Origin of the sequence: Winogradskyella sp. ECml5-4, assembly GCF_036903175.1 — a bacterium.
In the GTDB taxonomy this organism is placed as follows: Bacteria; Bacteroidota; Bacteroidia; order Flavobacteriales; family Flavobacteriaceae; genus Winogradskyella; species Winogradskyella damuponensis.
Map to the genome: position 1 here is coordinate 115,343 of NZ_JAYJLF010000009.1, position 174,463 is coordinate 289,805.

The 174,463-nt window shown below is 32.1% G+C and carries 167 protein-coding genes and 4 pseudogenes (1 of these 171 only partly in view); 78 read left to right on the plus strand and 93 right to left on the minus strand.

The window, feature by feature from the left end; genetic code table 11:
* Nucleotides 1-1,301: the 3' portion of a catalase/peroxidase HPI gene (gene katG / locus VDP25_RS10730; protein WP_334469598.1), read on the plus strand. 931 nt of this gene lie to the left of the window's left edge; only the last 1,301 of its 2,232 coding nucleotides appear in the window; the start codon falls outside the window, past its left edge; its stop codon occupies nt 1,299-1,301.
* A gap of 76 nt (nt 1,302-1,377) precedes the next feature.
* The gene (locus VDP25_RS10735; RefSeq protein ID WP_334469600.1) at nt 1,378-1,848 is read left to right on the plus strand and encodes an ankyrin repeat domain-containing protein; all 471 of its coding nucleotides are present in this window, start codon (nt 1,378-1,380) and stop codon (nt 1,846-1,848) included.
* Nucleotides 1,849-2,329: 481 nt separating this feature from the next.
* Here the strand turns inward: VDP25_RS10735 and VDP25_RS10740 are convergent, their stop codons facing one another.
* The 12 genes from VDP25_RS10740 to VDP25_RS10795 all read right to left on the minus strand — a co-directional run bounded on the left by VDP25_RS10740 (nt 2,330) and on the right by VDP25_RS10795 (nt 14,952).
* Entirely contained in the window at nt 2,330-3,298 is a 969-nt protein-coding gene (locus VDP25_RS10740; protein WP_334469602.1) for a TIGR03571 family LLM class oxidoreductase, read from the minus strand.
* A gap of 58 nt (nt 3,299-3,356) precedes the next feature.
* On the minus strand, nt 3,357-4,298 hold the full coding sequence (locus tag VDP25_RS10745) for an aldo/keto reductase (protein WP_334469603.1): 942 nt from the start codon (nt 4,296-4,298) through the stop codon (nt 3,357-3,359).
* Between the two features lie 8 nt (nt 4,299-4,306).
* Complete coding sequence (locus tag VDP25_RS10750) at nt 4,307-5,515, minus strand: MFS transporter (protein WP_334469605.1); 1,209 nt, start codon at nt 5,513-5,515, stop codon at nt 4,307-4,309.
* Between the two features lie 25 nt (nt 5,516-5,540).
* Nucleotides 5,541-6,479: a cyclase family protein gene (locus VDP25_RS10755; protein ID WP_334469607.1), complete on the minus strand. Its 939-nt coding sequence runs from the start codon at nt 6,477-6,479 to the stop codon at nt 5,541-5,543.
* Between the two features lie 132 nt (nt 6,480-6,611).
* Nucleotides 6,612-7,709 (minus strand): L-dopachrome tautomerase-related protein, encoded by a 1,098-nt coding sequence (locus VDP25_RS10760; RefSeq protein ID WP_334469609.1) that lies wholly within the window; start codon nt 7,707-7,709, stop codon nt 6,612-6,614.
* A 31-nt stretch (nt 7,710-7,740) separates the two neighbouring features.
* Complete coding sequence (locus tag VDP25_RS10765) at nt 7,741-8,223, minus strand: cupin domain-containing protein (protein ID WP_334469611.1); 483 nt, start codon at nt 8,221-8,223, stop codon at nt 7,741-7,743.
* 118 nt (nt 8,224-8,341) lie between these two features.
* Nucleotides 8,342-8,914 carry a Crp/Fnr family transcriptional regulator gene (locus tag VDP25_RS10770; RefSeq protein WP_334469612.1) on the minus strand — a complete coding sequence of 191 codons (573 nt, stop codon included), beginning with the start codon at nt 8,912-8,914 and terminating at the stop codon, nt 8,342-8,344.
* A gap of 594 nt (nt 8,915-9,508) precedes the next feature.
* A complete protein-coding gene (locus VDP25_RS10775) occupies nt 9,509-10,876 on the minus strand; it encodes an FG-GAP repeat domain-containing protein (RefSeq protein WP_334469613.1) in 1,368 nt (455 codons plus the stop codon).
* Nucleotides 10,877-11,090: 214 nt separating this feature from the next.
* Nucleotides 11,091-11,885 (minus strand): cation transporter, encoded by a 795-nt coding sequence (locus VDP25_RS10780; RefSeq protein WP_334469614.1) that lies wholly within the window; start codon nt 11,883-11,885, stop codon nt 11,091-11,093.
* A gap of 188 nt (nt 11,886-12,073) precedes the next feature.
* Complete coding sequence (locus VDP25_RS10785) at nt 12,074-12,583, minus strand: GNAT family N-acetyltransferase (protein WP_334469616.1); 510 nt, start codon at nt 12,581-12,583, stop codon at nt 12,074-12,076.
* A 71-nt stretch (nt 12,584-12,654) separates the two neighbouring features.
* On the minus strand, nt 12,655-13,545 hold the full coding sequence (locus VDP25_RS10790; protein ID WP_334469618.1) for a hypothetical protein: 891 nt from the start codon (nt 13,543-13,545) through the stop codon (nt 12,655-12,657).
* 168 nt (nt 13,546-13,713) lie between these two features.
* Nucleotides 13,714-14,952 (minus strand): ATP-binding cassette domain-containing protein, encoded by a 1,239-nt coding sequence (locus tag VDP25_RS10795; RefSeq protein ID WP_334469620.1) that lies wholly within the window; start codon nt 14,950-14,952, stop codon nt 13,714-13,716.
* Between the two features lie 342 nt (nt 14,953-15,294).
* Here VDP25_RS10795 and VDP25_RS10800 point away from each other — a divergent pair, with 342 nt between their 5' ends.
* Nucleotides 15,295-16,044: a hypothetical protein gene (locus VDP25_RS10800; protein ID WP_334469622.1), complete on the plus strand. Its 750-nt coding sequence runs from the start codon at nt 15,295-15,297 to the stop codon at nt 16,042-16,044.
* A 57-nt stretch (nt 16,045-16,101) separates the two neighbouring features.
* Here the strand turns inward: VDP25_RS10800 and VDP25_RS10805 are convergent, their stop codons facing one another.
* The 10 genes from VDP25_RS10805 to VDP25_RS10850 all read right to left on the minus strand — a co-directional run bounded on the left by VDP25_RS10805 (nt 16,102) and on the right by VDP25_RS10850 (nt 24,393).
* A complete protein-coding gene (locus VDP25_RS10805) occupies nt 16,102-16,683 on the minus strand; it encodes a hypothetical protein (RefSeq protein ID WP_334469623.1) in 582 nt (193 codons plus the stop codon).
* Between the two features lie 730 nt (nt 16,684-17,413).
* A complete protein-coding gene (locus VDP25_RS10810) occupies nt 17,414-17,995 on the minus strand; it encodes an NAD(P)H-dependent oxidoreductase (RefSeq protein ID WP_334469625.1) in 582 nt (193 codons plus the stop codon).
* A 77-nt stretch (nt 17,996-18,072) separates the two neighbouring features.
* The gene (locus VDP25_RS10815) at nt 18,073-18,885 is read right to left on the minus strand and encodes a helix-turn-helix domain-containing protein (RefSeq protein WP_334469627.1); all 813 of its coding nucleotides are present in this window, start codon (nt 18,883-18,885) and stop codon (nt 18,073-18,075) included.
* Nucleotides 18,886-18,912: 27 nt separating this feature from the next.
* Nucleotides 18,913-19,839, minus strand: a complete 927-nt coding sequence (locus VDP25_RS10820) for a helix-turn-helix domain-containing protein (RefSeq protein ID WP_334469629.1) — start codon at nt 19,837-19,839, stop codon at nt 18,913-18,915.
* A gap of 10 nt (nt 19,840-19,849) precedes the next feature.
* A complete protein-coding gene (locus VDP25_RS10825) occupies nt 19,850-20,317 on the minus strand; it encodes a DUF1097 domain-containing protein (RefSeq protein WP_334469631.1) in 468 nt (155 codons plus the stop codon).
* Nucleotides 20,318-20,335: 18 nt separating this feature from the next.
* Nucleotides 20,336-21,076 carry an SDR family oxidoreductase gene (locus VDP25_RS10830; protein WP_334469633.1) on the minus strand — a complete coding sequence of 247 codons (741 nt, stop codon included), beginning with the start codon at nt 21,074-21,076 and terminating at the stop codon, nt 20,336-20,338.
* A 262-nt stretch (nt 21,077-21,338) separates the two neighbouring features.
* The gene (locus VDP25_RS10835) at nt 21,339-21,884 is read right to left on the minus strand and encodes a hypothetical protein (protein ID WP_334469635.1); all 546 of its coding nucleotides are present in this window, start codon (nt 21,882-21,884) and stop codon (nt 21,339-21,341) included.
* A 166-nt stretch (nt 21,885-22,050) separates the two neighbouring features.
* The gene (locus VDP25_RS10840) at nt 22,051-22,614 is read right to left on the minus strand and encodes a hypothetical protein (protein ID WP_334469637.1); all 564 of its coding nucleotides are present in this window, start codon (nt 22,612-22,614) and stop codon (nt 22,051-22,053) included.
* Between the two features lie 150 nt (nt 22,615-22,764).
* A complete protein-coding gene (locus VDP25_RS10845; protein ID WP_334469639.1) occupies nt 22,765-23,421 on the minus strand; it encodes a hypothetical protein in 657 nt (218 codons plus the stop codon).
* An 84-nt stretch (nt 23,422-23,505) separates the two neighbouring features.
* Entirely contained in the window at nt 23,506-24,393 is an 888-nt protein-coding gene (locus VDP25_RS10850) for a hypothetical protein (protein WP_334469641.1), read from the minus strand.
* Between the two features lie 391 nt (nt 24,394-24,784).
* Here VDP25_RS10850 and VDP25_RS10855 point away from each other — a divergent pair.
* Nucleotides 24,785-24,979 (plus strand): annotated as a pseudogene (locus VDP25_RS10855) (transposase); the annotation flags it as partial.
* A gap of 44 nt (nt 24,980-25,023) precedes the next feature.
* Here VDP25_RS10855 and VDP25_RS10860 read toward each other — a convergent pair.
* From VDP25_RS10860 to VDP25_RS10870, 3 genes are all read right to left on the minus strand, one after another.
* The gene (locus VDP25_RS10860; RefSeq protein WP_334469643.1) at nt 25,024-25,596 is read right to left on the minus strand and encodes a DUF6705 family protein; all 573 of its coding nucleotides are present in this window, start codon (nt 25,594-25,596) and stop codon (nt 25,024-25,026) included.
* An 18-nt stretch (nt 25,597-25,614) separates the two neighbouring features.
* Nucleotides 25,615-26,094, minus strand: a complete 480-nt coding sequence (locus VDP25_RS10865) for a hypothetical protein (RefSeq protein ID WP_334469645.1) — start codon at nt 26,092-26,094, stop codon at nt 25,615-25,617.
* Between the two features lie 390 nt (nt 26,095-26,484).
* Nucleotides 26,485-28,407 carry an ATP-binding protein gene (locus VDP25_RS10870; RefSeq protein WP_334469646.1) on the minus strand — a complete coding sequence of 641 codons (1,923 nt, stop codon included), beginning with the start codon at nt 28,405-28,407 and terminating at the stop codon, nt 26,485-26,487.
* Between the two features lie 407 nt (nt 28,408-28,814).
* On the opposite strand from VDP25_RS10870, the pseudogene VDP25_RS10875 reads away from it, so the two are divergent.
* Nucleotides 28,815-29,095, plus strand: a pseudogene (locus VDP25_RS10875) (IS110 family transposase); the annotation flags it as partial.
* Nucleotides 29,096-29,139: 44 nt separating this feature from the next.
* On the opposite strand, the gene VDP25_RS10880 reads toward VDP25_RS10875, so the two are convergent.
* A complete protein-coding gene (locus tag VDP25_RS10880) occupies nt 29,140-29,583 on the minus strand; it encodes a TlpA family protein disulfide reductase (RefSeq protein WP_334469648.1) in 444 nt (147 codons plus the stop codon).
* Between the two features lie 990 nt (nt 29,584-30,573).
* Here VDP25_RS10880 and VDP25_RS17795 point away from each other — a divergent pair.
* Nucleotides 30,574-30,677: pseudogene (locus VDP25_RS17795) on the plus strand (IS110 family transposase); the annotation flags it as partial.
* Nucleotides 30,678-30,696: 19 nt separating this feature from the next.
* Here the strand turns inward: VDP25_RS17795 and VDP25_RS10885 are convergent.
* From VDP25_RS10885 to VDP25_RS10965, 17 genes are all read right to left on the minus strand, one after another.
* The gene (locus VDP25_RS10885) at nt 30,697-33,864 is read right to left on the minus strand and encodes a M1 family aminopeptidase (RefSeq protein WP_334469650.1); all 3,168 of its coding nucleotides are present in this window, start codon (nt 33,862-33,864) and stop codon (nt 30,697-30,699) included.
* Nucleotides 33,861-34,733 carry an ABC transporter ATP-binding protein gene (locus tag VDP25_RS10890; protein WP_215929023.1) on the minus strand — a complete coding sequence of 291 codons (873 nt, stop codon included), beginning with the start codon at nt 34,731-34,733 and terminating at the stop codon, nt 33,861-33,863. The genes VDP25_RS10885 and VDP25_RS10890 overlap by 4 nt, the downstream gene beginning before the upstream one ends.
* Nucleotides 34,734-34,754: 21 nt before the next feature.
* Nucleotides 34,755-34,958, minus strand: coding sequence for a helix-turn-helix domain-containing protein (locus VDP25_RS10895; protein ID WP_215929021.1), 204 nt, complete (start codon nt 34,956-34,958; stop codon nt 34,755-34,757).
* 3 nt (nt 34,959-34,961) lie between these two features.
* Nucleotides 34,962-35,471, minus strand: a complete 510-nt coding sequence (locus VDP25_RS10900) for a DUF2975 domain-containing protein (RefSeq protein WP_334469656.1) — start codon at nt 35,469-35,471, stop codon at nt 34,962-34,964.
* 364 nt (nt 35,472-35,835) lie between these two features.
* Nucleotides 35,836-36,396, minus strand: a complete 561-nt coding sequence (locus VDP25_RS10905; protein ID WP_334469658.1) for an STM3941 family protein — start codon at nt 36,394-36,396, stop codon at nt 35,836-35,838.
* Between the two features lie 57 nt (nt 36,397-36,453).
* Nucleotides 36,454-36,783, minus strand: coding sequence for an integrase core domain-containing protein (locus VDP25_RS10910; protein WP_334469660.1), 330 nt, complete (start codon nt 36,781-36,783; stop codon nt 36,454-36,456).
* Nucleotides 36,784-36,845: 62 nt separating this feature from the next.
* The gene (locus tag VDP25_RS10915; protein WP_334469662.1) at nt 36,846-37,484 is read right to left on the minus strand and encodes a DDE-type integrase/transposase/recombinase; all 639 of its coding nucleotides are present in this window, start codon (nt 37,482-37,484) and stop codon (nt 36,846-36,848) included.
* 40 nt (nt 37,485-37,524) lie between these two features.
* Entirely contained in the window at nt 37,525-37,734 is a 210-nt protein-coding gene (locus VDP25_RS10920; protein ID WP_236778444.1) for a transposase, read from the minus strand.
* A gap of 185 nt (nt 37,735-37,919) precedes the next feature.
* Nucleotides 37,920-38,582: a hypothetical protein gene (locus VDP25_RS10925; RefSeq protein WP_334469666.1), complete on the minus strand. Its 663-nt coding sequence runs from the start codon at nt 38,580-38,582 to the stop codon at nt 37,920-37,922.
* A gap of 156 nt (nt 38,583-38,738) precedes the next feature.
* On the minus strand, nt 38,739-40,538 hold the full coding sequence (locus tag VDP25_RS10930; RefSeq protein WP_334469668.1) for an ATP-dependent helicase: 1,800 nt from the start codon (nt 40,536-40,538) through the stop codon (nt 38,739-38,741).
* A gap of 1 nt (nt 40,539) precedes the next feature.
* Complete coding sequence (locus tag VDP25_RS10935; protein WP_334469670.1) at nt 40,540-42,564, minus strand: ATP-dependent nuclease; 2,025 nt, start codon at nt 42,562-42,564, stop codon at nt 40,540-40,542.
* Between the two features lie 180 nt (nt 42,565-42,744).
* A complete protein-coding gene (locus tag VDP25_RS10940) occupies nt 42,745-43,326 on the minus strand; it encodes a hypothetical protein (RefSeq protein WP_334469672.1) in 582 nt (193 codons plus the stop codon).
* Between the two features lie 305 nt (nt 43,327-43,631).
* Nucleotides 43,632-43,889: a DUF6952 family protein gene (locus VDP25_RS10945; protein WP_215924862.1), complete on the minus strand. Its 258-nt coding sequence runs from the start codon at nt 43,887-43,889 to the stop codon at nt 43,632-43,634.
* A 45-nt stretch (nt 43,890-43,934) separates the two neighbouring features.
* A complete protein-coding gene (locus VDP25_RS10950; protein WP_334469674.1) occupies nt 43,935-44,243 on the minus strand; it encodes a thioredoxin family protein in 309 nt (102 codons plus the stop codon).
* Nucleotides 44,244-44,333: 90 nt separating this feature from the next.
* On the minus strand, nt 44,334-44,972 hold the full coding sequence (locus tag VDP25_RS10955) for a peroxiredoxin (protein WP_334469676.1): 639 nt from the start codon (nt 44,970-44,972) through the stop codon (nt 44,334-44,336).
* A 141-nt stretch (nt 44,973-45,113) separates the two neighbouring features.
* A complete protein-coding gene (nhaC, locus tag VDP25_RS10960) occupies nt 45,114-46,583 on the minus strand; it encodes a Na+/H+ antiporter NhaC (protein WP_334469678.1) in 1,470 nt (489 codons plus the stop codon).
* A 148-nt stretch (nt 46,584-46,731) separates the two neighbouring features.
* Nucleotides 46,732-47,931, minus strand: coding sequence for an aminotransferase class I/II-fold pyridoxal phosphate-dependent enzyme (locus tag VDP25_RS10965; RefSeq protein WP_334469680.1), 1,200 nt, complete (start codon nt 47,929-47,931; stop codon nt 46,732-46,734).
* A 161-nt stretch (nt 47,932-48,092) separates the two neighbouring features.
* Between VDP25_RS10965 and VDP25_RS10970 the strand changes: the two genes are divergently transcribed.
* The 5 genes from VDP25_RS10970 (at nt 48,093) to fabV (ending at nt 53,942) form a co-directional block, all read left to right on the plus strand.
* Complete coding sequence (locus VDP25_RS10970; protein WP_215924857.1) at nt 48,093-48,554, plus strand: Lrp/AsnC family transcriptional regulator; 462 nt, start codon at nt 48,093-48,095, stop codon at nt 48,552-48,554.
* Nucleotides 48,555-48,587: 33 nt separating this feature from the next.
* On the plus strand, nt 48,588-49,358 hold the full coding sequence (locus tag VDP25_RS10975; RefSeq protein ID WP_334469682.1) for a LuxR C-terminal-related transcriptional regulator: 771 nt from the start codon (nt 48,588-48,590) through the stop codon (nt 49,356-49,358).
* Between the two features lie 275 nt (nt 49,359-49,633).
* The gene (locus VDP25_RS10980) at nt 49,634-51,241 is read left to right on the plus strand and encodes a S41 family peptidase (protein WP_334469684.1); all 1,608 of its coding nucleotides are present in this window, start codon (nt 49,634-49,636) and stop codon (nt 51,239-51,241) included.
* 99 nt (nt 51,242-51,340) lie between these two features.
* Nucleotides 51,341-52,741 carry a dihydrolipoyl dehydrogenase gene (gene lpdA, locus VDP25_RS10985; protein WP_334469686.1) on the plus strand — a complete coding sequence of 467 codons (1,401 nt, stop codon included), beginning with the start codon at nt 51,341-51,343 and terminating at the stop codon, nt 52,739-52,741.
* A 10-nt stretch (nt 52,742-52,751) separates the two neighbouring features.
* Nucleotides 52,752-53,942: an enoyl-ACP reductase FabV gene (fabV, locus tag VDP25_RS10990; RefSeq protein WP_334469688.1), complete on the plus strand. Its 1,191-nt coding sequence runs from the start codon at nt 52,752-52,754 to the stop codon at nt 53,940-53,942.
* Nucleotides 53,943-54,004: 62 nt separating this feature from the next.
* On the opposite strand, the gene VDP25_RS10995 is transcribed toward fabV, so the two are convergent.
* The 3 genes from VDP25_RS10995 to VDP25_RS11005 form a co-directional block, all read right to left on the minus strand.
* Nucleotides 54,005-54,595 (minus strand): hypothetical protein, encoded by a 591-nt coding sequence (locus tag VDP25_RS10995; RefSeq protein WP_334469690.1) that lies wholly within the window; start codon nt 54,593-54,595, stop codon nt 54,005-54,007.
* 334 nt (nt 54,596-54,929) lie between these two features.
* Complete coding sequence (locus tag VDP25_RS11000; protein ID WP_334469692.1) at nt 54,930-55,640, minus strand: LytR/AlgR family response regulator transcription factor; 711 nt, start codon at nt 55,638-55,640, stop codon at nt 54,930-54,932.
* Nucleotides 55,633-56,703: a sensor histidine kinase gene (locus VDP25_RS11005; RefSeq protein ID WP_334469694.1), complete on the minus strand. Its 1,071-nt coding sequence runs from the start codon at nt 56,701-56,703 to the stop codon at nt 55,633-55,635. Before VDP25_RS11005 ends, VDP25_RS11000 begins: the two co-directional genes overlap by 8 nt.
* Before the next feature lie 190 nt (nt 56,704-56,893).
* On the opposite strand from VDP25_RS11005, the gene VDP25_RS11010 reads away from it, so the two are divergent.
* Nucleotides 56,894-57,310 (plus strand): MotA/TolQ/ExbB proton channel family protein, encoded by a 417-nt coding sequence (locus VDP25_RS11010; RefSeq protein ID WP_334469696.1) that lies wholly within the window; start codon nt 56,894-56,896, stop codon nt 57,308-57,310.
* A 128-nt stretch (nt 57,311-57,438) separates the two neighbouring features.
* Here the strand turns inward: VDP25_RS11010 and VDP25_RS11015 are convergent, their stop codons facing one another.
* A complete protein-coding gene (locus tag VDP25_RS11015; protein WP_334469698.1) occupies nt 57,439-57,618 on the minus strand; it encodes a hypothetical protein in 180 nt (59 codons plus the stop codon).
* A gap of 211 nt (nt 57,619-57,829) precedes the next feature.
* Here VDP25_RS11015 and VDP25_RS11020 point away from each other — a divergent pair, with 211 nt between their 5' ends.
* Genes VDP25_RS11020 through VDP25_RS11030 form a run of 3 tightly spaced genes read left to right on the plus strand, consistent with a single transcriptional unit; the run spans nt 57,830 to nt 59,437 of the window.
* Nucleotides 57,830-58,423, plus strand: coding sequence for an RNA polymerase sigma factor (locus VDP25_RS11020; protein WP_215924848.1), 594 nt, complete (start codon nt 57,830-57,832; stop codon nt 58,421-58,423).
* Entirely contained in the window at nt 58,407-58,580 is a 174-nt protein-coding gene (locus VDP25_RS11025; RefSeq protein ID WP_215924847.1) for a hypothetical protein, read from the plus strand. The genes VDP25_RS11020 and VDP25_RS11025 overlap by 17 nt, the downstream gene beginning before the upstream one ends.
* A 38-nt stretch (nt 58,581-58,618) precedes the next feature.
* A complete protein-coding gene (locus VDP25_RS11030) occupies nt 58,619-59,437 on the plus strand; it encodes a mechanosensitive ion channel family protein (RefSeq protein WP_334469702.1) in 819 nt (272 codons plus the stop codon).
* A 234-nt stretch (nt 59,438-59,671) separates the two neighbouring features.
* Here VDP25_RS11030 and VDP25_RS11035 read toward each other — a convergent pair whose 3' ends face one another.
* Both VDP25_RS11035 and VDP25_RS11040 read right to left on the minus strand, forming a co-directional pair.
* Entirely contained in the window at nt 59,672-61,021 is a 1,350-nt protein-coding gene (locus VDP25_RS11035; protein WP_334469704.1) for a DEAD/DEAH box helicase, read from the minus strand.
* 42 nt (nt 61,022-61,063) lie between these two features.
* Entirely contained in the window at nt 61,064-61,954 is an 891-nt protein-coding gene (locus tag VDP25_RS11040; protein WP_334469706.1) for an aldose 1-epimerase family protein, read from the minus strand.
* 309 nt (nt 61,955-62,263) lie between these two features.
* Here VDP25_RS11040 and pabB point away from each other — a divergent pair, with 309 nt between their 5' ends.
* Nucleotides 62,264-63,559, plus strand: a complete 1,296-nt coding sequence (pabB, locus tag VDP25_RS11045) for an aminodeoxychorismate synthase component I (RefSeq protein ID WP_334469708.1) — start codon at nt 62,264-62,266, stop codon at nt 63,557-63,559.
* 43 nt (nt 63,560-63,602) lie between these two features.
* On the opposite strand, the gene VDP25_RS11050 is transcribed toward pabB, so the two are convergent.
* On the minus strand, nt 63,603-64,292 hold the full coding sequence (locus VDP25_RS11050) for a hypothetical protein (RefSeq protein WP_334469710.1): 690 nt from the start codon (nt 64,290-64,292) through the stop codon (nt 63,603-63,605).
* 155 nt (nt 64,293-64,447) lie between these two features.
* Here VDP25_RS11050 and tilS point away from each other — a divergent pair, with 155 nt between their 5' ends.
* From tilS to VDP25_RS11100, 11 genes are all read left to right on the plus strand, one after another.
* Nucleotides 64,448-65,761 (plus strand): tRNA lysidine(34) synthetase TilS, encoded by a 1,314-nt coding sequence (tilS, locus tag VDP25_RS11055; protein ID WP_334469712.1) that lies wholly within the window; start codon nt 64,448-64,450, stop codon nt 65,759-65,761.
* An 81-nt stretch (nt 65,762-65,842) separates the two neighbouring features.
* A complete protein-coding gene (ade, locus tag VDP25_RS11060; RefSeq protein WP_334469714.1) occupies nt 65,843-67,468 on the plus strand; it encodes an adenine deaminase in 1,626 nt (541 codons plus the stop codon).
* A gap of 80 nt (nt 67,469-67,548) precedes the next feature.
* The gene (locus VDP25_RS11065) at nt 67,549-68,511 is read left to right on the plus strand and encodes a YheT family hydrolase (protein WP_334469716.1); all 963 of its coding nucleotides are present in this window, start codon (nt 67,549-67,551) and stop codon (nt 68,509-68,511) included.
* Nucleotides 68,512-68,738: 227 nt separating this feature from the next.
* A complete protein-coding gene (locus VDP25_RS11070; RefSeq protein ID WP_334469718.1) occupies nt 68,739-69,242 on the plus strand; it encodes a hypothetical protein in 504 nt (167 codons plus the stop codon).
* Between the two features lie 2 nt (nt 69,243-69,244).
* Nucleotides 69,245-69,568 (plus strand): hypothetical protein, encoded by a 324-nt coding sequence (locus tag VDP25_RS11075; protein WP_334469720.1) that lies wholly within the window; start codon nt 69,245-69,247, stop codon nt 69,566-69,568.
* A gap of 75 nt (nt 69,569-69,643) precedes the next feature.
* A complete protein-coding gene (locus VDP25_RS11080) occupies nt 69,644-71,182 on the plus strand; it encodes a YifB family Mg chelatase-like AAA ATPase (RefSeq protein ID WP_334469722.1) in 1,539 nt (512 codons plus the stop codon).
* A gap of 67 nt (nt 71,183-71,249) precedes the next feature.
* A complete protein-coding gene (locus tag VDP25_RS11085; RefSeq protein WP_334469724.1) occupies nt 71,250-72,368 on the plus strand; it encodes a DUF2891 domain-containing protein in 1,119 nt (372 codons plus the stop codon).
* Between the two features lie 503 nt (nt 72,369-72,871).
* Nucleotides 72,872-73,063 (plus strand): carboxyltransferase domain-containing protein, encoded by a 192-nt coding sequence (locus VDP25_RS17800; RefSeq protein WP_443089858.1) that lies wholly within the window; start codon nt 72,872-72,874, stop codon nt 73,061-73,063.
* A gap of 435 nt (nt 73,064-73,498) precedes the next feature.
* Complete coding sequence (locus tag VDP25_RS11090) at nt 73,499-74,011, plus strand: hypothetical protein (RefSeq protein ID WP_334469726.1); 513 nt, start codon at nt 73,499-73,501, stop codon at nt 74,009-74,011.
* Nucleotides 74,012-74,019: 8 nt separating this feature from the next.
* Entirely contained in the window at nt 74,020-74,694 is a 675-nt protein-coding gene (locus VDP25_RS11095; protein WP_334469728.1) for a hypothetical protein, read from the plus strand.
* Nucleotides 74,679-75,479: a sensor histidine kinase gene (locus tag VDP25_RS11100; RefSeq protein ID WP_334469730.1), complete on the plus strand. Its 801-nt coding sequence runs from the start codon at nt 74,679-74,681 to the stop codon at nt 75,477-75,479. Before VDP25_RS11095 ends, VDP25_RS11100 begins: the two co-directional genes overlap by 16 nt.
* Here VDP25_RS11100 and VDP25_RS11105 read toward each other — a convergent pair.
* From VDP25_RS11105 to panB, 3 genes are all read right to left on the minus strand, one after another.
* Complete coding sequence (locus VDP25_RS11105; protein ID WP_334469732.1) at nt 75,476-76,177, minus strand: RluA family pseudouridine synthase; 702 nt, start codon at nt 76,175-76,177, stop codon at nt 75,476-75,478. The genes VDP25_RS11100 and VDP25_RS11105 overlap by 4 nt on opposite strands.
* Before the next feature lie 27 nt (nt 76,178-76,204).
* The gene (locus VDP25_RS11110) at nt 76,205-76,558 is read right to left on the minus strand and encodes a four helix bundle protein (RefSeq protein WP_334469734.1); all 354 of its coding nucleotides are present in this window, start codon (nt 76,556-76,558) and stop codon (nt 76,205-76,207) included.
* Between the two features lie 188 nt (nt 76,559-76,746).
* Nucleotides 76,747-77,565 carry a 3-methyl-2-oxobutanoate hydroxymethyltransferase gene (gene panB / locus VDP25_RS11115; RefSeq protein WP_334469736.1) on the minus strand — a complete coding sequence of 273 codons (819 nt, stop codon included), beginning with the start codon at nt 77,563-77,565 and terminating at the stop codon, nt 76,747-76,749.
* 152 nt (nt 77,566-77,717) lie between these two features.
* Here panB and VDP25_RS11120 point away from each other — a divergent pair, with 152 nt between their 5' ends.
* The 3 genes from VDP25_RS11120 to VDP25_RS11130 all read left to right on the plus strand — a co-directional run bounded on the left by VDP25_RS11120 (nt 77,718) and on the right by VDP25_RS11130 (nt 81,599).
* Nucleotides 77,718-78,008, plus strand: coding sequence for a hypothetical protein (locus tag VDP25_RS11120; RefSeq protein ID WP_334469738.1), 291 nt, complete (start codon nt 77,718-77,720; stop codon nt 78,006-78,008).
* Between the two features lie 80 nt (nt 78,009-78,088).
* Nucleotides 78,089-78,937: a GLPGLI family protein gene (locus VDP25_RS11125; protein ID WP_334469740.1), complete on the plus strand. Its 849-nt coding sequence runs from the start codon at nt 78,089-78,091 to the stop codon at nt 78,935-78,937.
* Nucleotides 78,912-81,599 carry a hypothetical protein gene (locus VDP25_RS11130; protein WP_334469742.1) on the plus strand — a complete coding sequence of 896 codons (2,688 nt, stop codon included), beginning with the start codon at nt 78,912-78,914 and terminating at the stop codon, nt 81,597-81,599. The genes VDP25_RS11125 and VDP25_RS11130 overlap by 26 nt, the downstream gene beginning before the upstream one ends.
* Nucleotides 81,600-81,686: 87 nt before the next feature.
* Here VDP25_RS11130 and VDP25_RS11135 read toward each other — a convergent pair whose 3' ends face one another.
* From VDP25_RS11135 to VDP25_RS11145, 3 genes are all read right to left on the minus strand, one after another.
* On the minus strand, nt 81,687-83,111 hold the full coding sequence (locus VDP25_RS11135; RefSeq protein ID WP_334469744.1) for an L-serine ammonia-lyase: 1,425 nt from the start codon (nt 83,109-83,111) through the stop codon (nt 81,687-81,689).
* A 133-nt stretch (nt 83,112-83,244) separates the two neighbouring features.
* Nucleotides 83,245-83,739 carry a dihydrolipoamide dehydrogenase gene (locus tag VDP25_RS11140; RefSeq protein WP_334469746.1) on the minus strand — a complete coding sequence of 165 codons (495 nt, stop codon included), beginning with the start codon at nt 83,737-83,739 and terminating at the stop codon, nt 83,245-83,247.
* A 178-nt stretch (nt 83,740-83,917) separates the two neighbouring features.
* Nucleotides 83,918-87,457 carry a choice-of-anchor I family protein gene (locus tag VDP25_RS11145; RefSeq protein WP_334469748.1) on the minus strand — a complete coding sequence of 1,180 codons (3,540 nt, stop codon included), beginning with the start codon at nt 87,455-87,457 and terminating at the stop codon, nt 83,918-83,920.
* 271 nt (nt 87,458-87,728) lie between these two features.
* On the opposite strand from VDP25_RS11145, the gene dnaK reads away from it, so the two are divergent.
* The 7 genes from dnaK to VDP25_RS11180 all read left to right on the plus strand — a co-directional run bounded on the left by dnaK (nt 87,729) and on the right by VDP25_RS11180 (nt 96,947).
* Nucleotides 87,729-89,630 (plus strand): molecular chaperone DnaK, encoded by a 1,902-nt coding sequence (dnaK, locus tag VDP25_RS11150; protein ID WP_334469750.1) that lies wholly within the window; start codon nt 87,729-87,731, stop codon nt 89,628-89,630.
* 203 nt (nt 89,631-89,833) lie between these two features.
* Nucleotides 89,834-92,497, plus strand: a complete 2,664-nt coding sequence (locus VDP25_RS11155) for a BspA family leucine-rich repeat surface protein (protein ID WP_334469752.1) — start codon at nt 89,834-89,836, stop codon at nt 92,495-92,497.
* A gap of 183 nt (nt 92,498-92,680) precedes the next feature.
* Nucleotides 92,681-93,196, plus strand: coding sequence for an outer membrane beta-barrel protein (locus VDP25_RS11160; protein ID WP_334469753.1), 516 nt, complete (start codon nt 92,681-92,683; stop codon nt 93,194-93,196).
* A 73-nt stretch (nt 93,197-93,269) separates the two neighbouring features.
* The gene (locus VDP25_RS11165; RefSeq protein ID WP_334469754.1) at nt 93,270-93,836 is read left to right on the plus strand and encodes an RNA polymerase sigma factor; all 567 of its coding nucleotides are present in this window, start codon (nt 93,270-93,272) and stop codon (nt 93,834-93,836) included.
* Complete coding sequence (locus tag VDP25_RS11170) at nt 93,823-94,599, plus strand: hypothetical protein (RefSeq protein WP_334469756.1); 777 nt, start codon at nt 93,823-93,825, stop codon at nt 94,597-94,599. The genes VDP25_RS11165 and VDP25_RS11170 overlap by 14 nt, the downstream gene beginning before the upstream one ends.
* 15 nt (nt 94,600-94,614) lie before the next feature.
* The gene (locus VDP25_RS11175) at nt 94,615-95,667 is read left to right on the plus strand and encodes a hypothetical protein (protein ID WP_334469758.1); all 1,053 of its coding nucleotides are present in this window, start codon (nt 94,615-94,617) and stop codon (nt 95,665-95,667) included.
* 179 nt (nt 95,668-95,846) lie between these two features.
* Nucleotides 95,847-96,947, plus strand: coding sequence for a sugar-transfer associated ATP-grasp domain-containing protein (locus VDP25_RS11180; RefSeq protein WP_334469760.1), 1,101 nt, complete (start codon nt 95,847-95,849; stop codon nt 96,945-96,947).
* A 2-nt stretch (nt 96,948-96,949) separates the two neighbouring features.
* Here the strand turns inward: VDP25_RS11180 and VDP25_RS11185 are convergent, their stop codons facing one another.
* A complete protein-coding gene (locus VDP25_RS11185; RefSeq protein WP_334469762.1) occupies nt 96,950-98,263 on the minus strand; it encodes a CoF synthetase in 1,314 nt (437 codons plus the stop codon).
* A 7-nt stretch (nt 98,264-98,270) separates the two neighbouring features.
* Nucleotides 98,271-98,936 (minus strand): NeuD/PglB/VioB family sugar acetyltransferase, encoded by a 666-nt coding sequence (locus VDP25_RS11190; RefSeq protein WP_334469764.1) that lies wholly within the window; start codon nt 98,934-98,936, stop codon nt 98,271-98,273.
* A 207-nt stretch (nt 98,937-99,143) separates the two neighbouring features.
* Here VDP25_RS11190 and VDP25_RS11195 point away from each other — a divergent pair, with 207 nt between their 5' ends.
* The 11 genes from VDP25_RS11195 to VDP25_RS11245 all read left to right on the plus strand — a co-directional run bounded on the left by VDP25_RS11195 (nt 99,144) and on the right by VDP25_RS11245 (nt 113,190).
* The gene (locus tag VDP25_RS11195) at nt 99,144-100,358 is read left to right on the plus strand and encodes a class I SAM-dependent rRNA methyltransferase (RefSeq protein ID WP_334469766.1); all 1,215 of its coding nucleotides are present in this window, start codon (nt 99,144-99,146) and stop codon (nt 100,356-100,358) included.
* A 90-nt stretch (nt 100,359-100,448) separates the two neighbouring features.
* Nucleotides 100,449-101,396 carry an NAD(P)H-dependent flavin oxidoreductase gene (locus VDP25_RS11200; protein WP_334469768.1) on the plus strand — a complete coding sequence of 316 codons (948 nt, stop codon included), beginning with the start codon at nt 100,449-100,451 and terminating at the stop codon, nt 101,394-101,396.
* Complete coding sequence (locus tag VDP25_RS11205) at nt 101,396-101,830, plus strand: hypothetical protein (protein ID WP_334469770.1); 435 nt, start codon at nt 101,396-101,398, stop codon at nt 101,828-101,830. The genes VDP25_RS11200 and VDP25_RS11205 overlap by 1 nt, the downstream gene beginning before the upstream one ends.
* A 116-nt stretch (nt 101,831-101,946) precedes the next feature.
* A complete protein-coding gene (locus VDP25_RS11210; protein WP_115816784.1) occupies nt 101,947-102,294 on the plus strand; it encodes a YciI family protein in 348 nt (115 codons plus the stop codon).
* 6 nt (nt 102,295-102,300) lie between these two features.
* On the plus strand, nt 102,301-103,542 hold the full coding sequence (locus VDP25_RS11215) for an RNA polymerase sigma factor (protein ID WP_334469777.1): 1,242 nt from the start codon (nt 102,301-102,303) through the stop codon (nt 103,540-103,542).
* A gap of 96 nt (nt 103,543-103,638) precedes the next feature.
* Nucleotides 103,639-104,754: a suppressor of fused domain protein gene (locus VDP25_RS11220; protein ID WP_334469779.1), complete on the plus strand. Its 1,116-nt coding sequence runs from the start codon at nt 103,639-103,641 to the stop codon at nt 104,752-104,754.
* A complete protein-coding gene (locus VDP25_RS11225; RefSeq protein ID WP_334469781.1) occupies nt 104,751-105,458 on the plus strand; it encodes a DNA alkylation repair protein in 708 nt (235 codons plus the stop codon). The genes VDP25_RS11220 and VDP25_RS11225 overlap by 4 nt, the downstream gene beginning before the upstream one ends.
* Before the next feature lie 46 nt (nt 105,459-105,504).
* The gene (locus VDP25_RS11230) at nt 105,505-105,879 is read left to right on the plus strand and encodes a glyoxalase (RefSeq protein ID WP_334469783.1); all 375 of its coding nucleotides are present in this window, start codon (nt 105,505-105,507) and stop codon (nt 105,877-105,879) included.
* Between the two features lie 117 nt (nt 105,880-105,996).
* Entirely contained in the window at nt 105,997-106,317 is a 321-nt protein-coding gene (locus VDP25_RS11235) for a YtxH domain-containing protein (protein ID WP_334469785.1), read from the plus strand.
* Between the two features lie 370 nt (nt 106,318-106,687).
* On the plus strand, nt 106,688-112,789 hold the full coding sequence (locus tag VDP25_RS11240) for a PAS domain-containing sensor histidine kinase (RefSeq protein ID WP_334469787.1): 6,102 nt from the start codon (nt 106,688-106,690) through the stop codon (nt 112,787-112,789).
* A 2-nt stretch (nt 112,790-112,791) separates the two neighbouring features.
* On the plus strand, nt 112,792-113,190 hold the full coding sequence (locus VDP25_RS11245; protein ID WP_215924805.1) for a response regulator: 399 nt from the start codon (nt 112,792-112,794) through the stop codon (nt 113,188-113,190).
* A 26-nt stretch (nt 113,191-113,216) separates the two neighbouring features.
* On the opposite strand, the gene VDP25_RS11250 is transcribed toward VDP25_RS11245, so the two are convergent.
* Nucleotides 113,217-113,855 (minus strand): alpha/beta hydrolase, encoded by a 639-nt coding sequence (locus VDP25_RS11250; protein ID WP_334469789.1) that lies wholly within the window; start codon nt 113,853-113,855, stop codon nt 113,217-113,219.
* A 53-nt stretch (nt 113,856-113,908) separates the two neighbouring features.
* Between VDP25_RS11250 and VDP25_RS11255 the strand changes: the two genes are divergently transcribed.
* The 5 genes from VDP25_RS11255 (at nt 113,909) to VDP25_RS11275 (ending at nt 118,665) form a co-directional block, all read left to right on the plus strand.
* A complete protein-coding gene (locus VDP25_RS11255; protein WP_334469791.1) occupies nt 113,909-114,334 on the plus strand; it encodes a PaaI family thioesterase in 426 nt (141 codons plus the stop codon).
* 3 nt (nt 114,335-114,337) lie between these two features.
* Nucleotides 114,338-115,456, plus strand: a complete 1,119-nt coding sequence (locus tag VDP25_RS11260) for a chorismate-binding protein (RefSeq protein ID WP_334469793.1) — start codon at nt 114,338-114,340, stop codon at nt 115,454-115,456.
* 84 nt (nt 115,457-115,540) lie between these two features.
* The gene (gene menD / locus VDP25_RS11265; protein ID WP_334469795.1) at nt 115,541-117,301 is read left to right on the plus strand and encodes a 2-succinyl-5-enolpyruvyl-6-hydroxy-3-cyclohexene-1-carboxylic-acid synthase; all 1,761 of its coding nucleotides are present in this window, start codon (nt 115,541-115,543) and stop codon (nt 117,299-117,301) included.
* A gap of 108 nt (nt 117,302-117,409) precedes the next feature.
* Nucleotides 117,410-117,748, plus strand: a complete 339-nt coding sequence (locus VDP25_RS11270; protein WP_215924800.1) for a DUF2853 family protein — start codon at nt 117,410-117,412, stop codon at nt 117,746-117,748.
* Between the two features lie 86 nt (nt 117,749-117,834).
* Nucleotides 117,835-118,665: a CvfB family protein gene (locus tag VDP25_RS11275; protein WP_215924799.1), complete on the plus strand. Its 831-nt coding sequence runs from the start codon at nt 117,835-117,837 to the stop codon at nt 118,663-118,665.
* Here VDP25_RS11275 and VDP25_RS11280 read toward each other — a convergent pair.
* Nucleotides 118,653-119,078: a hypothetical protein gene (locus VDP25_RS11280; RefSeq protein ID WP_334469798.1), complete on the minus strand. Its 426-nt coding sequence runs from the start codon at nt 119,076-119,078 to the stop codon at nt 118,653-118,655. The genes VDP25_RS11275 and VDP25_RS11280 overlap by 13 nt on opposite strands.
* Nucleotides 119,079-119,195: 117 nt before the next feature.
* On the opposite strand from VDP25_RS11280, the gene VDP25_RS11285 reads away from it, so the two are divergent.
* The 5 genes from VDP25_RS11285 (at nt 119,196) to VDP25_RS11305 (ending at nt 124,588) form a co-directional block, all read left to right on the plus strand.
* On the plus strand, nt 119,196-120,035 hold the full coding sequence (locus tag VDP25_RS11285; protein WP_334469800.1) for a 1,4-dihydroxy-2-naphthoyl-CoA synthase: 840 nt from the start codon (nt 119,196-119,198) through the stop codon (nt 120,033-120,035).
* 15 nt (nt 120,036-120,050) lie between these two features.
* Complete coding sequence (gene menA, locus VDP25_RS11290; protein WP_334469802.1) at nt 120,051-120,956, plus strand: 1,4-dihydroxy-2-naphthoate octaprenyltransferase; 906 nt, start codon at nt 120,051-120,053, stop codon at nt 120,954-120,956.
* Nucleotides 120,957-121,014: 58 nt separating this feature from the next.
* Complete coding sequence (locus VDP25_RS11295; RefSeq protein WP_215924795.1) at nt 121,015-121,692, plus strand: metal-dependent hydrolase; 678 nt, start codon at nt 121,015-121,017, stop codon at nt 121,690-121,692.
* A gap of 42 nt (nt 121,693-121,734) precedes the next feature.
* Nucleotides 121,735-122,553 carry an alpha/beta hydrolase gene (locus tag VDP25_RS11300; protein WP_334469805.1) on the plus strand — a complete coding sequence of 273 codons (819 nt, stop codon included), beginning with the start codon at nt 121,735-121,737 and terminating at the stop codon, nt 122,551-122,553.
* Between the two features lie 79 nt (nt 122,554-122,632).
* The gene (locus tag VDP25_RS11305) at nt 122,633-124,588 is read left to right on the plus strand and encodes a YgiQ family radical SAM protein (protein WP_334469807.1); all 1,956 of its coding nucleotides are present in this window, start codon (nt 122,633-122,635) and stop codon (nt 124,586-124,588) included.
* 12 nt (nt 124,589-124,600) lie between these two features.
* Here the strand turns inward: VDP25_RS11305 and VDP25_RS11310 are convergent, their stop codons facing one another.
* Nucleotides 124,601-125,497: a sterol desaturase family protein gene (locus VDP25_RS11310; RefSeq protein WP_334469809.1), complete on the minus strand. Its 897-nt coding sequence runs from the start codon at nt 125,495-125,497 to the stop codon at nt 124,601-124,603.
* Nucleotides 125,498-125,556: 59 nt separating this feature from the next.
* Between VDP25_RS11310 and VDP25_RS11315 the strand changes: the two genes are divergently transcribed.
* From VDP25_RS11315 to VDP25_RS11330, 4 genes are all read left to right on the plus strand, one after another.
* Nucleotides 125,557-126,591, plus strand: coding sequence for an o-succinylbenzoate synthase (locus VDP25_RS11315; RefSeq protein ID WP_334469811.1), 1,035 nt, complete (start codon nt 125,557-125,559; stop codon nt 126,589-126,591).
* Nucleotide 126,592: 1 nt separating this feature from the next.
* Nucleotides 126,593-127,528 carry a CPBP family intramembrane glutamic endopeptidase gene (locus VDP25_RS11320; RefSeq protein ID WP_215924790.1) on the plus strand — a complete coding sequence of 312 codons (936 nt, stop codon included), beginning with the start codon at nt 126,593-126,595 and terminating at the stop codon, nt 127,526-127,528.
* 3 nt (nt 127,529-127,531) lie between these two features.
* The gene (locus tag VDP25_RS11325) at nt 127,532-128,617 is read left to right on the plus strand and encodes an AMP-binding protein (RefSeq protein ID WP_334469813.1); all 1,086 of its coding nucleotides are present in this window, start codon (nt 127,532-127,534) and stop codon (nt 128,615-128,617) included.
* A 192-nt stretch (nt 128,618-128,809) separates the two neighbouring features.
* Nucleotides 128,810-130,948: a YfbK domain-containing protein gene (locus VDP25_RS11330; protein WP_334469814.1), complete on the plus strand. Its 2,139-nt coding sequence runs from the start codon at nt 128,810-128,812 to the stop codon at nt 130,946-130,948.
* Between the two features lie 73 nt (nt 130,949-131,021).
* Here VDP25_RS11330 and VDP25_RS11335 read toward each other — a convergent pair whose 3' ends face one another.
* The 3 genes from VDP25_RS11335 to VDP25_RS11345 all read right to left on the minus strand — a co-directional run bounded on the left by VDP25_RS11335 (nt 131,022) and on the right by VDP25_RS11345 (nt 133,425).
* Nucleotides 131,022-131,879 carry an OmpA/MotB family protein gene (locus VDP25_RS11335; protein ID WP_215924787.1) on the minus strand — a complete coding sequence of 286 codons (858 nt, stop codon included), beginning with the start codon at nt 131,877-131,879 and terminating at the stop codon, nt 131,022-131,024.
* A gap of 103 nt (nt 131,880-131,982) precedes the next feature.
* Nucleotides 131,983-132,975, minus strand: a complete 993-nt coding sequence (locus tag VDP25_RS11340) for a glycosyltransferase family 2 protein (RefSeq protein WP_334469815.1) — start codon at nt 132,973-132,975, stop codon at nt 131,983-131,985.
* Nucleotides 132,976-133,425 (minus strand): type I restriction enzyme HsdR N-terminal domain-containing protein, encoded by a 450-nt coding sequence (locus tag VDP25_RS11345; protein WP_215924785.1) that lies wholly within the window; start codon nt 133,423-133,425, stop codon nt 132,976-132,978. It lies immediately after the preceding gene.
* 141 nt (nt 133,426-133,566) lie between these two features.
* Here VDP25_RS11345 and holA point away from each other — a divergent pair, with 141 nt between their 5' ends.
* Nucleotides 133,567-134,571, plus strand: a complete 1,005-nt coding sequence (gene holA / locus VDP25_RS11350) for a DNA polymerase III subunit delta (protein WP_334469817.1) — start codon at nt 133,567-133,569, stop codon at nt 134,569-134,571.
* A gap of 1 nt (nt 134,572) precedes the next feature.
* Here holA and VDP25_RS11355 read toward each other — a convergent pair whose 3' ends face one another.
* Nucleotides 134,573-135,100 (minus strand): GNAT family N-acetyltransferase, encoded by a 528-nt coding sequence (locus VDP25_RS11355; RefSeq protein ID WP_334469819.1) that lies wholly within the window; start codon nt 135,098-135,100, stop codon nt 134,573-134,575.
* A 56-nt stretch (nt 135,101-135,156) separates the two neighbouring features.
* A complete protein-coding gene (locus tag VDP25_RS11360) occupies nt 135,157-135,711 on the minus strand; it encodes a thioredoxin family protein (protein WP_334469821.1) in 555 nt (184 codons plus the stop codon).
* Between the two features lie 35 nt (nt 135,712-135,746).
* Between VDP25_RS11360 and VDP25_RS11365 the strand changes: the two genes are divergently transcribed.
* Nucleotides 135,747-136,082 carry a tRNA-binding protein gene (locus VDP25_RS11365; RefSeq protein ID WP_334469823.1) on the plus strand — a complete coding sequence of 112 codons (336 nt, stop codon included), beginning with the start codon at nt 135,747-135,749 and terminating at the stop codon, nt 136,080-136,082.
* A gap of 100 nt (nt 136,083-136,182) precedes the next feature.
* Here the strand turns inward: VDP25_RS11365 and VDP25_RS11370 are convergent, their stop codons facing one another.
* From VDP25_RS11370 to VDP25_RS11380, 3 genes are all read right to left on the minus strand, one after another.
* Nucleotides 136,183-138,684, minus strand: a complete 2,502-nt coding sequence (locus VDP25_RS11370; RefSeq protein WP_334469825.1) for a M14 family zinc carboxypeptidase — start codon at nt 138,682-138,684, stop codon at nt 136,183-136,185.
* A gap of 84 nt (nt 138,685-138,768) precedes the next feature.
* A complete protein-coding gene (locus VDP25_RS11375) occupies nt 138,769-139,158 on the minus strand; it encodes a PUR family DNA/RNA-binding protein (protein WP_215924779.1) in 390 nt (129 codons plus the stop codon).
* Between the two features lie 66 nt (nt 139,159-139,224).
* Nucleotides 139,225-140,979: an ABC transporter ATP-binding protein gene (locus VDP25_RS11380; protein ID WP_215924778.1), complete on the minus strand. Its 1,755-nt coding sequence runs from the start codon at nt 140,977-140,979 to the stop codon at nt 139,225-139,227.
* Between the two features lie 131 nt (nt 140,980-141,110).
* Between VDP25_RS11380 and VDP25_RS11385 the strand changes: the two genes are divergently transcribed.
* The 4 genes from VDP25_RS11385 to yajC all read left to right on the plus strand — a co-directional run bounded on the left by VDP25_RS11385 (nt 141,111) and on the right by yajC (nt 144,385).
* Nucleotides 141,111-142,214 (plus strand): Glu/Leu/Phe/Val family dehydrogenase, encoded by a 1,104-nt coding sequence (locus tag VDP25_RS11385; protein ID WP_215924777.1) that lies wholly within the window; start codon nt 141,111-141,113, stop codon nt 142,212-142,214.
* A 106-nt stretch (nt 142,215-142,320) separates the two neighbouring features.
* Entirely contained in the window at nt 142,321-143,265 is a 945-nt protein-coding gene (locus VDP25_RS11390; protein ID WP_334469829.1) for a transcription antitermination protein NusB, read from the plus strand.
* A 229-nt stretch (nt 143,266-143,494) separates the two neighbouring features.
* Nucleotides 143,495-144,073, plus strand: a complete 579-nt coding sequence (locus VDP25_RS11395) for a DUF1573 domain-containing protein (protein ID WP_334469831.1) — start codon at nt 143,495-143,497, stop codon at nt 144,071-144,073.
* A gap of 21 nt (nt 144,074-144,094) precedes the next feature.
* Nucleotides 144,095-144,385, plus strand: a complete 291-nt coding sequence (gene yajC, locus VDP25_RS11400; RefSeq protein WP_215924775.1) for a preprotein translocase subunit YajC — start codon at nt 144,095-144,097, stop codon at nt 144,383-144,385.
* 209 nt (nt 144,386-144,594) lie between these two features.
* Here yajC and VDP25_RS11405 read toward each other — a convergent pair whose 3' ends face one another.
* The 4 genes from VDP25_RS11405 to VDP25_RS11420 form a co-directional block, all read right to left on the minus strand.
* The gene (locus tag VDP25_RS11405; protein ID WP_334469834.1) at nt 144,595-146,523 is read right to left on the minus strand and encodes a DUF4139 domain-containing protein; all 1,929 of its coding nucleotides are present in this window, start codon (nt 146,521-146,523) and stop codon (nt 144,595-144,597) included.
* 399 nt (nt 146,524-146,922) lie between these two features.
* On the minus strand, nt 146,923-147,342 hold the full coding sequence (locus VDP25_RS11410) for a thiol-disulfide oxidoreductase DCC family protein (protein WP_334469836.1): 420 nt from the start codon (nt 147,340-147,342) through the stop codon (nt 146,923-146,925).
* Entirely contained in the window at nt 147,339-149,507 is a 2,169-nt protein-coding gene (locus VDP25_RS11415) for an endonuclease MutS2 (RefSeq protein ID WP_334469838.1), read from the minus strand. Before VDP25_RS11415 ends, VDP25_RS11410 begins: the two co-directional genes overlap by 4 nt.
* A gap of 50 nt (nt 149,508-149,557) precedes the next feature.
* On the minus strand, nt 149,558-151,051 hold the full coding sequence (locus VDP25_RS11420) for a YfcC family protein (protein ID WP_334469840.1): 1,494 nt from the start codon (nt 151,049-151,051) through the stop codon (nt 149,558-149,560).
* 56 nt (nt 151,052-151,107) lie between these two features.
* Here VDP25_RS11420 and VDP25_RS11425 point away from each other — a divergent pair, with 56 nt between their 5' ends.
* The gene (locus VDP25_RS11425) at nt 151,108-151,782 is read left to right on the plus strand and encodes a uracil-DNA glycosylase (RefSeq protein WP_334469842.1); all 675 of its coding nucleotides are present in this window, start codon (nt 151,108-151,110) and stop codon (nt 151,780-151,782) included.
* A 356-nt stretch (nt 151,783-152,138) separates the two neighbouring features.
* Here the strand turns inward: VDP25_RS11425 and VDP25_RS11430 are convergent, their stop codons facing one another.
* The 5 genes from VDP25_RS11430 to VDP25_RS11450 form a co-directional block, all read right to left on the minus strand.
* Entirely contained in the window at nt 152,139-152,993 is an 855-nt protein-coding gene (locus tag VDP25_RS11430) for a substrate-binding domain-containing protein (RefSeq protein WP_334469844.1), read from the minus strand.
* A complete protein-coding gene (locus VDP25_RS11435) occupies nt 152,994-153,866 on the minus strand; it encodes a nucleoside phosphorylase (RefSeq protein WP_215924768.1) in 873 nt (290 codons plus the stop codon).
* A 3-nt stretch (nt 153,867-153,869) separates the two neighbouring features.
* Nucleotides 153,870-154,799, minus strand: a complete 930-nt coding sequence (locus VDP25_RS11440) for a DUF1835 domain-containing protein (RefSeq protein ID WP_215924767.1) — start codon at nt 154,797-154,799, stop codon at nt 153,870-153,872.
* A 5-nt stretch (nt 154,800-154,804) separates the two neighbouring features.
* Nucleotides 154,805-155,134 (minus strand): translation initiation factor, encoded by a 330-nt coding sequence (locus VDP25_RS11445; RefSeq protein WP_215924766.1) that lies wholly within the window; start codon nt 155,132-155,134, stop codon nt 154,805-154,807.
* A 70-nt stretch (nt 155,135-155,204) separates the two neighbouring features.
* Complete coding sequence (locus tag VDP25_RS11450) at nt 155,205-156,155, minus strand: isopenicillin N synthase family dioxygenase (protein WP_215924765.1); 951 nt, start codon at nt 156,153-156,155, stop codon at nt 155,205-155,207.
* A 146-nt stretch (nt 156,156-156,301) separates the two neighbouring features.
* On the opposite strand from VDP25_RS11450, the gene VDP25_RS11455 reads away from it, so the two are divergent.
* The 3 genes from VDP25_RS11455 to VDP25_RS11465 all read left to right on the plus strand — a co-directional run bounded on the left by VDP25_RS11455 (nt 156,302) and on the right by VDP25_RS11465 (nt 159,823).
* On the plus strand, nt 156,302-158,302 hold the full coding sequence (locus VDP25_RS11455) for an alpha-ketoacid dehydrogenase subunit alpha/beta (RefSeq protein WP_334469849.1): 2,001 nt from the start codon (nt 156,302-156,304) through the stop codon (nt 158,300-158,302).
* A 60-nt stretch (nt 158,303-158,362) separates the two neighbouring features.
* The gene (locus tag VDP25_RS11460) at nt 158,363-158,983 is read left to right on the plus strand and encodes a hypothetical protein (protein ID WP_334469851.1); all 621 of its coding nucleotides are present in this window, start codon (nt 158,363-158,365) and stop codon (nt 158,981-158,983) included.
* 414 nt (nt 158,984-159,397) lie between these two features.
* A complete protein-coding gene (locus VDP25_RS11465; RefSeq protein ID WP_215924762.1) occupies nt 159,398-159,823 on the plus strand; it encodes a 3D domain-containing protein in 426 nt (141 codons plus the stop codon).
* On the opposite strand, the gene VDP25_RS11470 is transcribed toward VDP25_RS11465, so the two are convergent.
* Complete coding sequence (locus VDP25_RS11470; protein WP_334469853.1) at nt 159,807-160,373, minus strand: ExbD/TolR family protein; 567 nt, start codon at nt 160,371-160,373, stop codon at nt 159,807-159,809. The two genes, VDP25_RS11465 and VDP25_RS11470, sit on opposite strands and share 17 nt — an antisense overlap.
* A 137-nt stretch (nt 160,374-160,510) precedes the next feature.
* Between VDP25_RS11470 and VDP25_RS11475 the strand changes: the two genes are divergently transcribed.
* The 4 genes from VDP25_RS11475 to VDP25_RS11490 all read left to right on the plus strand — a co-directional run bounded on the left by VDP25_RS11475 (nt 160,511) and on the right by VDP25_RS11490 (nt 164,374).
* The gene (locus tag VDP25_RS11475; RefSeq protein ID WP_334469855.1) at nt 160,511-162,025 is read left to right on the plus strand and encodes a DEAD/DEAH box helicase; all 1,515 of its coding nucleotides are present in this window, start codon (nt 160,511-160,513) and stop codon (nt 162,023-162,025) included.
* A gap of 127 nt (nt 162,026-162,152) precedes the next feature.
* Entirely contained in the window at nt 162,153-162,860 is a 708-nt protein-coding gene (locus VDP25_RS11480; RefSeq protein WP_334469857.1) for a hypothetical protein, read from the plus strand.
* 431 nt (nt 162,861-163,291) lie between these two features.
* Nucleotides 163,292-163,768 carry an Hsp20/alpha crystallin family protein gene (locus tag VDP25_RS11485; protein WP_334469860.1) on the plus strand — a complete coding sequence of 159 codons (477 nt, stop codon included), beginning with the start codon at nt 163,292-163,294 and terminating at the stop codon, nt 163,766-163,768.
* Between the two features lie 117 nt (nt 163,769-163,885).
* Complete coding sequence (locus VDP25_RS11490) at nt 163,886-164,374, plus strand: hypothetical protein (RefSeq protein ID WP_334469862.1); 489 nt, start codon at nt 163,886-163,888, stop codon at nt 164,372-164,374.
* 104 nt (nt 164,375-164,478) lie between these two features.
* Here the strand turns inward: VDP25_RS11490 and VDP25_RS11495 are convergent, their stop codons facing one another.
* From VDP25_RS11495 to VDP25_RS11515, 5 genes are all read right to left on the minus strand, one after another.
* Nucleotides 164,479-164,712, minus strand: a complete 234-nt coding sequence (locus VDP25_RS11495) for a hypothetical protein (RefSeq protein ID WP_334469864.1) — start codon at nt 164,710-164,712, stop codon at nt 164,479-164,481.
* Nucleotides 164,713-165,020: 308 nt separating this feature from the next.
* Nucleotides 165,021-165,230, minus strand: a complete 210-nt coding sequence (locus VDP25_RS11500) for a hypothetical protein (protein WP_334469866.1) — start codon at nt 165,228-165,230, stop codon at nt 165,021-165,023.
* Between the two features lie 120 nt (nt 165,231-165,350).
* Nucleotides 165,351-165,575, minus strand: a complete 225-nt coding sequence (locus tag VDP25_RS11505) for a hypothetical protein (RefSeq protein WP_334469868.1) — start codon at nt 165,573-165,575, stop codon at nt 165,351-165,353.
* Nucleotides 165,576-165,720: 145 nt separating this feature from the next.
* Nucleotides 165,721-166,446, minus strand: a complete 726-nt coding sequence (locus tag VDP25_RS11510) for a hypothetical protein (protein ID WP_334469870.1) — start codon at nt 166,444-166,446, stop codon at nt 165,721-165,723.
* A gap of 177 nt (nt 166,447-166,623) precedes the next feature.
* Nucleotides 166,624-167,706 carry a DUF4932 domain-containing protein gene (locus tag VDP25_RS11515; RefSeq protein WP_334469872.1) on the minus strand — a complete coding sequence of 361 codons (1,083 nt, stop codon included), beginning with the start codon at nt 167,704-167,706 and terminating at the stop codon, nt 166,624-166,626.
* A gap of 471 nt (nt 167,707-168,177) precedes the next feature.
* On the opposite strand from VDP25_RS11515, the pseudogene VDP25_RS11520 reads away from it, so the two are divergent.
* Nucleotides 168,178-168,366: pseudogene (locus VDP25_RS11520) on the plus strand (IS110 family transposase); the annotation flags it as partial.
* Nucleotides 168,367-168,498: 132 nt separating this feature from the next.
* On the opposite strand, the gene VDP25_RS11525 reads toward VDP25_RS11520, so the two are convergent.
* The 6 genes from VDP25_RS11525 to VDP25_RS11550 form a co-directional block, all read right to left on the minus strand.
* A complete protein-coding gene (locus VDP25_RS11525; RefSeq protein WP_334469874.1) occupies nt 168,499-168,702 on the minus strand; it encodes a hypothetical protein in 204 nt (67 codons plus the stop codon).
* Nucleotides 168,703-168,874: 172 nt separating this feature from the next.
* Entirely contained in the window at nt 168,875-169,453 is a 579-nt protein-coding gene (locus VDP25_RS11530; RefSeq protein WP_334469876.1) for an NAD(P)H-dependent oxidoreductase, read from the minus strand.
* 4 nt (nt 169,454-169,457) lie between these two features.
* Complete coding sequence (locus VDP25_RS11535) at nt 169,458-169,796, minus strand: hypothetical protein (RefSeq protein WP_334469878.1); 339 nt, start codon at nt 169,794-169,796, stop codon at nt 169,458-169,460.
* Nucleotides 169,797-169,851: 55 nt separating this feature from the next.
* Complete coding sequence (locus VDP25_RS11540; protein WP_334469880.1) at nt 169,852-170,478, minus strand: Crp/Fnr family transcriptional regulator; 627 nt, start codon at nt 170,476-170,478, stop codon at nt 169,852-169,854.
* 147 nt (nt 170,479-170,625) lie between these two features.
* On the minus strand, nt 170,626-170,928 hold the full coding sequence (locus VDP25_RS11545; protein ID WP_334469882.1) for a type II toxin-antitoxin system RelE/ParE family toxin: 303 nt from the start codon (nt 170,926-170,928) through the stop codon (nt 170,626-170,628).
* Nucleotides 170,925-171,167 carry a type II toxin-antitoxin system ParD family antitoxin gene (locus VDP25_RS11550; RefSeq protein WP_047414192.1) on the minus strand — a complete coding sequence of 81 codons (243 nt, stop codon included), beginning with the start codon at nt 171,165-171,167 and terminating at the stop codon, nt 170,925-170,927. Before VDP25_RS11550 ends, VDP25_RS11545 begins: the two co-directional genes overlap by 4 nt.
* A gap of 443 nt (nt 171,168-171,610) precedes the next feature.
* Here VDP25_RS11550 and VDP25_RS11555 point away from each other — a divergent pair, with 443 nt between their 5' ends.
* A complete protein-coding gene (locus VDP25_RS11555; RefSeq protein ID WP_334469897.1) occupies nt 171,611-172,576 on the plus strand; it encodes an IS110 family transposase in 966 nt (321 codons plus the stop codon).
* Between the two features lie 29 nt (nt 172,577-172,605).
* Here VDP25_RS11555 and VDP25_RS11560 read toward each other — a convergent pair whose 3' ends face one another.
* The 3 genes from VDP25_RS11560 to VDP25_RS11570 all read right to left on the minus strand — a co-directional run bounded on the left by VDP25_RS11560 (nt 172,606) and on the right by VDP25_RS11570 (nt 174,135).
* Nucleotides 172,606-173,313: a hypothetical protein gene (locus VDP25_RS11560; protein ID WP_334469886.1), complete on the minus strand. Its 708-nt coding sequence runs from the start codon at nt 173,311-173,313 to the stop codon at nt 172,606-172,608.
* 169 nt (nt 173,314-173,482) lie between these two features.
* The gene (locus VDP25_RS11565) at nt 173,483-173,839 is read right to left on the minus strand and encodes a helix-turn-helix domain-containing protein (RefSeq protein ID WP_068449010.1); all 357 of its coding nucleotides are present in this window, start codon (nt 173,837-173,839) and stop codon (nt 173,483-173,485) included.
* Nucleotides 173,840-173,841: 2 nt separating this feature from the next.
* Entirely contained in the window at nt 173,842-174,135 is a 294-nt protein-coding gene (locus tag VDP25_RS11570) for a type II toxin-antitoxin system HigB family toxin (protein ID WP_054729199.1), read from the minus strand.
* Between the last annotated feature and the right edge of the window lie 328 nt (nt 174,136-174,463).

Below are 174,463 nucleotides of genomic sequence, written 5' to 3' on the forward strand. Positions count from 1 at the left end.
ATTCATTTGGTACAGGTGTTTTAGATGATACCATTACAAGTGGTATAGAAGGAGCATGGACACCAAATCCGACGCGTTGGGATAATGAGTATTTTGATGTCTTATTAAATTATGATTGGGAATTAACTCAGAGTCCGGCAGGCGCTCACCAATGGAAACCAACAGCAGCGTCTAATGCGCGAATGGCACCAAAAGCAGGTGATGCCAATGGTAGACAAAATTTAATGATGACTACAGCAGATATTGCACTAAAAGTCGACCCTATTTATTTAGAGATTTCTAAACGTTTTCATACCGATCATAAAGCCTTTGAAGATGCCTTTGCCCGTGCTTGGTACAAATTAACACACCGTGATTTAGGACCAACATCACGTTATTTGGGGCCTGAAGTGCCCAAAGAAGAACTATTATGGCAAGACCCCATTCCTACAGTAAACTATACGCTAAGTGATACCGATATTGAAACACTAAAAGGTATGGTTTCAGATTCAGGATTAACTATTGCTCAACTTGTTACTACTGCTTGGGCTTCTGCCTCAACTTTTAGAGGTTCAGATAATAGAGGTGGTGCTAATGGTTCTCGTATTCGATTAGAACCACAACGCAGTTGGGAAGTAAATAATCCAGCAGAATTACATAAAGTATTAGCTGTTTTAGAAGGTATTCAGAATGCATTTAGCGGAGACGTTTCTATGGCAGACCTTATTGTTTTAGCTGGAAATGTTGGTGTAGAAAAAGGATTGAAAAATGCAGGTTATAATCATACTGTTGCTTTTACACAAGGTAGAGGAGATGCCACACAAGAGCAAACAGATGTAGAACAGTTTGGCTATTTAGAGCCATTAGCAGATGGCTTTAGAAATTACATAAAAGGCGACTTAAAAATTGCAGCAGAAGATTTATTAGTAGATAAAGCAAATTTATTAACACTTTCTGTACCCGAATTAACCGTTTTAGTTGGTGGTTTACGTGTGTTAGGGGCTAATTATGATGGTTCTCATTACGGTGTGTTTACAGATACTGTTGGCAGTTTAACTAACGACTTCTTTAAAAACATACTTGATTTTACCTACACATGGAAAGCTACTTCAGAAGACGATCGTTATTTTGAAGGCCGTAACCGTAAAACAGGAGACGTGACCTTTAAAGGGACGCGAGCCGATTTAATTTTTGGATCGAATACCGAATTAAGAGCAATTGCAGAAGTGTACGGAGCTAACGATGGTCAAGAACGCTTTGTTAAAGATTTTGTTGCGGCTTGGACTAAAGTGATGAATTTAGACCGTTTTGACTTAAAATAATTAAAGGAATTCATATAATATATAAAGAGGAGTGAGCTTAAAAACTTATTCCTTTTTATTTTAAAAAAGAAAGATCATGAGAGATATCGATGTGTTTTTTGAGGCGATTAGATCTGGAGATAAAGATAGATTAGAAGCCTTAATACATATAAACCCTAAATTAATTAACGAAAAAGATGCTCGTGGATTTACTCCACTTATTTTAGCGACCTACTTTGATAATGATCTGGCCACGCAGATACTTATTAATCATAAGGCGGATCTTAATGCTAAAGATGCTTCAGGAAATACGGCATTGATTGGTGTTAGTTTTAAAGGGAATGTTGCCTTGGCAACCACCTTATTAGAACATGGAGCCGATATTAATGCGGTGAATACTAATGGTATCACAGCTTTGATATTTGCTACGCAATATAACAAGGTTGCTATTGTAAAATTGCTTATAGACTATAAAGCAGATACTAGCATTAAAGACAAGGATGGTAAAACGGCTTTAGACTATGCGAGAGATAAACAATTTGATGAGATTGTGGAGCTTTTAAGTTAGTATATATTATTGCTTTAATTAAAAACTGAGTTTAAAATTAGCTTGTTAAAGCTTTTTAAACTCAGTTTTTTTTGTTTGGTATGGTAAAATGAAGTTCAGTCTTTTCTTTTCTTAGTGTATACGGATATTTTACTTTTGTTTTCAACTAAATTTATCATGCTATAAGATTGTCATAACCATATTATAAGCACGCTATAACCATGCTATAACCTGTATTTTTGTATTTGCTTTTTTTAGAAGAACACAGGGGCTAATTGGTGATACTAATGGTTTTGCTTATTGTGTTCTAATACTGAATTAAGAAGCATTATTTTTTTTATTATTGCTTAGCGCTTATGTGATTTTTTTCGTCTGTTCGCTGCTCTAGGATGTTATGTGGTTAAGTAATTACTTATATACATTGTTACCACGCGTTTTTAATTTAGGAAATTATTATTATTTAATTTTTTTATCAATCATTTAAAGAATAGTAATGAAATAACTAGTTAGCATCAAACTCTGGCAGAACAATTTCTTTAATTTTATTTATTGCTTCATTAACTGGCGTTTCAGATTTTCTGAGGTTGATAGCCATATGGTTGACTCCTACATTTTCATAGGACTTTAAATATTCGGTAAGATGGTTGATGCCTACCGTACCACCAAAACGCTGTGGTTTAAAAGTAGCATTATCATTTGAATCTAAGTTTAAATGTATAGCAGAAATATAAGGTTTGGCTGCTTGGTTTTCATCATACAAAGCATTACACCAGTATTTTCTGTTTTCTAAAGTTTCCGCTACCGGTCTTGGATAATTAAACCAAGCTTGAGCGTTTTTGGCAATCCAATTAATGCTTTGTCCGGAATGACCAGCGACTACAAGCGGAATGTCTTTTTTCGGTTTAGGATAGACTTCTATACCGTTAGTTAAAAAATCGTATTTAGATTTTAAATTACTGTTCGTTTTCCAAGCTTCTTTGATGATATCAAGATTTTTTCTAAAGATTTCAGGTCTTTTTTTATAGTCGATATTGTACATTGGGAACTCCACAGGCCTATCGCCCAAACCTAAACCTAACAAAAGTCTACCATCACTTAAATTTTCTATGGTAGCAGCAGCTTTGGCTAACTTTATTGGCTGTTGTAAGGGCAATACTATGGCAGCCGTACCTAACAAAATGTTTTTGGTAGCGGCAGATAAATACCCCAAGTACGGTAAGGTATCAAACAATTGAGCACCATCGCCAAAGTTAGGGTCGTACACCGGAACATCTCGCATCCATAAAGCTGCGAATCCTGCTTCATCAATTTGTTGTGCCAATGCTAAATGATTGGAAATATCGGGTACTCCAAAAGATCTGTTGTCTTCCAAACGTTTGCTATTGCCTTCGGTTGACCAATCGTTATCTAAAGGAAACTCTATACCAAGTGTCATTTTACCTGGCTTGTATAGTTTATCAAATGGATTCATAGTGTGTGTGTTTTTAAATTCATCAGGTATCCGTTAAGACACCTGATGAACAATGTGATTAAGCATTCCAGATACTATCTGCAGTGTAGGGTCCGTTTTCAACTTCCCAAAATTTGCCATCTATGAAACGGTGTCCTTTATCTAAATCCTTCAGCAAAGCCATATCTTCTTCTGTAAGTGTTTGGTTTAATGTCTCTAGGTTCTGAAGTAATCGTACTTCATTTGTAGATTTAGGAATTACTGCAATGCCTCGTTGCATTGTATATGCCAATGCTACTTGTGCAGGCGACATATGTCTTGCGTTGGCAATGTTTTTTATGGTGTCATTTTCCAACAAATGTAGCGTGCTGTTGTCATCTACAAGCGAACCTAATGGTGCGTATGCAGTTAGCAGAATATCGTTTTGTACGCAAAATGATTGTAATGCTTTCTGCTGCAAAAACGGATGCATTTCTACTTGATTCATTTCTGGTTGATGCACTGCACTCGTCATTATTTCTTTCAACTGATTTTCATTGAAATTACTCACGCCAATATGCTTTGCAAGTCCTTGCTCTAAAGCAGCTTCCATCCCTTTCCAAGTATTGGTTAATGGCACCTCTGATAATGGAATAAAATCGGATGCTTTTTCTGGCATTTCCGTTCCTTTTTTAAGAGCGACAGGCCAGTGGATAAGATACAGGTCTAGATACTCTAGTTGTAAATCTTCTAAAGTCTGGTTCAGTGCAGGAATCACATTTTCCGCTCCGTGGGAAGCATTCCATAATTTAGAAGTCACCCATAAATCGTTACGGGTAACTAAACCTTGTTTTATGGCTTCGGCAATAGCATTACCAACTTCTTTTTCGTTACCGTATGCCGCAGCACAATCAATATGTCTGTATCCAATTTTTATAGCCGAAAGAACAGCATTGTACACTTCATTAGGTTCAGATCTAAATGTTCCTAAGCCTAAAATTGGCATTTCGTCGTTATTTCTAAATTTTAATGTAGTCATCATTATATTATTTATATTTTTTCTTTTTTGAACAAAACGAGGGTCAACAAGAACCCTACAATTACTAGAATACCACCTACCCAAGGTGTTGCTTCAATACCTAAATCAGATTCCACAACCATTCCGCCTACATAAGCACCAATAGCAATACCGACGTTAAAAGCTGCAATGTTTAATGCAGATGCTACGTCTTCTGTTCCAGGAAGATATTTTTCGGCCATTTTCACTACATATAGTTGTAATGCTGGCACGTTTGAAAAAGCAAGTATTCCCATAAAAAATAAGGTTATTATTGCAAAAATTTGGCTAGAAGCTGCGAAGTATAAAACAAACAATACTATAGCTTGTAACGCAAACATTACTAATAAGGCTTTTCCTGGTTTGTTGTTAGAGACTTTACCACCTATGATATTCCCAATCGCGATGGCGATACCATAAATTAATAGAAATATACTAGTCATATCTGAAGAAAAACCAGTAACCTCTTCTAATAACGGTGTTAGATAAGTAAAAGTTACAAACGTACCACCATAACCAAATGCAGTAATGGCTAACACCAATAAAATAGACGGATTCTTAATCACTTTTAATTGGTCAATAAGACGTAATGGCGCTGATTGTTTGATGTTTTTAGGCACCAAAGCTAAACTAGCTATAGCACCTACTAATCCTAAAAGGGCAACACCTATAAAAGTAGCTCTCCATCCAAAATTCTGACCGATATATGTTCCTAAAGGTACACCGGTTACAATAGCTACTGTAAGACCAGCAAACATTATAGAAATGGCAGTTGCCCTTTTATCTTTTGGCACTAAACTAGCTGCAATGGTAGACCCGATAGAGAAAAATACACCGTGCGCAAAACCTGTTACCACTCTTGATAATAGCAACAACTCAAAACTTGGTGAGATAGCTGCTAATCCGTTACCAACAATGAAAAGCACCATAATACCCATTAATAATTGTTTTCTAGGAATTTTACCTGTTAAGGCAGTTAGTATGGGTGCTCCAATGGCAACACCAATGGCGTACAGGCTTACTAATAATCCTGCTGATGTTAATGATGTCCCTAAATCGTTTGCAACGGTAGATAGTAGACCTACAATTACAAATTCTGTTGTTCCTATGGCAAATGCACTTATGGTCAATGCCCATAATGCGGCTGGTAGTCCCTTCTTTTTAACTACCGTTGTGTCTTTATTTATAGTTGATGTTTCCATGATTTCTAATCGTTTTTTGTTATTCTTATTTAATAGCTACTGGATTAATTTGTACTTGTGTAGACCCTTCGTATAATGGGTGACCTAATACAAAAAGGAATTCCCAAGCTTTATCTTCTACCAACTCATCTACAAGAATGTTTTCCAATACTTGTACACCATATTCGGTTGCCATCATTTGATTTACTGGGAAAGACAGTTCGCTATTTTCGTGTGGTACAGCTTCAAAAGACCAATTATCTGCACCTGCTGCTACAATTCCTTTTTTACCTAAGTAATGTGCAGCTTCAGTACCAATTCCAGGTCCGCCAGCTAGGTAACGTTTGTCATCTTTACCCATTAATTTTGTCCATCCTGTGTAAAACAAAACCACATCTCCTTTACGGATTTCAATGCCTTGTTTTTTGGCTACTTTTTCAATGTCTTCTACTGTAAAAACAGTGCCTTCATTTACAATATCCTGATTGTAGTAAGAGCGCATATCTAATACAATACCTCTAGTAACTATTGGCGGTAATTTTTCTAGACCTAATTTTTTTACACCAGAAACGGTTAAAAAATCTTCAACTTTATGTCCGTTATAATGCACATTGTCTCTACCGTAATGTGCCAATCCGTTTATTTGAGATCCAACACCTGTCCAACCAATTAACTGATCATCTACGTAAGTGAATTTGTTAGAACCTGCAGCAGCAGTTTCTGGTTGTAAGGTTTCAATATGAAAGTATCTGTGACGGAAAGCTGCAGTTTCTGCATTTACCACCATTCCTAAGCGGTATACTTTTCCTTTCTTCACCAATTTTACCGCATCTAAAACTGTTTCTTCATTCAAAAGGTTTAGTGCTCCAATTTCATCGTCTGCACCATAAGGTGACGTTGGTACTTGTTGTGCGTTTGTAGTTAAAGCAGTGAAAAGAGTAGCTGCTAACGCCATTGTTTTTAATGTATTTACTATTGTTTTCATTTTAATATGTTTTTAAATTTCTTATACAAATTTCCGATTAAAGCAAGAGGTGTGCGAGGATGTACATCACCATTTTAAAGTGATGTATGTCACATTTAATACTGCTCATACATCACTTACTTTTAATTTTATTTAATCTTGAAGCTTCATTTTGAGCACCAAGTAAGGTGGTTTACTGGCATCTTTTCCTTCATTTAATAAAGGCAGATTGTGAAGCTGATTTGCTACGATATACAAGTAGTTTCCGTGTATGGCAACACCATCTGGCCAAGACAGGTCTTTTTGGGATTGCGCAATGGTTTTCATTCCAGCAGGCGTACTTTCTACAATGGCTGAATTTTCAACATCGGTTACATACACTTTACCGTTTGCACCCACTTTAAATCCGTCAGATTTTGGTTTGTTGGCATAAAACTCAATGTACTTATTCAGGTCGCTATCTTGCTTACTTTCATCAGCTAAAACAGCAGAAGGTATGCGGTAAATTTTGGTATTCCCCATTGCACCATAGTAGATATAATTGTTTTTGTCATCTATAGAAATTGGATTTAATGGGTATCTTGGTTGAATGGTAGTACCGTCTTTTCTTTTGTGGGAAACCAATCTACCGTGAATTTTCACTGGTTCATCAGCAGGCAAAAATGATGCATCCCCTTCCAAAACACGTCTTATATAACCTGTTTCTAAGTTTATCACTACAAAAGCAGGTGCAATTGGCGGATTTAAAGCATCGGTCATATCTGCAATTACAGCAGTGTTGTTTTTAACATCAATCACAAAATCCTGTAAAAAAGGTTTTGTTGACAATACCGTATTTGGAATTGGAAAAACTTTTGTGACGTTTCCGGTTACCAAATCAAAACCAACCAATTTTGGAACCTGATTTTGCTTTACGTTACCCATATCCAACACCCAAAGAATTCCGTTAGCATCGGCTTGTATTCCGATAGTTGAATTGATACCTTTTATACTTCCGTTTTCTGGTTTTACAATCCATTCTTTATCTCCAAAAGGAATAGCTTCTCCATTAGGTAAAATTTCTTTCACCATATACTTTGAAGCACTTAAGGCACTCATTGTTACAAATATTCTTCCGTCGTTAGACACCGTTATATTTCCTGGTCTTGATTCTGGAAATGTTGCTATCGTTTCTAATTGTGCTTGTGTTGATAGTGTAAAATTCATTACAAGTGCGAACAAGACTGTTTTTATAATTGTTACTGTTTTCATCGTTATTGTTTTTAAAATTGAATTGATTTAATTAGTTGCCCAAAAACTTCTTTTGGGTTGATGGGTCTACCCAGATAACATCGCTTGGGTCTCTGGCTATTGCGTCAAAAACGAGTACGTCTAACGGACCTTCCAAAATTTTCCCGTTACCGTGTGCTGTGCCTTTTTCCCAAAAAAGTAAGTCGCCTTTTCCTGCAACAACAGGACCTTTATCGGCAACATAAAATTCTGCTTTACCATTTAAAATGTAGAGGTAAGCATCAGATTTTGCGTGGTAGTGCATAGGCACTTCGTCATACAACCTAAAGATTCTTACACCTGCGTGTTCACGGTCTATTAATCTGATGTCTTTGATGATACCATTATGACTTTTAGGAAGTAGCGTTACGTATTCATCAATATTAATAATACCATAAGCGTTACCCATTAACGGTCTTTTGTTTTCTTGCGCATAGGTGTTAAAACCTATAGCAAATACTGTAAATAATAGAAAAAGTGTTCTTGTAGTTTTCATAGTACATTGTATTTAATTGTTCGATACAAAATTCTATGAAAACCAAGGGGTGTGCGAGGACATACATCACGGATTTTTTGTGATGTACATCAATTTTGAAAAGTGATTTAGGTCACTTTTAGCTGTTAAAACGACTTAAAGTCTCTCTGGATACGCCTAAATAAGAAGCGATTAATTTTTTAGGAACGCGTTGTATTAATTTTGGAAGTTTATTTAAAAGATACTCATATCTGCTTTCTGCGGTCATTGTAAGCAAAGACAAGATTCTTTGCTGTAAATTGATATAACCGTGGTTGGATTTAATTCTGAAGAAATTGGCAACGGCAGGGACTTCAAAACAAATCTTTTCCCTGTTCTCTAAAGACAAACAGAAGAACTCAGAATCTTCAAGGCAGTCCACAAAAATAGTCCCAGGTTCTTGATGTTGAAAAGCACAATGGTCGCTCACCCAATAGTCTTCCATAGCAAATTGAAGAATGTGTTCTTTACCTTTTTCGTCTATGGAGTACGCTTTTACCAAACCTTTAATAATCCAATATTCAAAGTCTACAGGTTGCCCTACTTGTATTAAAAATTGGTGTTTTTTAAGACTTTTATACTGAAAATGAGATTGAACAAAATTCCATTCGTCATCTGTTAACGCAAATAACTCTTCAAAATGTTGTCTTAGTAAATGAAGTTTTTCTTCCATATCGCAAATTTATTTTTTATTTCTGTTTCTGGAAAGTTTACTAGTGTTTTAAATCTATTGATTGGTGTTGCTTGTTTTTTAATTTGTAGGAATGTGCTTAAATATGAAAATAGTGTTGTTGGGCTTTATCTTTTTGATGATTAAATATCCATTTTTCTAATTCAATATATTCTTTTTCGGCTATAATTTTTAAAAAAACGCAATCAATTACTATTCGATTTGGCTAAATTTTCTAAGGTGGCTTTTGGTGTTGTTAGTATTTCAGCGTCTGTAAGCACTTGAATATTTTCTTCAGATTTTTATGTGAAATAAACGAAGAATAAGTTATTAATAGTTTGTTTGGAAAGGTAAATCAATAAGTAATTTCATCGTCATTGTTTGAAAAGTAATAGGAACGAAAAATTGACTTTTAACAAAAGTTATAGCGTCGCAAATTTCATTATTATTAATGTATAAATTACTTTTTTTTAATAAAACGGTTTGAGACACTTTTAAGAAATCATTAATTTCTAAATCTGTAAATAAATTAAATGATTTTTAAATATTCGTTCATTTCTTTCTGTGCTGTAACACGTTTTGTATCGTTAGTAATACTTATTTGATTAATACTTTCTTTATAATTGTTATATCTGTTTTTAAATTTATATTGAAAAAGTATGTCTGTGGTTTTAATTCGATTTTTAGATTGTTTACTCCCTTTTTTACAGGTAAGTTTTTATAAATTATTTGCCCTTTTGTATTAAAGACAGTTAGGGTGCCATTTTTCGGACTGTCTAAAAATATATTTTCAGTTGAAGGGTTTGGATAAATTCTTATCAAGTTATTAACTAAATAGTCATCATTTGATAAGGATATATTGTTTTGCTGAATAGATAAATCAGCGGACCAAATGATATCTGCTAGACCATCATTATTCATGTCATCTGATTCGATAACACTTATAATGGTTTGTTCATCTTGAATAAGTGTTGGCGCACTAAAATTACCAAAGCCATCATTTATATATAAATAGAGATTAAAATCTTTAATTATTATAAAGTCTAAGTCATTATCATTGTCAAAATCCTTCAATGCACCCGATCTTATATTAATTGCAGTTGGGTCTATAATCTGTACATTAGAAAAATTTCCGTTTCCGTCATTTTTCATCCATCGAACCCCTATTGAGTTGTTGTCTTCGCTAAATAAATCTACATTACCATCATTGTCTATATCTATTAACCGAACGAATAGGTTGAATGTACTAGGTATTTGGTTACTTCTTGTAGAATCGTAATTTAATGTTCCGTTATTATTTTTATACACAGATATATTGCTACCGCCTGTAATAACATCTTCAAAACCATCAGCGTCAATATCACTTATAGTAATATCAAAAAAATCCTCTATTGGTCCTGATATGGTTTGAGTTGTGAAATTTGACATTCCATCATTATAATATACTTTAAAGGTTGTACCTCCAATAGCAATAATATCTAGGTCGTTGTCATTATCTATATCAGCTACATCAATATCACTTTCGAAAAACGAAAAAGAATCGAGTACTTGTGATGAAAATGACAATGCGGTATTTTTATGTAGTGTTACAGAATTTGTAGCATCACCAATACTAACAATATCAAGCCAATTATTATTATCGAAATCACCTACAGAAATATTAGTAACTTGACCGTTACCTGTTGCAACTGTTGTTTCGGGACCAAAATTAAATTCACCTTGATTTAAGTAATAAGAAATAAGATTATTAGCTGAAAACTTTCTTGTAACTATGATGTCTTTTAAATTATCATTATTAATGTCTGCTGTTATGATGTTAGTAATTAATCCTGTGTCTGACTCAATTAGAACTGGGTTAGCAAATTGTGAATGTAAGTTAGTGGTAAATAGTAATGAGATAGCTATTACGATGTAGACTGAAATTTTAGGTGAATTTATTCTGTTAGTTTTTATTTTCAATTCCATTTCATTTTTTTATAAATAATATTGATAGAGTAGTATAAGATTAACTTCGTTTGTTTGCTGTGCTCGGGTGTTGCATGTTTAAAAAACTAATTTAGCAAATAAATGCCAAATAGACTTAAACGAAGTAAATTGGTAAAGCAAAGTCTACGAGGATTTTGTAAGTAGGCCAGAACAAGCCATTAATTATAAATTTATTGTAATTATTGTTTTTTGCTTACTTGCTTAATTTTAGTATTCTGGATGCTCCTTGAATTACCAACACAAAGACTATTGTTCCTATAATCAAATCAGGTTTATTTGAACCCAAATAATGCACTAAAATTCCAGCAATTATTACTCCCAAATTAATAATCACGTCATTTGACGTGAAAATCATACTTGCTCTCATATGTGCCTCTTCTTTACTCTTTGATTTTTGCAAAATGTAAAGACAAATTCCGTTTGCGATAAGTGCAAAAATCGAAATGATAATCATTGTTGAAAAATCAGGAAGTTTTTCATCCTCAAAAAATCTTCTCAAAACTTCTACAAATCCTATAATTGCAAGTGCTATTTGGAAATATCCTGCAAGTTTAGCAATACGCTTTTTCTTTATAACTGTTCCGCCAACCGCAAGCAAACTAATTCCATAAACGAAACTGTCGGCAAGCATATCTAAACTATCGGCAACAAGTCCCATAGATTTTGAGATAATTCCTGTGGTCATTTCAATAATGAAAAAGGCAAAATTAATGGCAAGTACAGACCAAAGTAATTTTTTCTGATTTTCATTTTCTTTAAATTCTGTTTGGTTGGTTTGTGTAGTCGATATTTTTTTTCCGCCTAAATTCAGTTCGATAACCGACTTTTCAATTAGGTTAATTTCTCCGCTATGAAAAACGGTTAATTTTCGATTAGGAATATCAAAGGTCAAATTCGCAATGCTCGAAATGCCGTCCAACTTCATTCGGATTAGATTTTCTTCTGACGGACAATCCATTTTTGTAATTTCAAATACTGTCTTTTTCATTTGAATTCTGGTTTTTAGTCCTTATTTACAACGGTTTTGTTTAAGATTTACTAGGAACTAATTTAGCAAATACCAACCGAATAGACACGAGTGTAGTGAACTCTGCGTAGCAAAAAATCTGCGAGGATTTTTGTAAGTAGGTTATCACTGGCAATGAATTATACACCGTGTTAGCGGTTAGGCTTTATTCATATTCTTATTCGTTCGTAAATTACTCCTTGCTGTCCTTCAAAGTCAAAATTTTCTTTAAATGTCATTCCAATTTTCTCAAGAACTTTAATTGAGCCAATATTTTTTTTCATTGCTCGACCAACTATTTTTTCAATTTTAAGTTTGCTAAACCCAAAATCAAGACATTTTTTTGCAGTTTCAGTCGCATACCCTTTATTCCAATAGTTTCTGTAAAATCTAAATCCAAGATCATATTCGTTTTTGTCTTGACTATATTTAAGTCCGCACCAACCAATAAATTTTAAAGTTGCTTTGTCAATAACAGCAAGTCGTCCCACTCCGTACTTTTCATATTGGTCATAGTTAGTCAAAAAGTCAATAGCAGTCTGTATATTTTCAAAAGGCTTATCTCCTGTGAATTTTAATACTTCTTCGTCAAGATTTAAAGTGTAGAAATCAATAGCATCTTCTTTTGTCAGTTTACGCATTATAGTTCTTTCCGTTTCTATATACTCAATTGCTTTCATTTCTTTGATAACGTTCGTTTTTTAGTTGACCGCTAATGCTAGTTGTAAATTACTCATGTTGCTTTAGTTCATTACTCTTTTAGTTTCATTACCTCTTCCAACAATGGTGCGAGTCCGTTTTCTGTTATTGTGTCATTATTCCAAAAGCTCAGAACACAACTCATATAATTTCCTCTAACTTCAGTTGCGACATAGAAAATGGTCAACGTTTTTCCTCCAGACATGCTTGCTAAAACAGAAGTCGGTCCGGTAAAATCATAAATCACTTTTTTGGCTTTAGTTTCTGTTCCTTCAAATTCTATATCAACTATGGCTTCCGAAATTACTTTTCCATTTTTTCTTGATTTAGTTATCGTAAATTGCTGTTCAACTGTGTTTTTTGCATCCTCTAAATCTTTATGTACAGACCAATTCATTTCACCGTAATATGGACATTGCACAGTATTTACGTTGGTCCAATTACAACCCGTTCCTAATTTTATTTTTCTACCAGCAAAATTGATACTATCAATTTTCATTGCGGCATAATTTTCTTTTGGTATTTTATCTTCAATTATAAGTTTTATAAGTGTTCGTTCAAATTCCTTGTCTCTTTTATTAATTGAACTGAATTGAATAATTGTAATCCGTTTTTCATGATTTTCAATAAAATAATAGGAGTTGTTTTGAACTAAACTCTCGGTAATTTTATCTGCATTCTCAACGTAGTAATTATTATAAGGCAACTGCTCGTCTTTCGTTTTCTCTTCGTTCTTTTTTATGTCATATTTTCTGTAGACTTTTTTAAGCCCTTTTTCGGTAAATGGATAATTTAAAGTTTGACTTGTAATTGTATAACCGTCAATATTAAAAAACGATGTTCCATTATTATAAATAGCTTGTAACCTACTGAAAATACTATCATTTTGAGCAAAAGAAACTGTAAATGCAAGAAGTAAAATAATTGTAAATTGTTTTTTCATAGGTATTGGATTAAAGCTTGGCTAGGTTTGAATCATAAAACCAAAATCTTATACTGTTAAAAGTACTAAATTTCAGTCGTTCTTATATTCTTTTTATTTCAGCTTCTTAATTCTTTAAAGTGAAGCTTGCCATAATGTAAACTATCAAAGGACACCTAAAAACGCTATCTATTGTTTTTGTATGCCAACAGAACCATCAGGCGAGGGATGAAGCTCAAAAGTGAAATCGGGGTGAATATTAGCCTCATCACGATGTGAAACAAACAAAATACTGGTTTCACTTTCCTTGGCTATTTTGTTTATTAACGCAGAAATAAGGGCTCTGCCTTCATCATTGACATTAATTAGTGGTTCATCTAAGATTAGTAATGGCGGGTGTTTAATCATGGCTCTAGCTATTAAGACTAAGCGTTGTTCGGCTGGAGATCGTTTTAGAAAAGCGGAGTTTTTGTCTTTATTTAAATTTAAGACGTCTATCCACTGTGCAGCCGTTTGTATTTGTAAGGTTGATGGGGTTTGGTATAAGCCCACACTATCAAAAAATCCAGACAGAATCATGTGCTCTACGGTATGGTTTCGATTAAATAATTCTAACATGGCAGGACTTATATAGCCTATCTTTTGTTTGATATCCCAAACACTTTCACCGCTGCCTTTTTTTTTACCAAAGAGATATAACTCTTGACCATAGCCTTTGGTATTGTTTCCGTAAATCATAGACAATATGGTGGTTTTGCCAGAGCCATTAGGGCCTATTAAATGCCAAAATTCCTTTTTTTTGATGGTCCAGTTGATATCTTTTAGAATGCAACGATCGTCATAATTCACCTGTATATTCTTAAGCTCTACGAGGACTTCTGGAATATTGGTGTACGTTGTTATTGCGGGAGGGATGTCTTTATCAAAAACAAAGGCTCGTTTTTTTAACGTATAGTCTGCAATGGGTACCACGGCTTTAAGCTTATCTTTTTCAAAGGTAATGGCATGGGTGATTACGGGTAAGAGGTCCTCTTGTCTGTTGAAAATAAAAACGATAGGCATGTCTTTAGACAAGGCTATTAATTGCTGTTTTAATTCAGACACCGATGCTTTGTCTAAGGTTTCATAAGGATTATTTAAGACGATGAAATCTGGGTTTTGTTGCAGTAGATAAGCCAGCAATGCTTTTTTTTGCTCACCTGTAGATAAGGTTCTTAAGCTTCTGTTTATGCCAGATGTTAACTCAAAATTATCGTGTTTTTCTTCCTCTTGAATATAGGTTTCTAAAACTGAATTTGAAAACAAGACTCCTCTTTTGTCTTCTAACCCTTGTAATTTATAGCTGCCATTTAGTAAGTGCGGTAACCATTGTTTTTGTGATGAATGTGTCGTGTCTTCAATGGCATAATGCTGATGTGATGGTGTCATGTGGGATTGAGTTGAAGAGAATTGTAAGTTGTATGGATTCTTAGGTTTTTTATGTGATGTCGTTGGGTGTTTTGATATCTAATTTAGCAAATATAAATCTAATAGCGTATCTGATCGCATTTTAGTGAACAGGTTAGAATTACGAAATTATGTATATAGCTTTTAAGGTTATTAGTACTAATTACTATTCTGTGTATTGGTATTATTTGTCACTCCATGTGATCTGTTATACTATAAGCTTGTTTTAAGCATATTATAAGCATGCTATAACCACGCTATAACCTGTATTGTAAAATTTTGTATATTGCTGTATAGTAGGTGTTTAACTTAAAATTTGGTGTTATGGCACAACAGACCGGAATTATCCCTTTAGTAGGTACGTTAAATGGTATTAATTTTTATTATTTGAATGGCAAGCCGATTGCACGAAAAGCGGGTGGTGGATTTACTAAAAAAGCGATAAAAAGCAAGGCTAGTATGCAGCGTGTGCGTGAAAATGCCGATGAATTTGGTCATTGTTCTGCGGTGAATAAAGCGTTTAGATCTGCATTGTCCCCGTTTTATAAGGGGCACAAATTCACACATTTTCACAGTCGTTTGATGGGTTTGTTTACGCGTATAAAAGCTTTGGATACAACACATAAACGCGGCAAACGCTCTGTCGCTAACGGGATAGGGCAGGCGCAAGGTTTGCAATTGTTGGAACAGTTTAGCTATACGCCAGCATGTAGTGTACAACACGTTTTACCGTTTGAGTTTGATGTTTCTAGTGCTAATTGGGCTTTAAGCCTTACCGATTTTGATATGGCACAAGTGGGATTTGTAGATGGTGCTACCCATATTGCACTGACGTATGGTGTGTTGGATTTTGATTTTGAAAGTCTAAACTACGCTCTACATTTGGCTCCTTCGTTGGTTTTAGATGGTTCTTATGCTGGAGCTACTTTGACTTTAGAACCCGATACTTTGCCTAGTGGCCTTGGTACTGCGCTTTGTGTGCTTGGTGTGCGGTTTTACCAAGAGGTAGATGGGGCTTTGTATGTTTTAAATGCTAAAGATAGTGTTGGTATTGCGGTTTTGAAATGTATATAAGGCGTTGGAGGTTGCTACTGTGTTTTTCGTAAAGTAGATTAGATTATTCCTTTAGGATTAATTGAGAAAATCTTTATTAATTGACTCAAGATAATCTTTTACATAACTATCGATCGCCGCTTTGCTAGATAAGTTTTTACCACGTAAGGTCATTATGATAATGTATTTATCCTTGTAGGTGGCATGGTACTTGGCTTCCTCGTATTCAGCTTCAGTTGTGGTGGTTATAAACGCATTGTCAAATATGTGTAGATCGCTAACGTAAGTGTCTTCGATGTCTAATTTTACGGCATTATTGTAACCTATTCGTATGTAATTATACATTGTTTTGTTTTCATTTACCTCTTCATTGATGGTGAACGTAAATTCGTAGAATTCTTCTGTAGGGTGATCGTATTGAGCCACAAGTCCGCGTTTACTACAACCCACATGCTTGAAATTATATACTGCGTATGTATCGAGGTGTGGAACTGCATCAAATAGTTTCTTATTGGGTTCGCAAGTCGGTACACTTTCTGGAAATTTTGATACAACGGTTACTGTATTCTCACTTATAGGTGCTAATTGCGCTGTAGATTCGTTTTCTTTACATGAAAACATCAGTGTTATTACTGCTAGAAATAGAAGCCTGTTTTTCATTTATATTGGATTTAGTGCCATTGTTTACCAAATACCTAAAGACCTGTACTTCTTTATTTTCTTCGGTTTTAACTCACATAAAAGTAGGATAAAGCATGTGTCTTCTGTGTTACCTTTTCGTATTCTTTTTGTAAATTTCTATGATTTTTTACTTTCATTTTATAAATCTATACCTTTAGATTTGTTGCGCTAAGTTATTGAGGGGAGGTGGTTTTTTTGTATTGTGACTAACGGCTTTATGTATGGTTTACTTCGTCTGTTCGCTGCGCTCGGGTGTGGTGTAGTTAAGCGCGGAGTTTAGGAAATAAAAACGGAATAGAAAGTCTACGAGGATTTTCATAAGTGTGCAAGATTGTAGTAATAAATCATATACAGCGTTGGGCAACGTTTTTTTTATTCAACTCTAAACCTAAATTTGAGTAACATTCTTGGTAAATGGTCGTCCAAGTTTTCAATGTATTTATCGCTTAATTCAATTAGGTTTAAGTCATATTTAGAGTAAATTCATATGTTTGTTTCCTATTCTAATTCAAGGCATTTAAAACCTATCTTTTTTAGTTCATTAATTATTGTTTTGGAAATTGAGTCCTCGCTTTCGATTCGTAAAATATGATCGCAGTCTTCAATATCGAAATTCCAATTTTGTATTTCAGTAATGTTATTAATGGTTGGCGTTGCATATCTTGCCTTTTCCTTAGTTGAAATGTTTGTCTTAAAAACAGAAATCATTTTAAATACTTTTTAAATAGGATTGCGCTATTTCAACAGTCCAATCCTTAACTCTTTCTTTATCTGCCATATCAGCTTTATCAAAAAAGAAATGCTGCTTAATTACTAAACCACAATATGAAAAAATTCCTTTATCGGAAGTTAAGCATAGTGCCTGATCCATACCTATTGCTTTGTACTCTATTTTGGATTTTCCTTGGGTGTTAATAACAAAAATTCGCTTACCAGATAGTAATCCTTTTTGTATTCCTTGGTCGTAACGGTATGCAAAACCATAAGAAAAAACGCGGTCAATATATCCTTTCATAATAGCAGGCATTCCTGTCCACCAGATTGGATAGATCAATGTTATAGTGTCTGCCCAAGAAATATATTTTTGCTCCTGTTTTACATCCTGTGAGACTTCACCTTTACGTTGTCCTGTCATATCACTTAAAGAAAGGATAGGATTAAAATCTATATGATACAAATCTCGAACAATAACATCCTGATTATGTTGTGTTAATATATCTACTACAGTTTGTTTAAAATGATGATTTAGACTTGCTTTATTAGGATGGGCATAAATAATAAGATGTTTCATTTTTCTGGTTATTTAAGAAATTAATGAGACAAATGTAATGTGCCTTTGTATGTTACAATTGTAAGAAAACGAAATGATTATTTAGCGCTGCAAACATCCTGTTGAAATTTTAGATATTGGTTTGGGGAATAATTAGTAAAATGCTTAAAGTCGTGTATCAACTGACTTTGATCATAATAGCCACAAGTTTCTATTATTTTGAACCAATTTATTTTTGATGTTTGATTTTGCAATAGTTCAATGGCTTGAATAAATCTTTCGTACCTGCTTTTTTCTTTAGCAGTATAGCCTAAATATTTTTTATGGTTTAATTGTATAGTCCTTTCACTTTGATTGGTTTCTTGGGCAATTATCTTTATGGGATTAAAAATGGTATAATTGTCTTTGTGATTTTGAAAATTTTCAAAAGCCGTTTCGCTACTTTTTAAATAAGGTTTACAAAAATCTAACATCAAATTTATACGGTTGTTTGTATCTTCATTTTTAATGAAATGCCAGAGATTTGTAAAACAATTTTGATTCAAAAGAGCATCAGGATTTATAGGTAAAAGATCCGATATTATTACTTGACTAAAGAATCGATAAAAAGCATCATCCTTAAAATTGGCAACCAACATGTCTGAACCAGGTGATAAAGTATAGTCGAAAGGCTGTTTTATAGGTCCTAAAACAATACACTTTTCTAAATTTATTTGGGTATTGTCAACTGTATTAAAATGAATAGCTGTACCAAAACTAAAAACCATAATAGTTTGAAAGTTAGGTAGTAATGTTTTTGTTGTTGCTTGATTTGTGTTATTTTGAGCACTATAAAAATGAGAAAAAACAGACTGAAATTCTGATGGGACATCTATTCTATTACTTGTTATATGTTGCTTGTCTGTTCTCATTTTACCAAAATTAGGCACTTTTAATTATCAATTAAATGTTTTTCTAAATTCCATAGGAGACATTTCGGTCTTACTCTTAAACAGTTTGTTGAAAGACGTTGGATATTCAAATCCTAAATTATAGGCAATTTCATTTATAGATAGCGTAGTTGTTGAAAGTTCTTCTTTCGCTTTTTCAATTAGTTTGTTGTGTATATGTTGTTGTGTACTCATTCCTGTTAAAGATTTCAATACACTACTTAAATAAGTAGAGGAAAGATGAAGTTCTTTAGAGATATTTTCAACAGAAGGTAAGCCAAGTTCGATTAAGTTATTTTGATTGAAATACGTTGATAATAAGGTTTCTAATTTTTCCAAAAGTTGATGATTGGATTTATTACGAGTTATAAATTGCCTTTCATAAAAGCGTTCTGCATAATTTAACAATACCTCTAATTGAGATACGATAATTTTTTGACTGAATTTATCAATATTGGATTGGTATTCTTTTTCTATATTTTTAAAAATATCAATGATTTTTTGTTCTTCATCTTCAGACAAAAATAAAGATTCGTTAATGTCGTAGCCAAAATATTCATATTTTTTGATGGATGTGGCAAGTGCTGTGTTCCATAAAAAATCTGGATGGATTAAAAGGAGCCATCCCGAAGGCTTTAATTTTTTATCTAAAAAAACATTAGGATTTCTTTCCATACTCATCACCTGATTGGGTGCTAAAAATGTCATTAAACCTTCATTAAAATCATACTCCTGTTGTCCGTAAAATAATTTATAAGGCACATTTCGTTTTAACCCTATTGTGTAATATTCTTGAATTAGTTTTAATCCTTTTAAATGCTTAGGGAATTCAACTTTACTAAAATCTATTAAGCTTATTAATGGGTGTTTTGGTGCAGTAAGATTTGCAAAAGCATGAAACTCAGAAATTTTTGAAATTCGTTTTAAGTTTCTCATATCCATTATTTTAAACTTTATTTTTTTGAATAAGAGTTGTCATTGTATCATTTAAAAAAGCAAATATAAACCCTAAAGTTATTGAAATAAAAATAATCATTATTGGTTTAATTTCGATATTTGGATGCACACCGAAAAAAATAATTAAGCCAATAAACCAAGCAGGAATATTTTGAAGCCCTTTAATTTTTGACAAATATGTTAAAGATGTAATGAATATAAAAACAGCTAAAGAAAAACCGAGGATACCCAGATATTGGCTTAAGCCACCACCTAATAATTTTATCATAATACCCATAATGATGCCACTGGTTATAGGAATAATAGTATATAAAACTGACTTTAATGATTTACCAAATAAATAATAACTTACCCAAGCCATAAATAAAACCCAACTGGGTAATTGTAATGAAAAAGAAATTAAGATGGCTAAAGCACCACAGAAACCCATTGTTGAAGCCGTTAAAAATTGTTTCATAATAAAATAATTTACGAGTTATGCCATACCTCCGTTAGCTCCAATATTCTGTCCATTAATCCATTTTGCTTCGTCTGTTACTAAAAAAGCGACTATTTTTGCAATATCCGATGGTGTTCCTAAGCGCTTAAAAGCATTACTATTAGAAAGTTGAGTAATCATTTCTATTGATTTACCCTCTAAGAATAATTCGGTTCCTGTTGGACCAGGTAAAACACAATTTACATTGATACCTCTATTACCTATTTCTTTAGCAAACACACTACTTATTTGTTGTACAGCAGATTTAGTAGCAGAGTAAATACCATAGGTTGGAAAATTTGTTCGTGTTACTGTAGAAGAAATATTGACGATGCTTCCGTTGTCTGCTAATTGAGTAGAAGATTCTCTTAACGTATTAAAAACTCCTTTTACATTAATATTAAATTGTTTTTCAAACATGGCATCAGTAGCATCTTTAATTAGAGAATTCTTCATAATTCCTGCATTATTAACTAAAATATCTACTTTTCTAAAATGTGATATCGTGGTGTCAAATAAATTTTTGACATGTTTTGGTTTACTTATGTCTGCTTGAATACTAATAGCTTCAAAACCATTCTGAATAATTTCATTTACAACATTTTCAGCAGCTACTTTACCACCAACATAGTTAACCACTACTTTTGCCCCATTTTTAGCTAAATTTTTAGCAATTTCAGCACCAATTCCTTTTGAAGAGCCTGTGATAATAGCGACTTTTCCATTTAATACACTCATTTTCTCTGTTTTTAAATTAATCATACAAAGTTGAGTGATTTTTAAACTTAAAACTTTTCCAAATCTGTGTTTTAGCTGTTGTTATATTTTTTAATGGCTAACAGCGGTTTTATGTATGGTTTACTTTTATCGTTCGCTGCGCTTGGGTGTTGTGTGGTTAAACACTAAAGTTAGCAAATAAATCACAGATAAAAAATCCGCGAGGATTTCTAGAAGTAGGCGAGAACTAGCAATAAATTAGATACGGTATTGTAAACAGTTATTAATTAGGTTCAACAGTTCCACTATAATTTCCAATGATTGTTATTCCGTTCCATTTGAATTCATAATCCACATCAATTTCAGTTATTTGATTATTCACACCATCAGATTCCGATGTAACAGAATTCACTGTAACTCTTCCTGATTGGAAATTGTCATCTTGATGCCAATATCCAGAATAAGCGAAATTCTCTTCTTCTGAATTATCCTGAAAATGTATAGGATGATAGCCGTCTACACCAAAAACGTTGTTTGGACCATTACTTGTAGAGTAAGTTCCTTCTGTAAGTGGTATAAAGTCTCCTTGTGCTCCAGACCTAATATAAAAACTTCCAAATTGTCCTTCTTCAACATTATGGTTTAATGGGTTTGATAATATTAAATGGTATGGATTTCCACTGTTAGCTTTTGCAAAATTTGTCTCATAAAAAGTACCATTGACTGTAAATCCGTTTGTGACATTTGTATTGTCAGAATCATCGCTTGAACAAGATGATAAAATCATAAATCCAATTAAAATTCCATAAAATAATTTCATTTTTTTCATTCGTATTATTGGGTTTTAATTGTTTACAATGGTTTTGTTTATGGTTTCGTTGCGTGGTTTAAGCACTAAAGTTAGTAAATAAATCAGAGATAGAAAGTTTGTGAGAATTTTTGTAAGTAGGCGAGAACCAGCCATTAATTTAACACGGTGTTGTAAAACGTTATTTTTAATTATTTAGCGGAAATGTTATTCCAACTGCAAATGCTCCAACGAATTGTTGAACTGATGGTTGAAAATAATAAGTAAATCCTAAATCGACATTATTATTTTTTCCTAATTCGAGTCCAATTGCAAAAGGTATGTGATAAATTACACCACTTTTATCGATATTGTCATATGCTGTTAATGTTTCAAATTTTCCAATTGAGGTTCCTATTCCAATTTCAACATATGGTGCAACCCAAGGAATTGGTGCACGAACTCTTGCTTTCCCACCAAGTAAAAATGCTTTTGATTCTGCTATTTCATTAGTAGGATTGTCATTCAAATCTTTTCCGTCAGAATTTGTCAAAATAAAACCAGCGTAAGGTCTTAATTCAAGCCAAGAAGCGATTTTTAATACTAATTCTCCTTGTGCAAAAACACCATCATCAGCAACTTCGTCAATACTATTATATGGAAAACTAATACCATATCCAATTTGAGCGTTTATTGATATTTCTTTTACAAACTGGGCTTCAGTTAAATTTGAAGTTAAAATTACTATTAATAATAAAATATTTTTTTGCATTATGGCAAAACTTAAATTAGTATAACTTTAATTAACTCAATTTCTAGGATTGCAAATTTCACTACAATTATAAACTTAATGAGCTAATAACCGAAAACGTTGCAACACATAGTTCATCAATAAATTATTTGCAATTGCTTAGAAAAGTTATTATTGGCTACAATAGCCATTCAAAAAATTATCTTGTGTTGGGTTGAAGGCATTGTAATTTACTTGGTAATTACCACTATCTTCAGAAAAAGTGCCATTAATACTATTACTAATTGCACAAAAATCTGTTAAACTATAATTTTCTAGAATAATAATATAACTTTCAAATCTTACATTATTTAAGCCTTCTAGACTAGTTAATAAGTCATTATCATATATCTCTAGAGAATTACAATTTGAGTTTATATTATTTAGTGCTGATATGTCAGTTAGAGATGAGTTTTCTTCTATCCAAATAGTCTGAGTAACTCTTCTCAAATTATTTAATCCATTCAAAGATTCAATATTGTTGCAGGATGTTATTCTGAGGTATCCATCAATAATTTTAAGGTCTGATAAAGCTGTTAAGTCACTTGCCGTATCAGAAATAGTCAATGAACCTAATATTTTTTCATATTGATTTGTGCTAAATTCATTTATCTCTTGCTGGGATGTTAAATAGACATCTCCTGAGTACGAGTGTAAGTCATTACTATTATCCTCAACTGAACAGTTGTAAAGAATTAAAAATAGGTATAAGCATTTAATTTTTTTCATGCGTTTTAATTTAATTTTTTCTAACGTGTTTGTATATGGTTTGTTGCGTGGTTTAAGCACTAAAGTTAGCAAATAAAAACCGAATAGAAAATCCGCAAGGATTTTCGTAAGTAGGCTAGAACTAGCAATAAATTATATACGGTGTTATGCTACGTTTTTTTTAATTTTATTTATTAATGAATCAATCACAATTTCTAGTAATAGATTTCTTTGCTCATAAATAGATTTCCATTGTTTTTCATTCCAAGAATCTTCTTCCTGCTTATACATTCCGTGAGCCAAAATATGTCGCATATCATCTAATTTAGGGTTTCTCAACAATCCATTTTGACTTTCTATAACTCTTTTAATATTTTCCCTTTTTGCTTTGTTTTCTCTTCCAGGCGCATAATCTTGTCCTAACATTGCTAAAAAGCTATCTGTAAGATTAGATTTTCCTTTTTTGTTCCACCAGAACCCTTCTATAAAAGAGTAAAGACTTAATAACTCAATTAAAACATCATTAATTCCTGATATTTTATAAATTTCCTCAAGAATACTACTATGTTTAATGTTTAATTTATTTAGTGTTTCAAAATATGATAAGACTTTATCAAAAGTTATTGGATTTATTTCGGTTTGAGAAGATGTTGTAACACTCTTAAAACCTTCCCAAGTAGGCATAGTAATGGCAGCATTAGGAATAAATTCAGATGTATGCGAAACTAATGTCGGTTGAAAATATACAAGCTTTAAACACAACTTAAAGAGTAATGAAAATTCCGAGGCATTTTTGTTTTCATATCCATTCTTTGTTATGACAAATATTGATTTAATAGGTAAAGGACTGTTTCTTGAATTCATCATTCCATCATTTATGATTTTATTATAAATCCAATCTTGAAATGGTTCTTTAATATTTTTCGAGTTTTCGTAGTTTGTTATTAAAAGTTCAATTTCCCTACCATCGAAATCAATTTTCTTGGTAAAATCTTCGCCCGAAAATTTAACATTATCGATTAGCCAACATCCATATCTAATATTTTCTGTCATAATGTAGCATAACTTGTTATATCATAACTTTTAGCACTCATATCCTGCTAATTAAGTAGGTATTAGCAAGTGTTTTAAATATTTAAAGCTATGAGCAACGAAGTTAATTCTATTTTTTCAAAAACCTATACGTAAAGTTACGTACAGCTGCGCTTCATCAAAAGCCAAGTTAACCCCTTCTATTCTAAAAAACTTACGGTAAACCGTAATAGTCAATTCATAATAACCAAAACCCAATACAGATCAAACGCGCTTTTGATTATGCAAGGTGGTATTAATAAGCTTCAGTGCTATAGTCTTTGTCTGCTATTGATGACGTTAGGTGTTTAATTACAGGACGTCCCGTTTTATTTTATGGACATTAAGCTTGTGGTCGGTTCATCTAGAAAATAGTTATGTTGGAATTACACCAACGATTCGAGAATCAGGAAGCAGGGTACGAGGGCGCTTTAGAATTAGCGAAGTAGGCAATAAGAAATTAAGAAATCTTGTGTTTTTAGCAGCCTTTTCAGCGTATAAATATAACAGAGGCTGCAAAGCCTTATATGATAGAATTGTAGCTAAAGGAAAGCGTGCTAAATTAGCTTAAAGTTGCTTGTTTTTTAATTCAGTTCTTTGTTGTGGTTAGTTTTATTGCTTCACTAAAGTCATTTCATAGGGCATTTTGAAAGAACCTTCTTCATTAGTATCTCGCCAAGTGAATACTTTCCAATGTAATTGCTCTTCGTTTCCTAAATCTGAATAGTTAAGCTCTAATTGTCCTGTAGTACCACCTATACTTGGTTCGCTATAATAACCTAATTTTAATTTATTAGTATTGGTTGGGTCTGTGAAATAACCACCAAAGATATTCCAATCTCTTGTGTTTAAAACAGGTTGCAAAACTGGAAAAGTATTATAAATTATTATGTCATTTTCGGTATACTTAATACGTGCAAAAATTTCATCTTCATAACCTCCAGTACCGACTCTATCCATTTCTCTTTTAAAAAAACTAATCTCAACAATTTTTGTAGGATTTGTTGCATTATTTTGGTATTTCCAGTCTCCTAAGAATTTATTAAACTCTCCGTTTACATCTTTGTAATAATAAGTGTTTCCTTCTACTTCAATAGTTGTCTTTCTATCTTCAATTGGTACAATAGTTTGCCCAAAAGAATAATTTATTATTAAAAGTAAAATAATATTTGTTATAATTTTCATCGTTTAATATGTTTAATGTTATTGTTGTTCCCAATTTGTTATGTTATCATTGGCATCAAAAGTGGCTTCGTAATATGAAATTCCTAGCCCATCTCCATTAGATAACGTAAATGTGTATATAAAAGTCTTAAATTTTTCTTTAAAACAAGCGTTATCTGTATCTCCACATGGTTTAATTACTTGTTTATAATACTCTTCTTTAAGTTTTTCCATATCAGGCGAATCAATAGGGCTTCCATAATCATCATAACCTATCGGCTCTAAAAGTTGTAAAGCAGCTTGCATTTTATCCTTATCATCTATTCTCATAGCAAAACCGCCAGCAGGACTAATTAAAATATTGTCCTGGTCTCTGTTTATGGCGAAGGTGTAAGATTCGTAATTGCCATAAGTAATGTGGTATGCCGTTTCATCGTCTACATAAAAGTCATATTCTTCTATATAGGTTCCTCTAGCTTGCAGGTTTGTATTATTGCCCATATCCTTTTTGTTGGGCAATGCTTTGACAAAGGTATTTATACTTGCGTTATTAGCAATTTTGGATTTATTGATAAGGTTTACCTTAAATTCTAGCTGTTGAGAGGATTCTTCATTGGAAAAGGAATCATCTTTTTAGCATGTGAGACAGCATATTGAAATCCCAAAGAGCAGGATTCCAAGTTTGAGGTAATTTTTCAGTCGGTGTTTTTTTATAGTACAATATTGGTTTAAAGTTAATAAAAAATGTTTGTTGGTGCGGTAAAATTAACCACAACGGTTTAGTATAAGAATAGTAGCGGATTTTCACGCACTAACTTTTCGGTTAAACACTGACCTTTTTTATATTTACTTACTTTCGTTTTAGCGATTAAACCGCTATTATTTTTATACATTGTTGTGAGCTGGCTTTTATTCCACAAAAGCTTTAATCGAATCCAACCAACTTTTAATTTCATCAAATCCACCACGTTCTGTTAATCGCTCAACTGTCATTTTCTCGATTGCGAGATTGTTTAATTGGCGTTTAGCTTTAGATATTTTTTTCTTTTGTTTCTCTTCAGTTTTTACAGGGTCAGGATTTATGGCATTCCAATCTGTATCACTTGTTGCTTGATGAACTGCTATAGCCACTTTTTCTGGTACATCTTCATCATCTAAAACCTCAGTTATATTTATGTTGATATTTAAATCCTGATAACATTCGTTTATTGCTTGATGATGAAGATAATTTTCTAATTCAGTTTTTATTGTATTAAAACCTATTTTGGTTTCTATTCCTTCTGCGTTTAAGTCAGCAACACTTTGCACATAAGCTGGAATATCAGAATCGTAGATATGAACTTGCGATTGTAATAAACCATCTAAATACTTTTTCTCAATGTAAAATTTGAGTTGAGAGCCACCTGTCGGAATAAAAGCAACAGCTTCATTATTTTCTAAATTTATTACATTCCCGTCTGAGGCATATAATATCTTGCTTAAACCTATCAAAGCATTTATATCGTTTTCTCCTTCAACAAAAATCAGAACTTTGACTTTGTTTTTTGGGTCAGGTAATGCTCCAAGTGTTTGGATAATTTTATCTATTATTTCCTCATTATCTGTTCCGTCATCATTTAAACCACTTTCAACATTCACTTGTCCATCGTCTGAATAAACATATCTTAATGACTCCTTAGGAATTTCCTTCGCTAAATTAGAATTATGTGTTGTGAAGAATACTTGAGCATTATCTGTTTCCGAAAGTTCTTTTAGAGCATTTACAATCATTAATTGAAAATCCGGATGTTGTGACGTTTCAGGCTCTTCAAGTGCATAAATAATATTCGGTGCATTTGCTGTTCTTCTATTCTCAACTTGTGCTCTAAAAAAGCTTAATAAAACAAGTCTTCTCATTCCACTTCCACGTTTGTTCAATGGAACACCTCTGTCATCTTCTAAAGTCAATTTGAATATAGAATTCCAAGTTGGTTCTTTAGGGAAATTAGACCGTAAAGTTTCAGCTAATTCTGGGTCTAAATCATTTAGTTTTGTGATGGTATCGTCAGCAAGGTCTGTCGAAGCATCTTGAACTGCTTCTTTTAACTGTTCTAACAATGGTGTTATGTTATCCCTTTTTAAGACCTCTTTGATTATTTCTTTCATTGGGTCTTGAATGTCCGAATCTTGGTCATTCAGTTGCTTGTCAACAAAAAACAATGAGTATAGTGGTAAATACTTTTTGAGGTTCGTCCAAATTTTCTTTCTGTTATCCTCATTGTCTAATCTCCCATCAATCTTTATTTCGGCTTGGTGGGTTGTTATTTGTCCTTCCTCATAAAAATGATTACGAATAGCATTTCTTAACTCTTTACTTTTATTTCTATTAACTCCGTCTGGATTTATTCCTAACTCATCAAATTGAAGTTGTAAAGTCGTTCTTTTTTTAGAAAGTAAATCGGATAGATTTTCGTTGTCGGGATAATCACAAATTATTACAGATTCTTCCGAAACACTTCCTGATGCCGAAATAGGAAACGATTTTTTGATTTCAAGTTTATTCTCTGAGTTTAAAAGATATTCATCTGAAAGACTGGTTGGATTTGTATCATCTAAGATTAATTGCTCAGGAAAATCTGAAAAAATACAAGTTATTTCAATTCTGCTGTTATCATTTTCGATGCATAAATCATTTTTATCAGGCTTACCATTAAAAAATATATCTAAAGCTTCTAAAATTGATGATTTACCAACATCATTTTTTCCTATGATAACATTCAGGTCAGAAACATCGATTTCGGTTTCTTGAGAATAACTTCTGAAGTTCTTTAATTTAAGTTTGTTTAGTTTCATTCGTGTTTTTGGTCAGCTTGCTCACAACTTGTTATATCATAACTTTTATCACTCATATCCTACTAATTAGGTAGGTAATAGCAAGTGTTTTAAATATTTAAAGCTATGAGCCACGAAGTTAATTCTATTTTTTCAAAAACCTATACGTAAAGTTACGTACAGCTTCTCTTCGCCAAAAGCTAAGTTAAAACCTTCTATTCTAAATAACTTACGGTAAACCGTAATAGTCAATTTATAATAACCAAAACCCTATACAGATCAAACGCGCTTTTGATTATGCAAGGTGGTATTAATAAGCTTCAGTGCTATAGTCTTTGTTTGCTATTGATGACGTTAGGTGTTTAATTACAGGACGTCCTTTTTTTATTTTATGGCCTTTAAGCTTGTGGTCGGTTCATCTAGAAAATAGTTATACTGATATTACACCAACGATTCGAGAATCAGGAAGCAGTGTACGAGGTCGTAGTAGATAGACAATAAGAAATTAAGAAATCTTGTGTTTTTAGCAGCCTTTTCAGCCTATAAATATAACCGAGGCTGCAAAGCCTTATATGATAGAATTAAAGCTAAAGGAAAGCGTGCAAAATTAGCATTAATAGCCGTAGCGAATAAGTTGCTAAAACAGGCCTTTGCTATTGCAAAAAGCGGATTGCCTTATGATGAAAACGATGTTTCAAAATTAGCTTAAAAGATACTTGTTTTTTAACTCAGTTCTTTGTTGTGCATAGTAATTTATTTTAGTAAATTTTCAACTATTCTTTTACTCGGTTTCTTTGCGTTTTCATCAATTATTTTTGAATTCTTAATTATTAAATATCTAGGTAATGAATTTAATTTAAGTTCTTTGAATATTTCAGGTTTCTTAAATTGATGGGAATTAAAATTATATTCGTACAATTTAATATTGAGTTCTTCAGATAGATTTTCCCAAGAGTCCAAATTTTCATCGATTGAAAAAAAGACAAAAATTATCTCCGAATTTTTATAGTCCTTACTTAGTTTTAGAACTTTTGGAATTTCTTTTATACACGGTTTGCACCAACTAGCCCAAAAATCTACATATATAATTTTATCATTATTCTCATGTAAGAATTCATCAAAAGATTTTTTTTCATTAGACTGACTGAATAAAGAAATAGATATTAATAAAAAAATAATTCCGATTTTAGTTTTCATATGGTTTTTTATTATGCACAACGGTCTCGTATATGATTTGTAGCGTTATTTCTGCAAGTAAGTTAGCAAATAAAAACCGAAATAGAAAAACCGTGAGGTTTTTCGACAGTAGGCAAGAAGCAGCTATAAATTATATACATTGTTGGCTAACGTTTTTTCTTTTTACGAACTACTCCTTTGTGTATTTATAGGATCTTTGGTTTTTCGTACGTTGTTTCGTTTTTTACTTAAATGTCAAAAAAATCTTCAAATTATTATTCCGTTCTTTTCCGCTAAGAGCATCAGTTTTGATTTTCGGCCGAAATTTCGTGACACTAGAAACGATTGATTTAAACAACTAATTTCAATTTTTTAAAATTGCGAACAGTTCAGCCGTACGTTTTGCCATTCCGCTTATCATCCAAAAGTTGAGGATTGCTATAATTTTGAATTAAAGAACCGAAGTTGGGTAAGTCGAAATTCGTGCGTAAAGTTCCGCAAGAGTAAGAAATTCCAGTGTAATATTTTTTTAACGTTCAGCTTTAAATTCCAACGTATTTTTCTGAAGCAAGTAAGCACAGAATTTCGTAAAATCCTTGAAATTGTTGGCACGCGCAAAATGTTTGCCAACGTGTTATATCATAACTTTTATCACTCATATCGCACTAATTAAGTAGGTATTAGCAAGTGTTTTAAATATTTAAAGCTATGAGCAACGAAGTTAATTCTATTTTTTCAAAAACCTATACGTAAAGTTACGTACAGCTGCGCTTCATAAAAAGCCAAGTTAAAGCCTTCTATTCTATATAACTTACGGTAAACCGTAATAGTCAATTTATAATAACCAAAACCCAATACAGATCAAACGCGCTTTTGATTATGAAAGGTGGTATTAATAAGCTTCAGTGCTATAGTCTTTGTTTGCTATTGATGACGTTAGGTGTTTAATTACAGGACGTCCTTTTTTTTATTTTATGGCCTTTAAGCTTGTGGTCGGTTCATCTAGAAAATAGTTATACTGATATTACACCAACGATTCGAGAATCAGGAAGCAGTGTACGAGGTCGTAGTAGATAGACAATAAGAAATTAAGAAATCTTGTGTTTTTGCTCAGTTCTTTGTTTGCAACAGTTTTTACTCAAACATAGCTTTAATTTTTATATTAAGATTTTCATCACTTACCTTCAAAATTTCTTTCAATAAATCAGTTGAAGTAGGTTTTGCATTTGGATATTTATGTTTAGTAAAAAAGGATTGTAATGCTAAATTCAACCGTTCTTCACCAAGTAACTCACTTAATTCTACAAAAACAATAGCGCCTTTAGAATAGGATATAAATGCATTGTCTTTTGTGGCTTTTAATAGAGATAAATTTTCACTAAAGCCCTTTTCAGCGTCGTATATTTGTTTATGTATCTCTAAGCGTTCTAGCATTTTTTCTTTACCATACATCTTTTTATATAGCATCATTTCTATATACATCGCTAAGCTTTCAGTTAGCATTGCATAGCCTTCACGATAATCAGGATCAATCTGGTTGGTTCCCCACCAAAAATGCGCAACTTCATGACCAGCCAGTTCATTTATTACATCCTGATTGTGACTACTTGCTATATTAGCATTAAACGTCATATCCTCTGTCATAAATATAACACCAGGATAAGCGGTTCCTGCAAAACCTTGTGTAAACGATGAAACTTCGGCAAATTGAATAGACGAAAACAGATAGGGCCCAAAATATTTGGTACAATAACCTAATGACAGCTTCGTGTTCTCAATAAGATGATCTACATTGTTTTCATGTAAAGGGTGATATAAAACCTCAATAGAAACATCTTTATGTTGTGCTTTTTTAACCTCATAAGTAGCTGATGAAACCGCAAACCTAAAAGGAATGGCGTCTGCTTTATACTTATAGTAATTTCTATTAGCGTCTTGCCACTGCGATTTTAACGCGCCAGTACCAACAGCAATTTGATTATTATCGGTTGAAATTTGCATATCTAAAGAAATAAAGTCGTCTATATGAGTCTTTACCGCATCAAATGGTTTCATGGCTGTGGCTTCGCCCAAAGCATGTTGTTTTCTAATAGTCTTGTCTGAAATTTCCTGACTTGCATCATACCCAAATTGAGGATAATAACGACTTATTCGCATAAAAGAGCCATCCTTTACAATCGCATTAAAAGGATTATGACCATTTACAGCCTCCCATTTGTAAGCCAAATGAAAGGTGAGTTTTGCCGAGTCTTGGGCTTGTAATGCCTGTTTTAATGGTATTTCTGAAATAGCCCTGTCTAGCGTTATGGTATCATTTTTATAGCTAAATATAAGCGCTTGTATCTCAAAGTCTTCAGGCACACGTATTAGTACAGAATCTATAGCGTGCTTGTGCTGATTTACCAACCAGTACGTGCCTTTTATCTGGTAAGCTTGGTCTTTAGGAAACAAATCTATTTCTGTATTAACTTTTTTTATGGTTGGCTGCGGAAGGTTTTGGTATGCTCGGTAATGCTTTTCGTAAGCAACACGCGCTAATATGTCAGCGTCTTTATCTTTGGAAACATAACCATCTAAAAACAAATAGCCACTCACCATGCATATACATACGCAACTAACCATTGCAATAATATAAAGTTGTCTTTTAGCTTTAGTTTTTATCAAACCGTATAAAGCACATACAAGTCCTACAAGGGCAAACCCAAAAATCAGTCTGTAAATAAACGGCATTACATAAGCACCGTAACCTATAAAATCGCTATAAGCACCTTTGTAACCAGATAAAAAATGAAACAACGGATTCGTAATCATGTTTTTTGAAATAGGCGTCACAAACAATAAGAATAACAAGATAGATATGCCCAGTGCCACCGATTTACTCTTACTTATGTTATTAATAAATAGCAGCAGTAACGCAAAGAGTGTAAGTGGCAACGTATTAAAAACAAACACACCAAAATATGCTTGCCAATCAATAAAAGGGTATTTAAAAATAAGCTGAAAGATAATCGCTTCCAAGAGCATTAAACCGGTAAGAAAAATGATTAAAAGCACCATGCTTATAGCGTGTCCTAATAGACGCTCTTTGGCATAATAAGTCGTATTTTGAATGATTGAAAATCCACTAGCATTGGCACGCCAAAACACATCGTTTGTAAAGTAAACCACAACAAGTGCGCCTATAAAATAAAATGTTTCGTTAATGGTTTTAGCCAGTAAACCAGAGCTAGCATACTGTTGCGGCAACCTAATACCCATATCTATATCGCCATACATTTCTACACCTACATAAAATAACAGTAAAGCAGAAACCGAAATGAGCGGAATACTTCTAAACAAATAAATAAAATCGATTTTCACAAAAGAGCGCAGCGCATGTTGTTTTGTTTTTGAAGTAAACAACGTGCTTACTTTCGCAAACGGAACATCTAGTAGTTTGGTTTTTTTAGGCGTTGTTTCAGCCTTTTTTTTTGTTGACTTTTGTTTGAAAACTGGCAGAAATGAGAACGCATTTATGCCTAATTTCATAATAAATAATGACAGTAGCACAACACCCAAACGGTTTATCAATAGTATGTTGCTAAACGACACGATGTTGTGGTTTCTTTCAGAAACACTAAAGTCCTTGGCATCATAAAAATAAGCCGACAACCCAAAAATATCAGTTATAGCAGATACTTTTTGAGCAAATAAAGACTGTGGTAACGATTGTGCCATAAACGGCGCGTTTGAAAACATGAGCACTATCATATAGGTGATGTATAACATCAATCCTGCAATAGCGACCAGTAGTTTATTCTGAAATTTTTTAGCAAAGAAAAACAGGATGCTGCATACCAATAAGCTATTTACCACACCAAAAATCAAATAAGGATATACATAATGCCACAGATGAAAGTCTGCAAGCATTTCAGAATCTGTTTGCACATGCAACCCAATAACATACCCAAGCATTACAATAAAAAAACTGAATGCAGTAAGTAAAAAGAAGGATAAAAAGCGTGCTAATGCAAAGTCGCGTTTCTTTATAGGTGTGGTGAAAACAATTAAATCAAAGTTAGCATCACGTTCCTTAAACAAGCCAGAAAAGGCTAGTAGTGTAGCAATCAAAATAATAAGTAAGCTCAACAAACCAGTCATAAACCCAACAGCGTAGGGTGCATTGGCTGCAATGCCATCGCCTACATTAATATGAAATTTATAGCCTGTAAAAAAGCCAAGCACCAAATACGCCAACAAAGCAAATTGCGTTGCTATGTGTTTTAGCGCGCTATATATATCGTTTAGTAAAACCGTTTTCATGTTGTGCTGTTTAAATAAGTGAAATAAGCGTGCTCTAAATTTGGAGTAACAGCTTTAAACCCAGTTGGGCAAGCATCGGCATACACGGTTACATGCATAACCTTTTCAATAAATTGCTTACTAATGATGTTGTGGTTTGGCTCAAGGTGAAGTAGCTCGTTTTTGGTTGTTGGTTTTTGCCATATTTTTCCTTGCAAAGCCTCAATAAATTGATTAGGACTCCCTTTTGCCACAATAGCGCCTTGTTTTATAATTGCCATATCCGAACATAGATTTCGTACATCTTCTACCAAATGTGTTGATAATAGAATGATAATATCTTCGCTTATTTCGCTCAACAACGCATTAAACCTATTACGTTCTTCAGGATCTAAACCTGCTGTAGGTTCGTCTACAATCACAATTTTAGGATCTCCCAATAACGCTTGAGCTACGCCAAAACGTTGTTTCATACCACCAGAAAACGTATGTACGTCTTTGTTTTTGGCGTCAACTAAATTCACTTTATCCAGAAGATTCATAATTTGATCGTGGCGCTCGTTCTTGTGATGAATACCTTTTAGTTTAGCCAAATGTTGTAGTAAATTATAAGCCGAAACTTTAGGGTAAACACCAAAATACTGTGGTAAAAACCCTAGTTGTTTTTGTATTTCTAATGGGTTTTTTACAATATCTGTATCGTTAAAACTCATGTGTCCTTCGGTTGGTTTTTGTAAGCCTACAATGGTTTTCATAAGCGAAGATTTCCCTGCGCCATTAGGTCCAAGTAAGCCAAAAACACCGTTTGTTATGTTTAAATTTATGGCATAAAGTGCCTGGTGTCCGTTGTTATACACAAGGGACACATTGTTGATATTCAATGTATTCATAAAATAATATTTAAGAGAGTGCTAGTCTACATAGTCTATAATGTCTCCAGGTTTACAGTCTAAGGCTTTGCATATTTTTTCTAGAGTTTCAAAGCGAATGCCTTTGGCTTTTCCATTTTTTAGTATCGATAAATTTGCAGGTGTAATGCCAACTTCTTTAACCAATTCTTTACTCTTCATTTTTCGTTTGGCAAGCATGACATCTATATTTATTACAATGGGCATAGTTTAAATGTATAAGTCTTGTTCGTTTTGTAAATGCAATCCTTGGTTAAATATTTCTGACATAAAAAACACAAAAACACCTAAAACAAGATGCAGGATAATAATCAGAAACATTTCGTGTTCTATGGGCATAAAAAACGATGTGAATATGGTGAGTACAGCTGGTAGAAATATATTGACAAGATAAAACCGTCGCAAATGCACAATATTTTCGGCGGTAAATAATTTATCTTGGTAGAATACCTTAAAGACATTAGATAGTAGCCAAAAAAACAAACCATACCCTAAAACAGGAATTAAAAACGAAAAGATTAAATACGTTGTGTTGCTGTCTAAAATTAAAAAAGACTCCTCTGTAAAAGGATAGGTGATAATTGTTTGTTTATCTTTTATTAACATATGGGTGTTTGTTATCCAGCTAAAAGACCCGTAAACACCAGTAACTAAATATAAACCACCCAACATCCTTGAGATGTAGTATAAAACTTTGGAAATAATAATTGATTTTTGCATATAATAAAATATATTTTATTATTGCAAATGTATAAAAAAATATTGTTTTACAATAAATAATTATCTTTTTAAGATGATTTTAGTGTTGCTATATTTGTTAAAAACGATTCAAGAACGTTTTTATCTTTATTCAAATAAAGTAAATCAATAGATTAACGAGAATTTTAGCTTAATACTAAAATTTTAGGGAGTTTGTTATTTTAATTAAGGGCGAGTTGGTCAAATTGGTGCCAACGTGTTTCTTTAGTTTGTTACGGAAAATCAGCTATGATTTTCCGCCGTGACCGAAAGATAGCGAATAAGATTGAATTTCTGCGAGGAAATTCAGCCGCAATGAGCTATACAAGTTGTTGTAACACGTTTTTTATTTTTTCCGATTATTAATTTCTCTTCTGATTAATTGCTCTAATTCCGAGAATTTTATTTTCAAACCAGTACTTATTATAGTTAGGGGAGAACCATACTCTTGGTTATTGTATTCCAACGTTTCTTTTAAAATTATATTTTTTTGACGTTCGATGTATTTTTCAGGCTTATTGGTTTTTAATATTATCATTTTTTGAGAGGAAACATCAATTCCCAAATCGTAAACTGGGACTTTAACTTTAATAGTGTCAATTCCAGATATGTCTTGCCATTCAATTAATCCTACACATATAGCATTTGAATTATCAAAAATTCCTTCATCATTTATAATCAGTCCTACTTTTTCGCTGAAAATTTTTCTAAGAATAAAAAACACACCAAGTCCAAAGAATAAAACACTTGCTAATCCCATAAAAAAAAGAAAATCGTTAGAATGTCGAATATAGGAAGAGTTATCAGGTTTTATAATCATCCAAACTCCGCCAAAAACAAATGCTAATCCTCCAAATAGCATCAAAACTAGTTTGGTTTTACTTAAAGGTATCTTGATTTCAGTCATTTGCAGTGTTTTTTTAAATGTTTAGTCCTGAAATATGGCTACAGGTTAAAATTGATTTTACGCTGATAATTTATATACCATATTAGGTGTTTTATAGTCTAAAGATAAATGTAATCTTATTTCGTTGTATAAATTAATTGCATTTTTTGCGGCTCTTTTAGCGTGTGCTACGTTATCAAAGGTCTGGTCGAGATAAAACTCATCTTTTAATATGCCGTTTACACGCTCAGCCATGGCATTTTCGTAACAATGATTTTCTTCAGTCATACTGATATCTATCTTTTTTCTCTTTAGTATTTGCGTGTATTGATTACTACAATACTGTATTCCTCTGTCTGACCCGAGGCATTTTTGCCGAACTGGCGAAGCAATGATGTATGAGTCCATTAATGTTTTTAGCTTGATAAATAGCCTTATTAAGTGCTCTTACGCATCCTTTTAGTTCCAAGCTATCTACTAATGTTATAACCAACTATTTTTCTTGAATACATGTCTGTTATTAAAGCCAGATAACAAAACCCTTTTACAGTTCTTATGTATGTGATATCAGATACCCAAACTTGGTTAACTCTAGAAACTTCTAAGTCTTTTATGATGTTATTATATTTATAAAAACGATGATAAGAGTTGGTGGTTCTAGCACTGGTTTTCTTTCTAAGTGTAAGCATGTTATGCTTTCTAAGGACACTAAATAGCGTATCTCTACCAACTTTGATGTTAACTTTTGTAAACTCATCATCTAATGATTTTATGAGTTTGCGTACGCCTTTTCTAGGAAGGGATTTGCGTTTTTTACTGACTATGTTTATAATCTGTTGTTCTAGTTTTATACGCTTATCAGCTCTATTTTTATGCTTGTAATAAGCATTACGTTTAAGTCCAAAACAATGAGTTATCGTTGTCAAAGAAGCAAATCCCTTAGCTCTATTTCTAGTTTTAATTAAAGCTAGATATTGAGTTTTTTTAAGTTGCTGAACATTTTTATATCCTAATTTTTCTGCAGCTACTTCAAGATAAGATTCCTCTACCATTGCATCCGAATCCTTTTTAAGCATTAGCTTTTTAAGTTTTTCATTCTCTTTTTGCAATGCTTTGATTCTAGATATTTAGCTTCGCTGAACCACTTCGTTAGGTTTCGTCTTTTGTTTCCACTTTCACTCTGGTGTTCATTAAATCTTTACGATTATACTTTTTAATCCACTCATTGACCGTTGTAGGTGCGATAGAGTAGAGTTTACAAAGTTCACTCTTTGTATGTTTTCCGGTTGTAAGTTCGGCTAAAATTTTCAGTTTAAATGGTTCTGAATACCGTCTGATTACTTTGTCATTTTTGTACATAATGTTTAAAATTATGTAGCCTTATTTCAGGACGGGTCAAAATTGCCTCTAACGTGATTGTATATGGTTTGTTGCGTGGTTTAGCACGTAATTTAGCAAATACAAACCGAATAGAAAATCTACGAGGATTTTCGTAAGTAGGCGAGAACTAGCCATTAATTATACACGGTGTTACCACACGTTTTTTATTTTCGGTTTGCAATAAATTCATCTGCGATTATATATGGTTGTCCCAAACTAAAATCGTTTGGACTAACATCTTCGTTTCCAAAAATCAGAAGCTTTGCATTAGGTCGATACGCATAACCTTTGTCAAAATCCTTAATTACGTTCTCAACATTAAATTCAATTCCGTGTTTTTCACAAACTGCTCTTATCGGTTCAGCGAGCGGTTCTGAAATTCCGAGATTCATTTTTCCGGCTTTTTTATAATATTCTTTGATGTTGTAAAAATTCTCATTTAGTGGCAACCAATTTCCAGCGTGTTTTTCGTAGGCAAAGAATAAATCTCCAATAAATTCACTTGCGTTTGTCGGAAAACCATTTAATTCACATTCCAATTCGTTTTTGTTGAAAGTCCAAAGTAGTGGATGTTCAGTTAAGACTTTTAGTTTTATATATGGTAAATACTGTTCGCTAAAAATTCCGCTAAATTTTATTGTATTATGAGTAATTAATCGCCAATGTTCAACATCAGTAATTTTTCCATAATCATCTCGTTCTTCAACGATAAAATTAAATTCCATTGTTTTAAAATGTCCAATTTGACCTTTTAATTCGGTCAAATGAAAATGTCCATTTTGATAGAATTCTGTGGTGTTTGTTCGTTTAATTAATTCCTCTAACATTGGTTTTTCTCAAATGTGTGGTAACGGTCTAATATAAGAATAGTAGCGGATTTCTAATCGCTAACTTTTCGGTTCAGCACAGACCTTTTATATCTACTTACTTTATATTTAGCGATTAAACCGCTATTATCTTTATACATTCTTAGGTTTTCGTGCTTATTTTATTTGTATGTTTTCAGCTCCAAACCATTCAGTTATTTTATTCATTGCTGTAATTCCCATTTGTGAAAGTGCTAAAACAACTAAATTTTCTTTAGCTCTAGAACAAGATACATAAAACAAATTCTTAGTTCTTAATTTTCGATGCTCTTTGTCATCAGTATTGTTAAAGAATTTCTCAAAATTATATTGTCCAGGCCAACTTGTATCATCGATTACAACTAAAACATTTCGGTATTCTTCTCCTTTTGTTCCGTGTTTTGTTGAATATGAAGTTTGTTCTTTAATATGTTTAAAAGCATAAATTATTTCTTTGTAATTAATTTGCATTAATGATTCGTAAAACTCTTTATTTTTAATTGCAGTTTTCTGTTCTTTATCGTTACTAATGTTGGTTATATCTATACTTAGCTTTTCTATGAATTTCTGTAATTTTATAGAAGGAAGCGATAACCTATTTTCTTGACAAAAATTAAAAACATCTTCAACTGTTCCAGTAGTTCTTAATGTAGTTAATTCCTCTAATTTATTTTCAATTTCTTGTTTATCAGAATGTTTGGTTAAAGCACTAAAAACACCTTGTTGTTTTAGGTATTTTATAACTCTGTTATAATTTTTGTTTTCCCAAAAAGAAATCAAATGTTCAATTCCAGTTTCTCTTTCTTTAGAGGTCTTTTTGTCTTTAGAGCCAAAGAAGTAAGAAGCAAAATGATTTTCTCTATTTAATAATTCAGCTTTAGGGTCATAAAACCTTTTTGAATAAGTTTTATACAGATTTCCAAATCCTGCCCTTTCTGCGACTTTGCTATTTGCTATTATTAGAATTTTGTCATCACCTAATTCTGAGAAATCCCAACCATTTTTTTCTAAACTTGAAACCACACTATTGTAGTCTGAATCTTTTTTAGGTGCAACTCTTTCTTTATAATCTGCTACTTTTTCTTTTGGTTGCTTAGAATCGTTTGTGCAATTAATAAATTGAATACTTCCTTCAATACTTTCTTTACGATCAGGTATTGTTTGAGTTATATTATCTCGAATATTATTTAATAGATTAACTACACTTTCGGAAGATCGATAATTATCATCTTTTGTCACGAGTTTAAGTTTATTCTCATCAACATAGGACTCAAGAGAACCAATTCCTTCATCGTAGATTTTTTGATAAGAATCTCCGTAGAAACCAACTAATAGTTTTGTTTTATTCCTTTCGAGTAAATGATTTACAATAGCATCAACAGTTTCACTTGCTGTATCTTGATACTCGTCTATAAAAATATAAGGATATTTTTGACCTAAGATTTGAGTTAAAGCAGTATAGTTTTTAAACATCTGTAATGACAAAGTTATTACATCATCGTGATGTAGACTTCCTTGTTCAAAATCTCTATAACCACTATCATCATATTTCACTTCTGTTTTAATCCTATCTTTTAATCCAGTTTTATATTTTTCAGGTTTTTTACTATTAGCAATCATAAACTCGTTTAAAACATCTAATTCAATAATTAGTTGTTTGTTGAATCTTTTGATGCAATCCCATAAAAATTCGTGAATTGTGGAAACAATTACTAAAGGATTATTTTCAAGTCTTTCAATAATTTCATTTTTGGCAACATTAGTGTAAGTAATACAAACAATTCTTTGATTGTTTAGTTTGATACTTTTTCCTTTAGTTGCTAAAACGTGATTTATCGTTTGAATTAAAGTATATGTTTTACCTGAACCAGCTCCAGCTTCAAGAACAAAACTTTTGTTTTCTCCTATGTGATTTATTATTTGTTCTATAGCTATCATTCTAATCGTTTTTAGCTAACCAAACTAAACCTTCATTTATATATGCTGGAACTTTCCATTTTCCATATTCCTTTTCGTTAAAAGACATAATATCGAATGTGAATTCCGTTTTTTGTTTCGATGTAAACTTATCAGGCATTTCTTTAGAAATATCTTTGTTTTTTATATAAGAAAACTCATCCTTTATTTTTTTTCCTTTTTCAATTGGGTGCTCAGTTAAAAAGAAAGCTTTATTTGCATTTATAAAAGCATCTTCAAAACTTCTTGCGTTATAACCATTTTCTTTTGTTTGATAAGCCACACGAATGTTGTCTTGTATCTTATCTTCAACTTTACAATTTACTAAATCAGATATAGTAGTTTTATTTGGTAACCAGTTTATTAAAGTGTAATTAGTTGTGTATTCACCTTTAGAAACAGGACATTTGCCATCTTTTTTATTACTTGAATCAATATCAGTAATTATCAAGGTTCTTACATTAATAAACTCTAATATTTCCCTGAAAGAATGGGCATACGCTCCGCCAACTTCCAATATAGAAACATATTCATTACATAATGATTTAGCACTTTTTTTAATCATTTGAGGTAAAAGCATACGTTCAGTTGTTCCTTCAACTAATATGACTTTATCTGCAAAAAATAAATCAGATTTATGAAGTGTTAGATATTGCCTTAAAAATCTAAAAGTTCGTGCATCATCTTTAATTTTTAAATTATTAAAATCTTGATTAGTTATTTTATATCCTCCAGATGCTGTTTTTAATCTATTGAAATATCTAATTCTATTAAACCCTCTTTCTGTTTCAATACCTGATTCTGAAAGTATATGTGAAGAATGAGTTGTAATTATAACCTGTATCTGAATATTATATTTATTTCTAGCTTCTTTTATAAGTTCTGCTACTTGACTAATAAATACTTGTTGCATTTGAGGATGCATATGAGCTTCTGGTTCTTCAATAAGTACAACAAGAAAATTTGAAAGCTTTTCCTCTTTAGAATTTTTAAATTTCTCAATGAAACTGGCTAATTCTAAAATCATATAAATTAGATTACTGTAACCGAGTCCATTATAGCTTTCAGGTAAGTTTATTTCATTTTGCTTATATAAATATTGGATATTGTTTTTTAATACTTTTTCAGAATCAAATATTGAATCAATCTCTATAGGGGGGATTGAAACAGGTGTATTTGCTCCAAACTTTTTTAATTCGAGCATTATATTCTCTAGTACTTTCTTATATCTTTCTTTTAAATCAGAAGCAATTCCTTTCAGAGCATCTTCTAATTCTTCAACATCTTTATTGTCTGTTTTATCTCTATGACTATAGTAATTTGAAAAGCCAAGAGATAATGCATTGTTAGAATCTCCTTTTATGTCATCTAAAACTCTCATTGCTTTTATGCTTTCAAAAAGTACTATTTTTTGAATTTTAGTTTTAAAACTGTCTTCGATTATTCTTTTATAATCAGATTCTCTATCAATTGCATAGCAAACATTTTTATATAAAAACTTGATGTTCTGATGAAGGTATTTTATTAAGTCGATGCTTTTGTCTTTTCTATTTTCAAATGAATGAAAGACTTTTAAAGTGTTTTTTGGCTCAAAAGACACACAAATTGTAGCATCATTTCTAGCATCCTCTAAATCTGTTATAAATTCACTAAGCTCAACTAATGATTCATTACTTATTTTATCATACTCAATTTCAAAATTGATTTTAATTTTAGGAATTTCTACTAACAGTTGTTTTTCAAGTTCTTCTCGATCCTCTTCTGTGATTCCTTCTTTTTTAGATTCTAAATATTTATTGTAAGAAGATTTAAACACAGTATAAGTACTCTGTGAAAAGTCCTCAAATATAAATTTTCCATCTGTGGAAGTAGCTAACTTTATAGCTTCAAAAAAAGAAGTTTTTCCTGTGTTATTCTTTCCTACGATTAATGTTATATCGTCTTCTAAATTGCAGTTTATGTTTTCTAATAGTCGAAAGTTTTGGACTTCTATTTTTTTGATTTTCATTTAACTTGTTGTTTGGTGTAGAGTGTTTTTTTCGTATGAAACCTAACGTGTTTGTATATGGTTTGTTGCGTGGTTTGAGCAACTAATTTAGCAAATAAAAACCGAATAGAAAATCCGCGAGGATTTTCGTAAGTAGGCTAGAACTAGCAATAAATTATATACGTTGTTGTAAGCAGTATTTTATTCACAATAATCATTAAATTCCATCTTTTTCAGCGCTTTGAAAAATTCCGCTTGAGTGGATTCCGACAAATCATTTCCATAAAAACTCATAGATGTTTTATTATGATTCTTTCTGCTTCCTTTTAAACTGTCAATGTAAATTCCGCTCGCACCAAAACCTTTGTTTGTTGGCTCAATAAATTTGGCTGAAAAGCAAGCAATACTGTCTTTTGTGAATTTATATTTTAGATATTCTTTTGCGTCATATTCAGCAGTAAATTCATCATCGACTATCAAATGTTTTACCTTTTCTAATCGACTCTTTTGCTTTTCAGAGAATTCAGAATATTCGGTTTTACTAAACACAAGTATTTCAATGTTTTTTGTCAAATCTCCAGAATACCAACCCAAATCAAAAATCAAAGTATCTTGTTCATTCGTTACTAATCCACCAACATAACTGTCGATTCCTTTAACTTCGTATTCTTTCCAATTTTGAGGCACAGTAATTTCAAACGAGCCAAAGTCAATCGTTTTATATTCCGACTTTTTACAAGAAAAAATCAGAAGTAAAATTAGTATCGTTAACGTTTTTCTCATATTGCTTACAACTCGTTATATCATAACTTTTATCATTCATACCCCATAAATCAAATAAGTTATGACAGGTTTAATATGAGTTTAAAAGTCGTCAGCAACAAATCTAATTATATTATCTCAAAAATCTATACGTAAAGTTACGTACAGCTCTCAGAATCAACAGCCAAGTTACCTCCTTCTATTCTAAATAACTTACGGTAATCCGTAAAGGCTAATTTTTACATCTCAAAACCCTATAAAACGTAAAAACCACCAAGCTTTCGCAAGGTGGTTTTATACTTATTAATTTTTCTTTTTCTATCTATCTATTTATCAATAGAGCCTAAGACACGTTTCATAAAATTGTTAACGGCATCTTTTTTAGTAGCTCCTTCTTTGATCATTTTGTTGACTTCAATGGCTCCATACATGTTAGAGATTAATTCTCCAATGACGTCTAGTTCTTCATCTTTTAAGGATGGTACTTCGGTTAAGGCCTCTAGCGTTTCAATAGTTTCAATGATGTAGTCTTCGTCATTGTCTTCAATAAACTGCGTTAAGTGTTTTATTACGGGTAGTTTCATATGCATTTCCTGCGAAAGCAGGAATCTATTAAAAGGTTAAACAAATTAAGCTACTTCGTCAACCAGTTCTTTTAAAACATCGAACTTATTGGTTTGTACTTGGCTTTTAAATTCGCCATTCTTAAATGTTGCAAAGGTTGGTAAATTGTCTACCGTTGCTAATTTTCTACTTTCAGGAAATTTTTCAGCATCAGCAATCACAAAAGTAGCTCCTTCGTGTTCTGTTGCTAATTTCTTAAACTTAGGTTTCATTATTCTACAATTTCCACACCAGGTCGCTGAATATTGTACGATCACTGTATCGTTACCATTGATAATCTCTTGCAGATTATCTTGTTCTAATTCTTGTATCATAGTTTGTTATTTTAATAAACCTGATAGGTTTTAGAAACCTATCAGGTTTAATTGAGATTGCTTTACTCTGTTCGCAATGCCAGTACGTTTTTAGTGAGATGCTAAATACTCAGCAGTCCCTTTAGCATTGGCTTGCATTGCTTCTTTACCTTCTTCCCAGTTTGCTGGGCAAACTTCACCTTTTTCTTGTACGTGTGTTAAGGCATCGATAATTCTCAAGTATTCGTTAACGTTTCTACCTAAAGGCATGTTGTTAATACTTTCGTGTTGGATGGTTCCTTCTTCGTCAATGATATATGTTGCTCTGTAGGTTACGTTATCACCTTCAACTGTTACTAAACCAGTTTCTTCATCAAATTGCTCATTGAAGATATCTAAGATTCCTAATGCTGAAGCTAGGTTACGGTTAGAATCGGCTAAGATTGGGTATGTTACTCCTTCAATTCCTCCATTATCTTTAGGTGTGCTTAACCAAGCAAAGTGTACTTCGGCAGTATCACAAGATGCACCAATTACAATAGTGTTTCTTTTTTCAAATTCGCCTAAAGCCGCTTGGAAAGCGTGTAATTCTGTAGGACATACAAAAGTAAAATCTTTTGGGTACCAGAATAATACGACTTTCTTGTTATTGTTTTTTGCTTCTTCTAGAACGTTCACTTTAAAAGTGTCGCCCATATCGTTCATTGCGTTTACGTCTAAATTTGGAAATTGTCTTCCTACTAATGCCATGTTTTTATAGTTTTAAATTGATTATTAATTTTCTACTACAAAGATACTTTTCATTAGTGAATTAATACGTTAAGCAAATTTTAATTTTTTATAAAGCAATAGATTTTAGCTATACTGTATTTTATTTTTAATAAATAAAAACTATTTAGCTTTTAGCATCTTAATTTTAAGATTTAAGGCTGCAAATATTAAGGTGGTAAAAGGACTTAACCAGTTAAAGATGGCATACATAAAGTATTCGCCCACACCAACACCTAGGACGCCACTTTGGTAAGCTCCACAAGTGTTCCATGGGATTAGTACAGAGGTAACGGTTCCGGAATCCTCTAGGGTACGACTTAAATTTTCTGGTGCTAAGCCTTTATCGATATAAGCTTGCTTAAACATCTTTCCAGGAATGACAATGGCCAAGTATTGATCTGAGGCAATGATATTTAAACCTAAACAGCTTACCACAGTACTGGCAAATAATCCGAATATAGAGGTGGCTATAGAAAGCAGTGCTTTTGTGATTCGGGATAGTGCTCCAATGGCGTCCATAATGCCTCCAAAAACCATGGCGCATATAATTAAATAGATGGTCCAGAGCATGCCCTGCATACCTTTAGCAGAGAAGAGGTCATTTAAATTTTCATTATCTGTAGCGATAGAGGTCTCTGTGAAAATAGAGTTAATAACGGCCGAGAATTTAGATTCGGATAAGTTTTCTAGTACTGGAGCTTGAAAAATGAATGCAAATACGATGGCTAGAACAATTCCGGATGCTAAAGCTATTAGTGGTTTTGTTTTGAGTAGTATTAAAGCCACTACTGTAACAGGTACCATAAATAACCAAGGTGATATGTGAAAGGTGTTTTTAATTGAAGCTAATAAATTGCTAACATCTGCAGTTCCTGTAGGGTCTATATTGGCACTAATTATGGCAAATACAATTAATGTTATAATAATGGTAGGCACGGTGGTGATGGCCATATATCTAATATGTGTAAACAAATCCGTCCCAGCCATAGCGGGAGCTAGGTTTGTGGTGTCGCTTAATGGTGACATTTTATCACCGAAGTAAGCTCCAGAAATTACAGCACCGGCAATCATCCCAGGATTAATGCCCAAAGCAGTACCAATGCCTACTAAAGCAATACCCACGGTTGCCGAGGTGGTCCAAGAACTCCCTGTGGCAATAGATATTACAGCGGCAATAACGACGGATGCTGGTAAGAATATTTCGGGACTTAAAACTTGTAAGCCGTAATAGACCATGGCGGGAATGACTCCACTGACTAACCAAGTTCCTGCTAAAGCACCTACTAAGAATAAAATCATTATAGGCACAAATACACTTCTTAGGTTTTCCCAAACCTCTTTGAGCATGATTTTGATATTCACTTTATTAAAAAAGCCAACAATAGCAGCAATGCCACCACCTAATAATAAAATAATTTGATTGGTGTAGCCTCCAAACCATTCTTGATCCTCAACAAAAAAGATGTTATAGGCTAGCATGGCCATGAGCATAACAACAGGTATAAGTGCTTCAAAAAAACTAAGTGCTTTATTGTCTATAATTACTTGATCTTCTGTTTTAATCTCACTTAGGTTGTCGTTTTCTTGCATTTTTAGTCCGTTTAGTTCTGTAATGTTACGATTTTGTTAAGCCATTTGCAAATGGAATGCAAATCCTAGAATTTGAAGCAAAAAAAAGGGTTAGACCCTTAGTGTTACCTAAGCATCTAACCATTAATTATATAGCTGTGATTTTAGCTTAAAGAATGTCTAATTCTTTCATGCAAGTTTTCATCATATCGTAGGTACGTTCTATATCGGCATCAAGACCAATAGAAAAACGAATTAAGCCATCACTTAAGCCCATTTCTTTTTGTTCATCTTCAGGTATTTCTGAAGAAGTTGAGCTTCCTGGTGCGCTAAATAGGGTTTTATAGAATCCTAAACTCACGGCTAAATAGCCTAAGTTACGCTCTTGCATTAATTCCATTAAGGCATTGGCTTTGTCTAAAGATCCTACATCGACAGTCATCATACCTCCAAAACCGTATTTTTCATTCATCATAGATTTGAATAATTCATGCGATGGGTGAGAGGCTAGGCCAGGGTAAACGGTTTTTAAACCGTCATTTTCAATTTTTTTAGCTAAATAGGTGGCATTATAACTGTGTTGCATCATTCTAATGTGCAAGGTTCTCAAGTTTTTTAATACTGAAGCCGAACGCATACTATCCATAGTAGAACCTAATAACATGGCTGCACCACTGTTTACGTTTCGTAGGTCGTCAATTAATTCTTGTGTACCACATACTACACCACCAACAGTATCTGAAGAGCCATTGATAAATTTAGTTAAACTGTGAACTACGACATCTGCTCCTAATTTTATAGGTGAGATAGATAAGGGAGAAAAGGTATTATCTACTACCAATGTAATGTTGTGCTTTTTTGCTAATTTGGCTAAGCTTGCGATGTCTGCCACTTCTAATAAGGGGTTACTTACCGTTTCGCAAAACAAGACTTTTGTTTTTGGAGTAATGGCAGCTTCTACAGCCTCTAATTTAGTGATATCAACAAAAGAGGTGTTAATACCTAAACGCGGTGTAAAGTTTTTTAAGAAGGCATAAGTACCACCGTAAATGGTTCTGCTGCTTACAATATGTTCGCCTGCACCGCACAGTTGTAATAAGACCGGAGTAATAGCACCCATACCAGAAGCTGTAACGGTTGCTGTTTCTGTACCTTCCATAGCTGCTAAAGCTTCTCCTAAATATAAGTTTGAAGGAGACGAATGGCGTGAGTATAAATAACAACCATCTGCGTTACCTTCAAAGGTATCGAACATGGTTTTTGCTGATAAAAACGTATAGGTTGATGAGTCTGAAATAGAAGGGTTTACGCCTCCGAATTCGCCAAAGTATTGTAAATCTTGAATATTGTTTGCGGGTTTAAAAGCCATAATAATTTGATTTTGATTAATTCTTTCAAATCTCGTTAAATTTAGATTAATAATCAATCAATAAGATGGTCTTTAGATTATTTATCTAAAATATGTGCTATTTTTAGTTTTTATAAGTATAGATTTGGTTTTTGTATTATTTTAACCGAAAAAAGATAAGCATGATTTTTGACGACATTGATAGAAAGCTGCTTCATTTGCTACAAAATGACAGTAAACAAACCAATAAAGCCTTAGCATACCAGTTAAATTTATCTGTAACTGCCGTTTACGAGCGTATTAAAAAACTCGAAAAAAATGGTATTGTAAAAAAGTATGTCGCTTTAATAGATAAGAATAAAGTACAAAAGGATTTTGTAGCTTTTTGTCATATAAAGTTAGTGCAGCACACACAAGATTATGTTGTAAGTTTTGAACGTGAAGTTAAGCAGTTTAATGAGGTTTTAGAATGTTACCATTTAAGTGGAGATTACGATTATTTGCTTAAAGTCTTAGTAAAAGATATGGAGGCGTTTAGGGAATTTATGGTAGAAAAATTAACTAAAATTGACCATATTGGTAGTACGCACAGTATGTTTATGATAAATGAAGTGAAGCATACCACTGTAATTTCACTGAAATGATTATTTTTTAGATTAAATTTCTAATTTTACATTATGAAACAATCTCAAATTAAAGATTTATACCGATTCATATTTAAATCCTATGATAAACCATTTCTAAAAGAACACATAAAGAAGTTTATGGAGCTCGATGAATATTTACCATATAGCTCTACGTTTTTTTGTGTTACAAATACTCAAGACTTAACATTTGAATATATTAGTAAAAATTATACCGCTTGTCTTGGGCTTGATGCTAAAGTGCTAAAGACTCATGGTATGCGTTATTTTTGGAATAGAATTCATCCAGATGATATTGATGCTTGGTTAAGCGCACTTAATAAGTTAATGGAATTTACACTTGGTGAAATATCAAAACCAAAACGAAAAGACACAAATTATACATGGAATTTTAGAATTAAGAATGGTGATGGTGTTTATGTAAATATTATTCAGAATACTACACCATTGGTTTTTGATTCAGACGGTAAGCCTATAATAGGTTTAGCACATTACACGGTTTTAGATCCTAATATAAAAATGGATATAACGGCATCTGCAAAGCTGTTAAACTCTAAAAATGAATATGAAACGCTTTATTTTAACAACTTTTCTCAAAAGTTATTAAATGAAGGTGTAAGTAATAGAGAGCGTGATGTTATACGATTACTCGTTTTAAATTACACGAGTAAAGAGATTTCTAATAAATTAAATATCAGTTCTCATACGGTAGATACACATAGAAGAAATATATTGAAAAAGTTTAACCTCTCGTCAACAGGAGAGTTGGTTGGCATGTTAAAAATGAATCAACATTGGTTGTAAATCGTATAAATACTCAAATTGAGTATTGCCCGCTTATTCTTTAATACGGAACTTTGACATGCTATTAGCAACTTTAGGGTAGAATACGTCCATTCTCTTTTGATTATTTTTATAGTCCAAAGGTTTGGACTATTTTTTTTAATGCAAAAAACGATAGCATTTCTTTTTTAATTGCATTATAAAGCAACCATTCTTAATATTTTTACGTCTATAAATAATATAGCATATCATTATGTTAAAAATCCATATTTAGAACCCCTGAAAATAAAGTTAATATGAGTTATAAATTGTCGTTTACCTTATGTTTAATCCTATTGCTAACATCTTGCTCTAGTGTAGAAAAGTACAATCAACAGATTTCAAAATTACATTCGGTTGAAGATATACATGAAGATATCGATAAGGTATATGAGCAATTACAGCGAAATCATCCCCATTTATATCAGTTTAGCTCAAAAGCCGTTTTAGATTTTAAATTTGATAGTTTAAAGAAGGCTATTGACAAGCCTATGGATAGTCGTACATTTTATAAGCAATTGTCTGCCGTTACTAAATATGTTGGTCAAGGTCATTTGTCAATGTCTCCACCCAGTCAAAGGTTTGACAGAAAAGCACGAAAAGCATTAAGAGGATCAAAGTTTGATATCACTAATTTAGATTTTGAATATTTAGACAATAAACTTTTTGTTACCAATGCAAGAGGGAAGGACTCTGTTTTAATTAATGCAGAAGTTTTAAAAGTAGAAGATGAAAGCCCACAAGATTTAATTAAAAAATATAAACGCCTTATAGCCTCAGATGGTTATAATACCACTTTGCATCAGAGGGTTGTTGGCACTCGTTTTATGAGCTATTATGTAAATGACAAAGGCCGTTTTGATAGTATTAGTCTCACTTTTAGAAATTCAGATTCTACGTTTGTAAAACAATACAAGCGGATATTAAAAAAGAATCTAGCGCATTTGAAGCAAGATTCTTTAGCGAAAGATTCCGTTAAACTTAAGGACGTCAAAAAAATAAAACTTACAAAAGCAGAGCGAAAGGCTAAAAAGAAGGAGCGCAAGGCAGAGCGAAAACACAATGAAAAATATGGTTTTATTCCCGACAGAAACGAGTATACTAGAAATCTAAATTTTATAGGAAAAGACAGTGCTGTGGCGTTGTTAAAAATTAGGGGATTCTCTAGATATGATTACGAGGACTTTTATGATGAAAGTTTTAAGCTAATAGATTCTCTTAAAGCAGAAGCATTGGTTATAGATTTGCGAAATAATTTTGGTGGACGCTTAAAGGAAATTACCTATTTGTATTCGTATCTTACTGATGAAAATTTTAGAATGATTAATCCGAGTGAGGTAAATACACGCTTTCCTCTTTTGAAGAGCCTTATGGCTAATTCAAGTCCCACTTTAGTTAAAGCCATTGCAGGTATAGCGTCACCAGTGCTAATTACCATAGACCTTTTTAAAACTAAAAAAGAGGATAACAAATTATATTATAAGTTTAAGTCATCTAAAGAACAAGAGCCAAAACCTTTAAATTTTAAAGGCAAGGTTTATGTGTTAATTAACGGTAACTCATTTTCGGCATCGTCTATATTATCTACGCAATTACAAGGTAGTAAACGCGCTACTTTTGTTGGAGAAGAAACCGGAGGAGCTTATAATGGTACCGTTGCTGGATACTATAAAATGTACGAGATGCCTCATACCAAAGTACGTGCAAGAATTGGATTGGCATTTATTGATGCACCTTACAAAGTAACACCAGATGGTTATGGTGTAAAGCCAGATGTAGAGCTATTACCAAGTTATAAGGATCGCTTACAATCTATTGACCCAGAATTGGAATGGATTTTAGAAGATTTAGGACAAAAGAACTAAATAATTTTCTTCCTTAATATAGGGTTTTAAAATTCGTAAATCATTAATCAAAATTGTACTTTTGTAATCGTTTTTTTAATCAGACAAAAAAGTATTCTTATGAAATCATACGATGTAGCAATAATAGGTTCAGGACCTGGTGGATATGTAGCAGCAATTCGTTGCGCACAATTAGGGATGAAAACAGCTATTATTGAAAAGTATTCTACACTAGGAGGAACCTGTTTAAATGTTGGTTGTATTCCAAGTAAAGCCTTATTAAGTTCTTCGCATCACTACGAAGAAGCAACAAAACATTTTGAAGATCATGGTATTGAAATCCCTGGTGAGATCAAAGTGAATTTAGAAAAAATGATTGGTCGTAAACAAGCTGTTGTCGATCAAACTACAGGAGGTATTGATTTCTTAATGAAGAAAAACAATATTGATGTTTTTGAAGGTTTAGGGTCTTTTGTAGATGCTACTCATATTAAAATTGAAGGTAAAGACGCTCAAGAGATTGAAGCTAAAAAAATCATTATCGCCACAGGAAGTAAGCCAAGTAACTTACCGTTTATTACTTTAGATAAAGAGCGTATTATTACTTCTACAGAAGCTTTAAAACTTAAAGAAGTTCCTAAACACATGATTATTATTGGTGGTGGAGTTATTGGTTTAGAGCTTGGACAAGTGTACCGTCGTTTAGGTGCAGAAGTTACTGTTATAGAATTTATGGACAGAATCTTACCAACTATGGATGCTGGCTTATCTAAAGAACTAAATAAGGTCTTTAAGAAAGCCAAATGCAAAATGATGTTGTCTCATAAAGTACAGTCTGTAGAGCGTCATGGTGATGAGGTCATTGTTAAGGCAGAAAATAAGAAAGGTGAAGTTGTAGAATTTAAAGGAGATTACTGTTTAGTTTCTGTAGGTCGTCGTCCTTATACAGACGGCTTAAATCTTGACGCTGCAGGTGTAAAAATGACAGATAGAGGACAGGTTGAAGTTAACGAACACTTACAAACTAATGTGTCTAATATCTACGCTATAGGAGATGTTATAAAAGGAGCAATGTTAGCGCATAAAGCGGAAGAAGAAGGTGTTTTTGTAGCCGAAACTATAGCGGGACAAAAACCACATATCGATTATAACTTAATTCCAGGTGTGGTTTATACATGGCCAGAAGTAGCTGCTGTTGGTAAAACAGAAGAAGAATTAAAAGCAGACAAGGTAGAGTATAAAGTTGGTCAGTTTCCATTTAGAGCTTTAGGTCGTGCTAGAGCAAGTGGAGATATTGATGGTTTTGTAAAAATCTTAGCCGATAAGACCACTGATGAGGTTTTAGGAGTTCATATGATTGGTGCCCGTTGTGCCGATTTAATTGCAGAAGCTGTAACCGCTATGGAATTTAGAGCATCAGCCGAGGATATTTCACGTATGTCTCATGCCCACCCAACATTTGCAGAAGCTGTAAAAGAAGCTGCTTTAGCAGCCACAGACGATAGAGCTTTACACGTATAGAACATAAAATATGATAATAGAACCAAAAACTAGAGGGTTTATATGTTTAACATCACATCCAACAGGCTGTGAGAAAAACGTATTAAATCAGATAGATTATATAAAATCAAGACCAACAACTAACGGTCCTAAAAACGTTTTAGTTATAGGGGCTTCAACAGGATTTGGCTTGGCATCAAGAATAACAAGTGCTTACGGCTCTAATGCTTCAACTATTGGTGTGTTTTTTGAAAAACCACCAACAGAAGGGCGTCCGGCTTCGCCAGGATGGTACAATAGTGCCGCTTTTGAAACCCAAGCTCATAAAGATGGTTTGTACGCTAAGAGTATTAATGGTGATGCCTTTTCTAATGAAATTAAAGCACAAACTTTAAAATTGATTCAAGACGACTTAGGTAAGATTGATATGGTTATTTACAGTTTGGCTTCACCGGTAAGAACGCATCCCGATACTGGAGAACGTTTTAAATCGGTATTAAAGCCTATTGGTGATACGTTTACCAATAATACGGTTGATTTTCATACAGGAGTCGTAAAAGAAATATCAATAGCACCATGTTCTGGTGATGATATTGATAATACCATTGCTGTAATGGGCGGTGAAGATTGGAAAATGTGGATTGACCTACTAAAATCTGCTGATGTTTTATCGGAAGATTTTAAAACGGTTGCCTATTCTTATATTGGCCCTTCATTAACTGAAGCGGTTTATAGAAAAGGGACTATTGGTCGCGCTAAAGATCATTTAGAAGCCACTGCTTTTGAAATTACCGATTCACTAAAGGCTATTAATGGAAAAGGTTATGTTTCTGTAAACAAAGCTTTAGTAACACAAGCGAGTTCTGCAATTCCTGTAATTCCGTTGTACATTTCGTTGTTGTATAAAGTGATGAAAGAAGAGGGGATTCATGAAGGTTGTATTGAGCAAATAGAGCGTTTATTTAACGAGCGTTTATATGCTGAAGATTTACAATTGGATGAGCAAGGACGAATTCGTGTTGACGATTGGGAAATGCGTGATGATATCCAAGCTAAAGTGTTAGAACTTTGGAAAAAAGCTACAACTGAAACGTTACCAAACATTGGTGATTTAGAAGGTTATAAAACGGATTTCTTTAACTTGTTTGGCTTTAATGTTGAAGGAGTTGATTACGATAAAGATGTTAACGAAATGGTTGCTATTCCTGGATTACAGGAGTAACTAACGGTTTGTAAATAAATAATAGGATAAAGCGAAAATCTATTTAGGTTTTCGCTTTATTTTTATAGTTCCTTGATTAAATCTTCGATTCGCATTCGTTTGCTATAATCGTATTCATTGACATCCTTAACAAAGCAATACGCACTAATCTCACCAGATTTTACTTTTTCAGCTAATGTTTCTACTGTAAAAGGCCCATATTCTTTTGATTGTTCGATGTAATAAAATTCGTGATCGTAAATTATGGTGCTGACTTTCTTTTTGTATTTTTCTTTTAAAAAGGTGTTGATGTCTTCAATAGAATTTAACTCAACATCATATTTGGAAGTATTTATGTAAAGTGCAAATTCGTCTTTGTTTTGATTGTTAAGGACTAATATATCATCGTCCTTAAAATAGGCTTTAACGGTAATTAAGCCATCTTCAGTTTCAATAGAAAATATATTTTGGATGTTAATATTCCATGAGGTTTGAATCACATTGTCTTTTTGTGATATTTCAAGAATATTGTCTTCTTTAAACGTATAAATTGATTTCTTCTTAGAAATGCCATTCACCAAAACCCATCGCTGATTTATAAAATGCGAATCGTGATGACGTTCATAGCTAAAAGGTTTTAAATTTGGAATAGTTTTGTGTAGATAATCACTCATTTAGCAGGTTTTCAAAAGAATAGCATTTGCTATACAACGTTAAGATTTGGGTGTTTATTTTCTTAAACCTGAGTTTGATATAATATTTGTTTCAGTTTGAATGAATTTTTATTCAATTCGCAGATATATTTTTGAAGGACTAACTTGTTAATTTAAAAAAATCATATCAAGAATTGGGGAAAATTCATCAAATCCTGCGGAAAACCTAAAAAAATGCAATCTATTCGTATAAAATTATTGAAATATCTCGATATTACTTTAAATTTTATACTTCAAATCTCACCTTTTTTTAGGGTTCTGGAAATTAACTCTTATATCGAACTCAGGTTTAAAGTTAAAAATTTTCTAGACGTTTCAAAACTTCTTTCTTATAACTTCGACTAATGGAAAGCGCTTTTCGATTAACTGTAATATGTTCGTTAGTAAACGATTGAATTTTGGCAATACAGACGATATAAGACCTATGAATTCTTAAAAATTGCGTCTTAGGTAATTTTGCTTCAATAGACGTAATGGTTTCTCTAGTGGTTATGGTTTCATCTTGAAGATGGATTTTTATATAATCGCTATAGCTTTCAACATATATAATGGCATTAAAATCTACTTTTAGCATGCGTCTGTCTGAGCGTACAAATATAAAGTCGTTAGATTCTGTGGCGGTTAAAGTCGTATCAATAGTAGTGGAGGCGACTTCAAAATAACGATTTACAGCTTGCAGTAAACGTTCAAAAGCAATAGGTTTTAATAGGTAATCTACGGCTTGTAAATCAAAGCCTTCTACAGCATAATCTCTGTAGGCTGTGGTAAAAATAATCTTGATGTCTTTGTTTATGGCTTTGGCAAATGATATTCCTGAAATCTCAGGCATATTAATGTCTAAAAAGATTAAGTCTACTTTGTTATTGCTAATAAAATTAAAGGCTTCAATGGCATTTTTGCATTGTGCTATAACTTCAATAGTTTCAATTTGTGCCACGTGAGATGCAATAATTTCTCTAGCGATAGCTTCATCGTCAACTATAATGCATGTAATAGATTTAGGCATCTGTTAATTTAGATTTTAGATTTAACGATAGTAAAACTTCAAAATCATTGGTGCTGTTATTAATTTCTAGTTGATGTTGGTTGGGATACAAAAAATCTAACCGTTTTTTTATGTTTTCTAAACCAATACCTTCTTTAATACTTAAATCTTTAGCAGAACTATTTTTAATTTTGAATGTAATGTTTTCAGCATTTGCCTTTATATAAATAGAAATGTCTAAACTGCCGTTTCTAATTTTTCCGTGTTTAAAACTGTTTTCAACAAACGGAATTAATAACATTGGTGCCATCTCAATATTCTCTAAACTTATGTTTTTGGAGAATTCTACATTTAAAGTATCGCTAAAACGCATTTGCTCTAAGCTGATATAGTCTTCAATGTGATTTATTTCATCCTTTAAATTTACAAAAGGTTTGTCGGCTTGATACAGTAGGTAATCTAATAAGTTAGACAGTTTTAATATCATTTTTGGAGTTTCATCTGCTTTCTTTAAAGCAAAACCGTACATGGTATTTAGTGTGTTAAATAAAAAGTGTGGATGAATCTGCATTTTTAAATACTTCAGCTCTTGTTCTTTTAATTTAAGTTGTGTTTCAAGAATTTTGGTTTCGAGGGTTTTAGTCTTTTGGGATGCTTTTATGTTTAACTTCATAAGTTTAAAAGCACTCACAATAAAGGTAACAAGATAGATGCCTGTCATTACAAATAGGATGTTTCTTGTTAGTGGATTCATGTCATTATATTCGAAATTAGAAATATAAATCAAACTAAAAAAGATAGAAACCATCACCAAATAGGCCGAAATAATCAGTGTATAACTACTGTAAAGAACAAATAGGAAATAGCGCTTTGTTACAAGGTAATCTGGGATTAATTTATAAATAGATACATATGTTGTGGCTATAGTAATTGGCATTAAAAACAATGAGAATACAAGCGTATCGTTAAAATTATTACTGCCCACACCAAAAAAATAGGTGTAGAATAGGAGTACAGCACACCAAAAAAGCGCATGGAGTAGTCCTTGTCCTATTTTTTTTAATATGAATTCTTTTTTAAGCATTTACAATATTCTTAATACAATAATACTGCATTTTTGTAGTGTATAAGGAGTTTATAGACGAATGACGGATTTAGTGATGGATTTAGCAATAGGTTTAATCGCAAGTTAAAACGGTTATTCGTCGCAATTATAATTATTGAGTGTGTATATCATTTAAGTTTGGCCTATGTTTAATTTAAAATCATCAATCATGAACGAACAGTTAGTTTTAAATCACTTGATAGTATCAAATCCATTTGTAGATCGGTTTAATGAAGGCGGACCGTTTTTTATGTCCTTAATTTTAATCTGTCTTTTATTATCTGTGTTTTTTTTGGTAAAAGGTTTTATCGCCTTAAAAAAGACTAGAGAACAATCTGAAAAAATGCTGAAACTAACTGTAGATTCTAGTTTATTAGGTTTAGTATTAGGATTTTTAGGTTCTGTTATTGGCTTAATAACAGCTTTTGATTCTGTTGAGGCTATGGGAGATCCTGATCCAGCAATTTTTGCAGGTGGACTAAAAGTGTCACTATTAACAGCAACCTTTGGTTTGTTTTCATTTGTTATTGCTAGAATAGGTATTTTACTATTGCGATGGAGTTTAAAAGACGAAGGGAAGGACTAGTGTTCCATTACTAATTTTTTGTAAAAAGCGAACTTAATAAAGTTCGCTTTTTTTATTTGTAATGTTTTTATTCTTTAATTTTGTAAAATGGATTTAAGGAAGAATTAAGGCTAAGAATACCAGCACTTTTATTCTTTAATTTCGTTAATAATGCTTGCTTGCGCCAAGCGGTTTTTAGTGTATGCTGCTTTAGTTAGGAGTTGAAGTGAAAAAATAGATACGAGCATCAGGATGCTTTCATTTTTAGGTAAATCAATAACCTGAAATTGAGCGTAAAGTTGACAAGATATATGTAAATCGTAGGGCATAGCTGTTTGAGCATTTGGATTTAGGCTTATTGTGTCTTTACTATTTTTAATAGGGGAAATTCAAATATCAGCAAAAGTATTACAGCATCATTTAAATGGTATTAAAGATCATTTAAAAAAATAAGAATTTTATTTAGAATAAATGTGACCTCTTAATTAAAGGAGTGTCTTAATACCAGTAACCAACTAATTAATAGACTAAAAAAGTACCTTGACTAAAGACGCTATTCATAACCTAACCGATGAAGCGCTCGTAGAAGCAATCGTAAAAACTAACGACACTATGTTGTTCGAGGTGCTGTACGATAGATATGCGAATATGGTCTATAATAAGTGTTATGGATTTGCTAATGGAGTTGATGAAGCTAAGGATTTAACACAAGATGTTTTTTTAAGAGTCTTTGTAAAATTAGCGAGTTTTAAAGGTAAGTCTAAATTTTCAACATGGTTGTATGCATTTACCTATAACCATTGTGTGAATTATGTAACAAGGAATACAGCGAAAAAATTTGAAAAAAAATCTGTAAGTTCGGAACTTGTAGATATTGAGAATATTGGTGAAGATGTAAGTTCTACTGTTGAGTTTGAAAACATGAGAGTAGAGCAATTGAAAGAGGTTATGGAGCTGATTTCACCAGAAGAAAAAATGATTTTATTATTAAAATACCAAGATAATTTATCAATAAAAGAATTAGCTGACGCTTTAGAAATAGGAGAAAGTGCAGTGAAAATGCGATTAAAAAGAGCAAAGGAAAAACTAGTACGTAAGTACGCAAATTATACGAAAGATGGAAAATCCATTTAAGAACATCGATAAGCCTTTACAGGAAGTTCCGCAAGAACTGAAAAGCAAAGTTATGCATGATATTGCTCTTGCCAAGCTTCTTATGGAAATAGCTGAGTTGTTTTCGTATAATATTGCTCATATCATTGAGAGTGTAACAAATAATAGAGAAAAATAGTAGATAAATCCTAGCGTAATATTATTAGTATGGAAAAAATGACAGAATTTAAAGATATTGCAACGCAGTCCTTAACCACGATGTGGTTAGAGATAACTAAAATATTTCCGAATATTATAGGTGCGCTTATTGTTTTAATTATTGGATGGATTGTAACTAAATTAATTGTTAAGCTAATAAAGAAAGTTTTAAAATTAGCGAAAATCAATAAATTAGATGATAAACTTAATGAAATTGAAATTTTAGAAGGTAAAAAACTCAATTTTGATACTGTAAAGATTGTTTCAAGTTTTGTGAAATGGTTAATGTATATCGTGCTGCTAATTACAGCATCTGATATCATGGGCTTAGAGATTATATCTAATCAAGTTAGCGCTTTACTAGCTTACTTACCTCAATTGTTTGCTGCATTAGTGATATTTATATTAGGGCTTTTGTTTGCGAATTTTGTAAAGAACGGATTAAAGTCTCTTTTTGAGTCAATGGACTTGTCTGGTGGTAAAATGATCAGTAATGTTGTTTTCTTTTTACTGCTTACTTTTATTTCTATAACAGCTTTAAACCAAGCCGGAATTGACACCTATATAATTACCAATAATATAAACATGATTATTGCAGCTTTCCTAATAGCCTTTGCTATTGCTGTAGGTTTAGGTGCAAGAGATGTCGTAGGTAAATTATTAAATACGTTTTATGCGCGAAAAACATTTGAAGTTGGACAAAAAATAATTTTTAACGAAAAAGTATACACTATAGATGCCGTGCAAAGCATCTCTGTAATCTTAAAGAATTCTGAAGGAAGACTTATTGTTCCTATTAAGGATTTAATAGAAAATCAAGTACAAATGCAGGATTAACTGTGAGGTTAGGGTCATAGATTTATGTTTCCATAAATACAATCCTGCATGTACTTGACATATTCAAACCCTTTTCATTAATTTGATTAGGGTTTTTTTATGGTAAAAATTAAGATAGATTATTGTTTTGGTTGTATCTTAAAGTTGGTTAACAGCGAATAAATATACGAGATTAATTGTTAGTGTTGTTTTACCACTTGTGCTTTATACTAAGTGGCAAGGTGATAGTGTGTACTATTTCTTATTTCTACGGTTGTAATTTTTATCTCCTCGTGTTTTAGGTTTTTTATACTTTGCTGCAATCTTAAACTTATAAGAGCCTCCTAAATTTTCTTTAGAGTTCTTTTCAGACTTTTCATGAAAAGCAGGTCCTGGCGCATCTTCATCACGTCGTTTTATTGGATTGTTTCGTTCTCTAATCTGTGGACGTTCTTCTTCTATTAATTCGGTTGAAATAGCTACATGCTCAGGAATTGATAATGTTTCAATTTTCATTTGCATTAATTCCTCAATGCGCTTTAAGCTTTCTTGTTCTTTTTCTGTAGACAATAAGATGGTGTGTCCTTGTTGTTCTGCACGACCAGTTCTACCAATTCTGTGCATATAATTTTCAGGATAGTCTGGTGTGTCAAAATTAATAACATGCGATACACCTTCAATATCTAAACCTCTAGCCATTACATCTGTAGCAACTAGTAATCTGTTTTCACCCTCTCTAAATTGCTCAATACTACGCAATCTGTAGTTTTGAGTTTTGTTAGAGTGAATAACACAAGATTGACCTGGAAATAATTCTTCAAGTTTATCAAAAAGGCGGTCAGCCATTTTCTTATAAGCCACAAAAATTAAGACTCTTGAAAAGGTTTCTTTATCGTGAAGTAAATGTTCTAATAAATTTACTTTGGTGTAAAAATTAGGAACATCGTAGCGTTCTTGTTTTATGTTTTCTAAAGGTGTACCAGAAACAGCTATTGATATTTTTGCAGGACTCGTAAAGAAATCCGTAATTAAATCGTCTACATCTTTTGTCATCGTTGCAGAGAACATAATGTTTTGACGACGTTGTGGTAGGATATCAAAAATATTCATTAACTGATGTCTAAAGCCTAAATCTAGCATTACATCTACTTCGTCAATCACTAATTTCTGAATGGATTTTAACTGTAAAACTCTACTCACAGCTAAATCATACAAACGACCAGGTGTAGCTACAATGATATCTTGCCCTTGAGCAACAGCTTGTTTTTGTGTATTTATGTTGGTGCCACCATAAACACCTAACACACGATTATTAATGTATTTAGAGAATTTTTCAATTTCACTAACAACTTGTACAACCAATTCTCTTGTTGGTACCAATACTAAGACTCTTGGGTTATCTTGTTTTGAGAACTTAAGATTACGTAGAATAGGGAGCATATAGGCCAGTGTTTTTCCTGTACCAGTCTGTGCAATACCCACCACATCTTTACCAGAAGCCACCACACTAAATGATTCTTCTTGGATTGGAGTAGGAGTTGTAAATCCTAAATCGTCTAAGGCGTTATATAAAGGTGTGTTTAAATTAAGATCTTTAAAAGTCACGTTGCAAAGTTTTGCTGCAAAGCTACTATTTTATTACTCAACTTACACTAAATGGCTTTGTTCTATTTCAATACTGTAAGAAGCGTTAAAAACAGAACCTGCTTTGAGGCTTAAAATTCCTTCTTTAGTTTCTATGTTTTGGTCCGTAGTTTCATTGTCGGCAATACCTAACCAAGGCTCAATGCATACATAAGGTGCATTTGGTTTTGCCCAAATGCCTAGTTGTTTAAAATCTTTAAAGTTTACAGTTAATACTTTTCCTCTGGTTTTATGGGTTAAGTTTACTCTTCGTGACTTTAAATCTTTGAAGATTAAAGCATCTTTATTAAATAAATCTGGACGTAAATGTATTTTGTTTCCCTCTTTAAATACAGGTATTGACTCTGTAGTTAATAATCCGTTATTGGTGTTTAATATATACGATTGGCTGTTTTCTGCTTGTTCAAATTCTAGATAATAATCTGTGTAATTATCATCTTTAGAAAGCGGACAATTAAACGCAGGATGGCCACCTAAAGAAAAGAAAAGTGTTTTTGCGTCTGAGTTTGTAATCGTATGGTTAATTGTTAAGGTGTTACCAGCAAGTGTATAAGTGATTTCGAATTCAAATAAAAAAGGATAATGTTTATACAGTTCGTCATTAGATACTAATAAAAACGAGATACTTGTATTTGTTTGGTTTTTGACAACAAAATTATCGTTATGCCTTACAAAACCATGTTTGGGCATGTGGTATGTTTTGTTGTTGTAGATATAGCTGTTCTCTTTCATACAGCCAATAATAGGGAACAAATTTGGCGCATGGCTTCCCCAAATGCCAGGATTAGCCTGCCAGATAAATTCAGTATTGTTTTCTACAGAAGTGATGTTGCATAATTCTGCACCTTTAGATTTTATATTGATTTGTAAGAGGTCGTTACTTAAACTATACATGGCGTTTTAATTTTTTTGAAATATACAATTCTAATCATTTATCCTGCAAGGTTTTTATATTACCTATGTTAGGTAAAGTATTTAAGAGGAATTAAAATTTAACTTTGAAAACACCCCTAAAGTCCCCTCAAGGGGACAGTCTCACTGTTGCGTTTTAAGAAATATGAAATATGTTTTTAAGAATTGTCTCCTTGAGGGAACTTTAGGGGGTAAATTCTGATGAAATAAATTTCTTTCCATACCTCAAACACAAAAAAGTCAATTAAAAAAATCATATTATTTCAGTAAATTGCAGCAATTATTTTTCTATTGAGAACAACACAAAATCATCAACCAAAAAATATTGAGGCCTTTAAGCAAAACCTACTGCTTTGGAGTCAGCAGTTTGATGATGTTGTGTGGTTAGATTCTAACAATCATAACGATGAATATAGCAGTTATGATGCGGTTTTGGCAGTAGATGCGTTTACGGCCATTCGCACCGATTATTTTGATGCTTTTGAGCGTTTAAAAGATTATCAGTTGTCTGTTAACGATTGGATTTTTGGCTACTTGGCTTACGATTTAAAAAACACTACAGAACGTCTAAAGTCTGAAAATATTGATGGTTTAGATTTTCCTGATTTGTATTTCTTTCAGCCTAAAAAAGTCTTTTTGTTTAAAGGCAATCAGGTTGAAATTCAGTATTTAAAAATGGTAGATGATGAGATAGCAGATGATCTATTGTCTATTAATTCTTGTGTCTCTTCGAGCGCAGTTGAGAAGTCTCAGAATCCTATCAAAATAAAACTAAGAATACATAAAGACGACTACTCCGATAAAGTCACTAAAATGCTAACTCACATTCATAGAGGCGATATTTATGAGGCTAATTTTTGTCAGGAGTTTTATGCGGAAAACAGTGAAATAAATCCGTTGGAGACATTCAAAAAATTGAATGCTATATCACGTCCACCTTTTGCGAGTTTTTTAAAGTTTGAAGATAAGTACATGATGTCTGCATCACCAGAACGCTATATTAAAAAGACAGGAACTAAAGTCATCTCGCAACCTATAAAGGGAACTGCAAAGCGTTCAGAAGATAAAGCAGAAGATTTAAGGCTGGCAGAAGAGTTATCTAAAGATCCTAAAGAGCGTAGCGAAAATATAATGATTGTAGATTTGGTTAGAAATGACCTATCACATACAGCTTGTAAAGGAAGTGTAGAGGTAAAAGAGCTGTGTAAAGTATATTCGTTTTTGCAAGTGCATCAAATGATTTCTACGGTTCAATCAGAGGTTGAGCAAGAAACCAATCCGGTAGACATTATAAAAACAACATTTCCAATGGGAAGCATGACGGGTGCTCCTAAAATATCAGCCATGAAAATCATTGAAAACCTCGAAGAAACAAAACGAGGATTGTACTCCGGTTCTGTTGGTTATTTTGCGCCCAATGGTGATTTTGATTTTAATGTGATTATTAGAAGTATCCTTTACAACGAAACCAAAAAATACATTTCATATTCTGTAGGTGGAGCCATTACGGCAAAAAGTGATCCACTCAAAGAGTACGAGGAATGTTTGATTAAAGCAAAGGCTATGCGTGAAGCGCTTGAAGATTAAACTTCAGCTTCAATTTCTAATTGTTTAGAGGCTCTGTGTGCTTTTATTCAATATGTCTTCTAAATGTACGCTTAACCTTGTCAAAAATAGCTTCAACACGTTTTTGCTCAATCTTCTTAATCTTAGCAATAGATTCAAAATCTAGTTTTCCTATAATATATAAATCTACTATATTAGAAACGTTAAAAGGTAGCCAACTATAAAGTTGTCCAAAGGCCTTATGCGATTTTGAAGCAGGTAAGTCTTTGATGTCAAACGCCTTTAAAATTGATGTTTCTTTATTGGCATACAATTGCAATGGCTCACTCTGATCTTGATGATAAGAAATATCATTAAGCTCGGTATTTAAAATAAAATCAAAATCGGCATCAACGGTATAATCTTCGCTAAGTTTAGATAATTCCTTTTTAAGAAGCTCGTCTGTGCTTATTGTGCTTTTATGAAATGTTTCATTTTTAAACAGCACATTCATATAGTTGTCTACAATTTTAAACAATTCAAGTTTTATAGCCATAGGCTCTGCATCTACATTAAAGCCTTTATCGTAAAGTATAATAATGCTTTCGTCAATAATACCATTAGAAGAAAACATGTTCTTTGGTAAAATACCTGAGGTTTCAGCAATATAAATTCTGTGTTTTACATAAGGATGAAGGTGTGGTAATGCCGAAAGGACCTTTTTGTCAAAGGCGGTTCGTGCAGATTCTGTTGTTGATTTTTCTGTTACACTCATGACCTAATAATTTTAAATTCTTTTAAAGTTAAATAAAAAGAAAACAGGTTGATATGATAAATGTCATTTTAACATCCGTATTTATGGTTAAGAAATTGAAAAACTTTGATTCTTTGTGCCTCTTAGGAAATGAATAATTTCAATACCTTTGAGATGTGCAAAAAGACTTCAAAATCCATATTAACAATAATCTTTCGGTTTTAAACGAAAGCAAGTTGCTTATTGCTGTTTCTGGCGGAATTGATAGTGTGGTGTTAACACATTTATGCCACGCATTAGGTCTGAATTTTTCTTTGGCACATTGTAATTTTAACTTAAGAGCAGAAGAAAGTCATAAGGATGAAGCTTTTGTGTTGGAATTGGCTGAAGCGTTAGATGTTGAAGTTTTTATTCAAAATTTTGATACAGAAGCATATGCTAAAGCGCATAAACGTTCTATACAAATGGCGGCGCGTGAGTTACGCTACGATTGGTTTAAGGAATTAGCAGAGCAATTACAGTTTGATTATATCTTAACAGCACATCATGCAGACGATAATTTGGAAACGTTTCTTATTAATTTTACAAGGGGAACTGGGTTAAATGGGTTAACCGGAATTCCGATGATTAAAAATAATATTGTTAGACCGTTGTTGTCCTTTTCTAGAGCGCAAATCGAAACTTTTGCAAAAAAAGAAAATATCCTTTGGCGGGAAGATGCGAGTAATGCTTCTAGGAAATACTTGAGAAATAAATTACGACATGAGGTTGTTCCAATCTTAAAAGAAATTAATCCGCAGTTGCTAGATAGTTTTCAAAACACACTAGTGAATCTTAATGATACAGCTGATATTGTTGAGGAAAGTTTGGATGCTTTTTCAAAACGAGCAATTCAAAGTATTGATAAATTTGGGATAACTTATAAGATTTCTGAATTTAAAAAAGTCCATAATCCTAAAGCTTATTTATATGAAATTTTTAAGGGTTACGGATTTACAGAGTGGAATGACATTGTAAACTTATTAGAGGCACAATCGGGTAAATTGGTGAGGTCTAATTCACATCGTTTAATAAAACATCGTGATTTTTTAATTTTAACCGATTTGGGGAACTCAGCGCAAAGCAAAGAGGCGCTATTCATTAATGAACTAGCTAACGAAATAGAAACTCCAATAGGAGAGCTTTCTTTTGAGAATGTTGAAGGCCTTTTTGATGTATCTAAAAGCACCATTTTTGTCGATAAAGATGTATTGAAATTTCCATTAGAATTTAGATTATGGAAAGAAGGAGATATTTTTCAGCCTATTGGAATGACAGGTAAAAAGAAAATTAGTAAATATCTTAAAGACGAAAAAGTGTCGTTAGTGGAAAAAGAAAATACTTGGATTTTAGCCTCAGATAATAAGGTGGTTTGGTTGGTAGGAAAACGAGCAGATGACCGTTTTAAAGTCACTAAAAACACCAAAAATATAATTAAAGTTACTATTTAATAATTTGCATGCAGTTGTTTTAAAATAAGATAGTTGTATGTGTTTGTTAGGTGGTTTTGTAACATAAATAAATTTAGTAGTTTGATATTAAAAGGAAACATCGTAGATATTTGTAATCGAAACATTTACAAAGGAGAAGTAACCATTGAAAATGGTAAAATAAAAGCCATTGTAAAAAAGGATTGTGAAGAAAATCATTTCATTTTACCTGGTTTTATAGATGCGCATATTCATATTGAAAGCTCTATGTTGGTACCTTCTGAGTTTGCGAAGATTGCTGTAAACCACGGTACAGTTGCTACAGTTTCTGATCCGCACGAAATTGCCAATGTGCTTGGTGTAAAAGGTGTGGAGTTTATGATTGAAAACGGAAAGAAAACGCCTTTTAAATTTAATTTCGGAGCACCCTCTTGTGTGCCAGCGACGAGTTTTGAGTCGGCAGGAGCAGTGATTGATTCTGATGCGATTAAAACTTTAATGGCGAATCCTGATATTAAGTATTTGGCTGAAATGATGAATTATCCTGGAGTTATCTATGATGATGCTGAAGTACTGAGGAAAATAGAATGGGCCAAACATTATAATAAACCTGTTGATGGTCATGCGCCTGGTTTGCGGGGAGATGACTTAACAAAGTATATTTCGGCTGGCATCTCTACAGATCATGAGTGTTTTACTTATGATGAAGGTTTAGAGAAGCTTCAAAAAGGGATGAAGGTTATTATCAGAGAAGGTAGTGCTGCTAAAAACTTTGATGCGCTTATAGATTTGTTAAATGAGCATTACAGAAATATGATGTTTTGTAGTGATGATAAGCATCCTGATGATTTGCTTTTAGGGCATATTAATCAATTATGTGCTAGAGCTGTTGCAAAAGGTGTAGATGTATTTAAAGTGCTTCAGTCGGCTTGTGTAAATCCTGTAAGGCACTATGGTTTAGATGTTGGTTTGTTAAATGTTGGTGATAATGCGGATTGTATTGTTGTAGAAGATTTAAAAGACTTTAAAACGCTTCAAACGTACATTAATGGCGAGTTGGTTTATGGTGATGGAGTGTCTAGAATAAAACATGTTGAATTTGAAAACCTCAATAATTTCAATACCAGTAAAAAAGAAGTTTCAGATTTTAGATTGGAATCACAAGTGCATAAAATTCGAGTAATTGAATGTGTTGATGGGGAGCTGGTAACCAATGAGCTTGTAGAGGATGCGACTATTGAAGCCGGTAATTTGGTGTCAAATACTAAAACAGATGTTTTAAAAATGACGGTTGTTAATCGTTACCAAAACGATACGCCAGCAATTGCTTTTATTAAGAACTTTGGGCTAAAAGAAGGAGCTATTGCGAGTTCTGTTGGTCATGATTCGCATAATATTATTGCTGTTGGTGTTTCTGATGAAGCGATTTGTAAAGCGGTAAATTTATTGGTGGAAAATGAAGGTGGTATTTGTGCTGTGTCTAATTCTGAAGAAAAAGTGGTGGCGCTTCCTGTAGCGGGAATTATGAGCGATAAAAGTGCGACTATCATAGGAAAGCAGTATTCTGACTTAGATAAAATGGCAAAACAATTAGGAAGCACGCTTCATGCACCATATATGAGTTTGTCTTTTATGGCGTTGCTGGTAATTCCAGCTTTAAAATTGAGTGATAAAGGGCTTTTTAATGGAGGAAAATTTGAGTTTACTTCGGTAGAGGTTCTTGATTAATTTTGAAACACGTGTGTTTTTTGTTGAAAGCTGTTTTTTTGAAAGCTGATACTGATAAGTAACTATAAAAGTTAAACCAAATGCCAATAATAGAATCTGCTTATAAGCCGCCTTTTTGGGCTAAAAAAAGCTTTGTGTCTACTGTGTTTTCGGGGCTAGCCCGAAAAGTTGATGGAGTTAAGCAAACGAGAGAGCGTATTACGTTGTTAGATTCAGATTTTTTAGATTTAGATTGGAGTTATGCGCAAAATAAATCTAATAAGGTTATTATCTTGCTGCATGGACTCGAAGGTAATGCGCAACGACCGTATATAACCGGTGCAGCAAAATACTTTAATGATAATGGTATTGATGCTGTTGCGGTTAATTTTAGAGGGTGTAGTGGTGCGCCTAATTTGTTGTTTCGGAGTTATCATTCTGGTGCTACGGAAGATTTAGATGCTGTTGTAAAGCATGTCTTGTCTAAAGATATTTACGATGAAATTTATATAAAAGGTATTAGTCTTGGTGCTAATATGACTTTAAACTATGTTGGAGAAGGGCGGGATTTGCCAAACGAAATTAAAGCTGTTATTGCTATTTCTACACCTTGTGATTTAAGAGGTTCTTGTGGTGAATTGATGAGTTTAAAAAACAAGCATTATGCTATTCGGTTTTTGGCGCATTTAAAAAATAAATTAAAACCTAAGCTAGAACAATTTCCTGATAATATGTCGATTGAAGACTTTAATTCAATAAATACTTTAATTGATTTTGATAACGTTTATACTTCAAGAGCGCATGGTTTTAAGGATGCTTTTGATTATTATGAGAGGGCTAGTTGCTTGCAGTTTTTGCCAAATATCCAGGTGCCTTCGTTAGTTGTTAATGCGCTTAATGATTCCTTTTTGTCGGCAGAATGTTATCCCGTAAAAGAAGCTAAGTATAATCCTAATTTATTTTTAGAAATGCCAAAGTATGGTGGGCATGTTGGGTTTATTGGTAAGGGGAACGTGTATTATAATGAGCGTCGTGCTTTAGAGTTTGTGACAGCTAAGAAATAGTGTCTCAATTGGTTTTTTAGGTCTTTTGGGGTGGTTGTTTTTGAGTTTAAGTTTTAAAATATCAAATCTTTTCATAACTTCAAGAATCCTTTTAAGTTCTAATTAGTTGTTAGGGGTTTTTGGGAATTGTTATCTCGTAAGGTGAATTAGTATTGTGAGAGGTCGTGCTTTTGTACGATGCTAAGGCGCTTGAAGTGTGGTAAAGTAATAATCTAAATAAAAAACATATGAAACCAAGTCTTTCGTTTCAGTACTTACAGGTAAAAAGAGCAATGTTATTCAGGTTGCCTTTTTTGCTGCTGTTGTTAGTTTTATTTTTTGTGTCGTGTAAAGGTCTTAAAACAGCTGTTTTTGATCAGTATTCGTATCAGCAAGCTATTTCTATTAAAGTAGAAGGCTTGAGTCTTATGGGTGATGCCACTGAAGCTTATGCTGAAAACGAGGAAGATGTAAGAGTGTTTTTGTTAGAGCTTGATAAAATTGTGGAATACGAAAAGAATAAACCAGACAATGCTGTTAGTTATGCAATGTGGCAAGTTGTGGCTAATGAAGATCGAAATCTTTTGGCAGGGTTTTTTAAACGTTGGAAAGATAAAGGGCGGTTGTCTAATATTTTTATAGATGAAGCTAAGCTTCAGGTAAGTGAGTCTTTAGATTTGATTATTAGATATGAGGCAAATAAAAATAAGACAAACGAAACTAATATTCTTAACTTTTTAAGCGCTAATTAATTATGGATATTGAAGAATTATTAAAGTTGTTAAAAGATGAATTGCTTTTGGTTTTAGGTGAGAGTTATGGTGATTATAAAAAAGAAACTAAAGCGGATATTGAAGCGTTTTTGACTCTGTCAAAAGTAAAATTAGAGCGTTGGACAAGCTTATTGCAGGCTGGGGAATTAACTGTTGAGGATTATGAGTGGCTTTTAGTAAGTCAGAAAGATTTATTAATTCTAAATGCATTGTATCAGGCGGGAATTTCTAAATTACGACTAGGGCATTTAAAGAATAAGATTATAAAAACCATTGTAAATACAGTTGTGACGGTTGTTATTTGATTGGTATTTAGGTAAAACCTTGATTTCTATTTTTTTATAAAAGATTTATTTCTATTTTTAAGAAAATAACAATTCATGCTTAAAAAAGTTTTCGCAAGTGCTGTTTTTGGTGTTGAAGCATCGACTATTACTGTTGAAGTCAATGTGGATAAAGGTGTTGGTTATCATTTAGTCGGGCTTCCGGATAATGCTATTAAGGAAAGTAATTATCGTATTGCTGCGGCACTTCAAAATAACGGCTATAGAATTCCGGGAAAAAAGATTACAATAAACATGGCTCCTGCCGATTTACGAAAAGAAGGTTCGGCATACGATTTGACCTTGGCTATTGGTGTTTTGGCTGCGTCAGATCAAATTAAAGCTGAAAACCTAGAGGATTATCTTATTATGGGAGAATTGTCCTTAGATGGAAGCTTACAGTCTTTTAAAGGGGCTTTGCCTATTGCTGTAAAAGCTAGAGAGGAAGGTTTTAAGGGGTTTATACTACCCATTCAAAATGCAAAAGAAGCTGCTATTGTAGATGATTTAGAGGTTTTTGGTGTGGAAAATATTAGGCAAGTTATTGATCATTTTGATAAAGGCGAGCCTTTAGAGCAGACTGTTATAAATACGAGAGAGGAATTTTATAAAAAGTTGGATTTTCCAGAATTCGATTTTGCAGATGTTAAGGGGCAGGAGTCTATTAAGCGCTGTATGGAAATTGCAGCAGCGGGAGGTCATAATATTATTCTTATTGGTCCGCCAGGTTCAGGAAAAACGATGTTAGCAAAACGTTTGCCTAGTATTTTGCCGCCAATGACATTGCACGAGGCTTTAGAAACCACTAAAATACATTCGGTAGTGGGAAGGGTGAAAGCACATACGGGGCTTATGGCGCAACGACCATTTAGAAGTCCGCATCACACGATATCAAATGTTGCACTTGTAGGTGGTGGGAGTTACCCACAGCCAGGTGAAATCTCTTTATCGCATAATGGTGTTTTGTTTTTAGATGAGTTACCTGAATTTAAACGTGAAGTTTTAGAGGTTATGCGTCAGCCTTTAGAGGATAGAGAGGTGACGATTTCTAGAGCAAAATTTACGGTAACTTATCCGTCGTCTTTTATGTTGGTGGCTAGTATGAATCCGAGTCCGGGCGGTTATTTCAATGATCCAGGCTCGCCAATCACATCATCTCCAGCAGAAATGCAGCGTTATATGGGGAAAATTTCAGGGCCGTTATTGGATCGAATAGATATCCATATAGAGGTTACGCCTGTTCCTTTTGAAAAATTAGCGGATGAGAGGAGTGGTGAATCTTCTGTAGATATCAGGAAGCGGGTTATTAAGGCTAGAGAGCGTCAGACTGTACGTTTTAAAGCATTGGAGCATATTCATTACAATGCGCAGATGAATACGAAACAAATACGTGAGTATTGTAAGTTAGATGAAGATTCATTGCAACTGTTGAAGTCGGCAATGGAGCGTTTAAATCTTTCTGCTAGAGCTTATGATAGAATTTTAAAAGTAGCGAGAACGATAGCGGATTTAGAGGGTTCGGAATCTGTTTTAGGGGCTCATATCAGTGAGGCGATTCAGTATCGTAGTTTAGATCGTGAAGGTTGGTTGGGTTAGAGTTTTGGTTTGGAATGGTTTGCTGTTTTAGGTGTGAGTTAAATGTGTTAAGAAAATATATCATTATATGGGAAAAATATACGCTTTGTTGTTGGTGTTGTTGGTGTTGAGCTGTGGTAATGTAGAGGAAAAAGAGGTGTTGCCTGTGTCTACTTTGAAAAAAGTAGAATTAGTGGAGCGGCCAGTGTTGAATTTGAATCAGGCAAATCGTTTGTCGCAATTGCCTTTGCATTGTATGGGTACAGAATATCCAAACAAACTGGGGCAAACTATTGGAGGTGTGTCAGATTTAAAAACACCAAAAGAATTGCATCCGGCGTTTTATGGGTGTTTCGATTGGCATTCTGCGGTTCATGGGCATTGGAGTTTGGTGTCGCTTTTAAAACAGTTTCCGAATTTGGAGCGTAAAGATGAAATTCAGCAAAAATTACTTCAAAACATCTCTAAGGAGAATATAGCGCAAGAGTTGCTTTATTTTGAAGGGCAGTATAATGCGTCTTTTGAACGCACTTATGGTTGGGCTTGGTTGCTTAAATTGGCTGAAGAGTTGCATACGTGGAATGGTTCAGTGGTAGCAGAGGAGTTGGAAGTGAATTTGCAGCCATTAACAGATTTGATTGTTCGTAAATATTTGGAATTTCTGCCTAAATTAAATTACCCGATAAGGGTAGGTGAGCACTCGAATACGGCTTTTGGGTTGAGTTTTGCTTATGATTATGCTGTTGCTGTAGGGCATGATGAGTTAAGGGTGTTGATAGAAAATAGAGCTAAAGATTTTTATAATGACGATCAGGATTGTCCGATAGAATGGGAGCCTAGTGGATTTGATTTTTTGTCTCCTTGTTTAGAGGAGGCTGCTTTGATGAAGCGTGTGTTGTCTGTTGAGGATTTTAAAGTGTGGATTGGTGGTTTTTTGCCAGAGCTTAGTGATGAAAGTTTTGACTGGTCGGTTGGCGAAGTTTCTGATAGAACAGACGGGAAGTTGGTGCATCTTGATGGTGTGAATTTTTCGAGGGCATGGAGTTTGAATTATGTGGCAAAGGGCTTGTCTGAGTATCAGCATCTTCAGAATTTGGCGAATAAACATATTAATTATTCTTTGCCGAGTATTGTTGGTGATAGTTATGAAGGAGGGCATTGGCTTGGTAGTTTTGCAATCTATGCTTTGAATTCTGTAAAAGAATGATGTGTAATATTTGTTTCTGATTTCTGGATGGGATCGTGTGGTGATTTTGCGTGATAAAGAGGTTGGTTTTGGTTCTGTTTTAAGTGTGGTGAAATATTAAAAAAAGAGAAGTCTTTAAGAGGTGTAAAGGTAGAGGTGGAAGCATTGGTAATTTGTGTGCGTGATGGTGCTGAAAATGCGGTTGACTTTTTGAAATATTTAAGTTTTAATTTTAATAAAAAGAACGTCTGGATTTAATTAGTGATATGTGTTGTGAGTTTCAGTTTTTGTGGTGTAATGAGGTTTTTGTTTTGGTGAAATAGCTAGTTGTTATTGGTAAACATGTGCTTCGGGATGTGTTATGTTTTAAAATAAAAACCTAAGGCAACACTATTAAACTAATTGTTGATGTAAAATAGGTATATAGTTCAATATTAGTTTTTTAAGTATTTACTATTGATAATATCAATACTGGGTTTTTAAGATTGTGAGAATTGTATAAGGTTGAAGATGGCACTAGGATATTGAAATCAAAAATAGTTAAAATTCCGGTATGTTATGATGATGAGTTTGCTGTTGATTTAGAGCTTTATTCAGAAGACGTAAAACTGTTGAAGCTTGAAAGAATTAAGTTGCATTCTCAAACTATTTACACGGTTTTTTTAATCGGTTTTTTGTATTTAGGAGGGAGTAATTTCACTTTGTTTTTAGATTGAAAAAACAACTCCGAATTTCTATGTAAAAAGGGGGCGGTTGCTATAGGATGAGAATAAACATAACTTTATTTGTAAGACAGCTCTCGAAGTTGGTATGTGATTGGGAATTCTCTATTGGAATTATTTAATCCTAAAGCGCATTCATCTATAAAAATAATTTAGAGCCAATTTTAATAGCTCTAGTTTTATCAAGAATAGTTCAACTTGCTTCTTTAGGCTAACTTATTGTTGGGGTTGTTAAATTATAGAATGCTGTCCTGTAATTCTTCAATTAACAGAAAAGGCCATTAATATATGAAGTCAGAAATAGCGTCTAATTGCTTGACAATGAGAAGGCGTGATTATTAATGTAAGAATAGGTTTAATAAAAATTTTATATGTAAAATAAAATTAATAATTTACAAAGGCTATTTAATTAAATTCAACCAAAATATTATGAAAAATTTCAGTCTACTAATACTTGGAATTATCCTAGGCGTAGTTGCCGCGTCTTTTTACTATAACTCTAATGATGTAGGTGCGCCAACAGAACAGTTGCCGCCAAAACCTTATGGGTACATTACTTCCGAAACGGCAAAAAAACTAGACGAAGCTTATAATGAAAGGTATAATATAATTAATGATTCTTTGTTTAAAGATCCTAAAGAAGAAGATAACAGGTCGTCTTGGTATAAGTTGCAGGCAATAGAAGAATATTTGGCTTATACAAAATATGAAGCTAAACAAGGGGGGTATACGTTAGATGGTTTACGTTTGTATTTAGGGGCTTATCCAGATTCTAAAGAAGGGAGAGGTTTAACAACTATGTTTTTTGTTCCCACCGGTTATAAGACTGTTTCAGATGGTAGTATCTTTTCGTTGCAAGGTGGTGGTAAAGATTTACCAGGTTTTGGTGGTTTAAATTTAGGAAGTCAAGGTACGCCTCCAGGTGCTAATTATCCTCAGTAAATAGATTTATGCTTCATGCTATAGTTACTAGTTTATTAGAGCTAATCGCTGCATTTTCAGGGTTCTACTTTTTAAGTAAAAACAGAGACTCTAAACTGAGGCCTTTTGTGTATTTTTTAGTAATTACTGTTTTTACTGATGCTATGGGGAGTTATACTAGCTTCATAGATAGAATTGAATTTTTACATGGTTTAAAAACAACTCCTTTTGTAGCCAATTCTTGGTTATTCAACATATATATAGTAGGGTCATTGTTCTTTTATATTTATTTTTATAAAACACAATTGATGTATCCTAAGCATAAAAAGATATTGAATCTATTGTGTGCTATTTCCGTCCTGGTTGTTATTATTAATATTTATTTTGGATGGTCTATTTTATTTGGGATGCTATTAAAATATAATATTCTATGGACTACGTTGTCTGTTTTTATATGCGTATCCTTATATTTTTATGAAGTTTTGATGAGTGATAAAATATTAATTTTCTATAAGTCAACTTTATTTTATATAAGTATTGGTTTGTTGCTTTGGTGGCTCATAGTGCCTCCTTTGGTATTTTATATGCCTTACTATAAGAAGATTTATCCAAACTTAGTAAGTATGAGAAATGGGATGTTAATTATGGCAAATATTTATTTGTATGGTTGTTTTACAATAGGGTTTATATGGGGCAAGGAGTAGTAGAAAAAGAGATTTTAGATTTAACAATATTGATTTACTCGGTGGTTGTATTAGCGATTCTTGCAACGACTATAATCGTGTTTTTTATTATTTTTCAAAAACGAAAAAATCAACTTCTTTTAGATAAAATTAATCAGCAACAAAAGTTTGATGAAGAGCTCATTAAAACCCAGCAAGAAATTCAAGAGGAAACCTTAAAGCATATTGGACGAGAGTTGCATGATAATGTTGGACAAATGCTTGTATTGGCAACGATGCAAATGAAAACTGTTGCATCTACCGTTACAGATGACATAAAGGTTAAAGTAGATAATACGGCAAGTGTATTAAAAGCATCATTAGAAGAAGTTAGGGCTTTATCTAAATCGTTGAATAGTGATGTTATTTTTAATCTTGGTTTTAATGCTACAGTTGAAAATGAAGTCTTACGCCTAAATAAATCAGGACTTATTGCTTCTAGTTTATCTATTAACGGTACTAAGGTTAGTTTTGAAAATAAAAAAGATGAAATAATTCTTTTTAGAATTCTGCAAGAGTTCTTTTCAAATACCTTAAAGTACGCAGAGGCAGAACACCTTAACGTGGTCTTAAATTACGAAGATGAATTTTTAAATATTAGAGTTGAAGATGATGGTAATGGTTTTGAGCTTGAAGGTGTACAAAAAGGTTCAGGGCTTATTAATATGGAAAAACGAGCCGAATTATTGAATGCTAAATATGAATTAGTGTCTCAACTAAACAAAGGCACATCGCTTAACTTAGTATATCCTTTTAGAACAAATTAAACCTTACAAGCATTCCAAAGTGCATCATTGGGCAATGGTGCTGTAATTATCACTTCTTCTTTTTTAACAGGATGTATAAAGCGTAAGGTTCTAGCGTGTAAGCTAATACTTGCATCTTTATTACTGCGGTCAAATCCGTATTTTAAATCGCCTTTTATTGGGCAACCTATAGAAGATAATTGCGCTCTAATTTGGTGGTGTCTTCCGGTTTCTAAATCAACTTCCAAGAGATAAAAATTATCTAAAGTTTGTTTCAGTTGGTAATGAAGAATAGCTTTTTTACTGCCTTCAACTTCTTTAGTATAAGATGTAGACTTGTTATTTTTAGGATTCTTTTTTAACCAGTGGATTAACGTGTCTTTAGTTTTTGGTGGTTGGTTTTTTACTAAAGCCCAATAGGTTTTTTTAGCTGTTTTTTCGGCAAATAATTTGTTTAGTCTAGGTAGTGCCTTACTTGTTTTTGCAAACATCACAATGCCCGTTGTAGGTCTGTCTAAACGATGAACAACTCCTAAATAGACATTACCTTCCTTATTGTATTTATCCTTTAAATACGACTTTACAACGTCGCTTAAAGGTTTGTCTCCGGTTTTGTCTCCTTGAACAATATCTCCCGCACGTTTATTAACCACGATGATGTGGTTGTCTTCATGAAGTACCTGAAGGTTGTTTTTATTAGATAAGATTTTATTAGACATTTTAGATCTTTAGATTTATAGAAAATATTAGATTAATGTAGATTTGAATTTTGAAATCATTTTGATAATTTCACCTAATTCAGAAAGGCATGATTGGAGTTCTTTATCTAAAATAAAATTTAAATCAGCGGAAATAAGAAGCTGAGTTTCTATTTCGTAAGCAGAACCTATTGATATTTGTAAAAACCGAGCGAAATCTTTATTAGAATTTCTAGAAGATCCTTCAGCTATATTTGAAGGAATTGAAACCGATGCTCTTCTCAATTGATTGGTTAGACCAAATTTTTCTGAATCAGGAAACTTTGAAGTAATAGCATAAATTTCAGAGCAGAATAACCTACTTCTTTTCCAAATCAGCAATTCTTTAAATTTATGAGCCATATTCTAGGTTCAGTTATCTAACAATCTAATAATGTCTAGTTGTCTAACAATCTAATAATGTCTAGTTGTCTAAACAATCTAATAATGTCTAGTTGTCTAACAATCTAATAATGTCTAGTTGTCTAAACAATCTAATAATGTCTAGTTGTCTAACAATCTAATAATGTCTAGGTATCTAACAATCTAAATTAATATTGTTCCTCATTATTAGGGAAATCTTGAGTCTTTACATCGTCTACATATTGTGAAATTGCAGAAGTCATTTCTTCATAAAGGTTCATATAGCGACGTAAAAAACGAGGGTTAAACTCGTGAGTCATCCCTAACATATCGTGTAAAACAAGTACTTGTCCGTCAACACCGTCTCCAGCACCAATACCAATTACTGGTATAGAAACACTGTCGGCAACTTCTTTAGCTAAAGCCGCAGGGATTTTTTCTAAAACAATAGCAAAACAACCTGCTTTTTCTAGCATTAAAGCATCTTCTTTTAATTGATCGGCTTCTTGTTCTTCTTTTGCTCTTACTGTATATGTTCCAAATTTATAAATAGATTGTGGAGTTAGACCTAAATGACCCATAACAGGAATTCCTGCATTAAGAATACGCTTTACGGATTCTTTAATTTCTTTTCCACCTTCCATTTTAACGGCATGTCCACCGCTTTCTTTCATAATTCTAATTGCAGAACGTAAGGCTTCTTTAGGGTCGCTTTGGTAGGTTCCAAAGGGTAAATCAACAACAACTAAACAACGATCAATAGCTCTAACCACAGAAGACGCGTGATATATCATTTGGTCTAATGTGATTGGCAAAGTGGTTTCATGACCAGCCATAACATTACTAGCAGAGTCGCCAACCAAAATAACATCGATACCTGCACCATCAACGATTTTAGCCATGGTATAATCATAGGCTGTTAACATCGATATTTTTTCACCTCTAGACTTCATATCTACAAGGCTCTTTACGGTAATTCTTTTGTATTCTTTTTTTGCTACTGACATTGTGTTTTTATTAGTTGAATGTAAAAATAGTAAATAGTTTAATTAAGTCTGTTTTTAACTAAATACATTTTAAAAAAAGCTTTTATTGACTTGTTAAATATTTGTTAAAAAAAACAATCATCTGTATTTTAATTAGTTTACAATAAACTATTTTGTCTATTAGCATTTTAAAAACCAATAATTATGAAAAAAACAATATTTGCATTAATTTGTGCATTAGGAGTTTTATCATTTACTCTAGCGATGATTTAAATAATGATAATTATGAAGAGTATTGCAATCAATCATATACCATAAATGGTGGTCCTGGGTGTCCATTCAATGGTGCTTACCATGGTTGGTGTAGTGAAGCAGAGTTTGATGAATTCGCTCAATCTGTATATGATTTCGCTTTATGCGAAGCGCCTGTGAAAAAGAAGAATGTTCCTAAATTAGAGCCATAATAGATATTATTAAATTATAATTTTTACCAGACAAAATAGTTTTTATATCACACAGAATTATTATTATTATTATTATTATTATGAAGTTAACATTTTACTTTATTTTATTTTATTCATTTTGCTTCTCTCAAGAAACTATAGATTTAACAGAAGTGTCCTATACTTTTGATGTTAATTTAAATAGCTATACAGAAGGAATACCTTACAAATCTAGGTTGTACTACAATGATAGCACAAGCCTATTTATTTACAATAGAATAAATTTTGAAGGAGCCGAAGGTTTTTTTAAAAAAGTAGGAGATAGAACAGGTAGATTTAATGGCGTGCGTTTTTATAGAAATTATGATGAAGAGGGTTACAAATTTTATTTAAATTTTAATACCAAAGAGTTAACCTCACGCGAAGTCTTAATGGAGAAGTATGAGGTTACCGTTAAGGAAAAGGATATTGATTTTAATTGGGTAATTACGGAGGAATCAAAAAAAATAGGAGACTATGTTTGTTATAAAGCAACTACCCAAAATTTTAGAGGTCGTAATTATGAGGCTTGGTTTACTTATGACATTCCAGTACCTACTGGACCATGGAAATTTCACGGCTTACCAGGGTTAATTTTAGAAGTACATGATGATAAAGACTTAATAAATATTACATTCAATTCTATAAAGCAGAATAGTAAATCAAAAGCATATTATGCGAAACCAAATTCTAAAGATGTATATAATTTAGAGGAGTACCTTAAAGAAAGTTTTAGATTGTACTTAAGTTACGTAAATAATAAAAAAGCAATGATTGCGACAGGGCAAATGAGAAGTGGAGATCCAAGTGCATACGTAAATATAGAATATAATGATGAACAGATAAAGCTACTAGATAAATACCATCAAATTGAATATAATACTTATGAGGAATCACTTAAAAAAGAATGATGACTTTAGTATTATATCATCAAGTCTTAAAATTATTTTTTTTATAGTATTTTCATTCCATATTTCTCATTCCCAAGAATCAATTAATATTTATGGAATAGTTACTGATTCCATTTCCCAACCTTTAGATTTAATAACAGTAGTTGTATTAGATAAAAATAATAGGTATATCGCTAATTTTAGAACTCAGAAAGATGGAAAATATAACTTCAAAATTCCATCTAATAAAAGCTTATATATTTTAAAATTTAAATCCTTAGCTTATAAGGTTGATGATGTTATAGTTAATATTAAAAAAGGGCTGAAAGAATACCAAATTGATGTTGTGATGTATCCTGACATCACAGAGTTAGATGCTGTGGTTGTAAAATCTCAACAGCCTATAAAAATTGAAAAGGATACTATCACATTTAAAGTTTCTAGCTTTATAACTAAACAAAATGAAGTACTTGAAGATTTACTTAAAAACTTGCCTGGTATTGAAGTAGATGCTAATGGAATTGTTAAAGTAAATAACCAAGCAATTTCAAAGGTGTTAATAGGTGGTGATGATGTGTTTGATAATAATTATAAAATCGCTACTAAAAATATTGATGCCAGTGATATAGAAGAGGTTGAAATTATTTATAATTTTGATGAAAATTCTGTATTGCGAGCATTGACTGACTCTGAAGATATAGCATTAAATATATCTATAAAAAAAGAAAGACAAGGAGCTATTTATGGTAAAACTAATGTTGGATATGGTAATGATAATAATTATTTAGGCGATTTAACACTTTTTAATTTAAACAATAATTTAAAAACGTTTCTAATAAGTAAAACGAATACCATTGGTGAAAAAGCTAATGAGAATCTTAACGGTTCCATGTTCAATAGATCGGGTAGTAGTTATTTTGAAGATTATCGAGCTTTTTCCAAAAATATAATTACGACAGATGTCGTAGCGTCCAATAGTTTGTTTAATGAAACGTATATTAACGATAATACTTCATATTTTAATTCATTACATCTTCTCACAAAACCCAAAAAAAATATTCATGTTAGAGGGATTTTTTATTTTCTAGATGATGTTGTTAAAAAAGAAAATGCTTTTACCACTTTTTACTCAGCACCATCAAACTTTAGTGTTTTTCAATCAAAATTTCATAGAGAGAAGTCTAGTGAATTCAATGCTGAGTTAAATATTAAGAATGCAAACGGAAGTAAATCGTTTATAGAATATAATGGGATTATAAACAATTCTAAAAACGAAACAAACATAGATTTAACTATTGATGACAATCAGTACAATGAAAATTTGGATATTAAAGATTACTATTTCTCTCAACAGCTCAACACTACATTTAGAGTTAGCGGAAAAAGCGCGTTAAGTATAAACTTGTTTTATTTACAAGATAAAAACCCACAAGGCTATTCTACTAGTAATCCTATTTTTGATGATCAAGGCATTATAACTCAATCTTATGAAAATCCAATAAGACATTATGGGTTTAACTCAAAATTAATTAGTAAAACACATGAATGGAATCTAGGATTTTTAATTAAGGATGAAAAAATAATTAGTAAAACTTTAAATGATGGCTCTGAGTTACAATTTGAGGATTTAACGTTTTATAATAATTTAACTAATACTAGTAAAGATCTTTTCGTCTATAGGCAGTATTTGTTTTCGTTAGGGAAGAAATATGATTTAACAATAAAGGCAAAAGGAGGTTATAATAGCGTAAAATATAAAAATGATATAGTAGGGCAGAATTTTACAGAAACAAACCATCAATTATACGCTGAGCCAGAGTTGAAATTATCTAAAAAAACGAAGAAATATGGTAAGTATACTGTTTCTTATAAATTTTCTTTAAAACAACCTGGAATAAGTGATGTTTATAGTGGCCTATTATTAACTTCAAATAGGGGATTTACCAAAGGTATAAATGAATTGTTTAACCTTTATAAACATAGGTCAAGAATATCATACTCAATATCAGATTTCAGGAAAAACATATTTATTGATGCATCATTGAGTTATAATTACAACCAAAATACATTTGGTTATGAATATATAAACACTCCAAACTTTGATATTTTAATTAATACTAGAGCTAAAAATAATAATATAACCATAGCATCTTTTAAGGTAAATAGAAGTTTTAGTTCCATCAAATCAGGTTTTTTTTTAGAGTATGGAGGTATATATCGACGAAGTTATGTTGAGATTGCAGGTAATGAAGAAATGGCTTCAAATTATGTCAATAATATAGGTTTAAGATATGGCAGCTATTTTAAAAGTAAAATAAATTTAAAGTCGGGTTTTAAAGCGCAGTTTACCAATCTAAAGACATCAATTATAAATAATAAAAATACACAATATACTAGTTTCTTTCAATTGGTTTACGACATCAATGATGAACTAATATTTTCTTTAGATTCAAAACAAATCTATCCTAGCGAATCTAACAATATTGACCAAGTTTATAATTTTATTGATATTGAGTTCAAATATTTAGCGATAAAGAATAAATTAGATTTTAGACTAATTGGTCAGAATTTAACTAATGTTAGAAATTTTCAGAATAGTTATGCGTCTTTAATTTCTAATACTAATACTTATATTTTTTTAAATAAATCTTTTGTGTCACTTTCTATGTCTTATCGTTTTTAATATTTAAATGTTAAAGTTAAAAGTATCATTTGGCAAGTCAATTCACAAGATTAAGGGTTCCTTCCAATTGGGAAGGCTAGGGTTGGCTTAACAGTCTGTAAGGTTTACACCAACCGCCAATCCACCTTCTGAGGTTTCCTTATACTTAGAGCTCATATCTTTTGCGGTTTCCCACATCGTCTGAACCACTTTGTCTAAAGGCACTTTTACATTATTAGGATCTGTTTCTAGAGCTAATTCAGCGGCATTGATGGCTTTTATAGCGCCCATAGAATTACGCTCTATACAGGGAATTTGTACTAAACCACCAATTGGATCACAGGTTAATCCTAAATGATGTTCCATAGCAATTTCTGCAGCGACTAAAACTTGCTCAGGAGTTCCTCCTAATAGTTCACATAAGGCACCAGCAGCCATGGCAGATGAGACTCCAATTTCTGCTTGACAACCTCCCATTGCAGCACTAATAGTGGCATTTTTCTTGAAAATACTACCAATTTCACTAGCTACAAAAAGGAATTTTTTGATGTGTTCAAAATCAGCGTCATGATTTTCAATTACTAAATAATACATTAATACAGACGGAATAACTCCTGCGCTACCATTAGTAGGTGCGGTAACAACACGGCCTAAGGATGCATTCACTTCATTTACCGCTAAGGCAAAACAGCTAACCCATTTTAAAATCTGACGGAATTTAACTTCCGTTTTTCTAATGGTTTCAAGCCACTCTTGTGGATTGTCGTAGGTGTTATCTCCAATAATATTTTTATGCATGTCATAAGCACGACGTCTAACATTGAGGCCACCTGGTAAATTGCCTTCGGTATGACAACCAACATACATGCATTCTAGCATGGTATCCCAAATACGTTTTAATTCAAAATCTATAGAGGCTTCATCGCGTATCGATTTTTCATTTTCTAATACAACACCAGAAATAGGGAGTTGTAATTGATCACAAAACTTAAGAAGTTCTTCTCCGTAAGCTACAGGGTAAGGAAATGTGCAATAAAAGATGATTTTGTTTGCTTTAGAAACTTTTCGCTCTTCTTGTACCACAAATCCGCCACCAATAGAGTAGTAGGTAGATTTGTAGTTCCTACCATTGATAAGGGCACTAAATACCATACCGTTAGAATGAAATGGTAGCGATTTTCGATTAAAAACGATATTGGTTTTAAAGTCAAAAGGAATGGCTCTTTCGTTATTAAAGTTTAAAACATGATTTGTCTTAACACCCGAAATAATGGTGTCTATATCCTCAATAGGCATACGTTCAGGATCTGCTCCAGTTAAGCCTAAAATTACAGCAAAGTCTGTAGCATGACCTTTACCTGTTAGTGATAAAGACCCATAAAGATCTACCGTTATTTTTTCAACTTTATTAAAACGCTTTTTAGCTTTTAATTCTTTTATCCAACGTTCGGCAGCTCGCCATGGCCCTAAAGTGTGAGAACTCGATGGTCCTACGCCAATTTTAAGCATATCAAATACAGAAATACACTCCATTTACGAAATCATTTTTGTTAAATACAAATATACATCTTGTTGTTTCATACTTAGCAAATATTCACAAAAATGAAGACATAAAAAAAGCCCAAACATAAGTTTAGACTTTTTATAAATTTTAAATAGTTAGTGCTTATTCTACAAACTCCATAACAGATTCGTAATCATTAATGTCTATATCTGAACTGTTTACAAATTCTATAGGTAGTATAACAATTCTAAAGGTTTGATTAATTCTTTCGTCGTCCAATAATAAATTAAAATCAAATGTGGGATGAGATTCAATAAAAATAGTAACGAAATCAAAGTTGTGTTCGTAGTTATACTGAAATTCCTCTTGAGAGTTTACATAAACAGTTTCTGGAAGCGATTTCCATACATCAAAACCATCTACCTGACCTTTAAGATGGTAAACTAATACCATGTCGGAATCATCTAAATAAAGATCAAGAGGGATTTCTATTGTTTCTTGATAATTGTTGGTAGATGTAAAATCTATAGTTCTTTCAAAGGATTGGCCTTCAAAGATAGCTCCATCTTGTCCGTCAAAACCTGGAGGGCCTTGCTCGCCTTCGCAAGCAGTTATTAAAAATGTAAGTGTAAATAATAAATAGGCTATTTTTTTCATGAGGATATAAATTTTAATTAATTACTAATGTATTGTTATTTTGTATCAAACAACATGCCTTTTTTATAAAAGTATAGGGATTTCCATGTTAAAGTTGATTTTAGTAATGTATTCTTAAAAAGAAAGTCATCTAAAAATTACTTTTTAGACGACTTTCAAATGAAAAAAATTAGCAGAATTATTTAATTAAAAGTTTTATGCTTTCACCACTTTTTGTTTTTAATATATAAGTGCCAGCAGTTAAACTTGGGAGTTCAAAACTCATTGTATGCTCCTTTGATAAGATTTTACGACCTTGAACATCAAATAAAGCAACAGAAACTGATTTATTAAAATATACCGTTTGGTTTGATTTGGATGGATTAGGGTACATTTTTAAAGTATTTGACGCTAATGTAGGTTCTTCAATACTTAAAGAGTTATTGTTAAGCGCATAGAAACTCAACGTAGAACTTACTTCGTTAGCCATAATTACTAAACCTTTGTTGTTAGGGCTGTCTTCTGGCTTTACATAAATAATGCCTTCAGGACCTAAATCTCCACCTTCATCGTCACCTAAATCTCTATTGTTAATGTATTTTTCAAAAACAGCATTATTTGGGTCGGTAATATTGTAGGTCATAAAACCACCAACACGCTCTAAAGTTATAAAGGCATAAAATTCATCATTAATTTCAGCCACTGTTACACCTTCTGGCTCAGGCCCTTTATTATCACTTCTGTTTTTAAAGTTGTTGTTACTATTACTAACATTAAACAAATCGCCATAAGTTGGGTCATTTGCAGTAATGCGTTCAAAATCGTCACCACTATCAAATACTAAAGCACCTGTCGCTGTATTCCAAATACTAAATGAACGTGAACCAAATACGTGAATTTCATCGAAATCACCATCATTGTCGAAATCACCATTAGCATTGGTAACCGTTAAGCGGCCTAAGTTGCTTTCTAATTGTAAGAATTCGGCATTAGGAAACACAGTTGGGTCTAAGTTGAGATCACTAATACGTTCTTCTTCTTCAAATGTATCATATTCTCTAGCATCACCTTCGTTAGCTGTTACTAAATAAGTAATGCCATTAACGTTGTAAGAAGCCATAGCATCTGGCATATACATACCTTTTATAGGCCAATTAGATAAGAATACGAAATCTGTTTTATCTGACGTATCAATTGTGTTTCCTGCTAAAGCATGGTCTTTTAAACCTAAAGGTAAGATGTCTGTGATAGTGTTTGTGGTTAAATCAATAACTCCAATAGCATTGTTTTCTTGAAGTGTCACATAAGCAGTTTGAGAGTCACTAGAAAACGTAATGTATTCTGGTTCCAAGTCTTGAGAAACTGTGGCATTGGGACCAAATACTCTAACACCTTCTGCTTGTAATGATGCTAATTGGCTATCAAAACTATTAAAGTTTATTGGCGTAACGTTAGTTTGAGAAATATTACCCAATCCACCTGTAACATCAATCACAGAAATACTACCTTCAGGATCTACAGAATAATCATCATTAGGTTGACCTTCATTGGCAACTAAAAGCTTTGTGCCGTCTGGTGTAAATCCTACCATATCTGGAAGATTTCCTGCAGTAACAGTAGAAGAGATAGTACCATTGACATCACAAAATACAACTACACCATCTTCTAATGGGCCTTTTGAAATACCAAGAGCGACTATATTATTCATATAAGCAACACTGGTTGGGTCGCCATACATAGATAAATCGATAGTATTAATTGTTGTAATGGCATTAATGTCAGAGAAATCTATGATCTCTAATTTTTGACCTGTTGAATTCAATACAAATAAACGTTCAGACATTGGATCGTGAGCAACAATTTCGGCAGAACCAGCAGCATCTACTAAATAACTAGATATGTATTCAATATCTAAGGCGTCAGTTGGTGTAGGGATAGTATTGTCATCATCTAAAATGTAAACTCCAGTTGTTTCGTATGCACCAAGAGTAGCATTAACAGGATTAGACAGTTCTAAAATAAAAAGTTCATCCATTTCAGCTAAAGCATCATTCACTACAGGAATAGAAAGCGTAATTGCATTTGTAGAATTTGCAGGGAAATTTAAGGTTTGGTTAGAAAACGTAAAATCCTCTACGGTTGTAGCTGTTAATAATTCCGTAACTAAACGCACATCTATAGAAACGGCATCACTTGGTGTGGCAGATAACTCTACAGTAATGTTTACAGTTATTTCGTCTTCATTAATAACATAGGTGCTTTCAGAAAAACTTATTTGCGGAATAACATTAGTTACAGGTGTATAGCTTCCTGGTGAGGCAAACACATCTTCGCCTATAGATTGACCAACTAAATTTGTAGCAGGAGCCCAGTTAGTACCTTCGTTAAAATCAGCATTTGGATTTAATAATTCTAAAGAAGGGCCATCTCCATCTACTGATGTTGGCCAAGGAGCATCGTCGCTATATTCAACTTGTGATATGACATCTCCGTTAGAATTTTTAATTTCAAGTAATTCTCCTCCATTACCTAAGGCGTTTGAAATAGCTTGTGGCATATCTAAGAACGTCACACCATAAAAAGCGTCTGCTGTAGCTTTGTCAGTTGCTAATAATACCATCTCACCTTCTGCAAGTGACATTTCTGGAAATGTAAAGATAAAATTACCTTCATCATTAACTGTTATACCTCCTAAATCTATAGAAGCTGTACTGTTATTATAGATTTCTAAAAACTCAAGAGCATTAGAATTGTCAGAAGGAGCATTGTACATTATTTCTGTGATAATTAAACCAGAAGTTAATGCATTGTAATATAAATCTTGACTTACATAAGCTGTTGTTTGAATGTTGGCAAATAGATCTTCGAGATTATTAACGCTTACATTATATGCTATACCTTCTGTAAAACCAGAATGTGTCACGGTTGCTGTTAAAGTAGTATTGTCATATACGACAGAATTAACGGTCAACGTAGGATTGAAAACATAATTTGTTAATGTTTCTGCAGTAGTTTGTGTTATCTCTTCAGTAAAAACCACTTCTAATGTAGTTTGGTTTAGTGCATAAACGTTAGCAACGCTTGGAGGATTAGTATCTGTCGTTGCAATTACAAAAGGAGTCGTGTTAAACGGTAAACTAGCATTGTTTTCAAAATCATAGTTATTCATATTGTTTAAGGTAACATTATATCCATTAGCCGTATAACCCGTTCTTGGTCCATTATAAACAGCCAATGAAGTTCCGTTAGAATAAGTTATAGCAGTAGAGCCTTCTGTAAGTCCGGTACCTGTTAAACCTGTTCCTGTGCCATCATCGTATGCCGAAGATGAATTTGCAACAGCAGTAATAAATGTAGTAGGAGTGTCTATATCTGTACCTTGATATACAAATATAGCTTCTGATGATGCCGAAATTCCGCCAGGCGAACCAACAATAGTTCCATGTGATATGTTTGGTGTGGCACCGATGTCGTAAAATGTAATAATTGATCCCGCAGTAATAATATCTGTTCCAGTTTGCCATTCGTAATTAGCTTCTCCCGAATTGAATGCAGTGCCTGTCCATTCTTTGTCAGAAAAATAGATAATGCTATTTGCAGGTATGTCAACAAATGTCACCATAGCAAAATCGTCATCGTCATTGGCATGAAAAGCAGTAAATGCCATATCTCCAGTATTGAGCTGAGCACTAGAAGCGCACGAAAAAAAGAGTAATAATAATCGTAAAATGTGTTTCATAATATTTTGGTTGTTTTAGTTGGCGTGAAATTATCAACCAAACATTTCTTAATTATATACTCTATATTATATATGGATGAAGAAAACTTTAAGAATGTTAAGTAGAAGTGTGCTTAATGTTGCGGGCTGTGATTATCTCATAACAATTAATTAAAGTGACATCATGTCATATTTTTTGCCGTGGCATAATCATTGACTATTAGTTATCGAGTTAAAAAAATAATAACACGACACTTTCCGTGAAAGCGGAAAACAAATAACAAATATAATTATGAGTAAGATTATTGGAATTGATTTAGGTACAACTAACTCTTGTGTTTCTGTAATGGAAGGTAATGAGCCAGTTGTAATCCCAAACGCTGAAGGTAAAAGAACAACACCTTCGGTTATCGCTTTCGTTGAAGGAGGTGAAATTAAAGTTGGTGATCCAGCAAAGAGACAAGCAGTGACTAACCCTACAAAAACGATTTATTCTATTAAGCGTTTTATGGGTAACAAGTATTCTGAGTCTAAAAAAGAAGCAGAGCGTGTACCATATAAAGTGGTAAAAGGCGACAACGATACTCCAAGAGTAGATATCGATGGTCGTTTATATACACCTCAAGAATTATCGGCAATGATTCTTCAAAAAATGAAGAAAACAGCTGAGGACTATTTAGGTCAAGATGTGACAGAAGCAGTAATTACTGTACCAGCATACTTTAACGATGCACAACGTCAGGCTACAAAAGAAGCAGGTGAGATTGCAGGTTTAAAAGTGAGAAGAATTATTAACGAACCAACTGCTGCAGCATTAGCTTATGGTATGGACAAAAAAGGTACTGATCAGAAAATCGTAGTATTCGATTTTGGTGGTGGTACGCATGATGTGTCTATCTTAGAGTTAGGTGATGGTGTATTTGAAGTATTATCTACAGATGGTGATACACACTTAGGTGGTGATGATGTTGATGAAAGAATCATTGATTGGTTAGCTGAAGAATTTATTGCTGACGAGGATATGGATTTACGTAAAGATCCAATGGCTTTACAACGTTTAAAAGAAGCTGCTGAAAAAGCGAAAATTGAATTATCGTCTTCTTCTCAAACAGAAATTAACTTACCATACGTAACGGCTACAGCTAGTGGTCCTAAACACTTGGTACGTACATTAACACGTTCTAAATTTGAGCAGTTAATTGACGACTTAATTAAAAGAACGATAGAGCCATGTCAAACAGCATTAAAAGCTGCAGGTTTAACAAAATCTGATATTGACCAAGTAATTTTAGTAGGTGGTTCTACACGTATTCCTGCTGTACAAGCAGCTGTAGAATCTTTCTTTGGAAAAGCGCCAAGTAAAGGTGTAAATCCTGATGAGGTTGTGTCTTTAGGAGCAGGTATTCAAGGTGGTGTTTTAACAGGTGATGTAAAAGATGTTCTTTTATTAGATGTAACACCATTATCTCTTGGTATCGAAACTATGGGTAATGTAATGACTAAGTTAATTGAGTCTAACACTACGATTCCAACAAAGAAATCGCAAGTATTCTCAACAGCTGCAGATAACCAGCCATCGGTAGAGATTCACGTATTACAAGGTGAACGTCCTATGGCAGCAGATAATAAAACAATTGGTCGTTTCCACTTAGATGGTATTCCACCAGCAAGACGAGGAACACCTCAGATTGAAGTAACGTTTGATATTGATGCTAATGGTATCATTAAAGTATCTGCTACTGATAAAGCAACAAATAAAACGCAAGATATCCGTATTGAAGCATCATCAGGATTAACAGAAGAAGAAATCCAAAAGATGAAAGCAGATGCAGAAGCGAATGCAGAAGCTGATGCTAAAGCAGCAGAAAATGCTAAGAAATTAAACGAGGCAGATTCTATGATTTTCCAAACTGAAAGTCAGCTTAAAGAATTTGGTGATAAATTATCTGACGATAAGAAAAAGCCAATTGAAGATGCTCTTGAAGAATTGAAAAAAGCATACGAAACAAAAGATATCGCAGTTATAGAACCAGCTTTAGAGAAAATCAATGAAGCATGGAAAGTAGCAAGTGAAGAAATGTACAAAGCACAAGCAGAAGCTCAAGGTGGTGCAGCAGGTCCTGAAGCAGGAGCAGAGCAACCAGCGGATGAGTCTAGCGATGTGGAAGATGTAGATTTTGAAGAAGTAAAGTAAACAGATAACCAACTTTCGCTCTTTGCGAAAGTTGTGTGAATCGCTTATGACAACGAAGGTTAGTATTTCACGAAGAGCACAAAGCTCGGAGTAGTGGAAGACTAAAATTATATAGAAAAAAACGCAATCATTAATTTGGTTGCGTTTTTTGTGTTTTAGAAAGTTGAATTAATATATATTTAAAGTCTAACTCACCAATCGACATGAAAAAACTATACCTTTTTTGGACTTCAATTCTTATATGTTTTAATAGCTATTCTCAGAACCCAGAAGATTTTATAATTACCTATGAAGTAGATAACGATAATGGGCTGTATGTAACCTATCCATTTTATGGTGGACAATTTACTATTGATTTGGGTGATGGTAATTTTTTAACAGAAGATGATATCAATTCCGGTATTCATCATGTATATGACGCACCAGGAGTTTATACAATAGTAGTGAGTGGAGATTTCAATAGAGTAGTGTATGATAATCAAGGTTATAATATGCATTTAAAAGTAAAATCTATAGAACAATGGGGAACTGCGCAATGGATATCTATGGAAAGAGCTTTTAAAGGTTTGAGGAATTTAGTTGTAAACGCAACAGATACACCAGATTTAAGTTTAGTGACTAATATGGACGAAATGTTTAGTGGTGCAAGTTCGTTTAATTCTCCCATAAATGATTGGGATGTTTCTAATGTTACTAGTATGTACGCTTTATTTGAAGAAGCAACACTGTTTAATCAAAGTCTTAATGAATGGGATGTCTCTAACGTAACAAATATGAGTGGTATGTTTAGTAGAGCGTCTTCATTTAACCAAAATATTAATGATTGGGATGTCTCAAATGTAACCAATATGGATGGTATGTTTGGATGCTTTACTGAGGATAACAGTAGCTTTAATCAGCCCTTAAATAACTGGGATGTGTCTAATGTTACAGATATGTATTGGATGTTTAGAAATGCAGTTTCTTTTAATCAGCCTTTAGACAATTGGGATGTGTCAAATGTTGAAGAATTTGGGAATATGTTTGTTAATGCTACGTCTTTTAATCAAGATATTAATGCTTGGGATGTCACAGGAGCTTTAAGTATGAACAGTATGTTTAAAGATGCAACGGCATTTAATCAACCTTTAAATGATTGGGATATGTCTAACGTTCACACAATAAGTGAAATGTTTAGTGGCGCATCATCTTTTAATCAACCTTTAGATAATTGGGATATATCAAATGTTGAATTAATCAATGGGTTATTTCATCACGCCACATCATTTAATCAAGATATTTCAAGTTGGAATTTTGAGTCGGTAATAGATTTGAATTCTCCTAGTTATGGGAAAACGTTCTTAAGTTATACTGCTCTAGATACTGCAAATTATGATGCATTAATTCTAGCTTTTGCACAATCGGGATTACAAAACAAAACGATTATAGCAGAAGATGTTTTTTATTGCGATGCAGCAGTGCGCTCTTATTTAATTGAAGAAGCAGGTTGGAATTTTGTGGATGATGAACTCAGTAGTGATTGTGAAAATTATTCAATTTCTGGCGCTGTTTTTTTTGATGCAGATAATAATGGTTGTGATGTAAGTGATATGGTTGCTAATGGTATTGTTGTAAGTGCAATAAATAGTGATTTTGATTATGGTACTATGGCTTTAGAGGGGAGTTATGATTTAAGTTTAATAGATGGAACGTACGATTTAAATCTTATAAACACACCTTTTTATTTTGATGTATCACCTGTGACAACATCAGTGACATTAAATAATACTAATCCTACTCATATTGTAGACTTTTGCTTAACAGCCAATCAAACGGTAGAAGATTTGAATATAAAAATTTTACCTATTAGTGATGCAAGACCAGGGTTTGAAGCCAACTATAAGCTAATAATTGAAAACATAGGTACAGAAACTATTCATAATATTATAGCGCATGTAACTTTTGATGCTTCAAAACAGTCTTTTATTTCGGCAACACTCGCAGAAATTGTGACTTCTACTAATAGTCTAAGCTTTGCTATTTCTGATCTCAATCCTTTTCAAACTCAAGAAATCGATATTGTAATGCAAACCTTTACACCACCAACAGTAAATGGAGATGATGTTTTAAGTTTTACAGCGTCGGTTATACCAAATACAAATGATTATACTCCAAATGATAATACATACCAACTAGAACAAACTGTCGTTAATGCTTACGATCCTAATGACAAACGTGTACTTCAAGGTGCATTTATTACCGAAGATGACACTGCTAATTATTTAGATTACATAATTAGGTTTCAAAATACAGGAACGGCTAATGCTACTTTTGTTAGAATTGAAGATGATTTAGATACAGATTTAGATTGGAGTACCTTTAAAGTGACAAGTGCAAGTCATGATTACAATGTAAATATCACAAACGGTAATATGATAGAGTTTGTATTTGATGCTATAAATTTACCATACGAATCTGTTGATGAAGTAGGAAGTACAGGTTTTATTGCGTACAAAATTAAACCTAAAGTAACTGTTCAATTGGGAGATGTAATGAGTGGTAATGCTCGTATATATTTTGATTATAACCTACCTATAATAACAAACACGGTTTCTACGGAAGTTGTAAATAATTTAAGTGTTAATACGTATTCATTAGAATCGTTGGTAACAATTTATCCTAATCCTACAAAAGGAGGGCTTCATTTAAAGGTTAATAATGGAGTCCATATAAAGTCCGCTAAGTTGTATAATGTTCATGGAAAATTACTAATAGATGTTAAAGGAGATATCGCTTATTTAGCTACAGAAAAGCTTTCTTTTGGAGTTTATCTGTTATCTATGGAAACCAATAGAGGGCTAATACGCAAAAAAGTAATTGTAAATTAATAATTAGAAATTTATACAGAGAAAACGCGGTCATTAATTTGATTGCGTTTTTTTATTTGCATTTATTTTTAACTTTTTTTATTTCTCATCCAACCCTTTTTGTTTTAAAAGCGTTTTTATTAATAGAAGCGAAAACATAAGTGCGCTTTAAACAAAATTAATAATCATTTAAAAACAAGTATTATGAAAAAAGTAAACTACATTATTATTTTAGTCTTAATTTTCAGTGTTAATTTAGTTACTGCTCAGGATGAGAATGCAGATACATCAAAATTTACTTTCGGATTTACATTAAGTGAGCAATTGGTTGCTAAAGATTCTGGAGAAAACTTAGAAGCATATTTAGGATATGCTATTAGCAATGACATAGGTGTTGGCTTATTAATATCAAATGCAACTATGAGAAGTAAAGCATTGGATACAAATTATAAATTAGATAAATACGCCATTCAAGTTACTTATGATTTTGCAAAATCAGAAAGCACTAAACTCGAATCTATATTTGGATTTTCGTATATTAATTTTGATAAAAAAATTCTTGAGGACGATAACAATGGGCTGGGTATAGATTTAGGTATTCAAACCACGTTCAATTTAAAAAGCAAATTAAATTATGGTTTAAGAATTGTTTCTACTTTCAGTAGTTTTTCGCCAGGAGGTATATTAAATGCTGGTTTAATATTTGAATATAGAATTTAAAATTGAACATAATTAAAACATTACTTTATAATTAAATCCGTTTGCCAAATTAAAAATTAGACCAGCATATACAATGTCAAAATTAGTATCTATAAATCAAAACGTGAGTGAGCTGGTTGGATTAGCACAAAAATCCAACCAAAAAGCTCAACTGGCACTTTATGATACCTTTTCGGGTAAGATGCTTGGCGTTTGTAGACAATACATAAAAGATTTACAATTTGCAGAGGATGTAATGATTACATCATTTCATAAAGCGTTTCAAAATATTAATAAATACGAACCTTATGGTAGTTTTGAAGGTTGGTTAAGACGGATTATGGTTCGCGAATGTATTTCGTATTTGCGTATTCAGAAGAATAAATTTAATGTGGTTGAAATTGGGGATTACTATTTTTCACAACCAGCTTCAATAACTGATAATTCAACTTCTGAAATTATACAAAATGCCGTAGATCAGTTACCCATTGGTTGTAAAACCATTTTTAATCTTTATGTCATTGAAGGTTATAAGCATAGAGAGATATCAGAACTATTAAATGTAAGTATAGGAACTTCAAAATCGCAGTTAGCACATGCTAAAAAGCTTTTAAAAAGTAGTCTTGCTAATTTAAATACTAAAGACAATGGAACCCAATAATATAGAAAAGTTAATTCAAGATAACTTTAAAGACAGAAGCATAGAGCCATCTTCAGAAGCTAGAGAACGCTTAATTATGGCTTTAAACACTAAGCCTAAAAAGAAGAAAAAACTTTGGCTAAATTATGCTGTAGCTGCGTCTTTAGTTTTAGGATTGTTCTTTGTTGGAGGTAAATTACTATTTAACCAAGGAGTCGTAGAACAACCTATTGAAATCGGTTTTGAAAAAGAATTACCAGAAGAAATTCAGCAACAAATATTACCAGATTCTGTAGGTGAGACTAAAGCTATCGTATTAGAAGAGCCACAAGATTCTAATGAAGAACTTAACATAAAAAAGCAGTCTAAAGTCGTTTCAAATCCAAAAGAAATAGGGGCTAAAAATAAGATTGTAAAACAAGACATTCAAACGGATGAGGACGTTAAATTACCAACAGAAAATTCTACAATTATTATAGAAAAAGACCTTGTAAAACCAAAAGAAACCGAAGATTTAGCAGTTGTAAAGTCGCCTAAACAATTTCAATACATAACAGCAGAGCAACTTTTAGAGTCAACAGAAGACAATAGTGGTATAGATTTGATTCAGAATACAACACAGTTGTCAGATTCTTATTTGGATTCTCATCAGCTTTTACTTGAAATGGAAAAGGAATTATTTGACGAAAAAAACAAAAGTATTTTCAAAAGAGCAGGCAAAGAATTTAAAAGAATAAAGGAAGCCGTTGCTAATAGAAATTACGAGCATAACATTAATCACTAAAAAAACGATATTATTATGAAGCATACAATTTTAATATTTGCCATGTTGTGTTGTACGTCATATGTAATGGCACAATCTAAAAATTTTGAAGAAAAAGCAGCAATTATCGCTTCTAGAATTGATTCTATTACAACCGCAGAAAAGAGCACTTTAAAAAAAGAACTCAAGAAGCTAGATAAAAAGGTTGAAAAAAACGAGATGACTTCAGAAGCTGCTGAGGTCGAAAAAAAGAGACTAGCAAGTTACCATGCTAAACGTATAAATAAAGCTGTTTTTATTGAAGAACAAAAATTACAGGCTTTAATTAAGGATAAGGTTAGTGGTCAACAAGAAGTAGAGAAGGAAGACATTCCGATTTTTACCTCACTTTCTAAAGAAAATTATTATCAAGATTCAATAAGTGGAATTAAAATTGAAAAACGATTTACAACACAATTTGTAATTGCATTTGGAATGCATACCGCTTTGAATGACGATGGAGGGTATTATGGAGACGGATTTAAAGTGAACCCGTTAGGTTTTGGAGAAGTTGGTTTTACTTTTAAATATAGACTAAAAGAAACTACTAATCTATGGAATCTTAAATTTGGATTCTCTATATATTCGGATGAAATAAAACCAGAACATGACAACGCTATATTAGTTATTAATAATGACGAAACAACTTTACAAGATGCTGGTTTTAAAATTGATAAATCACGATTTACAAATATGTATGTAAGTTTGCCTGTACATTTAGAATTAGACTTTTCAAAACCACAATATCATGGTAAAACAGAGCAGTCTTATTTACGCTCGCAACGTGGTTTTAGAATGGGTTTAGGTGGTTATTTAGGAGTAAGAATCTATACACAGCAGTTTATGAAATTTGATGATGAAAATGGTTTACGAACAACCTTAAATCAACAAGATAGGTTTAATATGAATAATATTAGTTTTGGTCCAAGTGCATACGTTGGTTATAGAGATCTAAGTCTGTATGCTAAATATAGTGTAAGTCCTATGTTTAAAAATAACCCTCAAGATATAAATACCCTTTCAATAGGCTTGAGATTGGATCTTAATTAATAAGAAACCTTAATATTGTAGCATAGAAGAACGCAACCTCTTATATTAAATAGGATGGGTTGCGTTTTTCTTTTATCATATATTTAAATTAAAAATGAATCATAATTCAAAACTCTTTCAAATTATTTCTATGTTTGATATGAGATACTCATCTGGATTTTAAATTAAAAGCACCTAAAATGAATGTATATAACTCGTTAAAACGATTATTGATTACACATGTTTTGAATTTCAAAAAACGTTTTATGGAGTTTAATTTAAAAATGAACACCAGAAAAGCTATAAAAGAGACGAATAGAAAAAACAATACAGCACAATTAAAACCAGAAGAAGTTCAGCAGGCAAAGGCTTATTTTAAATCTAAAGGCTATAACTTACAAAACACCTATTGGCACAGTTATTATAAGAGTATAAGTGGCGAATTTTACCCTAATTATATTCCCGAAGATATATTTAGTGCCATTATCTCTCCAAAGTTTAACGAAATGCGACAATGGCCAGCGCTATTAGATAAAAATTTGTCTTATGCTTTATTTAAAGAGGTTAATCAGCCTGTAAAAGTAGTACAGAATATAAATGGCTTTTACTATGTAGATAATGAGATTGTAAGTGAGGCTATTGCGGTTAAAGTTTGTAATAACCATAATAAACCCTTTGTTATTAAACCAACTATTGATTCTGGTAATGGAATTATGGTTGAATCGTTTCGTATTAAAAATAATAGGACGACATATAAGAATCTTGAAACCATAGAGTTGTTTAGATTATATAAAAAAGACTTTATTGTTCAAGAACTTGTAGAGCAAAGTTCTGCAATGAAAGAGCTTAATCCGTCATCTCTTAATACGCTGAGGTTAATGAGTTATCTTAAGCCAGATGGTGTACATATTTTATCTTCCGTAATACGGATAGGGCAACCAGGACATCATACAGATAATTTTTCTGGAGGTGGTATTGTCTGTGGAATTGATCCTGAGGGAAATTTAAAACATAAAGGCTATTCTAAAAATGGCAATGTTTATACAGAAACCCATACTCATGTCTCTTTTAAAGGTTTTCAAATACCTAATTATTCAAAAGTTTTAGATATGGTAAAAACAATGCACCCTAAAGTGCCATATTTTAAATTTATATCTTGGGATATTGGTATTAACGATAATGAATTCCCTGTTTTTATTGAATACAATACCTATTATCAAGATGTAGATTTACATCAAATTACAAATGGTCCTTTATTTGGCGAATTTACAGATGAGATCCTGAGTTTAGGTTTAAAATAAGACTAACTCTTCTTATAATTGTTAATTACCTTACGGCGTTTTCCTGAGGCTAAAGCAGGAATTTCATCTACATAAATAATATGTATTACAGCATCTTCTCCGAAATCAGATTTAATATCAGCGATTAAGTCATCTTCAAATGGAAAAGTGTCTCCTTGAAGATTTAACTTGATATCATATGTTTTTTCTCCTTGTTGAATGAATTGATACTGTTTCAATAAGTGGTAATACTTATAAAATTTAGTATACACCACAAAAGACGACATCATGTTACCTTTAGAGTCGTATATAAGATCCATTTTCCGACCTTCAATTTGAGTAAATACTTTTATGCCGTTTTTATGCTCACCTAATTTTGCAATATCTCCAGTATCGTATCTAATTATTGGCATGGCATAATTAAATAAATCGGTAACTATAATCCGACCAAAGTCTCCACGTTCTGCAGGCAAATCATTGTCTAATTGCAATAACTCAATATGGTAACTAGCTTCATTAATTACAAAGCAATTTGGAGAATCTATAGTTTGTTGTGCTATAATACCTATTTCTTCACTTGAATATCTTGAAAGTACAGTCGTATTAAGATGTTTACCTAAGGTTGTTTTGGTGTAAGAATTTAAATATTCTGAGTTTGCTATAGCAGAAGTAAGGCCTAAATCTTTCAATACGAGATTGTTTTTCTCTAAATATTGCGCAATCATTTCATAAGCAGAGGCAAAGCCTAATAGTGTTTTTTTAGATTGTTTATCTAATTTTAATAGTTCTAAAAATGTTTTAATTCTATCTTCTGTAAGTCTAGAAACATCAAACTGAACAATATTTTGTAACCAAGATTTAAGTGCGTCTTTTTTATTGTGATCTCGCCAAACTTCGAGTTCGTATAATTTATTTCCAATTTTAAAATCGGACTGGTTGTAAAAATAAATGGCGTCCGCATGGTTTCTGTGGCGTTTATTTTTATTTTGAAATAAGAAAAAGGGAACTCCTGTTGAGCCGCTTGTAGAAACCTTAAAATTAGTTTTATCTTTAAATTTTTTTGATTGAAACGCTTTAAAATTATCTTGAATTGTTGTTTTCCTAATTACAGGGAAATCAGAAATGTCTGTTGCATCTCCAAACGGTTTATAATATGGTGTTGTTTTTACAGAATGGGCAATCAAGCGTTTTAAATGTGCATCTTTAACTTGTTTTGCTTTAATAGAGTTAGGATTCTCAATACAAAACGTTATCTCATTTAACAGTTTTTTTATAGTATTTCCTTTTATACGGTCTAATAACCAAAATAAATTATGACGTGTATAATTTAAAATCATGTGAATTTTAACCTAAATATTTAGAATCAACAGCTCTGCCTTTTACTGTATTTATAGGACTTCCAAAGGCTTGTTTTAAATTACCTATAGATTTTAAAACTAAAGAACCAGCTCCTACAACCGTATTATCTCCTATAGTTATTTGCTGTATTACCAATGCACCAAGACAAATAGCAGAACAAAATCCTATTTGTACATTACCAGCAATAGTAACACCAGATGCTAAACTAGAGAAATCTGCCATTTTAGAATCGTGACCTAATGATGAGGCTGTATTTAAAATGGTTAGTTTGCCTACTTTGGCATTTGCATTAATTACAGCATTTGCCATTATTACTGTACCTTCTTCAATAATAACGTCATTTGCAATCACTGCATTAGGATGAATTATTGAAACAAATTGTAATTGTGGCGCAATCTCTCTTATTTTATAATATGCAGATTGTCTTGTGAAATTGTCTCCAACAGCAATAACAATACCTTCAATATTTAACGCTTCTATTATGCTAGAAAGCTGCTCTAAATTACCAAGAATTTTATAACCACTAATCATTTCATTTTTGGGCTTAAAACTGTCAATAAAACCTTTAATGGTATAGTTGTTTTTCTTGTGAATAATATCTATGATCATTTTTGCATGACCAGAAGCACCATATATTAGTATGTTTTTCATTAACTTGTAATAGGGTTTGGAAACAGTTTCTAAGAATAGATTTGGTTTGTTTGTGACAAAGATAGGTATTCAAATTATAAATATATAAATAAGTAAAAACAAGCTCGTTTTTACTTGTGGAATAATGAATCTTTAGTTTTTTTAGGCTTATTTTGCCTTTTTTAAAACTTTACCTTCAATTAGCTTAAAATAGTTATGACATTTAATATGACATTCGTAAAAAAGGATACTAAAAATTTAGCCGTTAAATTAAACGCTAAAGGCGAACAATTTGTTGTTAAAGGTCATCCTTGGGTGTTTTCTAACAGTATTGTTAAGATAAATGATGATGCCAAAACAGGTGACTTAGCTATTATATTTAGTAAAAATAAAAACAAAGTTGTTGGTTTTGGCTTATACGATGCTAATTCACCTATTCGTATTAAAATCATTCATAATGCTGAAACTAAAGTTAAAATTGATGCTGCTTTTTTTCAGCATAAAATAGAATTGGCTTTTGAAAAACGTTTAGAATTATTGCAAACCAACACCAATAGTTATCGTCTATTATTTGGCGAAAATGATGGTTTTCCTGGGTTAATTGCCGATGTATATGACACCGTTTTAGTTGTAAAACTATATTCCGAAATTTGGTTACCATATTTAGAACCTATTTTAAAAAGTTTACAACAAATTTCAAAAGCTGAAACTGTGGTTATGCGTTTAAGTAGAAGCTTACAGAATAGTACAAATCATTCATTAAAAGATGGTGAAGTGATATATGGTACACTAGACAATGAAGTTGTTGAGTTTGTAGAGCATGATGTGAAATTTTCTGCAAATGTTATTAAAGGTCATAAAACAGGTTATTTTTTAGATCATAGAGACAATAGAAGACGCGTTGGAGAAATGAGCAAAGGCAAATCTGTATTAGATGTGTTTTCTTATGCCGGAGGATTCTCTGTTCATGCGTTGGCAAAGGGTGCAACGGATGTCACAAGTTTAGATATTAGTAAACAGGCTTTAGATATGGCGCGCGAAAATGGAAAGTTAAATGCTTATACTGGTCAACATAAAACCATTTCAGGTGATGCCTTTGTAGAAATGAAAGCTTTAATACAAAAAGGTAAAACCTATGATGTGGTGGTTATAGATCCTCCAAGTTTTGCAAAACAGCAATCTGAAATTGATTTAGCAAAAAAGAAATATGCGCAATTGGCAGAACTAGGAGAGAAGCTCACTGCTAAAAACGGGCTCTTAGTGTTAGCATCATGCTCATCTAGAGTATTGGCCCAAGCATTTTTTGATTTAAACTCTCAAGTCTTAAATTCTAAATCAAGACTTTTTGAAACAGAATTAAAAACCAAACACGATATAGACCATCCTATAGCATTTCCAGAAGGAGCCTATTTAAAATGTGGCTATTATCGGTTTTTGGAATAAAAGTGTTATGCGTGCATAATATTTATTACATTTGTATTATTAATAAATGTCACACTAAGCTTGTCTAAGTGTTGTTAAAATTAATTACATATGTCTACAAAACTCACAGAACTTTTAAATATAAAATACCCAATCATACAAGCACCAATGTTCTTGGTCTCTAATGTTGCTATGGTTACAGAAGCAATGAAAGCCGGAATTGCAGGTTGTATACCAGCATTAAATTACAGAACTTTAGAAGAATTAAGAGCGGCCATAAAAGCCCTTAAAGCCAATAAAGTTGAAGGTGGTTCATTTGGATTTAACTTAATTGTAAACAAGTCTAATGTTAAGTATAAAGGACAATTAGAAGTGCTTTGTGAAGAAGGTTGTGACTTTATAATTACATCATTAGGTAGTCCGGAAGAAACCATTAGACAAGCACATGCTGCTGGTATTAAAGTGTTTTGTGATGTTACCGATTTAAGATTTGCCAAAAAAGTGGAGCAATTAGGTGCTGACGCAGCAATCGCTGTAAATAATGAAGCTGGTGGACACAGAGGAAATTTATCACCAGAAGAATTGACCAACCTGTTAAGTAAAACATTAACTATTCCTGTGATTTCTGCAGGTGGAGTAGGTTGCAAAGCCGATATTGATAAAATGTTAAGTTACGGAGCAGAAGGAGTTTCTGTTGGTAGTCCGTTTATAGCTTCAAATGAAGCTGGTGTTACAGATGATTACAAACAAGCCTGTGTAGATTATGGAGCCAAAGATATTATAATGACAGAACGTATTTCTGGTACACCATGTACAGTAATTAATACACCTTATGTTCAGAAAATAGGAACAAAAGCGACTTGGATTGAAAATCTTTTAAATAAAAACAAGAGCCTAAAAAAATGGGTAAAAATGATCCGTTTTTCAATAGGTATGAAAGCGACAGAAAAAGCAGCGAAAAAAGCGACTTATAAAACAGTTTGGGTAGCTGGTCCTAGCATTGAGCATACTAAAGAAATCCTTCCAGTAAAAACCATTGTAGAAAAATTAGTTAACTAATGGCTATAACGTCAAAGACCATAAGATATGGTGTTATTACTATAGGTTTTTTAGGTATTCTTTTTTTTGCAGCCATATTTGCTTTCATTTTGTATAAATCTAAAAAAGACATTTCAAATGAAGAACCTTATGTGTCTTTTTTAAACAAACCACATCAATTAAAAACTGTTAGTACGCTGCGTTGGCATAAAGACAACTTGCGTTTTAGTCATTACAGTTTAGAGGTTAATGATGATTCTAATTATAACAATGAAGATGTGAAGTCTGTAAAACAATACCAACCAGGTGATGTAATTACATTTCATGCAGCGAAATCATATTTTAGTAATCATGTTGGAGAAAGCTATTATCTTATAGGTCGCGATACTTTAGAGACAGGTGAAGTCGTAGAATTTCAATATTACTACACGCCAAATGCCTTACCTTTTGATTAATACTATTCTACTTTAGAAAAAAGTCTATATATTTATTTCAAATTTTTATGTAATAATTGTCCTCTTTTATCTTTTGGTAAACGTCATAAGGATATAACTATTAAATTTTAAAAATTATGAAAGATTTTATGATGATTTTCGTTGGTAAAGAGTATGTTGATTTAGGCATGTCTCCAGAAGAGTTACAAAGCCGAATGGAAAAATGGTTTGCTTGGGGAGCCAAAATGGAACAAGCAGGTATTTTAAAAGGAGGTGAAGCCTTAACACCACAAATTAGACGTATTACTGGTAAAGACAGAACTGTTACCGACTTAACTTCTGCGGAAGTCAAAGAAATAGTCGGTGGATTTTATTTGATAAAAGCCAAGGATTTTGATGCAGTTCAAGAGATTGCGAAGGATTTTCCTGATTATGATTTAGGAAACACAGTAGAAATTCGTGAAATTATGGTATTCGATCAATAACCGTTAATGGAACCAAAACTAATAGACCATCTTTTTCGCCATCACAGTGGAAAGATGGTCTCTGTTTTAACACGAATATTTGGACTACAACATCTCGATATTATTGAAGATGCCGTTCAAGATACCTTTATAAAAGCGAGCTTGTCTTGGAGAAAAGAACAGCCAGAATATCCTGAAGCATGGTTAACAAAGGCCGCTAAGAATAGAGTTCTAGATATTTTTAGAACCTTAAAAGCTAAAAAAAATAACAGTCTTCATATTACGCAAGGCACTGATGCTATTGCTATTAATGAGTTGTTTTTAGATGCAGAAATAGAAGATGCACAGCTTAGAATGATATTTACGGCTTGCCATCCCAAATTAGATCCTAGAGACCGCATTTCATTTGCTTTAAAAACCGTTTCCGGATTCAGTATTAAAGAAATTGCTTCCGCATTACTCACCAAAGAAGAAACGATTAAAAAACGATTATTACGCGCTCGTAAAGCGATTAAATCAGCCAATTTACAATTCAATATTCCCCAAGGCAAAGACTTACAAGAACGCTTAGATAGTGTATTAGAAGTGTTATACCTTATTTTTAATGAAGGGTTTCACTCTAACAGTAAAGACCAATTAATCAGAGAAGATTTATGTGGTGAAGCCTTGCGTTTATGTAAATTATTGCTCAACCATCAACAAACCCAATTCCCAGAATGTTATGCGCTATTTGCTTTGATGTGTTTTCATTCGGCAAGATTAGAAGCCAAAACAAACGTATATAACGAAGTACTAGATTTAAAACAACAAGATAGAAGCTTATGGCATTTGCCGTTAATACAACTTGGAAATTCCATGATGTATAAAGCCGTTGAAACCGAAGAATTTTCTTGTTACCATTATGAAGCTGCGATTGCTGCCGAACATTTAAAAGCTAAAAGATTTGAAGACACCAATTGGAACAAAATTTTACAGTGGTACAAAGCCTTGTATACTTTACAACCTATGGCATCGCACTTGCTAACCATGGCAGTTATTTCAATGCAGACTAAGGATTATAAAATAGCAAATACGTATTTGAAACAACTAAAACCAGAAGATTTAGAGCAACGCGCGTATTTATATTATGCGGCTAAAGCGGATTATTATGCCGAAATCGATAGTTTTGATGAAGCCTTATTGCAAATTAACTTAGCTTTAGAAACAGTAACAAATACTTTAGAAAAAGCATATTTGAACAAGAAAAAGATTTATTGGTCGCAAAAGTAAACACTTGTATTCTGTTATAATTATTGTGAATAAAAATTTATCTTCGTCATAAGTACTAATTTTAGTATCTAAGTTGCATCCTATTGATTAATAGTTATGAGTTTTTTTAAAAATCTATTTTCTTCTAAAGATAAAGAATTTCAAAAAGCAGAAGTTCTTTTGGAATTGAAATCGCCTTCTTGTCCGATTACAGCAATTGTAGAACAAGATAATAGAGTTGCTTATTTTTATTTGTGGGGAAACGAAAATTCTAATTTTGGTGTTAAATCATGTTGGATAAGAAACTTGAAAGAAGCACCTAATACATTAGAAAAACAGCTTATGGAAAAGGGAGTTCCACCTATGTTGCCAAAGCAGTTTTGTAAATTTCCTAATGGTCAAGAAAAACTAAACAAAGAGGATTTAAAAATCATTTGGACAGAAGAAGGAGATGCTGCAGCACTTTTGTTGAAAGATGATGTTATTGCTATTATTCCAATTTGGAGTGGAGACAATGGTTTTAATGGTTATGCAAAAGATTGTATTGGAGAAGGAAATTTTGCGTGGGAACTAACGGAATCGAATGTTTTTATAGAACGCATTGAAGAATGTAAAGCCTATTGGGATTCTTGGGATAATGAAATAAACCCATTTCACCTGCAACAGCCAAAAATTATAGATGCTTATGATAAAGCATTTGGAACACATGATAAATATTATGCTATAGATGGAAATAATTGGCCTCCAAAAGGACTTTATTTAAGACAAGGAGAATCTCAAGTTGTTTTTGCAACCGTTGGGCTTTCTATAATACCTATGCCAGTAATAGAGATGTATGTTGAGGATCGGTATAAAAAAAATAGAATTGAACTTGGTCTTATCTTAGATTCTGTGTTTTCTGAAAAAGAAATTCAACAATTGGCAGAATGGATTAGTGGTCAATCTACAATTCCTTGGCATAATGTTACGTTTTTAGGGGAAGGTCATACTATTGATTTTCCAACGATTAATTCAACTAAATTTAATTCAGTAATCCTAACAAATAAATTAGATCTTATGCCTCAACCAGAGCTTGATGATTATAGATTGTCTAAAGTTAATTTTCTCTGGATGGTTCCAATTTCTGAAAAAGAAAGAAATGAGATTGTTAATAATGGAAGTGACGGTGTTTTAGAGAAACTAAGAAATATAGGAGAGCACGTTTTTTCTTTAGACAGGCAAGAAGTTATATGAGTAGATTGACCTATAATGAAATTATACAATGCCTTTATGACTTAGAAGACAAGGATAAAGTAGCTTTTAAAGCGAAGAAGTTTGGCATTATCTCATATAATTCACTAGGTATTTATCATAAAGATTTAAAAGTAATGGCTAAAGAAATAGGTGTAGACAATACACTCGCTTTACAGCTTTTTGATAGTGAAATTTACGAAGCGCGCTTATTATGTAGCAAACTATTTAAACCCAAAGATATTACAGAGGAGCTCATGGAAAAATGGGTAAAGACCTTTGAGAATTGGGAAATATGTGACAGCTTTTGTATGGAGTTGTTTTCAAAAAGTAATTTTGCTCTTGCAAAAATATTAGAATGGTCACAAAGAGAACCAGAGTTTGAGAAGAGAGCAGCATTTGCTACTTTAGCATCGTATTGTATGGCAGATAAAACTTCAGATAACGCCTTATTTGAACAATTTTTATCAATTATAAAACGCGAAGCCCATGATGAGAGGCTCTACGTGAAAAAAGCCGTAAATTGGGCCTTAAGAAACATAGGAAAACGAAATGTAGACCTTAATCGTAAAGCCATAGAAGTCGCTAATGACATTCTAGAATTTGAAAGTAAATCTGCTCAATGGATAGCCAAAAATGCGTTAGCCGAATTACAAAAGGAAGGCATTAGAATGTCCGATTATCCGAGAGCTATTTATAGGTTTTAGATTCCTAAAGTTTAATGACCACTTATTATCCTATAATATAAGATATATGACACTAAAGCCAAAATCCATAAGACCATTCATAGGTTCAAAAGCTTACAATATTTCTAGAGAATTTTATAAAGATTTAGGATTTGAAGAATTTGTTATTTCTCATAATATGTCGGTATTTAAAACAGGAGAATTTGCCTTTTATTTACAAGACTATTACGCAAAAGATTGGATAGATAATACTATGGTTTTTCTTGAAGTTGATAATGTTCAAAACCATCTTCAACATTTGAAGCAAAGTGGATTAATAGAAAAGTATGAAAATGTCAGGTGCTCAGAGATTGTTTATAATGATTGGGGAAATGAGTTTTTTCTTCATGATCCTTCGGGAATCCTATGGCATTTTGGAGAATTCAATGCACAAGTTAAATAACCGTTTTTAATAACTTAATGTTTCCATAAATGCTTGGTAATAAATTTGTTTGTAACAAAACAGTCTGTTTTACGACGTATAAAGTAGAACATATGTTTAATAAAAAAAGAAAAAGTTATGATTCATAAAGGAGCATTAGTATTAGGAGCATTATTAGGAGCTACAGCAGGCGTTTTATTTGCGCCAGAAAAAGGAAGCGTTACAAGAAATAAACTAAAAAAAGAGGGAAAAGTAATTAAAGATCAAATTACTAACGATTTTACCGAAGTAAAAGAAGATTTATCTAAAGCAGCGGCTTCAGGTAAAGAGAAACTGAAACAAGATTTAGAAGATTTTGCTTCAAAATCAAGTTATAAAACAGAACAAGCTATTACCTTTTTAGAAAAACAATTAGCTATTTTAAAAGATAAGAATAAAACCCTTCAGAAGACAAGTTAATGTAACATTATCAATAACATTATAAATGTAATTTTCTTTTAAAAATGAGTCTTTTCAAATCTTGAAAAGACTCATTTTTTTGTTTTTATTGAGAAGAATTATTGAACGTGTTTTTTAATTAATTCATATTAACTTAATCTAGACATTTAAATACATTAACATTTTTTTTGTATTTTACACACTTTATCTATGTGTATTGCTCCCAAGTCATATTCATCTTTTTTTTTATTTATAAGTGACTCTTAATGAATTGAATGTGTCTCATATACTATATATGGGAAATATTATAGTTAAAATATTTTTATAGCATATGTATCTCAATGTATCTGTTTCTTTTTAACAGGCGTATTTGATTATTTAAAAACTGTTAATGAATAGATTAGAACATTCAATTAAAAAAAGATATTTACTTTTTATATCTACAATTATATTAATTATTATAGCTGCATTAGTTATTCTACGAAGTAGCGTTAATAATCAAAAAAAAGTAGCTTTATTAATTAATAAAGCATCTGACCAGTGTTTGTTAAATGAGCGCATGAACAGCCTCGTATATTCTTTTGAAAGTATTAATAGTGATACAATCAGTTCAGATATAATAGATTCGTTTAAAGGCTATGTTGATAAATTTGAAAAGACACATCGTTATTTAGATTCTGTAAATAAGCAAGAAGGAAGCAGTAAAGTTTTAGATTCTTTGTTTAAGGTTACAGGGACGCAATCACAAAAAATAGTTTCTGCCAGTAAGAATATTATAAATACTCCAAATAGAAAATTAATTGCCCAAGATGTAGATATTATAGCAGACTCAGAATTACCTTATTTTTTAACAATGCAGTCTGTAATAAGTGAATATCAAAAAAGTGCAGATCAAAATCTTCATAGCCTTTTACAAACAATTTATATTCTTGCATTTATTGCAATATTAATATTAATGGGAGAGTTCCTATTTATTTTAGTTCCTGCACAAAAGCAATTATTTAAGCAAAATGATAAACTCTTAGAGGTAAATAGTGATTTAGCAAAATCTGAAACGAGGATAAAGGAGAATTTATTAGAACTAACAAGCCTTAAAACAGATTTAGAAAAAAAAGACGCTTACAATAAAGTGTTTATAGAACAAGCTCCAACAGCGATTGCCATGTTAGATAACGATATGAAATATATAGCGGTATCTCAACGATGGATTGCTGATTATAAAATGGAGAATGAAGAGATTGTGGGTAGAAGCCATTATGATTTATTTCCAGAAATAGGAGAAGAGTGGAAAGAAGCACACCAAAAATGTTTAAACGGTGCTATTGATACTTGTGATGAAGCACCCTTTGTTCGTGCAGATGGAACAGTACAATGGATTTTTTGGGACATACGTCCTTGGTATATTTCTGAAGGTAAAATTGGAGGTTTACTAATGCATACGGGTGACATTACACACCTAAAAGAAAAGGAAGATGAAAAAAATCGAATAGAAAAAATATTAGAAAAATCTAATGAAGTGTCTCGCCTTGGGACATGGGATATTGATTTAATTAAAAACAATATTTTTTGGAGTAAAGTGGTTTTTGAAATACATGAAGCGCCTGAAGGTTTTCAGCCAGATTTAGAAACAGCCATCCAATTTTTCAAGGAAGGAAATAGTAGAGATACTATTGAAAAAGCCGTAAATGAAGCTATAGAAAATGGTATACCTTATGATATCGAAGTTGAGTTGGTAACCTTAAAAGGTAATATTGTTTGGACACGTGCTATTGGTCAGGCAGAATTTGTAGATGGAAAATGTGTACGAATTTTTGGAGTGTTTCAAGATATTAACGAGAAGAAGCTTTCGCAAATAGCTTTAAATAAGGCGCATACAGAATTAAAGGCCATATTTGATTCTAACGCAATTGCTATTGTTGCTACAAATAGAGATGGTATCATTAGTAAATTTAATCCTGGAGCAGAAGTCTTAACAGGCTACTCAGCAGATGAAATGATAGGCATAGAAAGACCTATCTTATACCATTTAAGAGACGAATTGGATGCTTTTAAAGAAGATATAGCTAAACAATACGGTAAAAGTTTAGTAGATTTTAGTGCACAAGAAGAACTTGCTAAACATAATGCTTACGATACTCGAGAATGGCATTATTTAAGAAAAGATGGGTCTGTTATACCTGTTCAATTAACCTTAACGTCTATTAAAGATGAAAAAGGAAAACTTATTGGGTATTTGGGCGTGTCTACAGATGTCTCAGAAAAAAGAATGGCTCAAGATGAACTCTTGAGAAAAAATTACTTATTGAATTTTGCAGAAGAGATTACCTTAATGGGGAATTGGCAATGGAATGTAGCTACCGGAGAGATTGAAAGTTCTAATAATCTTTATAATATTTTTAACCTCGATAAAGATGCTGATAACTTAAATTTTGATACGTATTTTAATCTGGTTCATCCTGATGATAAAGATTTTGTCAAAGAACACATAAATAAAATAATAGAAGAAAAATCGTTCCATAAGTTTACGCATCGAATTATTACAGATGATGGCGTATTAAAAACCATTCAGGTTTTAGGTGAAGTTATTACTAAAACTAATGGAGAGGTTGTTAAAATAAATGGTACGAGTCAAGACATTACTGCTGCTAAGGCTGCTGAAATGGAATTAAATAAAGCCCACATGCAGTTAAAGGCAATCTTTAATTCAGGACCTATAGCTATTGTATCTACCGACAATAATGGGATATTAAACCATTTTAATAGTGGAGCAGAACTTTTACTAGGTTATTCAGCTTCAGAAATGATAGGATTAAAAGAACCAGAAATTTATCATTTAGAAGAAGAACTAGATCAATTTCGTATAGATATAGCAGAAAAGTATGGTGTAGATCCAGAAGGATTTGATCCTTATTTAGAGTTAGCAAAGCGTAATGAATACGATACACGAGAGTGGACGTATAAACGAAAAGATGGTTCTACGTTTCCTGTAGAATTAACCTTAACAGCAATTAAAAATGAGGAAGGCGAGAAAATCGGGTTTTTAGGAGTCGCATTTGACATTACCGAAAGAAGAGTCGCTAAAAATGAACTCATAAGAAAAAATCAATTATTAAATTTTGCTGAAGAGATTACCTTATTAGGTAATTGGCAATGGGACACGGTTGCCAATAAGGTAGAGTGGTCTATTAACATGTATAATATTTTTGGACTCGATAAGGAGGTCAATGATTTAAGCTTTGATACGTATTTTAGTTTTGTTCATCCTGAAGATAAAGACATTGTAACCAATTATTTTGATCAAACTAGAGTAGAGAAAAAACTTAAACGATTTACACATCGTATTATCGCTGGTAATGGCGAAATAAAAATAGTACAGCTGTTAGGTGAAGTTATTACCGATTTATTTGGTAATATTATTGAAATGATTGGTACCTGCCAAGACATTACAGCAGCTTATGTTGCCGAAAGAGAATTGTTTGATGCTAACACACAATTAAAAGCGATATTTAATTCTGGTCCACTCGCTATCGTATCGGTTGATAATGATGGAATCATTAACCACTTTAACCATGGAGCAGAAATTTTGTTAGGTTATTCTGCTTCAGAAATGATAGGAAAAAAGAAACCAAATATTTATCATTTAGATGAAGAGCTTTTAGAATTTAAGGAAGACATTGCCAAAAAGTATAATAAAGACCTTGATGGTTTTAGTCCTTATTTAGAGTTGTCAAAACAAAATGCACACGACACAAGAGAATGGACATACAAAAGAAAAGATGGTTCAACATTTCCTGTAGAATTAACCTTAACGGCTATTAAAAATAATGAAGGCGAAAAAATAGGCTTTTTAGCAGTAGCCAATGATATTTCAGATAGAAAAATTGCACAAAACGAATTACTACGTAAAAATCAAATCCTAAATTTTGCAGAGGAAATAACCTTGATGGGGAATTGGCAGGCAGATATGGCAAATGGCACGGTTAAATGGTCAGCTAACCTGTATCGTATTTTTCAATTAGATGAAAGTAGGCATATAACTTTAGAAACCTATCTTGAATATACACACCCAGAAGATAAAGAACGTGTTGCAGAGCATATGCGTAAAACTGTTGAAGACAAGACGTTTACAGATTTGGTGCATCGCATTCAATTAGCAGATGGCACCGTAAAAATTGTACAACTCTTAGCGCAAGTGGCTACAAATGAGTTTGGAGATGTTACTGAAATCATAGGAACATGTCAAGATGTGACCGCTCAGAAAATGACAGAGATAGAACTTATACGTAAAAATCACTTTCTAAGTTTTGCAGAAAGAATAACTATGATGGGTAATTGGCAATGGGATGTTGTTACAGATAGCCTAAAGTGGTCTACTAATTTGTATAAAATATTTGAACATGATGAAAGCTTAACAGATTTAAAGTATGATACGTTTTACAGTTATGTTCATCCAGAAGATAAAGAATATATTACGGACTATGTAGAAGGTTCGTTCCTAGAAAAAAAGTTCCCAAGTAATTTTATACACCGTATTATTACAGGTAGCGGAAAAATTAAAACCGTCCATTTCTTAGGGGAAGTTATTCTAAATGATAAAGGCGAGGTTATTGAAATGATGGGAACTTGCCAAGATATTACCGAACAAAAGATGGAGGAAAATAAGTTTAGAGGCTTATTAGAATCAGCTCCAGATGCTATGGTAATTGTAGATGAAAACGATGAAATCCAATTAGTAAATAAAGAAGCCGAAAGATTATTTGGTTACCATATGGACGAGTTGATAGGTAAGAAGGTAGAAATGCTTATTCCTAAACGATTTGAAGGTATGCATACAGAGCATCGTGCTAGTTTTTTTAGTGATGATCCTGAGAAACGATTAACATCAGCGAGAAAAGAATTATATGGCTTAAATAAAGAAGGTAAAGAAATTCCTATTCAAGTAAGTTTAAGCCCTCTTGAAACAGAACAAGGCCTATTGTTATCTGCAGCAATACGAGATATAACTGCGCAAAAACAAGCCGCAAATGAAATTTTGCGTAAAAATCAGTTGTTAACTTTTGCAGAGAAAATAACGATGATGGGGAATTGGCAATGGAATCTTATTACCAATGCTGTAGAATGGTCTGCCAACTTGTATAATATTTTTGGAGTAGAAGAAAGCGCAACAATATCTTACGATACTTATTTTAGCTTTGTTCATATAGATGATAAAGAAAAGGTAACTGAGTATGTAGAGAAGTCAATTAACGATAAAAACGATGTTGATTTAATGCATCGTATTACATTAAGAGATGGAACAGTAAAAACCATACAACTTTTGGCTGAAGTTGTGGTAGATAGTATGGGCAATGTGGTTGAAATGGTAGGTACTTGCCAAGATGTGACAGCGCAACGTATGGCAGAAAACAAATTTAGAGGCTTGTTAGAGTCTGCACCAGATGCCATGGTAATTGTGAATGCAGAAGGGAATATTCAACTGATCAATAAACAAGCTGAAAAACTATTTGGATACACTGCAGAAGAATTAATAAATAAATCAGTTGAAATTCTTATTCCTAAACAATTTTCAGAAGATCATGTATTGCATCGTGATGGATTTTTCGCTAATCCTAGAGTGAGAACCATGGGAGTTGGAAATGAAAAAGAATTATTTGCCAGGAACAAAAATGGTATGGAAATACCAATACAAATAAGTTTAAGCCCACTTCAAACAGAAGAAGGCTTATTAATTTCAGCGGCTATAAGAGATATTACCATACAAAAAAACGCACAAGAAAAAATAATAAATGCTAAAAATGATTTAGAAATTTTAGCACAGAAATTAATTATTCAAAACAGTCAACTTGCAGATTTTGCGCAGATTACCTCTCATAACTTACGGGCGCCAGTAAGTAATCTAAATTCGCTTTTAGGTTTTTATGTAGAATCTGATGATGCTGAAGAAAAGGACTTTTTGTTTAAAAAATTCGAGGCCGTTATTAACCATCTTACCGTAACCTTAAATACCTTAGTAGAAGCATTAAAGATTAGAAGTGATAACTCTAGGGAGAAGGAAGATATTTTGTTTGAAGATGTATTAAAAACAACAACAGATATTTTAAGTGGAGAAATATTAAAAACTAATGCTATAATTAAAGCGGATTTTTCTAAATTGCCATTAATAAATTATGATAAAATTTATTTAGAAAGTATTTTCCTCAATTTGATAGGTAATGCAATAAAGTATAGGTCTAATGATAGAGACCCAGAAATTAACATTAGATCAGAAAGAGACAACGAAAAAATTAAATTAACGATATCTGATAACGGTTTAGGTATAAATTTAGATAGGCATGGTAATAAAATTTTTGGTTTAAATAAAGTATTTCACAGACATCCTGACGCTAAAGGAGTGGGGTTATATATGACCAAAACACAAATTGAAGCTATGGGTGGAGCTATTAATGTATCGAGTAAAGTTAATGAAGGGACAACATTTACAATAATTTTTTAATTATGAACAGTAATTACAATATATGTGTGGTTGATGATGATGATATTTATCAATTTACTATTGTTAAAATACTTAAGTCCATTGATTTAGATAAAAAAATAAGTCTTTTTTCAGATGGTGAAGAGGCCTTAGAGTTTTTGATAGATAATCTTTATAATAATGAAGAACTTCCAGATATCATATTTTTAGATATAAATATGCCTATTATGGATGGTTTTCAATTCATGGAAGAGTACGTTAAGATAAAACCAAAATTAAACAAGAAAATAATTATCTATATGGTGTCTTCTTCTGTAGACCCTGTGGATATTGAACGTGCTAAGAATATTAGTGACATTTCTGACTATATTATAAAACCTATAAAGGCGGGACAGTTACAAGAAATTATGGCTAATCTTTAAATGGCGGTTTGTTGTTGAAGTTTGGCTTAGACCAATTTTTCAATAAACTCAACATTTACAACATGTGTGCCTTTAAAAGGCATAAAGCTAACCTTGTCTCCAAATAGATCTGTAGCTCGTGCTGACTCAAGTTGAATTCTTTGCTCATCTAAGTATTCATCTTCAGTGCCATACATCAGTTTTACCTTGGTGTCTTTAGATAGATACTTATAATCTTTAGCGGTTAATTCTTTTGGAATTCCACCAGAATGAAGAACAAGCTGATCACATTGTAGTTGGCGTTTTGCAATATATCGCATGGCTACACTAACGCCTTGAGAATAGCCAAAAACGATTAAATGAACACCTTCAGGAATTTTTTCAACTTTTAATACCGCATCAATATAGTTTACAATATTTTCCATTCCGGCTTCGGTATTATCACGCGTTAACCAATTAGCACCAACATGCATTTTAGGTTGAATGTAAAATTTGCTGGGAGCTTGTGGCGCAATAATGTAATTGTCTTCAGCATTTAAACCTTTGAAGTATTTAAGAAAATAACGACTCATATAGCCCATGCCATGACACACCAACCAAACCGTTTTTGTGCGTTCCGTAAGTGTATTTAAAGTAGAGTAGGAGTTGGTACTGGTGTATGAGATTTCTTTCTCTTGTGAATTCATTTTTCTAGGCGGTTTCTGTATCTTTGTAATCGATTCAAAAATACTATTTTTATATGCAAATGACTAAAGAGGATTTCCTAGCCAAAGCGAATGCAGCAAGCAAAAACACCTTAATGGAAACCTTAGATATTGAAATGGTGGACTTTGGAGATGATTTTTTAGTGGCCAGAATGCCTGTAACATCCAAAGTGTACCAACCAGATGGAGTATTACACGGAGGAGCGACAGCAGCTTTAGCAGAAAGTGTTGGTAGTTTTGCATCGCATATTTTTATAGATACCGAGAATATGTTTGTACGTGGCTTAGAAATTACAGCGAATCATCTAAAAAGTGTAACCGAAGGTTATATCTATGCTAAAGCGACGTTTTTGCATAAAGGACGTACCACACAACTGCTAGATATTAGAGTGACAGACGAAGCCGATAATCTTATCTCAATATGTAGATTATCTACCATTTCACTTCCAAAAAAGAAATAAGTAATGGATGCGATGTCCTTTTTTGATGCTCTAGAGCAGCAATACAAAAACAATTTACCTTTTGTAGTTTATAGTAGACCAATTAATTCAATCATTAAATCTTGGTTGCAAGAAGATGATACTGTTCATAAATCGGAAACATTTACTGAGAGTGGGTTTTTATTTGCTCCTTTTGATCTTAAACAAAACAGTATTCTTTTTCCAAAAGAACGCTGTCTATATTCTGAAATAACGACGGATAGTTTAGACGTTGAAGATTTTGAATCTACCGCAATCATTCAAAGTGAAACTGAGAGAATTCAACATATCGATTTAGTTTCTAAAGGTATCCAAAGTATTAAAAATAACGATTTACAAAAAGTAGTATTATCACGCTGCCAAACAAAATCACTTCAAGATACGAATCCATTAACCATTTTTAAACGCCTTTTTAATACCTATTCAAATGCGATGGTGTACTGTTGGTACCATCCTAAAGTAGGACTATGGATTGGAGCTACGCCAGAGTTATTATTAAAAGTTGAAGGCAAACGACTCACCACCATTTCTTTAGCAGGAACACAGCCTTATCAAAGCCAGTCAGTGGTAACTTGGACAAACAAAGAGTTTGAAGAACAGCAAATTGTAACGGATTTTATAACTGAACAATTAAAACCATATACGTCAAACATTAATGTATCAGAAGTAGATACCGTAAGAGCCGGAAACTTGTTACATCTTAAAACGAGAATCATCAGTGTTTTAAAAGACGATGCAGATTTAAAAGCTATAATCGAAGCCTTACATCCAACTCCAGCAGTTTGTGGGTTCTCTAAAGCTAAAGCAAAGGATTTTATTCTTAATTATGAAAACTATAATAGAGAATATTACACTGGTTTTTTAGGCGAATTAAACCTAAAACAAAGCAAAACCCGGAACACTAATAGACGTAACGTAGAGAATAACGCTTATGCAGTTGTAAAAACACAGTCTAATTTCTATGTAAATTTACGCTGTATGCAACTCAAAGATGCCAAAGCAAATATTTATGTAGGTGGAGGTATTACCAAAGCTTCTAACCCAGAGAACGAATGGGAGGAAACTGTGAATAAAACAGCCACAATAAATACGGTACTTAATTAAGTGTAAAATGTAATCGTTATTAGTTATATTTTTAGTTGAAGCTCTATTTCATTATCTCCTTTTATTAGGTAATTTTGTATTTATATGAAGTACTCAAAAATACCTTTGTCCCAAACTATAGTTACTTTATGCAAAACGCATAATATAAAACACATAGTTATTTCTCCAGGCAGTAGAAACGCCCCTTTAACCATTGGTTTTACTCACGATGATTTTTTTAACTGTTATAGTATTGTAGATGAGCGTTGCGCAGCATTTTTTGCTTTAGGTATTGCTCAGAAATTACAAAAACCTGTTGCAATAGTTTGTACATCTGGAAGTGCCTTATTAAATTATTATCCTGCAATTGCAGAAGCTTATTATAGTAATATCCCATTAGTGGTTTTGTCTGCAGACAGACCAAAACATTTGATAGATATTGGAGATGGACAAACTATTAAACAAAAACGAGTTTATGGAGAACATGTTTTATATAGTGCCAATTTAAAACTCGATTTAAAAAAGACAGATAATACACTTCCAGAAAATGAATTGCGTATTTTTAAAAATATTGAGAATAAATTAGAACGATTTTTAGGACTACAGAAAGATATTCAGACGTATAATGAATCTGAAATTCATGATGCATTAACAATGTCTAAGTTAGATTCAGGTCCTGTTCATATTAATATTCCATTTGACGAACCTCTATATGATATTGTAGATGAGTTATCTATAAATCCAAAGCCTTTCAAAATTCAAACAAGAATAGATAAAGTAGACGAATTTGAAATTAAGAGTTTAGTAGATGTTTGGCATAACGCTAAGCGAAAAATGATTTTAGTAGGTGTCTTGCAGCCCAATTCTATTGAAGAAAAATGGATACAAGAAATTGCAGACGATGATAGTATCATTGTATTTACAGAAACGACATCTAATTTACATCATCCTGATTTTTTCCCAGGAATAGATAAAATGATAGCACCTTTAGATGATGATGGTTTTAAAAATCTTCAGCCAGATATCTTGGTTACTATAGGTGGCTTAATTGTTTCAAAAAAGATAAAAATATTTTTAAGAACCTATAAGCCAGAACATCATTGGCATGTTGGTTTGTCTAGAGCAAATGATACTTTTTTCTGTTTAGAAAAACATATTAAATTAAGCCCAAATGCATTTTTAGCTGCGTTTTTACCACAAGTAACACATCATACAAAAAGTACTTATAAATCGACTTGGCTTGGGTTGCGTCAAAAGCGAAGAAAGCTACAAGAAACGTATTTAAGTACACTACCATTTTCTGACTTTACGGTTTTTAACTCAATTGTAAAAAGTGTACCAAAACAAAGTCAATTACACGTAGGAAATAGCTCTGCAATTCGTTATGCCCAATTATTTCAAATACAAAAAAGTGTCGATGTATTTTGCAATAGAGGAACAAGTGGTATAGATGGTAGTACAAGTACAGCTATAGGTGCCGCAGTTGCTACAGAAAAGCGAACAACATTTGTAACGGGAGATTTAAGTTTCTTTTACGATAGTAATGCCCTTTGGAATAATTATATACCCAAAACATTTAGAATTATAATGGTGAATAACCAAGGTGGTGGCATTTTTAGAATTCTTCCAGGTCATAAAAACACAGAGAATTTTGACACTTATTTTGAAACTAAACATGGTTTAAACGCAAAACACTTATGCGAAATGTATGGTTTTGAATATCATATGGCTTCAGACGAAGTGTCTTTAGAAGAAAATTTAAAATCATTTTATACTATTTCTAAGCAACCTAAATTATTAGAAGTCTTTACAAACTCTCGTGTTAATGATCAAATTCTATTAGATTATTTTAAGTTTATCAAGTAAATTAAGGATTAAATTAAAGTTAAGATGTGACTTTTTCATTTTAAGTGTTTCTAAAAAATACTTACCTTTAGGAAAACTAATTTATTTAACTTAAAAACATAGTGTAACATGAGTAAAAGAGATGATTTAATTGTAAAATACGCGGCAGATTTAAAAGATAAATGTGGTGTTGATGCTGATATGGATTTATTAACAAAAGTAACTGTTGGTTTAGGTCCATCTATTTATAATGCAGATTCTTCTACCGTTTCTGGTTCAGATGAAAAAGAATTAGCGACAGTGAAAAATAACTATTTAATCAAGAAATTAGGATTAAAAGATGGAGCTGATTTAGATAAAGGAATTGATGCTGTAATGGAAACATATGGAAGATCTAATAGATCTAAATATAGAGCTGTAGTTTATTATTTATTATGTAAGCATTTCAAAAAAGAGTCTGTTTACTAATAGCTAACTTTTTAAAGTATAAAGAAGCGTTATAATTAAATAATTATAGCGCTTTTTCTTTATATTAATATGAATATCTTTGCAACATGATAAATTTAGGCGAATACAATACATTAGAAATTTTAAGAGATACAGAACCAGGCTTATTTTTGGGTGATGGAGCAGAAGGTGAAGTCCTGTTACCTAATAGGTATGTACCAAAAGTATTTGAAATTGGTGATAAAATTGAAGTTTTTGTTTATTTAGACAATGAAGAACGACCAGTTGCAACCACAGATCATCCTTACATTAAAAAGGATGACTTTGCCTTGCTGCGTTGTAATCAAGTTACAGATTATGGTGCCTTTTTAGATTGGGGACTGGTAAAGGAATTGTTTTGTCCTTTTAGAGAGCAAGCCTTTAAAATGAAAGCAGGTGGTTGGTATTTAGTACATTGTTATTTAGATGACGAGTCTGAACGTTTAGTAGCGTCGAGTAAAACTAATCGGTTTTTAGATAATAAAGAATTAACAGTTGCACAGTTTGATGAAGTAGATTTAATTGTTTCACATCCATCAGAGTTAGGCATGAATGTCATTGTCAATAAAAAACACTTAGGCTTAGTCTTTAAGGATGATATTTATAAAGATATTAGTGTTGGTGACCGACTTAAAGGTTTAGTAAAAAAAGTACGACCAGATAACAAGTTAGATATTTCATTAAATCAAATAGGTTATAGGAATATAGAACCAAATGCAGAGTATATTTTAAATGAATTACATGATAATGGTGGCTTTATACCACTTCATGATAAATCTAACCCTGAAGACATTAAGGATCAGCTTCAAATGAGTAAGAAAAGCTTTAAAAAAGCGATAGGCTCGTTATACAAAGAGCGTCAAATAGAAATAAAAGAAGACGGTATTCACTTATTGTAAGAATCGGGATCTTGTAGAGACAAGGTGTCTTCAATCCAAGTAATAGCGTTTTCAAAATCTTTAAATACTTTTCTGTTGAATTTGAAAAAGAGACTTTCAATTTCAATGATACGTTCCGTAAGATTACTATAAACAATTATAGCATAAGCTTTTAGGTTTTTAAATGTTTCGTTAAATATTTTTGCGTCATTGAGGTTTATAGAATAAGAATTTATTCTATTAGCAATAAAACCAAAGGGTCTATCCTTAAAATGTGTTTTTACTATAAAAGAGAGCTCATCAAAGTTTTTAAAAGTTATATCAGCTCCTTCTATAAACTCTGCAACCATAAAATTTTGGTAAAGATATACAGTTCCTAATTTTATTTTATAGGTCTCAAATGGTTTATTATATATGTTGGGATTATAATGCATTGTAAATTAATAATATATCCACAAATATACTATGCTTGCATAATAAAATAAAGTAAAAAATAGAGTTTAGCGTATTATTATTAATTTCTTACTTTTGCGCTTAAAATATTGATAAATATGAGCCATATAGATTGGAAAGTTGCCAAGTCTTATGAAGATATAACCTATCATAAATGTAATGGCGTTGCCAGAATTGCATTTAATAGGCCAGATATACGTAATGCATTTCGTCCAAAGACCACTTCAGAACTGTATGATGCATTTTATGATGCAGGTGAAGATGTGAATATTGGTGTCGTGCTTTTGAGTGCAGAAGGACCTTCTAGCAAAGATGGTATTTGGAGTTTTTGTTCGGGTGGAGATCAAAAAGCCAGAGGTCACCAAGGATATGTTGGAGAAGATGGTTACCATCGTTTAAACATCTTAGAAGTGCAACGCTTAATTCGTTTTATGCCAAAAGCAGTTATTGCTGTTGTACCAGGTTGGGCTGTTGGTGGAGGTCATAGTTTACATGTCGTTTGTGATTTAACTTTGGCAAGTAAAGAACATGCTATCTTTAAACAAACTGACGCAGATGTTACTAGTTTTGATGGAGGATATGGTTCTGCATATTTGGCAAAAATGGTCGGTCAGAAAAAAGCAAGAGAAATCTTTTTCTTAGGAAGAAACTATTCGGCTCAAGAAGCTTTTGATATGGGAATGGTAAATGCGGTTATTCCTCATGAAGAATTAGAAACGACAGCTTACGAATGGGCTCAAGAAATATTAGCAAAGTCACCAACATCTATAAAAATGCTAAAATTTGCAATGAATCTTACAGATGACGGAATGGTTGGTCAGCAAGTATTTGCAGGAGAAGCGACCCGATTAGCATATATGACAGATGAAGCTAAAGAAGGAAGAGATGCCTTTTTAGAGAAAAGGAAGCCTAATTTTCCTAAAAAATGGATTCCATAATTTAACCAAGCTTAAATGAAGAAAATTAAACCGTGGCTTTCAGCCATGCGCTTAAGAACATTACCACTTTCTGTCTCTGGAATTATTCTTGGTAGTTGTTTTGCTTATTACAATGGCCATTTTAATCCTTGGATTTTATTTTTTGCAATTCTAACCACTATAAGCTTACAGATATTATCTAATTTAGCTAATGATTATGGTGATGGAATAAAAGGAACAGATAATGATGAGCGTGTTGGGCCACAACGTGCCATACAAAGTGGTGCCATTACTCCAAACGAAATGTTTGAAGCCATACGATTTAATGTTATTGTCGTAATTATATTGACTTTATCCCTTTTGTGGGTTGCTTTTGGGCCTAATAATTTTCTTTATATAATTTTATTTGTAATTCTAGGTGGACTGTCTGTTTATGCCGCTTTAAATTATACCATGGGAAATTCTCCTTACGGTTATCGTGCACTTGGTGATGTTTTTGTATTTATATTTTTTGGATTAATAAGTACCATTGGAAGTTATGTCCTTTATATGCAAGTTTTAGATCATGTAGTTGCGTTACCAGCCATTGCATTGGGCTTGTTAAGCGTTGGTGTATTAAATTTAAATAACATGCGAGACATAGAATCTGATACCAATGCAGGTAAAATTACATTAGCTGTTAAATTAGGATTATCACGAGCTAAAAAATACCACTTTATCCTTATCATAGGAGCCATGCTAATTACCGTAATATTTTCAATATTATATTATGTAGCACCTTATAATTTTATATATTTACTTGCTTTTATTCCGTTAATAATTCATGTTAAAAAAATAAAATCAGCCATAGAACCTGATGATTTTGATAGCCAATTAAAGGTTTTGGCATTGTCTACATTTCTGTTTTCACTGCTATTAGGAGTTGGCTATATTTTGTATTAATTTTAAAGAATATTTCAGCTTTTAAATTACAAAACTGTATAACATTAATAATAAAAACATGAAAATTACATTCTACGGTCATGCTGCATTAGGGATACAAATTAAAGATATTAATATTTTAGTCGATCCTTTTATTTCTGGAAATGAAAAAGCATCTGCGATAGATATTGATGCCTTAAAAGCCGATTATATTTTAGTGACCCATGCACATCAAGATCATATTTTAGATGTTGAAGCGATTGCTAAACGTACAGGAGCAATCATTGTTTCTAATTATGAAATTGTAACACATTATCAGAATAAAAATTTAGAAGGACATCCTATGAATCATGGTGGTTCTTGGGATTTTGAATTTGGAAATCTTAAATACGTTAATGCTATTCACACGTCGTCTTTTCCAGATGGTAGTTATGGTGGGCAACCTGGTGGATTTATTATTGAAGGAGAACGCAAAACCATTTATATTGCCGGAGATACAGCTTTAACTATGGATATGAAGCTCATTCCTATGCAAACTAAATTAGATTTAGCCATATTGCCAATAGGGGATAACTTTACAATGGGCATAGATGATGCTATTCTTGCTAGTGATTTTATAGAATGCGATAAGATCTTAGGTTATCACTTTGATACTTTTGGATATATAGAAATTGATCACGAAGTTGCGAAACGTAAATTTTTTGATAAGGATAAGGATTTGATGCTTTTAGATATAGGTGAAAGCGTTGAGTTATAAAATCATTTTTTTAGTCATAAATTTTAAAGTAAAAATTCAAATATGAAAAACTTAGCTTGCCTTCTGTTTTTATCTATCCTTATGTTAAGTTGCAAGAATGATGTACCACAATACAATGACTCAGTTCCAGTACACGATGATTTCAAAATAGAATCAAAATTTGTAAACGAAACCAGAGTCATCAATGTATGGACACCACCAAATTACAAAGCGACTAATGATTCTTTTCCTGTTTTGTATATGCCAGATGGAGGTATTGTTCAAGAAGATTTTCCGCACATAGCAAACACAATTGCTAAACTTGTTGAGAATAAAAGTATTCCACCAATTATTCTTGTTGGCATAGAAAATACGGATAGAGGAAGAGATTTATCAGGCGCTTCTGTAATAAAAGAAGATGAACAATATTGTCCATTAACAGACGGAGCTAAAAATTATAGAGCATTTATTTTGGAAGAATTAGTACCTGAAATAAATAAAAAATATAGAACAACTGAAGAAAGGGGAATTATTGGAGAATCATTAGCAGGACTTTTTGTTGTAGAAACCCTTCTTTTAAATCCAAATACGTTTGATTTTTATATTGCTATGGATCCCTCTTTATGGTGGAATAACCGTCATTTAGTACGTAAAGCAAAAGTTTTTTTAGAAAATACACCTAACAAAAAAATAAGATTTTGGTTTGCAGGTTCTGCTAACGAGACCATTTCTCCACACACCAACAATCTTGCAAAAACATTAGAGAATAAAGCCTCAAAGAACTTAGTGTGGAAATATTCTGATGAACCTAATGAAAAACACAATACCATTTTTAGAGCAACAAAAGAAAAAGCTTTGACTTGGATTTTAAATGTTAAATAACAATTATTTTACCATTTTAATCATTGATAAATCTAGTATCCTATCTGTAAAACTAATTTAGCCGTATCTTTGCCACGTTATGAAAGTTAATAAACTCACAGATTGGTTACCAACCACAAATAAAGAAGTTAAAATTAGAGGTTGGACAGAATTAGATGTTATACTATTTAGTGGCGATGCCTATGTAGACCATCCGTCTTTTGGACCAGCAGTTATTGGTCGTATTTTAGAAAGTTATGGATTAAAGGTTGCTATAGTGCCACAGCCTAGTGTAAATGATAATCTGCAAGATTTTACGAAGCTTGGAACACCAAAATTATTTTTTGGAGTCACAGGTGGTTGTATGGATCCTATGGTGAGTAATTATACCGCAAGTAAAAAACGTAGAGATAAAGATGCTTATACACCAAATGGTGATAAAGGATTTAGACCAGATTACGCTACATCTGTATATTCAAAGATTTTAAAAGAAAAATTTCCAGACGTCCCTGTTCTTATAGGTGGTATTGAAGCGTCCTTACGTCGTGTTACACATTACGATTATTGGAGTGACAAACTTATGCCAACTATTTTAGAAACCTCTAAAGCAGATATGTTGGTATACGGAATGGGAGAACAACCTTTGCGAGAAGTTGTTGAATTGCTACAAAAAGGTGTACCATTTTCAAGTTTAAAAACTATAAAACAAACGGCTTTTTTATTAGATGAAGATGAAGCACTTCCCAAAAATAAAAATTGGGATGATGTCGAAATTCACTCACATGAGATTTGTTTAAAGGATAAAAAGAAATTTGCGTCTAATTTTAAAGTGATTGAACAAGAATCAAATAAACTTAAGGCAAATAGAATCTTACAAGAGGTAAATAACCGTAAACTGGTAATAAATCCACCTTTTCCAACGATGTTAGAAGAAGAGATTGATGCTTCTTTTGATTTACCATACACACGTTTACCACATCCAAAATATAACAAACGAGGACCAATACCTGCGTTTGAAATGATTAAGTTTTCAATTAACATTCATCGTGGTTGTTTTGGGGGGTGTAGTTTTTGTACCATTTCTGCTCATCAAGGCAAATTTATTGCTAGCCGAAGTGAAGAGTCCGTTTTAAGAGAAGTTGATAAAGTGGCTAATATGCCAGATTTTAAAGGTTATTTATCAGATATTGGCGGGCCTTCTGCTAATATGTATAAGATGAAAGGGAAAGTGCAATCCATTTGTGATAAATGTGTCGCTCCTTCTTGTATTTCGCCTGTAATTTGTAGTAACTTAGATACATCTCACAAACCGTTAACGCAATTATATCAGGCTGTAGATAAACATCCTAAAGTAAAGAAATCTTTTATTGGAAGTGGTATTCGTCACGATATGTTAGTGCCAGAGTTTAATAAAAATGCCGACCCAAAAGAATTAGATGCTTATACTGAAGAAGTCATGACAAAGCATATTTCTGGTCGACTAAAAGTAGCACCAGAGCATACTTCAGATCCAGTTTTAAAATTGATGCGTAAACCTTCGTTTAAGTATTTTCATAAGTTTAAAGAACGTTTCGATAAAATCAACATAAAGAAAGATTTAAAGCTTCAATTAATTCCTTATTTTATTTCAAATCATCCTGCTTGTGAAGTAGAAGATATGGCAAATTTAGCTGCCGAAACAAAAGATATGGGATTTCAGTTAGAGCAAGTACAAGGATTTACACCAACACCAATGACCGTTGCAACTGTCATTTATTACAGTGGTTATCATCCATACACTTTAAAGCCAACTAAAACACCAAAATCTAAAAAAGAAAAAGATGAACAACATCGTTTCTTCTTTTGGTATAAAAAGGAAAACAAAGACTGGATTAAAAAAACGTTGAATAAAGTTGGTCGAACAGATTTAGTAGAACGATTATTACCAGAAGATAAAAAAGACAAAGGCTGGAAAAGTGTAAATCTTAAAGAAGTAAAAAACACATTTGATGATGCGGTTCCTGCAACATATGCTCGTCGAAAAAAGAAACACAAACCTCGAAAGAAGAGACGTTAGACTTTAGATAGATTATTTTCTAGAATTATTTTCTAACCATTCATTCCGTAGATCATCCGAAACTTTTCCTGTACCATCATGTTTCCAACCTGGTGGTTTAATTAGGTAAAGGAATCTATGCTTTATAGATTTTTGACCTGTAAAAGCATCTTTCAGCATATGTAGCCATTCAATAAATGCAATTTTTACGGGGTTGTAAGTGTTTATATTTGTCACTAAACCGTATCTAACTTTTTCATCTTTTAATTCGGCTTGAAACGTTCCAAATAATTTATCCCAAATAATCAAAATTCCAGCATGATTGCGATCTAAATACATAGGGTTACTTCCATGATGTACTCTGTGATGCGATGGTGTATTAAAAATAGCTTCAAACCATTTAGGCATTTTGTCTATAGTTTCGGTATGAATCCAAAATTGGTACAACAAGCTAACAGACATTTGAAGTAACAACATTGCAGGATGAAAGCCTAATAATGGTAACCATAACCAAAAGATAAAGGTGTAAAATCCTCCAGACCACGTTTGCCTTAAAGCAGTACTCAAATTATAATGCTCAGAAGAGTGATGTACCACATGAGACGCCCAAAATAAACGACATTCATGAGATACGCGATGAAACCAATAATAAGCGAAGTCATCTGCAAAAAATAATAGTATAAAAGACCACCAAGCTATAGGAATAGTAAACAATCTAAAATTGTCATATATCAAAAAAAACACGAATAATACTACAGCTTTACTTGCAAAACCTAAAATAACATTACCTAATCCCATAGCAATAGAAGAGAAAGCATCTTTAGCTTCATAGCTCTTAATGTGCTGTTTCGTAGTTAGATATAACTCTAGTAACATTGCCAAGACAAAAAAAGGAATAGCGTACAAGATTATATTAGGAAAATCAGGCATTATGAGTTGTTATTTGAGCTCTAATTTACGAAATTAATTGACTATTTTTGAATACTCTTATGAAAGCAGAATACAAACAATATATCTTAAATTTTAAGCGGCCAAGTGGAACATCGCGTGGAGTAATGACCACAAAAGAAACGTGGTTTATAAAATTAGAGCATCAAGGTAAAACGGGAGTAGGTGAGTGTGGTATTTTAAGAGGTTTGTCTGTTGATGATAGACCAGACTATGAAGAAAAATTGAAATGGGTTTGTAATAATATTCACTTAGGTTTAGACAAACTTTTAAGCGAACTTACAGCGTATCCAAGCATTCAATTTGGATTGGAAACGGCCTACAAATCTTTAGGTAGCTCAGATTCGTTTGAATTATTTCCTTCTGAGTTTTCAAGAGGAAAAGATGGCATACCCATAAATGGTTTAGTTTGGATGGGCAACGAAGATTTTATGCGAACCCAAATTAAAGATAAAATTGAAGCCGGTTTCAGTTGTATTAAACTAAAAATTGGAGCAATAGATTTTCAAACGGAATTAGACATTTTAAAATCGATTAGAAAGGAATTTTCAGTTTCAGATATTGAATTACGAGTTGATGCTAATGGAGCATTTTCAACAGAGGATGCTTTAGAGAAGCTAAAACAGCTTTCAGAATACCAATTACATTCTATAGAACAACCTATAAAAGCACAACAATTTGAGGCCATGTCTAAGCTTTGTGATGTAACACCTTTGCCAATTGCCTTAGATGAAGAATTAATTGGAGTATTTTCTAAAGCGAACAAGCAAACACTATTACAAACAATAAAACCTCAATATATTATTTTAAAGCCAAGTTTGGTTGGTGGATTTGGAGGGAGTAAAGGCTGGATTAACGCTGCAGAAGATTTAAATATAAAATGGTGGATAACAAGTGCCTTAGAAAGCAATATTGGTCTAAATGCCATATCGCAATGGACTTACACTTTAAAAAGTAAAATGCCACAAGGTTTAGGAACAGGAAGTTTATTTACAAACAATTTTCCTTCGCCTTTAATTGTAAAAAATGGTACTTTGCATTACAATTTAAAACAACATTGGAAATTTAATTTATAACATGAATTATATACAACAAGCCTACAAAGGACAACGCGAACTTTGGATGTTTTTCTTAACTACATTCTTAATTGCTGGTATTTTTATTGGGAATTTTATTTATTTTTTAATCGCTGATCCAGCAGATTTAGAAATGGCCTATGAAATGATGAAGCAAATTCCGGCTAACTTGTCATTAATAATGAATCTTTTGCCTTTTGCTTTTTTATTAGGACTATTATTTGTGTTGGTAAAATATGTACACCAAAGAAGTCTCTTATCGTTAACAACAACACGACCTAAAGTAGATTTTAAGCGTATTTTATTTTCGTTTTTGATGATAACAATATACACCATTGTTACCTTTTTTATAGGCTATTCAATAGATTCCTCTGAAATTGTATTTCAGTTTAATCCCGTTAAATTCGCAATCCTATTTCTAATAAGTATACTCTTGTTTCCATTTCAAATTGGTTTAGAAGAATATTTATTTAGAGGTTATTTAATGCAGCATATAGGTGTTTTAGTAAAGAATAAATGGTTTCCATTAATTTTTACGTCTGTATTATTTGGCTTAGCACATAGTGCAAATCCAGAAGTTGGAGCCGTAGGGTTTTGGCAAATGATGATTTTTTACGTTGGTACAGGATTATTATTAGGAATAATGACTTTAATGGATGAAGGCTTAGAGTTAGCTTTAGGATTTCATTTAGGAAACAATCTTATAGCATCTTTGTTAGTAACTGCAGATTGGACTGCTTTGCAAACAGATGCCTTATTTAAAGATATGTCAGAACCAGGATTAGGTTCAATCTCAGAAATTATATTACCCGTTTTACTAGTTTATCCACTAATGCTCCTCATTTTATCTAAAAAATATGGTTGGACCAATTGGAAAGATAAATTATTCGGAAAAGTAACAGAACCTCCAAAAGAAAATTATAAAATAATAGAATAACCTATGACACCAACATACGACAAAGTACATAACCGTTTTAAGTTTAACGGCTTACATTTTAGTCATGAAGAATTAAAAGAAGTTGCATACAGTCTTATTAAGGAAGGTAAAGCCTACGAAAAAGTAACTGGAGATTTTTTAATAGATTGGTTAAATAAAGATGATTTTTTAATTGTAACAACGTCAGGTTCTACAGGTTATCCTAAAGAAATTAAATTAAAGAAACAAGCCATGGTCAATTCTGCCATTGCTACAGGTAACTTTTTTGGATTAGAGCCAGGAGATAAAGCTTTACATTGTTTGCCTAGCCATTTTATTGCAGGTAAAATGATGTTTGTAAGAGCTCTAGTTTTAGGTTTGGAAATTGATTTTGTAGAGCCTGCAGCTCATCCTGTTTTTGATTATGAAGTGCCTTACGATTTTTGTGCGATGATTCCGTTGCAGTTAAAATATTCTATTGATCAAATTCACAATATTAAAAATATCATTGTTGGTGGATCTAAGGTTACAAAACCATTATTAGAAAAAATTAAAAATTGTAAACCTAAGTTTTTTGAAACCTACGGAATGACTGAAACTGTAACTCATGTTGCTGTTAGGTCCTTAGAATCTAAATCAGGTAAAAAAGAGCCTTATTTTACGGCTTTACAAAATATTAAGTTTGAACAAGACGATAGAAACTGTTTAGTTATCCACGCCCCAAAATTGGTAAAAGAAACTTTAGTTACTAATGATATTGTAAACTTGAAATCTGAAACTAGTTTTCAGCTTTTAGGCCGTTATGATAATGTTGTTAATTCTGGTGGTGTGAAGTTGTTTCCAGAACAAATAGAAGATAAACTACAACCCGTAATTAGTAAACGTTTTATTGTTGCTGGTGAAGAAGATGTTACACTAGGAGAAAAACTGATTCTTATTGTTGAAAACCCTTCAGATTCTATTGCTGTTATTCAAAAAAGAATTGAAGAATTAAAAACACTGGATAAATTTGAAGTCCCTAAGAAAATTTATACAATAGATAAATTTCCTGAAACTAATAATGGGAAAATTCAACGTAAAAAGACTTTAAAAGCTGTAGTTGGTAGTTAAGAATAGTGCTTCAACAATAAAATTTGAGAAACGATTAATTAATTGTTTTAAAATACAGAACTATAAATAACTAGTATTTAATTCTATCATTAAAGCCATACGTTAACTCATTCAAAGCAGTACTTCACTCATTGTACGTTTAGTATCATAATGTTTGTTTATAGGTTTACACAAACTTATAAATCAACTATTATGAAAAATCTAATACTTATGTTATGTCTTGTATTGTCATCTTGGCAAATACAAGCACAAGAAAAAACAATTTCAGGAATTGTTACTACAGCTTCAGATGGCACGGCATTACCAGGTGCTAATGTTAATATTAAAGGGAGTAAGAAAGGAGCTTTAACTGATTTTGATGGAAAATTCTCATTAAGTGCTCAAGTTGGAGACATTATTATTGTTTCTTATGTTGGAATGCAAACAGAAAATGTAATAATTGGATCAAAATCGGTCTATAATATTGCATTAAAAGCAAGTGTAAATACACTGAATGAGGTTGTTATTAAAGGCTATTCTGGCGCTACTAAAAGGACCACTGTTAGTAGTTCGCTTTCAACAGTTAGTGCTGAATCTTATGAAATCAGTAATAAACGATTAAAAAAGCGTGCAAGAAGAAAAAATAAGAATAAAACGTCTGACCAATTAACAGGTCAAGCAGCAGGTGTTAATGTGAGTACGGGTTCTGGTAAGCCTGGTCAAAGTGCTACTATTATTATTCGTGGTAGAAATTCAATAACTGGAGATACAGCGCCATTATTTATAATAGATGGTGTTCCTGTAGATCAAGATAATTTCCGTAATTTAAAACGAAAGGATATAGCTAATATATCTGTATTAAAAGATGCTAAAGCAACTGCTATTTATGGTAATAGAGGCAAAGGTGGTGTTATACTTGTTACGACTAAAGCAGGAAAGAAAAGAATTCCAAATAATGAAGACTATGCTAAAATTATAGAAAACCCATTTAAACGCGCAAATTTAACACCATTATCAACGTTTTCAATAGATGTAGATAAAGCAGGATATTCTAACGTAAGACGAATGATTAATAATGGACAAACAGTGCCTCCAAATGCTGTAAAACTTGAAGAAATGGTTAATTATTTTAACTATAATTATCCGCAACCTACAGATGAACATCCTTTTTCTATAAATACCGAAATTGTAAAAACACCTTGGCATAAAGACACGCAGTTGGTTAGAATAGGCTTGCAAGGAAAAACTTATGAGAACGATAAACTTCCGGCTTCTAACTTAACTTTTTTACTAGATGTTTCTGGGTCTATGGGTTCTCAGAATAAATTACCATTATTAAAAAGAGCTTTTAAGCTACTTGTAAACCAATTACGCGAAAAAGATAAGGTATCTATTGTTGTTTATGCAGGAGCCGCCGGAGTGGTTTTAGAACCAACATCTGGAGATCAAAAAGAAACCATTTTAAACGCTTTACAGAATTTGAATTCTGGCGGTTCTACAGCTGGTGGTGCGGGAATTGAATTGGCTTATAAATTAGCAGAAAAGAATTTTAAAAAAGACGGTAATAATCGTGTTATTATTGCAACAGATGGTGATTTTAATGTTGGAGCTTCAAGTGATAAAGCGATGCAAACATTAATTGAAGAAAAACGTAAATCTGGTGTGTTTTTATCGGTTTTAGGTTTTGGTTATGGAAACTATAAGGATTCAAAATTAGAAACCTTAGCCGATAAAGGCAACGGAAATCATGCCTATATAGATAATATGCAAGAAGCTCAAAAAGTTTTTGGAAAAGAATTTGGGGGAACACTTTATACAATAGCAAAAGATGTGAAAATTCAAGTGGAATTTAATCCTAAAAAAGTGCAGGCCTACAGATTAATTGGGTACGAAAATAGATTATTAGCAGATGAGGATTTTGTAGATGATACCAAAGATGCTGGTGAATTAGGAAGTGGACATACCGTAACTGCATTATATGAAATTATTCCAGTGGGAATAAAAAGTGATTATCTAAAAAAAGTTGCAGATTTAAAGTATACCCAATCTAAAATAGCGTCTAATTATGAAGATGAACTATTTACGGTAAAATTCAGATATAAAAAACCAAATGAAGATAAGAGTATAGAAATGGTTCATGTTCAAAATAATAATATAACAGAAGCATCAAACGATATGAATTTTGTTTCCGCTGTAGCATTATTTGGAATGCAGTTAAGAGGTTCTAAGTATTTTAATAAAGCCTCAGTATCTCAGGTTATTACTTTAGCAGAACGTGGAAGAGGAGAGGATACAGATGGTTATAGAGCAGAGTTTATAAGACTGGTAAAGTCTTATGATAATTTTAATTAATATGTTTGGAAAACAAATAATAAAAAACCCAATGCAAAAGCATTGGGTTTTCTTATTTTAAAAGCTACTAGAATTAATTTTCAGTAGATAAGTTTTTCATTTCTGTTTCAACCATTTCATAGAATTGGTCAATTTTTGGTAATACAACAATACGTGTACGTCTGTTTTTTGCTCTATTTTCAGCAGTATCGTTATCTACTAAAGGCACATAAGAACTACGACCAGAAGCAATCAATTGTTGTGGGTTTACGCCTAAGCTTTCTAAAACTCTTACTACAGAAGTAGCACGTTTAACACTTAAATCCCAGTTATCTAATAATGGAGGCTTACTGTAAGATACGTTGTCTGTATGCGACTCTACCATAGCTTCAAAGTCTGGTTTACTATTAATAACTTTAGCTACTTTTCCTAAAATTTCATTTGCTCTAGTAGTTACGTTATAGCTGCCACTTTTAAATAATAATTTGTCAGCAATAGAAATGAATACAACACCTTTTTCAACATTTATTTCAATATCTGGATCGTTGATTCCAACTGCTTTTTTAAGGCTTGTTACAACGGCCAATGTTACACTATCCTTTTTCGTTAGTGCATCTTGTAATCTTGTAATTTTTAAATCGCGTTCTTTTAAGCTCTCTAAAGATTTTTCAAGGTTTTCTGCACCTTTTTGTGTTAAGGTTGTTAAATTTCCTTTGGTATCAATTAAATCTTGATTTGCTTTACGTAAATCATTTAACTGATCTTTCATTGTTTCTACTCTTGCATTAGCTGCAGCAACATCAGAAAGACAGCTATTTAATTTTACTGTTGCCGTATTTAATAAGTCTTGAGATTTCTCATATTTTTCTTGAAGTGCAAGATGTTCTTTCTTTGCGACACAAGATGCTAATAGCATCATTGAGCAAACACTTAATAACATTATTTTTCTCATAATTGATTTTTAGTTTTAATCGTTAATTACAACATTCAAAATTATGCAAAAGAATAACGGCTATGACAAGGATTAACAAAAATTTTAACAGTTTTATAAACAATTAAAATTTAGTCTTCTTTTTTATAAAATAAGACCAAACAATAGAATTGATTTTATAATATCCAAAACGTTTAGGTAATTGTTTCCTTTGCTTTAAAAGACGTGGTAAATTGTAGTAAAATGAGAGGTGTGCTTTAAGAATAGCAACTAAAAATGCGGGTTTAAGTTGAAATAGAAATCTAGCAGATGCTACACCATCAAGTACCATTCTAATGCCAACTCTAAAAAGGACATTAGAATCTGTATTTTTAAATAGTGTAAATAAACTATTTCTAAAATTGAGATATGTTTTCTTAGGATTAGTATTATTTAATGTCGCACCACCAACATGATAAACCGTAGACGTACCAACAAATTTTGTGGTATAATTTTTATTAAATGCACGCCAACATAAATCAATTTCCTCCATGTGAGCAAAATACGACTCATCAAAACCTTCTAATGCTTTGTAAACGAAGTTTCTAATAAAAAAACAAGCACCAGAAGCCCAAAATATTTCGCTATTATCGTTGTATTGTCCTGTGTCTTTTTCAATGGTATCAAAAATGCGACCACGACAATAAGGATAACCATATTTGTCAATAAATCCACCAGCCGCTCCAGCATATTCAAATTGCGATTTGTTTTTATAGTCTAATATTTTTGGTTGAATGATTGCCGTTTCAGTATTTGTATTAAATTCTTCTAAAATGGGTTGAAGCCAATTTTTGGTCACTTCAATATCACTATTAACTAAGCAAAGTAACGGTTCTTCTACTTGTTTAAGTGCCTCATTATAACCTTTGGCATAACCACCATTAGTTGTGTTTTGAATTAGTTGTACTGTCGGAAAATGTTCAGAAACAAAAGCAACAGAATTGTCTGTTGATGCATTGTCAGCAACATAGATTACAGCATCATCGGAATAGTTTATAACTGAAGGGAGGAATTTTTCGAGTAATGATTTCCCATTCCAGTTTAAAATAACAATAGCAATGTCTTTGGTTTGAAGCATTTAATTGGATTTATAATCAGGAATAGTTTTTAAAAAGGAATACCGTTCATTTTTCATATCCATTTCGCAATAATAATGATTTAAACCGTTAGTTACCATTAAATACGTGGCGTTTAATATCAAATTATAACGCGCAATTTGGTCAAAAGTAGTTTGGTCTATTTTTATGTTGTGCGATTTACATTCTACAATTAAGTGAATACTACCATCTGGATTAAATACCACAACATCATAACGTTTCTTTAAGCCGTTTATAGTCAGCTCTTTTTCAACATTAATTAAAGATTTTGGAAACTTTTTAGTATTGATTAGATAATGAACACAGTGTTGTCTAACCCATTCTTCGGGTTGAAGAATGATGAATTTTTTCCGAATGACATCAAAAATAGAAACTTTATTTTCTGTACTTTTGAAACGGTATTCAAACTTTGGAAAGTTGAGTTCTTGCAACACTTAGAGACGCTAATTTTTTTCAAAGTTAAAGTAGAATATCGCAAATCACAATTTTCATTACTAAAATCCTATTTATTTAATATAAACGGGCTTGTAACTATTGAAATTTGGAATTTTAAACTTGGAATTTTTAAAGCATTGGACGACGTAAAACAATTAGTAGCTACAATTAAAAAGGGAGACCTTAAACCTATTTATTTTTTAATGGGTGAGGAAGCGTATTATATTGATAAGATTTCAGATTATATTGAAGAGAACGTTTTAGATGAGGCAGAAAAGGGATTTAACCAAATGGTGCTATATGGAAGAGATGTTTCTATAGACGATATTGTGAGTAATGCCAAACGGTATCCAATGATGGCAGAGCGTCAAGTGGTTATTGTTAAAGAGGCACAAGATTTAAGTAGATCTATTGAAAAGTTAGCAGAATATGCAGCTAATCCTCAGCCTACAACGGTTTTGGTGTTAAATTATAAGTACAAAAAATTAGATAAACGTAAGGCTTTATATAAAGCTATTAATAAGGTTGGAGTTGTTTTTGAGAGTAAAAAAATGTACGAAAACCAAGTTGCCGACTGGATTAGACGCGTTTTAGCTGGACAAAATTATAACATTTCGCCAAAGGCAGCTCAGATGTTGGTAGAGTTTTTAGGAACTAACCTCAGTAAAATAGATAACGAACTTAATAAGCTTAAAATCGTTTTACCAGAAGGTACACAGATTACACCAGAACATATTGAAGAGAATATTGGAATAAGTAAAGATTACAATAATTTTGAATTACGAAAAGCGGTTGGACAGCGTAATGTTGTAAAAGCACATAAAATAGCTAAGTATTTTGCAGACAACCCTAAAGACAATCCAATGGTAGTTACGGTTTCGCTATTATTTGGATTCTTTTCTCAATTATTGCACCTTCATGGTATGTCTGACAGAAATCCACGTAGTGTCGCATCAGCTCTAAAAGTCAACCCTTATTTTGTAAATGAATATCTAGATGCTGCCAAGAATTACCCTATGAAAAAGGTAAGTTATGTTATTGGTGTACTGCGCGAATTTGATGTAAAAAGTAAAGGTGTTGGTTCTAAGGCAATGCCAGAAAAAGACCTTCTTAAAGAATTATTGGTTAAGATTATAGGTTGATTTACTGTTTTTGGTGTTTTATGATATACCAGTTGCATAAATCTCCTTCATACTCAAAAGTGCCAGAAGGTTGCATTCCTACTTTTTTAAGTATGGTATTAGAGGCTATATGATTAACGTCTGCAGCCGCTCCAATTTCTTCTAATTTTAAAGTATTAAAACCATACTCTAAAGATGCAAATGCCGCTTCAGTGGCATAGCCTTTGCCCCAAAATTGTTCTTTTAGTCGGTAACCCAAGTCGTAATAGCTAAATTCCTTTCTAAGCTTTTCTTCAAGTTTTAATCCCGCCCAACCTACAAATTCATTGGTTGATTTTTCAATTATAGCTAAACGACCTAAACCATTAGTTTTATATTGTTGTAAAATGTTAGCAATCATAGCTTCAGACTGCTCAATAGTTTTTACAGGATTATTTCCAAGAAAGAGATGAACTTTAGGATTAGAATCCAATTCAAAAAAATCTTGCGTATCTGCTATTGTAATAGGCCTTAGAATTAAGCGTTTGGTTTCAATATTGTCAAAAATCATTGGCTAAGGTGTTGTCTAATGGTTTATTTGTTTTCAGTTTTAAATAATGCAAAGTATTATTTCCACTTAATATTACAGCCCATACTTGGTTTTTGGTTTGGATTTACGGGGTTATTATTAATTAAGGCATCCATAGCAGCTCTAATATCTTTTCCTGTTACAGGTATACCATTTCCTGGTCTAGAATCGTCTAATTGACCTGCATAAACGAGTATTAAATCACTGTTAAATAAGAAAAAATCTGGTGTGCATGCGGCATCGTATGCCTTGGCAACATCTTGTGTTTGGTCATACAAATACGGAAAAATATAGTCGTTATCTATGGCGTTCTTTTTCATTAAATCCGGATGGTCTTGCGGATAATTTTCTACATCATTACTAGAAATAGCAATACAATTAATACCTTTTGAAACGTAATCTTTAGCCAATTGTGATAGTTGGGCATTTACATGAATTACAAAAGGGCAGTGGTTACAGATAAACATCACTAAAGTTGCAGTTGTGCCTTTTAATTCTTGAAGAGATTTTGTAACATCATCAACAGTATCTACTAATTTAAAATCTGGTGCTGTTGTGCCTAAAGGCAACATATTTGATTCTGTTCGTGCCATTATATTATGTCTATTTTATTTATTAATTTTAGAGAATGGAAAAGATAATAACTTATGAAGACTTTACAAAGATAGATTTACGTATTGGGACAATTATTGAAGTGAATGATTTTCCTAAAGCTAGAAAACCTGCGTATAAATTAACTATAGATTTTGGCGATTTAGGAGTTAAAAAAACTTCTGCACAAATAACAACGCAATACAAAAAGGAAGAATTAGTAAACAGACAAATAGTGGCTGTAGTTAATTTTCCTAAAAAGCAAATAGCCAATTTTATGAGCGAATGTTTGGTGGTTGGAGCCGTAAGAGCAGACGACGTGTTTTTGTTGCATCCTGAGACTAAAGTTAAAAATGGAATGCAAGTGTCTTAAGTTTTAAAATGTAATTGCATTACAAAAACAGATTAAGCCAACTTTTTATTTTTTGTCTATGAAGTAGCTTGTGTTATTAGTTTTGATTCCCAACAAACAACTACATCTCTTCTCTAAAGAAAATAGCATTCATTAACAGCTTATTCGTTCCATACCAAAAGGCTCTAAAATTAGTATTATCAGTAAAGCCAATGACCTTTCCACGGCCAACACGATTAATTTTTAGAGGTACTGTTTTACGTATACTATCTAAATTTTCTTCAGAAATATAACCACTTAATAAAGGCTTTTTAGTGTACTGAATGGGGTTGTTATAGCTGTTTTTGTCCTCATTTATAAATAATGTTGAATTTCTAAACATCGGAAGTTTATCATTTTTATAACCAAAATTAATAGGATGTGAACGGTCTAATTCAGCTTCAAAAATGGCACCTCCAATAACTTGTGCGCCTCTAAAATCGCTACGTTGTTCGTAATTAATATTTTTAGCTATGAGCTTATTTTTCTTAAAATCAATGGTCATTAACTTTTTGGAGTTTAGCCATTTTAATGCATTTTTATATGCTACTAAAGTGCCGCCATCTTTAATCCAAGATTGTAATTTTTTTGTATTGCCTTCGCTTAATCCAGAAGAATTTACCATTATAATGGTATTGTAACGGCTTAAGTCTGCTCTTTTCATAGTTTTAGTATCAAGCTTTGTGGCAATAATATCGTAACGAGTGTCAAACAAATGCCAAATTTCACCAGCATCATAAGAGGTGATACCATCTCCAACTAAAAGAGCGATTTTTGGCAATTCTAAAGCTTTAAAATTTCGACTTCCTAGATCTATACCTTCGTTTAAACCTGTTGAAACGGCATCAACTTTAATATGACTTTCTTGGGCTTTATCATTTAGAAATGTATATATCTCAGTTGCAGATAAATTTTGGTTCTTTGCAGGAATCATTATAGTTCCATAATCGTAAGCTTTACCATTAGATTTAAACTGTTTTACGGCCACCTTTGCTCTTAAGCCTTTTTTTAAGATAGCATTTAATAGTTTTGGTGAGTAATACTCATTCCATTCAAATAAATAAGCGTATTCACTTTTAGAACTTACACCTCCAGAAAGCTGCTGTAAGTTTTTAACGCTATTGCCAGCGTTTGCCATTGTTGTTTCTGTATAATCGAGATTAAATGCTAAAGGAAAAGTCCAAGCCGAAATATCGTAAAACAAACTGTCTTTAAAAGCGGTTCGCGTTTCAAACATGGCATTGATTAATCTTGTATTCTTTTGATTTTTAGGAACCACATAGCTATAACCTTTTTTATATTTTTTGCCATCTTTTGAAAAATCAGATTTTAATTCATGAAAATCAATACGGTGACGTTTTAAAATTTCGGCTAAATGATAGGTTTTAGCAGCATCTTTTTCATCACCAAATATAATGGCTTTTTTGCCTTCTTTAGAGGCTTCATTCCTAGCGTCTTTAAAGAAATTATGTTGGTACTCTAAAATATCTTTTCGCATACCATTAGCAGCTGCTAGTGTAGATAAAACAGCTGTAAATTGATTTTTTATAGTAAATGGAAATGTTAAAAGACCATTTTCACTTTCTTGTACATGACCTCTAGAACTGGCTTGTTCAAATAAAATTCCAATACCACCATTTATGTCAGGAAAGGTAGATCCTTTTCCGTAATAGAAGTCGTCAAAACTTTCTTCAGAATAATACAATGAACCAATTTTGTCTAATGCTTTGGCGTGATAAGTTGCAATACCTTTAGTTAAATCTTGATTTAATTGTGGTGTTAATGGATGTGTACGTGACGGAATTCCAGGTTGAAAAAAGAAACTTGCATTGGTTCCCATTTCATGGTGATCGGTTAAAATATTAGGTAACCAATTGTGAAAGGTTTCTATACGTGCTCTAGATTCTGGTAATTGCACAGGCAGCCAATCTCTATTCATATCAAACCAATAATGATTGGTACGTCCGCCTGGCCAAACTTCGCTATACTCTCTATCGTTAGGGTCTGGGTTTAGGTTAATATTTTTATTAGAATTTGCCCAATAAGCGAATCGTTGTAAGCCATCTGGATTTAAAGAAGGATCAAGTAAAATAACCGAATGCTCTAATAAATTGTCAATTTCAGAACCTTCTGCTGCAGCCAAATAATAAGCGGCTAATAACGCTGCGTTAGAACCACTAGGTTCGTTACCATGAATTGAAAAGCCTTGATAAACAACTATGGGTCTATTTTCTAAATTAGCAGAATTTGTTTCTGTTGCTTCGATATGAGCAGATTGAATGGCTTTTAAATTTTGATGATTTTTTGGTGATGTTATGGTTAGTAGGAGTAGAGGTCTATCTTCAAATGTTTTTCCTCTATCTTCAATAGTTATACGATTTGAAGCATTTGCTAATGCTTTCATGTATTCTACTAATTTATCGTGTGTAATGTGCCATTCGCCAACATGATGACCAATGACGCTTTTTGGTGTAGGAATACTTGGGTTGTACTCTATATTTTGAGGTAAATAGTACGATAAGTCGGTTTGCGATTGAGAAAATAATGATGTAATTAAAAGAAAGAGTAGAAAAATGCGCTGCATAAGGTAATAGTTAGTTAGAGTTTAAAAATAAAAAAACCGTTACAAAGCGTAACGGTTTTGGTTATAATTTAACAGAAGTTAATTTTAAATATCATCAAAACTGATGTCTGTAAAACTTTCTGTCGTTTTAGTATCTTCAAGCGTTTTAGCTTCTTGAGCTACAAAATTATCTTCACGTTTAAAGTCTTTTTGATGACGTTCGCTAATAACTTCTTGACCTTTTTCATTAATAATATAATCTGTCATTTCAGCTAAGATTTCTTTAAACTCAGTGAAATCTTCTTTATAAAGGTAGATTTTATGCTTTTTATAATGGAAAGAACCATCGTCATTAGTGAATTTTTTACTCTCAGTAACTGTTAAATAATAATCACCAGCTTTAGTAGCTCTAACATCAAAGAAATAGGTTCTTCTTCCAGCGCGTAATACTTTAGAATATATTTCTTCTTTGTCCATCATTTCATAATCACTCATAACTCTATTTTATTTTTTAATTTCAATCCAAAAATCTAAAAAAAAAGTAACCTAAGCAACAAATAATTACATTTCTTTTTCTGAAAGTTGTTTAGTGTATAACTCTTTATAGTAACCATCAGTATTGATAAGGCTTTCATGATTTCCAGACTCAATGATTTTACCATCTTCAAGAACAATAATTGTATCTGCATTCTTTGCAGAAGAGACTCTGTGACTTACAATAATTGTTGTTTTATCTTTTGTGAGCTTCACTAAGTTTTTTAAGATTTTTTCTTCTGTTTCAGTATCAACAGCAGATAAGCAGTCATCAAATAATAAAATATCTGGTTTTTTAATAATTGCTCTAGCAATAGAAACACGTTGTTTTTGACCACCAGAAAGGGTAATACCACGTTCACCTAAAATAGTATCGTAGCCTTTATTAAAATCAATAATATTTTTATGGACTTTTGCATTTTTTGCCGCTTCTATAACGTCTTCGTCTGTGGCATCTTCTTTTCCAAACTTGATATTGTTCTTTATGCTATCAGAAAATAAGAATGCATCTTGTGGGACATACCCAATACTTTCTCTAAGACTGTAAAGGTTTAATTCCGAAATAATAGTATTGTCTATTAAAATTTCCCCCTTATTAATATCATATAAACGTCCTATTAAATCTAATATGGTAGACTTTCCTGATCCTGTTTTTCCTAAAATGGCTAAGGTTTTACCAGATTTTAAGGTAAAACTAACGTCTTTTAGAGCTTCAATATTAGTGTCAGGATATACAAAGGATACATTTTTAAATTCAATATCACCTTTAATTGGTGTCAATTCTTTAGCTGTATTTTTAATATCTGGTTCAGTCTTTAAAAACTCATTAATACGTTCTTGCGATGCTTCGGCTTGCTGTATTAAAGAGGTTACCCAACCTACTGTTGCTACTGGCCAAGTTAACATATTTACATACATGATGAACTCTGCAATGGTACCAATATGATCTATTTTTCCGCTCATGTACTGCATACCTCCAACGTAGATTACAATAAGGTTACTAACCCCTATTAATAGAATCATTAAAGGAAAAAACAGGGCTTGTACCTTAGTAAGGTTTATCTGTTTTTGACGGTTTTCTGCAGAAAGATTTTCAAATTCAATATTAGTTCTTGGTTCTATTCCGTAAGATTTTATTACAGAAATACCACTAAATGTTTCTTGAGAATAGGTAGAAAGTGTAGAAAGTGATTGTTGTACAATTGTACTGCGTTTATTTATTAATCTACTTAATTTATAAATAATAACAGAAAGTATAGGTAAGGGGAGTAATGTGTATAACGTTAGCGTAGGCGACCTATCTATCATGTAAATTAAAGCGACAGCAAATAAGGTAATGGTGTTAATGGTATACATTAATGCCGGACCAACATACATTCTTACTTTACCAACATCTTCACTAATCCGGTTCATTAAATCACCAGTTCTGTTTGATTTGTAAAAATTTAGAGATAGAATTTGATAATGTTTATAAATTTCATTTTTGAGGTCAAACTCAATGTAGCGTGACACATTAATAATCGTTTGACGCATTAAAAAAGTAAAGATACCTGCAACTACTGCGGCTCCAACAATGTAGAGTACATTAATAATAAGTTCACTTTTAAAGGCCTCATAGGCAATTTTGTCATTGAAATAGTCTGAAATCACATTAATAGACGATCCAACAAGTCTTGGAGTAAATAGTGCAAAGACTTTTGCAATTATGGTAATAAAGACACCGATAATTAAGCGATATCTGTACTTTAAAAAATATTTATTGAGGTGTTTTAATGCTTTCATACTGTATTTGGTAGGTCAAAAGTATTACGATAATCGTATTTTATAGTTAATATTTTGCTAATCCTCTATTAATAATTTATTTTTGCGAGCTGTTTTTAGAATATCTATAAACACCCTAAAATTTAACTTACATGACTTCAGAAATTATAACTTCAAAAGAATTGAAAAAAATGGATCCAGTTTTTGGACAACACTCTTTTGACGATCATGAGCAAATTGTTTTTTGCAATGACAAAGATACTGGTTTAAAAGCTATAATCGGTATTCATAATACAGTTTTAGGACCAGCTTTAGGTGGTACTAGAATGTGGAATTATGCTAATGAGTGGGAAGCCCTTAACGATGTATTGCGCTTATCTCGAGGTATGACATTTAAATCTGCTATTACAGGTTTAAACTTAGGTGGAGGTAAAGCTGTTATTATTGGTGATGCCAAAACTCAAAAAACACCAGAATTAATGCGACGTTTTGGTGAGTTTGTTCATTCATTAAGTGGCCGTTACATAACTGCAGAAGATGTAGGTATGACAACAGAAGATATGGATACTGTTAGAGAAGTAACACCTTATGTAACAGGTATCTCTGAGAGTAAAGGTGGAGCAGGTAACCCATCGCCAATTACTGCTTATGGTGTTTTTATGGGAATGAAAGCCGCTGCAAAGTTTAAATTTGGTTCAGAAATTCTAGAAGATAAAAATGTATTTGTCCAAGGAATAGGAAACGTAGGTGAAGCTTTAGTAGAACATTTGGTTAACGAAGGTGCCAATGTTACCATTTCAGACATTAGCCAAGATCGTTTAGAAGAAGTACGTGCTAAATATGGCGCGACTATCTATGGTGGAAATGATATTTATAGTGAAGCGATGGACATTTATGCACCTTGTGCTTTAGGCGCAACTATTAACGACGATACCATTTATAAATTACAAGCTAAAATTGTTGCTGGTGCTGCAAATAATCAGTTAGCAGAAGAAAGTAAACACGGAGCAATTTTACAAGAAAGAGGTATTGTTTATGCACCAGATTTTTTAATTAATGCAGGCGGAATTATTAATGTTTATGCAGAATTAGAGAATTATGACAGACAAGAAATAATGCGTAAAACAGAAAATATTTACAATACAACACTTGAAATATTAGATAATGCTAAAGTTAATAATTTAACAACGCATAATGCAGCTTTAAATATTGCTAGAGAGCGTATTGAAACTCGTAAGAGAGAAAATTTAAAATAGTCTGCATTTAATTTTTATTTCAGAATTAAATAATAGTATTTTTGCAAGGTGAATCTTTTAAAGATTCACCTTTTTTTAATAATCAAAATAAATCGAGTTCTTACACATGCTAAACCGAAGACACATCAGAATTAAAGTAATGCAATCTATGTATGCTTTTAAAGGAACAGAAAGTGATGATTTAATAAAAGAACAAAAGTTTTTGCTTCATAGTTTAGAAGGCATGTACGATTTATACCTCTCTCAATTAGCTTTGTTAATAGAGTTACATAAAAAGAGTAAAGATTACAATGCTAAACTTCAGAATAAACTAATAAAATCTGATGCAGATAAAAATCTTAGTTTAAAGTTTCAAGAAAATCAACTTTTGCATCTTATTAGTAGCAATACCATGTTACAAGAAGCTATCTCTAATAAAAAATTGAATTATTGGGATTTAGATTTTGAATATGTGGATATCATTTTTAAAGCCATTTTAAAAAGTGATTTGTATAACGCTTATACAGCAGAAGAGGAAACTAGTTTCAAAAAAGATAAACAATTTATTTTAGATGTTTTTACTGAAATTATAGCGCCAAACGATAAGCTTTATGATTTTTTTGAAGATAAAAAACTCACTTTTGTAGATGATTTACCAGTCGTAAATACTGCAATTCTAAAAGTCTTACGAAAATTAAAACTAACATCGCCAGAAACTGCTTTACTACCAGATTTGTATAAAGACGATGATGATAAAGAGTTTGCTATTGAGTTATTTAAAAAAACCTTTTTGAATAGCTCTAAGTTTGGTGATGAAATTGGTAAAAAAACAACCAATTGGGATTCTGGACGTTTAGCAAGCATCGATGGAGTATTACTTAAAATGGCACTTTGTGAGTTTCAGAAATTTTCATCAATACCATATAAAGTTACGATGAACGAATATTTAGAAATTGCAAAAGAATATTCTACACCAAAAAGTAGCTTATTTATTAATGGAATTTTAGATAAAATAGTTAAGGAATACCAATCTGAAAATATCCATGTTAAAGTTGGAAGAGGGTTAATGTAGTGTTATTCTTAGAGGTATTACTACACCGCTTAATGCTATTTTTTAATGTTTTATTCCATAAATTTAACGAGATAGCGGTTGAATTTCAACTTTTAAAGCTTTAAAAACACGCATAAGACAGTTTTTTCTGACAAAAAGCATGTTAACTAGGGGTTAATAATTTTTAATCATTAAAATAATTACTAACTTCGCCAATTGAAATAATTATCTAACAAAAAAAATAAAAGTAATGAAAAAAGTAATTTTAGGACTTAGTGCATTATGTATGATCGCTTTTACATCTTGTAAAGAAGACGCAGCTAGTAAGATTAAATCTGAAAATATCGCAGTTGCTGCAGAAAGAGATGCAAATGCCGGTGATTTTCCAGTAATTTCTTTTGACAAAAAAGAGCATGATTTCGGAACAATCGAAAACGGAACTCCTGTAGAAACAACTTTTAAATACACAAACACAGGTAACTCTATGTTAGTTGTAAGTAATATTAAAAGTACATGTGGTTGTACAGTACCATCTAATTGGACAAAAGAAGTTGCACCAGGTGAAACAGGTGAATTTGTTGTAAAGTTTAATGGTAAAGGAAATGGAAATAAAGTAACTAAGTCGGTTACAATGACTACTAATACAGAAAAAGGTAGTGAGATTGTCAAGATTTCTGCTTTTGTAGAAAAAGATCCTAATGCACCAGCAGCAGCGAAAACAACTAGAGCAACACAGCCAAGTACTGTAAATCCTTTAGCTACAGATAATGCTGCAGCTCCAAGAAAGTATTCTACACAGCCAGGTCACGAAGGTCATAACCACGATTAATTTTTATTGATATAACACTGAATGGAAGGAATTGGATCATTTTTACCGTTTATTGCTATTTTTGCTGTGATGTATTTCTTTATGATTGCACCACAAATGAAACGTTCTAAACAAGAAAAAAAGTTTGCTAGCGAATTAAAACGCGGCGACCGTATAATTACTAAAAGTGGTATGCATGGTAAAGTTGTAGAGCTAAATGATAAAGATAACAGTTGTGTTATTGAAACATTAGCAGGGAAAATTAAATTTGACCGTTCTGCAATTTCTATGGAAATGAGTACCAAGTTAAATGCACCAGTTACTGTAAAATAAACGAATTGCATTATAAATATAAAAAGACTGTTCATGTATTTGAACAGTCTTTTTTTTATAAAAACTTCAAAACGAAAACAGGTCTTCTACCACAATTTATGATACTTCTAAGAAGGATAGACTAATCTTCTAAAAAGAATAAAACTCATTCCTAACTAACTGAAGTTAGGGTTTTATTGATTCTGTTTCGCTTTGAAGCTGTAATTTAATTACAAGTTAACGCGTTTATCTTTAGGAAATTTTACAGTATAGGAATGTTTAACATTTTTTGTTCCTCCAGACTTCAAATTTATAACCCATTTCATTATTCCTTTAGTATCATTATAACTAGAGTTACCTGTTTCAATATTATCTATTTTAATCGCTTTATTCTGACTCTTAGGCATACGGTCCAAAACGGTTAACAAGATATCTGTTTGTTTATTGTTTTTAATTTCAATTTCAAAAGCTTTTTGAATCACTTTATTGCTACCTATAAAGGTTGTTCTTTTAAAATTGTTAAGTTGTGTGCGTTTTACAACAATGTTTGGATCTACTCCAAGTGAGATTGTTAAACTACCTGTAGTTGCACTTGGGTTAATATTTGTTTTACCAGAATAACTACCTGCAAAATAAACATTGGCTTCTGCAGGTAATAAATTATACTGTTCCCAATTTCCGATTTTAGCAGTTAAAAACACATTTTCATTTAAAACTGGTGCCGCAAAGTAATTATAAGTTGCAGGAACATTATATTTATCTATTTCTATAACAGAAATATCACCATCTGAAGGAATACTGTGTTTTTTGTCAATTTTGAAACTAATACTTGTAATACCTTCTTCAATTATATTTCCATTTGTTGTATAATTTTCTGTTTCAATATATGGGTCATCATCAAAATCTTCATCAATCATATTTTGTATGCTTTTTGCTTTTACTGAGCTCGAAGATGTTGCTTTAGTTCCGTACCCTATAACAACAACTTCATCTAAAGTAGATATGTCATCTAAAGTCACATTCATGATACTAGAATGTATTGGTAGCTCTTCGGTTTCCATACCTACATAAGAATAAACAAGCGCATTCCCTGTTGTTGTTTTTAAAGTGTATTTGCCATCAAAATCTGTTTGAACTCCATTAGATGTTCCTTTTTCAATAACACTAACTCCAGGTATAGGTGTACCATCACTAGAACTCGTTACAATTCCTGTTATGGTATTTACGGATGGATTATACTTGAAATTATAATTTCTTATGGCACGTTGCGATTGATAGTTGCTATAAGCATTAATAAAGTTTAGATATTTAGGAGTTACAATTGGCTTTTCATTATTGGTATTTGGATCACTTGTTGAAAGTACGAGGGCAACATCTGTCCAGTCACAACCCGAATTTTGATACACGTGCGCTTTATATTCTAAGCTTACAGGATTATTAATTTTTTCGGCTTTAAGATCGTAAATGGGAACCCATCCTGCATGTTTAATATTGTATTTAATTTTTAAATCTAAAGATAATGCAACTTCACTGTTTAATGTGAGTTTAATTTCTCCTGTTTGTGTTTTTTCTTCAACATTAAATTCAGCTAACTGATGTTTTATATTGGTTTTTATAGTTTGTTGATTTTCAATTTCTAAATTTGATTTGTTTATTGCTATCCTTAATGCTGTAATTCTTGTTCTGTAATAGGCGGCAAATGTCTTAAGTTTTTCTAAACTGACAACTGTAGTTTCATTTCCTAAATGTTTGTTGCTTTGAATAAGACTTAATTCTTCGTTATAACCAGCAATTAAATCATATTGGTATTGAATTTTAGAATCAAGATGTTTTAATTCATTTTGTAAAGCTAAAATAGAATCACTTTGCTTTTGTTTAGATAAATAGTTGATACCATAATTAATGGATAGGATAGAGGCATCTTTTAATCCTGAAATTTGAATACTACTCTCTTCAACAAACGGTGATAAACCATTAAATGTAATTTCAGATTTTCCTGAGTTAATTTTAAGTGAAGCCTCACGATTAATTTCTGCTCCATCGAGATATACAGTTACAGTTGTAATTTTACTAGGTTGCTGAAATGCATTTGCTAATTGTGTGCTTAATACAAAAAGAAAAATAAGAAATGTTTTTAAGAGTTTTAGATGGGTTGTCATAATGTTAGAGTATTAGTTTTATCTAAAATTATGGCAATATAAATCCCAATGTAATCATAAATGAGTTAAGTGTATAGTATGAGAAGTAAAGGTATGATATCAGTTAGTAAGACTATTATTGTTAAAATGTAATTTATAGATAGAATTGACATTTTTAATGCCTAAATCAATTTTATAGTGCCTTATATCGAGTTTTTTATGTAACATTTAGAGATGCGTATATATTTACAGTAACAAAATAATGTGCTATTAATCAACTCTTTATTTTCCCTCATTATAAATGAATTGAAACAACAATTTTTGTTTAAATTAAATTAGTTTTAAGTAAGTTGTTAATTTATAAAAGCCTTTTCATTGGTTATGAAAAGGCTTTTTTTATGAATTAAATTTGTAGTTTGGTTAATCTAAAAATTTAGATTTTAGTTCTGGTGTAGGAATCATACAGGCTTCTTTTTTACCATACCATTTGTAACGATTCTTAGCAATATAGCTGTATACCATATTTCTAATAAATGTAGGTACAATAAAAAAAACAACCAATAAATTTGAAGGCATACCTAAATGCTTTGCAATATGAATAGCTGCTGAAGATTTAGACTTAATAGTATTGTTTTTTGGATTATAGAGTAAGATAGAATCGGTGTTGACTGTGTCTATATTGAATTTTTCAATAATTTCTTCTCCAACGTCACTTTGTAATGGAGCAAATAAGAATTTATTTTTTTTATCCCGTTTAATAACATACAAAACACTAGAGTTGCAAAGATTGCACACTCCATCAAAGAGAATTAATTGTTTGTTATGAGGAATATCTATCATTTTTTTACGGCTTCAACGAGTTCCAGTTGGTCTAAACTCACATTAGTAGTAAACATACCATAATTTACATTGGCTTTATTTTTTTCAATGCTATCAATACTACCAACGGCTCTACCATCTTGTAGTCGTACTCTGTCTCCAATTCTTAAAATAGGTTTTGGCTTTTCTACGGGTTTAGCTTTCTTTTTAGCTTCTTTTTTCTTTTTACGGATGACTTCAACTTTCTTTTCAGCCTCTTGTTTTATCTGTTTTTCTTTTTGCTTTTCGGCACGCTTTTGTTTTGCTGATACTTTTTTTCGTTTCGAATTTTCAATCTGAACTAGCTTAAATAGCTCAGCCATTAATTCACGTTTCTTCTTGTCTTCAAAATACTTTTCAGAGATATCGTTGACTTTCTGACCTAAGTAAATTAAGCGTTGGTTAGAATCGTATAATTCTTGAAAGCTTTCTAATTTCTTTTGAACTTTTGCATTGACTTCCTCTAACTTATCGGCTTCAGATAACTTCTTCTTTTCGTTTTCTTTAAGAGAGCGTTCCGTACGTTCTAATTTACTGCGTTCTTTTTGAAGTTTTGCAATAGTAGCATCAAATCGTACTTTACCACGTTCAATCTTCTTTTTAGACTTGTTAATTAAACTATAAGGAATTCCATTTTTTTGAGCTACTTCAAAAGTAAAGGAGCTTCCGGCTTGCCCAACAACCAATTTATACATTGGTTCTAAGGTGCGCTCATTAAAAAGCATATTGGCATTTTCCATGTATGGCAATTCATTGGCCAAAAGCTTTAAATTAGAATAATGTGTTGTAATTATTCCAAAGGCTTCTCGTTCATAGAAAACTTCGAGAAACGTTTCAGCAAGAGCTCCACCTAATTCTGGATCACTACCTGTTCCAAATTCATCAATTAAAAAGAGTGTTTTGTTATTACACTTTTTCAAAAAATAATTCATCTGTTTTAAGCGGTAACTATAAGTACTCAGATGGTTTTCTATAGATTGATTGTCTCCAATATCACTCAGAACGCGATCAAATAAACAGACATGGCTACGCTCGTGTACAGGAATTAGCATGCCACTTTGCAGCATAACTTGAAGCAATCCTACCGTTTTTAAAGTGATACTTTTTCCACCTGCATTGGGACCTGAAATCACAATAATTCTACTGTCTTTTTCTAATCCAATAGTTTGCGGAAACGTCTTTTCTCCTTTTTCTTTATTATTTAAATAGAGTAGAGGATGGTAGGCATCTCGTAAATGCATACTGCGTTCTTTAGAAAGCTCAGGAAGAATGGCATTCATGCTCTGCGCATATTTTGCTTTCGCAGAAATGACATCTAGGTTGATTAAAAATTCTTGATAATCTCTAAGAAGTGGTAAAAATTCACGAATAAAATCCGTTAGCTCTTTAAGAATTTTAATAACCTCTTCTTTTTCCTCGTATTCTAAATTATTGAGCTCTCTAGTATGTTGTAAAGTCGTTTCAGGCTCTATGTAAACAATGCTTCCGGTTTTACTACCTCCCATTATTGCGCCTCTTACCTTTCTACGGTACATTGCTTTTACGGCAAGCACACGTTTATTATCTACAACAGATTCTCTAATATCATCTAAATATTCAAGATTATGATAGGTGTTTAATGCTGAAGAAAAACTACTATTAATTTTACCTTTAAGCAGGTTAATAGATTTGCGTAAACTAGAAAGTAGAGGTGAAGCATCATCTTTTATATCTCCAAAACGATCTACTACAGCATCTACTTGTTCAATAATGATGGTGTTGACTTCAATATGTTGACCAAATTGTTGAAGTTTAGGGTAATAGTCTTTAAATTTTTCTAGAAACTTCAGAATAGAATTAACGGTCAACGACATGCTTACTATTTTCTGTAAACCAGCCACTTCGAGATAGGTGTTTTCTATCTTAAGTAGTTTTAATTCTTTGGCAATGGTGTCAAAACCATGATTAGGTATTCTATTATCATTTTCAAAGGACGATAAATATTCATTAACGTAAATAAGTTCGGTCATTAGCGCCTCTGGATTTTTAAAAGGAAGTATCGCCAAAACCGCTTCTTTACCCAAAGCTGTAAGTGTATGTGCGCTAATTTGATTTAAAACCGTAAAAAACTCAAGGTCGTTTAAGGTTTTTTCATGAATGTTTATCATGTAGTATTGTACGTTTTTTTAGAATTGCAAAGTTAGGATATTATGTAATACTATAAGTATGAAGACACCGCTAATACTATTAAGGTGACAATAAGTAATACGATAAACAATGGCATTATAAATTTTAACCATTTGCTAAAGTTGATTTTGGCAACTGCTAAGGATGCTAAAATTAAACCTGTAGGATTTATTAGGTAGAAAAGGCCTAAGCCGTACTGATACGTATTAACCACAATTTCACGACCAATTCCTACAGTATCTGCCAAAGGCGCCATAATTGGCATGGTTAAAACAGCCATTCCTGAAGAACTAGGAATAAAGAATGATAATCCAGAATAAATCATGGTCATTGCACTTGTAAATACCCCTTTATTCATTCCAGTAGTAACATCACTAGCGTAATACAATAATGTATCGCTTATTAAACCATCTGTCATTAACACAGTAACACCTCTTGCTATTCCTATAATAAGTGCTACACCCAAAAGATCACCAGCTCCTTTTACAAAGGTGTCTATAAAGTCGGTTTCACTGATTTGAATAATAATGCCGATAATAATAGCACTAATTAAGAACACAGTTGTCATTTCTACAAACCACCAATCTAACATTGAAACACCAATAATCATCAGAATAAAACTACAGGTAAACACAAATAAGGCCAATTTTAATCTCCAATTAAAATTAATATGCGTGGTATCTTTTAGCGTAAACAATTGCGCAATTTGTTCTCTTTGATCGTAAATAAGTGATTTGCTTGGGTCGTTTTTAACGCGTTTTGCATATCGCATGATATAGATAATGGTAATAGACAAGCATACAAACAACATAAAAATACGTCCGTATAATCCGGTTGTCCAATTTATACCTGCGGCATCACTAGCAATAATGGTAGAAAAAGGATTAATGGTAGAACACATACTACCAATTGCAGAGCCCAAAAATATACAAGCAACACCAACAAGAGCATCGTATTTAGCTGCTAAAAACACAGGAATTAAAATAGGGAAGAAGGCAATGGTTTCTTCGGCAAAACCAAAGGTAGTTCCACCCAAAGCCACTAAAGTGGTTACCAATACAATAAGTAAAGATTCTCTACCTTTTAATACTACAGCTAATTTGGTAATGGCAGCATCAAAAGCACCAGAAGCATTTAAAACACCTATTAGCCCACCAATAATTAAAACAAGAAAAATGATATCAGCAGCCTCAATAATACCTTTAACTGGAGATTTTACAAAGTCGAAAAAACTTTGAGGTTTGGCATCTAGTTTATTGTAAGTTCCAGGAATATTAATGGGTTTATAAATGTCTCCGTTAGTAAACTTCTCAACAGGAATTTTAATATTCAAATCATCTAATGATGTTTGAGTTGCTGCTAAGCTTATTTCTTCATCTAGACTTAAACGTGTAAATTTGTCTGTTGCCGCGTTATAACTTAAAGTATCATATTTACCTGCAGGAACAAACCACGTTAAAAGTGTTACTAATCCTGCAATTATAAATAATATGGTTTGTGCAGAAGGGAATTTTAAATTTTTCATTCTGAGTTATTTATTCGTGAATTTAAGTCGTAATAAGATATAATCTGTTATAAAATATGAATGTAAATATAGACCAAAGCTGGAAAACTTATCTTAATCCAGAATTTGAAAAACCTTACTTTAAAGATTTAGTAGCTTTTATAAAGCACGAATATAAGACCCAGATTTGTTTTCCAAAAGCATCTGATATTTTTAATGCATTTAATCATTGTGCTTTTAATGAGGTTAAGGTTGTAATTATTGGTCAGGATCCATATCATGATATTGGGCAAGCTAATGGCTTAAGTTTTTCTGTAAATGATGGTATCAAACATCCACCTTCATTAGTGAACATATTTAAAGAGTTAGAACAAGATCTTGGAATACCTTACCCAATTAGTGGGAATTTGATGCCATGGGCAGATCAAGGAGTTTTACTATTGAATGCCACATTAACGGTTAGAGCGCATGAGGCGGGAAGCCATCAAAAGAAAGGTTGGGAGCAATTTACAGATGCAGTGATACAAACGATTAGTGCAGAAAAAACAAATGTTGTATTTCTACTTTGGGGAGGATTTGCTAAAAAGAAAAAGAAACTAATAGATAGCTCTAAACATATTATTTTAGAAAGTGGACATCCATCTCCATTAAGTGCTAATAGAGGGTATTGGTTTGGTAATAAGCATTTTAGTAAGACTAACTCCCAGTTGGAGCAAGTTGGCGAGATTTCAATTGATTGGAAACTAGAGTAGGAGATTTATCTGAAGATGATTTTTCGGTAGATGGGGTTTCAGTTTTAATAGTATGTGGCATGTTATTATCAACTTTTCTAGTTGTTTTGTTGCAACTAAAAATTAACAATAAAAAATTTATTGCAACCAAGAAAGATAAAATAAGCGTAATCGTAAGAATCATATTATTCTCTTGTTAATAGTAATGTAATTGTTAATCAAATGTAATTAAATTTTTGAATTACTGAAAGTTATCAACACAAACAGTTGCATTCTTAATAAAACTATTTAGAATATAGTGTTTAATATAAAAATAAAAAATGCTTGTTTTTTATGATTGCTAACAATCAATTTTTTAACTCATATAATAAATGAGACTATAATTTATGAATTAATTTTGAGTAATCCACTTTTTTTGAAATAATTTTTAAATCATGAAGCTGATTTTGTACATTTTTAATCGTTTTTTCGTTCATTACACTTTGCGACCACTCAGTTAAAGATAACCATTCTTGTACATCTTCTAGTTCTTGTTCGTAACGATTAGCAATGGTTTTGTCTATGCTTGGAATAGATTTAAAATCTGCAGTGGTTTGGTTAATAATTTCTAAAATGGTTTTTAATTGCTCTTCATTATTCTCTATGAATTTATCGCTAGCAGCAATAACAAAGCATGGCCAAGGCGAAGGACAGTTGCCAATACGTCTAAAAATACCATTATCTACATAAGGTTTGGTGGTGAACTTCTCCCACATAAAATAATCAGCTTTATTTTCTGTAAGTCCTCTTATGGCACCATCAAGGTTTTTAATAACTTCAAATTTGAGATCTTTTTCTAAATCCCAATTGTTGTTTTTTGCATTTATATAGGCCATAAGATGAGATCCAGAGCCATATCTACTGATTGCTGCTCTTGTTCCTTTGATATCGTCTATGGTTTTAAAATCTGAATCTGCTGCGACATGAATTCCCCAATTTAAAGGGGTTTGAACAAAGGTTTGAACTATTTTAGAAGGATTATCTTCAATGATATCTTTAACAATTCCTTCTGTTAAGATAACGGCCATATCAATTTCACCTGAGCGAAGAGCTTTTGTCATTGCACCAGTTCCTCCGTGATAATCGTGCCATCTTAGATTAATATCTTGGTCTTTATATTCGCCATTTTTTAGCGTTAAATACCATGCTAAATTAAAGTGTTCTGGTACTCCACCAATATTTACTTTTTTCATTTAAATATTCACGATACGCTCTAAAGCATATTTAATTAATTTATCAACTGTCTTTTTTGGATCTTTACTAAAATCACCAGTTGCTCTGTTTGCTATAATAGCATTTAAAGATAATGCTTCATGTCCTAATAACTTTGAAAGTCCATAAATAACAGAAGTTTCCATTTCAAAGTTAGTAATTCTATAATCCTTATAGCTAAAGTTATCTAATTTTGCGTTAAGACCTGCGTCTTGTAGTGGCAAACGTAAAACTCTGCCTTGAGGGCCATAAAACCCACCTGCTGTTCCTGTCATACCTTTAAAGATGGTATCGCTTTCAAAGTACTTCTCTAAATATTTACTATTGTTAATAATGATTGGTCGTGCTTTATTTTTATCCCAATTAGTATGTTTAATAAATTCATCTTCAATTTCAGGGTTGCTTATACCTTCAATTTGATAAAAATGCAACATACCATTAATATCTAAGGCATGAGTACTAATTAAAAATGCATCAACAGGAATATCTTTTTGTAATGACCCAGAAGTTCCGATTCTAATAATATTTAGACTTGATAATTCTGTTTTTGGTTTTCGGGTTTCTAAGTCAATATTAACTAAAGCATCGAGTTCGTTTAAAACAATATCAATATTATCAGGCCCAATTCCTGTTGAAATAACGGTTAAGCGTTTGTCTTGATAGTAACCGGTTTGTGTTTTAAATTCACGTTTTTGAGTGCTAAATTCTATGCTGTCAAAATGCTTTGTTATTTTTTCTACACGATCTTGATCACCAACAAAAATGATGGTGTCTGATATATGTTCTGGTTTTAAATTTAAATGGTAAACACTACCATCTGGATTTAATATAAGTTCTGAATCTTTTATAGACATTAGTTAAAGTTTTTTGATTAATTTATTTTGAGTAACGCTAAATTGAAAGTCTAGTCGTTTTACACCACCATAAGTCATATCATTGTTTACTTCTTGGGCATAATTGTAATGCCTTAATAAGGCTTCGTGTCCTTTTCTATTTAACGTGAGTTGATTTTCGGATTTTTCAAAAAAGATAGACAATTTATTAATAAGACGTTTTAATTGGGTGTCTCCATAACCATAATAACCTTGGTAGTTTAGACTATAACCTAGTAAATGATGTTCAGATTTTATATCGTTATCTCTTACGAGTCTAAGAATATTATCTTCTAAAACATTTAAGCCACTTTGCTGGTGTGGAAAACGTTTTAGATGTGCTTTTAAGCAATTGCTCATATACTTAAAACTAGAATTTGTAACAATATAAGGTTTTAAGATATTGTGATCTTTACCACAGTACGTTCTCCATAATGCAATGGCTAAGTCAATGTCATCCTGTGTTAGTAGTACTTTGTTTTCGTAATGCGTTTTTAGTTGTTCTGGATTTAATTCGGCTAGAGCTTTTAAACTTTTTTCGCCTTTAACTCGTCCACTACAAATAAGATATAGTGGTTTTTTTATGTTTTTTTGGTGGAGTAAATTAATAACACCTAATAGGTTGATATGGCAAAATAAATCATACTCAAACCATAGGTTTATTTCAGTATATGCTTCAGTATTATCTAATTTAGAGAGTTCTTTTTGAAGTTCTTTAGAATCTACCTCAATGTCATAATATTCTTTTAAAAACTCAGAACGAAGATTAAAAAAATCTTCAGAATCTATTTTTGGAATTGTGGGTCCTTCGCATAACATTTCTTGCCATGTAAGAATATCTTCTGTAAAGTCCAATTCTCTTAAATAGTCGGTAAGACTATTGCCATTAGTAATATGTAGACAATTTTTAGCCATAAAATTTAACCTCCAACACGTTTTACATTAAATCCTTTAGCTTTTAGCATAGCCATTATTTTATCTCGGTAATCTCCTTGAATTATAATTTTATCATCCTTAAAACTACCACCAACACTAAGTTTGGTTTTTAATTCTTTGGCCAATGCTTTAAAGTCTTCGGTAGCTCCAGTATAGCCTTCTAGAATGGTTATAGGTTTCCCTTTTCGCTTTTCGTATTTGCAAAGTATGGGATCGTCTTGTAGCCATATATTAGTCTTAGAATCTTCTGAGTTTTCAGTTGGTTCTGGTGTATGGTCTGGGAAGAGGTTTTTTAATTGATCTTGTAAATCCATTTGTTCAGTCTTCAGTGCTTAGTCTTCAGTTTTCAATAGTTGCTTGTAAACTGAAGGCTGTATACTACAACTACTTTTTAATAAGTCCAAGCTCAATTAAACGTTCGTTTAAGAATTCGCCAGCTGTAATGTCTTCAAACTGTTTAGGATTATCTTCGTCTATACAGCTTTCTAGGACATTTAATTTCATTTCGCTTACAGGATGCATAAAAAATGGCATAGAGTAGCGTGATGTTCCCCAAAGTTCTCTTGGAGGGTTTATAACACGGTGAATTGTAGATTTCAATTTATTATTAGAATGTCTAGATAGCATGTCACCAACATTTATCATAAGTTCGTCTGGTTCTGCAATAGCGTCAATCCATTCACCATCATGACGTTGGACTTGTAAACCACGACCTTGTGCACCCATTAACAACGTAATAAGGTTAATGTCTCCATGAGCTGCTGCTCTTACTGCATTTTTAGGTTCTTCTGTAATTGGAGGATAATGAATTGGTCGTAAAATTGAATTCCCATTATGAATATATTTATCAAAATATGTTTCTTCTAAATCGAGGTATAAGGCTAAAGCTCTTAATACATATTTAGCTGTTTTCTCTAACATTTGATAGGTTTGTTTTCCTACTTTATTAAAATCAGCTAATTCTTTTACAATCACATTTTCAGGATATTCTTTTCGGCGTTCTTCATCGTCTTCAACATATTGCCCAAAATGCCAGAATTCTTTTAAATCTCCTTCTTTTTTTCCTTTAGCACTTTCTTTACCAAAAGAAACATAACCACGTTGACCACCAATACCTGGAATTTCATAACTTTTTTTAACCTCTAAAGGTAGATTGAAAAAGTTTTTGACTTCTTCATATAAATTATCGACTAAAGTATCGTCTAAAAAATGTCCTTTTAAAGCTACAAAACCGATGTCTTCATAAGCTTTTCCTATTTCGTCTATAAACTTTTGTTTACGTTTAGGATCATTAGAAATGAAATCCTTTAAATCTACGCTAGGTATTCTGTCCATTAGATTATTGTTTAAATTTTTGTGAATATACAAAGTTAACAATAATAGTGTTAAAAATTAGATCGAATTTATTGACAATTTCGAGTCTTATATGGTTTATTGTAGCAAATTTATTTACATTTGAAACATTAGATAAATGACATTTTATGCCAACGATCACAAAAAGTAATATAGCCTACGACAAAAGAAATTTAAGTGATAAAGCCCTACTAAAGCTTTATTACAATATGCTAAAGCCACGATTAATAGAAGAGAAAATGCTCATTCTGTTGCGCCAAGGTAAAATTTCAAAATGGTTTTCGGGAATAGGACAAGAAGCTATTTCAGTAGGTGTAACTATGGCCTTAAAGCCTAACGAGTATATCCTTCCTATGCACAGAAATCTTGGGGTTTTTACAACACGTGAGATTCCGCTACATCGTTTATTTTGCCAATGGCAAGGTAAAGCAAGTGGTTTTACTAAAGGTAGAGATCGTTCGTTTCACTTTGGGACGCAAGAATACAATATTGTAGGAATGATTTCTCATTTGGGACCACAATTAGGTGTTGCAGATGGTATAGCCTTAGCGAATTTATTAAAGAATAATGGCAATGTAACAGCCGTTTTTTCAGGTGAAGGAGGAACAAGTGAAGGAGATTTTCATGAAGCTCTAAATGTTGCTTCTGTTTGGCAATTACCTGTAATTTTCTGTATTGAAAATAATGGTTACGGACTTTCTACGCCTACAAGTGAGCAATATAATTGTAAACACTTAGCCGATAGAGGTAAGGGGTATGGTATTGAGTCCTTTATTTTAGATGGAAATAATATTATAGAAACCTATACTAAGGTACAGAAATTAGCCGAAAGCATAAGAAAAAGACCGCGTCCAATATTAATAGAGTTTAAAACTTTTAGAAGAAGAGGGCACGAAGAAGCAAGTGGAACAAAATATGTGCCTCAAGAATTGATGGACGAATGGGAAGCCAAAGATCCTATAGAAAATTTTAGAAGCTTTTTGTTTAGTAAAAAGATTCTGAGTCAATCTATAGATGAATCCTATATCACTAAAATTAAATCTGAAATTGATTCTGCTTTAACATCAGCCTATGCAGAGCCTAAAATAATTCCAAGTGAAACAGCTGAGTTAAATGATGTTTATAAATCATTTGATTATAAAGAGGTTAAGCCTAATAATGAAACAAAAGAATTACGTTTAATTGATGCCATTTCTGAAGTCTTAAAACAATCCATGCAAAAGCATCAAGATCTTGTAATTATGGGACAAGATATTGCAGAATATGGTGGTGTTTTTAAAATCACAGAAGGTTTTGTAGAAGAGTTTGGAAAAGATAGAGTTAGAAATACACCTATTTGTGAATCTGCTATTGTTGAAACTGCTATGGGGTTATCTATATCAGGCATAAAATCTGTAGTAGAAATGCAATTTGCAGATTTTGTAACCTCTGGATTTAACCCCGTTGTTAATTATTTAGCTAAATCACATTACAGATGGCAACAAGAAGCTGATGTCGTGGTAAGAATGCCTTGTGGAGCAGGAGTTGCTGCAGGTCCATTCCATTCGCAAACCAACGAAGCTTGGTTTACTAAAACACCTGGATTAAAGGTGGTTTATCCAGCGTTTCCTTATGATGCTAAAGGTTTATTAGCTACAGCAATTAATGATCCTAACCCTGTATTGTTTTTTGAGCACAAAGCGTTATACAGAAGCATTAAACAAGAAGTACCAACGGATTATTTTACCATCCCATTTGGTAAAGCAGCGTTTTTAAAAGAAGGCGAGGCAGTTACAATAATTACCTATGGTGCAGGTGTGCATTGGGCTTTAGAAACGCTAGAGAATAATCCAGATATTTCAGCAGATCTCATAGATTTAAGAACTTTGCAACCTTTGGATAAGGAAGCAATTATAAATTCCGTTAAAAAGACAGGACGCGCTATTATTCTCCAAGAAGATTCACTTTTTGGTGGTATTGCTAGTGATCTTTCTGCTATGCTTATGGAAACTTGTTTTCAGTATTTAGATGCACCTGTAAAACGTGTGGCGAGTATGGAAACTCCGATTCCTTTTATTGGGCAGTTAGAAGATCAGTATTTGGCCAAAGGGAAGTTTGAAGGTGCTTTAAGGGCTCTTCTTGGCTATTAGATACGTAGTTTAGTGCATGTATATGAAATACTTGTAATTTAGGCTTAAAAGAAACTTAAAATGAAGCACATATTTTTAGTATTAGCAGCATTAATTTCTTTACAGCTTAAAGCTCAAGATACTATTTCTACGGATCAATTAATTCACAAAGAGAAAATAGGTGTACATAACCGAAATTTTAAACTTGGTGGATTTTATTTTAGTAAAAGTTCTAGCGTAAATGCTGCGAATGATTCGGTTAATTTTATTCGTCCAATGATATTCTTTAAAGACGGAACTATTAAGCAGTTTGATTATATTGGCAATTCATCTATTACTTTAAAAAAAAGAGGAAAAGGTCAAAAATGTGTTCTTAAGCCTAAGGAAGATTTTGAGACGATTATTACCTTTTTTGAATGCTATGCTGAAGTTGTCCAATTAAAAGAAATTTACAGTGTGTATTCTATAGAAGGAGATGAGTTAAGAATTCAAGCTTTAGGAACTGATTTTTTTACGGAAACTAGAGGTCGTGTTCTTAACGATAGTACATTTGTAATTACCAAAAGTATCAACTATGGGACTAAAAAAGTAGTAGATAAAAATTACACGTATCAGTTTCATGCTTCAAAAAAGCCAGACTCAACAAAATTTAAACCTTCCTCTGTAATACAACAGTATTATCTTAAGCAGAGTAATGATTAAAATATTCTAAAATAAAAAAGTCAATTTCTTTTTTTTCTGAAACTGACTTTTTTTGATTGATTTGATTTTGATTGATTTGCGCTTTATTATGCTTTAATGGTTTTTAAGTCATCATCTAAACTATTAGAAGTATTGACAATTTTTGATAAAACTCTCATAATTATTGGTTTTTGATTGGTTGATTTATTGATTGATGAATAAGGTTATTATCTATAACGTCTTTTAAGATTCCAAGTGTAACTTTTAGTTTCTGTAGACGTACTTGATAATTGATTGTTGTTTAAAGTTCTCATGATTTATGTATTTTTAATTGGTTATACTAATAAGACGATGAAATATTATTTTTGTTACAGTACTTTGTATAACATAGTACGATTTAACAAATTTTAACAATAATCGAGTAGCTTTATTACTATGAAAACACACTACTATTTAATAATACTATTAGTTATTAATGTTTATAATTGTAAACATAGCGTAGAAAGTGATTGTACTTTAAAACAACTAAAAGTAACGGCTACAGCTTATAATTCTTTAAGTTACCAAACCAATTCCAATCCTACAATTACGGCTTTTGGTGATAGTTTAAAACCAGGATTACGATATATAGCTGTATCTCGTGACTTATTAGATTCTGGATTAGTACACAACACTAAAGTGAAAATTCAAGGTTTCGATAGCTTATTTACAGTCAAAGACAAGATGAATCGTCGTTGGAGAAAACGTATCGATATTTATATGGGTAATGATGTAAAAAAGGCAAAAAAATGGGGCAAGAAAAAGCTTAAGATTGAATACTGTATAGAAACCAATGATTCATTATCTAAAGAGAACGTTTAACCATAATTTCAGAAACGATAAAAGGATAAGCTTTCTTAACTATTTTTAATTCGTCTTTTGATAATTGATCAGGAGTTTTATTAAATGTTTTTTTTGCGTAGCGTTCTCGTAAATCGTAATATGCTTTTGTAATTTCATCTTGTACAGAAATAAACAAATCATACTTAGTAAGAGCATCATGACTTAAAGAAATGACAGCTTTTTTTGGATGATCCGAAGATTCTAAATTTTGTTCACCTTCACAGTAATGGCAAGTATCACTGCCATTATTATCAATAAAAGTTTCAACGAGTTCTTTAATTTCAGTAAGTTCTACAATGTTGTCTTCAACCATAATTTGTTGCTTTTCATTCATGGACACTTGTAATAAGTTACGTTCAGGAATATCTGCAGTACAGTCTGGAGTATCGCAAACCCTTGGCAATTGCCTTGAAATACCTTTGTCTGCTGAAATAGTGGTAGTTACTAAAAAGAAAATTAGTAACAAAAAGGCAATGTCTGCCATAGATCCTGCATTGACCGATGCAGATTGTCTTCTAAATGATTTCATAATAAGTTATATTTAAATGTTAATGAAATGTGAAATACAATAACAATACCAATCTTGTTAAATCTTGTTAACAATTCATTATAGAACCCTAACAATGTGCTATTTTTGCGAAATTAACCAAGTACTAAAATTACTTTATGTCGTCAGAAACCGAAACTATTCAACAAAATGCAACTGAGAAAAGCCTCTATGATTACCAAATCAAAGACCTTAATCGCATTTTTGATGTGATGGAAGAGGAATCGGATGATTTTAATCTCTTATATCAATTACCAACTGGAGGTGGAAAAACAGTTATTTTTTCAGAAATAGTAAGACGATATGTAGAGCAGCACAATAAAAAAGTCGTTATTCTTACCCACAGAATTGAGCTATGCAAGCAAACTTCTAATGTGTTATCTGGTTTTAATGTTAAAAATAAAGTAATTAACAGCAAAGTTAAAACACTGCCAGATCAAGATGATTTTCAGTGTTTTGTTGCAATGGTAGAAACCTTAAATAACCGTTTGTCTGACAATGATTTTGAGCTTAAAAATATAGGTTTAGTAATTATTGATGAAGCACATTATAACTCTTTTAGAAAGTTATTTAAATTTTTTGAAAACTGTTTTATTCTTGGAGTAACAGCAACACCTTTAAGTAGCAACATTAAGTTGCCAATGAAGGATAATTATAAAAAACTTATTGTTGGAGATGATATCTCTACGTTAATAAAAAATGGTTTCCTTGCCAAAGCCGAAGTTTCTAATTACGATGTTGGGTTAACATCTTTAAAAATAGGAATTAATGGTGATTATACTGTAAAATCTTCTGAAGCATTATATACCAACAGTTTAATGCAATCTAAATTGTTGTTGGCGTATGAGGAAATGGCAAAAGGTAAAAAAACACTAATTTTTAACAACGGTATTTATACCTCTAAAGAAGTCTATTACACGTTTAAAAAAGCAGGTTATAATGTTAGGCATTTAGATAATACGGCAAGTAAGCAAGAACGTAAAGACATCTTAAAATGGTTTAAAAATACACCAGATGCTGTTTTATCTTCGGTAAGTATATTAACCACGGGTTTTGATGAGCCTTCTGTAGAATCTATTATTTTAAATAGAGCCACACGTTCCTTAACCTTATACTTTCAAATGATTGGTCGTGGTAGCCGAATTTATAAAGACAGAAAATCGTTTCAGGTTATAGATTTAGGTAATAATGTCGCGAGGTTTGGAGCTTGGGATCAGCCCGTAGATTGGCAACATATTTTTAAACATCCAGACTTTTATCTAGAGAATATTGTTGATGATGAATTGTTAGAGCGTGATTTTGTTTATAAGATGCCAGATTCATTAAAGGTGAAATTTAAAAAATCGTATACCTTAAATTTTGATGTTAAAGCAGAATACAAAGACGTTATTAACTCTGGTAAAAAATCCTTTACAGTTATTGAGCGCTCTATAGCGCAGCATTCACAAATTTGTATAGATAATAGTGAAGATGTTTTTGATGCAAGAGAGCTAACTAAAGATCTTCAAGATGAAATCGCTTTTAGGATAAAACAGTATTGTTATTGTATAATGAATAGTACTCAAAATTATAAAGACTGGCTCTTTGAAGAATACAATAGAAAGTTAAGAATAAGCTTTAATGGCAAGTTTTAACGTTTTTTTGTAAAGATTTCTATTTTTATGCGTTTATTTTGAAGAATAGGTATGATTATTGTGATTAAATAATAAGAAAAATTAAAACGAATTTTAGATAGTGAAACCCATTAAATTCATAGCGTTTATGTTCTGCATACTTTGCAGTACAATGGTTTTTACTCAAGTTAAAGACAAGGAGACTAAGTCTATTCCTATTCCTGCAGAAATTTCAAAAAAGAAAAAAGATTCTACATTAATTAAAGTTAAGGTTGCACCAATTCTTAAAAAGGAAGATCAAAAATCTAACGAGAGTCCTAATAATAAAGAAGAAAAATTTGTAATTAGAGAAACTAAAAAGCCTTTCTCTATGATTGAAAATGACGGTTTAAAAAGCCCAAGTGAAATTTTTGAAAAGCGTTGGAGAAAGGAAGCTATAAAAGGTGGCATTATTAGAACTATGTCTGACCAGTTTTTGGGTGAGCATAATGTAGATACAAAATTTGTAAACATTGTTTGTAGAGATCATGAATATCCTGATGGCGATCGTGTTCAGATTTTAATTAATGGCATCATAGTAAAACACAATCTTGTACTTACGGCTAATTATAGACGTGTAGAAGTTGATTTGATAGAAGGTAGAAATACTATTGATATCGTAGCTTTAAACCAAGGTGAATCTGGACCAAATACAGCCGAGTTTGTGGTTTATGATGATAAAGGTAATACGATTTCCTCTAAGGAATGGAACCTGTTAACAGGCGTAAAGGCAACTATTGTTTTTAATAATGAAAAGGTCGTTATTAAAGAAAAGAATGCTGAAGAGGTAAAGGACAAAACAGCTTCTAATAATTAAAACGCTATTTTGCGAGTCTTCTTTACTACAACTTTCCTGAAGTTATAAAGCTTTCTAACTTTATAAAAGAAGCCAAATAACGCTTAAAACATCTACTTTAAATGATAGAATTATTTTAATAAAACACCAATTATAAAAGATAATCTATTTTATATATTGATAGTGAAGTAATAAAGATGTGTTTAACAAAAAAAGCATGTAAACAACTTATATTTAGATGTGTAGTGTACCGTGTTTAAATGTCAACTTGACATTTTTTTAGTAAAGAGCCAACAATAATTCTGAAAAATTGACACAAAAATCAATAATTATAAGTAAATAACTATAAAAAAATAGGGTATATACATTTTGGTATTTTTTTTGTTTTATTTACACCGAAATCAATTAAGATTTCAAATTTGAAATAATGTTTAATTTAAAATTTTGTAATTATGAGCAATTTAGTTAGTGTTCCTAAAAACGGAAATTTAGCGAACAGAAATTCAAATCAAAACTTTCCAACTTTATCAAATTGGTTAGATGATATTTTTAACCGAGACTTACCATCAGTATTTACTTCAAACTTTAATACAGGAATTACTTTACCAAAAGTAAATATAAAAGAAATTGCTGATGCCTATATAGTAGACATGGCAGTTCCAGGTTTAAAAAAGTCAGATTTTCAAATCGATATTGATAATCAAGTATTGTCAATTTCTACAGAGATTAAAGAAGAAAGTGAACAGAAAGAGGCAAACTACACGCGTCGTGAATTTGGATACTCATCGTTTAAAAGAACCTTTAGTTTGCCAGAAACTGTAGATGAAGATAAAATAAAAGCAAGTTATACTGAAGGTATTTTAAGTATTCATTTACCTAAAAAAGAAGAGGCAAAGCAAAAGCCTGTTAGAACAATTAAAATTTCATAACTATATTAGTTTTTAGTTACATGTTTAAGATGAGGCTGGTTTGTAGGCCTCATCTTAAACTATTAATCTAATTGTTTTTAGGTGATTTAAAGGTGTCTCATTTTAAAATTTAAAATAATGAAAAAGTACATTTTATTATTAATGACAGTTTTTTTATGTGTTAGTTGTAGCGGACAAGAAAACAAAGCAAAAAATGGAGAAACAAAAGAAGCCAATAAAGCTATAGCAGAAGTACCTAAGGGATCATGGAAAGTAGATAAAGAGTTTGACGAAAACGGAAACTTAATAAGGTATGATAGTATTTATTCTTGGTCTTCTAGCAATATGTATAACGATTTGTCTCCTATGGATAGAGATAGTTTGATTGAGTCTTTTAGATCAAGATTTTTTACAAACTTCTCACAATTTGAAGATCAGGGATTTGAAGATATTTTTTCTCAAGATTCACTTTTTAGTAATCGGTTTTTTAATGATGATTTTTTTGGAAGCAGTTTTGGAAAAGATTTTATGAATATCGATAAAATAAGAGAACAAATGCTTAAAAGGCAGATGGAGTTTTTAGAAAAATATCAATCAGAATTTATTAAACCTGAAGACGAAAATTAAATAGTTTTCGTCTTTTTTATTTAGGTAAACCTAATAATCAACTTGTCAAATCTCGAAAGGATATTAGAAGTAGAGTGGAACCTAGCAATTACATAGATATATTGTTAGGGTTTGTTTTTTATCCATTCAACTGCACTTTTAGACATTTTTTTATAATCGTGACCTACACTTTTTATCGTGTCTATTTCCCAGTTAAATATCCAATTATTTTTATGTTTCAATTCTTTATTCGCATTAAAAAAAGTTGTTCCACGTTCCAATCTATGGGCACCTTGTTCCATAGCCAAACGTGTTGTTCTAAAAGTCCCTAAGCTAGGGTCATTATCTAATTCTCCCAATAAGATAATTAATCTTTTATGATAAGATTTTTGTAAATCAATGTCTGTTTTCTGAATACCATAAGGAAATTTAAGTTTCTCGTTTGGTAAGCTATAAAACCCAGAATTAGCTATAAATAATAAGATTGTTGCGTGTTTGTCTTTTTACTTTTAAAATGAGTGAATTTACCGTTAAAACTTTCTCATATTTTTTTCTTCTTAAATGGCAGTTAAGTACCTAATTTAGCAAATAAATCACAGATAGAATATGCTGTAGGAATGTTTCTTAGTTGTTAGTAGCCAAGTAATCAGCTGTATATTGAAGTTAGTTATTTTGTTGTTTTATTTTTTCTTGCTGTTTTTTTTATGTTACGGTGAGTCATTAGTCCCATAAAAATCCCAAAAAATGAAGCATAAAATATAAATTTCCAAATATTAAAATTTTCTCCATCAGCATAGTCAAATCCTGCCATTCCTGATGCAAAAATAATTCCGCTAAATAATCCGGCTTTAATTATTGATTTAGTCTGTGTCTTCACTGCTACTGATTCTTTGTACTATTACACAATATTTTTAATTCCGTTTTAGTAAGTCTTTTTAAAACCTGTTAAGATCTGCATTAAGTAATGTAATATCCATTTAGATTTAAGTCTCTATGCTTACTTAAAAGTCCGTTTTGTTTTAACTGTTCTATTCAATAGGTTTTTATTTAAAACCTGGTATATCACAGCAAAACCAATAAATGTAAATATGATATTTAGAATATTAAGTACAATTTCAGATTTTATATAAACACCAATATGTGGTTTAATCATTAATGTTAAACCCAAGCTAAAGATGATTGAAATAATTCCAGCTAATATTTTTAAAATCATTTTCTTCATTTATGAATCCGTTATGTTTGTTAGTGTGTTGTGTGTGGTTATGTGTTTATGCAACTAATTTAGCAAATAAATCAGAGATAGAATATTTCACAAGAATATTTGTAAGTAGGCTAGACCTAGTAATTGATTATGCACGTTGTTGCCATTAATTATTTCTTTCGATTAGTTCCTTTAAAAAATCATTGTAAATATTAGTGCAGGTTTCGTCTTTAAACTTCAATTTATTACTTCCTAAAGTTAAATAATAATAGGTTGCTGGCATACACCTTTTAGATGCATCGTTTAAGAGTCTTAATTTCTTTTCGAAAATTATAAGTTTGTCAAGGTCATTTTTACTAAGCTTAATTACGTTCTTTTCTTTAATTTTTTTTCCACTTCCATTCCATTTTTTTACAATCTTATATTTCAGAATTGTATTATTTTCCCTAGGAATAATTTGAAGTTTAGTATTTGCATTAATACCACAGCTACCACTTGAAAATTCTAAATTCCATTTTTTATTTTCTAAGAGGCTAGTTTCTATAAAAGTTTTCACCTCATAATCTTTCATTTTGTCGACAAGTAGATATATTTTTTGTTTTTTGGAAGTTATGATATAAGTTGTATCTAATGTTTGATTAAATATGTTTTGATATTCAATTTTGACTTTATTTTCAAATGTTTCAAACTTACAAGGAACAGGGAAAAACATTTTGGGATCAATTGCTATTGTTTTATGTTTTGTTAAAATTTTAAAATTAATTTCAGAGATATGGGTAATAGAGCTTTTTTTACTGTTATGGTCTAGTGCAATCAATTCAAGAGTATTTTGACTAACAATTGTATTGATGAAAGCAAATAAAAATAAAGTTGTCAGTCGGATGTTTTTCATAATTAATGGTAACGTGTTTGTATCTGGTTTGCTTTACCTGTTCAAAGTGCTCGAATGTTACGTGGTTAGACATTAAAGTTAGCAAATAAAACTGAATAGTCATGAGCCTAGTGAACTGGGCGTAGCAAAAAATATCCGAGGGCTTTAGTAAGTAGGTTAGAACGTTACCACACGTTATTATTTGGATGCTGGTTCTTTTATTAAATTTATACAATCAATATAAGTTTTCTCAAAAGCGACTTTATTCTCTGGTCTATATTCAGTTAATCTTTGGTAAATTTCTTTTCTTACGTCTGTACATTTGGTCAAATAAAAATCATTTCCTCTACTATTTTTATCAAATCTCTCCATCATAATGGCCTGCAATGGATAAACAATCATATGGTCAACTTTATCTGTAATTTTAATGTCATTACAATCTTTACAAATGGAATTGTATTGACTTAATTTTCCTATATGTTTATCAAGTAATTTATTTGTAACAAGATGCGAAATTTCGTGATATAAAACTCCTCTTGTTGAATTATCTAATTCCATAATTTCATTAGAAGAATTCGGTTCAGTATATAATTCGCAATAATTTGCTAAAATAATTGCTCGTTTTTTTGCATTGTAATTGTCGTAGAAATCTATTGCTTTATTATTAGCACTATTTGTTAATTCCACAAATATAATCAGTTCCAGGTCTTTTTCATTTATTTGATAAAAAGACATCACTTTATCGAATAATTTTTCGTCTGCAACTTGCTTTTCTACTTGTGAAATAGCCTGATTATAATAATTACTATTGCTTTTATAGAATTTATTGAAATTTGATTTTTTATAAAAATCTACCATTAAGGGTTTTACAGAATCAAGTATTCTTGTGTTTAATCCATAATATTTTAATTCTTTCGTATAAGTGCTATCAAATTCAAATGTTTGTAAGTCCTTAAACATAAGTCCAATAGTTGAGAAATCAATTCCAATGTTTTCATCCTCGTAAACCCAATTTATTAATGGATGGTTTTTATATTGAAGAAATTGATCATTAACACGTTTTAAATACTCTGTTTGGCATGGTCTCGTATTTTCAGGGACTATATCTTGAACTGCAATATTGAAAATAGTTCTAAAAAATTCAGTTCGTTCATCAATTTTAAAAACGACCTTATCTTCGTTTTCAATTTTCGTTTCTAAATTATCAGTCGTTTTTTTTTCTTTGCAAGCTAAAACTATAATTATAAGAAATAAGCTGGTCAGGAAATTAATTTTTTTCATTGTCTATTTTGATATAATAGATTGTGTTTTTTGGAGGTTGTTACAGTTTAGGTCTAATATGTGGAAACGTGTTTGTATCTGGTTTGCTTTACCTGTTCATAACGCTCGAATGTTGGGTGGTAAGCATTAAAGTTAGCAAATAAAACCGAATAGTCACGAGCGTAGCAAAAATCTGCGGGGATTTTAGTAAGTAGGTTAGTACAAGCAATAAATTATACACGTCTTAAGTTTGTAATTCATTAAATTTAATTAATAATCAGAAAGAACAAAAGAGAGCATTAAGGTTACTATACACGGTGAAGCATTAGACATCTGCAACATTGTTAATCCTCTCTCTTTTACTACTTAAACTTCGTTCAGTTCTGTGAGACCTAGATCTCGTTTTCAAGTTGTTGAAATATGAGTAGCGTTGTTCTTTCCAAATTTCAAGTTGTTATGACTAAAGATAGAAAAATTTACGGTATTCTTGTGTTTTTAGCAGCGTTTTCGGCCTATAAATATAACCGAGGCTGCAAAGCCTTATATGATAGAATTGTAGCTAAAGGAAAGCGTGCAAAATTAGCATTAATAGCGGTAGCGAATAAGTTGCTAAAACAGGCCTTTGCTATTGCAAAAAGTGGATTACCTTATGATGAAAACTATGTTTCAAAATTAGCTTAAAGTTGCTTGTTTTTTAACTCAGTTCTTTGTTGTACACAGTTTTTTTATTTCAATTCTTAATAATAATGGTTGGTTGCTCAACTTTGCATTCAAACAATTTAAGTTTGATGTCAAGTTTTTTACGCATCTCACTTAACTAATTCCGTCAAAGTCAGTCATGTCAGTTTCAATCCGTTTTTCTCCCGAAAACACTTCTATTATCGAACCAACTAAAGTGTCTTTAGTATTCTTTTCTATAGTCAATAAGTCAACTCTAAACTGTTTTTTTTCAGTTGATTCTTGTCCATTCGTTTGAATTGAAAAAAGAACTATAATTATGTAAATCAGGTGTTTCATAAATTGTGTACAAGGGTTTTATGTATGATTAGTGGGGTTTAAGCACCTAATTTAGCAAATAAACACCGAATAGAAAATCCGCGAGGATTTTCGTAAGTAGGCTCGCTCTTAGCAATTAATTTTATACGTTGTTGGCAAACGTTATTTCTCCATATGTTTAAATCACAAATTACTATTTGTTCTGTTGTCCTAATTTTTCAACTTTTTTCAACCATTTTATTCTATACTTTTCTTTTGATAATCTTATAGGTCCAATAGTCGTAATTCTGATTTTTTTCACTCCTATAAAATGCAATGTTCCCTTTTTAATTGCATTATGACTTGGGTTTCCGTAAACCCATTTATAATACCAATCTGGTTGATCTAAAGTACAAATTATTCGTGCCGTTTTCCCTGTAAAATGTTTGTCACTTAATAAAGAATTCTCTCTTTTGTTAAATGCAAATCCTGGAAGTAAAACTCGGTCTAAAAAACCTTTCATAATTGCGGGAAATGAACTCCACCAAACTGGATAAACCCAAACTAAATGGTCAGCCCATTTTAATTTGGCTTGAGCATCTAACAGGTCTGGTTCTAATTCTGTTCGCTTTCTATATCCAAATTGTAGGTTTGGGTTGAAGTTCAATTCTCTGATGTTAATTTCCTTTATCTCAGCATTCGATTTTTCAGCCCCTTTTTTATAGGATTTTGAAAGTGCAAAATTGAAACTTTCTTTATCTGGATGTCCATTTATGATTAGTATGTTTTTCATAAACCTAAAAATAAATTTTCAATTTTATTTCAAATTTAGTAGCTGTTAAATTCTCAATTCTGAAGAACTTATAAAGAATAAAACAAGTTGATACCGTTAAGAAGAATGTGCAAATTATGAAGCTGGTAACACTACAAAAAATAGCTAATATTTGTGTGCCGATTTCTCCCAAATATGAATCGAAATAGTCTTGCTTTTCGATAAAATAGTTGTAAACGGCTATTGCGTATTCGTAAAAACGAACGGTAAGTTCATATAATAACCAAGTAGGATAAAACCATTTTCTAATAGGTTCCCACCATTTTCCCCAAATTGATTTCAGTTGTTTGTTTTTTTCTTTCATTTTTTAACCTTTTTACAAAGGTCATTTTAATGGAAGATGTATCATTTGATATAAATCAAATTCGGTTTTTTGGATTTCTTATTCTGCTTAATGTTTCAAGTGTAATTCCTAAATATGATGCAATGTGCGTAAGAGGTATTCTTTGGGTTATATTTGGATAAATATTTAAAAGGTGTTTATATCGTTCTTCTGCCTTGTTGAACTGAATTGTATATAATCTTTCACATAGACCTAACATAGTTTGAGTAACAACTTTACTTATAAAACGTTCAAAATCGTGGTACTTCTTTGAAAGGCAATCAACTGTATCTTTTGAAAATTCAAGGACAACAGAATCTTCAATAAATTCAACATAATGAGGACTTGGCTCTTCGCTGAAAAAACTGATAATTGCAGCCATTATTTCATTTTCAAAAGTGAACCAGTCAGAAATGTCCTTTCCGTTTTTTAAATAATATGCTCTAGAACAACCTTTTACAATTAAGTAGGCTTTTTTGGAAAATTGACCTTCACGAACTACAATCTCACCCTTTTTATAACTTAAAATTTTTGAATTCGCAATTAACTCTTGTTGACATTCATTGGTAATAGGATGATATGTTTCTCCAATTTTATTTAAGATTTTTTCAATATCCATTTGTTTAAGTGACGACTGTTTTTCGGTTTGATGAATGTTCGTCATAATGTTTGTCAACGGTTTTGTGTATGATTAGTGGCGTGTTTAAGCACCTAATTTAGCAAATAAAAACCGAATAGAAAATTCGATAGAGTTTTCATAAGTAGATTGTATTCAGGTGGTTAATTTTGTGTGTTGTTTTGTGTAGTTTTTTTATTTCAGTCGTTTTTTTATATCTATTCTTTGATGTAAAATTCTAACGATTTCGACAATTTCATTCTCAACCTTTCTGTAAAAAATCAGATGTGATTTGATTTTCGTTATTCGATAGTTTTTTCGAGTTTGTTCAGCCGATTTTCCAATTAAATAGTTGTCCGCTATAAATTCAATCTCTCCGATTATCAAGTCGTAATATCTGTCGGCTTGTTCTTTAGACCATTTATGAAAAGTATATACCCAAATATCATTTAAATCATCAATCGCTTGTTTACTTATTCGATATTTGTTTTTACTCATAAGTGTTTGCGATGTAATTCAGTTAGGTTTTGTTTTGGGTCAAAATTTTCAATAAAACCACTGTTTTCACCTACTTCGAGAGCTTTAATTAATTCTCTTTCCTTTTTTTCTTCGCGTTCCAGCAAACGTAATGCAGAACGGATAACTTCGCTTACCGAACCATATCTACCTGAATTTACTTCTTCTCTGATAAAATCCTCAAAATGATTTCCGAGTGATATTGATGTGTTTTTTCCCATTTTGACTATATTTTTACTCAAAAATACCAAATCTTGGTAACGTAGCCAAATTGCACACAACGATCTTGTGTATGAAATGTAGCGTATAAATAAACGCTAACTTTTCGGATTTAGCACAAGCCAAATTTTTAATTTTCTTTTCTAAATATAACCAAATTAAAAATTTGGCGTACTTTGTAAATATACAAAAAACTCTCGGAAAGCCTGTAATATCTATGTTTTATACACGTCTTAAGTTTGTAATTCATTAAATTTAATTAATAATTAGAAAGAACAAAAGAGAGCATTAAGGTTACTATACACGGTGAAGCATTAGACTTCGGCAACATTGATAATCCTCTCTCTTTTACTACTTAAACTTCGTTCAGTTCTGTGAGACCTAGATCTCGTTTTTAAGTTGTTGAAATATGAGTAGCGTTGTTCTTTCCAAATTTCAAGTTGTTATGACTAAAGATAGAAAAATTTATGGTATTGACATTAGTAAATCTGTGTTTGATATTTACAATCAAGACACAGGACATTTTCAATTACAGAATGATGAAAAGGGTTTTAAAACACTACTAAAAAGTTTATCAAAAGATGCTTTGGTAGTCATGGAAGCTACGGGATATTATCATTACAGATTAGCTCAGTTTTTATATAAGAAAGGGGTATTAGTATCTGTTGTAAATCCCTTGTCGGTAAAACGTTTTATTCAAATGAAACTAGCCAAAGTAAAGACCGATAAGAGTGATGCTAAATCTATTTGTGAGTATGGTATTTTTAATGAAGTTCCGTTGTACAATGCTCTAACAGATGTACAGGCAGAATGCTTACAGCTCTTTAGGTTATTGGATAGTTACGTAAAAAAGAGTACAGCTACAAAAAATAAGCTTCATGGCGAAGACGCTCTAGGAATTCCATCAAAAACGGTTTATCGTTCCTTAAAACGAGACTTAAACCATTTAAAGAAAGAGATTTTAATATTAGAGAAACGCTTATTAGAATTGGTAAAACAAGACCAGCAAGAACAACTAACTTTATTGCAAACCATACCAGGAATAGGTTTAAAAACAGCTTTGTTTTTAATCGTTGTTACGGATGGATTTAAAAAGTTTGAAACTGCATCACAGCTTTGTAGTTATGTTGGAATTACACCAACGATTCGAGAATCTGGAAGCAGTGTAAGAGGGCGGAGTAGAATTAGTAAAGTAGGCAATAAGAAATTAAGAAACCTTGTGTTTTTAGCAGCCTTTTCAGCGTATAAATATAACAGAGCCTGCAAAGCTTTATATGATAGAATTGTAGCTAAAGGAAAGAGTGCTAAATTAGCATTAATAGCAGTAGCGAATAAGTTGCTAAAACAGGCTTTTGCCATTGCAAAAAGCGGATTGCCTTATGATGAAAACTATGTTTCAAAATTAGCTTAAAGTTACTTGTTTTTTAACTCAGTTCTTTGTTAGCTGTAGTTTTTATTTTTTCTAAATATTATTATTAGGTCAGTCACTGGATATGCTAGTGAAATAATAATTCCAAATACACCGAGTGTATTAGACTTAAATATTGCTCCAGGCAAAAATGCTGTTATCGAAAAAAACAGAATGAATAAGCAAAAAGGATAGAGAAGAAGTCTTGTCAAAATCTTTGTAAAAGTCCATTCTTTAATCTTTTCTTTCTTTAATTCCGTTTTCGGTTTGTTTATGAGTTCAGGATTTTTTTCTCGTTCAATAGTTTCTATGGCTTCTTTCAGTTCGTCAGTCAAAATTTTTGTTTCATATTTTTTCGTTTTTGACATTACTAAATACAATAAAGTTCCAATTACAGAAATTCCGATTATTCCAATAATGGCAGTCTTAAATTCAGTCGTAATTAGCAGAAAAAGAACAAGTAAAATAAAAAATCCGATTGATATTTTATTCAGAAGTTTGTGAAAAGGATTTTTCTCCGTTTTTATTCTATTCAGTTCTGCATTTTGGTCAAAAGTCAGATGGAAAATTGGATATGCTCCTCTTAAAAAATGTGCAGACCTCCAAATCAGAAGTTCATTCGGTTTTATTTCTCCGCTGTATTTTGTTGTGTTGTAAAAAAACACATCGTTCCAATGATTTTTCAGAGTACTTTTTTTGTTCTGAATGATTAATTTCTCGATGTCTTTTTTTTCTACCATAAAGGTTGGTTCAAATTACAGCTAACGTGTTTGTGTATGGTTAGTTGCGTGGTTAAGCAACTAAGTTAGTAAACATTTACGAACGCGAAAAAATTCCGAAGGAATTTTCTAAAGAAGCACTTGCCAAAGCAATTAATTATACACGGTGTTGCCAACTGGCTTTTTTTAATTAATAATCTTGAATTAAAACTTCAGTAGGGATATGTAGAGTAGTGTTGAGTTTTCTAATCATATCTAGAGTCAGTTTTCTTTTTTTATTCAAAATTTCGCTAACTCTGCTTTTAAATCCAACAACTTCTGCTAAATCCTTTTGTTTCATTCCCATTTGTTCCATTCGGAATTTAATTGCTTCTATTGGGTCAGGCATTCCGATTGGGAATTGTTCATTTTCATATCTATCAATCAAAATTGATAGGATTTCCAATTCGTCTCCATCTTCCGTTCCTTTTTTTGCATCAAAAATTTCCTCAAGTCTGTTGAGTGCGTTTTGATAGTCTTTTTCGTTTCTAATTGGTAATATTTTCATAATTAGATATTATTTGCGTCAATTTTATCATATTCAGCGTGAGTTCCGATAAACCTTATCCAGCATATTCCGTATTCAAAATTAAATTTTACAATCAAACGATAATTATTACCTTTAATATTGTAAACAATTCGATTGTCTTTTAAAATACTAGCACTCGGATATTCACTTTTTAATTCGTTAATATTGTTCCATTCGGATTTTTCAGTTTCTCTATACCACGATTTTAATTGTTCTTCACAATCAGCGTGTTTTTCCCAAAAATCTCGTAAAGTTCGTTTTGCGATTACTCTCACATTATAATTGTTTGACGCAAAGATAATAAAAAAAGTTACCAATTTGGTAATTAGTTCGTTTTTTTTAGCTTGTTGGCAATCGGTTTTGTGTATGATTTCGTTGCGTGTTTAAACACTAAAGTTAGCAAATAAATCACAGATAGAAAGTCCGCGAGGACTTTCGTAAGTAAGCTTTAACTAGCAATGAATTATACACGTCTTAAGTTTACAATTCATTAAATTTAAGGATAAATCAGAAAAGACAAAAGAGAGGAGTAAGGTTAATATACACGCAGAAGCTTTAGACTTCGTCAACATTGAAAATCCCCTCTCTTTTCTACACAGATTT

What these genes read in the sequence shown, in the direction of transcription:
- VDP25_RS10785 (WP_334469616.1), bottom strand. Translation starts at nt 12,583, where the DNA reads ATGAAAGCAATTGAGTATATAGAAACGGAAAGAACTATAATGCGTAAA.
- VDP25_RS10810 (WP_334469625.1), bottom strand. Translation starts at nt 17,995, where the DNA reads ATGAAACATCTTATTATTTATGCCCATCCTAATAAAGCAAGTCTAAAT.
- VDP25_RS10745 (WP_334469603.1), bottom strand. Translation starts at nt 4,298, where the DNA reads ATGATGACTACATTAAAATTTAGAAATAACGACGAAATGCCAATTTTA.
- VDP25_RS11030 (WP_334469702.1), top strand. Translation starts at nt 58,619, where the DNA reads ATGACAGAATTTAAAGATATTGCAACGCAGTCCTTAACCACGATGTGG.
- VDP25_RS11235 (WP_334469785.1), top strand. Translation starts at nt 105,997, where the DNA reads ATGATTCATAAAGGAGCATTAGTATTAGGAGCATTATTAGGAGCTACA.
- VDP25_RS11095 (WP_334469728.1), top strand. Translation starts at nt 74,020, where the DNA reads ATGCTTCATGCTATAGTTACTAGTTTATTAGAGCTAATCGCTGCATTT.
- VDP25_RS11385 (WP_215924777.1), top strand. Translation starts at nt 141,111, where the DNA reads ATGACTTCAGAAATTATAACTTCAAAAGAATTGAAAAAAATGGATCCA.
- VDP25_RS11525 (WP_334469874.1), bottom strand. Translation starts at nt 168,702, where the DNA reads ATGAAACACCTGATTTACATAATTATAGTTCTTTTTTCAATTCAAACG.
- VDP25_RS11515 (WP_334469872.1), bottom strand. Translation starts at nt 167,706, where the DNA reads ATGAAAAAAATTAATTTCCTGACCAGCTTATTTCTTATAATTATAGTT.
- VDP25_RS11185 (WP_334469762.1), bottom strand. Translation starts at nt 98,263, where the DNA reads ATGATTTTAAATTATACACGTCATAATTTATTTTGGTTATTAGACCGT.
- panB (WP_334469736.1), bottom strand. Translation starts at nt 77,565, where the DNA reads ATGTCAGTAGCAAAAAAAGAATACAAAAGAATTACCGTAAAGAGCCTT.
- VDP25_RS11215 (WP_334469777.1), top strand. Translation starts at nt 102,301, where the DNA reads ATGGAACCAAAACTAATAGACCATCTTTTTCGCCATCACAGTGGAAAG.
- VDP25_RS11540 (WP_334469880.1), bottom strand. Translation starts at nt 170,478, where the DNA reads ATGACGAACATTCATCAAACCGAAAAACAGTCGTCACTTAAACAAATG.
- VDP25_RS11565 (WP_068449010.1), bottom strand. Translation starts at nt 173,839, where the DNA reads ATGAAAATATTACCAATTAGAAACGAAAAAGACTATCAAAACGCACTC.
- VDP25_RS10815 (WP_334469627.1), bottom strand. Translation starts at nt 18,885, where the DNA reads ATGAGAACAGACAAGCAACATATAACAAGTAATAGAATAGATGTCCCA.
- lpdA (WP_334469686.1), top strand. Translation starts at nt 51,341, where the DNA reads ATGAAATCATACGATGTAGCAATAATAGGTTCAGGACCTGGTGGATAT.
- VDP25_RS11075 (WP_334469720.1), top strand. Translation starts at nt 69,245, where the DNA reads ATGGATATTGAAGAATTATTAAAGTTGTTAAAAGATGAATTGCTTTTG.
- VDP25_RS11450 (WP_215924765.1), bottom strand. Translation starts at nt 156,155, where the DNA reads ATGGACAGAATACCTAGCGTAGATTTAAAGGATTTCATTTCTAATGAT.
- nhaC (WP_334469678.1), bottom strand. Translation starts at nt 46,583, where the DNA reads ATGCAAGAAAACGACAACCTAAGTGAGATTAAAACAGAAGATCAAGTA.
- VDP25_RS11210 (WP_115816784.1), top strand. Translation starts at nt 101,947, where the DNA reads ATGAAAGATTTTATGATGATTTTCGTTGGTAAAGAGTATGTTGATTTA.
- VDP25_RS11445 (WP_215924766.1), bottom strand. Translation starts at nt 155,134, where the DNA reads ATGGATTTACAAGATCAATTAAAAAACCTCTTCCCAGACCATACACCA.
- VDP25_RS11005 (WP_334469694.1), bottom strand. Translation starts at nt 56,703, where the DNA reads ATGCTTAAAAAAGAATTCATATTAAAAAAAATAGGACAAGGACTACTC.
- VDP25_RS11145 (WP_334469748.1), bottom strand. Translation starts at nt 87,457, where the DNA reads ATGAAACACATTTTACGATTATTATTACTCTTTTTTTCGTGCGCTTCT.
- VDP25_RS11380 (WP_215924778.1), bottom strand. Translation starts at nt 140,979, where the DNA reads ATGAAAGCATTAAAACACCTCAATAAATATTTTTTAAAGTACAGATAT.
- VDP25_RS10975 (WP_334469682.1), top strand. Translation starts at nt 48,588, where the DNA reads ATGAAACAATCTCAAATTAAAGATTTATACCGATTCATATTTAAATCC.
- VDP25_RS10795 (WP_334469620.1), bottom strand. Translation starts at nt 14,952, where the DNA reads ATGACACCATCACATCAGCATTATGCCATTGAAGACACGACACATTCA.
- VDP25_RS11545 (WP_334469882.1), bottom strand. Translation starts at nt 170,928, where the DNA reads ATGAGTAAAAACAAATATCGAATAAGTAAACAAGCGATTGATGATTTA.
- VDP25_RS11475 (WP_334469855.1), top strand. Translation starts at nt 160,511, where the DNA reads ATGTCGTCAGAAACCGAAACTATTCAACAAAATGCAACTGAGAAAAGC.
- VDP25_RS10980 (WP_334469684.1), top strand. Translation starts at nt 49,634, where the DNA reads ATGAGTTATAAATTGTCGTTTACCTTATGTTTAATCCTATTGCTAACA.
- VDP25_RS11405 (WP_334469834.1), bottom strand. Translation starts at nt 146,523, where the DNA reads ATGACAACCCATCTAAAACTCTTAAAAACATTTCTTATTTTTCTTTTT.
- VDP25_RS11250 (WP_334469789.1), bottom strand. Translation starts at nt 113,855, where the DNA reads ATGAATTCACAAGAGAAAGAAATCTCATACACCAGTACCAACTCCTAC.
- VDP25_RS11300 (WP_334469805.1), top strand. Translation starts at nt 121,735, where the DNA reads ATGAAAAACTTAGCTTGCCTTCTGTTTTTATCTATCCTTATGTTAAGT.
- VDP25_RS11295 (WP_215924795.1), top strand. Translation starts at nt 121,015, where the DNA reads ATGAAAATTACATTCTACGGTCATGCTGCATTAGGGATACAAATTAAA.
- VDP25_RS11470 (WP_334469853.1), bottom strand. Translation starts at nt 160,373, where the DNA reads ATGAAATCATTTAGAAGACAATCTGCATCGGTCAATGCAGGATCTATG.
- VDP25_RS11355 (WP_334469819.1), bottom strand. Translation starts at nt 135,100, where the DNA reads ATGATTTTTGACAATATTGAAACCAAACGCTTAATTCTAAGGCCTATT.
- VDP25_RS11330 (WP_334469814.1), top strand. Translation starts at nt 128,810, where the DNA reads ATGAAAAATCTAATACTTATGTTATGTCTTGTATTGTCATCTTGGCAA.
- VDP25_RS11155 (WP_334469752.1), top strand. Translation starts at nt 89,834, where the DNA reads ATGAAAAAACTATACCTTTTTTGGACTTCAATTCTTATATGTTTTAAT.
- VDP25_RS10750 (WP_334469605.1), bottom strand. Translation starts at nt 5,515, where the DNA reads ATGGAAACATCAACTATAAATAAAGACACAACGGTAGTTAAAAAGAAG.
- VDP25_RS10950 (WP_334469674.1), bottom strand. Translation starts at nt 44,243, where the DNA reads ATGATACAAGAATTAGAACAAGATAATCTGCAAGAGATTATCAATGGT.
- VDP25_RS11315 (WP_334469811.1), top strand. Translation starts at nt 125,557, where the DNA reads ATGAAAGCAGAATACAAACAATATATCTTAAATTTTAAGCGGCCAAGT.
- VDP25_RS11225 (WP_334469781.1), top strand. Translation starts at nt 104,751, where the DNA reads ATGAGTAGATTGACCTATAATGAAATTATACAATGCCTTTATGACTTA.
- VDP25_RS11135 (WP_334469744.1), bottom strand. Translation starts at nt 83,111, where the DNA reads ATGGAGTGTATTTCTGTATTTGATATGCTTAAAATTGGCGTAGGACCA.
- VDP25_RS11390 (WP_334469829.1), top strand. Translation starts at nt 142,321, where the DNA reads ATGCTAAACCGAAGACACATCAGAATTAAAGTAATGCAATCTATGTAT.
- VDP25_RS11275 (WP_215924799.1), top strand. Translation starts at nt 117,835, where the DNA reads ATGATAAATTTAGGCGAATACAATACATTAGAAATTTTAAGAGATACA.
- VDP25_RS11085 (WP_334469724.1), top strand. Translation starts at nt 71,250, where the DNA reads ATGGGAAAAATATACGCTTTGTTGTTGGTGTTGTTGGTGTTGAGCTGT.
- VDP25_RS11425 (WP_334469842.1), top strand. Translation starts at nt 151,108, where the DNA reads ATGAATGTAAATATAGACCAAAGCTGGAAAACTTATCTTAATCCAGAA.
- VDP25_RS11370 (WP_334469825.1), bottom strand. Translation starts at nt 138,684, where the DNA reads ATGCAGCGCATTTTTCTACTCTTTCTTTTAATTACATCATTATTTTCT.
- VDP25_RS10820 (WP_334469629.1), bottom strand. Translation starts at nt 19,839, where the DNA reads ATGAGAAACTTAAAACGAATTTCAAAAATTTCTGAGTTTCATGCTTTT.
- VDP25_RS11230 (WP_334469783.1), top strand. Translation starts at nt 105,505, where the DNA reads ATGACACTAAAGCCAAAATCCATAAGACCATTCATAGGTTCAAAAGCT.
- VDP25_RS11220 (WP_334469779.1), top strand. Translation starts at nt 103,639, where the DNA reads ATGAGTTTTTTTAAAAATCTATTTTCTTCTAAAGATAAAGAATTTCAA.
- VDP25_RS11455 (WP_334469849.1), top strand. Translation starts at nt 156,302, where the DNA reads ATGCCAACGATCACAAAAAGTAATATAGCCTACGACAAAAGAAATTTA.
- VDP25_RS11015 (WP_334469698.1), bottom strand. Translation starts at nt 57,618, where the DNA reads ATGCCCTACGATTTACATATATCTTGTCAACTTTACGCTCAATTTCAG.
- VDP25_RS10760 (WP_334469609.1), bottom strand. Translation starts at nt 7,709, where the DNA reads ATGAAAACAGTAACAATTATAAAAACAGTCTTGTTCGCACTTGTAATG.
- VDP25_RS10935 (WP_334469670.1), bottom strand. Translation starts at nt 42,564, where the DNA reads ATGAAAATCAAAAAAATAGAAGTCCAAAACTTTCGACTATTAGAAAAC.
- VDP25_RS10920 (WP_236778444.1), bottom strand. Translation starts at nt 37,734, where the DNA reads ATGTACAAAAATGACAAAGTAATCAGACGGTATTCAGAACCATTTAAA.
- VDP25_RS10910 (WP_334469660.1), bottom strand. Translation starts at nt 36,783, where the DNA reads ATGGACTCATACATCATTGCTTCGCCAGTTCGGCAAAAATGCCTCGGG.
- VDP25_RS10965 (WP_334469680.1), bottom strand. Translation starts at nt 47,931, where the DNA reads ATGGCTTTTAAACCCGCAAACAATATTCAAGATTTACAATACTTTGGC.
- VDP25_RS10805 (WP_334469623.1), bottom strand. Translation starts at nt 16,683, where the DNA reads ATGAAAAACAGGCTTCTATTTCTAGCAGTAATAACACTGATGTTTTCA.
- VDP25_RS11335 (WP_215924787.1), bottom strand. Translation starts at nt 131,879, where the DNA reads ATGAGAAAAATAATGTTATTAAGTGTTTGCTCAATGATGCTATTAGCA.
- VDP25_RS10995 (WP_334469690.1), bottom strand. Translation starts at nt 54,595, where the DNA reads ATGAGTGATTATCTACACAAAACTATTCCAAATTTAAAACCTTTTAGC.
- VDP25_RS11510 (WP_334469870.1), bottom strand. Translation starts at nt 166,446, where the DNA reads ATGAAAAACATCCGACTGACAACTTTATTTTTATTTGCTTTCATCAAT.
- VDP25_RS11505 (WP_334469868.1), bottom strand. Translation starts at nt 165,575, where the DNA reads ATGAAGAAAATGATTTTAAAAATATTAGCTGGAATTATTTCAATCATC.
- VDP25_RS11000 (WP_334469692.1), bottom strand. Translation starts at nt 55,640, where the DNA reads ATGCCTAAATCTATTACATGCATTATAGTTGACGATGAAGCTATCGCT.
- VDP25_RS11065 (WP_334469716.1), top strand. Translation starts at nt 67,549, where the DNA reads ATGCCAATAATAGAATCTGCTTATAAGCCGCCTTTTTGGGCTAAAAAA.
- VDP25_RS11430 (WP_334469844.1), bottom strand. Translation starts at nt 152,993, where the DNA reads ATGAAAAAAGTAAATATTGGTGGAGTACCAGAACACTTTAATTTAGCA.
- VDP25_RS11285 (WP_334469800.1), top strand. Translation starts at nt 119,196, where the DNA reads ATGAGCCATATAGATTGGAAAGTTGCCAAGTCTTATGAAGATATAACC.
- VDP25_RS10850 (WP_334469641.1), bottom strand. Translation starts at nt 24,393, where the DNA reads ATGACAGAAAATATTAGATATGGATGTTGGCTAATCGATAATGTTAAA.
- VDP25_RS11125 (WP_334469740.1), top strand. Translation starts at nt 78,089, where the DNA reads ATGAAGTTAACATTTTACTTTATTTTATTTTATTCATTTTGCTTCTCT.
- VDP25_RS11090 (WP_334469726.1), top strand. Translation starts at nt 73,499, where the DNA reads ATGAAAAATTTCAGTCTACTAATACTTGGAATTATCCTAGGCGTAGTT.
- VDP25_RS11040 (WP_334469706.1), bottom strand. Translation starts at nt 61,954, where the DNA reads ATGTATAGTTTAAGTAACGACCTCTTACAAATCAATATAAAATCTAAA.
- VDP25_RS11420 (WP_334469840.1), bottom strand. Translation starts at nt 151,051, where the DNA reads ATGAAAAATTTAAAATTCCCTTCTGCACAAACCATATTATTTATAATT.
- VDP25_RS11260 (WP_334469793.1), top strand. Translation starts at nt 114,338, where the DNA reads ATGGATGCGATGTCCTTTTTTGATGCTCTAGAGCAGCAATACAAAAAC.
- VDP25_RS11170 (WP_334469756.1), top strand. Translation starts at nt 93,823, where the DNA reads ATGGAACCCAATAATATAGAAAAGTTAATTCAAGATAACTTTAAAGAC.
- VDP25_RS11530 (WP_334469876.1), bottom strand. Translation starts at nt 169,453, where the DNA reads ATGAAAAACATACTAATCATAAATGGACATCCAGATAAAGAAAGTTTC.
- VDP25_RS11010 (WP_334469696.1), top strand. Translation starts at nt 56,894, where the DNA reads ATGAACGAACAGTTAGTTTTAAATCACTTGATAGTATCAAATCCATTT.
- menD (WP_334469795.1), top strand. Translation starts at nt 115,541, where the DNA reads ATGAAGTACTCAAAAATACCTTTGTCCCAAACTATAGTTACTTTATGC.
- VDP25_RS10825 (WP_334469631.1), bottom strand. Translation starts at nt 20,317, where the DNA reads ATGAAACAATTTTTAACGGCTTCAACAATGGGTTTCTGTGGTGCTTTA.
- VDP25_RS11535 (WP_334469878.1), bottom strand. Translation starts at nt 169,796, where the DNA reads ATGAAAGAAAAAAACAAACAACTGAAATCAATTTGGGGAAAATGGTGG.
- VDP25_RS11485 (WP_334469860.1), top strand. Translation starts at nt 163,292, where the DNA reads ATGAGCAATTTAGTTAGTGTTCCTAAAAACGGAAATTTAGCGAACAGA.
- VDP25_RS11255 (WP_334469791.1), top strand. Translation starts at nt 113,909, where the DNA reads ATGCAAATGACTAAAGAGGATTTCCTAGCCAAAGCGAATGCAGCAAGC.
- dnaK (WP_334469750.1), top strand. Translation starts at nt 87,729, where the DNA reads ATGAGTAAGATTATTGGAATTGATTTAGGTACAACTAACTCTTGTGTT.
- VDP25_RS10840 (WP_334469637.1), bottom strand. Translation starts at nt 22,614, where the DNA reads ATGCAAAAAAATATTTTATTATTAATAGTAATTTTAACTTCAAATTTA.
- VDP25_RS11550 (WP_047414192.1), bottom strand. Translation starts at nt 171,167, where the DNA reads ATGGGAAAAAACACATCAATATCACTCGGAAATCATTTTGAGGATTTT.
- VDP25_RS10870 (WP_334469646.1), bottom strand. Translation starts at nt 28,407, where the DNA reads ATGAAACTAAACAAACTTAAATTAAAGAACTTCAGAAGTTATTCTCAA.
- VDP25_RS11410 (WP_334469836.1), bottom strand. Translation starts at nt 147,342, where the DNA reads ATGATAGATATTCCTCATAACAAACAATTAATTCTCTTTGATGGAGTG.
- VDP25_RS11555 (WP_334469897.1), top strand. Translation starts at nt 171,611, where the DNA reads ATGACTAAAGATAGAAAAATTTATGGTATTGACATTAGTAAATCTGTG.
- VDP25_RS10940 (WP_334469672.1), bottom strand. Translation starts at nt 43,326, where the DNA reads ATGAGAAAAACGTTAACGATACTAATTTTACTTCTGATTTTTTCTTGT.
- VDP25_RS10925 (WP_334469666.1), bottom strand. Translation starts at nt 38,582, where the DNA reads ATGTTAGAGGAATTAATTAAACGAACAAACACCACAGAATTCTATCAA.
- VDP25_RS10890 (WP_215929023.1), bottom strand. Translation starts at nt 34,733, where the DNA reads ATGAATACATTGAATATCAACAATGTGTCCCTTGTGTATAACAACGGA.
- VDP25_RS11160 (WP_334469753.1), top strand. Translation starts at nt 92,681, where the DNA reads ATGAAAAAAGTAAACTACATTATTATTTTAGTCTTAATTTTCAGTGTT.
- VDP25_RS10740 (WP_334469602.1), bottom strand. Translation starts at nt 3,298, where the DNA reads ATGAATCCATTTGATAAACTATACAAGCCAGGTAAAATGACACTTGGT.
- VDP25_RS11480 (WP_334469857.1), top strand. Translation starts at nt 162,153, where the DNA reads ATGTTCTGCATACTTTGCAGTACAATGGTTTTTACTCAAGTTAAAGAC.
- VDP25_RS11465 (WP_215924762.1), top strand. Translation starts at nt 159,398, where the DNA reads ATGAAAACACACTACTATTTAATAATACTATTAGTTATTAATGTTTAT.
- VDP25_RS11080 (WP_334469722.1), top strand. Translation starts at nt 69,644, where the DNA reads ATGCTTAAAAAAGTTTTCGCAAGTGCTGTTTTTGGTGTTGAAGCATCG.
- VDP25_RS11175 (WP_334469758.1), top strand. Translation starts at nt 94,615, where the DNA reads ATGAAGCATACAATTTTAATATTTGCCATGTTGTGTTGTACGTCATAT.
- VDP25_RS10895 (WP_215929021.1), bottom strand. Translation starts at nt 34,958, where the DNA reads ATGCCCATTGTAATAAATATAGATGTCATGCTTGCCAAACGAAAAATG.
- VDP25_RS10880 (WP_334469648.1), bottom strand. Translation starts at nt 29,583, where the DNA reads ATGAAAACTAAAATCGGAATTATTTTTTTATTAATATCTATTTCTTTA.
- VDP25_RS11200 (WP_334469768.1), top strand. Translation starts at nt 100,449, where the DNA reads ATGTCTACAAAACTCACAGAACTTTTAAATATAAAATACCCAATCATA.
- VDP25_RS11070 (WP_334469718.1), top strand. Translation starts at nt 68,739, where the DNA reads ATGAAACCAAGTCTTTCGTTTCAGTACTTACAGGTAAAAAGAGCAATG.
- VDP25_RS11415 (WP_334469838.1), bottom strand. Translation starts at nt 149,507, where the DNA reads ATGATAAACATTCATGAAAAAACCTTAAACGACCTTGAGTTTTTTACG.
- VDP25_RS11105 (WP_334469732.1), bottom strand. Translation starts at nt 76,177, where the DNA reads ATGTCTAATAAAATCTTATCTAATAAAAACAACCTTCAGGTACTTCAT.
- VDP25_RS10885 (WP_334469650.1), bottom strand. Translation starts at nt 33,864, where the DNA reads ATGAAAACGGTTTTACTAAACGATATATATAGCGCGCTAAAACACATA.
- VDP25_RS10955 (WP_334469676.1), bottom strand. Translation starts at nt 44,972, where the DNA reads ATGGCATTAGTAGGAAGACAATTTCCAAATTTAGACGTAAACGCAATG.
- VDP25_RS10945 (WP_215924862.1), bottom strand. Translation starts at nt 43,889, where the DNA reads ATGAAACTACCCGTAATAAAACACTTAACGCAGTTTATTGAAGACAAT.
- VDP25_RS10780 (WP_334469614.1), bottom strand. Translation starts at nt 11,885, where the DNA reads ATGAAAAAGACAGTATTTGAAATTACAAAAATGGATTGTCCGTCAGAA.
- VDP25_RS11140 (WP_334469746.1), bottom strand. Translation starts at nt 83,739, where the DNA reads ATGAAAAAAATAGCCTATTTATTATTTACACTTACATTTTTAATAACT.
- VDP25_RS11240 (WP_334469787.1), top strand. Translation starts at nt 106,688, where the DNA reads ATGAATAGATTAGAACATTCAATTAAAAAAAGATATTTACTTTTTATA.
- VDP25_RS11305 (WP_334469807.1), top strand. Translation starts at nt 122,633, where the DNA reads ATGAAAGTTAATAAACTCACAGATTGGTTACCAACCACAAATAAAGAA.
- VDP25_RS11375 (WP_215924779.1), bottom strand. Translation starts at nt 139,158, where the DNA reads ATGAGTGATTATGAAATGATGGACAAAGAAGAAATATATTCTAAAGTA.
- VDP25_RS11110 (WP_334469734.1), bottom strand. Translation starts at nt 76,558, where the DNA reads ATGGCTCATAAATTTAAAGAATTGCTGATTTGGAAAAGAAGTAGGTTA.
- VDP25_RS10800 (WP_334469622.1), top strand. Translation starts at nt 15,295, where the DNA reads ATGGCACAACAGACCGGAATTATCCCTTTAGTAGGTACGTTAAATGGT.
- VDP25_RS11245 (WP_215924805.1), top strand. Translation starts at nt 112,792, where the DNA reads ATGAACAGTAATTACAATATATGTGTGGTTGATGATGATGATATTTAT.
- VDP25_RS11435 (WP_215924768.1), bottom strand. Translation starts at nt 153,866, where the DNA reads ATGTCTATAAAAGATTCAGAACTTATATTAAATCCAGATGGTAGTGTT.
- VDP25_RS11360 (WP_334469821.1), bottom strand. Translation starts at nt 135,711, where the DNA reads ATGGCACGAACAGAATCAAATATGTTGCCTTTAGGCACAACAGCACCA.
- VDP25_RS10755 (WP_334469607.1), bottom strand. Translation starts at nt 6,479, where the DNA reads ATGAAAACAATAGTAAATACATTAAAAACAATGGCGTTAGCAGCTACT.
- VDP25_RS11560 (WP_334469886.1), bottom strand. Translation starts at nt 173,313, where the DNA reads ATGGTAGAAAAAAAAGACATCGAGAAATTAATCATTCAGAACAAAAAA.
- VDP25_RS11195 (WP_334469766.1), top strand. Translation starts at nt 99,144, where the DNA reads ATGACATTCGTAAAAAAGGATACTAAAAATTTAGCCGTTAAATTAAAC.
- fabV (WP_334469688.1), top strand. Translation starts at nt 52,752, where the DNA reads ATGATAATAGAACCAAAAACTAGAGGGTTTATATGTTTAACATCACAT.
- VDP25_RS10790 (WP_334469618.1), bottom strand. Translation starts at nt 13,545, where the DNA reads ATGAAAAAACAATTTACAATTATTTTACTTCTTGCATTTACAGTTTCT.
- VDP25_RS11325 (WP_334469813.1), top strand. Translation starts at nt 127,532, where the DNA reads ATGACACCAACATACGACAAAGTACATAACCGTTTTAAGTTTAACGGC.
- yajC (WP_215924775.1), top strand. Translation starts at nt 144,095, where the DNA reads ATGGAAGGAATTGGATCATTTTTACCGTTTATTGCTATTTTTGCTGTG.
- VDP25_RS11025 (WP_215924847.1), top strand. Translation starts at nt 58,407, where the DNA reads ATGGAAAATCCATTTAAGAACATCGATAAGCCTTTACAGGAAGTTCCG.
- VDP25_RS11165 (WP_334469754.1), top strand. Translation starts at nt 93,270, where the DNA reads ATGTCAAAATTAGTATCTATAAATCAAAACGTGAGTGAGCTGGTTGGA.
- VDP25_RS11365 (WP_334469823.1), top strand. Translation starts at nt 135,747, where the DNA reads ATGGAAAAGATAATAACTTATGAAGACTTTACAAAGATAGATTTACGT.
- VDP25_RS11280 (WP_334469798.1), bottom strand. Translation starts at nt 119,078, where the DNA reads ATGCATTATAATCCCAACATATATAATAAACCATTTGAGACCTATAAA.
- VDP25_RS10905 (WP_334469658.1), bottom strand. Translation starts at nt 36,396, where the DNA reads ATGACTGAAATCAAGATACCTTTAAGTAAAACCAAACTAGTTTTGATG.
- VDP25_RS11310 (WP_334469809.1), bottom strand. Translation starts at nt 125,497, where the DNA reads ATGCCTGATTTTCCTAATATAATCTTGTACGCTATTCCTTTTTTTGTC.
- VDP25_RS11130 (WP_334469742.1), top strand. Translation starts at nt 78,912, where the DNA reads ATGAGGAATCACTTAAAAAAGAATGATGACTTTAGTATTATATCATCA.
- VDP25_RS10775 (WP_334469613.1), bottom strand. Translation starts at nt 10,876, where the DNA reads ATGGAATTGAAAATAAAAACTAACAGAATAAATTCACCTAAAATTTCA.
- VDP25_RS11050 (WP_334469710.1), bottom strand. Translation starts at nt 64,292, where the DNA reads ATGAGTGTAACAGAAAAATCAACAACAGAATCTGCACGAACCGCCTTT.
- VDP25_RS10900 (WP_334469656.1), bottom strand. Translation starts at nt 35,471, where the DNA reads ATGCAAAAATCAATTATTATTTCCAAAGTTTTATACTACATCTCAAGG.
- VDP25_RS10835 (WP_334469635.1), bottom strand. Translation starts at nt 21,884, where the DNA reads ATGAAAAAAATGAAATTATTTTATGGAATTTTAATTGGATTTATGATT.
- VDP25_RS10765 (WP_334469611.1), bottom strand. Translation starts at nt 8,223, where the DNA reads ATGAAAACTACAAGAACACTTTTTCTATTATTTACAGTATTTGCTATA.
- VDP25_RS11270 (WP_215924800.1), top strand. Translation starts at nt 117,410, where the DNA reads ATGAGTAAAAGAGATGATTTAATTGTAAAATACGCGGCAGATTTAAAA.
- menA (WP_334469802.1), top strand. Translation starts at nt 120,051, where the DNA reads ATGAAGAAAATTAAACCGTGGCTTTCAGCCATGCGCTTAAGAACATTA.
- VDP25_RS11320 (WP_215924790.1), top strand. Translation starts at nt 126,593, where the DNA reads ATGAATTATATACAACAAGCCTACAAAGGACAACGCGAACTTTGGATG.
- VDP25_RS11490 (WP_334469862.1), top strand. Translation starts at nt 163,886, where the DNA reads ATGAAAAAGTACATTTTATTATTAATGACAGTTTTTTTATGTGTTAGT.
- VDP25_RS11190 (WP_334469764.1), bottom strand. Translation starts at nt 98,936, where the DNA reads ATGAAAAACATACTAATATATGGTGCTTCTGGTCATGCAAAAATGATC.
- VDP25_RS11100 (WP_334469730.1), top strand. Translation starts at nt 74,679, where the DNA reads ATGGGGCAAGGAGTAGTAGAAAAAGAGATTTTAGATTTAACAATATTG.
- VDP25_RS10860 (WP_334469643.1), bottom strand. Translation starts at nt 25,596, where the DNA reads ATGAAAATTATAACAAATATTATTTTACTTTTAATAATAAATTATTCT.
- VDP25_RS10830 (WP_334469633.1), bottom strand. Translation starts at nt 21,076, where the DNA reads ATGAGTGTATTAAATGGAAAAGTCGCTATTATCACAGGCTCTTCAAAA.
- VDP25_RS10970 (WP_215924857.1), top strand. Translation starts at nt 48,093, where the DNA reads ATGATTTTTGACGACATTGATAGAAAGCTGCTTCATTTGCTACAAAAT.
- VDP25_RS11180 (WP_334469760.1), top strand. Translation starts at nt 95,847, where the DNA reads ATGAATGTATATAACTCGTTAAAACGATTATTGATTACACATGTTTTG.
- VDP25_RS11340 (WP_334469815.1), bottom strand. Translation starts at nt 132,975, where the DNA reads ATGCTTCAAACCAAAGACATTGCTATTGTTATTTTAAACTGGAATGGG.
- VDP25_RS10735 (WP_334469600.1), top strand. Translation starts at nt 1,378, where the DNA reads ATGAGAGATATCGATGTGTTTTTTGAGGCGATTAGATCTGGAGATAAA.
- VDP25_RS11440 (WP_215924767.1), bottom strand. Translation starts at nt 154,799, where the DNA reads ATGGCTAAAAATTGTCTACATATTACTAATGGCAATAGTCTTACCGAC.
- VDP25_RS10930 (WP_334469668.1), bottom strand. Translation starts at nt 40,538, where the DNA reads ATGATAGCTATAGAACAAATAATAAATCACATAGGAGAAAACAAAAGT.
- VDP25_RS11395 (WP_334469831.1), top strand. Translation starts at nt 143,495, where the DNA reads ATGAAAAAAGTAATTTTAGGACTTAGTGCATTATGTATGATCGCTTTT.
- VDP25_RS10770 (WP_334469612.1), bottom strand. Translation starts at nt 8,914, where the DNA reads ATGGAAGAAAAACTTCATTTACTAAGACAACATTTTGAAGAGTTATTT.
- VDP25_RS11205 (WP_334469770.1), top strand. Translation starts at nt 101,396, where the DNA reads ATGGCTATAACGTCAAAGACCATAAGATATGGTGTTATTACTATAGGT.
- VDP25_RS11460 (WP_334469851.1), top strand. Translation starts at nt 158,363, where the DNA reads ATGAAGCACATATTTTTAGTATTAGCAGCATTAATTTCTTTACAGCTT.